This window comes from Paenalcaligenes hominis (genome assembly GCF_041359055.1).
Classification (GTDB): domain Bacteria; phylum Pseudomonadota; class Gammaproteobacteria; order Burkholderiales; family Burkholderiaceae_B; genus Paenalcaligenes; species Paenalcaligenes hominis_A.
Genome location: NZ_JBGJKZ010000003.1, coordinates 344639 through 575324 on the forward strand (window position 1 = coordinate 344639; position 230686 = coordinate 575324).

Genomic DNA, 230686 nt, shown 5'->3' on the forward strand with positions numbered 1-230686 from the left:
GTTTGGTAAAAAGACACCCGAAGGGGTGTCTTTTTTTTATGGGTGAAAGGAGCTATGCAAACAACTGATTTGGCCGCCATCGAAGCATCGCGTCTGGGTTATATTCCAGATCAACAGCCTGTACAGTATTTGCCGCCTTTACCTCCTATTAGCCCTCGTTATCTACAGCCAAATTTTTTACGTCAGACCTTAGCCCAACCCATTGATTGGTCAGTGGAGCCTCTATTTGCACACGAGTTCGTGCATGATTTTGACGCCTACCCAACTGCTCGCCAAGCAGCGGTTTGTATTCCTTTAATAGAACGCGAGCAAGGTTTGTCTGTGCTTTTAACACGCCGTGCAGGGCACTTAGTGCATCATGCAGGACAAATTTGTTTCCCTGGTGGGCGTGTGGAAAAAACCGACCAAAGTGTGATTCACACGGCGTTACGGGAAACCCACGAAGAGGTCGGGATAGCACCGCATTTTATGCAAGCACTAAGTGAAGAGCCTATTTTTATTACAAACTCTCGCTTTGCTATGCGTCCAGTGGTTGCTTTGGTGCAACCCGATTTCCATCTTCATATTGACCCTGCCGAAGTGGCAGAGGTGTTCGAGGTACCGTTATCTGTATTAATGGACCCAGCACAGCACCAGCTTCATCGTTTACAAAAACCTCACCAACCAGTTCGTTATTATTTTTCCATGCGTTGGCAGCACTATTTTATTTGGGGAGCTACGGCCGTGGTAATACGCAACCTCTATCATCATGTGGCAGCCTTAGCTCAACATTTCGATGCTTCTAAGCCTTAGTATTTAGGCTGACTTTCAAGCTCGTGCAATAAGCGTTGATATAAAGCGTAGCGGTCAGGGTGAATGCGCCCCCCCTCGAAGGCTGCTACCACACCACAGCCTGGTTCATGACGGTGACTACAATTATAAAAACGGCAGTGTTGAATAGGCTCATGAAACTCAGTAAACCCACGGACTAAATCTTCAGGCGTGAGGTGAGCGATACCAAAGGCCTGAAAGCCAGGTGAGTCAATAATTTTTCCCGTGCTATTTGGAATATGATAGAGCTTGGTGCTGGTAGTAGTATGACGCCCTGTTCCTAGTGCTTCCGAGTGGGCTTGGGTATGAGCTTGGGCTGCAGGAACCAAAGCGTTCAAAATCGTTGATTTTCCCATACCGCTTTGACCTAAAAGTAGGGTGGTCTTGTCGTGCAGTAAACCGTCTAATGCAGCATGCACTTGGGCATGATCAAGCGCATGCACCTCAATAACAGGCACCCCTATGTCTAGTAAAGGCTGTAAACGTTGTCGAGCAAGAGCGGTAGAAGCTAAATCGGCTTTATTGAGCAAAATATAAGGCGTAATGCCTGCGGTTTCTGCTGCAACCAAGGCCCGACCCGTTAAATCCTCAGAAAACATAGGTTCGGCTGCCAGCACAATAAATAACTGATCAATATTGGCAGCAAACTGTTTAGAGCGCATTTCATCCGAACGATAAAGTAAATTGTTGCGCTCATGGAGCCGTTCTATAGCAGCGCGCTCGCCTTGGGTGCTGATATCGACCCAATCACCTACACAAATACCACCACGTTTTCCTCTGGGGAAACATTTTATGACTTCGCCCGATGCCAGCTCTACAAAATAATGACGGCCATGGCCCGCAATAACCTGACCGGTTTGGGTTGCCGTCGTGGTGGCTTGGGTGCCGAGGTGTTGGCGATGAGGTTTAGTTCGTTTCATAAAATTGCTTTAGATAATGCACGCGCTGGATAGCTGGCGGATGACTAGAGTAATACGCAGAGTACAAGGGGTCGGGGGTGAGTGTGGCTGCATTATCGTCATACAGTTTGAGCAAAGCTTGGACAAGGAACTGGGGTTTGGATTGTGCAGCAGCAAACGCATCAGCCTGGTATTCGTCTTTGCGTGATAAAAAGCTAAATAATGGCCCAGCCCAAAACGTAAATATAGGCACGGTTAAAAAGAATAAAATCAGTGCTAAGCCATCATTAGGACGGCTTAGTTGAGGCAATACACCTAGCTCAGTGTAAAACCACACATGCTGCGATAACCAACCTAAACAAAGCAATAAAATCAGCGACACACCAAAAGACAGCAGCATACGTTTGCGAATGTGATGGTGTTTAAAATGCCCAAGTTCGTGAGCGAGTACGGCTTCAATTTCATCTTCATTTAACTTGTTCAACAGGGTGTCAAAAAACACAATACGCTTGTTGTTTCCTATGCCTGTGAAATAGGCATTGCCATGTGCAGAGCGTTTGGAGCCATCCATTACGAACAAGCCATTTAGGGTAAAGCCACAACGTTGCGCCAGTTGCTCGATACGGGCTTTTAAATCAGCGCGCTCTAGAGACTGAAATTTATTGAATAATGGTGCAATAACACTGGGAAATAACCACATCACACACAGACTAAAGCCAACCCAAATAGCCCATACCCACCACGGCCAAGCCGCGCCAGCCGTAGCCATAAGCCACAATACAGCACTGATAAGAGGTACACCTAAAAATACGCTGAGCAACAGGGTTTTAATTAAATCACTAATAAATAAACGTGGGGTGATGCGGTTGAAGCCAAAGCGTTGTTCTAACACAAAGGTGCGCCAAATAGTAAAAGGCAATTGAACCAAGCCACCCAAAAAAAATACGCTACCGATTAAAGCCAATTGTCTAAGCCAATCATTGTCGAAAGTGCGCGCCCAAAATAGGTCTAGCCATTGCAGGCCGCCAAGCAATAGCAGTGCCACAAGCAGTGCTGTGTCAACTGTACTTTCTAAAAGCGAGAGCTGGGCGCGTGCAGAGGTATATTTTGCTGCACGTTGATGACTACGTAAGCTAATATGGTGACTGAACTCCGCTGGCACCTGATTCTGGTGCGCGCGTACATAGCGTATTTGACGCAACGCAAGGTAATTACGTACGCTGAAGTCAGCGACGAGAAAAATAACGAACAAAATGAGCAGTGTCATAAGGCAGTGCCTAAATTATTTTTAAGGATTTACTAGTAATGACAGTCAAGGATCAACGCCTAGTGTGGTTGGATATGGAAATGACAGGCTTAGACCCTGAAAAAGAGCGCATTATAGAGGTGGCAGTTGTAGTAACCGAAGCCGATTTGACTTTGGTTGCCGAAGGCCCTGTTCTTGTTATACACCAAAGTAATGAGTTACTGGACGCGATGGACAACTGGAACAAAGGCACGCATGGCAATAGCGGTTTAATCGACAAGGTGAAAGCATCTAATTTAGCCGAAGCCGAAGCAGAGGATATTTTACTGGAATTTCTCAAAAAGCACGTGCCCAGTGGCAAATCTCCTTTGTGTGGGAATACCATCAGTCAAGACCGCCGCTTTATGTATAAATACATGCCGCGTTTAGAGCAGTTTTTTCATTACCGCAATTTGGACGTTAGCACCTTAAAGGAAATCGCCTTGCGTTGGAAGCCAGCGGTAGTGAAAAGCTTTGTAAAACAAAATAAACACGAAGCGTTAGCCGACATTTATGAGTCCATTAACGAGCTAAAGCACTACCGTGAGCACTTTTTAAATCTAACGCCAAGCGCTGAAAACTAAAGCACTGGTTATCTAACAGTCCATGCTTCGGACGCCCGATTGCTAAGGGATAATCCTAGCATCAGGGCGTCTTTTTACGCGTTAATATGATACTAATTATCAACTACTATCAATAAAACTGTATAGTATTGAATTTCATAGATATAAACGGAGGCGTATATGTATGCCCAACTAGTAGATACCGGATTAAGTCGTGTACAAAGCGACGCTGATTTGTCCGCATTGGAAAAACAGTTTCAAGAGCGTATTGATGCGGGTATACGCATGGAGCCCCAAGACTGGATGCCCGAAGCGTACCGCCGTACCTTGGTGCGTCAAATCTCTCAGCATGCCCATTCAGAAGTGGTAGGCATGTTACCCGAGGGCAATTGGGTCACTCGTGCTCCTTCTTTGAAGCGTAAAGCCATTTTGCTTGCCAAAATTCAAGATGAGGCCGGCCATGGTTTGTATTTATATAGTGCCGCTGAAACACTAGGCGTAGAGCGTGAAGACCTCATTGCAGAATTGCATGCTGGGCGTGCTAAGTATTCCAGCATTTTTAACTACCCAACATTAAATTGGGCCGATATTGGCATGATTGGCTGGTTGGTAGATGGCTCAGCCATTATTAATCAGGTGCCATTATGCCGTTGCTCGTATGGTCCTTATGCGCGTGCCATGGTGCGTGTCTGTAAAGAGGAATCTTTCCACCAACGTCAGGGCTACGATTTGCTCTTGGAAATGTGTTTAAACGGTACACCCGAGCAAAAAGCCATGTGTCAAGACGCATTGAATCGTTGGTGGTGGCCAGCGCTGATGATGTTTGGCCCTTCCGATGGCGAGTCCATTCATAGTGCTCAGTCCATGAAATGGCGTATTAAGCTTTTCTCAAATGACGAGCTACGTCAAAAAATGGTGGATCAAACCGTACCACAGGCGGAGTACTTAGGCTTAACCGTACCGGACCCCGACTTGCGTTGGAACGAGGAACGAGGTCATTACGATTTTGGTGAAATCGATTGGGACGAGTTCTGGGCTGTTTTAGCTGGCAATGGGCCGTGCAATAAAGAACGTCTACAGACGCGCGTTGATGCTCATGAAAATGGAGCCTGGGTACGAGATGCTTTTATGGCCTACGCCGAAAAGCAAGAGCAGAAAAAAACCAAGCAGGTTGCGTAATTAGGAGAGTGAAATGAGTCAAAAAAATTGGCCATTGTGGGAAGTGTTTATTCGTAGCCAACATGGCTTGGCTCATAAACATGTGGGCAGTCTTCATGCATCTGATGAGCAAATGGCTATTAATAATGCCCGAGATGTCTATACCCGTCGTAATGAGGGCGTAAGTATCTGGGTGGTAAAAGCCATGGACATCGTGGCTAGCAGCCCCGATGATAAAGACCCTTTGTTTGATCCTGCCCAAAGTAAAGTCTACCGTCATCCTACGTTTTTCCCTATGCCTGATGGCATCAAAATGTAGGAGCAGGCATGAATCAGGAATTATTTAACTACGCATTGCGTTTAGGTGACAGCGCCATGGTGCTGTCCCAGCGTCTTTGTGAGTGGACAGGTCATGGGCCTGCGCTAGAGGAAGAGCTAGCTACGGCTAACACAGCCTTAGACCTAATCGGTCAAGCGCGCATGTGGTTAACTTTTGCCGGCGAAATCGAAGGCAAAGGTCGTGATGAAGACGCACTGGCTTATTTGCGAGATACGCACGATTACTTTAATTATTTAATTGCGGAGCGTCCGAACGGTCATTACGGCGACACCATGGCACGTCAGTTTTTATTTGATGTGTGGCATTACTTTTTATTGCGTCGTTTAACCCAGTCTACTAACGAGCGTGTCCAAGAAATTGCGGTGAAGTCTCTGAAAGAAGTCACCTATCACGTGCGACGCTCTATGGATTTAGTGGTGCGTTTGGGTGATGGCACCGAGCAAAGTCATACTCGTATGCAGGAGTCGATTAACGATGCATGGAAGCACGCCGGTGAGTTGTTCTTAGATGACGATGTAACACGTGCTTTGCACGAGCAAGGTATTGCGCCTTTACATGCTTCATTGTGGGATGAGTGGTTCGATCAGGTTACTGAAATACTAACAGAAGCCACCTTAACAGTGCCTGCCAAAGAAGACGCTTTTCATAAAGCGCACCGCGGCGGTACCCATGGTCATCATACCGAGGCGCTCGGCTTTTTATTAGCTGAAATGCAGGTATTACAGCGCACTTACCCGGGTGCGACTTGGTAAAGAGGTAGCTATGATCGATACACAAACTGTTATGCAATGGTTAGACAGCGTGCCTGATCCAGAAATACCGGTGATTTCTCTGGTCGACTTAGGTATTGTGCGTGATATTGCATGGGAAGATCAAACCTGTGTAATAACAATTACGCCCACCTATTCGGGCTGCCCCGCTATGTACGAGATGGAACAAAGCATTGTGCAAACGCTAGAAAAGCAAGGGGTTCAAGCCAAGGTAAAAACCAGTTTAAGTCCAGCTTGGACCACAGACTGGATCAGCACTAAAGGGCGTGAAGCATTAAAAAATTACGGCATAGCCCCCCCAAAAGAAAAAGCCATTGACGTATCAGGTTTGTTGCGTCGCTCAGAACCCGCTGTTGACTGCCCACTCTGCCATTCATTGAATACACGGGTTGTCAGTCAGTTTGGGTCTACCCCTTGCAAGGCCTTATATCGCTGCATGCAGTGCGGTGAACCGTTTGATTATTTCAAGGCGCATTAACCATGAGTCAGTTTTATCCATTAAAGGTATCGTCCATAGAGCGCACCACGCGCGATGCAGTAGTGGTGGCTTTTGAGGTACCTGCTGAATTAGAAGAAAAATTTATCTTTCGCCCTGGCCAGTACTTAAATGTACGAACCCAAGTTGATGGCGAAGAGCTACGTCGTTCGTATTCTATTTGTGCGGCACCTCATGACAATTTATTGCGTGTAGCTGTAAAACGTGTCGCCGATGGCGCATTTTCGAGCTGGGCAAACGCGCACCTTGAGGTAGGAAGCACCCTAGAAGTGATGCCTCCAGATGGCAATTTCACTGTGGATTTTGATGCTGCGCACCAGCGTGGTTATGCCGCATTTGCTGTGGGAAGTGGGATTACTCCTATTTTATCGTTGGTAAAGACGGCGCTCGACACCGAACCCAATAGTACCTTTACCTTGTTCTATGCGAATCGGGCTTCGTCGTCGATTATGTTCCGCGAGGAAATCGAGGATTTAAAAAACCGTTATATGAATCGATTTTCAGTGGTTTACATCATGAGCCGCGAGTTACAAGATATTGATTTGTTCAACGGTCGCTTGGATGCTGAAAAAGTGGATCAGCTGCTTTCCGTTTGGTTGCCGCCCGAAAAAATTGATTATGCATTTGTCTGTGGCCCGCATGACATGACCGAACAGGTGGTAGCCACTCTGAAAGCCAAGGGGCTAACTAAAGAGCAGATCAAATACGAATTGTTTGGTGCTCCTAAAGGACCGCGCACTACGGCATCCGGAGCTGCACCACGTCAAGCGCCAGGCGCGGAAGATTGTCAGCTTACTATTATTCAAGATGGTTTTACGCGTGATATTACGATTAAGAAAAACCATTTAAGTTTAGTAGATGCCGCCATGGAACAAGGCATTGAGCTTCCTTTTTCATGTAAAGGCGGCGTATGTTCTACCTGTCGTTGTAAAGTGGTCGAAGGCGAAGTGGACATGGATGCCAACTTTGCGCTGGAGGACTACGAGGTCAATATGGGCTTTGTACTAAGTTGCCAGAGCTTCCCAGTGACTGACAAAGTAGTGATCGACTTCGATCAAGAAACCTAATCTCAGAATGGGGCACCATGTTGCCCCATTCTGTCATTGTATTTATTGAAATATAAATAGTTAACGTCCAAAGGAGATATTGCATGGCTAGTGATTTTTTTACCGCCCATAAAGCCACCCTAGATCGCGCTTTAGAGGCGATAGCCACACGCGAATACTGGACCCCTTTTCCAGAAATGCCTAGTCCTCGTGTGTATGGCGAAACAGCCGCTGCCCAAGGTCAGGCTGCTTTCGAAGCCCTACAAAATACTGATTACCCCTTGCAGTTGGATGGGGCAACTAAAACAGTGGGTCAGGAGCGTTCTCCTTATGGGTTTGATTTACACATCCGTTACCCTTTTTTAGAAGTCGATTCGCTTATAGAGCAGTCCTCCTTAGCCTTAGATAGCTGGCGCGAAGCGGGCCCCCAAGCTTGGGTAGGTGTGTGCTTAGAAGCCCTAAGTCGTTTGAATAAACGTAGCTTTGAAATTGCTAATGCCGTACAGCATACTAGCGGCCAAGCGTTTATGATGGCATTCCAAGCTGGTGGCCCACATGCCCAAGACCGTGGTCTTGAAGCCGTGACGTATGCGTGGCAAGAAATGTCTCGTATTCCTGCTCTGGCAAATTGGGTCAAGCCACAAGGCAAACACGACCCCATTGATATGCAAAAACAGTTCACCGTTGTGCCGCGTGGTATTGGCTTAGTGATTGGGTGCTCAACTTTCCCTACTTGGAATAGCTATCCTGGTTTATTTGCCTCGTTGGCTACAGGGAATACCGTTATTGTGAAGCCGCACCCCGGTGCTATTTTACCGTTGGCGATCACGGTGTCTGTGTTGCGCGAGGTACTAAGCGAAGCTGGCTTTAACCCGAACGTGGTGTTGTTGGCTGCGCACGAGGCCGATGACCAAATAGCCCAACAGCTGTCGTTACATCCTGCCGTGAAAATCATCGATTACACCGGTAGCAGTGCTACAGGTAACTACCTAGAGCAGCATGCGCGTCAAGCTCTGGTCTACACCGAAAAAGCCGGTGTTAACCAAATTATTATTGACTCGGCACCTGATATCAAAGCAGTGGCTCGCAATTTAGCTTTTTCTTTTGCTCTGTATTCGGGGCAAATGTGCACCGCGCCACAAAATATTTATGTGCCACGTACAGGCATCCAGACAGACACAGGTCATCTTAGTTTTGATGAGGTATGTGCTGCCTTAGGCCATGCGGTTGAGCGTTTATGTTCAGACCCAGCCCGTGCTGTAGAAATCACAGGGGCGTTGCAAAATGAATTAACAGCACAGCGCGTGGCCGAAGCCAAAGCGCTAGGTTTAGACGTAATTGTAGATAGCCATGCTTTAGCTCATCCTGTGTACGAGCAGGCGCGTACAGCTACGCCTTTGTTGCTTAAAACCGATGCGTCTAACCCGCATATTTTTAAAGAGTGGTTTGGTCCTATTATTTTTGTGGTGGCGACAGACTCTACCGAGCACAGCATTAAGCTAGCAGGGGCAACCGTTACCGAGCACGGTGCTTTAACATTATCGGCATACACCACCAGTAAAGACACCGCTACAGCCATTCGTAAAATGGCCGAGCGTAGTGGCGTGTCTTTATCGTTAAATTTAACCGGTGCTGTGTTTATTAACCAAACCGCCGCTTATAGTGATTTTCATGGTACTGGCGCAAACCCTGCTGCCAATGCTGCCTTATCCGATGCCGCCTATGTGTCAAACCGCTTCCGCGTAGTTCAAACACGTTGGCATACTGAGCAAACTCTCTAAGGTATAAAACGATGAGTTACGAATGCATTAAATTCGAATTGACGGAGAGCACGGCGCACATCCGTTTAAATCGTCCAGACAAACTCAACAGCTTTACGGTACAAATGCACGAAGAGTTAGCCGACGCGTTGAATCGCGTCGAGACTCAAGGTGTGCGTGTGTTATTGCTCACAGGTGAGGGACGCGGTTTTTGTGCGGGTCAAGATTTATCTGAACGTCAAATGAACAGTGGCGATATTGATTTGGGCTACACAGTGGATACGTATTATGCCCCGTTAGTGCGTCGCTTGCGTGCTATGCCGTGGCCTGTAGTGGTTGGAGTAAACGGGGTGGCGGCAGGGGCGGGGGCCAATTTGGCACTTGCTGGTGATATTGTAATTGCAGCTGAATCCGCTAGCTTTATTCAGCCCTTTTGCCGTTTAGGCCTATTACCAGACACGGGCGGTACGTATTTTTTACCGCGTTTAGTAGGTGAGGCGCGCGCTAAAGGTTTAGCATTGTTAGGCGACAAACTGACTGCAACGCAGGCCGCACAGTGGGGGTTAATTTGGGAGTGTGTGGCAGACGATGCGTTTGAGACACGTTTACGCGAGTTATGCGAGCATTTTGCTAGTGCTCCAACTAAAGGCTTGGCAGCTAGCAAGCAAGCCATACAAGTCAGCTTGAATCACACCCTAGATCAACAGTTAGATCTTGAGCGTGACACCATGCGCGAATTGGGTCAAAGCGCCGACTATGCCGAAGGTGTGGACGCGTTCATGAATAAACGTCAACCTCAGTTCAAAGGAAACTAGCATGACGCTGCCGACAGACCCTCAAGCCTTGGCCGAACACGTAACGGCCTATATGTACAACAATGATCCCGCTTCTCAAGCTCTAGGCGCTCGTATTACGCAAGTCGCACCAGGCACAGCCCGCATGAGCATGACAGTACGTGCTGACATGCTTAACGGTCATAAAACTTGTCACGGTGGTTTTATTTTTGCGTTAGCGGACAGCACTTTTGCGTTTGCGTGTAATTCGCGCAACGTGCCTACTGTGGCTGCAGGCTGCTCTATCGATTACTTGGCTCCTGCATTTGAAGGGGATCAGTTAGAGGCCAATGCGACAGAATACAATTTAGCCGGGCGCACTGGCGTCTATGATGTCGAGATAACCAATCAACAAGGGCAACGTATTGCTATATTTCGAGGCCGTTCCTATCGCTTGCGTGGTGCAGTGGTAGAGGACCCTCAAGCTAATCAGTAAAGTCGGGCAGGAGACACTAAATGTCAGTATCAACACAGCACGTCGGTAAAGATCGTATCGAGCACGCTAGTCGTGATGAAATTCAAGCCTTGCAGCTTGAGCGCTTAAAGTGGAGTTTGCAGCACGCTTATGACAACGTGCCGCATTACCGTAAAAAGTTTGATGAAGCCGGCGTACACCCTAGTGACTTAAAGCAACTTTCTGATCTTGCTAAGTTTCCCTTTACGACTAAAAACGATTTACGTGAAAACTACCCGTTTGGTATGTTTGCGGTGCCACGAGAGCAGGTTTCACGCATTCACGCCTCAAGTGGAACCACGGGTAAACCTACCGTAGTGGGTTATACCGCTCAAGACATTTCCAATTGGGCTGACTTGGTTGCACGCTCTTTATGGGCAGCAGGAACTCGACCAGGCGATATCGTACATGTAGCATACGGCTATGGCTTATTTACTGGGGGGTTAGGGGCTCATTATGGGGCAGAGCGTTTAGGCTGTTCTGTGGTCCCTATGTCAGGAGGGCAAACAGAAAAACAAGTGCAGTTAATTCGCGATTTCCAGCCCAGTACCATTATGGTGACACCCTCGTATTTTTGTAATATTCTTGAGGAAATGGAGCGCCAAGGCATGGACCCTCATGATAGCTCCTTACGTATCGGGGTGTTTGGGGCAGAGCCTTGGACAGGACAAATGCGCGCAGACATTGAGGCCCGAGGTGGTTTAGATGCCGTGGATATTTATGGTTTGTCCGAGGTGATGGGGCCTGGTGTCGCGATGGAGTGTGCTGAAACTAAAGACGGTCCTGTTATCTGGGAAGATCACTTCTATCCCGAGATTATCCATCCTGAAACTGGTGAACCCGTTGCCGATGGCGAAGAAGGCGAGCTTGTATTTACCTCGCTCACCAAGGAAGCGATGCCAATTATTCGCTATCGCACACGCGACCTCAGTCGCTTATTGCCACCAACGGCACGCAACATGCGTCGTATGGGCAAGATCACTGGCCGTACTGATGATATGCTTATTATTCGTGGGGTGAACTTATTCCCCACTCAGGTTGAAGAGCTTGTTTTGGCTATTCCTGAGCTAGCGGCTCAGTATCAGCTTGTCGTGTCCCGTAATGGCAACATGGACGAGCTCGATGTTTTGGCAGAAATTCGTTCCGAATACGAGCATTTTGATCAAGATCGGCGCGATGCAATTTGTTCGCGTTTACGCCAAGCCATCAAAAACAACATTGGTGTTAGCGCGCGGATTCAGTTACGTGAACCTGGTCAAGTTGAGCGTACTGTCACAGGCAAGGCACGCCGAGTCGTGGACTTACGTCAAAAAGCCTAGCTTAACCCTGCTGTCATGCATGGTTCTTTGCCGATATGTGTTAATTCGCATATCGGTTTTTTTGTGGCTGCAGGGTATGATGGAGGTTTAAGGTTCAGGATGGAGCGACAATGGCAGCCATAGCAGGCATAGGTACGGATATTATTTATATCTCTCGCATTCAAGCGTCATATGCTCGTTTTGGGGTGCGGTTTCTAGAACGCATTCTTGGCAAACAAGAGCAACAAATTTTTCAACGCCGCTATGCGCGCGACCCCCAACGCGGTATACGCTTTCTAGCCACTCGGTTTGCTGCCAAAGAGGCCTTTTCTAAAGCCATCGGTCTGGGCATGCGCATGCCTATGGCTTGGTCTAGAATGCAAACGCTCAATGCACCTAGTGGTAAACCCACTGTGGTTTTAAGCCCCGAATTACAAGCTTGGTACCAGACCCGTTTTGGTGCAGCCCATATTACGCTTACCGATGAGTCAGATCTTGTCATGGCTTTTGCTGTGGTCGAGTCACTTTGCTCATCCTCAACAACGACTAACTAAGGATTGAAATGGTAGAACAGCAGCTTGCTCTTGGCCCTGTTATGGTGGATGTGGCGGGTTTAGAGCTAACCGAACAAGAAAAAAAACGTTTACAGCACCCTTTAGTTGGCGGCGTGATTTTATTTGCACGCAATTACCAGAATCGAGCTCAGTTAACACAGCTTTGTGCTGATATACACGCAGTGCGTCAGCCTCCACTATTAATTGCAGTCGATCACGAAGGCGGACGAGTCCAACGCTTTAAAGACGATGGGTTGACGCATCTGCCAGCCATGCGTGAATTAGGTCACGTTTGGGATAGCGATCCAGCTCTTGCCGTAAAGCTCGCAACGGCTATTGGCTATATTTTGGCCGCAGAGCTACGTGCATGTGGGGTAGATTTTAGTTTTACTCCCGTTTTGGATTTGGATTATGAATGCAGTCAGGTCATTGGTAGTCGTGCTTTTCATACTCAACCTCAGACAGTAGCGCGCCTAGCTGAAGCGCTTGCGCATGGTTTGCAACAGGCAGGGATGGGAGCATGTGGTAAACACTTTCCTGGGCATGGGGCTGTAGAGGCCGACTCCCACCACGAGGTGCCAATCGATAAACGCGACCTACAAACAATTTTAGATAATGATGCTGCCCCCTATGGTTGGCTAGGTGGTACGGTGATTCAGGCCGTTATGCCAGCTCATGTGATTTATCCACAAGTCGATGCACAGCCAGCCGGCTTTTCTTCTTTCTGGATCCAGCGTGTATTGCGCCAAGCGTTGGCTTATAACGGTATGGTGTTTTCTGATGATTTAACCATGGAAGGTGCAACGGTTGCGGGCGATATTCTAGCGCGTGCCGAAGCTGCATTGAATGCTGGATGTGATATGGTTTTAGTGTGTAATCGTCCTGATTTGGCCGATGAACTCTTGGCGCGTTTAACATGGACTATGCCAGCCCAATCTATGCAGCGCTTACTTGATTTACACCCCATTGACGATGCATTAACGTGGGAAGCCTTACAAGCCGATGAGCATTACCAACAAGCCCAACAACTTCGATCTCAGTACTTTTCTACGTCAGCTGCCTAATTTACCAGGGGTTTATCGTCATATCAGTGCCGATGACGAGGTGTTGTATGTGGGCAAGGCGCGTGATTTAAAAAAACGAGTTTCCTCGTATTTTCAAAAAAATCTCAGCAGCCCACGCATAGCACAAATGGTGAAGCAAGTTGCGCGTATTGATATTACCGTGACGCGCACCGAAGCAGAGGCGTTGATTTTAGAAAATAACCTCATCAAGCGTCTACAGCCGCGCTACAACATTTTATTTAGGGATGATAAGTCATACCCTTATTTAATGTTTAGTGCTCATGAGGTCCCTCGGATTGCGTACTTTCGTGGCAATACCAACCAACCTGGTAGTTTTTATGGCCCATACCCCAATGCTTGGGCAGTCCGTGAAAGCATGCAAATACTCCAGCGTGTTTTTAGACTGCGTAGCTGTGAAGACGGTGTGTATGCAAACCGCTCACGTCCTTGCTTGCTTTATCAGATTAAACGGTGCTCTGGCCCTTGTGTAGGCTTAATAAGCCCCCAAGACTATGCGGCAGATGTAGCCCGAGCCCAGCAGTTTTTAGATGGTGATGCCTCGGGGGTAATGGGGCAGATTGAACGCAAAATGCAGCATGCCTCGGATACTTTGGAGTTCGAGCAAGCCGCTTTGTATCGCGATCAAATGAAAGCACTTGCTGCCATTTTGCAGCAACAGTCCATGGAAAACCACAGTAATGAGGACGCAGATATTATTGCAGTGGTAGCAGCTGGAGGCCGCGTTTGTGTGAACTTAGCCATGGTGCGCGGTGGGCGTCATTTGGGTGATCGGGCTTTTTTTCCAACGCAAGTTAGTGATATGTCACTCACTGAGGTGCTCGAGGCGTTTATTAGCCAGCACTATATAGAGCGGCCTTTACCGGCAGTACTAATAACGAATCCAGCCGTGGTCGATACCGAACTCTTTGTTATGCTCGCCGAACAAACGGGCATGAAAGCGCGTCTTATTAATCGTCCACAGGGGATACGCAAAAACTGGTTAGAACAAGCGCAAACCAATGCCGAATTGGCTCTTGGTCGCTTTTTAAATGAGTCCATGAGTCGAGCTGCGCGCACTTTAGCCTTGGCCGAGCTCCTTGGTTTAGACACTGAGCCCGAAGCTTTAGAGCAGTTACACATAGAGTGTTTTGATATTAGCCATACGTCTGGTGAGGCCACGCAAGCTTCCTGTGTGGTGTATAAAAACCATGCTCTCCAGCCATCGTTGTATAGACGCTACAATATTGTGGGTATCACAGAGGGGGATGACTATGCTGCAATGCGTCAAGTATTGCGTCGCCGTTTCGAGCGAGTGGCCGAAGGTTTGGCTCCGTTACCCGATGTGGTGTTAATTGATGGGGGTAAAGGGCAGCTCAATATTGCCATAGAAGTCTTCGCCGATCTTGGGCTAGATACACGTGTTCTTGTTGGTGTAGCCAAGGGCGATGGTCGTAAAGTCGGGTTGGAAACCTTGTTTTTTGCGGATCACAGGGCACCAGTGCAGCTAGGGGTAGAGTCAGCAGCTCTGATGTTAGTGGCTGAAATCCGTGATGAGGCGCACCGTTTTGCTATTACCGGCATGCGCGCAAAACGAGCAAAAACACGTTCAGTGTCACGCCTTGAGGACATTGATGGCGTGGGTCCTAAACGCAGGCAACGTCTTTTAATGCGTTTTGGAGGTTTGTCTGGGGTGTCAAACGCCAGCATCGAAGAATTAGCTTCAGTCGAAGGAATTTCAGCAGCGCTAGCAGAGCGCATCTATTTTGCGTTACGCTAACTATATACCCGTTATTATTCAGAAGTCAGAGTTATGCCATTTAATTTACCTATCGCCCTAACTTGGCTCCGTATTGTCTTCATACCGCTAATTTTGCTGTTGTATTATGTGCCGCATTCGTGGTGGACGGATATGACCCGCGATAATATCGCAGCATGGGTGTTTATTGTTGCTGCCATTACCGATTGGTTTGATGGCTGGTTAGCTCGACGCTGGAACCAAACCTCGGCGTTTGGCGCTTTTTTAGATCCAGTCGCTGATAAGCTTATGGTGTCGGCTGCATTGCTGATCTTGCTCAGTATTGATCGGGTCGATGCGGTGATTGCGTTTATTATTATTGGGCGTGAGATTACGATTTCAGCCTTACGTGAGTGGATGGCGCAAATTGGTGCCAGCGCTAGCGTAGCTGTTAGCTGGCTAGGAAAATTCAAAACAGCGGCGCAGATGGTGGCGATTCCTTGCTTGCTGTACTACCAAGACCTACATGGCATATCGGCCCGATGGGTAGGGCAGATTTTAATTATTGTGGCTGCTATTTTGACCGTGTGGTCTATGTTGTATTATTTGCGCAAAGCTTGGCCTGAAATCGTGAAACGGAGCCTCTAACGATGACAAGTACTACATTGGCTTTACACCAAGAAAAAAAGCGTGATTGGGCTATTATTTCTCTTTTGGGCTTAATTCACTCCAGCTCGCATTTTTTTCAACTGATTCTTCCAACCTTATTTGTGTATTTACACCAAGACTATGGCTACGACTACGTGCAGCTAGGTTTTTTGGTGTCCTGCTTTTATTTGGTTTCAGGCTTAGGCCAAGCCTCTTCGGGCTTCATTGTGGATCGTATTGGCCCAGCTCCTGTGATGTATTTTGGGCTTGGGGCTTTTGTGGTCTCGGCCAGTCTTATGGCATTGGCACCTAGCTATGCTTTTTTGGTGTTAGCAGCTATTATCGGGGGCGCGGGAAACTCCATCTTTCATCCTGTTGACTACACCATTATTAATCACCGCATAACTGCACCACGATTGGGTCATGCTTATAGTGTGCATGGTTTTACGGGGTACTTAGGTTGGGCTGCAACTCCTCTCTTTATCACTGTTTTAGGCTCTGCTTATGGCTGGCGTTTTGCTGTTATGATGGCCGCCGTTTTAATTGCAGTGCTATTAGTGATCAGTATTTGGCAGCGCGAGTTATGGGGTGAAGCCCCTCAAAATGATGAAAATAAAAGTGTGGCTACTCAAAGCATCGGGCAGACATTGGTTTTTTTATTAAGACAGCCTGCGTTATGGTGTGCATTTTTATTTTTTGCGTTTAGCTCAGCCGCATTATCAGCCATTCAAAACTACTCCATTCCCTTATTATCCAAAGTGTATGGCCTCAGTCAGGTCGTTGCTGGGTCAACGCTATCGGCTTATATGGTAGCCGCTGCTATAGGAATGATAGCGGGTGGATTTTTAGTGGGTGCCAGTAAAAAAACAGAGCGTATTATTTTTATTATGTTGTGTTTGGCAGGGGCTTGTATGCTTTTGCTTGCACTCGATATTGTTAGCTCTTCAATAGCGATTGTATTAGTGACTTTAGGGGGCGTGTGCTCTGGGGTAGCCGCTCCGTCGCGTGATATGTTGATCCGTAGTGTTACGCCAAAAGGTGCCACTGGTTCTGTTTATGGTTTAGTGTATTCAGGTATGGACGTAGGGGCAGCTATTGCTCCGGTCGTCTTTGGGCATTTAATTGATGCCCAGTTTGAGCGGGCACCGTGGTATGGCGGGGCCATAGCGTTTGTGTTGTCGGCGGTCTTAGCGATGGCTGTTGCCAAAGGGGCGACCCAACAAAAGCGTTAATTGAATTTGTATTATTTGTAGTATAAAAAGCACTCTAGCTCGTCAGGCCAGAGTGCTTTTTTAATTATTGACGTTGAGTTCGTTGGTCAGGAGCTTCAGTGATGTAATTGCTGCGCCATGGGTTTATGTCAAGGCCACCCCGACGAGTATAACGGGCCATGACAAATAATTGATCGGGTTGGCAACGTTGCATTAAGTCATGATACATACGCTCTACACAGTGTTCGTGAAACTCAGTATGTTTTCTAAATGACACGATATAACGAAGCAAGGCAGCGTGATCAATAGCAGTCCCCGTGTAGCTGATTTGGACCGTTCCCCAATCGGGTTGTCCCGTAACAGGGCAGTTTGATTTAAGTAAATGGGACACCAAGGTTTCAGTAACCAAGCCGTTCTCGTTATTGCAGCGCAATAACTCAGGAGTTGGTTGATAGTGTGTAATGTCTACATCTAATTGATCTATGCATTGCCCATCAAGAGTTTGAGCACGAGGACCTTGATAATCTTCTAATAAATACAAATCCACGTGGACGTCAGATTGGGTTAGAGCAGATAGGTCCTGCACTAAAAGGGCTTCTACATCCGCCAACTCATTAAAGTGGGTTTCATTAAACGAATTTAAATACAATTTAAATGATTTGGATTCCACCAGAAATGGGCTGTGCCATGGAAAAGCAAAGCGTCCAATAGCCACTATGGGTTTGCCTTTTGCATTAAGCCACGATATTTCATACGCGTACCAAATATCTTGGCCTAGCCAGTTTTCGGGAATAGTGAGCTGGCTGCGATTGGGCGCTCTTTCTATGGCAAACAGCACGCTGGGGTCGTAGCGAGTTGGGTACTGAACCTCATGACCTAAAGGTGAATCAGAGACGGAGTGGGATGAGCTCATAATATATTCTAAAAAATGGGACAGATTGTATCTATTTCATTATGTGAAATCTATATCTTGCATTGTGAAATTGCTACGTTGCACTGCCGCATAAAAATTTCCACAATAAGGTTATTTGTTTCACATCACGAAACGAATGTTTTAACTCATTGATTTTAAACGATTTAATAAATAGTCTTATATAAGATATAAGTGTAGATTGCTCTGCATTATTTACGTAGAATTTAACTCATACCCAATGCAAATTTAACTGTCTAATTAAACACGGAGATAAACATGAGTAACCGAGAAACAGAGATTCGCAATCTACAAAAAGAATGGGCTGAAAATCCACGTTGGCAAGGCATCAAGCGCAACTATAGCGCCGAAGACGTTGTACGTTTGCGCGGTTCAATGGTTGAAGAGCATACCTTAGCACGACGCGGTGCTGAAAAACTATGGCGTTTAGTGAACGAAGAGCCGTTCATTAATAGCTTAGGTGCATTGTCTGGAAACCAAGCTATGCAACAAGTTAAAGCTGGCTTGAAAGCCATCTACTTGTCAGGCTGGCAAGTTGCTGGTGATGCCAACTTGGCAGGTGAAATGTATCCCGACCAGTCCTTGTATCCTATCAACTCGGTACCTCAAGTCGTTAACCGCATTAATAATGCTCTACGTCGTTGCGATCAGATCCAGTGGTCCGAAGGCTTAAACCCTGGTGATGAGGGTTACACAGACTATTTTGCACCTATCGTAGCCGATGCGGAAGCAGGTTTTGGTGGGGTGTTGAATGCCTTCGAGCTCATGAAAGCCATGATTACGGCTGGGGCATCCGGCGTGCACTTTGAAGACCAATTGGCCGCTGTTAAAAAATGTGGTCACCTAGGGGGCAAAGTTTTAGTACCAACACGCGAAGCCATCTCCAAGCTCACCGCTGCCCGCTTAGCTGCAGACGTGTTAAATGTACCTACATTATTGCTGGCACGCACAGATGCTGATGCAGCCGACTTAGTGACAAGCGACGTAGACGAGAACGATCGTCCATTTATTACAGGTGAACGTACCGTTGAAGGCTTCTTCCGTACACGCCCAGGTATTGAGCAAGCCATTTCACGTGGTCTCGCCTATGCACCATACGCTGATTTGATCTGGTGCGAAACCGCAACGCCAGATTTAGAGTATGCCCGTCAGTTTGCAGAAGCGATTCACCGTCAATTCCCCGGCAAGTTGCTTGCTTATAACTGCTCACCTTCTTTTAACTGGAAGAAAAACTTAGATGACGCCACTATTGCTAAGTTCCAACGTGAGCTGGGTGCTATGGGTTACAAATATCAGTTCATTACACTCGCTGGCTTCCACTCCTTGAACTACGGCATGTTCGACTTGGCATACGGTTATGCCCGTGAAAACATGACTGCTTTTGTAAACCTACAAGAGCGTGAGTTTGCAGCAGCTGAGCGTGGCTTTACTGCCGTTCGCCACCAGCGTGAAGTGGGTACAGGTTATTTTGATGCCGTTACACAAACTATCGAAGGCGGTCAGTCATCGACCACAGCGTTAGTTGGCTCCACTGAGGCAGCTCAATTCTATGCCGCAGAGGCCGAAGCACAAGCTTAAGTGGTGTTGAATTAGAGACAAAAAGGAAAGCGAGTTGTAGTCTTAGTCTAGAAGCCCTTACACTATAGAGGTAGGGGCTTCTTTTTATGGGTTGTCCCAGTTGCAATTTTATTTGGCTTAGGTCTAAATTATTTGACTTAGGTCTAAAGACTATATTATTTGTTGCTATAATATAGTGTTCTTATGCGCGCCTATTCTATTTTTACTATTCCTGCCGAATTATCCACAGCCGACCGATTATATCGCCGGCGTATGTTAGCTCGTCTTGGGTTAGCGTGGCTAATGATGATGCAGGTAATGACTTTGGCGTTTCCGGGCTATTTGCGATCCGATTCCATGCAGCCTGATACGCTAGAAACCTTAGACGCGGCTATTTACCTAATGAACTGGGCTGCCCTAGTTCTGACTGTGCCAGTTGTTTTATATTGCGCCATTCCTATTTGGCAGGGCGCAGTACACAGTCTAAAACAAGGGCGTATAGGCATGGATGTGCCCGTAGCCCTTGGCATTGTTGTTGCCTTTATCCCTAGCGTTATCACCACTTGGACAGGGGTGGGCGAAGTCTATTTCGACTCTGTCACCATGTTTGTGGCTTTTTTATTAACCGCTAGGTACCTAGAGTTGTGTGCCCGTCAGTCCATCCATCAGGGCCAAGCACACACTTATATTGAACATTTACGTACTGCTCTAACACGAGATTCTAATAAACTCGCATTCTGGTTCGTGTTAATTCAAGTAGTACTGGCTCTTGGCTTAGGAGTGGTTTGGTTTTATTATAAACCTGAGCACGCTGTAGCCGTGGTAGTCGCTTTATTTGTTATGAGTTGCCCCTGTGCTTTATCTATGGCAGTGCCTACTGCTGTGGCCTCAGCGCATGCGGGGGTCAGTATTAAACCGGCCGAAACTCAGTCTGAGCTTGATTCTGTCGCTCAGAAAACCACTTCTATTTCCAGACAAAATTTGTATGGCTCTATAGCCTGGCATCTCTTGATGACGCCTTTAGCTGCTATAGGTTTGGTTGCACCTTGGGTAGCAGCGATTTCTATGCTGCTGTCTTCGCTTCTGGTTGCGTATAATTCTTGGCGACTTTATCGCCAGCGTTTAGCTCAAGCAACACAACAAGCGCTTAATGCGGTGGTGTAAACATGCTTGACTCAATGTTCTTATTGATTCCTTTGTCTTTGCTATTTGTGTTGTTTATTGCAGTGGCATTATGGTGGGCCGTTTTTTCAGGTCAATTCGAGGACACCAATAAGGAAGGCGAGTCCATACTCAAGGATGACGATAGTACCGACACGAACGAAAAGTAACGTGCTGATACATTCGTTGAAAATAATCTAATAGTCAAGGGGGTTTTCGCTTACTACCAACTAGTGGGTTATATGCTTATATGAAAGTGTTATGATGCGGAGCACGTAACATAGCCGAATAGTGGGCAATACCATTCGGCAAAATAGTTTGTAATTAACATTTGTTCAAAATGAGGGGAAGCAAATGGGCACTTCCGATGTAGTCGGAAAACAGGCCGAAGCCTTCAACTATGGAGTAGTACGACAGTTTGCCGTTATGTCCGTAGTGTGGGCTGTAGTTGGTATGGGGGTCGGTGTACTGATCGCCTTACAACTCATCTGGCCTGAACTTAACTTCGAGACACCATGGTTTACATACGGACGTATTCGTCCTTTGCATACCAACTTGGTGATTTTTGCATTTGGCGGTAGCGCGTTATTCGCTACGTCCTACTATGTGGCACAACGTACCTGTCAAACACGTTTGTTTGCAGGGCCTTTGGCAACGTTCACATTTTGGGGCTGGCAGCTAGCTATGGTGGGGGCTTTGCTAACTTTGCCCCAAGGCTTTACTAGCAGCAAAGAATACGCCGAACTTGAATGGCCAATCGACTTGTTGATTCTTGCTGTGTGGGTCAGTTACCTAATCGTGTTCTTTGGCACATTGGTAAAACGTCGTGTTAACCACATCTACGTAGCCAACTGGTTCTTTGGGGCATTCATTATCGTGATTGCTGTCTTGCACATCTTTAACAACATGGAGTTACCTGTATCTCTATGGAAGTCTTACTCTGCTTATGCTGGGGTACAAGACGCGATGGTGCAATGGTGGTATGGGCATAACGCAGTGGGTTTCTTCTTAACCACTAGCTTCTTAGGGATGATGTATTACTTCGTACCTAAACAAGCACAGCGGCCTATCTACTCGTATCGTTTATCTATTGTTCACTTCTGGGCACTAGCATTTACCTACATGTGGGCCGGTTCGCACCACTTGCATTTCACTTCCTTGCCCGACTGGACACAGTCTCTAGGTATGGCTTTCTCATTGATTTTATTGGCTCCATCTTGGGGCGGTATGATCAACGGGATCATGACCTTATCGGGTGCTTGGAACCGTCTGCGCACTGATCCTATTTTGAAGTTCTTGGTAGTTGCCATTTCCTTCTATGGTATGTCTACGTTTGAAGGCTCCATGATGGCTATTCGTACCGTGAACTCTTTGTCCCATTACACAGATTGGACAGTAGGTCACGTTCACTCCGGTGCTCTAGGTTGGGTTGCTATGGTGACGTTTGGTTCACTGTACTACATGATTCCACGTTTGTATGGTCGTGTCGGTATGGCTAAACCCCAATGGGTAGAGTTGCACTTCTGGTTAGCAACATTAGGCGTGGTGCTTTACATCTCCGCCATGTGGATTTCCGGTGTGATGCAGGGTCTGATGTGGCGTGCGACTGGCGAAGACGGCATGTTAATTTACAGCTTTGTTGAAGGCGTAAAAGCAACCTATCCGTTCTATGCGATCCGAGCTCTAGGCGGCATTATGTTCTTGTCTGGTGCGATCATTATGTTGGTTAACACCCTCATGACAATTAAAGGTCAGCCCCGTGTTAATCCTGTAGTACCTCTAAAAAGCCCTGATGCACGCGATGCAGGCCTAGTAGGTGCTAGCGAAATTGCTGCAGGTTAAGGATAGATCAATGTCTAACGAGAAGAAAAAGTTTTTTTCCCATGCAACGGTGGAAACGAACGTTGGCTTATTGATGATTTGTACTCTCATCGTGATTGCGATGGCGGGTTTGGTGCAGATCGTGCCTCTGTTCTTCCAACATTCAACTACTACTCCAACCGAAGGCGTTACCCCGTATGAGCCATTACGTTTGATGGGGCGTGATATCTACATTCGCGAAGGCTGTGTAGGTTGTCACTCCCAACAAGTCCGCATGTTGGAATCCGAAGTACGTCGTTACGGTCCTTACTCCTTAGCGGGTGAGTCCGTTTACGATCATCCTTTCCTATGGGGTTCCAAGCGTACTGGTCCAGACTTGGCTCGTGTTGGTCAGCGCTATACCGACGAATGGCATCGTATTCACTTGCGTAACCCACGTGATGTGGTGCGTGAGTCCAATATGCCAGCGTATCCTTGGTTGCAACGCAATACAGTAGAAGGGGCAAACATTCAAAAACGTATGGAAGTCCTACGTAAACTGGGTGTTCCTTATACTGACGAAGAAATTGCTAAAGCTCCCGAGGCGCTAAAAGGCAAAACGGAAGAAGATGCATTGGTGGCTTATTTACAAGGTTTAGGAGTCCAAGGGCGCGCCGCTGCTGAAGCAGCTGTAGCCGAAGGGAGATACTAATGATTGGCGTCTTAAATGGAATTGCCACAGCATTAGCTTTAATAACCTTTTTAGGAATCATTGTTTGGGCATGGTCTAAAGGCCGTGCCAAAGCAAACGATGAAGCGTCTAGGCTGCCTTTCGACCTGCCCGATGAGGAAGAGGTCGTAAGGCAGAAAGTAGGGGATTCGAATGAATGAATTTTTCAGCGTAGGCTGGAGCATTTGGATTACAGCCATTGCCCTTGGTGGGGTGGTGTTCTGTTTATTTGTGCTCATTAGCCAGATAAAGGGCCAGCCCAAAAAGGGCGAGGTCATCAGTGACACAGGTCACAATTGGGATGGTATTACTGAATACGATACACCGTTACCGCGCTGGTGGGTGTCAATGTATTTGATTCTAAGCGCTATTGCTTTAGCGTATATGTTTCTCTATCCGGCTTTGGGGTCTTATGATGGTTTGTTGGGTACGAACCAGGCCAAAGAGGTACGTTTAGCCCAAGAGGAAATCGAAGCACGTGTTCAGCCGGTCTATCAGAAGTATGCAGAAATGCCCATTACTGATATTGCCAAAGACGACGATGCTCGTGCCATTGGTCAGCGTTTATTCTTAAACAACTGTGCGCAATGTCACGGCTCGGATGCCCAAGGTAGTCCGTCTTTCCCAAACTTGTCTGATGATTCATGGTTATGGGGTGGTGAGCCAGAGCAAATCTTACAGACCATCACTAATGGTCGTCGTGGGATTATGCCTGCACATAATGCGATGATGACTCCTGCTCAGGCTTCAGAAATCGCACAGTATGTGCGCTCTTTCAGCAACTTGGCTCATGATCAAACGCGCGTAGTTCCAGGTAAAAAACTTTACGATCAGTTCTGTGTCGCTTGTCACGGTGCCGAAGGTAAAGGTAATCAGATGTTAGGGGCTCCTAACCTAACAGACAGCGCTTGGCTCTACGGTAGCTCCGAAGACACGATTGTGTACGGTATTTTAAATGGTCGTGATAACCAAATGCCCGCACAAAAAGACCATCTATCCCCAGAACAAATCCGCCTCTTGGCTGGTTGGGTTTGGGGTCTATCGAATGTAGAACAGTAATACAGTTAAGGCTCCGTACCTAGGTTAGGTCAGGAGCCTTTTTACCAATTGATTGAAGGTTTGTATCATGAGTAGTGAAGCTCCTAAAGGACTCGATAAAATGGGTCAAGACGCTGATCAAGTACCTGCTTGGCAGCCGCCTCGAATTGATAAACAGGCAGTTGTGGGAGCTTCACCACAACTAGAAAAAATTCTTCAGGATGCCCATGGGAAAATTGTGGCGCGTTCCGTCACGGGGCATTTTGATCGTATACGGGTTGCATTAATCTGGATCACCCAGATTCTATTTTTTGGTTTGCCTTGGTTACAGTGGAATGGGCGTCAAGCTGTTCTCTTTGATCTGGGTGCCAGAAAATTCTATTTGTTCGGTATGGTGTTGTGGCCCCAAGATATTATTTATCTGGCCATCTTGTTGATTATTTCAGCCTATGCGCTGTTTTTATTTACGGCAATTGCAGGACGCTTGTTCTGTGGTTACGCCTGTCCGCAGTCGGTCTACACCAAAATTCTGATGTGGTTTGAGCTCAAGATCGAAGGGGATCGTGTTGCTCGTATCCGTTTGGCCGAAGCGCCCTGGAGCTGGCGCAAATTCCGCATAAAATTCACTAAACACACGGTTTGGGTTTTATTTTCTTTATGGACCGGATTTACCTTTATTGGGTATTTTGCGCCCATCAGAGAACTACCCGGTGAGTTTATTCATCTCACATTAGGAACATGGCAATGGGTGTGGTTTTGGTTGTATAGTGCAGCCACATTAAGCTTTGCTGGCTTTTTGCGCGAATCCATTTGCCGTTATGCCTGTCCTTACGCACGCTTTCAAAGTGTGATGGTAGATGATGATACTTTTGTGGTTAGCTATGATTATGTGCGTGGTGAGCCCCGTGGCGCGCGCTCTAAAAAAGTGGATCATAAAGCCCAAGGAAAGGGCGACTGCATTAACTGTAGCTTGTGTGTGCAGGTCTGTCCTACTGGTATTGATATCCGAGAGGGTCTTCAGTACATGTGTATTGGCTGTGGTGCCTGTGTAGACGTCTGTAATCAAGTCATGGACAAAATGGGCTATGAGCCCGATTTGATTCGTTACACCTCAGGTCGTGCTATTAGCGAGGGTTTAACCCAAGATCAGGCTCGCAAGCGTATGTTCCGCCCACGTGTGCTGATTTACATAACTTTACTGGTATTAGTTAGCTTGGCTTTAGTGGTTTCCATGGCATTACGTGATACCTTGAAGATGAACATTATTCGTGATCGTGGCTTATTAGGGCGTGAAGTCGCGGGTGGTTTAATTGAAAACGTGTATCGCTTGCAATTGGTGAACGCTGCCGAGGAACCTCTGACTATTCAGTTGTCAGCAGATGGTATTGCTCAAATCAAAATCAAGCGTGCAGATAATGGCAAAGATACTATTGTGTTGCCAGCATCCTCTACTGAACTTGTTCCTGTGGTTGTGCAAATTCCGTCTGATAGTGGTCTGAGCAGTGGCATGCATGCGATAGAAATTCGTGCCGATGCCGTATCTGGGCAGCGTCAAACTACGCATGCCAAAGACAGTTCTAATTTTTATATTCCCCAATAAGGAGTTGCTATGAGCTCAGCACCTTTACGTGAAGATACGCAACCTTGGTATAAAGAGCCTTGGCCTTGGATCCTCATGTCTGGTCCTGCTATTGTAGTGGTAGCATGTTTGATCACCATTTACTTAGCTTTTTCTCACTACGACAAACCTATGTCAGGAGCTACGAAAAAAGGGTTGCAGATTGTGCCCAGTAGCCAAGTAGATAAAGCAGAATCCAAGCAGCAGTAAAAATTAAAAAAGCTAAGTTATTTTTAACTTAGCTTTTTTATTGCGGCATTTAGAATATAAAGCGTTTAATACGCGTGGTTTGGGCAAACGGTACCAGCTAATTGATGTAAAGCGGGCAAATTAAGCAATTTAACCTCACGTTGTTGTATTTCCAATAAGCCTTCACGGGCAAAGCGCGAAAACAACCGACTGACAGTTTCAAGTGTTAGACCTAGAAAATTGCCAATTTCCTCGCGACTCATGCGGAGTAGAAACTCATAGGGTGAATACCCTAGTGCAGTGAGGCGATCAGACATATTTAATAGAAAGGCGGCTAAACGTTGTTCAGAGCGTAAAGCACCCAAGGTCATCATAATGCTATGGGAGCGATTAATTTCTTTGCTCATAAGACGACGTAACTGCGTTTGTAGCATGGGCAGTTGGGTAGCCAGGTTGTCAAAGTCATCTAAACGCATGACGCAGACTTCACTGTCTTCGAGAGCAATGGCATGGGATACATGCGTGTTATTAAGCAAACCATCCATTCCTGCAATTTCGCCTGGCAGTAAAAAACCGGTAATTTGTACTTGACCTGTTGCATCTTCAAGCTGAGTTTTAAGGCTACCAGAGCGTAAAGCATAAACAGCATCCACTGGATCGGAAAGATGAAATAAAGGGGCACCTTTTTTAAGACGAATGCGTTCCTGAATAAGATCATCTAGTCTATTTAGCTCTGGCTCGGGCATGCCCAAAGGTAAGCAAAGCTCACTTAACATGCACGTGGAGCAACGCATTGAGTTAGCCGTGACGGGAATACGTTTTTGCATAATTTATTCTGAATACAGAAAAGAAAAATATTTGCTTTGAGGCAAATCAATAATAATTGTAGCTTTTTCTAAGCCAGAGAACGAATTACATTTGTTTAGATTGGCTAATGCTTAGATTAATGAGTAAATAAATGGTATATGGTGGCGGTTTATTCTAATTGCGTTGTATTTTTGTTACATCGTTTATATATTGTAAACGAAGTATTTTGTCTGACTCTCTTGAAATAAATGAAAGTGGCAGTATCTATTACTTAATAATTGATATATGGCACGGCTTAAATAATGCGCTAAAGCTAATTCAATGTGTTTAAGACTGTGCTTTTTTTAAAGGCCAACTATTCCATGCGTATAGATAAATTAACAACACAATTTCAAATGGCTTTAGGCACTGCACAAACTTTGGCCATTCAAAGCAAACATGCCTATTTAGAACCTGCTCATGTGCTCTTGGCGCTACTCGAAGACCCAGACTCTGGTGCTAGTAGTTTATTAGCCCGAGCTGGTGGTGCTGTGCCTCGGCTAAAAAGTGAACTGAGTAACTACCTAGCAGCTCAACCCCAAGTCGAGGGCGGAGAAGCGAACTTACGCGCTAGCCGCGAACTGCAAACGGCTTTAGCTCAGGCAGATAAAGAAGCGACCCAACGTGGTGATACCTATGTGGCAAGCGAGCTTTTTTTGCTTGCGGTTTTAAAAGACAAAGGACGTGCTAGCCAAATTTTACGAGATGTAGGGGTGCAAGACAAAGCCCTTGAAGCGGCTATAGACGCGGTGCGTGGCGGGGCGAATGTAACAGATGCCGAGGGCGAATCAAACCGTGAAGCCTTATCTAAATACACCACTGATTTTACCGAGCGGGCGCGTTTAGGCAAACTGGATCCCGTGATCGGGCGTGATGATGAAATTCGTCGCTCCATTCAAATATTGCAACGTCGCACTAAAAATAACCCTGTTTTAATTGGTGAGCCAGGCGTAGGTAAAACCGCTATTGTTGAGGGTTTAGCTCAGCGTATTGTAAATAACGAAGTGCCAGAAAGCTTAAAAGGAAAACGCCTTTTAGTGCTGGATTTGGCGGCGTTATTGGCGGGAGCTAAATTCCGCGGCGAATTCGAAGAACGCTTAAAAGCGGTCTTAAAAGAACTGGCCCAAGACGAAGGTCAAACCATTCTTTTCATTGATGAAATTCATATGGTGGTGGGCGCTGGTAAAGCCGATGGGGCGATGGACGCAGGCAACATGCTCAAACCCGCCTTAGCACGTGGCGAGATTCATTGTATTGGTGCGACGACTCTTGATGAGTATCGGCAGTACATAGAAAAAGACGCAGCACTCGAACGGCGCTTCCAACGCGTTCAGGTTGACGAGCCCGATGTGGCATCAACTATTGCTATTTTACGTGGTCTCCAAGAGCGTTATGAGCTGCACCATGGTGTTGCCATTACCGACCCTGCTATTGTTGCTGCAGCCGAGTTGTCTCATCGCTATATTACCGATCGATTTTTACCCGATAAGGCGATTGACTTAATTGATGAGGCCGCCGCTCGTATTCGTATGGAGATTGATTCCAAGCCAGAGGTCATGGACAAGCTTGAACGCCGTATGATCCAGCTTAAAATTGAGCGTGAAGCGGTGCGTCGTGAAGAGGACGATGCCTCTAAGAAACGTTTGCAAGCGATTGAAGACGAGCTTGAGGCATTGCAGCGTCAATACGATGATTATGACCATATCTGGAAAGCTGAAAAAGCCGCTGTTCAAGGGACGCAATCCATTAAAGAGGAAATTGAAGCGTTACGGGCACAAATGGCAGAGTATCAGCGTAAAGGTCAATTCGAGCAATTAGCCGAGTTGCAATACGGAAAATTACCTCAGCTCGAAGAGCGCTTAGCTTCTGCTGAGCATGCAAAAGAAGCGGTTGATGAAGAGGCTGAGCGCCCTAAACTGTTACGAACCCAAGTAGGCGTAGAGGAAATCGCCGAGGTGGTGTCGCGTGCCACGGGTATTCCTGTATCGCGCATGATGCAAGGTGAGCGTGAGAAACTTCTACAGATGGAGTCTCATCTGCATCAGCGTGTTGTGGGCCAAGACGAGGCCGTCACCTTAGTGTCAGATGCGATCCGTCGTTCACGAGCAGGCCTAGCAGATCCAGACCGTCCTTATGGTTCGTTCTTGTTTTTAGGGCCTACTGGTGTGGGTAAAACAGAGCTTACCAAGGCATTAGCTGGTTTTCTCTTTGACTCAGAAGACCATCTGATTCGTGTTGATATGTCTGAGTTTATGGAAAAACACTCGGTCGCTCGTTTGATTGGTGCGCCTCCCGGCTATGTGGGTTACGAGCAAGGTGGTTATTTAACCGAAGCGGTGCGTCGTAAGCCCTATAGTGTGATCTTGCTTGATGAAGTAGAAAAAGCACACCCCGATGTATTTAACGTGCTGCTGCAAGTGCTTGACGACGGTCGATTAACCGATGGTCAAGGGCGCACAGTGGACTTCCGTAACACCGTGGTGATTATGACTTCTAACTTGGGGTCGCAACACATTCAAATGATGCAGGATGAGCCTTACGAAACGGTGAAAGAGGTGGTATGGGAAGAGGTAAAACAGCATTTCCGTCCCGAGTTCTTAAACCGTATTGATGAGGTGGTGGTATTCCACGGCTTAGATGCACAGCATATCCAAGCCATTGCAAAAATTCAGTTACAGCGCTTGGATCAACGGCTACAAGATCGAGGTCTGGACCTAGATGTGTCAGAGGCGGCGTTGGCAGAAATTGCCAAGGTCGGTTTTGATCCTGTGTTTGGTGCCCGCCCGCTAAAACGTGCTATTCAGCAAAGTATTGAAAACCCTGTAGCCAAAGCTATATTGCAAGGTGAGTTTGCCGATGGCGATACCGTTCATGTTAGCTTTGTGGATGATGCGTTTAGTTTTACCAAATAAGCTTTTTTAATTTACTGGCCCCACTTAGGTGGGGCTTTTTTGTTTTTGGCCTTTGCATGAGGGCTAACCCTCTAAGTGATATCCCTCGTGCCATCAAAAGTAATTTACAACTAAACTATTTACAAGTAATTTTCGTAAATAAGCGAAAATAAGAATAATGAGGAGATATCTATGAAACGTTTAGTAGCTGCTTTGGCATTAACGTCTGTAGGCTTAGGTACTACAGCTGCTGCAGACACGATTAAAGTCGGAATTGCCAATGACAACTCGGGGCCATTTTCAGCAGTAGGGGCTGAGATCCGCGATGGTTTAAACCTAGCCATTAAGCAATTGGACGGCAAACTAGGGGGACAGCCTGCTGAGTTCATTCAACAAGACATGGCGGGCAACCCAGACCAAGCCCGTCAATTGGTAAATCGCTATATTCAACGCGATAAGATTGATTTTTTTACTGGTCCTGTGGGTTCCAATGTGGCGTTAGCGGTAGGGCCTGCTTTATTTAAAGCAGAAATCCCTTACTTAACCACAAACCCGGGGCCTAGTCAGCTGGCTGGCAAACAGTGCAATCCCTATTTCTTTGGTGTGTCGTATCAAAATGATGCCTTCCACGAGGCCGCTGGCAAGGTAGCTGCTGACCGTAACTACGAAAAAGTGTTCATCCTTGCGCCTGATTATCCTGCAGGCAAGGACGCTCTTAATGGCTTTAAGCGCGGATACGGTAAAACCCCTAGCGAAGAAATCTACACCAAGTTAGGCCAAATTGATTATGCCGCTGAACTTGCCCAAATTCGAGCCAACAAGCCGGCAGCCGTGTTTTTCTTTTTACCGGGCGGCATGGGCATTAACTTTATCAAGCAGTTTGTTGCAGCAGGGTTGAATAAAGACACCGTGCTTTTAGGGCCGGGCTTCTCTGGCGATACCGATATTATTCAAGCGGTTGGTGATCCTATCGAAGGCATGTTTAATACCGCTCAATGGGCCCATGATTTAGATGTGCCTGCTAATAAAAAATTCGTCGAAGCCTTCCGTAAAGAATACGATGGTCGTTATCCTTCCGTGTATGCCGCCCAAGCCTATGATGTGATTATGGCCATGGATGCCGCAGTGGCTCAGGTAGATGGCAATGTCAAAGACCGCGCAAAAGTCCTCGAGGCGTTAAAGTCAGCGGATTACGAGTCGGTACGTGGTAAGTTTAGCTACGGCACAAACAACTTCCCTATCCAGCCATATTATGTACGCGTGGTCGAGCGTGATGCAGACGGCGTTTTAACTAACAAGCTGGTGGGAACAGTATTCGACTCTTACCAAGACGTATATGTTGATGAATGCAAACTATAAGTATTAAAAGGTTGATAACAGAATGTCGCTCATATTAGTTACTGAGCAGCTGTTAAATGGTTTGCAATTCGGGTTGATGTTGTTTTTAATTGCTGCAGGTCTGACCTTGGTCTTCGGCATTATGGATATCATGAACTTGGCCCATGGGTCCCTGTATATGGCAGGGGCCTATGTGGCTGCAGAAACCATGCAGCGTACAGGCTCATTTACTCTAGCTGTATTAATTGCCGTTGGGGTTACTGCTTTAGTAGGTATTGTTCTAGAGTTAGCATTGATGCGTCGCTTGGTGCTCAGAGATCACCTTGCTCAAGTCCTTGGCACCTACGCCATTATTTTAATCGCTAACGATATTGTCAAAATGATCTGGGGGCCCGCCCCGATTATGTTCAATATGCCCACAGCCTTATCCGGGCCCATAGAAGTACTTCCAGACTTCTTATATCCCGCTTTTAGGCTAATGATCATTGCCGTTGGTTTAGTGGTAGCGGTGGGCTTATATGCTTTTGTTACCCGTACACGTGCTGGGGTTTTAGTACGCGCAGGTGCATCCAATCGGCAGATGGCTACTTTAATGGGCGTGCGGGTGCCTGTTCTTTTTCTAGGTATTTTTACGCTAGGCGCTGCATTGGCTGCTTTAGCTGGTGCAATGCTCGGGCCAATTAATGCCGTCCAGATTGGTATGGGCGAAGATATTCTAATTCTCGTGTTGGTGTGCATTGTTATTGGGGGGATTGGCTCTATACGTGGTGCATTTGTGGGGGCGTTACTCGTGGGTATGGTGGATACCGCTGGGCGCGCTTTTTTGCCCATGTTGCTACGTACTGTTTTCCCTGCTGATGTTGCATCCAGTGTAGGGCCCACGTTGGCAGCAATGTCAATTTATTTACTAATGGCCGTGGTTTTGGTAGTAAAACCCGCCGGATTATTTCCAGCGCGAGGTTAATCATGACAAAAACACGTTTAGCTATTGTTGTAGTGCTAGGGTTGTTAATTGCCTTTCCTTTAGTCGCTCCTAGCTTTGGTTTTGAGTTTTACGTTTCCTTCGTGCGACGTATCTTAATTTTTGCTTTGGCTGCCAGTGCGCTTAACTTGGTATTGGGCTATGGCGGTTTGGTTGCTTTAGGGCACGCTGCTTTTTTCGGTGCAGGCGCTTATGTCGTAGGTATTATGGCCGATGCCGGTATTTATGCCGCTTGGTTAGTTTGGCCTACCGCCATGATTTTGGCTGCCTTACTTGCATGTATTACTGGCGCTATTTCATTGCGCACCAAAGGGGTGTACTTCATTATGATCACCCTAGCGTTTGCGCAAATGATCTACTACTTATTTATTTCCTTGCGTCAATACGGTGGTGAAGACGGCATGAATTTATACGATTACTCCTCGTTGCCGGGGCTTGATCTAAGTAATGACGTGCAGTTTTATTATGTAGTGTTAGCCGTAGTGGTGTTGGCTTTTATTGTATTTAAACAGCTTATGGGGTCCCGTTTTGGGCATGCCTTGCGTGGTGCTAAAGAAAATCCTAGCCGCATGCAAGCATTAGGTTATCCCGTGTATGGTATTCAGCTGGTGGCTTATACGCTAAGCGGCGCTCTAATGGGGCTGGCTGGGGCGTTATTAGCTAACCATAATCTATTCGTATCACCTAGTCTTATGCATTGGACTCAGTCCGCCGATCTCATCATTATGGTGCTTGTAGGGGGTATGGGGCTTATGTTTGGGGGGGTAGCAGGGGCTGCAGTGTTATTAGTGCTCGAAGAAGTCTTGCGCAATTGGACTGAATTCTGGCATTTGCCTTTAGGTGTTCTGCTCCTCATCGTTGTATTTGCTGCGCCACAGGGCTTAGCCAGTTGGTTTGATAAGAAAAAGGTAAGCAATGACAATACATAACGAATCCACCTCAGCACCCGTGGTATTTCAAGCCCAAAATTTACACAAACGTTTTGGTGCTTTACGGGCGACAAATGGGGTGTCTATAGAGCTCCACCAAGGCGAAATTCATGGGTTAATAGGTCCAAACGGCGCAGGCAAATCAACGCTGATTCATCTGTTAGCAGGCACCTTACGTCCTGATCAAGGCGAGCTGTTTTTGCAAACACAAAATATTACAGGCTTAAAAGCCCATCAGCGGGTGGCTCAGGGGCTAGCGCGTTCATTTCAGGTCACTAATATCTTTAACGACTACACCGTATTAGAAAACCTAATGTTAGCCGTTCAGGCCGCCACGGGTAGTAGCTATCGTTTTTGGAAAACACGTGATAGTGAACAGCAGCTATTCGAGCGGGCAAAACAGCTAGCACACGAATGTGCTATTGATTCTAATGTCTGGCATAGTCAAGCTAAACACTTGCCACATGGGGAACAGCGCAAGCTAGAGTTTGCTTTGTCGTTAGCTGCTGATCCTGTGGTTATGCTGTTAGACGAGCCCATGGCAGGCATGGGGCCAGACGAGAGCTTACGTTTGACCGAGCTTATCGAGTCCATGCGTGGCAAGGCCAGCATGTTACTTGTTGAGCACGATATGCAAGCTGTTTTTAGACTGGCGGATCGTATTTCTGTATTAGTGGCAGGGCAAATCATTGCCTCGGGCACGCCCGAGCAAATTCGTCACGATGAAGCCGTAAAAAATGCCTATTTAGGCGATGAGTCAACGGAGGCCGCATGATTCTGCAAATTGATCACTTAGAAAGCGGCTATGGGGCCAGTCAGGTGTTATTTGGGGTAGACCTACAAATACAAGCGGGGCAAGTTGTCACCGTGCTGGGGCGTAATGGCATGGGTAAAAGCACGTTGCTAAAGACTCTGCTAGGCATGTTGCCTGTGCGAGCCGGCTCGGTTCGGTTCGAGGGGCAAAATACCAAAGGCTGGAGCACGGATAAAATTGCACGAGCTGGTATTGCCATTGTGCCCGAAGGCCGCATGTGTTTTCCAAATTTAACCGTAAAAGAGCATTTGACTGCTTTTGTGGCCCAACGCAATCCTAAAGCCACTCAGGAGTGGACCCCAGAAAAGGTATTCGATTTCTTTCCTCGTTTGCGGGAACGCCAACACAATATGGGGAATCAGCTTTCGGGTGGCGAACAACAAATGCTGGCGATTGGTCGAGCGTTAGTGACGAATCCCAAATTATTAATTCTAGATGAGGCCTCCGAAGGCTTAGCTCCTAAGATTCGCGAGGAGATTTGGCAGTGTCTAGATGTACTACGCGCCCAAGGCCAAACTATTTTAATTATCGATAAATACGTAGAACGCCTTATGAAGTTGGCAGACCATCATATTATTTTAGAAAAAGGGCGTGTGGTTTGGCAGGGGAACTCTACAGGTTTAGCGGCTGACCCTAGCTTGTGGGAACGCTATTTGGGCGTGTAACGGCAGCCCTGATATGACGCGTACCCACGGTGTGAGTACGCGTTATGGATTACGGGTTATTTTGCTGTTTTTTTCAGGGTTGCGGTGTCGTTAACGCCGTAAAATTTCACGCCAAACTCAATACGTGGACGTCCTTTGGACATACGCCAATTATTCGTATCACGCAAAGAGTACACACAGCCACAGTATTCCTGTTGATAAAACTGCTCTTGCTTGCTGATCTCTAGCATACGTTGTGAGCCACCGTCTTTGCGCCAGTTGTAGGTCCAGTACAGCATATCTGGATAGCGTGCTGCTGCACGCTCACCACAACCATTAATTTGATCCATGTCTTTCCAGCGGGAAATAGCCAATGAGCTAGAGATGGTGTCAAAGCCGTTTTCGTAGGCGTATAAAGCCGTACGCTCGAATCGCATATCAAAACACTCGGTGCAACGGATGCCGCGCTCTGGTTCGTTTTCCATGCCTTTTACACGTACAAACCAGTTATCCGCATCGTAATCTGCATCAATAAATGGGATGTTGTGCTGTTCGGCAAAACGCATGTTTTCCTCTTTACGGATTTCGTATTCGCGCAGAGGATGAATATTCGGGTTGTAAAAGAAAATAGTGTAATCAATACCCGAGGCAGTCATGGCCTCCATGACCTCGCCTGAGCAAGGTGCACAACACGAGTGCAACAACACCTTTTTGCTGTTGTTCGGAGGAGTCAGTATAGGACGAGTAAATTCTGTAAGTTTCATTGTGGGTAATGAGAATTAATCCATGATGGTTTGCCATAACGCACAGACGGCGTCACGTTCTTGCTGGACTTGTGCTTGAGGTAAGCGGGCTACCGTTGCCCCTTGAAGACGTAAGTTATGTTGATAGCGCCTAAAGGTACGATATGCCTGAATGGCAGGCTTGGTCAGAGCGGTAGGGATCAAACCGTATTCGGCGGCCATGCCCAATAGAGCAATATTACCTAAGTTGTTTAATAGAGCGGGATAGTGATGAGCATAACATAGCACTAAATACTGTGTAATGAACTCGATATCAACCATGCCGCCTTGATCGTGTTTTATATCGAATAAACCGCTTGGATTTGGATGCGCTTGAGCAATCTTGGTACGCATTTCAATCACTTGAGATTTAAATTGTAATGGATCGCGCTCGCGTAGCAAAATGGCTTGGCGTACTTTTTCAAAACGAGCACCGATATTAGGATCACCTGCAACAAAGCGTGCACGTGTAATAGCTTGATGTTCCCAAGACCAGGCTTGCTGGCTTTGGTATTTTTCAAACCCATCAATAGAAACCGCAATTAAACCGGCATCACCGTCAGGCCGCAGTCGCATATCAACCTCGTACAGACGGCCGGATGAGGTTAAGGTGGTTAGCCATGACACCATACGCCGCCCTAAACGTACGTAAGTTTCCACGGCGTCTTGGTCGGGATCATCATATAAAAACACCAAGTCCAGATCAGAGGCGTAGCCCAATTCCTTGCCACCTAATTTGCCATAGGCCACCACGGCAAAACGGGGTTGATCTGTATAAGTGGTGGTGTTTCGGGCCTGAGCCAAAGGCCAAGTACGGTAAATGGTTTCGGCCAAAAGCATATCAGCTAACGCTGATAGCTGGTCGGCCAATGCTTCTACGGTTAAAAGCCCGGCTAAATCTTGTGCTAGAAGCTGAAAGCTGACTTGGTGTTGCAGGTCGCGCATAAGATTCATCTGCCGCTCTACGTCTGCTTGACCATTAGGAAGCACACAAGCATCTAGCTCTAAGCGCAGTTGTTCGGCAAGACTTATAAAGTCTGGGCTCTCTAATAATTGATTCCACTCAATTAAACTATCAAGTACTAATGGGTATTGGCTGAGATAGTGGGCAGCCCATGGACTGGCCCCAGCCATGGCGCTTAACCGTTGAATGGTTTCAGGGTATTCCAATAACAGTGCTAGGTACGAGCTGCGGTTAGAAATATGTTCTAAGATATGATGCACTCGTTTATTGGTTTCTACTGGGTCATCGGTATGAGTGGCTGCCATGCGTACCAAAGGCAACAGTTGTTGCAAGCGTTTTAAACTAAATGTGGGTAGGCGCTGAATGCGATGGCTTTGTAGCAAGCGTTGGCTTTCTATTTCCAATACATGGGGGTCGGTATCGGCACAAGGCGTAGGTAAATCTAGCTTGGTGCTGCGTTTAGCCGAGTGCAGCACTGTTTTTTTATCTACGCCTGCTATACGGAAAGCATCTTGAAAGCTGTGGTGCACAAAGGATCGATGCTGTTTTAGTTCCGAGATAAAACGTGCCGTATCCATGCCTAAACTCTCAGCGAGCAATGCTGTTTGTTCTGTATCCGTAGGCAATAAATGGGTTTGTTGGTCTTCGCGATATTGTAAAAAGTGTTCAGTGCGGCGTAAAAACTCATACGCACTTAACAGCGGTTGGGCCAGACTTGCATCCATAAGATCTGCTTGAACTTGGGCATGAACCGCATCGTGTAAATTTTGTTGTTGTACTGACGGCCAGCGCCCACCCCGAATGAGTTGATTCAATTGAACCACAAACTCAATTTCACGAATGCCCCCGTCGCCAAGTTTAATATTATGCGTACTTTCTAAACTGTCCTTTGCCACAACTTTGCGTTCCCAGTCCTGACGAATACGCTCACGTAACTCGCGCAAAGCAGCTAGCGCATCAAAGTCAAAATATTTTCTATACACAAAAGGAACGCGGATCTGCTCTAAGCGTTGGGCTGCCGCTGCTGGTTGGCTCTCAGTAAAAGCACGTACGGGCAGGAGTCGTGCTTTAATCCACGCATAGCGCTCCCATTCGCGCCCTTGATGCATAAAATAATGCTCAAGGGCATTAAGGCTCCAGGCTAAAGCACCGGCATCGCCATCTGGACGTAGACGTAAATCCGTCCTAAATACATGGCCTGCGGCAGTGGTTTGTGACAGCAAAGGTAGCATACGCTGTGTAAGACGCCCAAAATATTCATGATGACTACGCGGTCTTGGCCCATCGGTTTCCCCGTCTTCCGCATACAAAGTAATTAAATCAATATCAGAAGACACGTTTAACTCAGACCCACCCCATTTGCCCATGGCTACAATGAGCATTTCTAGTGGTGCTCCTGTATTTGAGTCACGTGGGATGCCATGGGCTTGGCTGAGTTCGTGGCTTACACATTGATAAGCTTTGCTCACACTCAAGTCGGCTAAAAAACTCATGGCGGTGCCAACTTCGGCTAAACTAGCTTTTGCCTGCATGTCTCTTTGCATAAGAGTAAAAAAGACATAGCGTCGCATTATGCGTAACTGCTGTTTAAGCTGATCGGGATTGGTAGGGCTACCCGACGAGGCCTGAAGCAGATCAAACCAGTTCATAATGCGGTCAGGACTAACCGGGTGCACACTGTGCTCCTCAAGCCAATCTGCTAGCTCAGGGGTGGCATTTAGTTGGCGTCGCAGAGCACCAGACCAGTTTAATGTGCGTGTTAAATTCATAACTAAATCAAAGAGAGAAATGGGGCCTTTGTTACGCTGGACAGGGCGGGGACTACTTGCTGTTTATGTGGTTTTCTTAATTGTAGTGCTAGGCTTACGATATTGGCTAATGCCTAATATCGATCAGTGGCGTGCACCCATTAGTCAGGCGCTCAGTACCCTAACTCAAAGCGAAATAACCATTGGTTCGATCCAAGCGCAGTGGCAGGGCATATATCCTGAATTGCAACTAGAGCATGTCACAGTAGGTGATCCTGATTCACTGCAGGCTATAGCCATACCGCGTCTTATTGCGCGTTTTAAACCAAGTAGCCTTTGGCATGCGCAACCACACTTTTCTTATTTACGTATTGATGGGCTCGAGTTGAGCTTGCAACGGGACGCGCGCAATCAATGGCATCTAGCAGGGCAGTCCTGGGCCACATCGACTAACTCTACTTCGTCATCGGGGTTTTGGCATTGGTTAACGCAGCAGGATCATATTGAGTTGCAGCACGCTGTACTACGTTGGCACGATCTAGGGCGAGCTACAGAGCCTATTCAACTTAGCCAAGTACAAGGAGTTCTGCATCAGTACGAGGGAGTGTTGCAGTATGAGCTCACCGCCACACCGCCTGAGCACTTGGGGCAACAAGTTCAACTACAAGGGGCTTTGCAGCGTGAAGAGCTACTAAATCAACAGCTCAGTGGCAATGTGTATATTCGCATGGCAGATTTAAGTGCCCATGCCTGGCAACAATGGGTAGACCTGCCTACCGGCTTGACTCAGGCCCAATTAGATAGCCAGATTTGGCTTCAAATTGATCAAAGTCAAATTGAAGAGGTGGCCTTAGACCTCCGTGTGCATAAACCTAAATGGAATACCAAAGAGCTTGGTACTTTGTCTGCCGAACAGGTGCGTATATTTGCTCAAGGCCCGTGGCGTAGTTTTAATCATTTTATTCAAGAGCGACCTTTGTATGAACGATTACAAGAGGACGCTTTCTCGCTAGAAGTCTATGCCAGCGGTGCACAATGGCACGACAGCTCTTTCTTTACGCAACCTTGGTATTTTGATCGCTTAGAGTTGGTGGCTTCACATTCAGCTCAGCCTAAAAGCCCATCTATTGAGCTAAGCCATTTTTTTGTACAGAATGCGGACTTTGAGTTAGCTATGAAGGGCTCAGTGGCACTGCATGACTCAGACTGGTCTCAAAGCGAGCTGGATCTAACGGCGCGAGCGCAACGCATTCAACTCAATCGTCTTTATGCTTATTTTCCCACGCCTGCTATTGCCGAAACCGTAGTGGGTTGGCTACGCGATGGCTTAGCGTCAGGGCAGGCGTCTGAGGCCGTGTTACGTTGGCAGGGACGTTTAGATCAGTACCCATATACGGACCCTGCTCAAGGGCTATTTTATGTGGGCGCTGCAATTGAAGATGCCGTGGTGGATTATTATCCGGCTCAAGGCTCCGAGAAGGGGTGGCCCAAGGTAGAAAATATCCAGGGTAGTTTAAGTATTCTTGGTAATCGCCTTGACTTAAAACAAGCGCAAGGTGCTTTGAAGCCCAATGGCAAAGATGTGGTATTGGCTCCTGCGATCACGTTAGCCATCGATGATTTCTCAGCACAGGAGCCTCTATTAACTATAGAGACTACTACGCATGGGCCAGCGCAAGCTTATCTAGGTTTGATGACACACAGCGACTTAGGCGTATTGCTTGATCATACTTTTGATCAAGCAAAGGCCACTGGCGAATGGGCAGTGCCTTTAGCACTAAGAGTGAACTTAGCCCACGGCGAGCAAACCCAAGTGCAAGGGCATATTGATTTCAAGCAAAATACTTTGCAGCTTTGGCCGCAGCTGCCGCCACTTTCACAGGTGCAGGGTAAATTGCTTTTTTCAGAAAAAGATGCACAGGCCCAGTTAAAAGCACAATGGCTGGGCGGCCCGGTTCAGATCAGTCAGACTATAGGCAAGGCTAATCAGGCTTTAGAGCTTGAGGGGCAGCTTAAACTAGAGGAGCTCACTGCATTTTATAAGATCAAGCCTTTGGCACTGTATGCACAGGGTACAGCACCTTACCACGCGCAGATAGGTTTTGATGCGGACAATCAATTTGCCATACACGTCCAAACCCCATTGAAAGGTATTGCACTACATTTGCCTGCACCTTTAAAGAAACGGGCGGAGCAAGAATGGCCGCTACAACTAAGTTGGAGTGCTCAGCAGTCAAACCGTGCCTTGCACGCTCAGTTAGGCTCAGACTTACATTTGCACTTGCAACAGAGCGCCAGTGATTCTATTCAGTTTGATAGAGGCTATTTCACTTGGAAACGGGCTCAGCCCAATTCAATGCGCCCTGGTTTTTGGGTGGACATAGAGGAAACGGAGTTAGATTTAAATGCGTGGCAAGAGGTGGTGTCTTCATTTACCCAAGCGCTAAGCAACAAAACAACGCCTAGCTCTCTAGAGCTTAATACGGTTCGGATCAAAACAAACCAAGCTGCCATATTTGATGGGGTATTAAATCAATTAACGTATACCTCGCAGCAGCTTCAACCGCGTCAGTGGCGCACGGACATCAGCTCGGAACAAGTAGCGGGTACGGTGCAGTGGCAAGAAGACTCTGAGGGGCACATTCAAGGGCCAGTACAAGCTGATTTTCAGAGGATTCATTGGCAGCCCACTTCTGACGCTACTTTAACCGCAACCAACAAAGAACGCTTAGACCCAGAAATGGTTTGGCCAGACCTGAATTTGAAGGTTAGTGAACTCAGTTATGGGGCATGGCATTTAGGGCAGGTTGAGGTGCAAGGTCGAAGCAGCGCTAACGACCCATTTTTGTGGCAAATTCCTCATCTAAAACTGAGTACGCCTTATGGCGAATTGCATGGACAAGGGAGTTGGCATCTAGCCGGTACAGAGCGCGGTTTGCAGTTACAGACAGAGTTAAACAGTTCTACCATGGGTGAGTTGTTGGATTACGTAGGATTTAAAAATTTAATGGTCGAGGGCCAAGGGCAGCTCAACACACAACTCAATTGGCAACAGTTTCCATGGCAAACGTCGTTACAAACACTGCAGGCTACGATGGATTTATCTTTGCAGCGTGGTCGTTTGCACCAACTGCATTCGCAAACAGGTAAATGGCTTGAGTTTCTTTCACTGCAATCCATTTCACGCTTAACGACTTTGGGTACGGATTTGCGGGGAGTGTTACAAAATGGTTTGCCATTTGATGCCATAACTGGCCAAATTCGTTTAGACAATGCAATTGCCCAGACCCATGATTTTCAAGTTGTTGGACCTGTTGGGGCAGTGGCTTTAGAAGGTAGCGCGGATTTGGATGCAAAGCAGTTAGATCTGTATGCATTAGTAGTGCCACGTATGGAAATGAGTGGTGCGGCTTTAGCCGCTGGTTTTGCGCTTAACCCGGTGGTGGGGGCCAGTGCTTTTCTAACGCAGTGGTTATTAAAGGATCCCTTAGCCAAAGCCATGACCATGCGCTATCACCTGACTGGCCCCTGGGATCAGGTTGAGACCAACGAGGCTCCCTTAACAGAGCACTAGGTCCATAAAAAAAACACTCCAGTGCATAGCAATAGGAGTGTTTTTTAGTTAAGCCATGAGTATTTATTTTTTCATCATGTCAAAGAACTCGGCGTTGTTCTTGGTGGCTTTAACTTTATCTAAAATAAAGTCCATGGCCTCGACCTCGTCCATATCATGAATAAATTTACGTAAAACCCAAACTTTTTGCAATAAGTCGGGTTTGATTAAAAGCTCTTCACGACGTGTGCTGGTTTTATTGAGGTTAATGGCGGGATAAATACGTTTTTCCGCCAAACGACGCTCGAGATGGATTTCAGAGTTACCTGTGCCTTTGAACTCTTCGTAGATGACTTCGTCCATACGGCTACCTGTCTCTATGAGAGCGGTACCAATAATGGTTAAAGAGCCGCCTTCTTCAAGATTTCGGGCTGCACCAAAAAAGCGTTTAGGACGTTGTAAAGCGTTAGCATCTACACCACCGGTAAGAACCTTGCCAGAGGCTGGGACCACCGTGTTATATGCTCGAGCCAGACGGGTAATGGAGTCTAAGAGAATAACCACATCTTTTTTAAGCTCTACCAGACGCTTGGCTTTTTCAATGACCATTTCCGCAACTTGAACGTGACGCGTAGCCGGTTCATCAAAAGTAGAAGCAACCACTTCGCCGCGTACAGTACGCTGCATTTCTGTGACTTCTTCGGGACGCTCGTCAACCAGAAGCACAATTAGGGTGGAGTCCGGGTAATTGGTGGTGATTGCATGAGCCATGTGCTGCATCATCACTGTTTTACCTGATTTAGGACTTGCTACGATAAGAGCGCGTTGACCTTTACCAATGGGCGCAAAGATATCCAGAATGCGACCGGTAATATTTTCTTCACTTTTAATGTCGCGCTCTAGGCGCATGGGTTGGTTGGGGTGAAGGGGGGTGAGGTTTTCAAACATGATGCGATGTTTGATGACCTCGGGTTGCATACCGTTCACTTTGTCTACTTTGACTAGAGCAAAGTAGCGTTCCCCATCTTTAGGAGTGCGAACCTCGCCCTCGATGGAATCCCCTGTATGCAAATTAAAACGACGAATTTGAGAGGGTGAAATATAGATGTCGTCAGTACTAGCTAGATAGGAAGTCTCGGGGGAGCGTAGAAAACCAAACCCATCGGGTAAGACTTCAAGTACGCCATCTCCGAAGATTTGTTCGCCTTGTTTAGCGCGCTTTTTCATAATTGCAAACATGAGTTCCTGTTTGCGCATACGGTTAGCATTATCTATTTCTAGGCTGGCAGCCATTTCTAGCAGCTGCGACACGTGCAGCGCTTTGAGTTCGTTGAGGTGCATGAGAAGAAAAGAAGGGAATCAGCCAATGGCGGCGAGCCAAGGACATGGCTCGCGCAGAGATTGTTGTTTATAAGGAGTTATCGAGAAATTCTTGGAGCTGTGTTTTAGTAATGGCACCTACTTTGGTTTCGGTAGGTTGACCATTTTTGAACAGCATTAACGTAGGAATACCACGGATGCCAAATTTAGAGGCGGTTTCGGGATTGTCATCTACGTTTAGTTTAGCAATAGTAACACGACCAGCGTATTGTTCAGCAACTTCGTCCAAAATAGGGGCGATAGCTTTACATGGACCACACCATGCTGCCCAGTAATCGACAAGTACAGGTTGGTCGGAGTTAAGAACGTCTTCGGAAAAAGACGCATCGGATACATTTTTAATGAATTGGCTCATGGCTAAAATGTCTGAGTATAAAGGTGATCGAATAAATACACTATACGAGATCGCATGCAACAAGCACAATGTATGCGCAAGACATTTTTGTCTGTGTTGTGCTTTTTCTACAAGCTGTGCGGTAAGTACCAAACCCTATTTCAACAGAATCAAATCATTCAGTTGCTATATTGTATTTGGGGTTTGCACCCATAGTTCGTAAAATAGATTTTTTTTCCGATTGATAGAGATTAGAGAGTGTCTAAGTCCAATTACGATGAATCATCAATTCGGGTGTTGAAAGGCTTAGAGCCAGTGCGTCAACGTCCGGGCATGTATACCCGTACAGATAACCCTTTACACATTATACAAGAGGTTATCGATAATGCGGCAGATGAAGCTTTAGCCGGATATGCAAAACATATTACGTTGACGTTGCACAAAGATCAAAGTATCTCCGTCGAGGATGATGGGCGGGGTATCCCTGTGGGTCTGCACCCCCAAGAAAACGCGCCGGTGGTAGAGTTAGTTTTTACTCGACTGCATGCCGGAGGAAAGTTTGATAAAAAGGACGGGGGCGCGTATGCGTTCTCTGGCGGGCTGCATGGTGTAGGCGTTTCAGTGACGAATGCTTTATCCACTCGGCTAGAGGTGCAAGTGTGGCGTCAGGGCGAAATTCATCAAATTGATTTTGCTGATGGCAATGTGCTCAATGCCTTATATATCGCCGGTTCAGCGCCAAAGCGTAAAACAGGAACCCGAGTACGCGCTTGGCCCGATCCAAGGTATTTTGACTCAGCACAAATTCCTTTGGCTGAGCTGAAACATGTGCTGCGCAGCAAGGCGGTATTGCTTAGTGGTACCACGGTTAGCTTAGTCAATGAGAAAACCAATGAGCAGTTACAGTGGTGCTATGAAAGCGGTCTAGCGGGTTATCTTCAAGAAGCTCTTACAGACCAAGAGCTTTATCTGCCTTTATTCCAAGGGGCGCAGTTTGCTAGCGAAGACGACGAAAATTATGCTTTAGGTGAGGGCGTAGAATGGGTCGTGGCGTGGACACTTGAAGGCAATGTTATGCGCGAATCGTTTGTAAACCTGATTGCTACGCCAGCAGGTGGTACGCACGAGGCCGGACTACGCGATGGGCTTTACCAAGCCGTAAAAAACTTTGCTGAGCTACACAGCTTGCTACCAAAAGGGTTACGCTTATTGCCCGAAGATGTGTTTGCGCGTGTTAGCTTTGTATTGTCCGCAAAAATCTTAGACCCACAGTTCCAAGGTCAAATTAAAGAGCGCTTAAACAGTCGCGATGCCGTGCGGATGATCAGCACATTTGTACGTAATGCGCTCGAGTTACGCTTAAACTCAGAGGTAGAAGACGGCAAGAAGCTGGCGGAGCTAGTAATTCGTCATGCACAAGCCCGTGTGCGTTCCACACAGCGCATTGAAAAGCGTAAAAGTTCGGGCGTAGCGGTTCTACCTGGCAAGCTGACGGATTGTGAGTCGCAAGACACAAGCCGCAACGAGCTGTTCTTAGTAGAGGGGGACTCGGCGGGGGGCTCAGCTAAAATGGGTAGAGATAAATCGTTTCAAGCCATTTTACCGCTCCGCGGCAAGGTTTTAAACTCGTGGGAAGTCGACCGTGACCGTTTATTTGCTAACCAAGAAATCCATGATATTTCCGTTGCTATAGGGGTAGATCCACACACAGCAACAGAAACCCCTGATTTAAGCCAACTGCGTTACGGCAAAATCTGTATTTTGTCGGATGCCGACGTAGATGGCTCGCATATTCAGGTCTTGCTTTTGACTTTGTTTTTCCGTCATTTTCCTGCATTGATTCAAGCCGGACATATTTATATTGCGCGCCCCCCTTTATTCCGTCTTGATGTGCCGGCCATAGCAAAACGGCCAGCACGCAAAATTTATTGCTTAGATCAAGCCGAATTAGACAGTGCTATCGATAAATTACGCAAAGAAAAAGTACGAGAGGACTCGTGGTCTATCAGCCGATTTAAAGGGCTAGGGGAAATGAGCGCAGAACAGCTCTGGGACACCACGATGAATCCAGATACGCGTCGCCTATTACCGGTGGCCTATGGTGCCCAAGGGCTCACGGGAACCACCGAGATGTTTGACATGTTAATGGGTCGAGGCGAGGCTGCACAGCGCCGCACGTGGTTAGAGGCCAAGGGTAATTTGGCTGATGTGGATATTTAAATACGCTGATACGCGGCGACTCTTTCTAGAAATTAAAGACTAAACAGGATAAGTATGATGCAATCCGATTTGTTTGCGTCTGGTGCAAATGAACCATCTGCTCAAGCAGAGTCATTGCAAAATGATGAAATAACTCTAGCGCAATATGCCGAACAAGCGTATTTGGACTATGCGGTTTCAGTAGTAAAAGGGCGTGCATTGCCCGATGTGTCTGATGGTCAAAAACCAGTACAGCGTCGTATTTTGTATGCGATGAGTGCAATGGGTTTACGTTCAGGTGCTAAACCCGTTAAATCGGCGCGTGTGGTGGGGGATGTATTAGGTAAATACCACCCCCATGGAGATCAAGCAGCCTATGATGCCATGGTGCGCATGGCGCAAGATTTTGTGTTGCGTTACCCCCTCATCGAAGGCCAAGGCAACTTCGGTTCACGCGATGGGGATAACGCAGCCGCTATGCGTTATACCGAAGCACGCTTAACGCCTTTTGCTAATTTATTGCTAGAGGAGTTGGGTGAGGGCACGGTTGATTTTGAGCCCAACTACGATGGTTCTCAAAAAGAGCCTGTGCTGCTGCCGGCCCGTTTACCTATTGTGCTTTTAAATGGAGCCTCGGGTATTGCTGTGGGCATGGCAACGGAAATCCCACCGCATAACCTTGCAGAGGTAGCACGTGCTTGTATTACTTTGCTCGAGCAGCCTGATTTGGATGACAAGGACCTTTACGATTTAGTACCTGGTCCTGATTTCCCCGGCGGGGGGCAAATCATTACCTCCCCTACTGATATTGCGCAGGTTTACAAACAGGGCCGTGGTTCTATTAAAGTTCGGGCTCGTTGGGATATCGAAGAGTTAGCGCGTGGGCAATGGCAGTTGGTGGTTAATGAGCTTCCTCCCGGCGCTTCTAGTCAAAAAATCCTAGAGGAAATTGAAGAAAAAACTAACCCCCGTATTCGTGCAGGGCGCAAAGCCTTAACTGCAGAGCAGCAGCAAACTCGTGCCTTATTGCTGGGCTTATTAGATACAGTTCGGGATGAGTCCGGTAAGGATGCGCCCGTGCGCTTGGTATTTGAGCCCAAGTCCAGTCGTATCGACAGAGACGAGTTTATTAATACGTTATTGGCCCAAACAAGCATGGAGGGCAATGTCAGCATTAACCTGGTTAGTATTGGTATTGATGGCAGACCAGGGCAGCGTACTCTTAGACAAATGCTAGAGGAATGGTTGCAGTTTAGAGCGCATACCGTGCGTAAGCGCACTCAGTTCCGTCTAGACAAGGTTACCGACCGGATCCATATCTTAGAAGGGCGCATGATTGTCTACTTGGACGTAGACGCCGTAATCCACACCATCCGTGATGCTGACGAACCTAAAGAAGCGCTAATCGAACGTTTCTCGCTAAGTGAGCGTCAGGCAGAGGATATTTTGGAGATGCGCCTAAGGCAGTTGGCGCGTTTAGAAGGTTTTAAAATTGAACAAGAGCTAGCCAAACAGCGCAAAGAGCAGGCCGCATTGCAAAAACTGTTAAATAGCAAAACCGCATTTAAGCGCTTGTTGATCAAAGAGATCAATCTCGATGCAGAAAGCTTTGGGGATTCACGTCGTACCCTCATTCAGGAAGCGGAACGAGCAGTATTAGAAACCCGTGTGGTGGATGAGCCCATTACCGTTATCATGTCACAACAGGGGTGGTTGAGGCGACGTCAAGGTCATGGTCATGATGTACAGCAGTTCAGCTTTAAAAGCGGCGATGCTTACTATGATGCACGCGAAGCCCGTAGCACTGACGAGTTAATTGCTTTAGGTACTGATGGTCGAGCTTATACCGTTCAGGTCGGCGATTTGCCTTCAGCTCGTGGTGACGGCCAACCCATTACAGCCTTGGCAGAGGTTAACAGTGCAGCGCCAATTTGTCATATGATGGTGGGTCAGGCGCAGCAAAAAATTCTGCTAGGTACAGAAGGTGGGTATGGGTTTTTGACCCAGCTTAGCGACATGAGCACGCGTCAAAAGGCGGGCAAGCAATTTGCCTCTGTTACAGCCGCCGATACGCTTTTGCGTCCTGTGTATGTGCAACCCGACCACACCTTGTTGGCACTCTTAACCGCCAAAGCGCGTTTTTTAGTGATTGCACTGGATGAGCTAAGAACACTAAGTGGTGGACGAGGCACAAAATTAATAGATTTAGATAAAGATGACCGAGTGGTTGCTTGGGCCACAGGGCCTGAAGATGGCTTTGTGATTTCAGGGATTTACCGTCGCCGAGTAACAGACTGGGCGATCCAGGGCGCTACGTTAGAGTCGTATTTGGGTAAACGTGCGCGTAAAGGTAAAAACCTTGAGCGCAAAATGACAGAAATGGTGTTAACCCCTTTTTCTGCAGTTACGGAATAATAAAATGAGTTTTAAAGTGATTGTTGAGCCAGCAGGCTATTCATTCGAGGTTCAGCCCGGACAAAGCGTGCTGGATGCAGCCCTAGAAGCCGATGTGATGCTGCCTTATAGTTGCAGAGGGGGCGGTTGCTCCACCTGTAAGGGTAAAGTGCTTGAAGGCGAGTTCGAGGCAGGAGAGGCTCCCCAGCATATTCTAGAGCAAGCAGAGCTCGACCAAGGCTTCACGCTTATGTGTCAGGCTCACCCTAAAACGGATATGCGTATTGAGTCGCCCCAAGCCCGTTTAACAACGGATATCCAAATCCGCAAGATGCCCGCTCGCGTCTTAGAGATGGATAAGCTTACAGACGATGTGATGCGTCTTGTGGTTCAGTTACCTCCGGGTCAGCCCTTAATGTATTATGCGGGGCAATACATTGAGTTTATTTTGCGTGATAACCGTCGTCGCAGCTACTCAATGGCTAACCCGCCACAGGAAAATAACCAAATTGAGTTGCATATACGACATATGCCGGGCGGTGCTTTTACTGATTATGTATTTGGTGCGACCGAGCCAGCAATGAAAGAGCGTGCTATGTTGCGCACCGAAGCGCCCTATGGTTCATTTTTCTTGCGTGAAGAAAGCACTAAGCCTCTTGTTTTCTTAGCCAGCGGTACAGGTTTTGCTCCTATCAAAGCCATCGTAGAGCACATGCAAAATAAAGGTATTCAACGTGAGGTGCGTTTTTACTGGGGTGGGCGTCGTCCCAAGGACATCTATATGATGGACTTGGCACAACAATGGGCGCAAACCATTCCTAATTTCACCTTTATTCCTGTGGTATCCGAGGCGCTTGATGAAGATCAATGGGGCGGACGCACTGGTTTTGTACACCATGCTGTAATGCAAGACTTGCCCGATCTGTCTGGATGGGAAGTCTATGCGTGTGGTGCCCCTATAATGGTCGAAAATGCACAAAAGGATTTTGTAGAACAGTGTGGCTTAGATGCTGCTGTGTTTTATGCCGATGCATTTACTTCCGAAGCCGATTTAGTTGAGTAATACTACGTCTTAGGCACGTAGCGCATACGTGCCTTAAAGCGAGAGCCTATGAAAATAGCAGTGTTGGGTAGTGGGATTATCGGTATAGCTACTGCGTGGTGGTTAGCGGACGAGGGACACGAGGTGATAGTCATCGACCGTCAGGCAGCGGCTGGACTCGAAACAACTCGGGCATGTGGCGGCATCGTTTCCGCCTCTTATGCCGAACCGTGGGCCAATCCGCACGCCCCATGGCATTTGTTGCGCTCATTATTTAAAGATGACGCTTCGCTTTTCTTTAAACCATCTTTAGATAGTAAACAGTGGCTATGGAGCCTAGCTTTTTTTCGTGAATGCCAAGCCAGTCGATTTGAAAACAACATGCGCGCTATGGTGCGTTTGTCTGAGTACAGTCGTTCGTTATTGGCTCAGTTGCGCCAAGAGTTAAAGCTTCAGTACGAATACCATCAGAACGGTATTTTGAATTTCTATCGTGATGAGCAAAGCTTTAGTATGTCGCAGTCTATTGCCGATCGGTTGCGCGATGTAGGGGTAGAGCGACGTTTGCTCAGCGTATCCGAGCTTTTGACTCTAGAGCCCGCGCTGGCCTCTATCAAAGATCAGTTAGTAGGGGGTGATTACTCCAGTGATGATGAGGCGGGTGATGCACACGGCTTTACAACACAGCTTGCACTTAGGGCTCAGGAAAAAGGGGTGCAGTTTTTGTATCAGCATCAGATAGAAAAACTGCATTGTGCAAATGGCATCGTTCGAGAGGTTGAGCTCATAAATAGTCAGGGTCTGTACCAACGTCTCCATGCGGATGCTTTTGTGGTGGCCTTAGGGGCATATAGTCCCCTATTAGTAAGACCTTTAGGTATTTCATGCCCTGTTTACCCTGCTAAGGGCTACTCCGCTACCTTTAACTGGCTTGATAATCAAGCGGCTCCCCAAGCAAGCCTAATGGATAGTAAAAACCACTTGGTTTTTTCCAGTCAAGGGACCAGGTTGCGAGTTTCAGGTTTAGCCGAACTGACGGGTTATGGGCGTGCACTTAGTCCCCAACGATGTGCAAAAATAGTTAATCTCACAAAAGAGTTGTTCCCAAATCAACTTGATTTTGATAATGTGCAGTTTTGGTCTGGTTTACGTCCTGCAACCCCGTCAAACGTGCCGTTGATTGGACGCACACACATCAAAAACCTTTATTTGAATACGGGCCATGGCACCTTGGGGTGGACTATGGGCGTGGGGGCAGGGCGGGCACTTGCAGACATTATTGCTAATCGCCATCCTGAGCCCGAGTTTCCTTTTCTACATTGAAGGACTTATGACTAGCTATACTATTTTTACGCCTAAACGTTTATGTGGCGTTTTGTTTTCAGCCCTTGCCGGTTTGGTTTCCACCTCTGCTTGGTCAGCCACTGATATTCAAGTTTGGTACAGCTTAAATGCGCACAATAAAAAAGCGTTTGAGCAACTGGTGAAAGACTTTAACAAGCAAAACAAAGAGATCACGGTAAAGACTCGTGCATTTGACACTCAAGACGACTTAGACGCTACGCTTAGCTTGACTGCTGAAAAAGAGCGCCCTAATGTCGTGCAGCTCCCAGAGGTTTCCGGTCTAAGTGATGTGGCTACGCGTGCCTATATACAACCGTTGTATCAGGCTTTAAACAAGACTGCTGCTAAAAATACAAAGTGGTTTTTACCTAGCGAAAATAACTTCATGCATGACACCAAGGGTCGGTTGGTTGCTTTGCCATTTATGGCCGAGATCCCCGTCATGTATTACAACATTGATGCTTTTAAGAAAGCGGGTTTAAGTCCTACTCAGCCATCTCGCTCTTGGCAAGACTTACAAGGTCAGTTGGTTACATTAGCTAACAACGGCTCTAGACGTTGTCCATTAACCTCGGATCAACCCGTTTCCATTAACTTAGAAAACTTAGCAGCGGTAAACAAACAGATTTATGGCCCAGGTGTAGGTAAGGGCAAGCTAGGTTTTAATTTTGACACCATGTATATCCGCCACCTATCGACTATGATCAGTTGGGTGCGCAGTGAAATTCTGGTTCACCCCTCTCAGTTTGTGCAGTCACCTAGCCGCTTTGCTGAGGGTGAGTGTGCGGTGTTCATGTCGAATTCGGGCAATATAGGCCAGTTTGCGGATCAACGCCGTTTAGATTTTTCTGTAGCGGGTATTCCTTATTACCCACAGGTCACCGCTACGCCAGGCAGCCCTTTTGTGACAGGGGCCGGGTTGTGGTTAACCAAAGGTCATGGGGCGGCGGCAGAGCAAGCCAGTGCCGAGTTCTTAGCTTGGTTAGCACAGCCTGAACCTGCAACAAGCTGGTTCCAACAAACAGGTTTTTTACCTTTAACGCAGGAAGCCTTTGCTAATACGGGTGATAATTATTATAAAAACCTAGGCGACTGGCGTAGCTTGGTAGCGGTCTATAGTCAAAAACCAGAAAATACCACCCGTGGGTTCAAGATTAAAAACTACCACCAAATTCGCGCTATATTTAATACCACCCTAGAGTCCGCTCTCGAGGGTAAACAGCCAGCTATGACTGCTTTACAGTCTGCTGCGGCTGAAGCCAACAAGTTAATCAACGCCAAGTAGGTTAATCTCAGCACACGTATAAATACAATCTAGGCAGCTTGCCTAAAGCGCTCCAATATAGCACTCAAGACTTTTTGAGTGCTATTTTTTTATGGAGCTAGGCATGGTGTACAAAGCAATAACCGTAGCTGTGCTTTTAGTCGGATTAAGCGGCTGTGAACATACTCATACCTGGGCACAGCGCTTTTCTTTTCTGCAACCCCCATTATCCAGTGCAGAGCAGTTCGATTTTAATTGGCAATTGTCTGGGGCCCGAGAGGTGGCTCCACTTCAACTCTTTAGTACTCCACAGCAAATTTGGTTACAGTTTGCTCCCGAGCAAAACCTACCCGCCATTTTTGCCCTCGAGGCCGGACGCCACCGCGTAGTACAGTATCAGCGCTCAGAGCCTTATGTCATTATTAAAGGAAACTGGCAGCAGCTTATATTTAAAGGGGCGCACCTAGAGGCCCAAGCGCGTTATGTGGCTCCCGCAGTCAGCTCGCAGCTCATACAGGCTGACCCTGCCGTGGCTAGCATTGCAGTACCTGAGCTCACACAAGAGCTAGAGGTCGCTCATGCCACCGAGCCGATAACCGCTCGCCAGCTTTACCCAGATCCAGACTTAAACCCACATCCAAACCCAAATCCAAATCCAGATCCAGATTTACATCCTTTACCCGAGCCATCTACCGTAGCGTTTAGCTTGGCGTCTATGCCATTTCGTGCTGAACCTAGCGACCGCACACTTCGACAGACATTAAAACGCTGGGCTCAACGCGAAGGCTGGGAGTTCCAAGATCACCATTGGGAACTGGAAATCGACTTACCGGTGGTCTCTGCTGCCACCTTCAATGCCCCGTTTAATCAGGCGGTCGAGCAGTTGATGCGCAGCACAGCTTTAGGTAGCCGTCCCTTACAAGCCTGTTTTTACAGTAACAAGGTCATGCGAGTAATTGCTCTAGCGCAGTCATGTGATCCTAGCGACCCCATTACCATGGCTTCACAGGGGTAAGGCTATGCGGCTATTCATGTTGATATTTTTTGGGGTGCTCCATCTAAGTGGTTGCCAGCTCTTCGAGCCGTGGCGGTTTGCGCAGCAGCAATTTAATCAAAATCAAACACAAATGGATCAGTTGCAGCAGTCTGTACGACACAGTATTCAGACTAAATCACCGACTCAACACATAGAACAACCCTGGGTCGTGGGCAAGGTTCAACCTCTAGCACGCGAGTTAGTTTTGCCTCCAGCTTTTCAGGAAAATGTCTCAACCACATTAATTTTTCAAACACAGGCGCTAGAGCTAGATCAAATAGCCGAACGCATTGCATTGGCAACACAAATACCGGTACGGGTACAACCCGAGGCTAAACTTAGTCCCGAGAGTTTTTTGCCTGTTGGGCAGGCTAAGCTAGGCCAAGCCCACTCCAAACGGCTGCGTTTAATGGGGCAGCCCGAGCCCCTAGCTCAAAGCTTAGACCGCATCAGCGCTTTTTTTGATGTGAGCTGGCGTTTCAATGGCGAGTTCATCGAATTCTATAAAGTAGAAACGCGTGCTTTTAAGGTGCGCGCTTTGTCTCTGGCTGCTACGAGTCACGCACGAGTTGGTAATCAAATCGAAGAGACCACGGGTTTTAGTAGTCAATCAGGAACCGAGTTTTACCAAGCCGATAGTGATGAATGGCAAAACCTTAAAGAGCGTTTGGAGCTATTCATGACGGGGGCGGGACGTATTGTGGCTGTGAATGGGGGAAGCCAAACAGTAATAGTTAGCGATACGCCGTTTGCTTTAGACCAAATAGCCCTATTTTTGGAAACGGAAAATCAAGCGCTAACACGACGTGTGCGCTTGATCTTCGAGGAAATTACTCTGGGGCTAAAGGCAGAGAGTGATTTCAACGTAGATTGGAATCTGATTTTTCAAAGTGCACAGGTTGTGGCCTCAGCCAGTCTGACAGGTATTGCAGGCCCTGCTATGCAGCAGTTAGGGGCAACTCTACAGCAAGGCCCATTCAGTCAAAGTGAAGCCTTTGTCAAAGCCTTAGCGGAAGTGGCTCAAGTAGTCAGGCGTCATAGCATTCCTGTGTTAAGCCTAAATCGACGTCCAGTTACCCACGCGCTTCGCACGACTTTTAGCTACATCGATAAGGTGGAAAACACGCCCTATAACCTAGGCAATGGTGCGATGACGCATTCAATCAGCCTCAGTCAAAAAGAAGAAACGGTGGGCTCCATTTTGACCTTAGTGCCTGACATCCAAGAGGATGGGCAGGTGCTGCTGTCGGTGGCGTATGACAATACCGTGGCCCAACCGTTAAAAACCATTGCGGTAGGCTCGGCGGATCAAGGCATGCAAGTACAACAGTTAACGGTAGAAGGCTCCGCCACAGTACAACAGGTTTTACTTCGCCCCGGGCAACCCTTAATCGTTGCAGGCTTTGATCATAACGAGCAACAGCAGCTTGAGCGCAGTGTGGCTCCTGGCTTGTCTATGGTGTTCGGAGGCGGTAAGCGTGTTCAAGATCGAAGATTTAGGACCCTATTGATGGTAACTGCCCAAGTCGAGGAGGGAATGTAATGTCTCACGAACACATACATGTCTGCAGTCACTACCAGTTGGTTTTTGGTCTGCGTTGGTTTCCGATACTGGGGGCTTCTAGCACCCAACAAGCCCGTGTACTTAGTAAACAGTATCGCGCCCGAGCTTCTGTATTGATAGGGCGGCATTTCATGTGCTTAGGTCTAAGCCAAAAAGAATTAAAACAGAAAACAACGCGTCTTTCTGCTGCGGTTTGCTTTGCTTATTTGTTCCCGCGTGGGGTGCATGCCGCTATTTATCAACTGGCTGATCAGTTGTATTGGCTTGTAGTGGTTCACGAGGGAACGCCAATACGACAAGGCGATCTTTTATTCCAATCCTTAGATCAGGCGCAACAGCGCGCTCAAGAGTTCAAAAAACATTACAGCACGCTGGTGTTGCAGGCCGAGGCGCGTTCTATTCAGGCGCTGCTGCCGCTAATTAATCCCCGCATACGTGTTAAGGCTCAGTTAAAACCATTACGTCACCGTTCGTGGGCATGGGTTGGTCTACTTATTGTTGGACTCGGAAGCTTTTACTGGAGCTACACGCCTCGTGTTTCGGTGGCTGCCATTGAACCACCGGTGGTTATACCTGATCCCTATATCACTTACTGGGAGCAGCAGCGTCGGCCTGCTAGTAATCAAAAAGCGCTACAGGCTTTATTGCAGCATTGGCAACAGTTGCCGCTTAGTGTGGCGCAGTGGGACTTAACGACTTCTTCGTGTCAGGTACAGAGGGAAGCGTGGCATTGTGCTCATGAATTTAAACCCGCTACCGAAACCGCCACGGTGGTTGATTTTCAACAAAATCGCCCCGAACCCTGGGCAGTAACACAAGCCAACTTACAGCGCATTCAGGTCCAAGTCGCTATAGCTTTTAACTCAACAGAAACAAGGCTCTGGCATAGCTCACATACGCATCAGCACCAGTTTCTAGCACAGTTACAGCGCTTAAAGCCCGCATTTCAAAACATGACTCTCAAAGATCCGGTGTTATATGGCAAGCAGGCTTTAGAAAAAAATCGTACTCAGACTCTTACAGACAGTCAGCTTGCTCAGCCCCAACCTATTTTTGAACAAGCACTAAGCCTACAGGGGCCATTACGTTCGACCGCATTGTTATTGGATTTTGATGATCGTTTTTATTGGGAAAAAGCGTCCTTAACCGTCAACAGGAAAATCAAGCCTAGCTTAAAACATAGTGTTCTTGAGACCCAATTAAATGGGGTGACCTATGTGCGTAATTAAAAAGAAAAATTGGGCGGCAGTTATTAATATCTTTAGTTTGTTACTGTTTTTGCCAAGCTTAGTAATAGGTAGTCCTTCTTTTGAGACCGATCGGCAGCAAGTCCATGAGCTTATGCGTTTAGAAACAGAGCAGTTATTGCAGCGCAGCTCTGTGGCGAACTCAAAGACCTCAGAGTCCCCGCAAACGAATCTACTGCGATTGAAAGCCATTTATGGGGTAGGTAAACGTGTGCTTGCAGAGGTGCATTGGAATGGACAGGATTATCTTTATTTAAAAGGACAGACGTGGCCTTTAGGCAATGGCTCCTCTGCCCCATTGCGATTAATCGAGATGACAGGGCGTTGTATTACGTTAGCTCAAAAAGATCAAACGCATCAGTTGTGTGTAGCAAGCCCAGGAGGTGAGTAATGGGGCTTAGATCTACGTTATTGTGGTGGCGAAAAACAGCATTGCAGCCCATAAGCCAAGAGTTACCTCCGCGTGTAGCTGCACCGGTGCTAAGTCATCTAGAGCAAATACAGCAGTTGCAACCTAAAGTCGAAAAGTTGTTAATACAAGAGTTTGAGCTAGGGGATCTAGTCAGTCGGTTGTGTCCTGTATTGTTAGCCGATCAGACTGTTACGGTGTTTGCCATCGAGGAGCATCAAGTAGGGGATGCTCTAGAGGCTTTACACGCGTTGATCCAAAAAAAAGGCTACCAGCTTGCCGCAATTCCTTGTTATGTGATTGGGGTAACGCTGCTTTTAGAACTAATACGTAGTGCTCCTTTTGCAAACCATACTGCCCATAGCTCAGGCTCAAGCTCTCTGTGGGCTCAAGCCGACTTATTCAATGCATTTTTAGAAATAGTACGTTGGGGCGTAACACATCGTGCTACCGATATTCATATCAATATTTTAACTGCTAGCCCTTACTCAGAGGTCCGTTTTTCTATTGCAGGGCATTACACCTATCCACCTAAATTTCAGGGTATAAGCACGCGGTTTTTGCTGGATATGATGGCGGTAGTTTGGATGAGTATACGAGGTGGCAACGGAGCCGTTTTTGATCCTCATAAAGAGCAACAAGGCAGCCTACAGTGTGAAATAGAAGGCAGGAACGTAATGTTGCGCTGGGGGTCGTTGGCAGCTGAATTGGGTCCCAGTATTTGCCTACGTATTTTACAGCGCCAAGTCGGTGCAGTATTACCTGACCTAGCCTCATTAGGGTATTTGCCTGCACAGCAACGCCAGCTTGAAAATAGCTTATTAGGCGATGGGGGTGCTGTAGTGTTTTCTGGGGCGGTGGGGTCAGGAAAATCCACCACTCTAGCCGCGCTCATCGCGCAACTGCCCACTTGGCGTAAATTGGTTAGCCTCGAGGACCCGGTTGAGTATTTAATTCCGAATGCGGTTCAAGTTGCTTTAAGTCGTGATTTGTTCGAGGAGTCGCATCAGGTTTTTGGGGCCAAGCTGCGTGCTCTAAAACGTGCGGCCATGACCGATGTGCTTTTAGGGGAAATACGTGATGTGGAAACAGGGCGTGCTTTTACTGACCTAAGCTCATCCGGTGTGCGTCTTTATACTACGGTGCATGCTGCAAGTGCTGCATTGGTTCCTGCGCGCTTGCATTCCGATTTTATTCGCGTGTCCATGGATCTATTAACGGCTCCTGGGGTACTAAAGCTACTGGTACATCAGTGTTTGTTACCTCGATTGTGTCCGTATTGCGCAATACCGCTCGAATCATTAACAGATTTTCCTCCTCAGGCTCTGCCGCGTCATAGTTCGTCTTTTTCACAGTGGTTACGCCAACTAAAGCGCTTGATGAGAAAAAATGATTTAAGTCAGATACGAGTGCGACGCTTAACCGGTTGTGAACAGTGTATTAACAACGAGCTGCCAGAGCTAAAAGGGTGGCAGGGGCGTGTAGTAAGTGCAGAGATTCTAGAGCCTGCGCTCTATCCTGATTACCTAGTGGCCTTAGCGTCACGTCAACCTGTTTTACCTGTGTTGTTACGTGCGGGCTGGCGACCTTTACGTAGTAATGCTCTAGAGCAGATGCGCTTAGGGCTGATTGACCCATTTGATTTAGAGCGCCATTTTGACCTGTTCGATGCGCCTGCATGGCAGGCCCTAGTTTCGGAGGGGCAGCCATGCTGATGCTAGTTTGGTTGCGGTGGCAACGTTATTTAGACTTACTTCGTTTTAAGCGGCAGCGGGTTGATTACTTTCACTATTTAGCTCAGCTTTTACACGCTACTCACGGGCAGCTAACACTACGCGCTATTTTTGCTTTAGAAAGTCAGCGCTATGGCCTCGGTACATACAGGGGGCGTCTTGCTACGTATTGGGGGCAATGCTATGAGCATAACGGGGGCGATTTAGTACAGGCGTGGGGGGCGATGTTGTCTTCTGTGGACCAGCTCATTATTCAACTAGCACAGTTACGAGGAGATAACGCCTTAGCTGTCGCGTTTGAGCTATTAGCTCAACAACACCAAGAACTCAAAATCTTACGCTCTCAACTTAGCCAGATTCTTTGGCCGGTTGTGATAGCTGTTTTTTTGCTTGGCTTAATTTTTAGCCTTATTCCTTTATTTACTGTGCCAGAGCTTAGGTCGACTTTTGCTGTATTACCGACAGAGTTCTATGGTGCCAAAACTCAGGCTTTGTTTAAGGCAGCAGAGTTTATGCAGTCGTATGGGCTAGTAATAGCCTTATTCGGTGGCCTGAGTCTGTTTGCAATCGCTTTATCGCTAACTTGGTTAACTGGTCCTGTGCGTGACACATTGGATTTTATTGAACCATGGGCCAGTTATAAGAAATTTCAAACAACGTATTTTTTTGGCTTGTTGGCGTTATTACTTAATCAGCATGTGGCTCAACTACGGCTTGGGCAAGCGGTACAACAAATAGCTCAGGGTTCAGATAGATGGCTAGCTTGGCAAGCCCAAAAAATACAGAACCGAATGCTACAGGGTGAGGTCGGGGCACGGGGTTTTGCGACGGGTTTATTGCCTCGTACGTGGCAATGGTTTTTTGAGGACATAGAACAAAGTCAAAGTATTTTGCCTGCCATCAGCCTTATACATCAGCGTTTACTTGATCAGTTTAAAAAAGACTTGCTCTTCAAAGCACACCTATGGCGTTGGCTTCTTTTGCTCACCTGTGTAGGCCTGATGTTAGCCATTGGAGGGTGGCATTACGTAGTAATCGATGAAATGCGACGTGCATTATTAATGTTTTATTCCCATTAGTTCGGAGACATACCATGAAAACCATTCAATTATCTCAGCCTATTTTTGTCAGCTCTCAGTGTAAAAATCAACGCCAAGCTGGTTTATCGTTAATTGAAATATCAGTGGTTTCAGCCATTATTTTATTAATTGCTATTGTCAGCATTCCCGCTATTAATGGTTTTATTGTTGAGAGTCGTGTGCCCAAAGTAGGAGAAGGCATCGCCCGCTTTGTGATGAACCACAGTGTAAATACACCTTTGTATGAAACTCAGCCTTATGATGGCGTCGATAATGAGCTATTTGCACAGCAGTTAGAAAGTGCGGGGGTGTTTAACATCATAGGTAGCGGTGCAGGTGTGCAAATACTGCATGGTTTAGGTAAAGACGGCACAGTTGAGATTACTGGTGGCCAAGAGCTAAAGATCACCTTAAATAAAGTCAGCCATGCTGCATGCCCTGGTTTATCGTCCGTGTTACAGCGTATAGCGAATACCATTAGTGTTGGGGCTGAGGTCGTTAAATCTGAAAGCAAAATTTACAATGCAACCCATGCTCAAAAGCAGTGTGAGCGTGGCGACTCAAACACCTTTGAGTTTGTGATTGGCTAGGTGCACTATGCCTAAACAACAGGGGTCCTTACTCATCGAACTGAGCGTGGTGTTGGTGGTTCTTTTGCTTTTGGGTACGGGGTTAAGTGCATGGTTAAAGCAAACCACCGAGCAGCAAAAAATAGAGAACCTAGCCTATTGGATGCTTACTGTGCAGCAGGGGGTGCAGCGATATTTAGACGTGCATGCCGCGCAGCTACTGGATGCTTCTAGTCCAGAGCCCGTTACAGGCAGCAGCAATGTCTGGCGTCCCACTATAGACGAGCTCATTCAAGCGCAGTTCTTAGCCCCCGATACCCAAGGTGACGACAGGTTAAGTATTCATATTAAGCCGGTTGGCTGTGGGGTGGATGCCTGCCATCTCGAAGCCCTAGTTATTTATGATTCACCGTTGGTTTTGAAAAAAGGAGGGGTCAACCTAGAGGCAACTGCGCAATGGTTAGCAAAAACTCAAGCTAAAGGGTATGTGGTGTATGATCACAGCCCCCAATGGCTCACAGGGGCGGCTCGACGCATACCTAACCCGCCTTTGCCCTTGGCTGCTGCTTTGCCGATTGGTACGGTTGCGCTTTTAGCCACCACTGATACGGCAGAGTCCATGTATTTACGTCTTAACGACCGTCGTAATCCTAATTTTCAGGCCGAGGTAGATATAGCTGGCGCATTACGCGTAGAGCAAGACATACATACCCAAGGTTATTTATTCTTGGCTCCGTTGGCACAGCCTCAAGCATCGTGCTCAAGTGAAGGGGCTCTTAGTCGTGAGCAAAGCACTTTGTTTATCTGTGAGGAGGGCAAATGGGTGCAGGTCTCCAAGGCTACGCTGACTGATCCATTGGTAATTAAAAGGTTCTTTGAGGTGGTGCTGAATATGAGCGCTTTTCCTTTGCCTTTATATCAAGGTGGGTACTATGGGCTTTCTGTAGGAGTACGTGGTACCCCAGTCTGTTGGCTGTCAAACCCGCTAACAGAAATATGTGATTGCCCATCGGGTTATAGGACGGCAATCTTAATCACCACAAAGCAGATGCCTAGCTATTATTCGGGCAGCCAGCTAACAGATAGTCGTGCCTTGTCAATTTATGGTTGTGCTCAAAGCTAAGTCGTTGGAATGCGACGTAGCGTAATTGTGCTGTTAGGTGTTTAACTAATCTATTACTATAATGGGTTGTTACCTATTTTTGTCGTGCTGCTTTCAATGAAAACATCCGAGATTCGTCAAAAGTTTTTATCTTTTTTCCAAGAGCGTGGCCACGAAATCGTGCCATCCTCTTCCTTAATTCCAGCTAATGACCCAACCTTGCTGTTTACTAACGCAGGTATGGTGCAATTTAAAGATGTGTTTACGGGCAAAGAAACGCGTCCGTATACCAGTGCGACCTCTTCACAACGTTGTGTGCGCGCTGGTGGTAAACACAATGACCTCGAAAATGTAGGTTATACCGCACGTCATCACACCTTCTTTGAAATGTTAGGCAATTTCAGCTTTGGCGATTATTTCAAAGAAGAGGCTATTCAATATGCGTGGGAGCTCTTAACCCAAGTGTATGGTTTGCCTGCAGAAAAACTTTGGGTCACCGTCTATCACGAGGATGACGAGGCCTATGCGATTTGGAACAAGCAAATTGGCGTGCCAGCAGAGCGCATTATCCGCATAGGTGACAAAGGGGGTCGTTACGTATCCGACAACTTCTGGCAAATGGCCGATACCGGCCCATGTGGGCCTTGTTCTGAAATTTTCTATGACCACGGCCCCGAGGTCTGGGGTGGGCCTCCCGGGTCCCCAGACGAAGACGGCGATCGCTACATCGAGGTCTGGAACTTGGTATTTATGCAGTTTGACCGCGATGCCGAAGGCAATTTAAATCCGTTACCCAAGCCCTGTGTAGACACGGGTATGGGTCTAGAGCGTATTTCTGCCGTATTGCAGCATGTGCATTCCAATTACGACATTGACTTATTTCAACATCTAATTCAAGCCGCTGCGCGTGAAACTAGCACTCAGGACCTCAGCAACAACTCCTTAAAAGTCATTGCTGACCACATCCGCGCATGTGCTTTTATGATCGTAGATGGAGTCATTCCTAGCAACGAGGGGCGCGGCTATGTGTTGCGTCGTATTGTGCGTCGTGCCTTACGTCATGGTCATAAGTTAGGTCAAAATCAAGCGTTTTTTTATCGCTTGGTAGCAGATCTAGCCAAACATATGGGCGAGGCGTACCCAGAGCTAATCCAACACCAAAATCGTATCGAGCAAATCCTCAAACAAGAAGAGGACCGCTTTAGTGAAACACTAGAGCACGGTATGAAAATTCTTGAGTCTGCGTTAGCTGATTTACCCAAAGACGGCGTGCTTGACGGTCAAACCTTATTTACCTTGTACGACACCTATGGTTTTCCTGTTGATTTAACAGCAGATATTTGCCGTGAGCGCGAGGTAGAGGTCGACTTGGCGGGTTTTGAGCAAGCCATGCAACGTCAACGCGAGATGGCTCGTGCTTCAGGTAAATTTAAAACAGTTGCTGCAGATCTCAAATATGAGGGTGTGGAAACACAATTCGAGGGCTACGAGCAATTAACAACTACTGGAACAGTAACAGCGTTGTATGTAGATGGTAGTGCAGTAGATCAAATCAACGAAGGTCAGGAAGCCATCGTTGTCTTAGACGTTACGCCTTTCTATGCCGAGTCAGGTGGGCAAGTAGGGGACACCGGTACGCTTCAAGGTACCAGCGCAGCCTTTACTGTTGAAGACACCCAAAAGATTCTTGCTCAGGTTTTTGGTCATCATGGGGTGCTCACTCAAGGCAGTTTGAAAGTGGGTGATCAAGTCCAGGCTCAGGTTGATGCCGCACATCGTCAACATACCATTCGCAATCACTCCGCTACGCACCTTATGCACAAAGCATTAAAAATAGTGCTGGGCGATCACGTGCAGCAGCGTGGCTCCTTAGTGGATGCAGACAAAACCCGTTTTGACTTTGCTCACGATTCTGCTGTTAATGCCGAGCAAATTGCACAGGTCGAGGCGATCGTTAATCAAGAAGTTCTTGCTAACCAGCCCGTAGCAGCACAGCTTATGAGCTTTGATGATGCCGTCAGTGGCGGGGCAATGGCGCTTTTTGGTGAAAAATACGGCGATGAGGTCCGTGTTTTAGACATTGGTTTTTCACGTGAGCTGTGTGGTGGTACGCACGTAGCACGTACTGGTGATATTGGTTTGTTTAAGATCGTCTCCGAAGGGGGCGTGGCGGCAGGTGTACGTCGTATCGAGGCCATCACAGGCGAAAATGCTTTGGCTTGGGTTCAAAAACGCGAAGCCACTCTACAAGGCGCTGCTGCTAGCTTACGTACCCAGCCAGAAAAACTAGGCGAGCGCTTAACTCAGCTGCAATCTCAATTACGCGAACTAGAGCGCGAGCGAGATCAACTCAAAGATAAACTCGCGGCCTCAGCAGGCCAAGACCTGGCGGGGCAAGCCATCGAGCTAACAGGTGGGGTGAAGCTTTTAGTGGCCGATTTGCCTGCAGCAGATCCCAAGTCATTACGTACCACAGTCGATCAGCTTAAAGACAAGCTAAAATCAGCCGTTGTGCTGTTAGCCACCGCCAAAGACGATAAAATCAGCTTGGTTGCTGGCGTCACTGCCGATATTAACACCAAGGTAAAAGCGGGCGAGTTAATCAGTATGGTGGCGGCGCAGGTCGGAGGTAAAGGCGGTGGTCGTCCTGATATGGCTATGGGCGGGGGAAGCGATTCCGCTGCTTTGCCAGCAGCGCTTGGCTCAGTACAAACTTGGGTCGAGTCCCAGCTTTAATTAATTATTAGGTTTTATATGTCAGAAGCCATTTCATTCGAGCTTGAGGTCGATACCAGTGGGCTGCTGTGCCCACTGCCTATCTTGCGCGCCAAAAAAGCACTGGCTCAGGTCCAAAGTGGTCAGGTGGTGAAAGTGATCACCACCGACCCACGTGCCAAGGAAGATTTCCAAGCATTTACTGACCAAACAGGCAATAGTTTGCTTGGTCAGTTTGATGAGGGTGACGGCGTTATTCATTATATTCGTCGTCGCTAATACAGGTAGGTTCTAAGTTGTTGTGTATTTGTCGCGTAAACCGTGTAAAATAGGCAAGCAATTTCCGCTAAGGCTTTCTTAGTGGTAGAATCTTTGGTTTTACACTTTTTTAACAGGAAGGGATTATCAATGGTGGTAATTCGCCTAGCCCGTGGTGGCTCCAAGAAACGTCCGTTTTACACTGTAGTAGCCGCCAACTCTAGCGATCGTCGCGATGGTCGCTTCATTGAGCGTTTAGGTTTCTACAACCCAGTTGGTGGCGAAGGTCAAGAAAACCTACGTCTACAACTAGATCGTGTTCAGTACTGGGTAGACAACGGTGCTCAGCTATCTCCAGCTGTAGCTCGTCTAGTAAAAGAATACTCCAAAGCTCAAGCTGCTTAATTGCTTAGGTAGTGCTTCGTTATGCCTTTAAAACAGATGTCATCGGCTTTGCCTGCTGATTTAGTCGAAGTAGGTCGTGTGGTGTCTGCTTACGGGGTTCGTGGCTGGGTCAAGGTTCAACCTTATTCAGCTGATGCCGAAGCATTGCTTAGTGTTAAAAAGTGGTGGCTCCGAGCGCCCGTACCTCCCAACAAGGCGGGCGACTTGGCAACTGCTCCGGCGCAGTTATTTACGGTGGTTAAATCCCGTCCTCATAGTGCAACGGTGGTTGCACAGTTTCAGGGCTTTGATGATCGTGATCTAGCCGAAAAGCTCAAAGCGCATACTGTATGGATATCGCGTACTGAGTTTCCCTCAGTGGATGAAGACGAACATTACTGGGTCGATTTGATTGGCTGCCTATTGTATGGCGACCACAATGGCCAGTCCGTGTTGGTAGGACAAGTTGCTAATGTCTTTGACAACGGAGCTCACGCCGTTCTCGAGGTACATATCGGCTTCCTAAACGATCAGGCCCAGTTCATATCGCAACTTGATGCAAAACAACGTCCTGTTGTAGAGCTAGTGCCTTTTGTAGAGGCCTATATTAAAGAGGTCGACCCGAGCAAGAAAACGATTGATAGCTCGTGGCCTTTTACGCCTAATTAACGATGCGTTTCGACGTCGTTAGTCTTTTTCCCGAAATGTTTAGCCCATTAACAGACAATGGGGTCAATGCGCGTGCGCGCAACAAAGGCATTTGGGATTTACAGTTTTGGAATCCACGCAGTTATACCCAAGACGTACATCGTACCGTAGATGACCGCCCCTATGGTGGTGGCCCTGGCATGGTTATGCTGGCGCAACCGCTTGATGCGGCTGTAGATGATGCTATTGCTGCGCGGCAGGCACAGCAGTTGGCTGCACCGGTGATTTTAATGAGTCCCACTGGGCCACGTTTCGATCAGCAGGCGGCACAGCAGTGGGCGCAGACTGATGGCGCTATTCTTATATGTGGGCGCTACGAAGGCATTGATCAACGCTTTATTGATACACGGGTTACCCACGAGATCTCACTGGGTGATTTTGTGTTGTCTGGTGGCGAAATTGCGGCATTAGCTGTGATGGATAGCATTATTCGTCTTTTGCCGGGTGTGCTGAATGATCAGCAGTCTGCTGTTTGCGATTCATTTCATGTGGGTCTAGATGGGCTATTGGACAGTCCACATTACACGCGCCCAGAGATCTACAATGGCATGCCTATCCCTGATGTGCTTAAATCAGGTAATCACAAAAACATAGAACGTTGGCGCAGAGAGCAATCATTGCGGCTTACCCTTTTACGTAGACCGGATCTAATTGAACGGGCGCGCGCCCAAGGCCTTTTAGATAAAAAAGATGAGTTGTTTTTAGCCGGATTAATAGCGAATTAGTTTCTATAAATAGTTGGCGTCCTCTTCGCTCTAAACGACGAGGCTTTCCGCGCGATTTGATAAAATAAAAAAAACGCCCCAAAAGGGGCGCTTTTTTTGCGTTGCTAGGTGAAGTTAAGCACGTAAACGCATTAGTTGTTGCTCAATTTTTTCTAATGTTTGCGTGAAGCTTGCTAAGCGATCACGTTCTTGTTGAACTACGGCTGCAGGGGCGCGCTCTACAAAGCTAGCGTTATTCAGCTTGCCATTGGCTTTGGCAATCTCAGCGGATAAACGTTCAATTTCTTTGCTAAGACGAGCGGTTTCAGCCTCTACGTCTACCTCTACATGCAGCATCAGTTGGGTAGTGCCTACTACTTGAACAGGAGCGCCTAAGTCAGGAAGCTGAGGGTGGATTTCCACATCAGCTAGCTTAGCTAGGGCTTTTAAGTAGGGGGTATGCCGTGTCAGCATGTTTTGATCGCCCTGAGCTAATAAAGGGGCGCGCTCGGAGGGCGATAAACCCATTTCGCTACGCAAAGCACGAATAGCATCGACTTGAGCTTTGAGTTCGTTAACGCTTTTTTCAGCTTGCTCGTTTAGTTCAGCCTCGATGAACTCGGGGTAGGCTTGAACACTAATGCTTTGTTCCTGATGTGCAGTACGCTTTCCTGCTATTAGGGAGACTTTTTGCCAGAGCTCTTCGGTGATGTAAGGAATAATGGGGTGTGCTAAACGTAACACGGTTTCAAGCACATCAATTAATGTGCGTTGGGTTCCTAAACGTTGTGCAGGTGTGCCTTGTTGTATTTGGACTTTAGCCATTTCCAAATACCAGTCGCAGTACTCATCCCAGACAAAATGGTAAATAGCATTAGCAATATTATCAAAACGGTATTCGGCAAAATTGCGTTCTACTAACTGAATTAAGCGTTGGAGTTGGCTGCGTATCCAGTGGTCTACGGTGGAGTATTCTGCGGTAGCATCTGGCTGTGCGAACGGCATGGCGGCTTCGGTATTCATCAATACAAAGCGTGTGGCATTCCAAAGCTTGTTGTTGAAATTGCGATAGCCTTCGCATCGTTTTAAATCGAAGTTGATGTTTCGACCCAAAGTAGCATAGGCTGCCATGGTGAAGCGTAAGGCGTCTGTACCATAAGCAGGTACGCCGTCTGGATAGTCTTTACGGGTGCGTTTGGCAATGCTATCGGCTTGTTTAGGGTTCATTAAACCAAAAGTACGTTTCTGTACTAAGGTTTCTAAATCAATGCCATCAATTAAGTCGACGGGATCAATGGTGTTACCGCGTGACTTACTCATTTTTTTGCCTTCCATGTCACACACTAAGCCGTGAACATAGACGGTGTTAAAAGGAACTTGGCCGGTCATGTGCATGCTCATCATGACCATGCGTGCCACCCAAAAGAAAATAATATCAAAACCCGTAACCAGAATGCTAGAAGGTAAGTACTTGGCTAAATCAGGGGTTTTTTCAGGCCAACCTAGATCGGTAAAGGGCACCAGAGCTGAGGAGAACCAGGTGTCTAATACGTCTTCATCACGGCGTAAAGAGCCTGTAATGCCTTGGGCGTTGGCTTTTTCTTGGGCCTCGGCTTCGTTGCGGGCCACAATGATGGTACCGTCTTCGGCATACCAGGCTGGAATTTGATGGCCCCACCATAGTTGACGGGAAATGCACCAGTCTTGGATGTTGTTTAGCCACTGATTGTAGGTGGTGCTCCAGTTTTCAGGTACGAATTTAACTTGACCGTTGGCAACCACCTCTAGCGCTACTTCAGTAATGCTTTTGCCTGGGTTCATAGAGCCTTCAGGGGCGGGTTTGCTCATGGCCACGAACCACTGATCGGTTAGCATGGGCTCGATTACTGTGTTGGTGCGATCACCGCGCGGTACCATTAAGGTGTGCGGTTTCACAGCCTGAAGAGCACCCATGGCCTCTAGGTCGTCCACAATCACTTTACGGGCGTCAAAACGGTCCATGCCCTGATATTTTTCAGGTGCGTTTTCATTGATTTTAGCGTCTAGGCTAAGAATGCTGATTTTTTCTAAGCCATGCCGTTCGCCCACGGCGTAATCATTAAAATCATGCGCTGGGGTGACTTTTACAACGCCAGTGCCGAATTCTTTGTCTACGTAATCATCTGCAATAATGGGGATTTCGCGACCCACTAAAGGCAGAATGACTGTTTGACCAATTAAGTGCTGATAGCGCTCGTCTTGGGGGTGTACCATTAAGGCCACATCGCCAAGCATGGTTTCGGGGCGTGTGGTGGCAACCACTAAATGGGTTATATCCCCTGTGGGCTGGGTCAGAGCATAACGAATTTCCCATAAATGACCTTGCTCTTCGGTGCTTTCTACCTCTAGGTCTGATACAGCAGTACCTAGCACCGGATCCCAGTTCACCAAACGTTTGCCACGATAAATCAGACCTTGTTCGTACAAACGCACAAAGGTTTCAGCTACGCCGCGAGTCAGGTTTTCATCCATGGTGAAGTATTCGCGATCCCAGTCACATGAGGACCCTAAACGACGAATTTGCTGAGTAATGGCGCTGCCTGACTGCTCTTTCCATTCCCATACTTTTTCTACAAAACCTTCGCGTCCTAAATCGTGGCGTGAAATGTTTTGTTGATCAAGCTGGCGCTCTACAATGATTTGTGTGGCAATACCGGCATGGTCTGTACCAGGGATAAATGCCGTATCAAAGCCTTTCATGCGGTGATAGCGCGTTAAACCATCCATAATAGTTTGGTTAAATGCATGCCCCATATGTAATGTACCGGTGACATTAGGGGGCGGGCATTGAATCACAAAAGCAGGGCTTGAGCCGTCAGCGGTAGGCACATGCTGCCCGCTGCGAAATAAACCGGCTTGCTCCCATTGAGCATAACGCTGACTTTCAATGTCTTTGGGTTCAAAGCTTTTGGCGAGCTGATCAAGTAGAGATGTATTGGAAGAGTTGGTCATTGTGTTGCGAGTTAAGGCAGGATCTAGGGGGCTGGCCCCAAAAAGCCGCTATTAAAAAAATATAAGTCTAAAAGCTGTATTTTAAGATGCAGCATGATGCTGTGGGCATGTTAAAATACTTCGCTATCTTAAAAACATCAAAAGTGATTGTTTTTTTTGATAAAAACAACATTTTCTTTGTCATTGTCGTATTTGTCTATGCAGGCACGACATCTATTTTTGTTTATACTGGGATTTTACATGGCTATTGAACGTACCCTATCTATTATTAAGCCTGATGCTGTTGCTAAAAACGCAATCGGTCAAATCATTGCTCGTTTTGAGGCCGCTGGCCTAAAGATCGTAGCAGGTCGTTTAGTCCAATTATCACGCGCCGAAGCCGAAGGTTTTTACGCTGTACACAAAGAGCGTCCTTTTTTCAATGATCTCGTCGAGTTCATGATCTCTGGTCCTGTGTTTGTTCAGGTCCTCGAAGGCGAAAACGCGATCGCTAAAAACCGTGATCTTATGGGCGCTACTAACCCCAAAGAAGCCGCTGCCGGCACCATCCGTGCTGATTTCGCAGAAAGCATTGATGCCAATGCTGTTCATGGCTCCGATGCTCCTGAAACAGCTGCTGTTGAAATTGCGTATTTCTTTGCTGAAACAGAAGTTCACAGCCGCTAATTGTTAATTGCTCCACCGCACGTCAAATCATTATGTCAGAAACTCGTATGAATATCATGGGTCACACGCCCGAACAGTTAGCCGAATTGGTTGCCCAATGGGGTAATAAACCGTTTCGGGCTAAGCAGCTGCAGCGTTGGATTCACCAACGCGGCATTCGCGACTTTGAGCAGATGACGGATTTGGCGCGCGTGTTTCGCGAGCAGTTGGCAGAGCACTGCTCAATTTGCACTCCTGAGGTCCAAGTTGAGCAACGCTCTGCGGATGGCACCCGAAAATGGCTATTTGATGTGGGTCAAAACAACTCCGTCGAGGCGGTATATATCCCCGAAGACGACCGTGGCACATTATGTATTTCTAGCCAAGCTGGTTGTACTGTTGCGTGCCCGTTTTGCTCTACAGGCTACCAAGGCTTTAACCGCAATCTCAGTGCGGCCGAAATTATTGGTCAATTGTGGTTTGCACGCGACCAGTTACGCCAAAATCCAGAGCAGGCTCGCGTTGGCTCAAATCCTCAGCCCGTCATGGACGATCGTTATATTTCGAATATTGTCTTTATGGGCATGGGCGAACCGCTATTAAATTACGATCAGGTATTAATAGCTTTACAGCTAATGCTTGATGATAATGCGTATGGTTTATCGCGACGTCGTGTGACGGTGTCTACCTCAGGGGTAGTGCCTATGATGGATCGCTTGGCTAAAGACTGCCCAGTGGCTTTGGCTGTGTCTTTGCATGCGCCTAACGATGCCTTGCGCGATAAGCTTGTTCCTTTGAATCGCAAACATCCTTTGCGTGAGCTCATTGCATCCTGTAATAACTACTTGCAGTACGCACCGCGTGATTTCATTACTTTTGAGTACATTATGCTCGATGGCATCAACGATCAGCCCGAGCATGCTCAACAATTATTAGACATAGCCAAACAAGTCCGTTGTAAATTTAACTTAATTCCTTTTAATCCGTTCCCCCAGTCTGGCCTTAAACGTTCGTCAGCTGCCGCAGTACGAGACTTCGCTCAACGTTTACAAGAGGGTGGGGTAGTCACTACAGTACGCAAAACCCGAGGCGATGATATTGATGCCGCCTGTGGGCAGTTGGCGGGTGATATTCGTGACCGTACTCGAATCCGCGAGCGTTTACCCAATCAAGGAACGATTCTAATTAAACCGGAGCGAGTATGAGTTCTTCCACCTCTAGTGCAGACCTAGAGACTCCCTCACAAACCTTGGGGCAGGCCTTATATGAGTTGCGTCAAACGCAGCAGCTAAGCCTTACCGAGGTATCGACTCGAACCAAATATTCCATTCCTCAGCTTGAGGCTTTAGAGCAGGACAATTGGGACGCGCTACCCAGCGGGGTTCCTTTGCGCTGGATGGTAAAAAGCTATGCGCGAGTGTTAAATACGGATGCCGAGGCACTGTTGGCATTGTTAGGGCCTCAACAAGGTCAAGCCCCTAAAGCGCTAAATACCGATTCGCGTCAAGGGGCTGACTGGGGCAGCAGCGATAGGTCACTGTATTCTGACTCTGCACCGCGTTCATGGGGTTGGTGGTTAGTTATTCTTGTGCTTATTGTGGTCGCGGTGTTTTATGCCTTAAATCAGGGCTGGATTCCTGAAAATTGGCTGATCTTTGACTGGCTTAAAGAGTTCACTCATGATTGATTTATTTGAATTTACGCAGTCTGGTCGTAGCGCTTTGCCTGTAGGTGCTGCTGCCCCTAAATCCACACGTCAGGTCACGATTGGGTGGAAACAGCAACAAGTTAAAGTAGGTGGTGGTGCGCCGGTCGTAGTGCAATCCATGACCAACACAGCCACCGAAGAGGCCATTGCTACAGCAGTTCAAGTTAAAGAGTTAGCCTTGGCTGGCTCTGAGCTCGTACGTATTACAGTGAATACGCCTGCTGCAGCCAAAGAGGTACCCGCCATACGCGAACAGCTTGACCGCATGAATATTCATGTGCCTTTAGTGGGGGATTTTCACTATAACGGTCACAAGCTCTTAACTGACTACCCCGAGTGTGCGCAGGCGTTGTCCAAGTACCGTATTAACCCAGGCAATATGGGGGGCGGAAAACGACGCGATGACAACTTTGCACAAATGATCGAAGTCGCTTGTAAATACGATAAGCCGGTGCGTATTGGTGTGAACTGGGGCAGTTTAGACCACGAGCTTATGGCTAAAATGATGGATCAGAATGCGCAAATGGCCCAGCCTTGGGAGGCTCAGGCTGTGATGCGCGAGGCGCTTGTTGTTTCAGCTATTTCAAATGCGCAACGCGCTGAACAGTTAGGCTTGGCTGGGAATAAAATCATTCTGTCCTGTAAAGTCAGTCATGTGCAAGACCTAATTACTGTGTACCAAGATCTATCCGCGCGTTGTGATTACCCTTTGCACTTGGGGCTGACTGAAGCAGGCATGGGTAGCAAAGGCATTGTCGCCTCCACCGCTGCATTATCCGTGTTATTGCAACAAGGTATTGGTGATACTATTCGTATTTCTCTAACGCCCGAACCAGGTGGTGACAGACGTCAAGAGGTAGTGGTAGCCCAAGAAATATTACAAACCATGGGGTTACGTGCATTTACCCCTATGGTGGTGGCGTGCCCTGGCTGTGGTCGTACCAGCAGCACAGTGTTTCAAGAACTCGCCAATGATATTCAAGCTTACTTGCGCGACCAAATGCCGGTATGGAAGAATCAATACCCTGGTGTAGAAACCATGAACGTCGCTGTAATGGGCTGTGTAGTAAATGGCCCGGGTGAAAGCCGTCATGCAGATATAGGCATTAGTCTGCCTGGCACTGGCGAAACGCCTGCTGCGCCGGTCTATGTAGATGGGCAGCGAATCGTCACGTTAAAAGGTGATACGATTGCACAAGAGTTTCAGCAAATAGTATTGGATTACGTACAAAAAAGGTACGCTCCTTAATTATAAAATAGGCCGCAGCGCCTACGGAAAGGATATATGTCGAAGTCTGTACAAAAACTTCGTGGCCTAACCGGCATGAAGGATATACTCCCCGGTGAAAGTGCCCAATGGGAGCAACTAGAACAAACTGTGCGCACGTGGTTAGCTAGCTATGGCTATCGCAATATGCGTACACCAGTGTTGGAGTTTACGCAGCTGTTTGCCCGCGGTATTGGTGAGGTCACTGATATTGTAGAAAAAGAAATGTATTCGTTTACGGACTCTTTAAATGGTGACAAGCTCACTATGCGTCCCGAATTCACAGCTGGCTTAGTCCGTGCCTCAATCGAGCACAATATGCTCTACGATAGACCGCATCGCATTTATTCTATCGGTCCTGTATTTCGACACGAGCGTCCTCAACGTGGTCGCTATCGTCAATTCCATCAAATTGACGTGGAAGCATTAGGTTTTGCTGGGCCAGATGTGGATGCCGAGCTAATTATTATGCTGGCGCGTCTCTGGCGTCTTTTAGGTCTGAATGACGTGCGCCTAGAGATCAACTCCTTAGGGCAGTCCAACGAGCGTGCAGCTCACCGCGAGGCCTTAATTGCTTACCTAGAGCAACACAAAGACATATTGGACGAAGAAGCGCAACGCCGTATGTATACCAACCCATTGCGTGTGTTGGATACAAAAAATCCTGCTATGCAAGATATGGCTAATAACGCACCCAAACTATTTGATTACTTAGGCCCAGAATCTCTGGCTCATTACGAAGCCGTGTGTGCTCGTTTGGATGATGCGGGTATTGCTTATACGCTTAATCCACGTATGGTGCGCGGATTGGATTATTACAATTTAACGGTATTCGAGTGGGTTACAGACCGTTTAGGGGCACAGGGCACGGTTTGTGGTGGTGGTCGTTACGATGGCTTAATCGAAGTTTTGGGCGGCAAAGCTGCTCCAGCTGTGGGTTTTGCTATTGGTATGGAACGCTTGCTTGATCTAGTTTCTCAAGACCAAGAACAACAAACTACCCCAGAGTGTGATGTGTATGTTATTCACCAAGGGGATCTTGCTCAGCGTCAAGCCATGCGCTTGGCTGAGCAATTACGTGATCAAGGTCTGAATACCATCGTGCATGCCGGTTCTTCTGGGTTTAAGTCACAGTTTAAACGTGCTGACGGTAGCGGTGCCTTAGTGGCCGTAATCCTTGGCGAGTCAGAACTAGAACAACAGCACGCAAGTGTAAAGTGGCTACGCGCTAATGATGCGGAGCAGCCCCAGGAAAGCATTGCATTTGATCAACTCGCCACCTATTTACACGCAAAGGTCTAATTCGTTATGGCATATGATCTAGAAGAACAGGAAAAAATTGACGCGCTAAAAGATTGGTGGGATAAAAATGGCACGCGCGTCGTCATTATTGCTTTTGTTATTGCGGCCTCCATTTTGGGTTGGCGAGGTTATCAGTGGTATGAGCAACACCAAGCCACTAAAGCCATGGGGTATTTTGAGGCCTTAGAAACCGCTGCATTACAAAATGACGATCAATCCAAAGCTCGTCTATTGGCTGCTAGCGATGCGCTACGCAAAGACCACGACAAATCGGCTTACACCAGCCGCGGTCTATTAATTGCTGCTGAGTTTTTACAAAAAAATGGTGACTTAGATGGGGCTAAAGCGCAGCTGGAGTGGGTTGCTAACCAATCAACAGAACCTGCAATTGTAGGCGTGGCTCGGCTACGTCTTGCTGGGGTCTTAGTAGAGCAAAGTAGCTATGACGAGGCCTTGCAGCAGTTACAACAGCCTATAGCTGCCTACGAGGGCTTGTATGCGGATCGTCGTGGTGATGTGTACTTTGCTCAAGGTCAGCTTGAGCAGGCGCGCAAAGAATGGGAGCGCGCGGTCAATGCCTTGGCTGATGTGGCCTATGTGCAAATCGTGCAGTTAAAAATAGATGCGTTAAGCAAGGAAAAGTAATGGCTAGATTTCTGAATCGTCGTTTGTTTCGTATTGCTGCAGTCGCGGTAAGTGTTAGCTTGCTGGGTGCTTGCTCTATGTTTTCGGCTAAAGACCCTCGTTTTGAGCCCGCGCCTTTGGTCGATTTTGAGGCGGGTGCAGCGGCTCAAATCCGTTGGTCCACCTCCATTGGTAAAGGGTCTGGCTTTGGTTTCATTCCCGCAGTGGTCGGAGATCGAGTCTATACAGCTACTCCATCTGGGCAGCTTTCGCAGATTGACCTACAAAGCGGCCAGGTGCTCTGGAGCAAAAACGCAGCCAAACACTTATCCGCAGGCGTAGGAGCAGATGGCTCCACTGTGGCCGTGGCCTCTCAAGACGGTTCAGTTCTTGCTTTTGACTCTGCCGGCAATTCGCTTTGGCAGGTTAAAGCCAGTAGTGAAGTCAACGTGCCTCCCGCGGTTGGTTACGGTGTAGTGGTTGTACGCAGCTCTGATTACCGCATTCAAGCTTTTGATGTGCGTTCAGGCGAGCTGCTCTGGAGTCTACAGCGTCCAGGGCCCGCTTTGGCCTTAAAAACCAACATTAAGATGGAGATTGTGGACGGGCTTGTTATTGCTGGCATGCCCAATGGTCGCGTAATGCTTATTGATGCAGCCTCTGGTGCTGTGCAATGGGAAGGCGTTGTTTCTCAGTCGCGGGGTGCGACCGACCTAGAGCGCATTAACGATGTAGTAGGCGGTCCAGTCGTCATAGGGCCTTTATTATGCGCCTCCTCTTACCAAGGGCGGGTTGTTTGTTTTGATCTATCCGAGGGCGGCGTGCCAGTATGGCAAACTGATTTTTCCACAACGACTGGCATAACCTCAGATGGTCGTTTCGTGTTTGGGTCTAATCAACGCGATGTGTTGACCGCTTTTGCACTCGAAGAGGGTACTGTGGTTTGGTCTCAGGATGCGTTGCGTAATCGCAAGCTATCGGGGCCTGCTGTAATTCATAATCAAGTGGCCGTGGGCGATTACCAGGGCTATGTTCATTTTTTATCTCGAAGCGATGGTCGTCTGCTAGGTCGGGTTGGCGTTGGTTCGGGGGCTATTGTTTCGCCTTTAGTTAGCACACCTTTCGGGGTGCTAGTACAAAGCGGCAATGGTAATTTAGTATTGGTTGATGTCAATTGAAAAGCCTTGCTTTTAAACCTGTAGTCACTATAGTTGGGCGTGCCAACGTAGGTAAATCTACCTTATTCAATCGCCTGACTCGATCGCGCCAAGCGCTAGTGGCTGATTTTCCGGGTCTGACTCGAGACCGCCATTATGGCGAAGGTCGTGTTGGTTCACGTCCCTATTTGATTGTGGATACAGGCGGGTTTGAGCCCGTTGTAAAAGACGGTATTGTGCGTGAAATGGCACGCCAAACCGAACAAGCCATTGCCGAGTCGGATGTAATTATCTTTTTGGTTGATGCTCGTGAAGGCCTTAACCGCCTTGATTTTGATATTGCTAACCAACTGCGTCGCAGTGGTCAGCCCGTTATATTAGCTATCAATAAAGCCGAGGGCATGCGTTATGGTACGGCGGGTCTCGAGTTTCATGAGCTGGGCTTAGGCGAGGCTCATACTATTTCAGCGTCTCATGGTGACGGCGTTGTCGATTTAATCGAGGCCGCCTTGGCCTGCATTCCCGAGCCCGAAGCCGAAGCAGAGCCCGAGTTTGATCCAGACGCACCCGAAGAAACGGGGGTCAAACACCGCATTAAACTCGCCATTGTAGGGCGGCCGAATGTGGGTAAATCCACATTTATTAACGCCCTAATGGGGGAAGAGCGGGTTATTGCTTTTGATATGCCTGGTACGACTCGTGATGCGATTGAGATCGAGTTCGACTACAAAGGCACGCCATACACATTAATTGACACTGCAGGTTTACGTAAACGTGGCAAGGTCTTTGAAACCATAGAAAAATTTTCTGTGATTAAGACCTTACAAGCCATCGAAGCGTCAAATGTGGTGCTGCTTATGCTTGATGCCTCAACGGAAATTTCGGACCAAGACGCCAGCATTGCAGGCTTTATTCTGGAGTCTGGTCGGGCATTGGTGGTGGCTATCAATAAATGGGATGATCTCGATAGCTACAAACGTGAATGGGCCAAACGTGAGTATGCCCGTAAATTGCGCTTCTTAGATTTTGCTAAAGTCAGCACGATTTCGGCTCTTAAAGGACAAGGCATTAGTCATGTGATGCGCGCGGTCAAAGCTGCTCACGCTGCGGCTTACCGTCGTATGCCTACGCCACGTTTAACTCGCATTATTCATGATGCCGTCGAGCAGCAGCAGCCGCCTCGAAAAGGTATTTTCCGTCCCAAGTTGCGTTATGCACACCAAGGTGGGCAAAACCCACCCATTGTGGTGGTTCATGGCAGTGGCCTAGAGGCGGTGTCAGATAGCTACAAACGATACCTTGAGGGTAGAATTCGTGAGGCCTTCGATCTCGAAGGCACCCCAATGCGTGTCGAGCTGAAATCATCACGCAATCCCTATGTGGAGGATAAGTAATTGAGTCGTTTTTGGAGTGATCACATTCACGCCTTGGAGCCTTATGTGCCAGGCGAGCAGCCTCAGCAAAAGATGTTGAAGCTGAACACAAACGAGCATGCTTATGGGCCTTCGCCCAAAGTGTTCGAGGCCATTGCGGCAAAAAACCAAGCCGACTTACGACTCTACCCTTCAGCAGAAAGTGCAGAGCTACAGCGCGCTATTGCTGAGTTGCATCAGGTGCAGCCCGAACAGGTGTTTCTAGGCAATGGCTCAGATGAAGTCCTAGCACATGTTTTTAATACCTTGTTCTTGCGTGACGGCCGTCCTTTGTTAATGCCGGATATCACCTATAGTTTTTACAAGACTTACTGTGCGTATTTCAAGGTGCCCTACGAGCTTCAGCCCTTGGCCGAGGATTTTACGATTCAGGTCGAAGACTACACGCGTCCACGCTCCGTTAAGCCAGCCGCTATTATTTTTGCTAACCCTAATGCGCCGACGGGCATTGCGTTGTCTTTAGAGCAAATTGCTGAAATAGCACAAGCTAACCCAGACAGTGCGGTAGTGGTTGACGAAGCGTATGTGGATTTTGGTGCAGACAGTGCAATTGCACTGTTAGGGCAGTTTGACAATATTGTGGTGATTCACACGTTGTCCAAATCCTATGCCCTAGCTGGCTTGCGCGTAGGCTACGCGGTAGCTAGCGCTGCTATTGTGGTGGGATTACAACGCGTTAAAGACAGCTTTAATTCGTACCCGCTAGATACCTTAGCTCAAGCCGGTGCTTTAGCTGCTGTCCAAGATAGAGCCTATTTTAATGAAAAACGTTTGGCTATTATCGCGAGCAGGGATAAACTTACAAAAGACTTACAGGCCTTAGGCTTTACTGTTCTGCCATCAAAGACCAATTTTGTTTTTGCTTCGCACCCCAAGTTCGATGCTGCTCATCTTCATCATACATTGCGTGAGCGCCAGATCTTAGTAAGGCATTTTAAACAAGAACGAATTGAACAGTTTTTGCGTATAACCATCGGAACCCCCGAGCAATGCGCTACACTACTTACAGCAGTACGTGAAATACTAAGTGCCTAGTTAATTGAAAAGGCCAAGCTTGGCTGGTGGGGTGGTATAGTAAAAACACTCTACACTAATTGATTAAAACTAATTCAGATAACAACATAAATTGGAGCCTAGCCAATGAGTAATAAAGGGCAAATACTACAAGACCCATTTTTAAACGCCCTACGCAAGGAACATATTCCTGTTTCTATTTACCTTGTAAATGGCATTAAACTTCAGGGCCAAATCGAATCCTTTGACCAGTATGTTGTGCTATTACGCAACACGGTCACACAAATGGTGTACAAACACGCCATTTCTACAGTGGTTCCGGCGCGTCCTGTTAACCTCAAGGCGGACGAAGACACTGAATAAATTGTTGAGCACTTCCTTTTGCATACCCGCTCAGACGCATTTTGCGTCGAGCGGGCATTTGTTTTTTTGTAGGAGTAGCCCATGAAAGCGCTGATTATTAGTGTCAACATGGGCGAGCTGGATTACGAAGCACATGCCGAAGAGTTTCATATGCTAGCCCAAGGGGCTGGTGCTGAAATTGTAAGCACAGTGGTTGTAAAGCGCGAACGGCCTGATGCTGCTTTGTTTATTGGAAAAGGTAAACTCCAAGAAGCCGTATTATTAGCCGATCAATACGAAGCCGAAGTCATTTTATTTGACCAAGCGCTTAGTCCTGCCCAGCAACGCAACCTCGAGCGCGAGTTTAAGCGACGTGTGGTAGACCGTGTGTTGCTAATTTTGGATATTTTTGCGTTACGCGCGCAAAGCCACGAGGGCAAGCTTCAAGTCGAGCTAGCTCAGTTGCAGCATTTATCAACCCGACTAACACGAATGTGGACTCACCTCGAGCGTCAGCAAGGTGGGATCGGTATTCGAGGCCCGGGCGAATCACAGCTTGAGTTAGACCGCCGAATGATCGGTATTAAAGTGCGTAAATTACGTGAGCGTTTAGAGAAATTAAATCGTCAGCGTCAAACGCAGCGTCGTGCCCGCATGCGCGGCAAGACACTTAACGTATCATTAGTGGGTTATACCAACGCCGGCAAATCGACATTATTTAATGCAATGACTCAGGCTGGGGCATTTGCGGCCGACCAGTTGTTTGCTACGCTAGATACCACTACGCGACGAGTATGGATCGAAGGAGCAGGGCAGGTTGTGATATCGGATACCGTTGGCTTTATACGCGATTTACCACCTACTCTCATTGCTGCCTTTAGGGCCACACTTGAAGAAACCATTCATGCAGATATACTTTTGCATGTGGTGGATGCATCCAGTCCACAAAAAGACGAACAAGTTCACGAGGTGAATAAGGTCTTAGCCGATATCGGTGCCGACCAAGTGCCGACCATTTTGGTCTATAACAAAATTGACTCCGCAGGGCTCACACCACGCTTAGAGCGTGATGAACATGGGCGTATTGTGCGAGTTTTTGTCAGCGCTCTAGAAAGAGCTGGTTTAGACGACTTGCGCACAGCAATTGTTGAGTCAGGTCAAACACTGGAAAGTAATACATTCCATGACGAAAATTTATAACTTAAATGATCCCGGTTGGGGGCGTGACAACAAAGGGAGTGGTAATCAAAATCAACCACCGCGCCGTCCTGATAACCAAGACTCTCCTCCCGATTTGGACGAGGTGTGGCGCGACTTTAATAAGCGCTTAGGGTCTATGTTTGGTAAAAAAGGAGGAGGCGGTCAACCCCCCCCACCTACAGGTGGAAATAGGCCGCCAATTAAAATGCCTAAAGGTTCTCCTAAATTATTTGCGGGCCTCATGATTCTAGTCATTGGCTTTTGGTTAGCCACTGGCTTTGTGATTGTCCAAGAGGGTCAGGTCGCTGTAGTAACCCGTTTTGGTAAATATATCAAAACCTTAAATCCGGGCTTGCAGTGGCGTTTGCCTAGTCCTATTGAGCATCACCAAGAGGTAAACATTGCTCAGTTACGCACGTTTGAGGTGGGTTTCCGAGGCAGTTCACGCAATAAGGTGCTGCCCGAGTCTCTGATGCTAACTGCGGATGAAAGTATTGTGGATGTGCAGTTTGTGGTGCAGTATCGCCTAGAGCCAAACGGTGCACCTGATTACCTCTTTAATACCGTGAACCCAGACGAGTCGGTACGCCAAGCCTCAGAGACCGCTATGCGGGAAATTGTTGGCCGTAAACCTATGGACTTTGTGTTGTATTCCGGTCGTACTGAAGTGGCCTCCGAGGTTCAGGAGCTCGCTCAGCGCATTTTAGACCGTTACAAAACAGGGATTCAAATCAGTACCGTAGCGATTCAAAACGTGCAGCCGCCCGAACAGGTTCAAGCCGCTTTTGACGATGCCGTCAAGGCCGGTCAGGATCGTGAGCGTCAGATTAACGAAGGGAATGCCTACGCTAATAAAGTGTTGCCCGAGGCCCGCGGTCAAGTGGCACGTATGTTGCAACAAGCCGAGGGGTACAAAGCTAAAGTCTTGGGTGATGCCCGAGGTGATAGCGCGCGTTTCGATAGCATAGTAACTGAGTACGCTAAAGCACCGGGTATCATGCGCGATCGTCTCTACATCAGTACGTTTGAAGATATTCTGTCCAGAACGAACAAGGTGATGGTAGATAGCAAGAACAACAACATGTTGTACTTGCCTTTAGATCAAGTGACAAAAAACGTAGCTCGCGATGCTGCACGTAGCTCTAACCCAGAGCATGCTGCAGCGGCAGGCGCTGCGTCGGACTCAAGCAGCAACTCTAGTTCACCCAGTCCGGCCAGTACACCGCGTCCAACCAACACGCGCACTACGCCGTTACCTAGCTCTAGCGACTTAGGTAATTTGTCTAACCCTTATTCACCTTATTCCCGCTAGGAGGTCATGATGCAACGTCTGTTTCCTGCTCTGATCGCATTGGCTATAGCTCTAGCGGTGCTGTCTTCTTCACTATTTGTTGTTAAAGAGCGTGATATGGCGCTGGTGTTTGCGCTGGGGGAGGTCAAAGAAAGTGTGACCAGCCCTGGGTTGTATTTCAAATTACCGCCGCCATTCCAAAACGTGATTTTTCTAGATAAGCGTTTGCAAACCATCGAGTCCAAAGAACCCGAACGTATTCAAACCGCAGAAAAGAAAAACCTTTTGATTGATTCTTACGTGAAGTGGCGTATTGATGATCCACGTCTGTTCTACGTTACGTTTGGTGCGTCGGACCGTGGTGCTATTGAGCGTCTTCAGGCTCAAATTCGTGATGCGCTCAACGCGGCGGTTAACGTTCGCACTGTAAAAGAGGTAGTCTCTGATCAGCGTGATGCGATTATGCGCGAGGTATTGGAGTCAGTGCAAAAACGTGCCGAAGCCTTAGGGGTGCGTGTGGTTGACGTGCGCTTACGTCGTATTGATTTTGCGCCTGAAATTTCCGAGTCGGTATTCCGTCGTATGGAAGCCGAGCGTAAACAAGAAGCCAACCGCTTACGCGCTACGGGTGCCGCAGAAAGTGAACGTATTCGTGCTGAAGCCGATCGTCAACGCGAGGAGCTTATTGCTGATGCTTATGCTGAAGCCGAGGCCATTCGCGGTACGGGAGAGGCTGAGGCAGCAGATATTTATGCCACAGCGTACTCCAAAGACCCAGAGTTCTATCGCTTCTATCGTAGCCTAGAGGCCTACCGCAACGCGTTTGGCACTAGCAACGATACCTTGGTGATTAGTCCTGAGTCTGAGTTCTTCCGTTTCTGGAAGAGCGACGAGGCACAGCCAGCGAATTAATACGAGGCCAAGCGCTTTAGGCTTGGCTATTTCGAATTGCTTCGTATATACTAGTGTGTAAGTTTTTACACCATATCGCAAACGACTTGGAAGGCTTACGCCAACCAAGTCGTTTTTTTTTTGTACTGCCTTAACATAGAAAAAGCGAAGGCTATTCTTATGTCAAATTGGTTACTGCCAGAAAGTTTGGCGGATGTGCTACCAGCCGAAGCACGTCGTATCGAAGAGTTACGTCGTTACTTGTTGGACTTATACCGTACTTATGGGTTTGAGCAGGTGGCACCGCCCATCGCTGAATACCTCGAATCGTTGCAGGCTGTGTCCGGGACTAAACTGAATTTACGCACTACCAAGGTCGTTGATCAGCTTTCTGGCCGCACGATGGGAATACGCGCTGATATTACCCCGCAGGTTGCTCGCATTGATGCCCACTTATTAAACCGTCAAACCGTAACGCGTTTGTGCTACTGCGGTTCTGTGTTGCATGCGCGCCCACAGGGTTTATTAGCCGATCGCGAGCTATTGCAGATTGGTGCCGAAATCTTTGGGTATGCTGGGGTCGAAGCAGACATTGAAATTATTCATTTGGCCTTAGCCAGTGTTGCTCGTGCCGGTGTTAAAAATGCCCGTCTGGATTTAAACGTGCCAGCGATTGGGTCAGCTATTATTCATACTGACCCAGCTCTTATCGCACATGCGGAAAGCATTTTTGATCTGCTCAGTGCCAAAGACATTCCTGGTTTGATTGAGCTGCATCGCCAGCTTGGCTCTAAGCAAACAGAAAGCCTACAAGCGCTGCTTCATTTGTGCGCACTTTATGGCGAGGCGCATGCTGTGATCAGCAAAGCCCGCGCCACCTTGCCTAACGAGGCCAGCATTAGTGTTGCGTTAGATCAGCTTCAAACATTGGTCGAGGCGCTAGACGGGCATCACTTAACCGTTGATTTGGCAGATATGGGAGGTAGCTCTAGCTACCACACAGGCGTGGTTTTTTGTATTTATGCCGATGGCTGGCATGATGCATTGGTCCGTGGTGGACGTTACGACGGCATTGGAAAAATGTACGGTCGTGAGCGTCCTGCTACGGGTTTTAGTATGGATTTACGCAAGCTATCAGCTGGCTTGCCTGCACCACAAGCGGTATTCGCTATTCGTGCCCCATGGGGCGTAGATGGCGCTTTGCAGGCCAAGCTAGATAGCTTACGAGAGTCGGGTGAAGTTGTAATTCAAATGTTGCCTGACCAGTCTCCAGTGGTAGACGAGTTCATCATTGACAGAGAGCTTGTTTCTATCGATGGACAATGGCAGGTACGGCCTTTATAGGCGTAGTTGCAGCGTATTTTCAAGTTTTTAGCTATTAACTGGCCAGAGACATCCGGCCCTTTTTAATTGATACGTAACATGAACAGAAACATTGTGGTGATTGGCACCCAGTGGGGTGACGAAGGTAAAGGCAAGATCGTAGACTGGCTCGCCGAGTCAGCTCAGGGTGTAGTACGCTTTCAAGGCGGTCATAATGCCGGTCATACCTTATGGATTAACGGTCACAAAACCGTTTTGCGTTTAATTCCCTCTGGGATCATGCATGATCATGTCACCTGCTATATTGGCAATGGCGTGGTGTTGTCCCCCGAGGCTCTTTTAACCGAAATTAACGAGTTAGAGTCTGCTGGCGTTAACGTGCGCGAGCGCTTGCAGATTTCTGTTGCTTGTCCTTTAATTTTGCCTTATCACATTGCCGTAGATCAGGCGCGTGAAGCCCAAAAAAGTCCCGATAAAAAAATCGGTACGACAGGGCGTGGTATTGGTCCTGCCTATGAAGACAAAGTGGCACGACGTGCATTACGTGTCCAAGACCTCTACGACTTGCCTTTATTCGAAGAAAAGCTAATCGAAGTCTTGGATTACCATAACTTTGTGTTGAAAAACTATCTTCATGCAGATACGGTTGATGCTGGGTTGGTTTTAGAGCAAGCAGTGCGTTACGCCGAAGCCTTAGAGCCAATGGTAGCCGATGTGACCAATCACTTATACCAAGCCTCCAAAGCAGGGCATAAGCTGTTGTTCGAGGGTGCGCAGGGCGCTTTGCTTGATATAGACCATGGTACTTACCCATATGTGACAAGCAGCAATTGCTTGGCCGGTGCTGCCTCAGCAGGTTCAGGTGTAGGTCCGCAGCAGTTAAACTACGTGTTAGGTATTGCGAAGTGCTACACCACGCGCGTGGGTTCAGGTCCATTCCCCACCGAGCTTCATGATGAGATTGGTACTCGTTTGGCCGAAGTGGGTAAAGAGTTTGGCTCCGTAACAGGGCGTGCACGTCGTTGTGGTTGGTTTGATGGCGCTGCCATGAAGCGTACCGTAATGCTAAATGGCATCACTGGGTTATGTGTTACCAAGCTCGATGTGTTGGACGGCTTGGAAACCATTAAAATTGGCGTGGGTTATCGCTACAAAGGTGAATTCCTTGATGTGCTTCCCTATGGCGCGGATGCAGTAGCCGAGGCCGAGCCAGTGCTCGAGGAAATGCCAGGCTGGACCGAGTCTACCGTTGGAATTACGGAATACGATAAACTACCTGTTAACGCACGACGTTATCTAGAGCGTATAGCCGAGGTGTGCGAGGTGCCCATTGATATGGTGTCTACTGGGCCTGATCGCAATGAGACAATTGTCTTGCGTGACCCCTTCACAAAATAAAGCCTAACAGGTTTTATGTGTAACAAAGCGGCCTATGGGCCGCTTTTGTTTTGGTGCTGTCTTTCCATATGGGGAAGATTGGTTTAACATTATGCACCATACTTCAGTTCATCAAATAGTTAGGATCGGCTATGAGTCTGCCCCCCAACACTGATAGCGACCTGTGGGTCAGCTGGGATCAGTACAACGAATTAATCGAGAAACTCGCTTTGCAGGTACACGAGTCAGGCTGGAAGTTTGACAAAATTGTCTGTCTGGCCCGTGGCGGCATGCGCGTAGGGGATGTGATTTCGCGTATTTACGATGTGCCATTAGGCATTTTAGCAACCAGCAGCTACCGTGAGGCCGCTGGTACCGAGCAAGGCAGCTTGGATATTGCCCAGTTTATCACCATTACCCGCGGCACATTAGATGGTAATGTGTTGCTGATTGACGACATGGTTGATACAGGGATGACTTTCAAGCGCGTGCGTGATCATTTGCGTACTCAATTTCCTGCTATCACCGAATTGCGCACTGGTGTACTGTGGTGGAAAGGGCACTCTACAGTGACTCCTGACTACTACGTAGAGCAGCTGCCAACTAACCCTTGGATTCATCAACCCTTCGAGGACTATGACACCATTCGTCCTTCGCAGCTAGAGGCGTGGATACGCAAGGGCAAGAGCACCAAGCAGGGTGATTGATTTTGACTACTAGGACTTAATCGTGCTAGTATCAGAGTCTAACCCTATTTTTCGTATCGTGCATGCATTGTGTCTGCACGAATTGTTTAATTTTTTACACAAGGCTTCAAAAGTACATGCCAATTGTTCGCCTGAAAGAAAACGAACCTTTCGAGGTCGCAATGCGCCGTTTTAAGCGCACCATTGAAAAAACTGGTTTATTGACCGAATTACGTTCACGCGAATTCTACGAAAAACCGACTGCTGAGCGCAAGCGTAAACGTGCTGCTGCTGTTAAACGTCACTACAAACGTATCCGCAGCCAACAGTTGCCTCCGCGTTTGTATTGATTCCTGATAGTTTTATTCAGGAACTGCTAGCGCGTGTCGATGTTGTAGATGTCGTTGGGCGCTACGTACAGTTACGCAAGGGTGGGGCCAATCTTATTGGCCTATGTCCCTTTCATAACGAAAAATCTCCATCTTTTACAGTCAGTCCCTCCAAACAGTTTTACCATTGTTTTGGGTGCGGGGCTCATGGTAGCGCTATCAGTTTTTTGATGGCACACACCGGGGCTAACTTCCCCGAGGCCGTTCGCTCATTAGCTAGCGAGGTCGGTTTAACTGTGCCCGAATCTGATCGCTCTCCACGTCAACGTATTGCGGATCAACAACGCAAAGAGCAACGTTCGCAACACCAACAAATTCTTGATGCGGCGCAGGAACATTATCTGCGACAGTTAAAACTGCATAAACCTGCTCAAGAATACCTAAAAAACCGAGGCTTAACGGGTCAGACCGCTTTGCGTTTTGGTTTAGGTTGGTCAAATGCCGATCGTCGTGATTTAGCGCGGGTGTATCCCAATTACGAAGAACCATTATTAGTTGAATCAGGGTTGGTGATAGAAGCCGAGGATGGGCGAAGATATGACCGCTTCAGAGCGCGTATTATGTTCCCCATCCGCAATCGCAAAGGTGATGTGATTGCATTCGGTGGACGCTTAATTGCCCCTGGTGAACCTAAATACCTGAATTCCCCCGAAACCCCGTTGTTTTCTAAAAGCCATGAGCTATATGGTTTATGGGAGAACAGACAGGGTATTCGTCAAGAAGGCTTTGTGACAGTGGTTGAAGGCTATATGGATGTAGTCGCCCTCTCGCAACAAGGTCTGAATAATGCTGTAGCCACCTTAGGCACAGCCACTACTGAACACCATATTCGTCATCTGATGCGAGCTAGTGATCGCATCGTTTTTTGTTTTGATGGCGATAAAGCGGGTCGACGTGCGGCGTGGCGGGCACTGACTACTTGTTTGCCTCAGTTACGCGATGACGTGTCGATGCGGTTTTTGTTTTTACCAGCAGAGCACGATCCAGACTCGTATGTAAAAGAGTTTGGGGCGGATGCTTTTCGTGAGCAGGCCAAACAGTCTGCCGCTTTATCCACATTCATGTTGGATGAGCTAAGCGCGCGTCATAATTTGAATGAGGCGGAAGGGCGAGCCGCGTGTGTGCACGAGGCATTACCTTTGCTTAGTGCCCTATCCGACTGTACATTAAGCACTCAGATTGAGCATGAGTTTGCTCAGTTGGTGCGTTTAACCGCAGATGAGTTGCAACTACGTTTGTTGCAGAACCAGTCTAATGCAGCCGTGCGTCGTGATGAGGCGGCGTTTTCTGCCCCCGCGGCGCATGAAAACACGGTTCCATCAGATTCTAATATAACTGCAGCGCGCGGGCGCGGGCGGCGTGTTGTATCTCAGCAGCCCCGGTCTGGACATGGCGTTGGATCAAAGTCGCGCACTGTTACGCCTATAGCAAAACGTTTATTGACTTTATTGGCTTCGCAACCTGGATTAGCCCAGAGTGTTAGCCACGAAGCTCTTGAAATTATTGTACAAAGCCCCACCTTAGTCTTAGTGCACGAGCTTATTGTTTTGGTACATGAAACGCAGGCGCAGCATATTGCAGCCTTGCTACAAGCAGTTGATCCAGACTCTGAGTTAGCCCATGTATTGCATGGTGTAACGGCCGAGCTCATCACAGACGATGAAAACCTGAAGCTCCAAGCCGAGTGGGATGGGGCGCTGCGGCGGGTCGAGATTGATGTAATTAAGCATGAGCAGTCGGCATTGGTTGCGGCAGGGCTGCCTGATGCAGCCTCTAGGCAACGCTATCAAGACCTAAGCCGACGTTTAGCGCAGTTGCATACTGCACCATCTGTTTAACTACAGTAAAATAGTAGGTTTAGCACAAGCTTATAGCCTTGTGCTACGATTTTTAAGGAATAATTACGCGCTTTAAAAGGCCGAGTTGGCTTGATATCTCAGACGGATAAAACCACTGATTGCAGTAAATGACCTTGTGAACAGAGACAAGGATTGAAATGATAAGTCGCAACATGGGTTTATACGTTTGTTTTACTTTTAAAGAGGGCGGTGTTATTCAGTTAACTTCACACCGTTACGGTGTTTTGCGTCAATGGGATTCAATATGACTCAATCGACTGGCAAGAAAGCGACAACTCGTTCTGTAACGATGGCAGCAGCTTCCGATTCGGACAGCACCTCTGTCAACGTCGACGCAGCACTTAACGAATCGCAAGACACTGCCGTAGCCAAAAAAGCGGCAAAAAAAGCAGTTAAAAAAGCGGTCAAGAAAGTAGCTGTCAAAAAAGTAGCAGCAAAAAAAGCAGCTCCAGCTGAGGCGGTAGATGATGCAGCTGATGACGAGGTCAGCACTGTAGCGAAAAAAGCGGTGAAAAAGGCCGTAAAGAAAGCCGCTAAAAAGGCGGCTAAAAAAGCAGTGGCAAAATCGGCTGATGCACCAGCTGCTCGCCGTGGCCGTCCTGCTAAAACCACTACCTTTGATGATGACGATCACATCGAAGAGGGTGATGAGGTCATTCCAGACTTAAAACCGGTCAAAAAAGGTTCTAAGCGCGGTGCACGCGACGTATTTGGTGCACGTGGTCAGCTCACCCCCGAAGAACAAGAAGCCCGTCGTAATCGTCTCAAAGCCTTAATTAAGCTCGGTAAAGAGCGTGGTTATCTCACCTATGGTGAAATTAACGACCATTTACCAGATGACTTGGTGGATGCCGAGGCCATTGATGGCATTATTGGCACGTTCAGCGATATGGGCATTTCGGTTTACGATCAGGCTCCTGACGCTGAAACCTTGCTCATGAGCGATAACGCACCGCTTGCATCTAGCGATGATGACGTCGATGACGAGGCCGAAGCCGCATTAACCACCGTTGATTCTGATTTTGGTCGTACTACAGACCCAGTCCGCATGTATATGCGTGAAATGGGCTCCGTCGAGCTATTAACTCGCGAGGGTGAAATTGAAATTGCCAAACGCATCGAGGACGGTCTCAAGCACATGGTTATGGCAATTGCAGCGTGTCCAACCACAGTGAACGAGGTCTTGGCCTACATCAACGAGGTACGCAACGAGTCGCTCAGTATTGATGAGGTCGTTGATGGCCTAATTGACGACGATGGCGAGGAATACGCGGGCTCAGGTGTTACTGACGAAGACGATGAGGGTCCGGCTGGTGGTATGAGCAGCAAACAGCTTGAATACTTACGCACCAAATCACTCAAAAAATTTGATGTAATTCAAGAGTGGTTTGAGAAAATGCGTGTGGCATTCGAGTCCGAAGGTTATCGCAGTCCAGGGTATATCCAAGCCAAAGAAAATATTCTTAACGAGTTCATGGGTATTCGCTTTACTGCCAAAATGGTGGAAAAGCTAGCCGATACCATGCGTGAGCGTGTGGCCGAAGTTCGTGCTTTAGAGCGTGAAATTCTACAAATCTGTGTAACACGTGCTGAAATGCCTCGTTCACACTTTATCAAGAGTTTCCCTGGCAACGAAACAGATCTCGATTGGGTAACTAACGAGCTAGCCTCAAACCCGCCGTATGCAGAAATTCTCGAGCGTTATGTACCAGCTATTCACGAAATTCAAGAAAAACTTCTTGAGATTCAAGCCAGTGTGGTCTTGCCTTTGACTGACCTCAAAGACGCTAACAAGCGCATGCTGAACGGTGAGGCCAAAGCGCGTAAAGCCAAGCGCGATATGACCGAAGCTAACTTACGTTTGGTGATTTCTATTGCGAAAAAATACACCAATCGTGGTTTGCAGTTTTTGGATCTTATCCAAGAGGGCAATATTGGCTTGATGAAAGCGGTGGATAAATTTGAATACCGTCGTGGTTACAAGTTCTCTACTTATGCTACTTGGTGGATTCGTCAGGCTATTACTCGTTCTATTGCTGACCAGGCACGTACCATCCGTATACCGGTTCACATGATTGAAACCATCAACAAAATGAACCGCATTAATCGCCAAATTTTGCAGGAAACAGGGGTAGAGCCCGATCCAGCTACCTTGGCACAAAAGATGGACTTGCCCGAGGATCGTGTACGCAAGATTCTGAAAATCGCTAAAGAGCCTATTTCTATGGAAACACCCATCGGTGACGATGATGATTCCCACTTAGGTGACTTTATCGAAGACACCAATACGGTGTCGCCTTCTGACTCTGCTTTGCATGGCTCAATGCGTGATGTAGTAAAAGACGTGCTGGACTCTTTAACTCCGCGCGAGGCCAAAGTGTTACGCATGCGTTTTGGTATTGAAATGAGCACTGACCAAACCCTTGAGGAGGTCGGTAAACAGTTTGATGTAACGCGTGAACGTATTCGTCAGATTGAAGCCAAAGCCTTACGTAAATTACGTCACCCCAGCCGAGCTGACAAACTGAAGTCCTTCCTCGAAGGAAAATAATTCCTTTTGTCTTAGGCAAGAAAACGGCACCCCATTGATGGGTGCCGTTTTTTTATCTGTTGGGTCTACGAGTAGAGAAGGCAGATAAAACAGTTAATGCTGCATAAATCTGTGGCTTGGCTATTACAGTAGAATTTTAGCGAATAGGAATAGTGGGGCAGATTAAGCTGATGTGCGTGGTCGGGCATAATGAATCAACAAACCCAACACCAATCCCCAAAATGCACTACCTACATTAAAAAAACTCAAACCTGAAGCGGTAACCAAAAAGGTGAACAGCGTACTTTCTCGCTGGCTTTCTTTTTCAAAAGCACTAGCAAAGCTTTGGCTCAGTGTACTAATTAATGCGATGCCCGCTAAAGCGGTAATAAACGGTGCAGGCAATACATAAAAAATACCAATAATCGTAGCACCTAACAATCCACACAGTATGTATAAGCCGCCAGCAAACACTGCCGCCTTGTAACGCTGCTGGGGATTGGGGTCAGCCTCTGGGCTTAGGCATAAGGCGGCGGAGATGGCGGCTAGGTTATAGGCAAAACCACCAAAAGGGGCTAGCACTACTCCGAGTAGCCCCGTTGCCGTAATAATGGGAGAAAGACGCGGCTGATAACCAAAGCTTTGAATCATTGCCACACCGGGTAAATTTTGAGAGCTAAGCGTAACTAAAAACAAAGGCAGCCCCACCCCTAACAGAGCTGAACTGTTCCAAACAGGGCTTTGCCAAGCGGGCACGGCCCAGTGCCAGCTGATGGCTTCGCTATGCCATGCGCCTTGAATACTTAAAAAAAGAATGCCGGCAGTCAAGGTGGCAATAATTGCCAGACGCGGCCAAACCCAACGAACTATTAAATAGGCCAAGAGCATTACACCCACAAGCAGCTGGGCACTTTTATCCACATTAAAAAGCGCAATACCAAAATGCACCAAAATACCAGCTAACATAGCGGCCGCTAGATGGGGGGGAATCCATCGGCTAAAACGATGAAATAAGCCGCTCACTCCCACTAAAACCATGAGTGCAGAAGCAAAAATAAAAATGCCTATGGCTTCGGCGTAAGAATACTGATGCAACGAGGTGGCAAGTAGGGCAGCGCCAGGTGTGGACCAAGCCAACAAAATAGGCACACGCGTTAATAAAGAAAGCAAGATAGTGCCTGCGCCCACCCCTACACCCAATACCAGCATGGCGGAATTAAGTTGGGTTGCAGAGGCACCAGCGCTTTGAGCTGCCTGTAACACGATGGCAATGGAGCTGGTATAACCGACTAAAACAGCCAGAAAACCGGCGCTAAATGATGGGAAGGATAAAGAAGGTTTCATAACAGTCGCGAAGGGGTCTGTCTTACAAGAAATTACCGCATAGTAAGTCGATAAAGAGAAATTGAATAGCTTAAATTAAAAAGCCATGCATGAGAGCAAAAAGCGACTAAATATAAGCGTCAAAGGTGTAATACGCATGCGGTTTAGCTTAGGTGAGCCGCCATCGCGATTTGTTCACCAGTTCAGAGCGTGCTTGTTGAAAGTGAAGCAAAGGTAATAAAAGTTTAATTTATATGTAGTCCGCGGCCGTGATGCCACGATGACTAGGCACAAACCCGTATATTTAGAAAGATTTTGGCATATTTGGGTATTCCATTTGGCTAAATAGTAATAAGCATATAAAATTTAATTGTATGGGGCGCACTCTAGCGTTTGTTAATACTCTTTAGTGAGTTTGGATATGACTCGAAACAAATTTTCTCGACTTCCGCTTGCCAGTTTAATGGCAGCGGTGGGCCTATCAGCGGCCATGTCTTCTGCATGGGCAGAAGAGCTAGATGCTGAAGCCATTGAGCGTGGTAAAGCTGGCTCTGCGACCTGTGTAGCTTGTCATCAAGCCGATGGCAGTGGCATGAATATACCTGGTGGGGAATCATGGCCACGTTTAGCTGGATTAGACCGCGATTACATCGTAGCCCAATTAAAAGCATTCAAAGACGGCTCACGTAATAATGCATCGATGTTAGCTTTTGCCAACATGTTAAATGACGAGCAAATGGTTGATGTGGCAACCTACTACGCAAGCTTGCCCGTTAAAGCAGCCACGCCTCCAGCCGTGGACGAAGCCGTGCTAAGCCACGGTGAAAAGCTTGCCACTCACGGCGATTGGAGCCGTTATATTGTTGCCTGTACGACCTGTCATGGTGTGGGCAACCAAGGTAATGGATCGGTGTTTCCCGCATTAGCAGGTCAACACCCAAGTTATATTGCTCAGCAAATTAAAGCGTGGCAAGACGGTACACGCAAGAACGATCCCCAAGAGTTAATGGCGACCATTGCCAAGCGCATGGACGATAACGATATTGCTGCTGTATCGGCATGGTTAGCGGCTCAGCCAGCTAAGGGTCAAGAATAAGGGGATACACAATGAAAATGATTTTTAAAAAACTTCTACCTGCTGCTGTGGCAGGGGTATTTGCTATTGGTCTTGGTACGGCCAGCGCAGCACCACTCACTAAACTAGGCAAAGATCTTACCGATGAGGAGCGCGAGCGCGTCAGTCAAATGGTACAAGGCGCGCCTATGCCTAAAGACGAGGAGCTCGTACATATTCCTCCTACCATGGAAGATCTAGAGGCTTCTGATTTACATCCCAAGATGAAAGAAGCGATTCGCCGTGGGCATGACTTGTTTGTTAATACCCAGCAGTTGCGTGGCAAAAATGTATTTAACAATATGAATTGCGCCAGCTGTCACATGGCCGAAGGCACGATGCCTTATGGTGGCCCTGTGTGGCCTGCCGCCATTGATTTGCCTGCTTACCGTGGTAAAAATGGTCATGTGAATAACCTAGAAGAACGTATTGTGGGCTGTTTTACTTATTCCATGAATGGTAAACCGCTTGAGTACGGTAGCGATGATATGTTGGCATTATCGCTTTATCACCAGTGGTTAGCTACCGGTGTGCCAATGTTTGCTAAAGACAAAATCTATGGTCGTGGTTTCCCTCGTCCAGGTGAGCCAGAAAATGCACCGGATGTAGTACGCGGTAAAGTCGCTTACGAGGCCAACTGTGCTATTTGCCATGGCGAAGACGGCGCAGGTAAAAAAGACGGCGACAAGGTGATTTTCCCAGCATTGTGGGGTGATGACTCCTATAACTGGGGTGCGGGTATTGCTCGTGTCTTTACGTTAGCTGGTTTCACCAAGCACAATATGCCTTTAGGTAAGCCTAACTCCTTGTCCGACCAAGACGCCTGGGATATTGCGCAGTACGTAGATAGCCGCGAGCGTCCTCAAGATCCTCGTTACACAGGTGACATTAAAGAAACACGTGAAATGTACTTGGATACATTCCACAAGCACACTTTGTATGGTACCGAACTGGATGGCAAGATTTTGGGTGACCACGATAATGCCGGTCACAAAGACTTCTTAAAGCCTGACATCCTACGCTCACGCGATTTTACCGGTGGTAAAAAAGCAGAATAATGACTAGTTAGTTATTGTTCAGAAAAGCCGTACACCAAAATGTGTGCGGCTTTTTTATTTATACAAGCTCACAGCCTTTAACGCCTCGTAACTTGAAGGGCTCCTGCTCTTGGCTCATGATAGTAACTACCCTAATCATTAAAGGAGAAACTGAAATGACAGGAAAAGTTAAAGGATTCTTAGCCGCGGCTGCAATAAGTATGGGCTTAACAGCTGGACCACTGGCTTTTGCCCAAACCACCGGGGCAGTTCCTCCAGCTCCTGAGATCATTCAGCCAACCGAACAACAGATCGATCAATATGCAGCGGCTGCTCAGCAAGTTGCTATGATTGCGGCCGAATACCAGCCTAAGTTAGAGTCTGCCAATAACGACGATCAGCGTATGCAGCTTATGCAAGAAGCGGATCAAAAGATGGTGTCTAAAGTCACAGAGGGTGGCTTAACTGTAGAGGACTACAACGGCATCAGTTTGGCTATTCAACAAGACGAGCAATTACGCCAACAAGTCGAACGTCGAATTTCTACTATGCAATAATTGCGTTTAAGGTTGGGCGATCTCTACAGCACTGCTTCGGCAGTGCTGTTTTTGTTTAGGCTTGGCAAAAAGTGGTTGTCATAAAGATGCCATATTTTTGTCATGATGAGGCAACACCACTTAGTCATCATACCCAGTGTGTGAGCATTTTTGCTCTAGGACATTTAATCAAATAGGAATGCACATGAGCCAGCAGGATTGGGATGATATTGCAAGTAACCCTTGTCAAACACGGTCTTTTAATGAGGTGGTGGATCAGTTATCTGGTCGGCGTCGCTTTTTAAAAACAGGCCTTGGTGCCAGTGCGCTTGGATTTTTAGGTTTGGGTGCAACGCCTTTATCAGCTCAAACTACGCCCGTTGCGAAGCAATCATCTTTAGCTCAGGCCATTTCATTTGCTTTTGAGCCTTTAGGCCCATCCACCTCAGATGCTATTACATTACCTAAAGGCTATAACCACCAAGTAATTAATCGCTGGGGTGATCCTTTATTTACCCATTCACCTAAATTCAAAGGGGATGCGAGTGAGGGGGGTGAGGCGCAAGCATTACAGGTAGGTTATAACCATGACGGCATGCATTTTTTTCCTATTGATGCGCCCAAAGGCACAGTGCAGAGCAGTGTAGAAGGTTTGTTAGTAACCAATCATGAATACATCACTCCGCACTATTTCTTTCCCAAAGGGGTGGAACCAGGCAACGCAAAATGGAATGAAAACTGGGTGCGTAAATCCCAACATGCCCAAGGCGCTTCCGTGGTTCATATTCGTCTAAACGACGGCAAGTGGGAATCTGTAATCGATTCACCCTTTAATCGCAGTATCCATGCCAACACCCCTATGAAAGTCGTAGGGCCTGCGGCTGGGCATGCCTTAATGCAAACCACGGCGGATCCAACCGGTACGTGGGCCAAAGGCACATTTGGTAACTGTGGCAATGGATGGACCCCATGGAATACCTATTTGACCTGTGAAGAAAATTTTACCGATTACTTTGGCGTAGGAGCCCAAGAGTCTGATCAGGTTTCGTATCCAGATGCTGCCACGCAAGCCCATCTGCAGCGTTATAAAGGCAGTGCCAAGGTCTCTAGCGATGACTATAAATGGGATACGCACGACACTCGCTTTGATTGGACTCAAGAGCCAAATGAAGCCAACCGTTTTGGCTGGATTGTAGAAATTGACCCGTTTGATCCGCACTCTGCACCAAAGAAATTGACGGCATTAGGGCGCTTTAAACACGAAAATGCCGCATGGACATTGGCTCCCGATCAGAGGGTGGTGGTGTACATGGGAGATGATCAACGTAGCGAATACCTATACAAGTTCGTATCCAAAAATGCTTTTAATGCAGAGACGCCGGCGTTGAATCGCTTGCTTTTGGATGAAGGTGTGTTGTATGTGGCGAAATTTGCTGCGCAGCAAGCGCAGACAGAGGGGTTTGCAGGACAGGGACAATGGGTAGCACTGCAGCTAGACACTCCCACTGTGGACGGTAAAGTCCTAGGGGATTTATTTTCTGACATGGGCGAGTTATTGATTAAAACGCGTCAAGCTGCCGATGCGGTAGGGGCAACACCAATGGATAGGCCGGAGTGGGTGGCCGTGCATCCTCAAACGCAGGAGGTGTATGTAACGCTTACTAATAACAGCCATCGAGGTTCAGACAAGGAGCGCTGGCCTGATGGGTTAAAACACCCTGCAGCAGATGCTGCTAACCCACGCAATGAAAATAAATACGGCCAAATTGTACGTTGGCGTGAGCAGGGCAGCGACCCAACCGCGTTACAGTTTGAGTGGGATGTGTTTGTGCTCGCAGGGAATCCTAATGTGTACCCCGTGGGTGACTTGCGTCGCGGCTCAGACAACATCACTCCAGAAAATACGTTTAATAGCCCCGATGGGTTAGCTTTTGACGCCAATGGCCGTTTATGGATTCAAACCGATGGTAATTACAGCAACAGTGATGATTACGAGGGCCAAGGCAACAACTGTATGTTGATTGCCGACCCTGTATCTAAGGCTATTCATCGCTTTATGGTGGGGCCTAAAGGCTGTGAGGTGACAGGGATTACGTGGACACCAGATCAACGATACGTGTTCATAAATATTCAGCACCCAGGCGAAGGTCAAACCGTTGCGGAGTCACAAGCCAAACCAACGGCGATATCGACTTGGCCCGATGGTAAACAAGCACCACGCCCTCGTCCTGCTACGGTGGTAATCTGGCGTGAAGATGGCGGTATAGTCGGCGCTTAACCTAGGCGTAATGATAAAAAATTGGCCCATTGCAATGTATGCAGTGGGCCAATTGTTTAGGTGGGTTTTGTTGCAATGACTTGAACTACAGCTGACTGGCCCTGATGGCCTTGCCCTTCATGAATGAAGCGTTCTGTTTCTATTAAGCGCGTGAAAGCTAACGGTTGTAGCTCTGCTTCTAAGGTGTGGGCTTGGTAGAGAAGATCTGTATTACTGGGCCCACCTGTTTTGTAGTTAAGCTGCTTAGGCGTATAGGCTTCTAGTAAAAACACACCATTTGCAGTCAGAGCTTGGGGAATCTGGGTATGCACCCGATGTCGAACCGCCGGAGGCAAATGACAAAAAATACTGATAATGCCATCCCAAGCGCAAGGCTCAAATACATAATCCGCTAAATCTGCCCAAAGCGTAGTAACAGTGACCTTTTTGCTTTGAGCTAAGCGTGTGACTTTATCCAGACCGGACTGAGCACTATCCAAGGCCGTCACCTGAAAACCAAGCTGAGCCAAATACACAGCATTGCGACCCTCGCCTTCCCCTAAAGAGAGTATACGTCCTCCTGGAGGTAAGTATTTAGCCGCCTCACGTAAAAAATCATTGGGCTCCTGACCATAGAAATAGTCGGGTTGATCAAATTTTTTATGCCAAAAATTATCTGTGATTCGATTCATGGTTTAATTAACATAAAGAGATGGATGGCGACCAGCTAGGAAGAGCACATTCTGACACGCGTATATGAATGCTATTTTCCCAAAGGCTAATATCTATTTAAGACAAAATACCTCATCTTGTTTTAATTAAAAAGTTTTTAAAGCGAACTGAATCATTACATATAAAGGTAAATCCATGGCTAATACCAAAATCAATGATGTGGTTGATCATTCTAAAAACTTATATCCCCGTTGGGGCTGGTTTATAGCCCTAGGCATTGTGCTTATTATATTGGGGATGGGGGCGTTGACCTATGCGGTAACGGCTACCTTAACCAGTGTGATTGTGATTGGGGTGTTGATGCTTATAGGGGGTGCAGCCCAATTCATTCATGCTTGGACTTTACGTTCTTTAAGCGGCTTTTTTTGGTGGACGCTAGTGGGTTTGCTGTACGTTATTGCAGGGGGAATGGTGATTCAAAACCCTATTGCTGGGGCAGAAATACTAACATTGCTCTTGGGCGCTACCTTAATCGGCGTTGGGGTGCTTCGTTTAGGTATTTGGTTAATGAATCGTGGTCAAGAGGGGTGGCTATGGTTAGCTTTTAGCGGGGTGGTTAGTCTGGTGACGGGCTTATTGATCGCTTTGCAATGGCCTAGCATTGGGCTGTGGTTGCTTGGCATGATTTTAGGTATTGATTTGCTATTTCAAGGGTGGAGCATGTTGTGGTTAGGTATAGCTTTACGCCGTATGCGTCGCCTTATGCAATAAAACAATAAACAGGTCACAATAAAAAAACCGCTGCAGCGGTTTTTTTATTGGGTAGACTGGCTTAGTTTTTGGCCCTAGAGAGGCGACGTAGAGAGGATGTAACGCGAGAGGCTCCGGAAAATAAAGCCGTAACCAGTGGCGTATAAGCCGAGTTTTGTAAGTGCCGATTGAAGTCGGGATTTTTCTGCAGATTTGCCTCTATGGGCAACATATTTTTAAACATAGAAACTCCTTTATATTCTATTTTTAATGGCAAAGGAATATTCATTATATCATTTTATATATCAAAAAGCAAGGTCGGTTTCTGTTAATAAATGTATTAAAACAATAGCTTAGTTAAATGTTACATCCAAGGCTGGCACATTAATGCAGTTAGGTTATGATGGAAATACAGGGGACTACTACTGCCAAGTGTGTGGTGTGCTAATTATCTATGGAGAAATTATGCAGATTCAAATCAATACTGACAGTTATATCCAAAACAGCACGGAATTGCGCGAACGCGCAACCGCCATTATCGAGCAAGAGCTCAAACACCAGCGACAGCATCTAACGCGCGTAGAGCTATATTTATCAGATGTAAATAGCGGAAAAAGCGGTGCTGCAGATAAACGCTGTCTTATCGAGGCCCGACCCGCTGGACTCAACCCCCTCAGTGCTGAACACAAAGCACCTGACATACAGCTAGCCATTACCGAGGCCGCTCGCCAATTAAATCGAGCATTAAATACAGCTATAGCTAAAGCGAATTCCAAATAATTCTTTTGCTGTTTTGTTTTTAGGAGGTTGTATGTCTAAGTTAAATACGCACGAGTTAACTGATTTGTTCCAAAAACAAGAAGGCCCATGTTTATCGTTATATCAGGCTACGCACCGTAGTCATCCCGAAAACGCCCAAGACGTCATTCGCTTTAAAAACCTAGTAAAAGAGTTAGAAAGCTCACTTAAAGCGTCGTACCCAAAAACTGAAACGCAGGCTTTGTTAAAACCTTATTATGATTTAGCCGAGAATACCGATTTTTGGCAGCATACTCTTGACGGTCTAGTGGTTTTATCGAACGAGCAATCATTTAAGGTGTTTCACTTACAGCGGGCTACTCCTGATTTTGCGGTGGTCTCAGATTCTTGGCATCTCAAGCCCTTGCTGCGCCAGCTGCAAACTCAGGATCGTTATCAGGTTCTGTGCTTGTCGCGGGCTACGGTGGCATTGTACGAGGGCAACCGCGATGGGTTAGACAGTCTCATTTTCGAGCACGCTTTCCCCGACACCATTGAAAAAGCCTTAGACCCCGACCAGATTCTAGAATTCAACCGGCCCAATGCTTATACCTTAGGCCCCGCCACAGACCCAGCGCCAGCGATGGGGCAGGTGCATACCACCCGTAAAGACGAAACCGACGCAGAGGTTGAGCGCTTTTTCCGGGTAGTAGATAAAGCCATTATGGATCATGTTAGCCAACACAGCGGTTTGCCGTTATTGCTTGTGTGCTTGCCAGAGTACCAAGGGGTTTTCAGAAAAGTATCGCGTAATACGCATTTAGTCGAGCAGGGCGTCAGCATCGACCCTGGTGCGCTAACGGTACAGCAATTAAGCCAGCGAGCTTGGGAAGTTATGCAGCCTGTGGCAGCCAAACGTGTACAAGACATGGTATCGCGCTTTAAAAAAGACCATGGCACCGGTTTGGCTTCCGATAACTTAGACCTAATCTTAGCTGCGACCCTAGAAGATCGTGTTGATGTGCTTTTGGTGGATGCAGACCAGCGTATTGCGGGGCGCGTCTGTAGAGAAAGTAAAACCATTCAATACCAGCCTAACTTTGATGCTTCAGATGTCGAGGATGTCTTAGATGATATAGGTGAAATGGTAGTACGACGTGGTGGTAAAGTAATGGTGGTGCCTAGCCAGTACATGCCCAGTGAAACTGGTATTGCAGCCATTTATCGCTATTGATTACTAAACGCGTTTCTTTAGCTCAGCGCAAAGTGCAGTAGTACGCTTTGCGCTTTTTTACGTCTGTAGTTTGGTGCAATAGCATCAAGTTAGTTACATTACAATGCTACTACGTGGACAGTCTTTAAAGGAGTCATTATGGCAGCGGTGCGTCGTTTTAAAAATCATACCCCTCAGTTTGGGCAGCGTGTTTGGATAGATCCAAGTGCCATCATTATTGGCGATGTGGTTATGGGGGATGATTGCTCCATTTGGCCTGCTACTGTGATTCGAGGGGATATGCATCGTATCCGTATTGGGGCACGTTGCAGCATTCAAGACGGTAGCGTGCTACATATTACTCATGCGGGGCCGTTTAGTCCTGATGGTTTTGCTTTAACCATAGGAAATGAGGTAACAGTGGGCCATAAAGTGATTTTGCATGGCTGTACGCTAGGCAATCGCATACTAATCGGTATGGGCAGTATTGTGATGGATGGTGCGGTAATTGAGGACGAGGTTATTTTGGGGGCTGGTAGCGTGGTGCCACCTGGCAAACACTTGGAGTCTGGCTATTTGTACGTAGGCAGCCCCGCTAAAGCGGTACGAGCTTTACGTCCCGAGGAAAAAGCCTTTTTTTCCTATACGGCAGGCAACTATGTAGCGCTAAAAGACGAATACTTGGCTGAGTCAACACCGACTCAGAGTACGTTCTAATACGGCAGTAAAAAATAAGGTTCGTTGCAGATCAGAGCGGTAGCGTAGTTTTGGGCTGAGCCAATGGGAAAGGGTTTTGAGCCTAAGTAAAAGGGTTAAAACTCGATGCAAGGTTTGATGTAATGCGGGTTGAGGTCGCTGTTGCAAATAATGTGACAGCAGCTGCTCCCCTAGCTCTATATCAAAAGCTAAGTATTTGGTTAACGAGTTAAAACACAATAAAAGATCATAGGCTTGAGCTAAATGCAGTGGTAATACATCGCCTGTTTTTTCTTCAAAATCAATGCGTACTAAATGCTGGTCTTTTAGGATGAGGTTACGTATTTGTGCACCCCCATGCCATTGGCCCGCTTCGTGTAAATCAACGAGGCTTTGCATGATAGGAATGAGTAATGTATTGCGATGTTGAGTATGGCTAAGTAGTGCTTCTACCGAGCTGCCTGCATGCTCCATCACTATGTAGTCATCGTGCTGCAAAATTACACGGGGCACGGCAATACCTTGTGCTTGTAAATGTGCTAGGCGCTGGGCTTCGTAGACAGTGTCTCCGGCACGCAATGCACTGGGGCTCACCCAGACCCCAAAGAGCATGCCACATACCGCTGCGCTTAGGCTTTCACGCCACCATCGACCGGATTCGCGTCGGTTAAATTTAACGACGTACAAGTGACCGCCTGCCCGAATAGTCATTGGGGCAGAGGGAGGATGAGCACGTAGTAACTGAATCTGTTTTTCGAGCTCAAGGCGATGTGAGTGAGGAAAACAAAAACGCATGAGTGGCAAAACAAAATGTAACCCAACCGTTATCGCCCAAAGCGCGTGTAAAGTCAATGTATGAACAAATTGGGCTGGTTATTTGTTATAGGGTGTATAAACAAAGTGTAAAAACCAATTCAGGGATTTGCTGCACAAATAAAACACATTAAAGAGCTTTTGCATTGTTGTCATTAAACCCAAGCACAATGCATTAACAGAGAGCATAGCGAAGGGTAAACTTTAATAGCTGGGATGTATAAGTAGCTCTATTTTTATTTCTTTAACTAAGGCAAATATGAATTCCCTAATTTCGGCAGTGATGGCATTAGATAAAACAGCATGGAGACGTGCTTTTTTATTGGCGCTGTCCTCGTGGCTTTCGTTTGTGATAGCTACTGTGCTTGGGGTAGAGCATGCGTATTGGGCAGCAATGCCTGTATGGGTGTTGGCCCAAGCCACACGAGGCTTAGTGTTTGAGCGCGCTCTTTACCGTATTATGGGCACGGGGGTTGGGGCCTTAATGGGTGTGCTCATAATTAGTTTAAGTCCAACCGTTTGGCAGCCTATGTGGATGGCTTTGGCCGTTTTCTGCAGTATTGGCGTATTGCATAGTCTATACGGCGAGCGCAGTTATATGGCTCTGATGTCAGGTATTACAGTTGCCGTAGTGGTAATGCCTGCTTTATTGTACTCAGAGGACGGTATTCAGCTGGCATGGGCGCGCATTCAATGCACATTGATAGGGGTGGTAGTTACTACCCTTATCACAGGGTTTGGTACACCAAAAAGCGCACGGGACGAGTTTTATTTAAAGGTTCGTAACTTAGCGGTAGATGCGGTCGAGTCCACGCTGGTATTGCTTACTAGCCAAGACTTAAAACAATGGCAACAAAAGCTTAATCAAATCCACTTAGATATAGCTGCCTTAGAAGCACAAACGGTTAGCATGGCAGCTGGCTCTGTAGATGGGCATAAGCGTAATGCTTATGTAGAGGCCTTGCTGCTTGCCACCCTGGAAACCATTACAGCGGCGCAACATTTACACTATCAAATCCAACGTGGCATGGTGATTAGTCCCACGACCATTCAGCAGCTAGAGGAAGTGGTGCGTTGTTTACGGGCCGGTCAGCCGTTTGAGCCTATTCGACGTCAAGCCCCCGACCTTTATCCTGATAAAGTCAGTTTAGCTCGATTGCGGCGCGCCTTAGGTCAGGTCTCACGCGCCGAGACCGCATTATTTGCTGAAAGTTATCCTTTGTGGCGTAAAGGGGTATCAGTGCGCCGGTTTGAACCCGCTCGGGATTGGGTGTTAGCGCGTCGCACGGCCTTGGTGGCTGGTATAGCGGCCCTAACCTCATCCCTAGTGGTGTATTACACACAAAACGTTGCATTTGAGCTAGCGGCTACCGGCGTTTGTATTTTTTCTATGATTTTAGGTTCTATGCCGCGTCCCCAAGCGTATATTCGGTTTGTCATGACAGGGGCGTGTATTGGCGCTGTGGTTGCAGCATTTTATCGGATTGGGTTGCAACCGCACTTTGCTACACCGTTAGCCATATGTCTGAGCTTAATTCCTTTTGTGGTGTTGGCGGGCATAGGGCGTGTAACGCCTTTAATTGCTAATTATGCGCTTGATGCCATTATGTGTTTTTTAATTGTTAGTCAGATAGGTGGTACGCCGGCTAGCGTTGACGTCGTGCTTCAAGGTGCTAGCGCTTTGATAGCGGGTGTTGTATTAGCGTGCGGTAGCTACAAACTTTTAGCGCAGCATTCCGATAAAACGGCACGTTTTGTAATTGGTGCAATGATTGAGGAAGTGCAAAGTGTTTTGTCCCCCCAGGGCGTGCAGCCGGTGGGGCAGTGGCGGGCTCGTATGGCGCGGTATATCTTGCGCTTATCTCAAGGGATGGGCGTAGAGACTCCTGTAGGTAGTTTAGGTTTATTTAATCTAGGCTACAGCATGATTGCTTGGCAACGGTTGTCAGCAGCAGCAAAGAATTCAAATTTAGATCATTCGGTTGTATTATCTGCTTTGGCAGACTTTGCTCAACACCCTGATCACAGTCAACAAGTCTTATTACGTGTAGCGGCTCAGGTTAATGATGCTACCTTGGCAGATGCCCTATACGATATGGCAGATGCACTTGTAGAAGCCAAGCCTGTTTTGCTATTTTGGCAAGAAACCCCGGGCTCATAATTTATTTTTTTGGGTTAATTATGCTTTTTCTAATTCGTATTAGTCGCTTTGTGCAAAAAACCTTTGCGTTTTGGGTGTTGCTTTTGGCGGCCTTGGCTTTTATGAGCCCCAGTGTATATACGCCAATCGCTAAATACATTCCTTGGCTGCTAGGTATTGTCATGTTCGGTATGGGTGTGACCATGACCGTTAACGATTTTAAAGGGGTGCTTAAACATCCTAAAGCCGTATTTATTGGTACCATTGCTCAGTTTGCCATCATGCCTTTGTTGGCTTATGGCTTGGCTAAATTATTTAATTTACCTCCCGAGATTGCGGTAGGGGTTATTTTGGTAGGGTGTTGTCCTGGTGGCACAGCATCGAACGTCATGACTTTTTTAGCACGTGGTAACACGGCTTTGTCTGTTAGCTGTACTGCAGTGTCTACCGTTTTAGCCCCCGTGCTAACACCTGCTATTTTTTATTTACTCGCCAGCCAGTGGTTAGAAATTAATGCATCAGCAATGCTAATCTCGGTATTAAAAATGGTGCTGTTTCCCATTGTGTTGGGTTTGATCACCCGTATGATTTTGGGCTCCAAAGCCGAAAACTATAGTGAGGTGATGCCATTAGTATCTGTGGTATCTATTGTGTTGATTGTGGCTGCTGTAGTGGCCGTCAGCAAAACCAATATCATCGAATCTGGCTTATTAATTTTTGCGGTGGTCATTCTTCATAATGGTTTGGGCTTTTTGTTAGGGTATGCCGCTGCGCGTGTGTTTGATCTTAGCTATGCAGACCGTAAAGCGGTTTCCATCGAAGTGGGCATGCAAAACTCAGGTCTAGGGGTAGCGTTAGCCGGTTTGCATTTTGCCGCTAGCCCAGTTACAGCAGTGCCTAGCGCCATATTTAGCTTCTGGCATAATATTTCAGGCCCCCTATTAGCTACGTATTGGGCCGGGAAAAAAGACGAGTCCTAGGTAAATTTTTACCTACGTCCATAAAGACGGTTAAACTAGGCGCTATGAAACGCTTAGTAACCGTCTTTTTATTTTTCTGTTTAGTTGGTCCTAGTCTGGCGACAGATCTTGTCACTCGCAAAAATGAAGTAGGCCATCGTAATTTTAATCGTGCCAAAACCTTACTGCCCCAGGTGTTTAATGGCTTAAATCAAACATTCTACTGTGGCTGCTCTTATACAGACAAAACTGTCGATTTAAACTCATGTGGCTATCAAATCCGTAAAGATCCACGACGGGCGGGGCGCGTCGAGTGGGAGCACGTAGTGCCTGCATGGGCAATTGGTCATCAGCGGCAATGTTGGCAAAACGGGGGGCGTGCGAACTGCTCTAAAAACGACGCCGTCTATGCCAAGGCCGAAGGCGATATGCACAACCTAGTGCCTGCTATCGGCGAGGTCAACAACGATCGCGGCAACTTTAGATTTAGCGTATGGACTCAAACCAAACCACGCATGTATGGTCAATGCGGCATGTTGGTCGATTTTAAAGCGCGCCGTGTGCAGCCCCCTGAAAATGTGCGTGGCAAAATTGCTCGCATCACCTTTTACATGGTTAATGAATACCGACTTAATTTAAGCGCTCAAGAACGTCGTTTGTATTGCGTTTGGGCTAAAGCTTATCCGGTGGATCGTTGGGAGCAAATTCGTAATCAACGTGTTGCAACCATACAAGGAAATACAAATCCTTTTGTGTCACAACCCGACTTAATTGACCGTGTTTGTCGTTAAAAAATAAAAATTTAATGCTTTAAAAAAGTCAACCAAAAAAAGTGGATATCTTTTTCGCAAGAGGTGGATAATTATGTGGCACTGCGCGTAGAAGCCGCATTAATAAAGGCTTTTACTGGTTGGCATCACGGCAAGAAAATGGGGGCTCGTTCTGCTTATGCTGTTTTGTTATATCTTGCAAGCTATTGATTTTTAAAGGTTTTATTGGTTTTTCTAGTAGGGTGTATGTTTTTTTTAGTAAAACCAATTTTTTTTAATTTATGAGTTTGTCAAGATGTGGGTTAGAAAAAACATACACTGAGCATGACAAAGTTATCCCCAAAAGCTGTGGATAACCTTGTTAATAAGTTGTGGAGATATGGCGCAAAACCGCATTAATGGCGCAATCGAGGTTCTTTGTATAGAAATTAACACCTCTGTCATAATTGCGGAGGAATATGCACTTTACGTATTGTGAAAAACAATAGCACAGCGGAAAAACTACTTAGGCTAAAGCAGAAGCTAAGCAGAGCAGTGGTCATGCTGAACTGATCTGCTAAGTACCCCATGCCCAAAATAGGAATAATGGCACCGAAATAAGCAATGATTAAATAGCTGGATGTGGTTGCAGCGCGGTGCTCGGGCAAAGCGACACGGTTAACAATGCTCATGCCGCCAATTAAACACAGGCCATGACCTAAAGCTAACAACAACAAACAAGAAATGAATAGCCAAGGCGAAGCATGCTGAGTATTTAGCGCCAACAAAATATTGCTAATAAAAAAGCTGCTAAGACCAATGACCAGATTGCGCTTTAAGGGCCATTGGCGCACTAGTAACTGAAAACCGGAGGACAGAAAAAGAATAACCCCAATGGAAAGGCCACTGACAGCTGGCCCATGCCAAGGCACCATACTGTCCATAAAGCTAGGCGCTAACGAGGCAAATAAGCTAAACATAGCAAACGCCGTGAACGCGTTCAGTGAGCCAAGTAAAAAAGGCAGTCGCTGTGCACCGGCTGGTATGTATAAACTAGGACGCCAGAAGGCTTTACGAGGAGCATCTGTTGCTATAGTGGGGGCTTGGTTAGGTAGAATAAACAAGGCGTATACAGCCATTAAACCCATTAAAACAGAGGGAATATAGCTACTGCGTAAAGGGTAGGGTGCCCATTGGGCAATTAGCCCGCCAATAACAGGGCCTAAACCAAATCCAAACGCAATTAATAAACTAGAAGTAGCGGCAGCACGCTGCAAGTCTTTAGAGCGATTTAACTTTGTTAGACCAATAGACGCAGAGGTCACAATTAGGCTAGAGGCCAAGCCAATTGCAATACGGCTAACCATAAAAGACCAGTAGTTCCACGCCAGAGTGGAAAGCACAATGCCGGTGGTAACAAGGATTAGGCCACCACGCAGCACAATAATAAAACCACGTTGATCGCTGATACGGCCTAAAAATAAAAGGCTACTAAGCGCAGATGCCATATACACTACGTATAAAATAGTGATAGCACCAGTGCTTAGCTGCCAAGCCTGTTGGTACAGCGGATACAAAGGGCTGGCTAAAGCAGTGCCCATTACCCCTACAATCATGGCAAAACAAACCCAAAGGTACGAATTAGATTGTATATGTGAAACCAGTCTGGAGTGTAAAGAGGGGGTGTGCATGGAAAACGGGCCGCTTAGAACTAAAAAAGCATTTTATCATGGTAAACACTAATACTAGTCTTTTAGCGTGCCATCAATACCACATTTGGGGTTTTAGGCTCAGCAAGTAAGATGAAATAAAAACCTAAGCGTTTGGATTAACTATGTGGATACAGAAAATTAGCCCCATTTTATTGTTGCTTTGTTCAAATGTATTTATGACCATAGCGTGGTATGGGCATTTGAAATTTCCCCAAAGTGCGCTTGGCAAAGTGATTTTAATTAGCTGGGGCGTCGCTTTATTTGAATATTGCTTAGCGGTACCAGCCAATCGTATTGGGCATGCGGTCTACAGCGCAGCCGAATTAAAAACCATCCAAGAAATTATCACTCTGGTCGTGTTTGCTTTTTTCTCTGTCTGGTACTTAAAAGAAAGCTTTACATTGAACTATGTAGTGGGGTTCTTTTTTATTTTTTTAGGGGCGTTTTTTATTTTTAAAGGGCCTTTTTCTTAAAAATAAAAGGCGAGTAAGCCACCCTCTACTCGCCTTAATGAATGGTTGGCTTAATAACGCCACGCCACAAAACGGCTTTTCTTTTGTCCTTGGGCCATTTCTACGGTGCGTACTTGCTTAACACGCACGGCTTTTAGCTGTTTATATATAGCATCTAAGTTATTTTCCCTAGACACCAAAGTGGTAAACCAGCCGACTTGATTGGCAAAAGCTGTACTTTCTTGAATCATACGTCCAATAAAAGCGGCTTCACCACCCGGGCACCACAGCTCGTTACCTTGCCCCCCAAAGTTACGTTGTTCATTTTTTTTGCCTAGATTTTTCCACTTGCGTTGGTTTTGTAACTGGGCTTGCTCGGCTGAATGAAAAAATGGAGGGTTGCAAAGCGTAGCAGCAAAATAGTCTTTGGGCTGAATTACGGATTCAAATAGATGTTCTGGGTTGGGTTGTAGACGTAGCTGAATCTTTTTTTGTAACCGGTTCGCTTCGATAAGACATTGCGCTGCATTGAGTGCTGTACGATCAATATCCGCACCAACAAACGACCAGTGGTATTCAGCCTGACCAATAAGAGGATAAATTAAATTGGCACCGACTCCAATATCTAACAAGCGCACCGAGGAGCCTGTAGGGATGGCGTCGTCCTCACCTTGGCTTAATAAGTCTGCAATGCCGTGAATATAATCTGCCCGTCCAGGAATAGGGGGGCATAAATAACCATCAGGAATATCCCAAAAAGCCACCCCGTAGTCGGTATGTAAAAGGGCACGATTCAGTAACTTAACTGCAACGGGGTCGGCAAAATCAATGGTGTAGCGTCCGGCTGGATTAAGCCGAGTATAGCGTTTAAGCTCTGGGCAGGCGGCATAAAGCTGATCAAAATCATAGCGCCCGGTGTGGCGGTTACGTGGGTGAAATAACGACATAAATAGGGTGAGGGTTAACGACTTTCAATAAACTCGCCGTCTACATAAAACCATTGCCCATTTTCATGAATAAAATGGCTTATTTCGTGTAGACGCGTAGCACGACCAGCTAAACGATGGCGAGCCACAAACTCAACTTGTTGGTTTTGCTCGTCAAGAATGCGATGAGAACGGATTTCTAGGCCTAACCATTTCAAATTAGGCGGATTGGCTTCAAGAGAGGGTGGTCTAGTGCTTGGGTGCCAAGTTGCTAATAAATAGTCCAGTTTATCTAAAACAAACGCGCTGTAACGTGAACGCATTAGTAACTCGGCATTGGGGGCTTGCAGGTACAACGTACCTGAGTGCCAACGTGCGCAGCAGTGGTTGTACGACAAAGTGCTTTGACAAGGGCACAGGAGGCTCATGGTTTATTTCTCTATGGAAGAACTAACAGCAGGAAAAATCATCATGCCTTTAGGCTGCTCTTGGATCATTTTGAGTAAGGCCAATTGGGGCAGAGGTGGGGCAAAAAGAAACCCTTGTACCATATCACAACCCATTTCCAGTAAAAGTTGCAATTGCTCGGGCTTATCTACCCCTTCAGCAATGGTAGTAAAGCGCAAATGACGAGCCATATCAATAATGGTTCCTGTGATGCGTTGGTCTTGAATATTGCGGTGCAACTCAGAAATAAAGGCTCGATCAATTTTAATAATATGTGCAGGTAGCGATTTTAGATAAGCCAAAGAAGAATAGCCAGTACCAAAATCATCAATGGCGACCCTAAAGCCCGCTGCATTAAGACGGTTCAACTGTATAAGAGCCGTTTCCATGTTCTGCATCAAGTCAGATTCAGTGATTTCTAGTTCTATGGCGCTAGCAGGCAAACTAGATTGCTGCAGGGTTTTTATTAACCAGTGCGCAAAATCGGCTTGAGCTAATTGCATACTGGATACGTTTACCGCTATGGTGAAGTCATGAGCCACGTGACCTTGTTCACGCCACTGGCTTAGAGCACTAATGGCTTCTTGAATGACCCATTTTCCTATAGAAATAATATCGCCACTGCTTTCAGCTGCTGGGATGAACTCGGAGGGCATAACGCGCCCTAACGAGGGATGCTCCCAACGCAGAAGGGCTTCTACGCCAATAATTTTTTTGCTTTGTAGGTGAATTTGGGGCTGATAGAGCAGATAAAGCTCATTGCGTTCTATGGCTTGGTGCAAAGCATCGCGTAGCTGTACTTTACGCAAGAGGTTGTTTTCGATGGTTTTACTGTAAATTTGCCAGCCGCCTGTTTGGTGCGGTACGGCTAAAGCGGCCTGACGGATCAGTCGTTTGGGGGTGCTATGTACAACCGCACCGTTAATCCCTATTTTGGCTCGCACATGCAGTTTAAGTTGTTTTAAGTACAACGGTGTATGGATGACCTCGAGCAGGTGTTGAGCCAGTTGCGCCGTATTTAATCTTTCTTCGTCGCCCATAATCAACACCACCCACTGGTTCGAGGACCAGACCCCCAATAATTGAATAAAAGGCTCCCCTGCAAGTTGAATATTGTTGGCTAATAAGCGGCACGCCTCGTCAGCAATTTCATAGCCATGCAAACTGGCTAGTTCTTCCAGCCCCTCTAGAGCAATAAAAAAAGTAAAGGTGGACAAGGAGCGTTGCAAAAGCTGGTCTAGTGTTTCCAGAATAACAACTCGGTTGGGCAAAGCGGTAACGGGGTCTTGGCGCGAAAGTTGAATAAGTTCGTGTGTACGGGCTTGGGCCACGGTTTCAAGCTCGATATTTTTTTGTGTGCTTTCTTTTATGAGGCGCTGCAAGTGTAAGGTGTTATGAATGCGCTGAATGACTTCGATGTGATTAAACGGCTTGCTTAAAAAGTCTTGAGCCCCTAGGCTCAAGGCCTGAATACATGTGGCTTCATCGGATAGTTCGCTGAGAATAATCACCGGAGGCAATAGCTCATTATGTTCTTTTTTGAGGCGGTACAGTAGGTCTAGCCCACTAACGGTAGGCATACGTAAGTCCAGCAAAATAAGATCAGGGCGTTGCTTGCGAACCCGTTGTTCGACTAGGAGCGGATTCGTTATGCCCTCAACGTTCAGATAACCCACGTCTTCGAGTAGATGCAGCACAACTTCCACGTTGATAGCGTTGTCATCTATTACCAAGATGTCGGCCTCGCAAAATACCCCTGAATACATCATGGCTTAGTCTCCCTCTGCAAGATAGGGTGAATAGGGGCACAGAGATTCAGCCTAGGATAAGGCTTAACCACGACCAAAACAGAGGAGTCAGAATACAGAGGCAGACTTGTTGTTGGCGTAGACAATAGCGTTAGGCTCGACTCGGGTGACATAAGCGCCTCGTTTTTGCGCGAATCGACCTGGTTAGCTTAGGGGAGTCGCGAATTCGTACAATGTAAAAAGAAATTAATTTTTTCTTTTTGTTTCCTATTTAACATTATTACGAGTATTTCTCTAGATTTAAAGCCTGAATTCTACTTATACAAAGCCATTGGCAGCAGTAAAGGGGATTTAATAGATAAAACTGTATCTATTAGTATAGGGGCAGTTGAAGAAAAGTAGAGATAAAAGGTAATGAACAGATAAAATTTGTACTTTATGTGTGGTTATTTTTCTTGTTTTAGACGCCAAAGCAAATGAGGCAAATTCAAGCCTAACACCGTCCGAATACTTTCAGTGGCGCACTCAGGACATTGTCGATAATGAGCTCTAGTGGCATTGCTGTCACGATTACTAGGAATGTATTTTTTCCAATTGCAGTGGTTGCAAATTAAAGCGCAAGCTGGTTGCCGGTTATGCATAGTTCACTCGAGCCTAATAAAATAAATCCAACAAGGTGTTAGAGCCGGATTTAGAGATTTATATTAGTAAATAATAAAATTGTTGATTTGTTTTTTGCTGGATTAGCTACTATTTAATTATTAATGTTGTTGATTATTTTACCCCTAAAGCAATCAGGGGCAATGATGAGTAGGCAGAGTTAAACAAAATTGACATAGGTTGATAAATAACGGCTGCGCTGCCCAGCTCAACCACAGTTCAGAGCCTAAATTTTGTCGTATTCAGTTTCATTTTTTTAGACCAAAAAGCTAGCAGTTTGTGGTGTGTGCACAAAATGAAATAGCAGCAAATAGGTGAATTAATTATGTTTGAGTCTTCATTGTGGTGGTCGCGCTTTCGCTTTAATATGGCTGCAAAGCGCTGGGCCTGGTTACATTGGCTGTTAGTGGTTGCTGGTATCAGTTTTATTGCAGTCCTAGGCTTTTATAGTTATCAAAGTAGCCAGCCGTATTTTCAGACGGCATACAATGCGGCACCTACGCCCTCATTGCACCACTTACCCGATGGCAGCAGCTTACAACTTAATAAAGACGGGCTAGTGCAGGTGCGCTTTTTTGACCGCAGACGCACAGCAGAACTGGTTGATGGAGTAGCACATCTAGACATTGATACCGATCAGCAGCAACAGTTTCAGCTTAGGATGGGGCCTGTTCGTGTGCAAACCTATGGGGCACAGCTGGTAGCAACACACAACCCAAAGCACGTAGAGATTCAAGTCTTAACGGGTACCGTGCAGCTACTGGTGGGGCGCTGGTGGCCTGAACAACACAGTCTTCAAGCAGGCCAACATTTTATGTGGTCCGAATCACACTAAAAATAATTAATTATCTAAAGTCAGTTGGGCTTTTTCGCGGCACTGATCCCAGTTCGCACCTTGGGAATAATGCTTTAACCACTCGAGCCCTGATTGTTGAATACAAATGGCTTGGTCGCTATCAATTTCCATATCCATTTTTTCAGCTATACGAACAATAGCATTTAAGTCATTAAGAGTAGCAGTGGCCTGTTGTGCATCAGGGGCTTGATCAATAATGTGATCCAAAATTCCGAATAATGAACGCATGCCTTTGTCTCCTTGCATGAGAATGATTAATGATTTCATTCTATAGGAAATTCAGACCAAGCCACGCGTTAATTACCGTGAACTGCACTTAATTATGGTCAATCAATGGTGTGGTTGCTTTTGTGTATGACGTACGTATTTGACACGGTACGGGGTGTGGCACCTAAAACGACTAGAGCTGCTATTTACAAGACGTACGCTGTATGCCATAAACTAAATAAATGCCAAGCAAATTTTGTAGGACTATCCCTATGCGGCGTGTTTCATATTTTTCACTCATGTGCATCAAAATAATGAGTGCTTTTTTAGCGTGGTGCTTTATGTCTATCTCATCCTCTGTACTAGCTCAAACATCGACAGACGCTCTTTACCCCGAACTACAGCAACTTCCTCACGTAGGAGCCGAAACAGTTGTGTTAGACCCTAACAAGCCAACGTTGGTCAAACTCTGGGCCAGCTGGTGTCCGCTTTGTTTATCCGAACTGGAAATGACCGAAAGCTGGGTGAAACAGGCCGATTTGAATGCCAATTTGGTAACGGTGGTGTCGCCTGGGCAGCTAGGTGAAAAAAACCGAGCTGATTTTGAAGAATGGTTTAAAGGCTTACCGTATCAGCAGCTCCCTGTGCTGATGGACACCCAAGGCAAGCTGGTACAGCAGCTAGGGGTGCGCGGTTACCCCAGCTGGGCTGTGTTCAGTGCCGACGGCAGATTGCAGCGCGTAGTGAAAGGCGCTATTACTCATGCCCAGGCCCAACAGCTGGCGCTTAATCCTCAAGCCGATTTGAAAGCTGCTCGCGCTACCGCAACGCAAGCCAACATTCAGCCTGCTAACACAGCCCAAAGTAAAAGCATTTATTTGGCAGGCGGTTGTTTTTGGGGGGTAGAAGCCTACTTTGAACGCATTGATGGGGTGCTAGATGCGGTGTCGGGCTATGCCAACGGTACCACCGCCAATCCACGCTACGAGGATGTGATTTATCGCAATACAGGCCATGCTGAGACCGTTAAAGTGGTTTATGACCCAAGTGTGATTAGCTTGCACGACATCTTGTGGTATTTTTTCCGCATTATTGACCCGACTAGCCTAAACAAGCAGGGCAATGACCGCGGTACCCAATACCGTACCGGTATTTACAGCACCGACCCAGCGGATCAGGCCGTAGCACAAGCGGCTTTGGCTCAACTGCAAACCGAGTACAGCCAGCCTGTAGTAGTTGAAAATATGCCTCTTACGCATTTTTATGAGGCCGAAGACTATCACCAAGACTATCTAAGCAAAAATCCCAATGGGTATTGCCACGTAGATTTAAACTTAGCCGACGAGCCGCTAGACGCGCCCGCACCTGTTACGCCAGTGTTTGATCCAAAACATTTTACTAAACCTTCGGCGACTCAGTTGCGTCAGCAACTTAGTTCCTTGGAATACCAAGTCACACAGCAAAGCGGTACCGAGCGTGCTTTTAGTCACGAGTACGACGCCTTGTTCGAGCCGGGCCTGTATGTGGACCGTGTCAGTGGTGAGCCGTTATTTAGCTCCACAGACAAATACGATTCGGGTTGTGGTTGGCCTAGCTTTGTTAAGCCTATTCGTCCAGACGCTGTTACCGAACACGAGGACCTTAGCTACAACATGCGTCGTGTAGAGGTGCGTAGTGCGCTGGCTGATTCGCACTTAGGTCATGTGTTTCCAGATGGACCCAAAGATCGAGGTGGTCTGCGTTATTGTATTAATGGTGCCAGCTTGCGCTTTATTCCCGCTGCCCAAATGGCAGAGCAGGGTTATGCGCCGTGGTTGGATCTAATCCAATAAAAACCAACATTAAGGAGCATTATGTCTACTGCTATCGCTTTAGAGCAGCAAGTGGTTTTAATTACAGGCGGAGCCAGAGGTCTAGGAGCCGAGCTATCGCGCGCTTTTCTTGAGCAGGGTGCGCGCGTTATTGTGAACTACTTTCAAAGTGTCGAAGCGGCCCAAGCCTTGGCTGCTTCCTATCCCACACAGGCGTTTGCTTACCAAGCCGATGTGACCGATGTGGATCAGGTGCATGCTATGTTGACCGCGGCGCAGGCGCATTTTCACGCGCCGTGCACCACTATTGTGAACAATGCCTTACCTGCATTTCAATTCAATGGTGACGCGCGTCCCCATGCCCATACCTTGACGTGGCAGGATATGCACCAACAACTGCATGGCATTGTGGGTGGGGCTTTGCATACCGTTCAAGCCGCATTGCCAGCCATGAAAGCGGCTGGTTTTGGGCGAGTGATTAATATTGGCACCAACCTTTTTCAAAACCCAGTAGTGCCTTATCACGATTACACCGCAGCCAAAGCCGCATTATTAGCGCTCACCCGGACGTTGGCGCATGAGCTAGGGGAATATGGCATCAATGTAAATATGATTTCAGGTGGTTTGTTGCGCACTACCGACGCCTCTGCTGCTACCCCTGAAGCCGTTTTTGACTTGATTGCGGCCAGTACCCCCTTGCGTCGAGTGACCACTCCGCACGAGTTTGCGCAGGCGGCACTGCTGTTTGCAAGCCCTTGGTCTAGTGCTGTAACAGGCCAAAACTTAATCGTAGATGGGGGCCTAGTAAAAGGCTAACCCCATTTTTTCCATACGATGCCCTCTGCCCAGCACCTATTAGTGACTAGCAGAGGATTTTTTATGAGGCGTATACCCAAAGTTGATCGCTAGGAAGTTCAACAAAATAACGCCCGCTGCTGAGTGGTTTAGCACCAAACGCCCGTAATTGAGATGGCGCATCACCATCCGCATAGCGAAACACGTATTCCCACTTGTCGCCTAAATACATACTGGTACTAAGAGTTAGTTCTAGACTATTGGGTACAGCATTTGTGTGCACAATGGCCTGTTCTACTCTGCAGATGGCTTGTACGGCACTTTTTGGGGAGAGGGTTTGTTGAGTCGTGCCCCAAAGTCGATGGCCGTGAAAATTCAGCTCCACCTGATGGCCTTCAGTGCTGACTACCTCGGCTTGCAAGCGGTTGTTGCTACCCATAAACTCTGCTGTGTAAAGCGTTTCCGGCCGACTATAAATGGCTTCGGGTGTGCCTTGTTGCTCGATAGCGCCTTGGTTTAGCAGCAAAATACGATCTGAGATTGCCATGGCCTCGTGTTGATCGTGCGTAACCAATAGAGCGGAAATGTTGAGTTCTAGAATCAGTTCACGTAAAAACGAGCGAGCTTCTTCACGTAGTTTGGCGTCTAGGTTAGATAGTGGCTCGTCTAACAGCATAACAGGAGGGTTGTAGACTAAAGCCCGGGCGATAGCAACCCGTTGCTGCTGCCCCCCTGACAGTTGATTGGGGTAGCGGTTTTGTAAGCCATCTAGGCCCAACTGCGCTAACACCGCATCGACTTTGTTTTTGATGTCGCTTTTGCTTTCCTTGCGTAGTTGTAAGGGGTAGGCCACATTATCAAAAACGGTCTTATGGGGCCATAAAGCATACGATTGAAACACCAAGCCCAAATTACGCTGTTCGGCGGCAACCTCTAGTTTTTGCTCACTGTCATACACGGTGTTATTCGAGATTTGAATGCTACCTGTATGGGGTTGCTCTAGACCGGCAACGGCGCGTAGCAAGGTGGTTTTACCACTGCCTGATGCGCCTAGGAGTGACACCACTTCGCCTTTAGCTATGCTGAGCGATACCCCTTTTAAAACGAGGTTGTCCCCGTAGGCAAGATGGATGTTATTAACTATTAATTCACTCATCGTAATTTCACTCCAAAGCGTAATGCTATGGCTAAGCCTATAACAACTAAAACAATATTAATAAAGGAAAGAGCAGCCACAATATCAATCGCACCGGTGGCCCATAATGACACCAGCATTGATCCAATGGTTTCTGTTCCTGGAGTTAACAAATACACCCCAGTGGAGTATTCGCGCTCAAAGATTAAGAACATCAAAAGCCACGAGCTAATTAGACCAAAGCGTGCTAAAGGAATGGTGATATGACGGGTGACCTGAGACGGTTTGGCACCCGCACTACGGGCGGCTTCTTCGAGCTCGGGGCCGACCTGGAGCAAGGTGGAGGAAATCAAGCGTAAACCATACGCCATCCACACCACGCTATAGGCTAACCACACACTAAAAATAGTGCTGCGTAATGTACGGATTGGATCAATAAAAACCGCTTTAAGCGTATCTTTAAAGGGCAGAAATGACAGCCAGCCTTTGGTTAAAGCACCCTCTAACCACATCGGTACAAATAAAAATACCCATAGGAAAGCCAAGCCAGCTAATAAACCGGGGACGGCGCGCGGAACGAGCACGCTGTAATCCAAAAACCGCGTCACGTTGTCTGGTTTGCGGTGCATAGCCAAACCAATAAAGGTGTAAGCAGCTACGGCCAATGCGCCCCCAAATACGCCAATTAACACAGAGTTTAAAATGGCACGCATTAAGTTGGTCTGTGAAAAAACCTGAGTAAATGCGTTGACAGACAACACATCAAACAGCGACACACCAAAACCCCAGTTGGAAACAAAGGCGCGCAACACAATACCAGATAGGGGCAAAATAATAGCGAGGAAAAGCCAGATACCCACCACTAAGGCTGCGACCCAACGCCAACGACCCAGAGGCAAAACACGGGCTTGGGTGGCTTTGCCTTTAAGCGTGACAAAGCGGTTCGCATTGTGCATAAGACGACGCTGTAGCATGACGAGCGGAATGGTCATAGCAATTAATACCATGGCGACTGCTGCCATGAGGTGGTAGGAAGGGATGCCCAGCTTATTTGTTAGTTTGTATAAATAAGTGGCTAACACCAAGTTGCCTTCGGGGTCGCCAAGTACTAGCACCAAGCCAAACACTTCCAATCCAAGAAAAAAGAGCAAAACAGCAGCGTATAAGATGGCAGGGCGCACCATAGGCAGACTGACTGTGCGCATCACTTGCCATGGGTTAGCGCCAGCTACACGGGCGGCTTCTTCTACATCGGAGCCCATACTGCGTAATGCAGCAGAAATATACAAATACGCATGAGGTACGTGGGTTAGCCCCGCAATAATCACAATACTGGTGAAAGAGTATACGTTCCATGGTACAGAGCCGATGAGCTCTTGGGTCCAAACCGAGAAAAAACCCACTGGGCCAGCGGCCACTATATAACCAAAGCCTAACACCATAGGCGAAACAAAAATGGGTACTAAAATCAGCGGTTCGAGCCAGCGCCGCCCGGGTAAATCGGTGCGGGTAATTAAAAACGCTAATACCCCCCCTAAGGGAATAGAAATAATGGCCAACCCAAATGCCATATAAAAGCCACTACGCAGGGCTTTATAAAAATCGGGGTCGTCAAAAATAAACCGAAACGCATCCAAACCAAACGATTTGTTGGGTGCGAAAAAAGGTTGATCTAAAAAACTTTGATAAATAATGAGGCTAAGTGGCAAAAAAATAGCCAAAGCCGTCAGCAAAACCACCACAAAGCGTGGCATACGTTGCCAAGTGTGTTGCAGGGTGCGCATGAAAAGCTCCTAAAGAAAACCAACCCAACACGGGGCTGGGATGGTTTCCGTTAATACGTAAAGCGTTAAGGGCTTATTTGTTTGCGGCAGCGCGCCAGTTTTTGATGAACTCGAGGCGCTCTTTGGGCTCGAGGAATTTGAGTAAGCTATCGCTAACGGGGATAGGGGTGATGGCTTTGCCGAGTTTTTTCTCCATGCCATCCAAATCGTTGTCACCTTCGACATCAGCACGTATAGACGCCAAGTCAGACTGGTTGGCTAATACGTTTTGACCGGTGTTGGAAAGCATAAAGTCAAGAAACACGCGGGCGGCTTGGGGGTTGTGCGCACGCTCGCTAATAAATGCAATGCGTGACAGCACTAGCGTGTAGTCCTCGGGGTAGGCCACACCAATAGAAGTGTCGGTGCGAGCACGGGTTTCGGCATACGAGCCGAGAATGTTATAGCCGATTAAGTTTTCACCGGAAGACACGCGCTCCATCATGGTGCCAGTGGAAGACTGCAACACCAAGTTGGCTGAGCCGACGCCTTTAATAAAATCTAAGTAATTTTTATTATGAATGCTGTCTTGTGCTGCCAGCATGTAGCCGACGGCAGATTTTTCAATGTCGTAGGTAGTGACTTTGTTACGGAAACGATCCGTATCCTCAGAGACAAGCTTAGCTAGGCCCTCATGAGAAGTCGGTACCTCTTCCGCTTTGATTAAGCGTGTATTGTAAATAAAAGCAGTGGGCTCAAAGGTGGTGCCATAAGCGCGACTATTCCATGAGGCCCAGTCTGGCAAGGACGGCGTTTCAGGCGAGGTGTATTCGGCCGAGTATTGGGTAGCCAACTGCATGGCCGAGTCCATGGCCGAGCTCCATACAATATCTGCACTGTTCGCACCCGAGGCTTGCTCACTGATAAAGCGGTTGTACAGTTCGGTGCTGTTCATATCGTGGTATTCCACCTTGATGCTTGGGTACTGCTGCTCAAAAGCTTTGAGCAGTGGGTCCGCCGCTTTGGTATCGGTAGTGGAATACACAATCACTTTGCCTTGCTTTTCCGCGGCAGCGGTGAGCTCTTTGTAACTTTCTGGGTAAGAGTCGGGAGTGACTGCTAAAGCGGTGGAAGCAGCAAATACACTGGCTACAGCCAAGCTTAATGAGCTAAAAGTTAGCACGTTTTTCATTTATGTCTCCAATAGTTATTATGGTAATTGTTACTACTCTTTCCTATTATCTATTGGCTTGCTGTCATCAACCTGTCATAACGGACTCAAGGCGGTGTATCCGTAATCAGGCGAATCCAGTTTTGTATAAATCGTTTTTTGCGGGTGCGGTCTAAGCCTGCTAATAGGCTAGGGGCAATGCGAATCGGCTGAATGGGTGCAATCAGCGACTCGTACAAATGTTTTTCGGGCCAGCTGTTATCACGGTTTTTAATCAGCGAGCCCAGTTGGGCTTGTTGCGCTATATGCTGCTGACCGGCATCAGAGAGCAGGTAGTCAATGAACAAGCCTGCATACTGGGGCTGAGTGCTGTTTTTATGAATAAACGCCGTGCGTGAAAAAACCAGCACATAATCATCGGGGATCACCACCTCAATGGCTGCGCCGGCTTGTTGTCTGGCTAAAGCATACGAACCAAGCACGTTATAACCTGCATACAGCTCACCGGACTCAATTCCATCCAAAATACCGGCTGTGCTGGTGTAGAGCTTGGCCCCCACTCGTCCTAATGCATTGGTCATGCCCCAAAAATTAGAAGACAAACGCTCATCAAACACGGCTAGTAAATAGCCCAGCCCACTGTGCTCAATGTCGTAAGTGCCAATACGATCCCGCCAAAATAAAGGATGGTCTTCGATATGCTGTAAAAATTCAGTGCGTGTTTTGGCTTTGTAGTGATCAGGCAGTTGTGTGTGATACACCAACACAATGGGCTCTAGCGTAAAGCCAAAAATCTTATTACGCCATTTGGCCCATTCGGGTAAGGCGGTGGTGTGCTCTGAATGATACGCTTGGGCATAGCCATCGTTAACAAGTCGTACTTGTAAATCTGTTGCAGAGCTGATGATTAAATCGATGTCGACCAATTGCTGAGTGCTGACTTGATGATAAAGTTCTTGGGTGTCAATTTCAGTGTAATGAATGGCAAGGTGTGGGTGTAGCTCAATAAAAGCCTGTGCCAGTGAACTAAAAATATCGGTATCCGTGGGGCCAGCAATACGTAACGACGTAGTGGCACTGTCAAGAGCGTAACGATGAGTTTTTGCAGCACTGTCATGAGCAGGTAGCAACAACCCAAATACCAATGCAAACCCAAGCAAGGCCGTGCGTAATTTGACCGACACAGGGGTAGAGGCAACTGCTGCAGGCAGCTGCACGCGCACAGTTAGCCCACTGCCACTGCGGCGATCGCGCAAATGCAACGTGCCTTGGTGGTGTGCGATCACTTGGGCAGCGATGCTCATGCCTAGGCCAGACCCAATGGTATTTGCACTGCTCTCACCACGAAAAAAACGGGTAGTAACACGTAATTTTTCCTCAGGGGTTAGACCAGGGCCGCGATCTTGAATGTCAATAATGACCTGCTTTTCATAATTGACGTATACCCAAATTTCTACGGCTGCAGCGCTATAAAGCAGGGCGTTTTCAATCAGATTGCGCAGCATTTCACGTAACGCAATTTGATCTCCAGCAAGTTGTAAGCGCTGAGCAGGGGGTGTAATGTGAATACGTAAGCGCGACTTTTGTTCTTCAAGCAAGCGTTGACATGAATCACGAATTAAATCGGGTACCCGAATGCGTTGATGCTCGGTGGTGTCTTGACGATGGGTAATGGTGGCATGCATTAAAAGCTGGTGCACCAGTTGGCTTAGGTCTTGGCTATGGCGATGAATAGCGTGCAGGCTCAGGTCGCGTTGAATGGGATCGCTTTCCTCCAGAGCATCTTCAGTTTGCGCTTGTAACAAAGCCAATGGAGTGCGGATTTGATGGGCGGCCTCGGCCACAAAGTGTTGTTGGGTGGTTAGTGCTTTGCTTAGACGTTGAATAAAATTGTTTAACGTGCTGATCAAACCATGGATTTCAATGGGGGCGGGGGTGGTGATGGGCTCAAGGTTAGTGGGAGAACGGGCCTCAATAGCGCGTTCTATTTGTGCTAAAGGGCTTAACACATAACGAATACTAAATAAAATTAATAAAAAGGTGAAACCCACTAATAAAAACAAAGGGTGTAGACCTTGCAAAAACAGTTGCGCGCTTAGGGCGTCACGAGTGGAAAGGGTTTCTGCCACGTAAATGGTGGTCCACCCCGAGCTAGCCGCCGAGCCCGTGGTGAATCGTCCCACTCGCACCACCCGTACTTGGGTATCTTTATAGGGCATGGTGGTAAAGGTGGGCGTGGTGCTTTGTACCAAAGGCAGAGCAAAGGCTAAATCTTCATAACCTGCAATCACTTGATTTTGATGCCGTACTGCAAAAAATAACCGCTCGGTTTGTGGCAACAACGCCATGGCAGCAAAAGGTAGCTCGACCTGTAGCTCGCCAGCGTCTTGTTGAATGGCATTGGCAATGGTCAATGCGGACGCACTAAGCAATTGGTCATAAGTACGCTGAGCCGCCTGAGTGGATTGTTGATATGTCACCCAGCTGAAGGCCATAGCGCACAGCAACAATAAGAACAGCGCTGCGCCTAAAATATTTTTTTTAATCGATAGGTGGGTACGTGGTGTCATAGTGATGCACTAAAGCTGGCGCTATACCCAACCCCACGAATGGTATGAATTTCCAGCTGTAATGGTTGCAGTTTGCGGCGCAGTCGTGAGATGTGAAGCTCGACAGCGTTAGAAGAGGCTTCTTCATCAAAGTTAAAAAGCTGCATCACTAAACGCTCTTTGGATACGGAGTGATCCAGACGGCTGAGTAATAGTTCTAGCAAACAAAATTCGCGAATGCCAAAATCCACACTGTGCTCGTCCCAGCTAAGACGACGACTTTTGCTGTCTACTTGCAAAGCGCCCACCATATAGGTGTTAGAGGCTTGGCCTAATGGACGCCGATGTAGTGCCCGAATGCGGGCCTCTAGTTCCCGCAAGTCAAAGGGTTTGACCAAGTAATCGTCGGCCCCCAAGTCGAGCATACTCACTTTGTCTTCGATCTCAGTACGTGCCGTCATAACGAGCACTGGCGTAGTAATATGTTGTTGGCGTAGTGACTCGAGAATGGCAAAGCCGTCGTGCTCGGGCAGCATAATATCAAGCAATAGCACATCCCATGAACCATGCTCAATGTATTGCAATGCCGCGCTGCCAGTAGTGACCCATTCCACCACATGCCCAGCGCGCAGCAAGCGGCGCTGGATAACAGCTCCTAGCTCTGGGTGGTCTTCAATTAATAATATACGCATGCTTACCTTTAGTAGTGGATTATGATTTTATGGGGCTAACGCAACGAGGGCACTAGGGGTAATCCTCGTTAGCGCTCTGAAAAAACGCCCACTTTTAAGGAGTCACAGTGAATTTACGGTTTTTAGAAACCTTTGTTTGGGTAGCCCGCTTGGGCAGTTTTAGGGCTACCGCCAGCAAGTTGCATTTAACACAAGCCGCTGTTTCAGGGCGTATGAGCGCATTAGAAACAGACTTGCAGACCAAGCTCTTTGTGCGTCAAGGGCGTCAAATGCGGTTAAGTGGTGCCGGCAAAACCTTGTTGCATCATGCTGAAGTGCTATTAAAAGCCGAGCAAGCGTTGCGTTTGGATTTATCTGCCCCCGCCGAGCTACGGGGCCGTGTGCGCGTGGGTGTGATGGAAACCATTGTGTACACATGGTTTGGCGAGTTTTTAGCACAGTTACAAGCGCACCACCCCAACGTTGAGCTGGAAATTACCGTAGAGTCTAGTCGGCGACTTCATGGTTTGCTTAAAAGTGGTTTGATTGATGTGGCGTTACAAACGCACCCTGTCATTGATAAAAACATCCGCAACGCCCCTTTGGGCAAATACCAAATGCGTTGGTTAGTGGCGCACGATGCGGTTAGCTTACCCACAACACTTGCTCAAGTTATTCAAGACTGGAGCCTAGTGACCTTTCCACGGTATTCACAGCCTCATTTGCAATTATTAGAGTTGTTAGAGCAGCATGGCTTAAATGAGCCTTCCCGCATTCACTTTGCCTCATCCATAGAAGCCGCTTTACAGTTGCTACGCACGGGACAGTGCATAGGGCTTATGCCGGCCACGTTATTGCTCTCCGAGGCGCGTCGCTCTCAATTTAAAGCAGTACGTCAGTTACCTGTGCTTGAGGCCATGCACCTCGTTGTTAGCTGGCGTCCCGAGCCTGTCTATGCCACGATTTCTACTGTGATTGACCTGAGTTTGAAAGTGATGGACCAGTACGCCCAGAATCATTCTGATATTGTTACAGCCAGTGATGGACTCGTGTTTGTAGGCTAATTGGGGTTTATCCTCAGCATGGCGTTGACCCGCTCCGTACAGGCACTGTTAATGCTTGCCTTGTCAATTGATAGATTTTTGTTATCAATTAAACCAGTAATTAGTTGCTTGATGTCTGTGTGTTAGCTGCGCACACTAGAGTACGGTTTTAGGTTTTTATAGGGTTCATCATGCAGCGCTCTACAGATAGCACACACACAACAACACCACAGTGGCAGTTTTGGGTTGACCGAGGCGGTACCTTTACCGACATTGTCGCCAAAAGCCCAGACGGGGGCTTAGTCACACACAAACTGTTATCTGATAACCCCGAGCAGTATGCCGATGCGGCCTTAGCCGGAATTCGCCATTTGTTAGGCATTGCCGCAGATCAACCCATTCCCACCGAACGTATCGCTGCTGTCAAAATGGGTACCACGGTCGCCACCAATGCGCTGTTAGAGCGTAAAGGGGATGACACCGTGTTGCTGATTACCGCAGGTTTTAAAGATGCGCTGCAAATTGGTTACCAAGCCCGTCCTCAATTATTTAATCGTCATATAGTTAAACCCGAATTGCTATATGGTCGAGTCGAGGAGGTACACGAGCGCGTTTTAGCCGATGGTACGGTGGAAAAAGCCCTAGACCCCGATCAAGTCAAACACCAGTTACAAAGTGCTTATAACGCTGGCTATAGAGCCTTAGCTATTGTGCTGATGCATTCGTACCGCTATCACGAACACGAGTTACAAGTAGCGCAGTGGGCTAAAGAAATAGGCTTTGAACAGATTTCCGTATCCCACCAAGTCAGTGCCTTAATGAAGCTTATTGGTCGTGGCGATACCACCGTTGTGGATGCTTACTTATCACCAGTACTACGCCGCTATGTTAATCGCGTCGCCAGCGAGCTAGACCAAGTGCGTCTCATGTTTATGCAATCCAATGGGGGCTTAACCGCTGCCGAGCATTTTCAGGGAAAAGACGCTATTTTATCAGGCCCTGCCGGGGGCATCGTTGGTATGGCACGTATTGCTGCCGCAGTGGGGTCAGATCAGCTCATTGGTTTTGATATGGGGGGCACCTCAACCGATGTATCGCATTATGGCGGTCATTTTGAGCGTGTCTTTGAAACGGTAGTGGCTGGTGTACGTTTGCGTGCGCCTATGATGAATATTCATACGGTGGCCGCCGGGGGCGGATCTATAGTGCATTTTGATGGTCATCGCATGCGTGTAGGTCCCCATTCGGCTGGCGCTTATCCAGGCCCAGTGGCGTATCGCAACGGTGGCCCATTAACGGTTACCGATTGCAATGTCATGCTAGGCAAGCTGCAACCGCAATTTTTCCCTGCTATTTTTGGCCCACAGGCCGATCAGCCCTTAGATGTAGAGTTAGTACAGCGCAAGTTTAAGGCCATGGCTGCGGAAATCGCCGCGCAAACAGGGGTTGAATCCAGCCCAGAGCAAATTGCCGAAGGTTTCATCCAAATTGCGGTAGCCAATATGGCAAACGCCGTGAAGAAAATCTCCATTGAACGTGGCTACGATGTGAGCCAATACACCCTTGTTTCCTTTGGCGGCGCAGGGGGCCAGCATGCGTGTTTGGTCGCCGACGCTTTAGGTATGAGTCGTGTGTTAATTCACCCTTTTGCAGGGGTATTATCGGCATACGGCATGGGGTTGGCAGATATTACCGCTATGCGTGAAATCAGCATGGAAGTGGAACTGAAAGCAGAAAACCTCCGTGCGTGTGAAGAACGCTTGGCCGAACTCACAGAGCAGGCGGCTGCCGAAGTTGTCGCGCAAGGCGTAGACCCCACTCAGTTACAGGTATTGCCCCGTTTACTGGTGCGTTACGACGGTACTGATTCTGCTTTGGTGGTGGATTTTGCTTCTATCGAGGCCATGCAAGCCCAGTTTAATGAAGGCTACTTACAGCGTTATAGTTTTTTAATGCGCGATAAAAAACTGATTGTAGAAGCTGCATCAGTGGAAGTGATAGGGCAAAGTGGCGAGGAGCTCGCACGCTCTGCTGCGGATTTAGAGCCTGTGGTGGTGGATACGCCAATTGCTACAGTAGACATGTTTAGCCATGATGCGGCCCAAAAAACTCCTGTCTACAATCGTGATACATTAATCGCCGGTAGCCGCGTGCTTGGGCCTGCGATTGTATTTGATCAAAACGGTACCACCATTATTGAGCCCGAGTGGCAGCTAGATGTACTAAGCGCAGGGGAAATGCTTTTAAGTCGCGTCAAGCCCAAAGCCAAACAGGTGGCTATTGGTACAGACGTAGATCCCGTCATGCTAGAGATTTTTAATAATCTGTTCATGTCTATTGCCGAGCAAATGGGGGCAACACTAGCCAATACGGCGTTCTCGGTCAACATTAAAGAACGCTTAGACTTTTCCTGCGCGCTCTTTGATGCCCAAGGTAACTTAATTGCTAATGCGCCCCATATGCCAGTGCATTTAGGCTCGATGGGTGAAAGTATTAAGGCCGTTATTCAAAAAAATGCAGGCCAAATGCGCCCAGGCGATACCTACGTGCTCAATGACCCCTATAACGGTGGCACGCATTTACCCGATATTACGGTAGTGACCCCTATTTTTAACGATGCCCAAACAGAGATACTATTCTTTGTGGCATCGCGGGGGCACCATGCTGATGTGGGTGGGTTAACACCCGGTTCCATGCCTCCCGATAGCAAGACGGTAATGGACGAAGGGGTACTTATTGATAACTTTAAATTGGTGGAAAAGGGCGAAATGCGTGCCGAAGCCCTTAGCGAATTATTGCAAAGTGGTCCGTACCCCGCACGTAATATCAGCCAAAATCTGGCCGACTTACGCGCTCAGATTGCAGCAAATGAAAAAGGCGCTCAGGAATTACACCGCATGGTGCAAACTTTTGGCCTAGATGTGGTGCAAGCATATATGCAACACGTACAAAACAATGCCGAGGAATCGGTACGTCGTGTAATTGATGTGCTTCAAGACGGTCATTTCCGTTACGAGCTAGACAACGGGGCACACATCGAAGTAGCGGTTCGGGTCAACAAAGCACAGCGCGGCGCTACCGTTGACTTTACCGGCACCTCGGCCCAGCTTGATAGCAACTTTAATGCACCTAAAGCCGTGTGCTTAGCCGCTGTACTGTATGTGTTCCGTACCTTGGTTAATGATGAAATTCCCATGAACCAAGGCTGCTTAAAACCCATCGAGGTCATCATTCCCGAGGGCTGCATGTTAAACCCATCGTATCCCGCCGCTACCGTGGCCGGTAACGTAGAAACCTCTCAGTGTATTACTGATGCTTTGTACGGTGCTTTAGGGGTTATGGCGGCGTCTCAGGGCACCATGAATAACTTTACCTTTGGCGATGAGCAGTACCAGTATTATGAAACCATTGCCGGGGGCTCAGGCGCAGGCATGGTGCTGCATACCGATGGTACACGGGAAATTTTTGATGGTACCGATGTGGTGCAAACCCACATGACCAATTCCCGATTAACCGACCCAGAAATTCTCGAGTGGCGCTACCCAGTTGTGCTTGAGGAGTTTTCCATTCGCCCAGACAGTGGGGGCTTAGGCCAAGGGGTGGGTGGCAATGGCGGCACACGCCGTATTCGATTTTTAACACCGATGGTTGCTTCAATTTTAGCAAATCGTCGTCGTATTGCTCCTTTTGGGGCTGCAGGAGGCCAACCCGCAGAGGTTGGTTCTAATTACGTGGAGCGCACCGATGGCTCTATTGATTCACTGGGTGCAACCGCTTCAGTGCAAATGAAAGCAGGGGATGTCTTTGTTATACATACCCCGGGTGGAGGGGGATTTGGTCAAAGCAACTAATCTCTACTTGGTGCCCAAAGCTCTATTTTTGTTTGTCATGTGCTAATTAAAAAATAACAGACTTAATCATAGATTAAGTCCCTCACGGAGGAATTATGAAACTACATCAATTCATGACTGCAGCCGCTGTGGTTGCCTGTTCCATGACAGCAGCTCATGCGGAAAGCTGGCGTATGGCCACAGCCTACCCAGAAACTAACTTTCATACGGTTAATATCCAAGAGTTTGTTAACGAGATCAAAGAGGCCACCAATGGCAAAATTGATATCACTGTACACGCCAACGGTTCATTAATTCGCCCTAGCGAGCTTAAAAATGCAGTGCGTTCGCGTCAGGTGGAGACAGGTGAGTTTATTATTTCCGCCCTAGCCAATGAGCACCCCATTTTTGCGGTGGATTCGGTACCCTTTGTAGCCGTATCGTATGATGACTCTGAAAAGCTCTATCAAATCACCAAACCTTATCTTGAAGACCTATTAGGGCGTCAAAACATGCAGTTGTTGTACTCCGTTGCTTGGCCGCCCCAAGGGATGTACACCGACCGCGAAATTAACACCATCGAGGACTTAAAAGGTTTACGCATGCGTGCGTACAGCCCCCAAACAGAACGCTTGGCACAGTTATCGGGTGCGGTACCCACACAAATTGAAGCCGCAGATTTAGCGCAAGCGTTCTCCACTGGTCGAGTCAACGCTATGATCACCTCTGCATCCACTGGTGTTAACTCCAGCGCGTGGGACTTCCTTAGCCACTACTATGATGTGGCGGCATTTTTACCTAAAAACGTAGTGGTAGTGAATAAACGCAGTTTTGATGCCCTAGACGATGACACCAAACAAATTGTGCTTGATGCTGCCGCTAAAGCAGAAAAGCGCGGTTGGGACATGTCGCGTGAAGAGCGTGTGAAGCAAACTAAACTACTCGAAGACAATGGCATTAAAGTCAGCTCAGGTAGCGATGAGCTGCGTGCCGCTTTACTCGAAGTGGGTCAGAAAATGGCTGCAGAATGGAGTAAAGAAGCCGGTAAAGAAGGCGAAACCATTCTTAACGCTTTCCAGCAATAATTAGTAAAAAATAAGGGCGCAGTCGGTTCGGCTGCGCCGCGTTGTGTAAGGAATTTCAATGCGCAAAAGTCTCGATCGGTTATATGAGCTAAGTGGGGCTGTGGCGGCATTATCTTTGTTCATGATTATGCTTATAGTTTTTGGGCAAGTGATGTTGAATACCATCGACTTTATAGCACTTCATCTTATAGGTAAGAGCTATGGGTTTTTAATCCCATCTTACGCCCAGTTTTCTGGGTATGCACTGGGCTTTACTACGTTTTTATCGTTGGGTCTGGGTTTTAGAAAAGCCGCTCATATACGCGTCACCTTAATTGAAACCGCGCTCAAGCCTGCTGCTCGTCGTTATACCCTAACTGTGGTGGCCTTTGTTGGGGCCTTGTTGGGGGCGTTGATTAGTTATAGTTTGGTAGATTTAGCATGGCAGTCGTGGATGTGGGGTGACACAGCGACAGGCCTAGTGCGTTTACCTTTATGGATACCTCAAAGCGTTTTAGCGTTGGGTGCAATCATTTTTTTCATTTCAGCGCTAGATACTTTGGTAGACATGCTGCGCTATAAACAGTCTGCAGCATTACGTGCTATAGATCCTGTCGAGGAGGTCATGTAATGTCTGACGTAGGCCTGTCACTAATTATGGTTTTTACCCTTATAGGCAGCTTGGCCTTAGGGATGTGGGTGTCGGTATCTTTGTTTGTGACAGGGATAGTCGGCATTTTGTTGTTTTCAAATGCCCCGTTAATTAATGTATTAGCCACGAACATCTGGAGCTCTTCCGCTGAGTGGTCGTTGGCAGCTTTACCGTTATTTATCTGGATGGGAGAAATTTTATTTCGCTCCCGTATGTCCAAAGATTTGTTTACTGGATTAGCGCCGTGGATGCGTTCTTTGCCCGGGGGGCTAGGCCATGTGGGCATTTTGGCTTCGGGTATTTTTGCTGCCGTCAGCGGTTCTTCCGCCGCAACTTGTGCCACCGTCGCCAAAGTGACGGTACCCGAACTTAAAGCCCGTGGTTACGATGAAAAACTTATTTTAGGTACCATTTCCGGCTCTGGTACGCTGGGTTTACTTATTCCCCCATCCATTATTTTAATTGTGTATGGCGTGGCTGCCGAAATTTCCATTGCTCGCTTGTTTGTGGCTGGGGTGTTGCCGGGCTTAATGATGATTGGCTTGTTTATGGCGTATGTGGCTATTTGGTCGGCACGGCATCCCGACAAAGTGCCTGCTAAAGACCCGCCCATGAGCTTCAAAGAAAAAATCAAAGCAACCCGTACCTTGCTGCCTGTTAGCTTATTGATTCTTGGTGTAATGGGTTCTATTTACACCGGTATTGCTAGCCCTACAGATTCAGCTGCGGTAGGGGTAGTGCTGGCGTTGTTATTAAGCTGGGCGTTTGGTGATCTGAGCTGGAAAAACTTCAAAGAAAGCCTAATGGCGGCCTTGTTGTCCTCATCTATGATCGCCTTTATTTTGGCTGGGTCCGCATTTTTAACTATAGCCATGGGTTATTCTAATATCCCTATGAACCTAGCGCGTTGGATCAGTGATATGGGCATGAGTCCGTATGCGCTATTAGCTGTGTTAACAGTGTTTTTTATTGTTTTAGGCAGCTTTTTAGATGGTATTTCCATCGTGGTTTTAACAACAGCTATTTTGTTACCGGCGGTTCAAGCGGTGGGTATAGACCCTATTTGGTTTGGTTTGTATTTGGTGTTGGTAGTCGAGATGGCTCAAATCACCCCACCGGTGGGGCTGAACCTATTTGTATTACAGGGCATGACGGGACGCGATATTGTTTATTTATCTAAAGCGTCGTTTCCGTTTTTCTTAATGTTGGTACTAGGGGTGGTGCTGGTCATTATTTTCCCGCAAATAATCTTGACCCTACCAAAACTTATGTACAACTAGCTTTACCAAAACGTGCGGCAAGTCTCGTCATTTAGGGCGAGAGGGATATCAATAAATCCTGCCGTTTAGGCCCGATTCAACTACGGTAGAATCGGGCTTTTTTATGCGTGCTCCATAACCCATGGACGATAAGCCCAAAAGTTGTGGTGCTGTCGCGCTAGGTACAAACACTTTGTGGTAAACAGGTTCAGGTTACAGTGTAAAAAATAAATAATGACGCAGGTAAAAGGGGAGTGCAGCGTGCAAAGTACATATAACTTATCAGCAAAAGTGACTTTGTTCACAGGGGCGGTAGGTGGTTTAAGTGAGCCATTTGCTCAGGCTTTATTAGCAAGCGGTGCTGGTACTGGATGTGGTCATTTGCCATCTGGTTTTTAATCAACTAAAGCTCTTTGTTGTTTTCTTTCTTACGCACACAGTGCAGTATCAATAGGTGTTTTTTTATGGGTTCATCTCAGGTTAAAACAGCGCTTTCTCCGTTTCAGGTGGCTTTGTTTTTGGTCATGGTCGGTATTAGTGCGGCATTGCATGTGTGGAAACTCGCACCCGCTTTGCCTGCTTTGCAAAGTGAATTGCAGCTTAGTCTAGTTGAGTCTGGCTTCTTACTTTCTAGTGTGCAAATAGGGGGTATGAGCTTAGGGTTAATTATTGGGCTCTTTGCCGAGCGTATGGGCTTAAAGCGCTGTATTGTGATTGGGATGAGTATCTTGGTGCTAGGGTCTATGGCTAGCACCTTGACCGATCATAAGAGTGTGGTGCTGCTATGCCGTGCCTTAGAGGGGTGCGGGTTTTTAATGGTGGTGCTACCTGTACCTGCGCTCATAAAACGCCTCGTGGCACCCCAGCAGTTAAGTCAGGTCATGGGGCTGTGGGGGTGCTACATGCCCATGGGTGCAGTCATTATCTTATGGGCAGGGTCCTGGTTTTTAACATTGGGCTCATGGCGTTTTTTATGGTTGATCTTAGGCGGATTAAGCCTGCTTATGACGGTACTAGCAGGGTTGATTATTCCGGCGGATCCGCGTGCAGCTAGCACGTCGCGTACCAGTGACCATGCATTATTGCACATGGTTAGTCTTACGTTACGCACTAAAAAAGTGTGGATAGTGGCCTTGGTTTTTTGTGTATATGCCGCCCAATGGGCTGGAGTGATTGGGTTTTTGCCTACGTTTTATATTGCAGGGGATATTTCTGGAACACTCGCTGGCTTTTTAACAGGGATGGTAGCCGGGGCTAATATCTTAGGAAATTTAGGGGCAGGGCGATTACTACAGAAAAAAATTGCTCCCCAACAGTTATTGCTCTTTGGTTTTGTCACCATGATGATGTGTGCCATTTTAGCGTTTGGGGCAAAGATTGGGCTGCTGTGGCAGTTTTTGGCAATTTTAACCTTCTCCGCTATAGGGGGGCTGATTCCTGCTACGTGTTTTTATTTAGCTGTAAACGTGGCACCTAGTCCACAGACCACCTCGTCTACCGTGGGTTGGGTCCAGCAGCTTTCATCATTAGGTCAGTTTTTTGGCCCACCCGCTGTGGCCTTGGCCGTTAACGGTTTGGGTGGTTGGCAATGGGCATGGGCCGCAACCGTTTCCTTTGCAGTAGTAGGGCTAATTTTGGTATGGTTGCTGAGTAGAAAGTAGAAGCGCCCTGTAGTTACACATACCAAATCGCTTATTGGTTTGATACGCAAAAACTAAAAAGGCTAGGTTTACCTAGCCTTTTTACGTGGCACTACGCCTGAGCCGTTGGGTATGGGGAGGTATCTACATGGTTTAGCATTAAATAGGTTAGCTGCTGCATAAGACGGGCTTGGCGTGTAATGGTGTGCGCCAACTTTTTAGTCCATAGTAAAACTGGCCTGTTATAGTGTTAACACCATGTACTACATAGTTAATGCCAGATTTTTCAAGGTGAATCCATGAGACAAACCACGGTGTGGGCAGGCTTAGGTCTACTGTTTTTTCTTTTAAGCGGTTGTACTTCTAGTCCTAAATCAACCACCCAAACACAAAGCTATCAATGCAAACTCAACCCACAAAGCTGTATGTACGAAGGGGCTTATGAGCACGATGAAGAAGCCTATGCGGAACAACGCGCTAAAGAGCTCAATAAAGCTTCTGCTCGCAAGCTAAAACGTCGCGGCAGTTGGTGGTGAGAAGGCAATGGGTTGTTGTTTTATGGTATGGTAAATACCTTGTTTTTCATGGGTTTAGAGTAGGCTGAGATCAGGTTGATACAGCGTGCTTACCATGTTTAGGAGCTGCTTTTGTTTAGTGATTTGATGGACGAAATGGGTGATCTAGATGGGTATTCCATCGAGCCTAAATTTTTTCTAGATGTGCCTTTTGTGCCAACCGACGATGGCTTAATCGCAGCCATGTTAAAGTTGGCCGACATAAAAAAAACAGACACCTTGTATGACTTGGGTGCCGGAGACGGTCGTATTGTTATTGCTGCAGCCCAAAAATTTGGCATACGTGCCATAGGGATCGAGCTTGATCCATTGCGTGTGTCTGAGGCCATGGAGGACGCCGCTCATGCGCGCGTCGAGCATTTGGTTGATTTCCTCGAGGAAGATCTCTTTAAAGCCGATTTTAGTGCGGCTACTGTTATTACCATGTATTTGATGGACTCCGTAAACGTCATGTTACGGCCTCGGCTTCTTAACGAGCTACGCCCCGGCACACGCATTGTGTCTCACGCCTTTGACATGGGTGACTGGCGGGCGGACGTCGAAGAAAGCCTAGGCGGTATCACGCTTTACAAATGGGTTATCCCAGCAAAGGTCGAAGGTACATGGCAGTGGGAAGGGGTAGATGGCTGCGTTTATCACCTAGAGCTTCAGCAAAAATATCAAGACGTCACTGGCGAAGTATGGGTCGATGACGAGCCAGCGCAACTTGTCGAATGCACACTTAATGGCGCGCGTTTAGATCTGCGTGTGCAAACCCATGACAGTGATCAGCCTCAGTACATGGTACTAAGCTTCGAGGCGGATGCAAAAAATCCAGAGCTCGAATGGTTTTAAGAGCAAAAAATCAAAGTAAAACCACCCAAACTATTACCGCAAACCACCCTGTGTTGCCTACACAATGAACATCACGCATCTAGAACACTTAATCATTGGTCTGGTGATTCAGGGTCTGTTCGTGTTGGGGTTTAACGCCTTAAAACGACCCGATGGTGTGTGGTATGGTGCTTTTTTTGTCACGGCATTGTTTTTAGGTCGAGAGCATGCCCAACGCGAATACAAAATAGGGGATCCCAGCCAACTAATGGGTTACGAGGCCTTAGACTTGTGGCGATGGTCACTGGATGCGCAGCTCGATTTTTTTGTTCCTACTGTGGCGGTATTTTTAGTGGCTGGACTCGTCGCGTGGTTTAAACGTTAGGCTGATAATTACAGGATGGCGTTCTATAAGTTTGTCGTGTTTATCAACTAAATTGTAACAGCGCTCGCTTTATTGCCTCGTTCCTGTCAATGTAGGTGAAGGGATATGTTTCCCGTTTTTATATTTAGGATCTACATTGAAAAAGACATTCGGTATTGTGAAGTGGTTTAATAATGAAAAAGGCTTTGGGTTCATCATGCCTGAAGACGGCGGCAAAGACCTCTTCGCTCACCACTCAGAAATCCAAGGGGCTGGTTACAAGTCACTTGACGAAAATCAACGCGTTTCTTTTGTAGTAGGCAGTGGTCAGAAAGGACCTTGCGCCACACAAATTGAAGTCGCTTAATTAAGCCTAGCGTCTTTTAAAGACGCCGTTAAACAAAAAACCGAACTTGTGATGAGTTCGGTTTTTTTTGTTTTAAGTTCTGATCTTAGCCCTAAACCCTACACATAAAAGCTTGGTATTTAACTGCGCTCTGCTGATATTTTCCCCTGTATCAGCCAAGACAAAAAATAGTATTTAGAATGCATCCAGTGTTACGACTGCTAATAATTAAATTTTAATGCAGATATATCCACTGTCATCTTGCCAGGTATAGTAATCAGCAAAGTGAATGAGATAGAAAAACGATTATTTCATCCTGATCCTATAACGTAACCAAAATAGGGATAGCATCATGTCACTACTCGCAGATGTATGGCAAACCATAATTCATGAGTTCTCTGATATTGCCGATATGAAAGAGGCCACCGTCATTGGGGTTAGGCTAAGCGTGGCCGCACTATTAGGGGCAGCGATTGGCTACGAACGCGAGCGCCGCGGCAAAGACGCTGGGCTACGCACCCACATGCTCGTTGCCCTAGGGGCTGCCATTTTCATTTTAGTCCCTGTTACCGGCGACATGACCACAGCTGACGCCAGCCGCGTCATGCAAGGCATTATCTCGGGCATTGGTTTTCTTGGGGCAGGAGCCATCCTAAAACAAGAAAAAGAGCACATCGTGGCTGGGCTGACCACAGCGGCCAGTATATGGGTGGCGGCGGCAGTAGGGATTGCCGCTGGCTATGGACGCGAAGCCACTGCCGTCGCTAGTACAGTAGTGGCTTTGTTTGTGCTGGCAGTACTAGGACGTCTAGAGACATCACAGGCGACAAGCAGCGAAAAAAAATCCTAATGGGTATAAGGTGGCCGGGGCCTAGTAATAAGGGCAGGCCCCACATAATGTGAGTTCGGGTAGTTTAGGTTAGGATGTCCTAAGATCGTAATAAGTTGTGCAATGTTTTGCATAGGGTCCTTAACGTTACGCACATGGACGCCGCTTAGCGGCGTCCCAGCATCCATTTATGGCTGTGAATAATGCGACCTGTTAGAACTCTGGTAAGTAAACTTTTATGTCAACGCTATAACCAGCAAGCGATATTCTATCAAAGCCATCCATCTTCGTAATGGAGACATCTTTTGCACAAGTCTGACCATCTTTCGTAAGAAAGATAGCGTATTTTCCACCTTCAGAAATAGGCACATTGAACACTTCATTAGAAGTGATTTTTTGAACTGGAATTACCTTGCCGCCTTGAATAGCTTTAATAGACTCCGAATATTGGCCAATACTGATGAATCCAATTGAACTTCCATCTTGTACTGCACGAAACCTAACTTCACCACCATTGGGTACGGATTGATTTGTTACGACAAAATTGCAAATTGGCGTACTATCGATGTGCACAATATTTCCTTCATTTGCTCTTGTCGTTGTTGAAAACATTGCCGCTACAATTAGACTAGTTACGATTTTTTTCATTTTCCACCTTTTATTCATTTCTTTTTCTTGTTTTTTAAATTGATTTAAACCTAAATTAATCTAAACAATCTTTGTTATAAATTATAAGCTAACTCATACTGTTCATGAGTGCTAATCGATTCAGAAATTTTTTCCGGACTACTGGATTAGGCCAGAGGACAGCGAAATTATTGAGTTTTTTCTTCGATTAAGAGTTGATGACCCTCTGATGTCGATACTGACAACCTTGAGTTGGCTCGAATAATGAGTGACGACAAAGTTCTAAATTTGATGTAGGAATTTGCGTAAGATATTTATCCTAACTATTAGGCGTTTTTTTAGAGGTCGTGGCTATCAGCGCTTTATTTTTTTGGACCGTTGATCACTTCTGCTTTGCATCGAATTTATATTCGCTTAACCCATCGGATAAAGAGGTAGTAGTTTAGAAACGAACTGATGCTTAATTAACTTACTTGGTAGCGTGGAAAGTCTCGCCGTTCAAGGCTTGGAGGATGTCAAGTACAGCATCTTTGATCTATAACCAAAAACACTCTGTGATCATGCAGCGCCCAGTATCAGTTAGTGAGGTTGGGGATCAGGCAAATAAGTACAACTCAAGCGCGAGGCAGGATGCAGTGAATTTTAAGTTCCCACCCCACACACTTCTCAGAAACTCAACAAGCCCTCGATATTAATAGCGAGAGGCTTTCCACTCAAACATGGTCATTGTTTAATCAAACATAGGCCATCTCTCTTTCCCGTGGAGTATTAGCGCGTTGCAGCAGCTTGCGGCACACTACTATGGCATTTTTTTCTATCACATAAAACAGCAAAGTGGCTACTATTAAAGAGGCCACTACAGCCCATATAAATGCAGCGCCGCCCTCTAGCCCAAAGTCCCAGCCGTACTTACGAATCACTTTAATCATAATGATGTGTGTGAGGTACAGCGAAAAAGAAATGTCGCCTAAGAAATGTAAAACGGGTAGGGTAGGAATGCCTTGAATGCGCTCATAGAGCAAGCCAGCAAATAATAATGCTAAGGCGGCTAAGCCCCATTTTAATGGGCCATGACCATAGAAGTTGGGTAAATACAGGGCTACAGCAGCTAAAGCTGCCAGCAATAAGACCCACGGTAGTAGTTTACGTTTGGTTTGCTCTGACCATTCTGGCAACGATTGAAACACCATATATAAAATGATTCCATAACCAAACTCTAACAACATGGGTGATGACACCAGTGCCACTACGGGTTGCAATACCGTATTCGAGGTGTAATCAAATTGTGTATAGGCGGAGAGTTCTAATTCTTGATTCAGAGCAAGCTGCGACACCACAAATACTCCCATAATCAAAGCCAATACCAAAACTTTTCTATAGCGCTGTGACAGCATTAAGCCAATAAAAAATAATCCGTAAAAGAAAATTTCATAGGTCAATGTCCAAACAGGGCTAAGCATGTTATAGCCAAAAAAGGGGCCTGATTGGGAGTAGTCGGCGTGCAGAGGTAATAACGAACGCAGTACTGAGGTGTTGTTATCGCCAAAAAGCAAATAAAACACCACAAGGCTAACAATTAAGAGGGGGTAAATCCGAAAAATACGCTTTAAAGCATAAGAAACTAACGGCTTAGGCTCGGGGCGTTGTGTGGCATAACAAATAATAAAGCCACTAATAATAAAGAATAAATCGACACCAAATGCCCCGTTGGCAAACAGCATATCGCCTAAACGTGAATGCGCATAATAATCATTTAAGTAATAACGAAAATGAAAAAATACCACTAATAACGCAGCTAACCCACGCAGATAATGCACACTCTTGATCATGCAGCCTCCTACCTGTAGCACTGAAAAGCGTATTAAGACGACTTTTACCGTAGCACAAGCACGTAAGCCAAAAAGCACGATAGGTTACTAGTCATTGCCTCAGTCCCCTTTTGTATTCTATTTTTTAGCGATTCATTACAAGCCGAATAAAACTCTAACAAACGCATTCGATGAAAAGGAGACTAGCCAAACCCGAATAAACTATGTCATAATCACGTCTTTGATGTAGTTCATCAAAGGGCCTATAGCTCAGTTGGTTAGAGCAGCGGACTCATAATCCGTTGGTCGCTGGTTCAAGTCCAGCTGGGCCCACCAGAAATTTTTAAGTAGTATCAAGCGCCTACGCCAATCTCTCAAGAGGTTGGCGTTTTTGTTTTTAGAGCAACCTGTCAGCCAAGTGTCAACGCAGAAATAGGATTCAATGTGAGCAGCAATGGGTACATGCACGCACGGAAATGCAATCAGCTGGCTACTTTCTACAAAGGCGCATCCGAGGCGAGAATGGAAGAATCCGATGGACTCACGAAGTCACAGCCACCCCGACGATGCCATCTCCCCCCGGCCTTAGGAAAAAGGCGTCTTTGACGCAAAAAGTGAATAAAACGCAAGAAATGCAAGATACAGTCGAATAGCACCAATTAGATAGCTATTGCGACAGCTTAGAAAGAGTTGGGAGTATCCACGTTATTTTTAAAGTTTGTCGAGTAAGAGGCTACGCATTATGCGTTCAAAACATAGGAGTGGTAAAAAGAGTTATTGATGTTAAAGGTAAACAAATATGGTTCAGAACGATTGATCAAGCTTTAGATGGGCTTATTAATCTTCCATATTTAAGCGAAATGTTCATAATTGACCGAAGTAACTGGTAACGCTGAAACTATCTTGCCAGTGCTTTTTTGAAAGGGCTTCGTCCATCTACTTGACCGGCACCGCTTTGCCGACGGGGTCTTGGCTTTGTCCAAAGCCTTTGCTCTGGCTTCGAGTTCAGATGAAGCACGCACGATCCGCGAAGAGGTGGGATTCTTTCAGGCCATCCGGGCCGCTTTATCGAAGACCGCAAGCGGTAGCGGTGGAACGCGTCAGGACCGCGAGTTGGCTATTCAGCAAATAGTAAGTCGAGCTGTAGTGTCGACGGAAATTGTCGGCATCCTGGCTGCGGCTGGCATCCAAACCCCTGACATCTCCATCCTCTCTGACGAGTTTCTACTCGAAGTCCAGCAGATGGAGAAGAAGAACCTCGGCTTGGAAGCACTACGCAAGCTGCTGAACGATGACATCCGCTCACGCACCCGTACTAACGTCGTGGAAAGTCGTGCCTTTACTGAAAGACTAGAGGACGCTATTGCGCGGTACCACGCCAATGCCATCACCACAGCCGAGGTGCTGCAAGAGCTAATACAACTGGCCAAGGATCTGCGAGCAGCCCGAGAACGCGGTGAAGCCAACGGGATGACCCAGGAGGAAATCGCTTTCTACGATGCGCTTGCCGAAAATGAGTCCGCCATGGAAGTTATGGGTGATGAGCAGTTGCGTGTGATAGCCCAAGAATTGCTCATGAGTCTTCGGGATAATGTTACCGTGGACTGGGCGCACCGCCAGTCAGCTCGTGCCAGGTTACGGGTTCTGGTGAAGCGCATTCTGCGCAAGTATGGCTATCCGCCGGATTTGCAGGATGCAGCAGTGCAGACGGTGCTCCAGCAGGCCGAGGCTCTGACTGGACTTTGGCAGTCTACCTGATGCATCGCATAGAACATCAACTGTCAAGTAACGCTTGACAGTTGATGTCGGCTTTGGCGTGTGCGGCGATTGACTACAATACAACGTCAGATACGCACTTCAGATCACCGCCTCAAGCCCTTTGCGCTCAATCAGGTTCAACAGCTTGAGTGACGGCCCGCTCGGCTTTTTGTCCCCGCCTTCCCACTTCTGCACGGTCGACACACTGGTGTTGAGCACAGCAGCAAAAACCGCTTGGCTGACGTTCGACCGTTCACGCAGCGCCTTGATCTGCTGAGGATGTATTTCGTGCACATCAAGATTACATAGCGCTTCGAACTCGCCCATGCGCCGCTTGCTGATCAGACCGGTGCTATGAAGTCCACGCGCCGTCTCGTGCATCTCGTCCAAAATTCGGCTGTTACGTTTTGTCGTCGCCATTACATATCTCCAAAATTTCACCGGCAGCCAGCGCAATAGCTAGTTGCCGATCATCAAAACCAAGCAGCTCCTTTGCCACCTCCTGGAGTAACCTCAGCTCGTCCTTGTCGATGTTGGATCGCTCGTTTTTGCTGAAGCCATAGAGGAAGAACCAGCGCCCCGCCATTTTTGTAGCGACGATGGTTCTCGCTCCGCCACGCTTGCCCTGGCCAGACAATGCAACTCGTTTCTTCACAACATCGCCACCCAAATCAGCATCAATGAGCCCCTGACTCATCTCTTCGACTGCGGCGCATAGGGCTGCGTCGGTTAGTTCCGATTTTTTCATCGAGCGGGTGAAAGTGCGTGTTTTAAAGACTCGTCTCATCGCTTAACTATACCACTAAGTGCAATACATTTCTAGTGGATTCAGATCCTTGTCGACAGTGAGAGCCCAGACAAACTCGCTCAAAAGTGAGCTGCTGCTGACATCCACGGGGCCTGCTCCCCAAGCCTGTCTCCAAGGAGTCCTTGGAGACTCAAGCAGCCACCAGCTAAGCGCGCCTAACTGTACTGGATAGCTGCTCCGATTGGTACAGTAGTGGTACATAGATCAGTTTTGGTCATCTGCGCCCACCAGAAATTTTTAAGTAGTATCAAGCGCCTACGCCAATCTCTCAAGAGGTTGGCGTTTTTGTTTTTAGGGCAACCTGTCAGCCAAGTGTCAACGCAGAAATAGGATTCAATGTGAGCAGCAATGGGTACATGCACGCAAGGGAATGCAATCAGCTGGCTACTTTCTACAAAGGCGCATCCAAGGCGAAAATGGAAGAATCCGGTGGGTCACGAGATCACAGACACCCCGACGACGCCATCTCCCCCAAAAACCATATGATGGTTAGGTACGGCATGGGAAACAAGGGGGTATACCAATAAGAGTAAAACTAATAAGACTTAACTAATCAGATTAAGAGCAGACACACCGCCCAGGCTTCCGGCCTTAGGAAAAAGGCGTCTTTGACGCAAAAAGTGAATAAAACGCAAGAAATGCAAGATACAGTCGAATAGCACCAATTAGATAACTATTGCGACAGCTTAGAAAGAGTTGGGAGTATCCACGTTATTTTTAAAGATTGTCGAGTAAGAGGCTACGCATTATGCGTTCAAAACACAGGAGTGGTAAAAAGAGTTATTGATGTTAAAGGCAAACAAATATGGTTCAGAACGGTTGATCAAGCTTTAGATGAGCTTATTAATCTTCCATATTTAAGCGAAATGTTCATAATTGACCGAAGTAACTGGTAACGCTGAAACTATCTTGCCAGTGCTTTTTTGAAAGGGCTTCGTCCATCTACTTGACCGACTCCGTGCTGCGCCATTTTCAAAGATCCGTGGTGTACATGCCATGCCGTGGGAAGCCAATACCGTGGCAGTGAAGCTCTCCGAGGCATGGAACGCATCGGTCGAAGATCCGTCAATTACATTAAAAATAAATGGTTTGCGCTTAATCGCATTACTAAAAGCAAACGAATGTGGTGGCGAAGCAAAATAGCCTGCGTGAAAGATCACTTATTGTGTAGCGGCGGCCACTGCTGCGCCGTATGCACAACATTCAATATTCGCACCTGCCTTTCTACAATTTCATACACGATCATATAGCTGCTATGAACGACCAGCTCAAAGGTGCCCGCGATTCTCCCAGACCGTCCCATTCTCGGGAAGTCCTGGAGTACAGCTGTTTTTTCTGCCATCAGTTCATCTAGTGCTAGGGCAGCAAGCGGGTTGTCTTCTTCGATGTAATCGAAAATACCTTCACGGTCTCTGACAGCTTCAGGCGTCCATAGCAGCTCCATCATTCAGAGGCAGCTATACGAGCGCGGGTCGCTGCGCGGCGGGCGGCAAAGCGAGCCTCGACATCAGCAGCGGGAATCAGGTTGCCAGCCTCGGCAGAGGCTCGGGACTGCTCGACCTTTTTCGTTAGCCAAGCATCGTATTGCTGTGTTTCCTCCTGCTGGGCTACATAACTGCGCATGAAGTCGCGAAGAAGCTGAGCTCCGGTACGATCATGGGCTTTGGCGGCATTAGCAAACTCAGCCTTCAAGCCTTCGTCAACACGGAAAGTAAAAGTAGTATCACTCATGGCATCACCTCTATGTGTTACGTGTATAGTATAGTGTAGCACTCCCGATTAGACTCGTCTGTATCAGACTTTCTTCATTACTAGACGGGGGCTATGCCGAAATTTGTTATCACCAGCAGTACAGTAGTGGTACATAGATCAGTTTTGGTCATCTGCGCATAAATACGCTAACCTACTGATGCATAAGTACTTTGTACTTATTTGGATTGCGCTACTACACGCTTGATTTTGCTAGGTACAGTGGCAGTGCCCGAGTCCTGCCCAGTGGTATTCTATAGTCCCAAGCATTCATCCCCCTTCCGGCACCTGAAAGATCATTATTCGTAAATCAGGATGGTCCACAATGGCAAAAACATTCCGCACCAAACGTGACGTTCAAAACTAAACACGTTGCACTGGATATGAAATGGTGCGTGGCATCTATATTTAACAGCTAAGCTCCAAACAACTAACAATAGAAGCAGTGTTACAGCGCTACCACGCTGAAGTGCATCTACCAGGCACCTTATATTGGCAGAATCAGCCATATTGCGCCTTGGCTTTGTCAGCCACTGGTGTTTCTTGAGGCTCAACAGTACATGATCAAGTTTGTCACTCCGAACAAGGGATAAAGGTTCAAATCCTTTTCTGGGAAATGTAGATTGCTAGTTACTTTCCACGTAACCTGTAAGTACCGAATCTGGAAAAATAGGTATCGTTAGTAATCAATAAAATGCCGTCATAACGAAAAAGTGGGTGGACGTAGACTAGCGCAGGATAGGTGTGAGTGGTGAAACAGATCTAGAGAAAGCCCGACACCATCACAGCAAAGCAGCAAAAAAGCTCGCGAACCTCATCTACCAACACAAAAATATAACGGCGAAGATACAAGAAGCCTGCTTGGGCCGATGGATGCTGTATGTGAAGTCTATCGCGCAATTAATTTTGTTATTTATCAAACACTTATGATTAAATCCAAACGAGTTCTTAGGAGCCGGAGTTTAACGAAAGTGGCAAGGAGCTGCTACAATGGTAGGCAAAGAAACCTCTACCAAATCTCTACCTACACGGCACGCAGCGCCTATTTACTCCCATCTTTGACATTCATGACCAACGAAGAGCAAGATTGCGACATGCTAGCTATTATGAAACTAAGGTGGTGTCAATGAGCATCATACAACTCCGTCGCCCACATTCTTGGACAGCGTTAGAGTTTTTTGCTGGCATCGGGTTAGCAAGAGCAGGCATGGAGTCTGTCGGTATCCACACGTTATGGGCAAACGACTACGACGTCCATAAAAAGACCATGTACGATGGACAGTGGGGCGAAGACCTTTTGGTGCTTGCCGATATCCATACTCTCATTGCGGACGACTTACCCACCGCTGATGTCGCTTGGTCTTCGTCTCCTTGCACGGATCTAAGTCTGGCAGGAAAAAGAGCGGGTTTACGCGGTGGGCGAGAATCCTCTGCTTTTTTTGGATTCACCCGTCTAATAAGCGAGATGGGAGCCCGAAAACCGAAAGTCCTTGTTCTAGAAAACGTAATTGGCCTCGCTTCATCTCATGACCGCGAGGATCTACGAACTGCAGCAAAGGAGTTCAATGCGCTTGGCTACAAGGTTGACGCCATTACCCTTGACGCACGCCGCTTCATACCTCAGTCTAGGCCACGGCTCTTTTTAATCGGAGCACAGGACCCTATAGATGGTGGTGAGCAAGACTCTTGTTTGCGCCCCGATTGGCTGGCGTGGCTTCATAAAGACCATGAAGTCGATACATTTACTATGCCGCTTCCAAAGGCTCCTGACTTGCTAAGTGCTGGCTTAACTCGAGAAATCGAGCTCTTGTCCGATGATGATCCCAGATGGTGGGATGAGGAAAGAATAGTCAAATTTGTTGAGTCTATGGCACCAGTTCAACGAGAGCGATTAGACCGATTTGTTAAACAGACTAAAATTACTGCTCGTACCGCTTATAGGCGGACACGTAATGGCAAACCCGTTTGGGAAATGCGAGCTGAGGATATTTCAGGCTGTCTGCGTACAGCCCGAGGGGGTTCGTCCAAACAGGCCGTAGCAGTCATGGGTAATGGAAGCTTAAAAGCCCGATGGATGACTGGTTTAGAGTACGCACGCTTAATGGGTGCTGGCTGGTTTCATCTAGACAACTTGAGAGATTCCAAAATACAGTATGGGTTTGGTGATGCAGTAGCGGTACCCGTTGTTAAATGGGTTGCACAAAATATGATTCTCCCTCACTTGGAACATTGCCACAATTTAAGTAAGAAGAAGGCCAATGCCTGACGAGAACGAAAGTATTAATAAGTTTTTGAATGCAGCCAAAGAGTGGTATGAAAGCCAGCGTTCCCCAAGTGGCGTGGTTAACACAAACGTTATGAACGCTGGCTTAGTTGTTTCCCACATGGCTGCTGACGGTCTACCTATCGGAGATGAACGTCTCTATAGCAGTAAAAAAAGTCAAGTTAAAGGGCTCAGTGGAGCATCTATCGCCAAAATATTAGCAACACATGGTGAATTCCGCACATTCACCAGAGAGGGAGGGCGAACGTCGCGAGGAACCGTTCATTTAGCAGCCTCATTTCGTGACGTTTTAAATAGGGTTCGACTCGCTGATGACGAGCATCTAGATAGCAATAAATTATCACACTCGCTGGAAGCTTTTTTTACAAACTGTGTTCGCACAGATTATTTTGATAAGCAACGTATATCTGTTGCTATAGACCCCAGTAAACCTGTACCTGCTATTATCAGCGATATATTATCCGCAGTAGCAGAGCGCTCAGACAAACCAACTGGCATTGTTTTACAACACTTGGTCGGCGCGAAGCTGCAGCTTCGTTTTCCCCAAGTAGACATTGGTGTAGATCAAACAAATGCCGCAGACTGGCAAACTGACAGAGAGGGAGACTATCAAATTGGCACAACAGCCTTCCATGTTACAGTAGCCCCGATGGAGAGACTGGTCACTCGATGTATTGAGAATAAAAATGCTGGTTATCGACCGGTCATTCTCACGTTAGAAAATAAAGTTATGGCGGCTCGTCAAATGGCTGACAACGCAGGTATGGTTGACCACATATCAGTTCAGTCAGCTGAAATATTTATCGGCAACAATATCGAAGAAATAGCCATTTATGATGGGGAGAAAATACGCGAAGGCGTCGCTCGTTTGGTCAGGGCCTATAACCACAGAATTGACAGCATTGAAGTAGATAAGTCGCTCATGATTGAAGAGCCAAAGTGGATAGTAGAAATCATGAGTAAGAGCGATGTTTTTGTCAGTGGCTTAGATACAGATAAATGATAAAAAAGAGAGCAACCGTCGTTCAAAAATGTAATGTGTCTTCCTGTGTTATATAGCTTCTGTGACAGGGAGATCAAAAAACTGACTACGTAGGGAGGGGCGAGAAGGATGTCAAAAGAACAATGTGTTGCTCTTACAAAGCTAACATTACGCTAAGATGTAACAAACACAGGTATACTTGAGTAAAGAGCCTTACCAAGGTTTGGCATGCGAAGCGGTGCGTCGCTTTATTCACTAACCCCCAAGGAGCCACTCTATGTCTGGTTCAGTTGAATCCGTTGTCAGTGCATCCATTGCCCTCCAAGGTCACACCTTAGCGCAAGAGAAAGACAATTTGCTGTTAAAAAAAGTATTGGCAAACCAAGAACAAACCATCATGAGCTTGCTGGACGCAGCTGCTGTAACCCCAAAAACTGGCCCCCAAGCCCTAGCACAGTCTGGTACTGTGGGCACAAAAATTCATGTGACAGCTTAAAGCTTTGTTGTCGTGAATAAAAAAGCACTAACTTTAAGTTAGTGCTTTTTTTATGGATGGTCACTTTAAAGAAATAATGTGGGCTTCCTTGGTAGTAAAAAGGTGATAGGGGTGAAATCTTAGGGTTATCACCCGAAATCCAATAGTTATCACATACAAGTTTAAGATTCTTATTTTTTATCCATAATCCTGTTACTGTAAGAACAGGAAAAAAGAGCTATTTGATAACTAACAGTAAAAGAGTAATACGAGTGGAGACAAGATTGACTGAGGTAAATACCCAGTTGTATATCAATGGGGTATATCGGCCAGCCGAAGATAACCTGCAATATGGCATTTATAATCCTGCTCGGCCTAGCGAACTAGTTGGGTATGCCGCAGCAGCGACAAAAAAGGATGTGGATAAAGCCGTACAAGCCGCGCATGCTGCTTTTCCTGCTTGGTCAGAGCTAGGTTATGCGCGCAGAGCTGAGTTATTACGAAAAATTGGGTATGCCTTAACAGCTGAGATTGATGATGTGAACTATCGCTCTCAACTTTTTTGTCGAGAACACGGCAAAATTTTAAGAGAAACACACCTTGAGATTTCACGTTTAGGTGAGCGCTTTTTTCAGTGTGCTGATTATGCAGACCGATTAGCAGCGGATGAGTTAATAGAAGGGCCTCCATTTGATACTTTAGTTAGTCGTCAGCCCCGTGGTGTAGCTGCACTAATTGTGCCCTGGAATTGGCCCTTAGCTATTTTAGGTTGTAAGTTACCTCAAGCTTTGATCACAGGAAACACTGTTGTGGTTAAGCCTGCTAACTATTCAGCGCTCACTCCCACACTTACATTAAGAAAAATTGCTGAGTTATTACCTCCAGGGGTGTTGAATATTTTAACTGGTAGTTCAAGTGAAATAGGTGACCCGCTAGTGGGGCACCCATTAGTTCGTAAAGTGAATTTCACTGGGTCAGTGGAGGTAGGGCGCCACGTAATGAAAGTGGCTGCAGAAAATATTACACCAGTCACATTAGAACTAGGTGGTAATGACCCAGGAATTATTTTAGAAGATGCTTTATTGGATGAGGCCGCATTTAAGCGTCTTTATCTGGGTGCGTTTATGTCTACGGGCCAAATATGTATGGCCTTAAAACGTTTATATGTGCATCGCTCACGTTATGACGAAGTCGTTGCTGGTTTGATAGCAGAGTGTAATCGACAGATTATAGGTGACGGACTTTTGCCAGAGACGACGATGGGGCCAATGAATAATAAAAAACAATTGAATGTGGTGCAAGGCATGATTGCGCAAGCCTATCAAGCAGGTGCCGAAGTAGTTGAGCTAGGGCAAGTCGTAGATCAAGAGCTTTATGCGCAAGGTTATTTTCAGCGACCAACCCTAGTATTAAACCCTGCGCATCATTTAGATGTGGTTCAGGAAGAGCAGTTTGGTCCTGTCCTACCTATTATTCCCTTTGACACGGAAGAAGAGGTTATTTCGTGGGCCAATGACAGTGTTTTTGGTCTTTGTTCATCTGTGTGGAGTCAAGACACTAAGCGTGCAGTCACACTAAGTCGCCAGATAGAGGCAGGTTATACCTATTTAAATGCCCACGGACCGAGCGCACAAGATGGCAGAGGCCCATTTGGTGGGTTTAAACAGTCAGGAATAGGAAGAAATATGGGTTATGAAGGCACCATTGCTTTCCAAGGGTATCACTGTATTTCTGCCCCTAATGACTCTATTGGCACCCTTATGCCTTTTTGGAATAAATAGTTGTTTGATATCTAAATTAAAAATTCAGATTTTCAATCCTTAAAAGATAATTGGAGGAGTATATGTTTCTAAAAAATATTAGTGCCGCTGTGCTAGCTATGTACTGTATGGGGGCAGGCTTAGTTCAGGCAGAAACTAAGTTGGTTTTAAATAATTTTGTGCCACCCAATCATTTTTTCTCAAAAGTTATGCATGAGTGGGCTGCAGATGTGAAAGAAGCCACGGAAGGGCGAGTGGTTTTTGAAATACCGGCTGGGCCTGTTGCTGCACCAGCCCAGCTATTAAATGCGACACGGTCTGGGATAGTTGACGCTGCCGTAATGGCTAACATTTTTGTACAAAAACAAGTGCCTGAGTTTAGTTATTCCTCATTACCTTTTTTGATCAACGATGCAGAGGCAGGCTCAGTAGCAAACTGGAAAAGTTACGAAAAATTTTTAGCAGATAAAAAGCCACTGAAACGGTATGGAGTAGAAATCCTTAGCCAATTTAACTTTTCGGGTGGGCAGTTCTACACCTTAGAGGACAATCCTATAACCAGTTTGGATCAATTAAAACGAAAACGGATATGGGCACTAAATGGTTATACCGCGGACACCATAATTAATTTGGGCATGAGTCCCATTGTGAGTCCCGCAGTGCAAATCAGTGAGTATGTGACTAAAGGCGTTGTGGACGTGTATTACGGTATTTCTTTAGAAAGTACCATCGACTTTAAGTCTGCACCTTATACCAAAGGCATCATGATGCTTCCTATGGGTGCAACCTCGACGAGCTTTAGTTTTTTCATTAACCAGCGCGCTTGGGATAAGTTGGATCCTAAAGATCGAGATGTGATCAGTGAGCTTTCTGGTGAAGCATTGGCTCGTCGTGTAGGTAAACGAGCACAAGAAGAGAGCGTAATTGCGTATAAGCAATTAATGGCTGATGGAGTGACTGAATATCCTATTACATCAGAGCTATATAACGACTTACAAGAAGCAGCAAAGCCTTTGTTTGAAACCTTTGTTAAAGAAGCTAAGAAAAAAGGGGTCAATGGTCAAGAGTTGATTGATTATTTTATGCAGACTTATGAGGCAGAGATCGCTAAGCAGTAGCGTATGGATCATTTTTCAAAAAGGTCTAGCGTTAAGAAGGAACAAATATGCTGACTATCTTATATCGTATTTCGCAGTGGTTTAGCACCATAGTGTTAATTATTATGGTGTTGTTAACTGTGGCAGATATTGTTTTACGTAGTGTTTTTAATAGCCCTATTTTTGGAGCGAATGAAATCACAAACCTGATGTTGTGTTTATCTATAGGCTCAGGGTTAGTGTATAGCGCAAGGAATAATGGTCATATAAAGGTAGATTTGTTAGCGGGGCCATTGAAAAAAACGCTAGGGCGTTTTTATACCTCTTTTGAAAAATTAGTGGAAATCATAGGCTTTTTCTTATTTACCTGTTTATTAGCGTATTACGGTTATGACGCACTCTTGTTTGAGGAGCATACGGCTGTGCTTTTTTTACCTGTGGCTCCTGTGTATTTAGTAGCTAGCGCATTTGGTTTTTTTTCTATTTTATTTTTGATTTTTTACAAGAGTTCTCCTGCAGAAGCAGAGGGTGAACAATTATGACAGCGGCAATCATTGGGTTTATTGTTTTGATCACCATCAGCTTAATGGGGGTACCTTTAGCAGTAGCTTCATTAATTACAGGAGTGATTGGGTTTTCCTATTTGCGCGGCTTTGAGTCGGCCATTGTAATGGCAGGACAGCAAATAGCGGAGCTTACGGTAAATACTAACTTAGTTGTTATCCCTATTTTTATTTTAATGGGGGAATTAGCGCGTCGGAGTGGCATTACCGATGAATTGTACGCGTTGGCAGAGGCCTCGACTAAGCGCTTTAGAGGTGGGCTTGCTATGTCTACTGTATTTGCAAGCGGAGCTTTCTCTACGGTATGCGGTAGCTCAATAGCGACAGCAGCAACGATGACTAAAGTGGCTATGCCATCAATGCGTCGTTATGGCTACAAAGACTCTCTATCTGCTGGCACGGTAGCAGCAGGGGGAACATTAGGTATTTTAATCCCCCCTAGCGTACCTATGGTTATCTACTGCATTTTCGCTCAAGAGGATATTGGCAGAATGTGGATGGCAGGGGTAGGGCCTGGTTTAGTGATGATCGCTTTATTTGTTTTGACCATTGTATTAATGGTCAAAATAAAGCCAGAGCTTGATGGTGGTGGCGTCATTGCAGAGGCAAACACCTCAGCACCCAAGGTGTCGTTAGGCATGGCTAAAGGGTTTTTGGTTTTATTCGGGGTAGTTTTGGGTGGTATTTACATTGGCTTTTTTACTCCAACCGAAGCAGCTAGTGTGGGCGCATTTGGAGCATATGTTTTTGCGTTATTACGCGGAAAAATGCGAACAGCCAAGGAATATCGTGAAATGTTTTCTACGGCAGCAGGTATTTCTGCTTCTATTTTTGCGATTGCATCCTGTGCATTAGTTTTTAGTCAGTTTATTAATTTAAGCGGTTTGCCTTATCAGCTACTTGATTTAATAGGGCAGTGGGAGTTAACCGGGGCCCAGCTAGTAATAGCAATTTGCTTACTGTGCTTAGTTTTAGGAACAGTTTTTGATGCTTTAGGAATCTTGCTTTTAATTATTCCTATCTTTATTCCATCACTACAAGCTTTAGGTATAGATCTAATTTGGTTTGGCGTACTAGTGATTATTTTGATTGAGTTAGGGTTAATTACTCCACCACTTGGGGTCAATGTGTTCACAGTAAAAGCAGCACAGCCAGATATTCAGTTAAAAGATATTTTCGCAGGTTCATTACCTTTTGTAGTGGCTATGTTAGTAACAGCTGTCATCGTTTTTTATTTACCTACGGTGGCGCTATTTATTCCAGATTTGATGAAGTAATAGGGGTGTGTTGTGGAATCAAAGCAGAAAAATATTTTGTTTATTATGTTAGATCAGCAACGTTGGGATAGCCTATCGTGTTATGGCCATCCAGTGGTTGAAACCCCTAATATTGATAAGATAGCAGCCAAAGGGGTGCGCTACACCAATGCTTACGTACAAGGAACAAGTTGTGGTAACTCTCGAGCTTCCTATTACACAGGACGTCATGTGCGATCTCATGGGGCTACATGGAATGACTGGCCTTTTCGTATTGATGAGTGGACTTTAGCTGATTACCTTAAACCCAGTGGGCTTGAGCTTGTGCTGTTAGGTAAAACGCATATGAAACCAGATTTGGAAAGTATGAAGCGCCTGAATATTGACCCTCAGTCTGAACTAGGGCGCTATCTAACGAATGCAGGGTTTATTGCTGGAGAGCATGATGATGGTTTACATCCCGAAGGTCCATTAGGCAAATACTCACCAGTGGAGCCTCGGTATAACCAGTATTTGCGTGAAAAAGGTTTTGAAGGAGCCAATCCTTGGTTGCAATGGGCTAATTCTGGTTTGGATAGTAAAGGGGTAGTACGAAACGGCTTTTATATGGAGAATGCGGCATTAGCATCCCGCTTGCCCGTGGAGTATACAGAAACAGCCTACATGACAGACCGTGCGCTAGAGACAATCAGTGCATTAAAAGGAAAGTCATGGTGTATCCATTTATCTTATATAAAACCTCACTGGCCTTATATCGCTCCTGCTCCATACCATAAAATGTATAGGGATGCTCCTATACCTCCTGCTATAAAACAGGAGTCGGAGCGTAAAAATCCGCATCCCATTTATGCTGAGTTTATGAAGTTGGGAGTGGCAAAAACCCTTTCGGATGATGCTAAACGAGCATTTGTATTGCCAGCATATTATGGATTGATTAAGCAAATCGATGATGAGTTGGGACGATTGTTTGCTTATTTAAAAGAGCAGCAATTAGAACAAAACACTTTAGTTGTGATTACGGCTGATCATGGGGATTACTTTGGCGATCATTGGTTAGGAGAAAAAGATCTTTTTCATGAGGCGGCTGTGAAAGTCCCTCTGATTATCTATGATCCTAGTAGCGCCGCTGAAGGTAGCCGGGGTCTAGTTTGTGATGACCTAGTAGCAGCAATAGACTTAATTCCTACTTTTTTAGATTTTCTCGAGATGGAGCCATACCACCACCGTCTTGAAGGACACTCTTTACTGCCAGGTATACGCCAGAAAAAAACGGTACCTTTTAGAGATGTTGTGATCTCAGAGGCGGATTATGGTCGTTTGCCAGTGGCTAAAAATCTTGGACGCACATCTTATAACGCGCGTATGACAATGTCTTTTGATGGGCAGTACAAATTTATTCATTGTCCAGGCTTTGCTCCGATGTTATTTGATTTGAAAAATGACCCGAATGAGTTTTATGACTTAGGACAAGAGTCTGGTTATGAGGCAATACGTCAACGACAAATGGAGCAAATGCTAGACTGGTCTGCTTTGTTAAAAAACCGCAGCACTGTCTCTGAAAAAATGTACGCCGATCATCTAGGGAAGTCCTTGCAGCAAGGAATTATTCCAGGGTTTTGGTCTAGGGAAGAGGTACCTGCAAACCGTTTACCGCCCGAGTACTTACAGGTTTTTTAATGTAGAGCGAGTTAATAATGCGAGTTTTAGTGACGGGAGGAGCGACGGGTATAGGCGCTCAACTAGTTCATAAGTTAAAACAAACAGGACACCATGTCACTGTTTTAGATATTCGACAACCTGATTTTGAGGTGGATGTTTATATTCCCTTAAATTTAGCCGATAAAATGAGTATCCATGCAGCTGTAGCAGCGTTAAAAGACGGTTATGATGCATTGTGCAACGTCGCGGGTATTGCTCCAGTGCTAGGCAATGGGCTTAAAGTGCTCGAAATTAATTTTCTAGGGACACGATTATTAACTGAGTTAGCACTGCCCAAATTAATTCCTAATGCAGCTATTGTGAATGTTGCCTCAAAGGCAGGAGAGCAATGGGCTCAACATTTAGATCAGGTTACTGAGCTTTTACGTTTAGATTCTTGGTCAAAACTAGCAGACTTCCAACTTAAACATGAGCTGGGTGATACACGTGCTTATAACTTATCAAAAGAGGCTGTGATTGTGTGGACCAAACAACTTTCCACCCAGTTTTTAGCTCAAGGCATGCGGGTTAATTCTGTAAGTCCAGCGGCCGTTAGTACTGGCTTACTCAATGATTTTAAACATGCTTTTGGTAGCGTTGTGGATAAAAACTTGAACCGTGTCGGTCGAGCTGGTTTGCCAGAAGAGGTGGCTGATGTGGTGATGTATCTTTTATCCCCTCAAAGTCATTGGCTTAAAGGTATAGATATTTGTGTGGATGGTGGGATGGGAGCTGCTCAGTTAGTTGAGCGCTTAGCTAGTTAACTGTTTTGTCCTAACTCAGTAAAGCGCAATAAATGATTGGCTAGTTTTTGTGCTACTGGGGTAAGAGGTTTGTCTCGTCGTTGGACTAAATAAATACGGTTGATGCTAGGGGCCTCTGCCGTATTTATAACAGTGAAATGTTCTGAGGGAAACTGCGGTTGACCAAGCATGACCTCGGGTAATAAACATAAGCAATCAGTGTTTTGTACTATGGATACTGAAGATAATAGAGAAAAACAATCAATACCCACCTTAGGCACTTTTAGTTGGTGTTTTGCAAACAGCTGACTAATTAAGGGGGCATGTTCTGCTCCAGAGCTTACGTGCACCCACTCAGCCTCTGAAAGTTGGTGTAAATGCGTTGATTTTTCCAAAGGATGACCTTTACGACAAATGATACGCATTTGAATGTCTACCAAAGGAGTACTGATGAACTCTTTATTTGGTAGTGGTGTATAGATGGGAACTAAAGCGAGATCAATTTCAGCAGAGCGTAGTTGCTTAACTGCCATGGTTTGAAGTGCTTCAAAAATACGAATTGTGGTGTTGGGGAACTCTCTTCTAAAGTTACGAATAGCTCTAGGAGCGATTTGAATAGCGGCAGCAGGAGAAACGGAAATTTGTACATGACTATCAAGCTCGCCACGCATTTGTTTAATTTCAGAAACAGCTGATTCAACCTCATTAAGAATAGTAATACTGCGCTCTTGAAACGCTCGGCCGAAGTCTGTGAGCTCAATACCTTTGGTACCACGCGTAAAAAGCGAAACACCTAAATCATCCTCTAGCCCTTTTAACGCCTTAGAAATCGCTGGTTGAGTTAAGTTCAAACGGCGTGCTGCAGCCCGAATGCTACCCGCCTCAACAGTAGCTAGGAATGTGCGTATTGCTTGAAATTTTAGGTTTATTGGATTCATAACGGAGTTATCAAATAGAGGGCTAAGCGTGGTGAAGCTGATTAGGTACTCAAACCCAACACCCACTCCTTAAACGCCACCAATGCAGGTAGGGTGGCGTGTTGGGGTGGGTAGACCAAGTAATAGCTGCGTTGGCTTTGTCGGGGTGTGCCTATAGCCAGCAGCTCGCCTCGAGCAATGTCATCTTTAACTAAAATATGCGGTACTAGGCCAACGCCTAAACCGGCATGGACGGCTTGCGTCAGGTGCGAGGTCAGCTCAAAACTGGGGCCTGGGCCCATGGTGTTCGGATCAAGCCCGTTGTACAAAAACCAGTCGTGCCAGGCTTCGGGGTTGCTGGCTACGGTCAATAGACTTTGTTGTGCTACCCATTCAACTGACAGTTCATGGGGTTGGGCTTTGTCAGGGCTAACAATAGCAATTAGCTGCTCGTTTTGAATGGGGTGAGCAATCAAATTAGGCCAATTGCCCGAGCCTACTGTAATGGCCGCATCAATTTCCTGATCACTAAAATCCACTGGTCCAATACGTGAATGAATATGCAGGGTGATGTGTGCGTTGTGTGCATAAAAATCATGCAAGCTAGGCAGTAGCCATTTTGAACCAAAAGTGGGTAGGGTGGCTAAATGCAAGGTGTGATCTCGTGTCTCCGAGGTAATTGCTTGCAGACTAGCTCGTCGAATACTTGCCAACGCTTCTTTGATTTCCCCGTAGTATTTGCGTCCGGCAGGTGTTAGCTCGACTTGGCGGCCCACCCGTTGAAAAAGCTTAATACCTAGATGACGCTCGAGGTGTTGGATTTGTTTGCTGATGGCGCTTTGCGTTAGAAATAGTTCTTGGGCCGCCAAGGTATAGCTTTCATGCTTTGCGGCGGCCTCGAAGGCCACCAGCAAAGGCATAGAAGGGGTTAGTTGGCGTAGATTCATAACCGTTTACTAAAGTGCGCGTAAAGCCTCGTTGTTTAGGGCGGGGCAAATGTCAAAGAATCGTGCCTGTTAATATCAACGCGGCCACCGAGAAATAAATGACCAGCCCCAGTACGTCGACCAGTGTTGCCACCAAGGGGGCAGAGGCACTGGCTGGGTCAAAGTTAAATCGTTGCAACAGAAAGGGCAGCATCGAACCCAGACTAGAACCAAAACAGACAATACCAATTAACGAGGCCCAAATGGTAAAGCCCAGCAGCATATAGTGTTCGCCGTAGTCATAAATGCCCAGATGCTGCCATACAAAAATACGCAAAAAACCAATAGCGCCTAAACCAGTACCCAAGATAATGCCGGTGGGGAATTCACGTAATATGACTCGCCACCAATCTTTTAATTTCACCTCGCCCAATGCTAAACCGCGAATTAAAAGCGATGTGGCCTGAGAGCCCGAGTTACCACCCGAGCTCATAATCAATGGAATAAACATAGCCAGTACCACGGCTTTTTCTAGTTCCATTTCATAAAATTGCATGGCACTAGCGGTAAGCATCTCACCCAAAAACAAGATAGCTAACCAGCCCCCGCGCTTGCGCACCATGGTGCCAAAGCTGGCATCTAAATACGGTTTACCAATGTGCTCACCACCCCCAAAGCGGCCAATATCCTCGGCGGCTTCTTCCATGAGGGCATCAATCACATCATCCACTGTGACAATGCCGACCACATGTTGGGCGTCATCAACCACCGGCAACGCTAAAAAGTCGTGGCGTCGAATAAGACGCGCCACTTCTTCGCGATCGGTATAGGGGTCAACCATAATGGGCGTTTGCCCCGTCCACAGTTCGGTTAAAGGTTGTTCAGCATTTGCTATGACCAACTGACGCAAGGGCAATACAAACTGCAGTTGGTTATAGGCATCGACCACATAAATGGCATAAACCGTCTCACGAGTGCTCTCGACTTCGCGGATATGCTGCAAAGTTTGTGCTACGGTCCAGCTCATAGGGGCCTGAATAAACTCGGTGGTCATGATGCTGCCCGCTGTGCCTTGTGGGTAGCTCATCAAACGCAAAATCGAGGCTTTACTAGATGGACTAAGTAAAGCTAAACCTTGTTGCTGCACATGCGGATTAAAGCCGGTCATTAAGTCGGCCATACGGTCTTCAGCAAGACTATCCAGCACATCAGCACGACCATTGCTAATCAATAACAAAGTAATGTCGTGACTGTGTTTAAGCTCGGGGCTTTCTAGCAGGTTGATCAGCGTTTCTGTATCCAGTTGTGCAACCAGTTTCAGCGCTTCTGCGCTTTTCAATTGGTTTAAATAACTGACAGCATCAGCGACGTGATCAAAAGATTGTAATTTTTTTATAGATGCGAACATGGTTTGATATCGTCCTTGTTAATCCAAACGCGTCCTTCGAATAGACGGTTAGCGGTGCGATAAAAAGCGCCTGAGTGAGCGTGCCAGTATCCGTGATCTTGGTGGACAGCGGCATCTACCGTGAGCACCCCAGAGGGCATGCCCAATCGTAAGGCCGCATCGGGGCGTACCTCGGGTCGTAATAAATCGGCCACAACGGTGCCGGTAATGCGTGCTGCCACAGCAGTACACAGCGATACAGTAAGGGGCAAAGCACGGTGCGGCTGCCCACTGGAAATCACCCGCGCTACCAAATCAATAGCCGAGGCAGGAATAAGCTCGCCAGACAGGGTGGGGTTATCTTGGGGCGCGCTAACAAAAGCCACAAAAGGCACTAGGGTAACGGTTTTGGCTGTTTCTAAATCGGGAGTAATGCCCATGGCAACCGAAGCGTGGATACGGATGAGCTCTAACTTGGCTAATACTTCTGGTTGTTGCTCTAGCTCGTCAGGTAGCTCAAGCCCCGTCAAACCGATATCGGCAGCTCGCACAAACACTGCCGCATTGGCGGCGTCCACCATTGAAACTTCTAGATCGCCAAGCTCAGGAATAGAAAGGGTGTTTTTGACCTGACCTGTGGGCAGAAGCTGACCCGTGGTGGCACCACCCGGTTCAATGAACTCAAGCTTAATCGGTGAACCCGTACCGCCCACCCCAGGAATACTGAGCTCTCCGGCGTATTGAGTCTGCCCATTGGGGGTAGCAAAAGTGCTATGAATGATTTTTTTAGTGTTGGTGTTGTAAATGCGTACGGTAGTGGTGTCGCCTTGGGCGGCAACCAGCCCTTGGTCAATCGCGAATGGCCCCACGGCCGAGCTCATGTTGCCGCAGTTACCTTGGTAGCTGACCTTGTGCTCTTTAATGGCGACCTGACCAAAGGTGTAGTCCACATCGGCATCGGGGTGCGAAGACGGCCCCACAATACACACTTTGGAGAGCGACGATATGCCACCGCCCATACCATTTAACTGCCTTCCATAGGGGTCGGGGGTGCCCATCGCTGCACAAAAGAGCGGGTCCCATTCCTCGCGTTGACTGGGCAAGCTTTTAGGTTGGATCATTAACGCTTTGCTTGTACCCCCACGCATGAACACAGCATCGATAGAAATTTGGGACATGGGTCTCTCCTTTGGTAAAGTGTCTTCATTATATGAATTGTATTCAAGTCAGAGGGTAAAACACAGTGAATTACCTAGAACTGTCAATTTTCATTCTTTAGAGAGCGTACTCCATGCAGCCACAGTCAACGTATCCTCAGTTGCACATTAACGGTAAAGCGTACTCCTACGCCCCCATTCATTCCATTGAACAGCTTCATACCTTGCCTTTTTCATTACGCATTTTATTAGAAAGCGTTGTGCGGCATGGATTACGCACGGGTGACATCGCTCAGGCAGAGTTCGATGCCATTATGCAGCGCCAAGTGGATGCGGGCATTAGCTTTTACCCAGCGCGTGTGTTTGGTCATGATATTTTGGGCTTGGTGATGCTCTTGGATATGGTAGCCATGCGCGAGGCCGTACACGAGGCCGGAGGCGATGCCTCGCAGGTACGTCCTACCGTAGCAACCGATGTGGTCATCGACCACTCATTACAAGTCGACAGTTGGGCTAACCCTTTGGCGGCAGAAATCAACCTGCGGCGTGAATTCGAGCGCAACGGCGAACGTTTTGAGTTTTTACGTTGGTGTGGGGCGAACTTTGACGGGGTCAGCGTGATCCCACCTGGCAAAGGCATTATGCACCAGTTGCATCTAGAGCATTTGGGGCAAGTGGTGTGGCACGATGATAAAAATGCCGACACGGCGTGGCTGTATCCCGATAGTTGTGTGGGCACCGACAGTCATACACCCATGGTAAATGGCATTGGCATTTTAGCGTGGGGCGTAGGCGGTATCGAGGCCGAAGCCGTCATGGTGGGCCTGCCAGTTAGCATGCCTTTGCCCGAGGTGGTGGGGGTGCAACTAAAAGGTAAATTGCGCGATGGCGTACTGCCCACCGACTTGGTGCTAGTGATCACAGAAAAACTACGTGAATTAGGGGTAGTAGGCAAATTTATTGAGTTTTACGGCGAGGGCTTAGATCAGTTGTCTATTGGCGATCGCGGCATGATCGCTAACATGGCACCCGAGTACGGTGCCACCGTGGTGTTCTTTCCTACCGACCAACATACTTTGAATTACATGCACACCACCGGTCACAGCGCCGAGCAAATTGCGTTGGTCGAGCAGTACAACAAAGCACAACACCTTTGGCGCGATGCCAATACGCCCGACCCTGTGTTTGACAGCACGCTCAGCATCGATCTGGACACCATTGTTCCCAGCCTGTCTGGCCCCAGCAACCCCGAAGACCGCTTTGACTTAGATCACTCCGTTATGGAGTTCGAGCATCACCACCAACGTATTGCCGGCCGTCCCGTCGATTTAGAACAAATTTATCCCGTTCAGGGCGAAGAGTTTGATCTACGTGATGGCGATGTGGTGATTGCCGCTATTACCTCTTGCACGAACACGGCCAACCCCACCAACATGATGGCTGCTGGTCTAGTAGCCAAAAAAGCCGTAGAAAAAGGGTTGTTTAGCAAACCGTGGGTGAAAACTTCCCTCGTGCCAGGTAGCCAAGTCACAGCAGATATCTTGCAAAAAGCGGGCCTACAAGACGCCTTGGATCAACTGGGCTTTAACGTAGCCGGTTTTGGTTGTACTACCTGTAACGGCGGCTCGGGACCTTTACCGCCCGCCATTGCTAAAACCATTGCCGAACACGACGTGGTTACCACAGCTGTGTTGTCTGGGAACCGCAACTTTGATGGGCGTATTCACCCCAGCGTGCGTGCTAACTACTTAGCTTCCCCCGCTTTAGTGGTGGTTTACGCGATTGCCGGCTCCATGAATATTGATGTGGTACGTGACGCCTTAGGCAAAGACAAGCAAGGCAACCCCGTGTACTTGCGTGATATTTGGCCTAACGCCGCTGAAATTGCCGCCTTGGTCGGCACGGCTTACGACAGAGAGCTATTTATTCATCGCTACAGCGAGTTATACGATGGCGGGCCGCAATGGGATGCACTGGCCTCTGCGCCGGGGGCAACTTTTACTTGGAACCCTGACAGCAATTACATTAAAAAACCACCCTATTTTGAAGGGCTTAGCCGTGAGCCATTAGCTACTAACGACCTCACACAGCTGCGCCCCCTAGTGATTTTGGGTGACTCCATCACCACTGACCATATTTCCCCTTCAGGAGCCATCAGCCTAGGAACGCCGGCAGCGGATTACCTCTTGGCGCATGGAGTAGAACAAAAGGATTTCAACAACTACACCACACGCCGAGCCAACCATGAAATCGTGATGCGCGCGACTTTTGCCAATATTCGTCTACGCAACAAAATGACCCCAGGCATCGAGGGAGGCATCACCCGTTTAATGCCTGAAGGCAAACAAATGCGCGTTTTTGATGCAGCCGAAGTCTACCTAGAGCGCAAACAAGACTTAATCATCCTCGCCGGTAAAAACTACGGCTGTGGTTCTTCCCGTGACTCCGCTGCCAAAGGAGTCGCCTTGTTGGGCGTGAAAGCCGTTGTCGCTGAAAGCTTTGAGCGCATTCACCGCACTAACCTGGTGGGCATGGGAGTATTGCCGTTGCAGTTTAAAGAGGGCACTGAAATTGATGACTTAGATCTAGATGGCTCCGAAGTTTTTGATGTGATCGGATTGGAGGGTGATTTAGGCGTGCATTCCGAGGTGGAGCTACGAGTGCATCGATTGGACGGCTCAGTGTTTTCTGTGCCGCTAGTGGCGCGTTTAGACACAGTAGAGGATGTGGAGTACTGGAAGCACGGCGGTATTCTGCCGCGTGTTTGGCGTAGTTATTTGTGATGCTTTTCTGGGTGTATCGTGTACCTCACGCTGTCCGTCTCAGATAGCGCTCTCACATTTGTCTTTCTTTGGCAGGGTAGTATCCCTCACGCTGCCCGCCTCAGACAACACTCTCACTAGGCAGTGCTCGCTCACTGCGTTCGCTCCGCGCTGAACCGTTCGAGTGTTACTCTGAGACGGACTGAAGGGGGAGCAACTTGAATCAGAGCGTAACACCCGATAGCAAAGCCTTCATCCTTAGCCTGTGCGTCATGAACAACGATGAGCGATTCAGCGCGGAGCGAGCGCAGCGAGCGAGCACTGCCAAGCGAATCGGTGATCATGAAAGCACAGAACAAAACAGAATAGCCATCTGCTAAACGCAAAACAAAACTATCCAAGGAAAGCACAAAACAAATCAGGCCTGTAAACGATCAACAGCAAGTACCCAGCCACCCTCAGTCTGATACATTGCTAACCAGTACGTATCGTCCAGAGCCATAAGGAACGTGCTTCTAGATTTGGCAAGGTAGTATCCCTCACGCTGCCCGTCTCAGACAACACTCTCACTAGGCAGTGCTCGCTCACTACGTTCGCTCCGCGCTGAACCGTTCGAGCGTTACTCTGAGACGGACTGAAGGCCGAGGTTTGCCGCGCACCGAGTCAGCATTAGACACGAAGAATGTGTGATATAAAAAGATACTTATAGTCCGTGTACTTATAGTTATCTTTAACGATCTAATACTCTGATGACAATAAACAAAGTATCCCCTGAAAATATTCAAGTGCGCTTCGGTGCGCGATTGCGCTATCTCCGCCTCAAAAGCGGGCTTTCACAAGAAGAGTTGGCCGATGCGAGTGGATTAGATCGCACTTACGTTGGGGGGATAGAGCGTGGTGAGCGCAACCCAAGTCTCAAAAATATAGCGCGTCTTGCAGAGGCTTTGAAAGTAACACCGTCGGCATTTTTTGTTTGCGATGGTGAAGTCTAGCATGGTCGATTTTCTTAATAAAACGTCAATACTTAACGAGCTACACAAGAACTTGTTGAAACCTGTAGAGGCAATTGACGAACAAGAGCTAACTCCCCAGAGAAAGGCTAAGCTGGTAAATGCGCTGATTACTGCGGAGCGTAAGAGGCTTTTTTCCGAGATCTCGAGTATTAGTGTAGAGGAGAGGGGAAAGGCTGCTCTTATCCTACAGTATTGTGTAACGGTTGTGAGTCTTGAGTATAGACATTTAGTTTGGCCCTACGAGTATATGGCGTTTTCTCGTCGAGTCGGTGAGCTTTGGGAGGCGTTTTGCTGTAGTGCGTGGACTTATCCTGTTAAGTCCAATGTGGAAAGAATAAGCGCACCAGCATTTTCTGAAGTTCGAAAGGTTCTTCTTGATCGAATAGTAGACAACATTGGCGCGCATGCCAAAAGCGACGAGATCATGAGTGATGTTTCCACTCTTCTTGAGATCATTGGCGATATTAATATGAAGGAGGATGAGGTCTTCACAAAAGATGGCATTCCGCATGTAATTGATTTTAAAAGCGGCTTTGGATCTAATGAAAAAGGAAATATGCTCAGACTGTTAACAGTAGGTAGGGCGTATAAGATTTGGGACCACAATACCCAGTTGATGCTGCTTGTAAGACAAGATAAAAATAACAATTACCTCGATGTTCTTCATCGTTCCAATTTATGGGCGGTCTACACTGGTATTGAGGCTTATAAGAAAATACATGAAATTACTGGATCAGATATAGAATTTGTGCGTAACAATATAATTGATTGGAAGTCGGATCTTTCCAAGAAATTTTACACATATCTTAAAGCTCAGCCCACGGATCTGACTTCTTATCTTGCATGGTAATCAGGTTGTTTACAAAGTCATCGCATAACTCTTGTGCTAGTTGATTGGCTTGGATTGCACTATCAATTAATTTTCTCGCTCGCACCCTGTCAGCATCATGAAAAATGGGTACAGGCAGTCTTTTTAAGTAGTTTGCGGAATTGTTGGCGCTTCCGTTGACTATGTGATTGCGAAGTTTTGTTGCAATTGAGGAATTTAAATACAGTAATAATGCATCTCGATCAGTCTCGTTTTTTGGAAATACACCTACGACGCCTTGGTCAAATACTGCGCCATCAAGGAGTGAAGCTGTCAGGCGTTTCGATGTGACCATAGGAATAGCTAGTCCCGCTCGGAAATAAAAAGAAGCATTTTGAAGCCGGGCTTTCTTATTGGTTCGGTAGAAATCAACAGCCGCCTTGTCCCATTTAATGCACCAAGCTGTTTGCTCGAGAAATGGACGATGCCCGCCACGTACCAACGGTACATACTTGTTTTCTTCGTTTAAGCCTTGAGTGCGCTCCTTAGGCAAAAGCGTGCGCGTGATAACGTCCGGCTCCCAATCCACGGGATGGCCGTTTAATCGTCGATTGACTCTCGAAGGGTCGTAGCCTATAAACCGTTTGTTATCTCCGGTGTATATTCCTGTCTTGCAGTCTGCTAACTCACCTAGCTGTGTCCAACCTTGGCGTTCAAGACCAGTAATACTCATATTGGCCCGCCATCCCAAATTCAAATTTTCTCGTAGCTCATGTCCGGTCAATGTACTGATAGATGCTGCTGGCTGGTCAAGTAGGCTTTTCTCTTCATTGAAAGCTTCAATCCACGTTACGCGAGTATCTGTGGTGACAGCACGTCGAGAACCAGAAATTATACAGAGATTGCCATAACCGAAATTCACGGTCTCGAAGCGTCGAGATGGGAATCTAATTATTGTGTCAGGTGAGGCTTTTTCATAGATGAATTTTCGAAGTGGCGCATGATTTTTACTTACCAGAAAAGTATCAGGCAGAAGAAATACATATCTTCCTTCTTGACGAAGCAGACTGATCGAAAACGCAAAAAATAAGCCGTAAGACTCCCTAACGTAAAAATCAGGGTAAATTTTTTTGAGTTGTCTTCTATAAAGTAAATCCAAATACAAGCCAAAAGGAGGATTTGAAATAACCGCATCAAATTGGCGCTCGGTAATAGAGTGGGTTGAAGCGAGTAACCCTTGCGCAAAAATATCGATAAAATCGGCGCAATGTGCCACAGTTAAAGACCCAGGGGACCGTGACTGAGCAATTGGGAGCACCTCAGCATCAATATCTACGATATCGATCCGTGCCGGACTACCTAGCAGACCTTCAAGCAATGAGCCACTTCCTACACTAGGCTCCAGCACTTCTAATCCACTTACATCGCCAAGCAAATGGCACATGGCGGAATTCACATCCACAGCGTCGGTAAAATATTGTCTGAGAGTAAAATTTGGTGTTGGTATCTGAGACATTGATAATCTTAAGTTTGATGTTTATAAGTATCATAACGAGGAGCCGTCCATTGTGCAAGTGCTTCGCCTCAGATAACACTTTCACATTTGTCTTCCTTCCGTGTCGGGCCGTTCGGGCGTTAGCTTGAGATAGGCTGGCATTGCATAGAAATGAGCCATTTGTGGCTTGTACCTCACGCCGCTCGTCTCAGATAACACTCTCACTAGGCAGTGCTCGCTCACTACGTTCGCTCCGCGCTGAAACGTTCGAGAGTTATTCTGAGACAGGCTGCAAGAGTGTTGACTTGTTCATGCTCTTATTCCACAGACAGAAATGTAGACATTCTCATTACCCTGCACTTTATGCACCAAGGCAAGACACCCGATAGCAAAGCCTTCATCCTTAGCCTGTGCGTCATGAACAACGATGAGCGATTCAGCGCGGAGCGAGCGTAGCGAGCGAGCACTGCCAAGCGAATCGGTGATCATGAAAGCACAGAACAAAACAGAATAGCCATCTGCTAAACGCAAAACAAAACTATCCAAGGAAAGCACAAAACAAATCAGGCCTGTAAACGATCAACAGCAAGTACCCAGCCACCCTCAGTCTGATACATTGCTAACCAGTACGTATCGTCCAGAGCCATAAGGAACGTGCTTCTAGATTTGGCAGAGTAGTAACCCTCACGCCGCTCGTCTCAGACCACACTCTCACTAGGCAGTGCTCGCTCACTGCGCTCGCTCCGCGCTGAACCGTTCGAGCGTTATTCTGAGACGGACTAAAGAGAGAACAACTTGAATCAGGGCGTAACACCGATGGTAAAGTGCTATATTCTTAGCCTGTGCGTTATGAACAACGATAAGAGATTCAGCGCGTAGCGAGCGAGCACTGCCAAGCGAATCGGTGATCATAAAGCACAGAGCAAGACAGGACTCTAAACGATTAATAGCAAAACAGTAACAACGAGACCCAACGCGTGAAGTACATCTACTCCTCCAAAGCCTTAGGTAGGCTGCCTTTTTTGTCTGTATTCCTCTCTGGCCTAGAGCGCTTAGGGCCTAAAGTGGTTGTTGGGTGGGGGCAGCGTCCTACGACGGTAAAAGCGCGGGCATATGCGCGCAAGCATGGCTTGCCGTATGTGGCGGTTGAGGATGGTTTTTTGCGTTCTGTGGATTTAGGCGTGAATGGGGCTGCGCCCTTGTCCATGGTGGTGGATGAGGTGGGCATTTATTACGATGCGCGTCATCCCTCAAAGCTAGAGCAGCTCATTACACAAGTACAGGCCGATGATGTAAAGCTAAAACAGCAAGCACAAAGCGCGCAAGCGTATTTGGTGCAGCATCAGCTCTCTAAATACAACCATGCGCCTGCTATAACATTGCCGCCGTTGGGGGGCGAATTAACGCACCGCGTGTTGGTGGTGGATCAAACGCGGGGGGACATGTCGGTGTTGAATGGCGGGGGCGAGAGCGGGGTAGTCGCTATGCTAGACGCAGCCCTACACGAAAACCCCACTGCACAAATCATTGTAAAAACGCATCCCGATGTGTTGACGGGTAAAAAGCAGGGCTACTTAACAGATCACCCATTATTAACGCACCCGCGGGTTTTAATTTGGGCTAAAGACTGCGCCCCATTGCCGTTGTTAGCCCAAGTGGACCAGGTGTATGTGTATACCTCTCAAATGGGCTTTGAGGCCGTGATGCTGGATAAACCTGTGCAATGTTTTGGCTTGCCTTGGTATGCGGGGTGGGGGGTTACTAGCGATCGTCACCCAGATCGTGACCAGCTGCAAGCGCGTCGCCATACACCTAAAGCCGTGTGGCAGTTATTTGCCGCGGCGTATTTGCAATATGTGCGTTATTTGCATCCTGATTTGGGCCGTGCTGGCACCATTATGGACGTGATGCCATGGTTAGTGCGTAACAGAGATGCAGCGCAACAGCTGAGCGGAACGCTCTATTGCATTGGCATGAGTTTTTGGAAACAGGCTACGGTCCGGCCTTTTTTACGTGCGCACACCAATCGGTTGGTATTTGTGCCCTCATTGGCTAAATTGAATAGGATGACATTGGCCGCTGATGCCAAGCTGGTGACTTGGGGCAGTCGCGATCTAACACAGGCGCAGCAGTTGGCCCAACAAAAAAACATCCCGCATTGGCGTATGGAAGACGGGTTTGTGCGTTCGGTGGGCTTAGGGTCAGATTTATTTAGGCCGCTGTCATTGGTTGTGGATCGCTCCGGCATGTATTACGACCCGCATTCCCAAAGCGAACTAGAGCAGATGTTGCAGCAGGGTCAGTGGACTGCGGCCCAAGAGCAACATGCCTTGGATTACATCAGCGCCTTTACCCAAAAAGGGCTTAGTAAATACAACTTAGGTGGGCAAAGCATCCAAGTCAATAATCAGTCCAAACGTATTGTATTGATACCGGGGCAGGTCGAGGACGATGCCTCGGTGCGGTACGGCTCGCCGGTGATCACTACCAATGCGCAACTGATAAAAGCAGTGCGACAGCAGTGCCCCGATGCTTATTTGATTTATAAACCGCATCCTGATGTGGTGGTGGGCAATCGCAAAGGTCAGGTGCCGGATCAGGTTTTAAAGCAATATGTGGATCAGGTGGTGGTCGAGGCCGATATTGTGGCGTGCTTGCGTAGTGCCGATGAGGTGCACACCATGACCTCTTTAACGGGTTTCGAGGCGTTGTTATACGGCAAGGTTGTGCATTGCTATGGTGGGCCTTTTTATGCGGGGTGGGGGCTGACACAGGACCATTACGCCTTGCCGCATCGTCAGCGCAACCTAAGCCTAACTCAGCTGGTTTACACCACTATTTTTCAGTACCCTCGTTACAGCATGCCATTTAAAATTGGCACTAGCGGTTTTGCTGCTCCCGAGTCAGTTTTGACTTGGCTTAGTCAACAGACAGAGCAGCAAAAAAATAGCGCCGCAGCGCCAGGGTGGTTTAACAATAAAAAGCGCAAAGCAACTGCATTATGGCAGCTGCTTCGTAGTTAAAAAATACAACGTGTTATAGACCGGTGTTGGACTGCACCACCATATCTAGGACATAGGCATGGTTAGCGCTGCCTGCGGGCACATTTTGCAAAGTATAGCGTTTTGTGCGTACCACGGTGCCTACCCCATCAGTGTGGTTGTAGCCCTCGATAGCATCAGGTTGGAACAGCAACCAATCGCCTTTTCCGGTAGCAATCCCGCTTTGGTCATAAAAAACAGGGCGTACCTTTAAGCACATATTGCCACTTTGTGGGCACATTTCGGGGGTGGGGGCGACTTCTAGGAAAACCGTTTCAGCTTGGGTGCCGTATTTGGTTTCATTGGTTTGTTTACCCGCAAAGCTCCAAATTTGCCCATCATCAAAATGCAAGCTCAGCATGGGTGCTGGGGCGTCCTGAGCGCTTTGGTCTGTGGTGGCTAACGACCAAGTACTTGCTGTAGGCAAGACGCGAGCCACTTCTTGCTCGTATTGCATCAACTCGGGGTCATTACACATTTTCATGGTGCCGACCACTTGGGAAAAAGCAATGCTGTTTTCCTCTAGGTTGTAGGAAGCATTTAGGTTATTACATAGGTTTCTTAACGCCACCACGTCATTTAAGAAGGTAAGCGTTAATGGATGGTCGAGGGTCTTGCCCACATTTTGACTGCTGCCATCAGGCTGCACCACATTGACCAAATCCCAGTGATAGGCTTGAATGGTTTCGGCGGGACTCAAAGTGACTTTTTTTCCAGAATCAGTCATTACAGTAGTAGAGGGGGCGCTGCAGGCAGCGAGCCCGACAGTAGCGAATGCTGCGGTTAAAAAAGCAAATTTGCGTTTCATAGCCAATCCTTAGAAGTTTGTAACCACTTCATTTTCCAAGGCACACAAACTAAAAGCAACCAGAGTTAACCTTTTTTAATACTGAGATTCCATCTAAATGTAACATGGCCAGCCAGCGTTTTTATAAAAAACCAGAGATTAACGGGACCCACCCAACTCGTGAAAGACGTACTTCGTAACGCTTGCTTGCATTTTAAGCGGATAAGCCTCCCTCAAGGCGTATAGTGAATTTAGATAGACGTCATTACGTTATTCGCAGCACACATTAGGAGGGTATGATGAGTACAAGTCCTATATCAGGTGAGCAGTCTAATACCAAATTCTTAGCGGTGTTTGATACAAAGGAAGAGTTAGAGCAATGCAGAACGGCTTTAGAGCAAACCGGGTACGACCCCAATCAACTAACGGTGATCGCGCCCCACGATCGGCGCTATAGCCGCAAAATTGAACCCGAGTCCAAAGGCATTTTCCAGACTGCGATTCGCGCCCATACCTTGTTTGGTCTACTTGGCTTTCTGGTGGGTTTAGGTTTGTGGGCGGGACTCTATTGGTCCGGCATCCCCGTAATTGCTTCATCTCCTGTGGTTAGCGTCATCCCTTTTTTATTTGTATTTACTAGTGGTGGTTTGTTGTTAGGCGGTTTTTTAACCTTGCGCCCAGACCATTTGCTGGTGATTCAAGGCGTAAAAACCGCGAAACGAGAAGGGCGCTGGTCGTTGGTTGTGCACTCGCGCAACGCGACGCAAACCGTACAAGTCGAGGAGTGGTTTAAGACCGCTAATATTGATGTGGTGCGCAGTCTTTAACACCGTCTAGTCACCAGAACGGGGCAGGTATTGACGCAAAATTGCAATAAATACGAGGGGGACTAAATTAAACCCCAGTTGGTATAGATCCAGCGTGGGAAACCATTTAAATACCCCTGCGTACCCCCAACGAAACAGAATGTCTGCCCCGTAGTTATCTGGCTCTAGACGAATCAACGGCACAATGCCTAGACCAATAATACTGTGGTAGGAAATTAAGGCAGAGCTAAATACAGGCACACTGGTCCACGATAGCCAATAAAGCCATTCAGCCCCTTTGGCGTTGTTTTTCCAGAACATCACCGACCCGCCAATGGCGACTAGGTTTTGAAAAACCAACAAACCAAACAACGTCAACGCTAACCAACTGGTGGTAAACAAGCCCAACTGAGGCAGTAAATAATACAAGCCTACCCAGCCACCTACAAAATAAATTAAGCAAACCAGTTGACGCAAGCGTACAGACAAAGAAGAGGTTGAAGAGCCCATAGCACAAACCAAAGAGTTAATCACCCACAAAGCATACCTGTAACAGCTGCGAAAAGGTAGCCGTTAAAAGCTCTATATATCACCCGATGAACCTGTGTGACTACACCTTGTGCTCTAGCTGGAGCGGGCTAAACGACGCGCCCAACTGTGCATGACGATGCCACCTAGAGCAAACAGTGCACCCACATAAGCCGTTGAGTCCCAACCTAGCCCAGCACTAATGGCAACACCCCCTAACCACGCCCCTAAGGCATTGGCCGCATTAAAGGCCGAGTGGTTTAACGCAGCGGCCAAGGTTTGGGCTTCACCAGCTACATCCATCAAACGCGCTTGCAGGGCTGGGCCTAACGCCACCAGCGTACCAATCAGTAAAATATTGATAGGGCCTAAAATGGGATGGTGTGAGGTCCAGTAAAAGGCGCTGAGTACCAACACCCCCCACCATAAAATACCGCGGATGGTTTTGCTTAAATGCCAGTCGGCTAATCTTGCCCCGACCAAGTTACCAGCAATCATACCCACACCGAATAAGGCCAACACCCAAGGAATGGTTTGCTCGTCTAGGCCAGCTAATTGCATCATAGTGGGTTTTACATAGCTAAACACTGCGAACAGCCCCCCAAACCCAATCGCCCCAATACCTAAAGTGATCCAGACCTGCTTGTTTTTTAACGCAGTTAGCTCTAGCAAAGGACTGGCGTGGTCATTGGCCGGAATATAGGGTACGCAGCGCGCCACCATTAAAAAGCTCAGCACACCCACTACGCCTACAAAAACAAAAGCAGCCCGCCAGCTTAACCACTGCCCTAAAGCAGCTGCTAATGGCACACCAACTAGGGTGGCGACCGTTAAGCCCAGCATCACTAACCCTATAGCCTGAGTGCGCTTGCCTTGACCCACAAGGTTTGCTGCCACCAAGGCCGCCACACCAAAATACGTCCCATGCGGAAGACCCGTTACAAAACGTGCCACCAACATGCTGTGGTAAGTGGGTGCTATTGCACTGACAAAATTAGCCAGCGCAAAAAACACCATCAACCACACCAAAAAACGACGCTGTGGAATACGCGCGCCCAGTACAGCTAATACTGGCGCGCCAATCACTACGCCCAACGCGTAGGCACTGATTAAATGACCGGCTTGGGGAATACTGATAGCTAAATCTGAGGCCGCATCCGGCAACAGACCCATAATCACAAACTCGCCCGTACCAATACCAAAACCACCAAGGGCGAGGGCGAGGATGGCCCAAAACAACGAAAAGGGCTTAGAAGACATAGACATGCACTGCAATTAAGAAAAGGATAGAGGGGATTTGATACAAATAACAAAACATGAACTTAGCCGTGGAGCTTTGGCTTCGGTTAGAATAGAATGTTGGCTTCTTTGCAGCTCTAAGTGTTTAGTCATTACGTAAATAAAGAAATTTTAAAATGAAAATCAAAACCAAATCATTGTCACTTTTTATAATAATCGTGCCAATGATCATCGCAATTCTTTATTATGCTTTTTTTGCATCAAATCGATATGTGAGTTCGGCTCAAGTGGTAGTACGCCAAGCTGAAAGTAGCTCCCAAGCCAGTATTCCCGGGCTAGCACTGTTAATGAGCAGTATAGATCCTGTATCCCGCGAGGAAACCTTGTACCTACGTGAATACATTACCTCGCCCGACATGCTGCAGTACCTAGAGCAAGAAAACCAATGGTCTGAACACTTTTCTGGGCGCTTAAATGACCCCATTTACTGGCTGAGTGCAGACGCCCCACTCGAGGACAGGGTGAAATTCTACCAGCGTTTAGTCAAAGCCACCTACGATGAAACCACCGGTTTGCTTTTAGTGGATGTTCAAGCCTTAACGCCCGAATTTGCGGAAAGTACATTGAAACTGATTTTGGAAAAAAGTGAACGTTTTGTAAATGAAATATCACAAAAAATTGCAAAAGATCAATTAAACTTTGCGGAAAATGAATTAGTCGATGCTACGAATCGGTACGAAGAAAGTAAAGTAGCCATGTTATCATTTCAACGCCGCAGCAATCTACTGAATGCAGAGGCCACGGCCATCTCGCGCGCTACCATCATTGCCAATCTCGAGTCCGAGATTGTGAAAGAAAATGCCCGCCTAAAAACGCTAACAGCCACTCTAGACGGCAGCTCGCCACAGGTGCGTGCGCAACGCAGTCGTATCCGCGCCCTAGAGCAGCAGTTGCAGGCAGAAAACCAACGCTTAATTTCAGCCGGGGCGGGCGATAAATTAAACGTGGTGGCAGCCGAATACCGTCGCCATGAAATTGATGTGGCTATTGCCGAGGAATTTTATAAAACCAGCATAGCCGTAGTAGAAAATGCCAAACTCGAGGCCAGTAAAAAAATACGCAGCTTAGTTAGCGTGGTGCAGCCCAATATGCCGGAAGACCCCGTCTACCCACGCCGCATTTATAACCTAATTACTATCTTTATTGCCTTGTGTTTGCTGTATGGCATTACACGATTTGTTTTGGCCTCTATCGAAGATCACCGAGAGTAAACCATGAAATCCCTAACCATTAAGTTGATTGGATCGATAGCCTTGGCAACGGCGTTAAGCGGATGTGCCAGTAGTATTTTTTCAGGGGCTGGCCCAACCAAAAGTACAATAACAAGCGATGCCGCCGCAGAAGACGCCAATTACAGCTTAGTTAGCTTATCGGCGCAGACCATTGCACCCTACATGCGTCCTGCGTTGCCCACACCACGGCCCGAGGTATCAGCCACAGCGCTACCCGAGCTAACCTTAGTAACCGGCGACGTACTAAAAGTCATGATGGCTGACAGCGCCGAAGAGGGCGCACTGTTTGCTCCGTTGGCAGTAGGTGGGACGGTATTTGACGCAGTACGTGTCAATGCAAAAGGCATGATTTCATTGCCTTATGCCGGGCGTATCAAGGTCAGCGGTCTAAGCCTAACGCAAACCGAAGACCTCATCCTGAAAAAAATCGCGCGCTATACCACCTCTCCTCAGGTCCATGTAAGCTTAGTGGGAGACTTAGCGGGCTCAGTCTTGGTGGCTGGCGACGTGAACAAACCAGGCCGATTTTCCACCTTGCAGGGGCCATTAACCCTGCTAGACGCCATCAATGAAGCCGGCGGTCCCAAACTCGAGCCGTATTTAATGGATGTGGTGGTGCGCACCGGTAAAACAGCGCAACGCTTTAGCTACCAAGAATTACTCAATGGTCTTAACCAACCTGTGCCACCCAATGCGGAAATTGTGGTCGAACGCGCACGTAAACGCTTTGTGGCCATGGGCGCCGTCAACACCCCCGGTCTGCACGACTTCCCTTCTCAAAGCCCCAGCTTGCTTGAGGTATTGGGCAGTGTAGGGGGCTTGAACGAGGCCAAGGCTGACGCACGTGGTGTGTTTATCTTCCGCCTACCAGAAAGTATTGCCTACGACAGCGAAAGCAATCGCGTCGTGTCCGAGGTAAGACCATTGGTGTTTCATCTCGACATGCGCGACCCCACCGCTATGTTCCTAGCGCGCCAGTTCCTCGTTCACCCCGAAGACGCCGTGTACGTCACCAATGCCCATGCGTATGAGTTCCAAAAACTGATCTCGCCCATTATTCAGGTGTTGGTCTTAGGTAGAACGGTTGGGAATCTGTAATGAACGCTGTAAGCCGTACTAAACGCAGCTCATGGCAAATTACTAAAGCCGTTATCTTTGCACTAATGCTAAGAGAGTTCCAGACGCGCTTTGGTAGCCGACGTATGGGCGCGTTTTGGGTTTTGTTCGAGCCGATGATACACATCGCTTTTATGATGTTTATGTTCACGGTAATTCGGCTACGAACAGTGCCGGGTATGGATTTCCCTGTGTGGTTATTAACAGGGATTGTGCCATTTATTTTAATGCGCAATATTGCTTTGCGCTTTATGGATACGGTTTCAGCTAACCGAGCGCTTTTCGCATATCCTAATATAAAAATCTTTGATACCTTTATAGCACGGTTATTAGTCGAGCTCATGATTTACTCGGCGGTATATGCTATTGCTATTTTTATATTGGGCTTTTGGTTTGGCTATGACGTAAGTGTGGCGTACCCTTTGCGGTGGATTGCTAGTTTAGCGATAGGCATTTTGTTTGCGTTTTCATTAGGCATTTTTTTTAGCATAATTATTCAGGTTATGCCGAATTCAGGTACGTTCATTCGATTACTCTTTATGCCCTTGTATTTTATATCAGGTGTGGTTATCCCAATATGGAGTTTGCCGCAGCAGTTTTTACCATGGCTGCTGTGGAATCCCTTTCTACACATTATTGATAATATCCGTACCAGTGTGTTTTTAATGCACCCGGAAACACCGGGCATTAGTTATAGCTATCCCATTTCAGTAACAATAATTATGTTATTTTTGGCTTTAGGTCTTTATAGGGTACGTAAAGATTATTTATTAAGCCGTTAAGGTCTTGGTTTAATGGGAAAATTATTATTTAAAGCAAATCAGCATTTGGTTAACGGGAACCACGACAAGGCCATCGAGCTTTATCAAATGCTTTTGTTGGCAAACCCAGAGTTTAAACCGTATGCGTTTAATTTAGATTTAGCCTTGCGACGTGTGGCTGCGGAGAAAAGGCAAGCCGTGCTAAACGAGTTATTTAGTAGCCAGCATGCTATTTCGTTAAATGCTGCCATGGAGTTAATGCAGTTTACCGCTTTATTTGACGAGCCGTTTTATAAAAGTCAGGTCGATCTGGGGCTGCCCGCAGATGTGCCTGCTGCATTGCATTATCTAGCTTTGGGTTGGGCGTTAGGCTACGAGCCCAGTGCCCAATTTGCATCTAAGCCGGCTACCAACCAAACCCATAAAAAAGCACTTAGACCACGCAGCCCGCTCATTGACCATCTATTACCCATTCAGCATAAAAAAAGAAAAAAACTTAATAGAAAAGACATAGATTTAAGTGCACAGCTCTGGGGCGGGCACTCAGCTACCGCCCTAATAGAATTGCATTCTATAGCAACGAATACCGAGCTTGATGCCAACACACGCTGGTGGGCCATGTGGGATTTAGCCCGCTGGTATTATTTTACGGGTGACTACCAAAAGGCATTGGCATTAGGCAATGCTATGGAGCAGCTCGGGGCTGTGAATAGCCTTCGTAAAGAAAGATGGTACTTGCAGTATTTTTGTTTGGTGTTAACCCAGCAAAAAGCAGCAGCGTATAAATTGCTTAGGCGCTACCTAGACCTTTTTCCCCAAGATGCCGATGCTATGTTGGCCTTGGCTAACTCAGCATCTGACGATGCCGCTCGTTTACAGCTCATTAATCAAGCTTTTAGCCTACACGGTCTAACTGGACTGCAGTTAAAAAAAGCAGACCCGTCGTTGGGTTTAGCTACGATTCAAGGGCAGCCAACACCGGCTGTAAATGGCGCTCAAAAAGTATCCATCATACTGCCCATATACAATGCACAGCACCAAATCGAAACGGCTATCGAGTCATTGCTTGCGCAGAGCTATGTGAATGTGGAGATTATTGCGGTTGATGATTGCTCTACGGATAAGACCTATGCCGTTTTAAAACAACTAGAACAAAAAGATCACAGGGTCAAAGCACTGCAGGTTCCAGTTAATGGGGGGGCCTATGCTGCACGGAATTATGGTTTACACAGGGCTACCGGCGATTTTATTACCACTCACGACAGTGATGATTGGTCGCACCCCCAAAAAATTGCTCTTCAGGTTGCGTATTTAACGCAACACCCAAGGGTAATGGGGTGTGTCACTCACTGGGCTCGAGTCACTGCTGATCTCGGTTTTACTCAAAACTGGCGTCCTGGAAACCGCATAACGCATTGGAGCCACTCTTCATTTATGTTTAGAAAAGAAGTGAAAGAGACGCTAGGCGAGTGGGATCACGTACGTATCGGTGGCGATACAGAGTATATCTGGCGAATGCAGGCACACTACGGCAAAGACTCTTTTGCTAAAATTCATCCCGAAATACCACTCGCTTTTGCCCTTGATGAGGAGTCTTCATTGACACGTACCAAAGCAACGCATGTGCGTACTGTCTACTTTGGCTTGCGGCATATTTATAGACAAATTGCCGAATGGTGGCATAGTCAGTCTGCTGTGTTGTCTTTGCCAGCAGCCGACACACAACGCGCGTTTACTGCTCCCATACCTATGTGGCGCAAGCAGACAGATCCAGAACATTACGATCTATGCGTTGCAGGTGATTATTCCAATTTAGCAGATGTGTTAGCAGCGGCCAAACTCATTCAAACGCATCCACATAAAAAAGTCGCTTTATTTCACTGGCCCGCGTTCGGTCATGCCGAGCGTAAACTGTGTGCGTTGTATTTTGAGTTGGTAGGTAGGCCTAACGTTGAGCCTATAGTCAGCGGTCAGCCCGTCGAGGCAGTAGATTACTACTTAACCAATAATTCATTAGTTCACTATCCTCTAGATGCTTATCCTTTATGGAATAAATCAGAGTCGTGGCAACTACTCGAAAACAGGCCTAACTCAGTATGAAAATGACGCAACGTGTGCCCCTTACTTGGTCGGATTTTAGTGCATTGCGATGGAGCGGCATTGAAAAGCCCGCCTCTAGGATAGGAAAGCTGAAACTACAGCAGTACGCGGAAAAACATGGTTTTACCTGCCCAAAAGTACTTGGGCGTTTTGATTCGGCAAGCAAGATCAAGTTAGATAGCGTCAATGCAGACGCTTTTGTGCTGAAGGCAGAGGGGTTGTGGTCTAGCGAAGGCGTATATGTGCTTCATAAAATTATGGGGCTTCATTTGTTTTATGACGTAAAAAGCCAGCGTGTAGTATCTGAAGATCAGATTATTCAAGCAGCCTTAGAGCTAGAAGCTAAACGTAATAAAAAGATAAATTTTTTTATTGAGCAACGGGTGGTTGACGAAGAGGCTAAAAACATCATTCCGTTGGATTATAAGCTATTTACTTTTTATGATCGGGTCGAGTTTATTTTACAAGTGGATCGAAACTATACGCCGGCCCGGTTTTGCTTTTTCGATGGGCAGTTCAACGTGATTAAGGATGATCGTGTTCAGGCGTCTAGCCATGCGCAACAGCCTGCAGCGATACCCCGTGTGCCCGAGTGTGCGGATCAAATGCTGCGTTTAGCCTTAGAGCTAACAAAAAAATTAAAAGCGACATTCATTTCCGTGGATTGTTACGCCACTCCAGATGGGGCTGTCTTAGGCGAGCTAACGCATACACCAGGTGGCCCGTGGTTTCAACGTATGTATTATTTTTCAGATAGCTTTGAGTTAGAGCTAGGCCGTTATTGGCGATTGGCCTATCAAAAACTACAGCAAGACATCCCACTTTTAACTGTGCCACATGAGGTTAAATTAAAAGGGAAGGTGTGTAGAGTTATTTATTAACTCACCCTAAAAGAGATTATAGTGTGAATAAAATGAAAATAGCAGTAGTGGGAATTGGGTATGTAGGGTTAGCTAATGCTGTATTGTTAGCGCAATATCATCGCGTTGTTGCAGTAGATATTGATACGGTGAAAGTGGGTTTGCTAAATAACAAGCTCTCTCCTTTAGCAGATAAGGACATTACTGATTATCTGAAAAACAAGGAGTTAGATCTACATGCCACCACGGATTTTGCTCAGGCTTATGTAGACGCAGATTTGGTCATTATTGCCACACCAACAAATTACGATCCCAAAGACAATTTTTTTGATACCTCATCTGTAGAAAAGGTAGTGCAGAATGTATTAGATGTGAATAAGCAGGCACTTATAGTAATTAAATCTACTGTGCCAGTTGGTTTTACCGAAAAGCTGAAAACGACTTATTCAACAGAAAATATTATTTTTTCACCTGAATTTTTACGAGAGGGACATGCGCTGCATGATTGTTTATACCCTTCACGTGTGATTGTCGGAGAAAAATCTGCCAGAGCTGAAAAAGTAGCTGAGTTATTTACCAATGCGGCTTTGAATAAATCCACCGATGTACTACTAACTAATAATACCGAGGCAGAGGCCATCAAGCTATTTGCTAATACGTATTTAGCGATGCGGGTCGCTTTTTTCAATGAGCTTGATAGTTATGCGTTGGCGCATCAATTAAACACGAGAGAAATTATTCAAGGTGTATGTTTAGATACGCGTATTGGTTCTCATTATAATAACCCCTCGTTTGGTTACGGTGGCTACTGTTTGCCAAAGGACACAAAGCAGTTATTGGCCAATTATTCGCATACCCCTCAAGATTTAATGTCGGCCATTGTGAACTCAAACCGTACTCGTAAAGACTTCGTTGCTGACGATATTTTAAATAAGGCACCAAAGGTAGTGGGTTTTTACCGTTTAGTGATGAAGGCTGGCTCGGATAACTTTAGGTCGTCTAGTATCCAAGGGATTATGAAGCGCATTAAAGCCAAAGGCATAGAGGTTTTAGTGTATGAGCCTACACTAAACGAGCCCCATTTTTTTAATTCCCAAGTGATTAACGATTTATCTGTTTTTAAAGAAAAGGTCGACGTGATTGTCGCAAATAGGTTTAGCGACGAGCTCAGTGATGTAAAAGAAAAAGTTTATACTAGAGACTTATTCGGTAGCGATTCTTAAAATGGAATCAAACGATGATTGAAATTCAAAACCTAACCAAATCTTACCTGCACCACAAGACAGGCCGGTCATTTGTATTTAAAAACCTGTCTTTTACCATTCCTGCTGGGCGTAACTTGGCAATCATAGGGAAAAACGGTGCCGGTAAATCAACGCTAATGAATATTTTATCGGGTGTAGATGCGCCAGACAGCGGCAAAATCATTTCCGATAAACGTATTTCTTGGCCTGTAGGGCTACGAGGTGGGTTTCAGGGCTCATTAACAGGCAGACAAAATGCGCAGTTTGTGGCTCGGGTACAGGGGTTTTCAGGCGAGGCATTACGTGAAAAAGTCGATTTTGTCGAGCAGTTTGCTGAAATAGGCAAGTATTTTGATTCGCCTTCTAGTACGTATTCCTCAGGGATGCGCAGTCGCGTCTCATTTGGTATTAGCTTGGCGTTTGATTTTGATTATTATCTGGTCGACGAGGCCATGGCAGTAGGGGATGCCCATTTTAAACGTAAAGCCCGCGCCGCTTTTGATGAAAAAATAGGTAAAGCCAATATTATTATGGTCACGCATAGTATGAGCCAAGTGCGGGATATGTGTAATATGGTGCTGGTGCTTGAAAAAGGGCACGTGCATTTTTTTGAAGATATTGAAGCTGGTATTGATTATTACGATAACCTGTAAAAATTGGGTTAATGAAAAACAAGGAAAGTTGCATGTCATTGGTACTTGGGGCGGGAGCCTACTGTAATTGGATAGAAGCGCTGCCGGTACTAGCTGTGGTGGGCTTTAACGAGGGCCAAGCTCGGGCCATAGAGTTAAATTTGACTCAAGATACATTGCGTCAGGCGTTAGCTCAGCCTTACAGTGTGGTTTTACAAAGCACAGAGCAACTACAATTACTTGCCCAAGAGCTCACGCAGTATCCGCAACAGAAAGTGATCTTGCTCTACAGTGATTTACCTCAGCTTTTAACTGGGCTGATCAAGACAAACCACGATATAGCCGAGGCATTAGAGCAGTGGAAAACCAATCTGCTTGCATTGCAAGACTTCTATCGTAAATATCGTAAACAAACGCTTTTGTTTGATTTAAGTCAGGTACTAAGCCACTCTCATCATTTTGTAGAGGTATGCAAGCAACATGGGGTGTCTACGCTAGATACTGCTGCAGTGGATGTTGTGGTGCATGATGCTGCTAAACCGTGGGCGTCTACGCTAGCCCAACAAATACTTTTACAAGACCCCGACTTAGCTCAGGTTGTTCAATATACAAAAGCGATGACTTGGCCTTTAACAAGCGAGGACTCAGCGGTTTCTGATGCAGACGTATTAGGGATATTGGCTGTATTGCGACAATTACAGTCCACTTCGGCTGTCGAAAAAGAGCTGGTCTACACGCAGACTAAACTTGCTGCTCAGCATGAAGAAAAACAAAACCTGCTTCAAGAAAACCAGTTGGTTTTACAGCAGCTTTCTGTGGCCCAAGAGCAATTAGAGAAAAAATCTTTGGCTATGCAAAGTGCCGAGCAAGAGCTGTTGCAGTTAAAAAACATGTATCAGCAGTATGTAGAGCTAGAGCGTGATTCTCAAGCACATAAAAATACATTAGATCAAGAAAGCCAGTTGGTGTTAGAGCAGCTTTTTGTCGCCCAAGAGGAACTAGAAAAAAAATCCTTAGCGCTGCAAAACACGGAACAAGAGCTTTCCCAGCTAAGGCAAACTCATCAAAAATTCGTAGACCTAGAGCGCAACTCGCAGACACAGCTTAAGAAAATCACAGCTTTAGAAACGAAACTGGCCGAAGAGTTAGCGTCAAATCAGGCTAATCAAGAGCAGCTTCAGGCAGAAAAAGCAACGTTGAATGCACAATTGATCGAGCTAAAAGCTCAGCTACATACTGCACAAAGTGACGTTGATCAATCAGAGAAGAAAGTTGTAGAGCTACAGCTAGAAAAAAATGCACTCGCTCAAGAAAACCAACTCGTATTAGAGCAGCTACTTACGGTGCAAGCAGAGTTAGAAACACTGATTTTGGCTAAAGAGACATCGCTCGCTCTACAAAAAGAGCTGGGCGCTGAAAACACCTTGTTGTTGCAGCAGCTTCATTCGCATCAAGAGGAGCTAGAGCGTATTTATCTAAAAGACAAAGACGCGACTACGGACCCTGACCGTCAAGTGCCTGTAGTACTAGATAATAACAAAGAGTCCAGTACCGACCTGGTAGTGGTTTCTGAGGTGCGGGTACACGAGCCTGAACATACGGTTCCACCCAAATCATTTTTTGAGCGCCGTGCTGCTAGAAAAGCGCGACGTGATGCCCTGCGTAAAGACAAAGAGCGAGCCCAACACATTGTGCAAAGTCCTTGGTTTGATGCACAGTGGTATTTGCAGCAGTACCCCGATGTAGCGCAGGATCCTGTGCAGTCTGCTAACCCTGCATTGCACTACATGCGTTTAGGTGGTTTTGAGGGACGAAACCCTTCCCCTTATTTCGATTCCAGCTTTTACCTGGAGTCAAACCCTGATGTGGCCATCACCGGTATTAACCCGTTATGGCACTTCTTGCGCAATGGTCAAGCAGAAGGGCGTCAGCCACATCCTTAGTAATTAGGGAAAGGATAAATAAAGCGATGCTCAGCCGTATTGCCTCAGTATTTAAAAAAAAGAAAGGCCTACAAAAACCACAGCTTCCTGTGGCACCGCCTTATTTTGATAGTGACTACTATTTAGCGACCTATGCCGATGTAGCGCAGGCGGGTATGCCTGCCTGGGAGCATTTTTATCACCACGGTTATCAAGAGGGCCGTTGGCCTTGTCAACTGAAAGCGGTGCAAGCCGAAGCGCTGTTGTGGACACAGGCCACGCAATCGCAGGCTGAGCAGCAACTGTGGCAGTTAACTCAAAGTAGCAATGAGGCAGAAAAAACCAGTGCAGCGTGGTTTTTAGCTCGTTGGCATGCTGCACTGGGGCAGTGGCAGCAGGTACATCAAGCCTTGTCGTGCTATGTAGGTTCTGCCCGACCCATGCCGGGCCTGATGGCTCCGCATTTATTGTGGGTAGAGGTATTGGCTAAGCAAAAAAATACACCTCATGCATTGGCATATCTGGAGCAGCTAAAGGCTCGTTATGGTGACCGGGTAGAACTGATCTTAACGCGTATGAATCATTTAGCCCAACCTAAAGATCATGCACTGCACTGGAAAGAGCTAAATCAACATTATGATGCCGCTGGCTTAATGGGGGTATGTAGTCATCCTCTTGGAGATCAGAGTTTGTTTGATGGGTTACAAAGTACGGGGTTATTACGCACGACCAATAACGACTTCCTGAGCGTTGAGCCCCCGCCTTTAGTTAGCGTGATCGTCCCTGCTTATAATGCTGAAAAAACGATTCTGACGACCTTAAAAGGGCTGCAGGCACAGACGTGGTCTTACTTAGAGATTCTCGTCGTAGATGATGCCTCTAGTGACAACACGGCTGCCTTGGTGGCAGAGCTTGCACTACAAGACCCGCGTATTCGCTTAATTGCTCAAACGCTAAATAAAGGGGCGTATCACGCCCGTAATGTGGGCTTGGCTGAAAGTCAGGGCCAGTTTATTACTGTGCACGATAGCGATGACTGGTCTCATCCTCAGAAAATTGAGCAGCAGTTGCGTCCTTTATTACAGCAGCCCGCGTTACAAGTGACGTTGTCACATTGGGTACGTGCCAGCGACGATTTACAACTAGGTAACTGGTCTTCGCCAGAGGATTGGAACGGTTTGGTGCATCGTAATGTGTCGTCGTTACTAATGCGCCGAGCTGTATTTAACGAATTAGGCTTTTGGGATGACGTGGTCTGTAGTGCGGATACCGAGTATTACTATCGGGTGCTTAAAGCCTATGGCGCCGCTGCGGTTTACGAAGTGCACCCGGGGTTGCCGCTTGCCTTTGGGCGTGTGCGTGAAGACTCCTTAACGCAGCGCTCAGCTACGCATATTTTTACTATTTTTTCAGGCTTGAGGCACGATTACAGCAAAGCCTATCACCGTTGGCATGAAAGCTGCCTAAAAAAGCAATATCTCTACATGCCGCAACACATGGATACCCGTGTTTTTGAGGTTGACGCTAGAATGTTACGCAGGCCCAATCATTCGTAATGGTCAGGCTAGCCTACGCGTTGATTTTGGCCTATTTTTCAGGAATATGTGTTGAATATTAAAAAATGGTGGCGCAACACCGCCGCTTCGTCACCCGTATGGAAATACCATCTGGATTATCCCAGTACCGAGCACGGTCAACCCAAAGAAAAAACAGGCTGGGTAGTACAAGGTTGGGTGTTAATAAAGCCGCAGGTGTATCGTGACTTAAAGCAACCGCCGTATTTAAGTGTAAAGCTAAACGAACAACTAGAGCGTTGTATACCTTTAGATCGGAATCGGCCGGATGTGGTGTCGACCTTTAGGCATGCTCAGGCCCAAGAACAGTGTGGCTTTCGCCTTGCTTTGCCTTTGTCGGGCACAACATTGCAATTGCGGCTGCATATTAATGATCAAAGCTATGCGTTGATTGACTTGAGCTTACCCGTGGCAACACCGGAAAATGACGCGGAGCCAGAGCCTCTGAAAGTGTTGCAGGGCCATCAGGATTGGCTGTTTTTAGATAACGATACGAATTTCAGTGTAGATCAGCATCGTGGGCTGTTGCGGCTAAGTAAAAAGTGCTTGGCGGATTGGCAGCGCTACATTCAAGACTGGCAAACACACATGGCGGTCTGGGATAACCGTGCCTTGTTTTTAATTGCGCCTACCAAAGAAAGTGTGCTTAGCCACTATTACCCGTACCAAGCTGCAGCCTCGGGTTTATTTGATGAGGTGTTTGCGCAGATGCCGTCAGACATGTATTTGTACCCTACCCAAGAGCTCCAAGCGTTGGGAGATGCGTCGTATTACAAAACAGACACCCATTGGACGCATCAGGGAGCGCAGCGTGTCGTGGAATCGGTAGCGCAACGTTTGGGCTTAGATGGTTGCGAGGTGCAAGCCGTATTTGCCCAAGACACTTATCAAACACGTGAACATGTGGGTGATTTGGGCAATAAACTCACACCGCCGTTTTCTCAGCCTGCCTCTTTTTTGACGGGCATGCATTACAAAAAATGGGTGGTGTTTGATAACGCGCTGCCTAATTTTGGCCGTGTAGTCTTGATGCAAAATCACAATGCATTACACGATGCGCTTTGTCTGGTTTTTGGTTCCTCGTCCAGTTATTCGTTATTAAGTTATTTGTGTCGAATCTTCCAACGTGTGCTGGTGGCCCACACGGCAGGGCATATTGATTTAGCGCTGTTAAATGCCACGCAGCCCACTTATGTAATAGCCCAAACGAATGCACGTTTTATGGTGCGGCCTCCGACCTTTGAGCATAGTGTTAGCGCTACAGTCAAACAGAAAAGCCGCGCCTTAACTGCCGAGCAAAAAGAAGCATTAACCGTCATAGAAAAACCAGAGGGGAGCGAACTGATTGCTCAGCTGGGTCTAGACCTCTATTTGCCTGTGCTATGAGTTTTTCATCGTTTTCAGCGCAGTGGTTTTTAATACAAGCGCAGTTGCCTGTTAGACACAGTGGTATTCACGCCGAGTTGATTTACCAAGATCACCGCCAGCTACAACGCTTGCCCCTGTCCGTTACTCATAAAGGCAGGTTGTTTGAGGTAGTGCGTTTAGGCGCAGGGCAACAGCTACTTCGAGTTGACATTCATGTGGACGGGCAAGATACGGATGAACCGGTTCAGATCCAAACGATCTCGGTAGCCCAGGCCTATTACTGGATGTGGCACCGAGTGGCCTTTATGTGGCATATTATGCCTGCCAGTTTGCGACGCCGCATGGGCTTTATATCTGCACTAAAACGCTCGTTTTACCACGGGTATCGATTACTAAGCTCGTTTCGTTATCATTACCCCGCTCCTGACTATGCGCAGTGGTTAGCACGGTATTGGCAATTACAGCCTTCACATAAAAAAGCAATTCAACGATTTAAAGCAAGGCTGCCAAGGCACACTAGCTATAGCGTGGTAATTGATGGCAGAAGTGCTTCGGCAATTGAAATAGAGCAAAGCCTAGCATCTGTACGTGCCCAAGAGGGCTTTGCTTGTGAGCCTCTAATTTGGCGACAGCAGGTGCCTGAAATCACCACACATTATGTGCTGCATATGAAAGCGGGTTGTGTTCTGCGACCGTGGGCGGTGGCTTGGTTTGTGTGGCAACAACAGCAGCAGCCCGACCTTGACTGTATTTACAGTGATCACGATCACCACACGACTCAAGGTGAAATGAAAACGCCTCATTTTAAGCCAGACTGGTCGCTGGAGTTGCAATATAGTACTGCTTATGTGGGCGAGGTGGTGTGGGTAAAAAAAACGGCATATGAGGAAAATCGTCGCTATTACGCCCACGATTTTTCCGTTTATGGATTGTTGTTAGAGATAGGAGCACAAGCTTCAGCCCAGATTGGGCATATCCCAGCTTTGCTTTGGTCTGCACCGTCAAATAGAGCGTTAATGGATGCTAACGAACAGATGCAGGTACTTTCTACGCATTTACAGCGTTCTGGCATCCAAGCAGAAGTGCAGCTACATAAGCCCGGGATAGTACGTGTGCGCTATGCGGCACCCCAGCCAACGCCATTGGTCAGCATTATTATCCCAACTCGTGACATGTTGCATTTTTTGCAGCCTTGTGTGGAAAGTATTGTGCGTATAACGCAATGGCAAAATTACGAAATTATTATTGTGGATAACCAAAGTGAGGATCCGCAAACGTTGGCGTATTTTCAGCAGCTGGTTGCTCAGCATCCCCATGTTCGCGTTATAAGCTATGACTATCCCTTTAACTATTCAGCAGTCAATAACTTTGCGGTAAAGCAAGCCAAAGGCAGTGTGATCTGTTTGTTAAACAATGACACCGAGGTCATTTCACCAGACTGGCTAGAGGAAATGGTTTCGCGGTTAGCCCAAGAAAAAGTCGGTGTGGTTGGTGCGCGACTCTATTATGCGGATGGGCGCGTACAGCATGCCGGCGATGTGGTTGGGGTAGGGGGGTGTGCTACGCATTTGCATGGGGTATTGGAACAAGATGACCTAGGCTATATGGGCCGAGCCATGGCTGCACAGGACCTTTCTGCCGTTACCGCCGCGTGCTTGGTCACACCTAAAACGCTTTACGAGCAACTAGGTGGGCTAAACGAGGAACACTTAACAGTGGCTTTTAATGACGTGGACTATTGTTTGCGTGTTAGAGAGGCAGGTTATAACGTGGTGTATACACCTTATGCTGAGCTGTATCACTACGAATCGGTTTCACGGGGCAAGGACGATGACCCTGTTAAAAAGGCCAGAGCCCACGCTGAAGCCAACTACATGCGTAAACGCTGGCCAGTGATTCATACAGGCGACCCGTATTACAACCCAAATTTGAATGGGGCCCAGCCTGACTTTAGTTTATCTAAAGTACCACGAATTGATTGGCCTTGGAGCTAAGTATGCCTACGTATTTAATACATTCTGGCCCAAATCCGACCTTGGACTTTTATTTTGCTGCGCGATCTCACGACCACGACATCTTTTGGGTCGCAGACCCAAGCCAGCTAGAGTTTGATGCCACCGATACACTGGTTTTTGTTCGTTATATTAATTCAAAATGGCGGCGGTATTTACAACGCTTAGCCGTAACGAAGCGGCCTGCCATCGTGTTTTTTATGGATGATGATGTGCTGGATACATCTACACATAAAGGCTTGCCGTTTCGTTATCAATGGAAACTATATAAATACGCCGCCAGACACACCAAGTGGCTAAAAACCGTAGAGGCGCAACTATGGGTGTCCACTCCATGGTTAATGCAAAAATATCACGATTGGAATCCCACCTATTTGCCCCCCCAAAGTCCCTATACAAATACCACAGAACACTACACTATTTTCTACCATGGTTCTGCCTCGCATGAGGCCGAAATTCAATGGCTAGTACCTGTGATAGAGCACGTATTGAAACTAAAACCTAATTTAAATTTCGAAATAATTGGTGCAAAAAAAATACGAAAACTCTTTAAAAATACAGACCGAGTTCACGTATTGCACCCTATGTCATGGTATAGTTATCGCTCTTTAATTAGCTCTTCCAATCGGTGTATTGGGTTGGCCCCATTACTCGATACGCCCTTTAACCAAGCGCGTTCGGTCACCAAGGTCTTTGATATCACTCATGCTGGTGCAGTAGGGATTTATACAAACCATTTTGTATATAGTTCTATTATTAAACACCAATTAAATGGTTATTTATTACCCATGGATAAAGAAATATGGGTGAAAAGCATAATAGAATTAATTGAAAATGAAAAAATGCGTCAGGAAATGTTAAAAAAGGCGCAGGAAACCGTAATAAATAGTCAGTATATTTTAAATAGCGCAATTAAGAATGATGTCGTCTAAACTCTCAGGTATTTCTACTCTTATACATATAGGTGCCGGTCAGGCGACGGAATTAGAAAATTGGGTTAACCAAGGTTTTGAGTCAATCGTATTAATAGAACCACATCCCGTTCTTGCAAACCAGTTACGGCTACGTAGCCGAAAGTTTCCTCAAGTAAAAGTAGTAGAAAGTGCCATAACGGAAAGGGCAGAGCTTTCCGAGTTGTACGATTACACTATTTCCGGTTTGGCCAGTCTGCGTCAGCCTACCGGTTTGAAACAGATCTTTCCAGGCTTGCAGTTGGCTCAGCGCTATACAGTCGTCACATGCCGCTTAGCGCAGATAGTCAACCATTATGGGCCTAGCCCAGAGCAAAAAGCGCATTTGATTATTGCGGCCGCTGGCGAAGAGGCCGATTTGGTTGATGCCTTGTTGCAAAGTGATCAACTCGAACGTTTCCTAAGTATTAGCCTTAAAGCCAGTATAGAGCCCCTCTACGAAGGGGCAGAGCCAGCATCCCAACTAGTAAAAAGACTCGAGGACGCGGGCTACGAGCTAAAGAGCACTAAAGCCATCGACTCCGATTGGTGCGAATGGCTGCTGCAACGCGACCCACTAAAAGACGAGCTACAGCGTTTGCAGCAGCAGTTCGAACAAATAGAAACAGAGCTAGCCGAACAGCATAGTCACGCGGAATACACCGTCAATGCTCTGCAAGAGGAACTCACTCAAACCCAATTAGCTCAAAAAAGTGCAGAAACACGCCAGGCGCAGCTAGAAAAAGAAAAAACCGAGTTAGCCAAGCAAAATGCAGCTTTGCAGGCTACCGTTCAGGCTCATGCTCAGGATCTACAGAAAGCCAAAGAGCAGCTAGTGCAGCAAGTAACTCTGCAAGAAGAACTCACTCAAACCCAATTAGCTCAAAAAAGTGCAGAAACACGCCGGGCGCAGCTAGAAAAAGAAAAAACCGAGTTAGCCAAGCAAAACTCAGCTTTGCAGGCTACCGTTCAGGCTCATGCTCAGGATCTACAGAAAGCCAAAGAGCAGCTAGTGCAGCAAGGAACTCTGCAAGAAGAGCTCACTCAAGCCCAATTGGCTCAAAAAAGTGCAGAAACATTGCAGGCGCAGCTAGAAAAAGAAAAAACCGAGTTAGCCAAGCAAAACTCAGCTTTGCAGGCTACAGTTCAGGCTCATGCTCAGGATCTACAGAAGGCCAAAGAGCAGCTAGTGCAGCAAGGAACTCTGCAAGAAGAGCTCACTCAAGCCCAATTGGCTCAAAAAAGTGCAGAAACATTGCAGGCGCAGCTAGAAAAAGATAAAGCCGAGTTAGCCAAGCAAAACGCAGCTTTGCAGGCTACTGTTGATGCTCATGTTCAAGCGATAAAAAAAGCCAACGACGAACTAGCCCAACAAAAAGAGCAAGCAGTGCAACAATTTGCTGCGTTGCAAAGCGATTTAACTCGCGCACAGGCAGACGCTGAAAAGAAAAACAAAGAAGTAGAAAAAGTACAAGCTGAACTACAAAGCACTCAAGAACAACTACAAAAAACAAAAGAATGGTTCGCAAGCAGTAAAAAGCAAGTGATGAAGTTAGAGCAAGAGCTAAAAAAAGAACAAGAAAAAACGCAGCAGCTAAGCCAAGAAAATGCACTGCTAGTTAAAACTCAGACTACAGCCGAGGTGGGCTTTGCTCAGCTTGAAGATCGCATGAATCAGTTATTTGCTCAGCAAACCGCACAAATTCAACAAGCCACCAATGCACTGGGCAAACATGTGACCCGTTCGTTTGTGCAGCAACGCCAACACTACCAATCAGTACTGGGTTTACAGCATTACCTAGAAAGCGGCGAGCAGCCTTTGGCATTCGGGGGGTGGGCGATTGGTGCGGATGTGGCGAGTCATTTGGTGCAGGCCCTAGAGCAACATAGCTATGACTTAATTATTGAGTTCGGCAGTGGCACGTCAACGGCATTAATGGCAAAAGTCATCAGCCAGCAAATGCAGCGCCATAACAATGGGTATGCAGAAGAGCTGCAATTAAACTACCAAGACGTGGATACACCTGTAGCTAAAACAGGGCGTCAGGCGATGCACCAAGCACGAGGCTTAGAAAATTACGAGCTACCGCGTCGTATTCTCAGTTTTGAACAAGATAAAAACCATTTCCAGCAAACGAAACAGCTTTTGGCTTCGCAGGGGTTAAGCGGGGTAGTCGAACTGGTCTTAGCGCCGTTGGTGCCATCCCGCTTTACCCACGACGCAGCGCATACGGCATTGTTTTATGACTGCGAAAACCAATTAGCACGTGTAGCCCAATTATACGAGGGCCGCGCCGCGCGTATTTTGGTTTTGGTCGATGGCCCATTTAGCCCTAAATCAGATCCTATAGTGCGCGCACCTGCCTTGGCGCAGGTGCTGCAGTATTTTTCCTCAAAGCATCTGGATATTATGTTGGATGATAGCTTGCGCGATGGCGAGCAACAAGTGGTGCAACATTGGCGTGAACTTAGTGCAGAGCGGGGTCTGCAATGGCAGGAAAAAGAGCTAGAGGCAGATAAAGGTGCTCTTTGGATCACAGTAACACCCTAGCAATAGGGATAAGGTAAAACACAATGACTAGGAATAACGATTCTATTGTGCAACAAGCCATGGCGCACTTTAAAGCCGGCGACTACGCGCAAGCAAAAGCCTGCTATCAACAGGCTGCAGACCGCTATGGGGCGCACTTGTTTGCTAAAAACGTCCAGTTGTGTGAATTGCGCTTAGGCAAAACGCAGGTGGCCTCTGTAGTCCATTCACCTGAAGCCGTTCAGTTAGCACAGACTCAGGCGCTACTAGAGCACTACTACACACGTTGCCAAGAGCTTGAGTATCAATTAATAGATAAAAGGTAAGTCGTAATGAAAGTTTTAACGGTGTTTGGCACCCGCCCCGAGGCCATTAAAATGGCTCCCCTCGCTTTACAATTAGCTGATGACACACGCTTTGAGGCAAAGGTTTGTGTTACTGCTCAGCACCGCGAAATGCTAGATCAGGTTTTACAGCTGTTTAATCTACAGCCTGATTATGACCTAAATATCATGAAACCCGGTCAGGACCTTAGTGATATCACCACAGGTATTTTGCAAGGTTTAAAAACAGTTTTGGCCGAGTTCAAGCCAGATATGGTTTTGGTGCATGGTGATACGGCGACTACCTTTGCGACGGCATTGGCGGCCTATTATCAGCAAATTCCAGTGGGTCATATTGAGGCTGGGTTACGCACAGGCAATATGTATTCGCCGTGGCCCGAAGAGGGCAACCGCTGTTTAACAGGTGCTATCACCACGTTGCACTTTGCGCCCACCTCTGCATCGCGCCAAAACCTTTTGGCGGAAGGCGTAAAAGACAACACCATTGTGGTCACGGGCAACACCGTCATTGATGCCTTGCTGCAGGTAAAAGAAAAAATAGAAAATGACACGGACTTGGTGGCGGAGTTAGCACAGCGCTTCGACTTTTTAGATAGCACTAAAAAGCTGATTTTGGTCACGGGCCACCGCCGTGAAAGCTTTGGGGGCGGTTTCGAGCGCATTTGTCAGGCCCTGGTTCAGACAGCCGAGCAGCACCCTGAAGTGCAAATTGTGTACCCGGTGCACCTGAACCCCAATGTCCAAGAGCCAGTCAATCGGCTTTTACGACAAAGTCCTAGTATTCATTTAATTGAGCCACAGGACTACTTGCCCTTTGTGTATTTGATGAACAAGGCTCACATTATTTTAACAGACTCGGGTGGTATCCAAGAGGAAGCCCCCTCGTTAGGCAAACCTGTCTTGGTGATGCGCGACACCACCGAGCGCCCAGAGGCAGTGGAAGCGGGGACTGTTAAATTAGTAGGAACCCATATAGACCAAATAACACAAGAATTAACGCGATTGTTAACGGACAGCACCGCTTACGAGCGCATGAGTCAAGCCCATAACCCGTATGGGGATGGCTTGGCATGTCAGCGTATTCGTGATTTTTTAATCGATAATTCTATTTTGTAAGAGTAAAAGTTATGAGTTTTGAAACCATTTCCGTTATTGGGTTAGGCTATATTGGCTTGCCTACCGCCGCCGTGTTTGCGTCACGCATGAAAAAAATTATTGGGGTTGACGTCAGCCAACACGCTGTAGACACTATTAATCAGGGCAAAATCCACATCGTTGAGCCTCACCTAGAGGAATTGGTGCAGGCAGCTGTTACGGATGGCTATTTAAAAGCAGTTACGCAGCCAGAGCCTGCCGATGCGTTTTTAATGGCAGTGCCTAGCCCCTTTATTTATAACGAAACCGATCAAAGCCATACTGCCGATTTAAAGTATATTGAAGCCGCCAGTAAAGCCTTAGCAGCGGTACTGCAACCGGGCAATTTGGTTGTGCTCGAGTCCACGGTACCAGTTGGTGCGACAGAAAAAATGGCGCAATGGCTAGCCGAAGCCCGTCCAGATTTAACCTTTCCCCAAACGCATGGTGAAGACTCTGATATTCGTATTGCGCATTGCCCAGAGCGCGTGTTGCCCGGCCAAGTCGTACGCGAGCTAGTAGAAAATGATCGCGTGATTGGCGGTATGACAGCCAAATGTGCACAGCTAGCCTGCGAACTCTACAAAGTCGTGGTAGAGGGTGAGTGCATTAGCACCACCGCGCGCACAGCAGAGCTAGCCAAACTAACAGAAAATAGCTTCAGAGATGTCAATATCGCGTTTGCGAATGAGTTATCTTTGATATGCCACGAGCTAGACATTAACGTGTGGGAATTAATTTCCTTAGCAAACCGTCACCCACGTGTTGACATTCTTCAGCCGGGCGCTGGCGTCGGGGGGCATTGTATTGCAGTAGACCCATGGTTTATTGTGGATGCCTGCCCCGAGCATGCCAAACTAATCCGTACTGCACGTCAAGTGAATGACAGCAAACCGCAGTGGTTATTAGGTCGGGTAAAAGAAGAACTAGAAAAAGCCCACACCCAACACCCTGAAAAAGCCCGCAAAGATATTAAAGTGGCGTGTTTAGGCATTGCGTTTAAACCAGATATTGATGATTTACGTGAAAGCCCAGCCTTACATATCGTAGAGCAAATTGCTCAGTTAGGGTGTGAGGTTCATGTGGTCGAACCAAATATTGAGCAGTTGCCAACTAGCTTAAGTGCAGCGTCTATTCACTTAAGTACCACAGAGACAGCCGTGGCAAATGCCGATGTGGTTTGCGTGCTAGTCAAACACAGTGTATTTATGACGCAGCTAAACTTGCAAGCGTTAAAAACCTCTGCGGTAATTGATGCGGTAGGGCTATTAGAAGCATTACCCTCAGGGGCAAAGAGCGATAGCTTAGAGCTAGTGGCCTAAGTGAATTTTGTGGTGTTTTAAGTAGGCGTTGTATGGATTCTCTTCTTTTACACGCGCAAGACCTTGCAAAGCAGTCTTGCGCGCCTTTTTTATCTATTCCTAAACGTATTGCCTATGTGGTTAGCCATGGGCAAAGCTATGCCAGCAATGGCTATGCAGTACGCACTCAAGGCATTGCGCAGGCGTTAAATGAACACGGTTTCGAGACCTTGTGTTTTGTACGCCCAGGTAGGCCGTGGAGCGTAGACAAGACACGTTCCATTCAGATAGCGGCAGAGGTAAAAGTAAAAGGAGTGCGTTATATCCATACGCGCCAAACTGCGGACAGCCGTGACGAGATAGCTGAACTAGAGAACGACGTTCAACGCTATATAGAGCTGTTCAAGGTGTACAGACCCGAAGTGGTGATTGCCGCTTCAAATTACAAAGTGGGTTTACCCGCGTGGGTAGCAGCACAACGTTTAGGCTTGCCTTTTTATAATGAGGTGCGCGGATTTTGGGAGTTATCTAAAGATGCGCGAGAGCCTGGTTACGCGAACACAGCGGCATTTAAAAAAGAACAAGAGCGAGATACCTTTGTAGCGCAGCAGGCAGTACACGTCTTTACTTTAAACCAACCCATGAAAGATGAGTTGGTGCGCAGAGGCGTAGAGACAAACAAAATACAGCTAGTGCCCAACGGTGTGAGTGAACTACCCGAAATAAAACCAGCAGACCCTGAGTTGCAACGAAAACTTGGCATTAATGCTGGGGATAAAGTGATTGGCTATGTGGGTAGCCTCAGCGCCTATGAAGGTCTGGATCTACTGCTTGATGCCTGCACCGAACTGGTGCAAAACGGCGAAAAACTCAAGCTGCTACTGGTGGGGGATAGCCAGCCCCTGACATTGAAAAACGCGAGCGGTGCTTCAGCGGACAGCATAGCCAATATCGGCTTGAAGGAACCTCCACCTTGGTTGATTCAGGTCGGGCGGGTACCGCATGCCCAGGTTGCGGACTATTATGCACTGTTGGATACGGTAGTCATCCCTCGCAAAAAGCTGCTGGTTTGTGAGTTAGTGCCCCCCATGAAGGCCGCTGAGGCCTTGGCTTATAGGAAGCGGTTAGTGACCTCGGATGTGGCGCCACTGGCCGAGTATGCAGACAAGTACGACAGCGTGGTGAGCTTTGAAACCGGTAGCGTCAAAAGCCTGGCTACGACACTTCAGAGCTTATCGACGCTATCGATAGCTAAGCCGAGTACCGATCTGCTGTTCTCCGCGCATAGCGAGCTGATAGTGAAGACACTGAAAAAGGAGGCGAATCAAAAGAGTGCGGTGAACGAACCCCAAGCTGATATTATTAAAAAAATTAATGAGAGTGAGATAAGAAAAGAGAAAATCAATGGGATGACCACATATACGTTCCCTGTGGCAGGGCAGCGTTTGGTTGTTGAGTTCGAGGTGGTGTCTGAGTTGTCTTATGCCCACAATCAGGTTATCGCGGGTATAGAGTTTAAAGACTCTGAGGGCGGTCTGGTAGAGTCAGAAAGCCACCGTTTATTCAACTATAGTCGTTCAGCTCAATACGGAAGGTATAAGTATCTCTCTGCAAATTCGGGCGGTTCAAAGTATACGCTGACGCTTGAGGTGCCTGAGGCGGCCTCGCAATGTGTAGTGCGACTGGGGTTCCGGCGTGGAGCAAAGGTTTCAATGGCTGGTGAGTCTTTATTTAGCTTCTACACAGGGAGCCTAGAAAATGAGATTAAGAAGGTGCTCATAACTCCGACAGAGTGCGACTCTCCTGAGGAAGTTGGTCAGTTTTTAAAGAGATTAGGATTCAACGTTTCATATGTGACTGCAGTGATTAAGGTTATAGAAACGCTGCCCATGACTAAAAAGTTGGTTGCTGATGCTTTTTGGTATCTTTGGTACCTCACGAATGACCCAGTCTTGTTTGAAATGGCTCGGCAGCACTTGGTGTTTCAAGGTCGAATGTATGAAACCAAGCAGCTTTTGAATGAATGGGACGTAAGTACCAATCTGAAGAATGGGAAAAACTCAGCTCGGAGAGTTGAGGATGAGCTAAGCCTGTTAGAGAATGGCATGCCTATGCCGCAGAAGCGATCAGCTCCGATCTATGCACCTACTGGCAATGTCCTTTATTTACTCCATAACCGACTGCCCTATAATTCAGGTGGCTATGCAACACGTACACATGGTCTTTTAACAGGGATTGTGAAGAACAGCAATTTCAAAATGCACGGGGTATCCCGGCCTGGATATCCATCCGACCATGCGAAGCACATCAGCAAACCTTTGCCAAAGAACATTCCAAAAGTCGATGTGGTTGATGGAATTGAGTATTTCGCTCTAGACCAAAATATTCGTCGCTCCAGCTTAACCATGACAGAGTATGTTGAGGCTTATGCAAAAGAAGTTGAAGCCTTAGCGATAGAAAAGAACGCAAGTATCATACACGCTGCAGCGAACTTTCCAAATGGGCTAGCCGCAAGTCTGGCTGCGCGCCGGCTCGGAATTAAGTCTGTTTATGAAGTGCGCGGACTTTGGGAAATTACAAGGCTGTCACGTCAAGAGGGCTGGGATGAAACAGACCAGTTCCGCTTTATGGCTAAAATGGAAGCTGAAGCTTGCAATGCCGCCGATGCCGTCATTACCATTACAGAAGCACTGAAAGACTTGATGATATCCCGCGGCGTAGATGCCTCTAAAATTACGGTCGCCCCGAACTGCGTGCATACAGACTTATTCTCTCCACTCGAAAAAGACCAAAAGCTGGCGAATGAGCTAGGTATAAGTGATAAAGATACTGTTATCGGTTATATCGGTTCAATCGTCAATTACGAAGGCCTAGATGATCTAATGGAGGCACTGGCCCTACTTATTCAAGATGGTATTACCAACTTTAAATTTTTGCTAGTTGGTGACGGAGCCGTGCTTGATGAGCTTAAGCAACAAGTGATCAATTTAGATTTACAAAGTCATGTAATTATTACTGGCCGTATTCCTCATGAGATGGTCCAACGTTACTATTCATTAGTTGATATAACACCTTTTCCAAGGAAGCCTTATTTGGTGTGTGAGACAGTGTCCCCTTTGAAACCTTTTGAGGCTATGGCGTCACAAAAAGCAGTAATAGTTTCAAGCTGCGCAGCACTCACAGAGATTATTCAAAATGAGGTTACAGGTTTAGTTTTTACTAAAGGAAGCATTATTTCTTTAAAAGAGAGCATATTAGAATTAATAAAAAATAAAGATAAAAGAAATGAAATTGCTAAATATGGAAGGTTGTGGGTGAAAAGTAATAGAGATTGGAAGCATTCTTCTAAGCTGGTTTATAATATTTATAAAAATCTTTTCAATTAAAATAGTTTTTTGAGGTGAGTTTTGAATAAGAAAATATATATAATAGTGAGATATAGTGTGGTCTCTAAAAGTATCCAGGGCGGATGGAGAGCGGGCAGTAAAGTAAATTATATTGATTATAAAAATTTAATATTAAATGAAGCTAGACTTAATGCACGCTTTAATTTGTTTGTAAATATAACTATAAAAAGTATTTTAAGTCAAAAAAACTTTGATTATAAAAATTTAAAGTTGGTTGTGTTAACTTCGAAAGATTTACCCGTCAGCCATAAGGAAAAGCTAAAAGAGTTAGAAAATAAATATGATTGGCTTTTTGTAAGCTACTTAGGAGATGATTGTAATATTAAAGATTATAGTAGTTTTGTTAAAGAAGACTTAATGTCTTTAGAAAAAGATTCTTTGTATGTAACTCTTAGACTAGACGATGACGATGCATTATCTGATGATTTTTTATATCGCGTGATGTCATATATGGAAGAAAGTAATAAAGGGTTTGCCTTATCATTTAATGAGGGGTTTTCTGCTAAATATGATACTAATGAAAATGATTTTATTGAGTTTTATCCTCTACGTGTAATGAACTTAGCAATAGGGTTAGGGTTCATTAATTACTATAATTACGAAGAAAAAAAATTTTTCAAAAATCATGTTTCAATTTATGACTTGGGTAATCATTCCTTTATAGATAGAAAAGTTCCAGTTATTGTTGATGGAAGACGACCAGCTTATATAAGAACTATCTATGAGGGACAGGATACACTTCAACAGTCACTATTGAAGCAGGTTAAGGATAAGAAAGCTTTAGATAAAAAAGATGTTCAGCCATATTTCTCCTTTCTTAATAAAAAATAATTATGAATTTTTTTCCATCTATTTCAAATTTTTTTGAAAAAAAAAGTGAATCAGGAAAAGCTGGAGTTTTTCATGAAAATATACTTTTTCCTATCGATTATAAGTTTACAAAATTTTCAGATAAACTAGTGGTTTTTTATCCAGGAGCATTTGATAAAAAAAAATTGATGCCATCTTTCCAAAGATCTTCTTATTTTAAATTTCTTCCATATAATTGCTTATCTTTATTTGATCCGACTCTTTTTTTGAGTGATGACGAAAATTTTAGTATAGGCTGGTTTCAAGGTAACACTGAAAATTTTTATGCCAATACTTGCTCTGATCTGATAAGAAATTTAACTAATCTCATGGGCATTAATTCCGAAAATGTTTTACTTTTCGCAACATCTGCTGGGGGTATCCCAGCAATTAAAACAGCAGATAAAATTCAAGGCTGTAATGTTTTCTTGGGAAATATTCAAACTAATGTTTTTGGTTATTTTGAAAAGCATGTACAAAAAATGATGGGGATTTGCTATGAAGGTGAAAGCTTACAGAGCATTAAAAATAAGTACTATGAAAGGCTAAGTATTGAAAACAGTTTAATTAACTCAAAAGTTTTTTATGCTCAGAATATAAGTGATAAATTTCATTATGATCGGTTCTTCAGTCCATATATAAAAAATTGTAAAATAATAAGAGGTGGAGAACTGCAGGCGGTTGTTTATGATGATGCTAAGTCTGGACATAGCCCTTTGCATAGAGATTATGAAATTGAAATAATTGAGAGTATATTTAATGGCAAAGGGTTTTTTAGTGTATATGAGGGATTTTTAAAAAATACTTATTCATTTTAACAATGTTTTTTCGAAGGGTCTTAATTATAAATGGTTTTATTAAGACACTATAAAATAATTTATTTCAATTTAAAGAGTTAGAGAACTATGCGTATTGGTAATCTCCCACTAAACTGTAGTGCTTTAAAGTGGAGTTTTTTGAAAAAGAAACTCAATGAAAAATCCCGTTACACCGACAGCCAAATCAGGACTATTTTGAAGCAACCTTAAGCCAGTACGCCGATTCTAAAGCTGTGCCTTGAGCACGGCGTGAGCCGTGCCACGTTTTATAAATGCGAGCAAAATACGGCGGCATGGACGCGTTCATAATGGCTAGTTTCAAAGAGCTGGAGCTGGAAAATCAACTTCTCAAGAAAACGAAGTTATAGCAGACTGGTTAATTCGATTAACCACAGCCCAGCGCAACTGGGGCATCGGCTTATGCTTCGCCTATCTACGTAGTATTAAAGGATTTACCTGGAATTACAAATAGATGTATCGAATGTATCGGCAACTTGAACTCAATCTGCGCATCAAACCGAAAAAGCGTTTAGTACGTGAGCGTCCTGAGTCTTTAGGCGCGGTGACTGACATTAACCAAGTCTGGTCGATGAATTTTATGCATGATCAGCTGGCGGATGGTCAAATTATCCGGTTATTGAACGTCGTGGATGACTTTAATTGTGAGGGCTTAGCTATCGAGGTGGACTTCTCTTTATCTGCCGAACGAGTGGCACGAGTTCTGCATCAAATCATTGAATGGTGCGGAAAACCCAACAACTTACGTTGTGAAACGAAGTTCGGAGTCGCCACAGCGGCCCAGAATATATCGGTAGAACGCTACTTGAATGAGCAACGCAATGCCAGATCACTTTAATCCACACCCAACCAAGAAAGCCGCAACAGAACGCCTACGTCCAACGCTATAATCGAACGGTTCGTTATGATTGGCTAGCCCAGAACCTCTTCGAAAACCTAGAAGAAGTGCAGCAAGGAGCCACTGCTTGGCTCTGGAGCTATAACAGCGAACGACCCAATCTGGCGTTGGGTGGCCTCACTTCCAAACAATGATTACATCAGTATCTACTCATTCATCCTACTTTGAAACACTGCTAAAAATGCGGTTACCAAACCACCCAATTAAAAGCGATCAGTTTGAAGGTTGAGTCCTAATCGCCTCTTATCATGGAGTCAATACTATCTATGGAAAAAAATAACAATGAAAATGTAGTAGAGAATATAGTTGTGAAGTTAAAAAATATTGAAAAGAACATCGCACAAACAAGCAAGGATAACCTTAACAAACTTACTCGTGATTTAATTACTGTACAAAATCGTCTATATGCACAACTAGAAAGTTTGTCTTGGCTGCAGCGTCGTTTGATTATTAAGGGGCAATTACCACCTTTAAGAGGGTGGGCAAGTTCTCCCGATGTGTTGTTACGTTTGCATGTGCATATTATGGCTATACGGCCACAACTTATTGTTGAATTTGGGAGCGGGGCCTCAACTCTAGTGATTGCCGATGCGCTGAGTCAGATCGGTTCGGGTAAATTGATTTCTATCGAACATAGTAAGCACTATGGAGCACAAACAAATTTAACATTGCAAGCAGAAGGTTTAGAAGCTTGGGTAGATTTACGGATCGGAGACTTAGAGAAATGGGATGGTGAGCACTTGAATCCTACAGATGCTGAAAAACCGTCAAACTGGTATCCAATTTCGTTATTAGAAGATCTAGAGCACATTGATTTATTGTGGGTAGATGGGCCGCCAGGAGCAACTTGCCTATACAGCCGTTATCCAGCTTTGCCAGCACTAGCTAATCAATTATCTGCTGATGCTGAGGTCTGGATGGACGATACAGTTCGCCAGGAAGAAAAAGATATTTGTGAGCATTGGGCTAAAGAATATGGGTTTAATTTGGAGTATTTTCCATTAGAGAAAGGTTTAGGGCGTTTGACACGCTCAGGATCTTCCCTTGTTGCTTTGCCTTCAATTCAAGAGCAGAAAGTTGCGGATTATGAAAAAGGAATTAATCCTGAGCGAGCTTTAGGATTTGACTTTTCTTTATCTGATGATGAGGGTACAGGCTGAGGTTTATGTTTATAAATAACCTTAGCGTATAGGAAAAAGCATAACGATTTCTAGTGCTATAAATTAAAACGACCCATAACCGCGCAAATTAACTTTTACGCAGTTATGGGCTTTTTTAATTAGAAGAGGTAGATAAAAGCAGGAGAAGCATTTCCCCCTTTAGCGGTCCATTTTGATCTTCTCTATCACCTCATCCCTACTTATCACCGTGGCATATTTTTCTTTCATATCAAATAAGTTAGCTTCATGAGGGGCCAGAGCGCGGTCTCCTACGCAATCCGAGATCACAAAGGGACGAAAGCCTAGCTGCATGGCATCCACAACGCTAGCGCGGATACAACCGCTTGTGACGGCGCCGGCTACGAGTAGGGTTTTGACGCCTCGTTGGGTTAGCCAAGCCGCCAGCGAGGTACCAAAAAACGCAGAGGGTACGGTTTTTCTTACCACTAACTCCCCCGGTTTGGGTGCTAGTTCTGGGACAATATGGCTGTTGGGGTTGTCTTCTCTTAGTCCCAGCATAGTGGGGACTTTTAGGCTGAAGACATTAGTATCAGCGCCATCGTCTGCAAACACAATGCGTGTATGGGCAATGGGCCAGTTGTGTTGTCGTGCAAATGCTAACAAAGGCACGGTGTTCGTAATGGCTTGGGCTATGTTGCCGCCTCCAAAGGTGTTGGGGTCCGCAAAACCATTCACAAAATCAATAATGACCAAGCCGTACGGGGGTAGGGGGTCCAGTTTTCCACCAAAGCCTTGTAAAGAGTAAATACTTGTCTCACTCATATCGAGGGATTCCGTTGTAAAAATAAAATGAATCAGAAAAGAGCCGTTGGTTCGTGTTTTTTTAATCCAGGATTTTTCCTTCGCGCACCACTTCGTTTCCATCTAAGGAAACGGTGCAATGGCGTAAAGGAATATCAATGTGACAAGCTGTGGTGCGGCTGCCGCCAGCTTCGTTATTTGGGCCTAGTGAAAACAGGAAGTTGCCTTCGTAGGCTCGGGCATCCATGCCAATGGTTTGCTCGCGATCGTATAGGCTTAGGGTAGACCAGTGACAACGTGGTTGTAAGCCCCATCCAATATGAGAAATGGCATAGCCTTCGGGGTCGTTAAAGGTGCTCATGTATTCAGCCAGTAGTTGGGCATCAATGCCGCCTTCTATTTTGGTGGCATAGCCATTTTCGACGGTGAGGATGATTTTTTCCTTAGCGTAGGATTTCTGAGGCAGCAGAATATCCCCTTCGTCGATGACAATCGTACCTGTGCTGCCCCCTTCGTTAGGGAAGGTAAAGAGAAAGCCACTGGGCCAATGATCCCAACGGCCGGGTTCATCGACAAATCCATACTCGCTGACTACGGGGAATTCGCCTAATGGGAAGCGCATGTTTGTGCCCGCTTTAGAGGTGACTGTCATTGTTTTGGCGCCAGTTAAGCGGGCTGCATGCCGTTTGACCCGTTCTCGATCCGCCTTAGTAGGTACGGTACGTACAAGAATTTCAGGGGGTTCAATCGCCAGTAGAATTTTGGTGCCGCTTTTTAAAATCTCTACTTGTTCATTAGAGAATAAGAGTGTCATTAGGTCTAACACTAAGTCACTCTCTTTGAGCATGGCAATGGCTGCTGGGTTGTTGGCTAAGGGTGTAGCACCCAAGTAGGCCAGCGGGTCGCGGCTAAGCGATTTCTCTGCATTAACGTGCGGTAGTTCCAATTTATTCACTATGGCACCAAGCGAGTGGGCTGCCATAAGTGCCATTTCCACGGTTTGGGGGTGGCTGGTCGAGTTAGTCAAGACGGTGACGGTTTGGCCTTTCTTTAATTCGGAAAGGTGCAGGACTTGCAGCCATGCGTCTAACAGTTGGTGGTTGCTTACTGCCATATGTGGCTCCTTAACAGCGAATTAAAACATTTAGGAAGTGAAATCGACTTGTAGAAACTCGCCCAATGCGGCATAAAAGCCGGCTTCGTTGTCCCATGGAATCATGTGCCCAGCGTTAGCTACGCAAACAGCCGTAATAGATGGGGCAAGCGAGGTGATTTCCTGTACGTCTTCATCGCGAATCACATCGCCGTGTTCCGCACGCATTAATAATGTGGGAATGTGTAGAAACGGTAAGTCAGAGTGGAAATCGTCGCTATGAAAGTCGTTAAAACTCTCTATCACCGCGCGTTCATCGCAGGTGTGTAACCATTCGGCACGTAATGCCAGCTGTTCATCGGTCCAGCTTGGGCAGTAGGCACGCATATCCTCTGCGCTGCAGCCTTTGCGGGCGGCTTTCATGGAGTCTACGTACCAAGAGAGATTGGCAGGGTAAGGGCGTCGGTCGGGGCCAGACACTGGCGGGTCCACGAGGATAAGGCGGTCTAGGCCGGAAAGCTGTTGGCGAGCTGCTCGCGCCGCTATGCGTGCGCCCATAGAGTGCCCTAATAGAATGAAATTTTTTAGTCCTAGCTGCGCGGTGAAGTCAATCACATCTTTTGCTTGGGCGTCTACCCCATAATCCAATTGCTCTGATTGTTCAGAAAGGCCGCGCCCGCGGACATCTACGATATAGGTGTTGAAATGGCGTCCCAGTTGCGTTCCTACAAAACCCCAAGTGATGGCAGGGCTAGTGATGCCAGGAATAATGATGAGGTTTTGGGTTGTGGTGGCCTTAGCCTGATCCATGCCGAAATAGAGGTAGTGCTGGCGAATGCCGTTCGCATGAACATTCGCGCCGTAGTGCGTCATTGTCAAAGTGTTGTCTCCTAAAGGGAAGGTGAAGGGAACGTTCAAGCTGTGGGTAATTTATTATTTGAACGGTCTTTTAATAATAGCATCGTTCAGTATGAACGCAAGCGCACGAGGCGGGATTCTGCTGCAAAGTGAGGGAATATGAGGGTTTTCCCTTTTTTTTCTATTTGGCTTTGCACTATTTAATTGTTTGTTCATATAATAAATTTCAGATGGCTTGCCGAGTCGTCTAGCTGCTGCATACGTTTTAAATATAAAAAGTTGATACTTATAAAACTTCTTCAGGAGACTTTTCATGCGTTTTTTTTCTAAGATTGCTGCTACGACAGCGATGTTCTGTTCTAGTCTTTTTATGGCTGGGGCGCCGGCGGTGGTTGCGGCTGCACCGGCTGTATCTTTCCCTGACCGCGAGGTCATGCTGGTGGTGACGTGGGCGCCCGGGGGCAGAACTGACGCAGCCACTCGTATCTGGGCACCGTATTTAGCCAAGGAGTTCGATGTGCCTGTGGTGGTAGAAAACAAACCAGGCGCTGGCGGCATTATTGGTGCGCGTAGTTTATTACGGGATAAAAAAGGCTATAGCGTTGGCGTGTTGTCGACTAGTCATTTGATTTCTCAGTGGGCGCGTATCCCCGCGTTTGAGCTCGAGAAGTACCAACCGGTGGCCTTACTGTATTCATCCCCTGTGGTGTTGACCGTAAATGCTTCTTCTGACATTCAGACGCTGGATGATTTTATTAAGGCGTCTAAAGACAAGCCGCTGACGTTCGGTCATGCCGGGCATGGTTCAGGCGATCACATTTCTACCGCCGCGTTTGCAGAGATGACCGGAGCCAAAGTACGCCACGTACCTTACGAGGGGGATGCGAGCGCAGTGACTGCTTTATTAAATGAAGAAATCGATGCGGTCATGATGCCTTTAATTGCCGTCAGTCAACAAATCGAGGCTGGCAAATTACGCCCTATTGCGGTGTCACAAATGAAAGCAGATGATTTGCACAAAGCCATTCCGACTTTTGCCGAGCAAGGGGTGGATTTTGAGGACGGTGACTTAGCCGGTGCTATTTTTATTTCTGCTGATGCACCTAAAGAGGCAGTCCAAGCTTGGGAAACCGCTTTGGCAAAAGCTTTTCAGGATGAAAGCTTGAAAGAGCAATTAAGTAAGTTTTTTATTGTGCCTGATTTTAAAGACTCTCAAGAACTAGAAGCTATTTTGGCTGATTGGAATCCTCGTTATGAGGCACTCATAGATCGACTCGGTCTAAAGGCTACAAAATAATTCATCTTTATTTTTCCGAGCCTTAGTGGGGTTACATACTAAGGACTCGGCTGGTGCAATATTAATTGATCTAGGTGATTTATGCAGTTTATTAAGAATAGATGGGCTGATGTGCTTCTTATTCTAGTGTTAGTCGCATGCATAGCATTTATATTTTTAGATAGTGCCACTTATCCTGAGGTGTCTTGGTCTTCTGGTGGGCCTCCTGGTTTCTATCCTAAGCTTTTAGCTAGTTTACTAGCTATCTTAGCCATAGGACTCTTTTTTGAAAAACGACCCCAAAAGTTAAATTTGCAAAAAGAGGTCGTGATCAGAGCCCTTATTTTTTTGATTCTGCTAGGGGCAGCGATTAACTTTTTAGATGTATTAGGGTTTCGTTTGACAGCATCAGGATTAAGCTTGGGAGCAGCCTTGACCCTCTATAACTGGAAAGAAGTACAACCCCGAAGCCTAATTGTATTAATTTTGGTTTCTATTTCTTTACCTTTGCTCTTAGCTACAGCGTTCGAAGATTTTGCGGGGCGTCGCTTACCCCACTCTTTATTTAATTGAGTATAAAAATGGATATCTTCGCTAATTTTTTTCAAGTATTCGATGCAGGCGTTAGTCATGTGTTTACGCCAGCCTCTTTATTGTATATAGCTTTAGGGACGTTAGTTGGTTTAGCTTTTGGTGCCTTGCCTGGACTTTCCTCAACCATGGCACTAGCTATTTTTACTCCTCTTACATTTGGGCTATTGCCTAGTGAAGCTATTGTTTTTCTTATAGCGGTATTTATTTCTTCTGTTTATGCGGGGGATTTAACCTCTATCTTGGTCAATATACCAGGTACGCCATCTTCTATTGCAACAGGTTTTGATGGGTATCCAATGACTAAAAAAGGTGAAGCTGGTCGAGCCATAGGAGTAAGCACTGTGGCTTCAGTTTTAGGGGGTGCTATAGGTCTAGTATTTCTTATTGGTTTCTCTCCTTTTTTAGTAGGTCTTGCTAGTTATTTTGGTACGTGGGAGTTTGCTCTTTTAGGCATGTTTGCTCTCACAATGATAGCGCTCATTAATGAGTCCACTATGCTAAGAGGCTTGATCGGCGGTGTCATCGGTTTGCTTATTGCTTGTGTTGGTGCGGATGTAATGACGGCTTACCCGCGTTTAGCATTTAACTCCGATGATTTGGCTGGCGGCATCGATATGATTGTTTTTATGGTGGGGCTTTTTGGTTTCTCCGAGATTTTTAGTCAACTAGAAGAATCCGAAAGACCAGCTATTAAACAAAAGATAGGAAAGATTTTTTCTTCAGTTGGATCAGTACTGCGATGTGGCAAAGCACTGACTCAAAGTAGCCTTTTAGGAGTAGGCATCGGTGTGCTACCAGGGGCAGGGGCATCAGTCGCCACCATCGCCGCTTATGGTTTATCCAAACGTACCTCTAAGCATCCAGAGGAGTACGGAAAAGGATCGGTAGAAGGTTTGACTGCAGCGACTTCCGCAGCCAATGCCAGTGTAGGAGGGGCATTAGTTCCTATGATGACCTTGGGTATTCCTGGTGACCCGATGACTGCTGTTTTAATTGGGGCTTTGATGATCCATGGTCTTGCCCCAGGTCCTTCTTTGTTTACCAAAGCTCCAGAGATTGTGTCCGGTATTTATTTAGGCTACATGGTTGCTTTGGTTTTTATGTTGATTTTTGGTTTGCTGTTAGCACGACCTTTTGCCCGACTTATCGCCTTGCCTAGATACCTAGTGCTGCCAGCGATTATGGTTTTATGTATTTTAGGCGCTTACTCCATCCAAAACAGTATTTTTGATGTAGGCATTGCCGTTGTTGCTGGGTTTATCGGTTATTTGCTGAAAAAGGTCGGTATTTATCCTGCGCCCATTATCCTTGGGGTCGTGCTTGGTCCCATGATTGAAACGAATTTTCGACGTGCCATTATGCTAGGCGACGGCGACTATAGTTTGTTTTTTACTCGTCCTTTAAGTTTGGCTTTGATTATGGCGATTGTTTTAGCCATTATTGCACCGCCTTTAATAAAAGGTTTAAGAGCGGGATTAAAGGGAAATAGGGCAAAAATAGCCAGTGTGTCGTGATTCAAAAGCAAAAATCTAGGAGGCAGTATGACTATAAAGCGGGTGGAAATGGGTCCACGTATGTCTAAAGCTGTAATTCATAATGGGGTGGTATATATCTCAGGACAGGTTCCCCAACAGACTTTAGCAGAGGGTTTTGAGGCACAAGTTAAAGAGGTGCTACATTTAATCGATACCATTTTGTCTAGTGTTGGCTGTTCACGGGCATCGCTATTATCCGTTTCGATTTCTTTAGCTGATGTGGGTGATTTTGATGTACTAAATGCGGTATGGGAAGAGTGGGTAGATCAAGAAAACAAACCAGCACGCATTACGGTGGGTGCTACGCTTTCTTCTCCGGAATTTAGGGTGGAGATCGGAGCAATCGCAGCAGCTAAGGATTAATTTACGTATGAGTAAAGTAGGTTTTATCTCGTTGGGCGGGACGATTAGTATGGAGCAAAGCGCCAAGGGCAGAATCCCGAAATTAGGCGCTTCGAGCCTCCTTCAAACCCTACCGCAATTAAGCGATATCGAAGTCATAACGTATGAAACGCCGATGATGCCTGGTGCGTCGCTTGATTTAAAGTTAATCAATAACATTGCTCAGCTAATAAATAGCGCCTTAGAAGAGGTGGATGCCATAGTGCTAGCTCAAGGCACCGATACGATAGAGGAGACTGCTTTTCTTTTAAGTTTATTAACCCGTTCAGATAAACCCATCGTGGTTACAGGGGCGATGAGAGGAGCGGATGCGGTTAGTAGTGATGGTCCTGCTAATTTAATGAATGCTTTTCTTATTGCCAGTACCAAGGGTGTATGTGATTTAGGCGTGGTGGTCGCTTTGAATGAGGAAATTCATTCGCCTTATTTCGTGACAAAAACTCATACCAGTTCGTTAGGGGCTTTTGAGTCTTACGATGTAGGGCCAATAGGATTTATAAGTGAAGGGGTAGTCAATATAACTTCCTTGCCGCGTTTACCTCGTTTTCCTAACTCGAGTTCTATCGAGAGAGCCTTCCCTGCAGTGGGTCTAATTAAAGCCAGCTTAGGAGAAGATGCAAGAGTTCTAGAGGCCGCCGCAGAGTTAGGCTACGAAGGTTTAGTCATAGAGGCTACCGGAGCAGGACACCTTTCTGAAAAATGGGTCAAGCCATTAGCAGATTTAGCTCAAAAAATGCCAGTGGTCTTAGCCACTCGCGTGCCTAAAGGCAAGGTGCATACTCGAACTTATGGGTTCTCAGGGTCAGAAATGGATCTTCTAAGCCGTGATTTATTACCTTCAGGTTATTTATGCGCTTTGAAGGCTCGCTTATTGTTAATCGTGTTACTAGCTCAAAACAAGAAAAGAGAGGAGATTAAGCGCATGTTTTATCAGGTCTATTAAATACCTTTATTTGAAAGAGGCGCATAAAAACGCTGATTTTTTTATGATTTAAATTATTTGTACGTAAAATTAATTGTTGTAGATAAAAGGAAATTCAAGATGAGTAAAAACATGAAGATTGCAATTATTGGCGGTGGGATTGGGGGCGTAGCCGTTGCCGCAGCTCTGCAACAGAAAGGAATGAAAACTCATATTTTCGAGCGGGCAGCTGAGTTTGGCGAGATTGGGGCCGGCATTCAAGTTACCCCAAACGCTGTAAAGGTATTAAATGAACTTGGACTAGCAGACGATTTAAAGCAGATCGGTTTTCTGCCTGAGGCTTTGGTAGGAAGAAACTGGGAGAACGCGAGAGAATTGTTTCGGATTCCCTTAAAGGAAGTGTGTCCTGACCTGTATGGAGCTGATTTTTATCATGTTCATCGGGCTGACTTACATCGTATTTTAACTAAAAAGATAGGTGACTCAGAGGTAAGTTTTTCTAAGGTATGTGTAGGCGCACGCCAAGAAGGGGATAAAGTTATTGCTGAATTTGCAGACGGCTCTGAGTTTGAAGCGGATTTACTGATAGGGGCTGATGGAGTACGATCTGTAATAAGAACGCATTTATTTGGAGAAGATAAACCTAGCTTTACAGGGCATATGTGCTACCGTGCTCTTGTTCCTTTCGAGGAAATGCCTTCTTATGTCGCGCCGGAATCATCGTTCTGGTTAGGCCCCAAGGGTCACGTTGTAACCTATTACGTAAGTGGTGGGAAAGAGGTGAATATTGTAGCGGTTAAAGAGACGAAAGAGTGGGTGGAGGAATCGTGGAACGCACGTAGCACACGAGAGGAAATGTTATCGGATTTTGAAGGATGGCATGATAATCTGATACATTTATTTAAAGATGCTCAAGAAGTTTATCGCTGGGGGTTGTTTGACCGAGATCCAAGTGAAACCTGGACTAAGGGACGGATTACCTTATTAGGAGACGCTGCACACCCTATGTTACCTTTTTTGTCTCAGGGGGCAGCCATGGCTATCGAGGATGCCTATGTTTTAGCTAGCGCTTTATCTCAATCCCCAGACAATCTTACAAAAGCTTTAGAGCACTATGAAGCTGAGAGAATACCCCGAACAAGCCGAGTACAGCTTGAAGCCAGAGAACGCGGGCGTACCTACCATGTATCTTCCAGAGAAGAGTTAGAAGAGCGTGACCGCGCTTATCAAGAGCAGCAAAAACGTGATCCGCACGCTGGTGGTATTAAAGCAAATTGGGTGTATGAGTATAATGCGACTGATTTTAAAATAGCATAAGCTTTCTAGAGATGGGTCGGTTTTTTGACCCATCTCTTTCTCTCATCTGGTCTTCTTCTTTAGCTTAATTAATTTCATTATGTTTTATTGCTGATAATAACTAATTTAAACTATGTTTTCTGTTGAACAAAAAAATAAGCCAAGACGCCCAGGTCGACCAGAGGGAGTTACGCATACACGTGAAGGAATATTAACCGCAGCTGAACATGTGTTTGCTGAGAAAGGTTTTTCCGCACCTCTTAGAGAGGTGGCTCAAAAAGCAAAAACAACGACCTCGCTTATCAATTATTATTTTGAATCCAAGTTAGGCTTAATCGAAGCATTACTCCTTTCACGAGGAGAAGCTATTACTAAAGATCGTATGGAGCGGTTAAAAAGTCTTTTATCTCAAGACACACCGCCTACAGCTGAAGAGTTAGTTAAAGCTTTTCTAATCCCTATTACAGAGATGCGCCGAACTCCGGCTACAAGACGCTATTTAAAATTACAGTCTTGGCTTCACATGGAGCCGTCAGAGTATGCTTTTATTTTACGCCGCAAGCTCTATCAAGAAGCAACGGAAGCTTATACAGCCGCTTTGATTACAGCACTACCTGATACCCCTCCAGAAGTGATCTACTGGCGATATATCTTAACGGTAGGGGCCTACTTATATGCTGCATCCGACACTAATCGTTTAGAGGAAATTAGTGGTGGGCTTTGTAATCCTGATGATACAGATGAGCTAGCTAGACAAGTGACTGCTTTCGTTTCTGGGGGCTTTATGGGGGCAGCCCCTAAAAAAGAGACGGGAGATTGATTAACCTTTTTTCTGCCTACAGAAAAAGATGTTCCTACGACGCTCAGGCGTAGCATTGTCTTGTCCTGAACAGGTGGTCGCTGAGACTCCTGTTACAGTAACTCGACTACGAGCCAAGTTTTTCAGTGATTTGTAGCGTATACGCTTTTTGTGTTGAGTTATATTGTCATTTGGAAATGTAAGGTGCACTGACATTTTATAGTAGCCATATTCTGGCACGAGTCTGCACAAGAAGCTAAACATCAAATTCTTTGCCTCGTTTTTTAAGGTGACGTATCTTTAATCCATAAGCGCCCAGTTAAAATGTGTGAACTGGGCGCTTATTTTTTATTTTGACTCCTTGGTAGGCTAACAGTATGCGGCGATAGAGGGTTGATGCGTTTTCTTTTGGAAATGTTTTCATTTGCTGAAGCTAAGGTTTAGTGTTGCTCTTTACTTGCCCTTAGAAGTACCTTGAGTAAAAAGGTGTCTAATTAACTGTGCGCATAACTTTTCAGTCAATGTTTTGCTCTCTATGGAAATTAGGCACGGTCAGAGGAAATACAGCACAGGTCTACGTACATAAAAAAAGCCCTAAACAACTAGGGCTAATGAATAAGGGCATAATAATTTTTATGGTTGTGTAGCCATTTGCCGATAGTGGGATTTAAGACCAGACCAAAACCCCCAAATAGCAATTAGCAAGGTAATAATTAAAATTGTTAGGCTAATAGGGCGATCAATAAAGGTAGAGAGCTGGCCATCTGATAGCAACATAGAACGACGGAAATGTTGTTCAATTAATGGCCCTAGCACAAAACCGAGTAGTAAAGGGGCCATAGGATACTGAAAGCATCGCAATATATAGCCAAATAGCCCAAAACCAGCAACGAGTAAAATATCAATAACGCTGTAATTAACACTATAAGTGCCAATAGCAATAAACATTAATATAGCTGGGAATAGTAGGTGATAGGGAATAGTTAGGACGCGTACCCAGACACCTATCAGAGGAATGTTTAGTATGACCAGTAGGATATTTCCAATCCAGAAACTCATTACTAAACCCCAAAATAGATCAGGTTGCTCCGTCATAAGCTGAGGACCCGGCGCTATGCCATGAATCATCAGAGCTCCTAGCATAAGCGCCATAGTGGGGCTGCCTGGCAAGCCTAAAGAAAGAGTGGGTATAAATGAGGTTTGGTCAGCGGCACTGTTAGCTGTTTCAGGGGCCATAATGCCCTCAATGGCTCCTTTACCAAAGTGGCTGGGTGTTTTAGAGCAGCGTTTTTCTATGGCATAGGAAACAAAGGCGGCTAAAGAGGGACCTGTTCCAGGTAAGGTGCCAAAAAAAGAACCAATGCCTGCGCCACGAGCCATGGGTCCCCAAGAACGTTTGATATCATCTTTGTTTGGTTTCATGGCGGCGAAACTCAGCGTTTTTTGGTCCAAGTCTTTGGTGTTAACTTTACCAATGCTTGCTATTACCTCGGAAATTCCAAAAATACCCATAGCTAAAGCAATCAAACTAACGCCATCGCCTAGGTCAAGTAGACCAAAGATAAAGCGAGGGGTGCCTGTATAAATATCTGTACCTACCATGCCAATGGTAACCCCAACTACCACCATTAAGAGCCCTTTTGTAAAGGAGCCATTCGATACGCTACTGGCGGCAACTAAACCTAAGAGCATTAAAGAAAAGTATTCTTGAGCAGAAAAAGACAGGGCATAGGCTGCAATAATAGGGGAAAAAAGCATGAGTAAAACAATGCCAATAGACCCACCAACCAAGGAGGCGATTGTGGTCATAAACAGAGCAACACCACCTCGACCTTGTTTTGTCATAGGGTAGCCATCTAGGCAGGTAATTGCATTGGTGGGAGAGCCTGGTACATTTAGAAGAATAGAGGCGGTACTACCACCGTAAGTCGTGCCATACCAAATTCCCGCTAGCATAATAAGTGCGGCTGTTGGTTCCATATGGAAAGTAATAGGAAACAACATGGATATGGCAGCAAGTACCCCAACCCCTGGAATAACTCCTAGAAAAGTACCTACAAGCACCCCTAGAAAACAATATAAGAGGTTATTAAAGCTGAGGGCGACGCTTAAGCCTAATAGGGCGTTTGAGAATAAATCCATTATAGAACACCATGAATGAGGCTAAAGTTCATGCTAAGCATGACTTTGAAGATGAGATAGGCAATACAAAATAAGACAGCTGCTAATAGGAATTTTTTGGGCCAAGAGAACCTTTTTTCAGCTAATGAGGCAATTAGGACTAAAGAAAAAATAGCAGGGAGAGCTCCTAGGCGTTCAATGAGTAATGCAAAAGCAATAATAGAGAGGGTGACAAAAAAAGTAGTTCGTGTATTGAACTCTCGTTTTGGGGCTTGAATCCCAATACTTGAAATCGTAACAATGAGTCCTAGTAGAGCCATTGTGATGCCTAGAATGGCAGGGAAAAAGCCTGAACCCATGTTGGTGAGCTCACCCATATCGTAATTGCTGCGTGCATAGAAAAAAATGCCAAGACCAAGAAGTGAAAAAGCACTTCCAACGATCATATCTGCGCGGTCATTTTTCTTCATTTTAGGAGTCTCCACTATCTGATTTTTATCTTGATTGAGGTCTTATTTGGTGATGTTGGCATCACGTAATACTTGGCCCCAACGTGGGTATTCTTCATTAAGCATGGCTTGGAACTCCTCTGGGCTGCTACCTAAAATCGTGCTGCCTTCGCGTTCAAAAGCATCAATTAACTCAGGGTCATTTAGAGCTGTGCGGATAGCGGCGTTGAGACTAGTGACTGTTGCAGGATCTATATGAGCGGGGCCAATTACCGCTTTCCATTCGTTGACGTCATAGCCGTCATAGCCTAGCTCACTGATGGAAGGTACATCTGGTAGAGCGGAGGTGCGTTCAGCTGAGGTGACGGCTAAAGGGCGTACTGAGCCAGCACGGATTTGTGATAAAGCGCTAGGTAAACTAGTGGCTACAAAACTTAAATGTCCCCCCATGGCTTCAGTAATAGCTTGAGTCGCTCCAGGATAAGGAATGTGGCGAATTTTGGTGTTACTCATTTGACCCAAGTACTCCATAGCCAAATGGCTGACTGTGCCAATACCGGGAGTGCCGAGGGTTAAAGTCTTTCCTGATTTGGCATCGTTAAGAAGATCGTTCAGATTTGTATAAGGAGATTGGTTGGCAACCACCACTACAACAGGTTGAGTAGCAATAACTGATATCAGACTGAAGTCTTCTAGAGAGTTGTAGCTAATGTCTTTGTTTAAGTTGGGGTTTATGGTCATGTTGGAGGTTTGTCCCATGGCCAGGGTATACCCGTCTGGGGTTTGGCGTGTTAAATAGCCTAAGCCGATGCTACCCGCCGCGCCAGGTCTATTCTCCACCACAAAATTCCAATCACTGGTTTTGCTGATTTTATCGGTGAGCAATCGAGTGGTAATATCAGTACCGCCTCCAGGGGGATAAGGGACAACAAAATTAATGCTTTTTTCTGGGAATGAGTTAGCGTGAACTAAGGATAGAGCAGTCGATGCAAACAGACTGGCTCCAGCCAATAGACTAACGATTAATTTGGTTTTCATGGTGTTTATCCTTGTCTCTATTTATTGTTTAAAAGGCTACAACGGGCAGTTTTTTTGGCGTAGAAGGTTAAGAAGTCGATCTAAATCAACAGCGCCTGAGGCATTTTGAGTACGAACTCGTTTTTCGTGCTGAGCTAAGTCTTGGCAGCTGTTGAGTAGAGTAGAGGCTTGGTCTGCTGGCACACAGATGACGCCATCCGCATCAGCTACGATAAGGTCACCAGGGTGTACCACCATGCCCGCACAAGAAATTGGTGTATTGAGCTCGCCGGGGCCTTCTTTTTTTGGGCCTTTGTGCGTATGTCCCTTGGCATATATAGGCATATCTCCTTGAGCCCACTCTTCGATATCACGAATCGCTCCATCAATGACAAAGCCGCCTATCTTTTTAGCTATAGCCGTGGTGCGCATGAGTCCGCCGATCACTGCAGTGGATAGATCCCCACTGGCATCAACCACAATAATATCGCCGGGCTCCGCGCAGAGAATGGCGGCATGGAGCATGAGATTATCTCCAGGACGAGTTTTGACGGTAATGGCATTGCCGTACATACCGCCATGTTTTAGAGCATTATGATAGTCCCGTAAGAGATTGCTGCCATGGTAACGACCAAGGGTATCGCTAATATGAGCAGTTGGAACGTTTTGATAAGCATGCAAGACCTCTGAGGGCACGAGACTCACCCGTGGTTTCATAATAAAACCAGTAGGCCAAGTTGCTTGTTGAGCTTGAGTGATATAGTTATTCATAAACGTTGTCTTTGTTGGAATCTAGGGTTAACTAAATGGGCGGGATTAATCGTTTGGTGCTGTAGATAGGCCAACACATTTTGGGCAGCAAGCAGTGCTGTACGCTCTAAAGATTGGTCTGTGCTGCCCCCTACGTGAGGGCTTAATATGACTCGATCTAGATGAAGCAAAGGGTTGTTGGAGGCAGGGGGTTCTATGGCTAGGGTATCGAGGCCCGCTGCATAGAGATGCCCACTTCTGATTGCATCGGCTAGGGCGAGTTCATCAATAAGCTGACCCCTAGCGGTGTTGATTAAAATGCTGCCAGATCGCATGTACGCTAGAGTTTCTCGGTTGATGAGTGCATTACCTTCTTTTTGTGCGGGGCAATGTAACGAAACAATATCTGAGTTGCTCAAAAGCTTTTCTAGAGAGGGGACTAGAGGATATGGTGCCTTGGTCAATAGAGGATCATAGGCAATAATATTCATGTTTATAGCTTGAGCTAACTGAGCTACGCATTGTGCAATACGACCTAAACCGACTAGGCCTAGAGTTTTACCGTAGAGCTCTTTGCCGGGGCTTGAGCGAGGCCATAGACCTTGTCTAACGGCTAGATGATGTTGGGGTATTTGGCGAGCACAAGCCAATATCAAACCTAAGCACAGTTCAGCTACACCTTGGGCATTTGTACCGGGAGTGACCAATACAGGAATGCCTTGCTGAGTAGCAGCCTCTATGTCTACATTGTCATAACCTATACCATGTCGGGCAATGACTTTAAGGTTGGGGCTACTTTGAATAAGATGTTGTGATAGAGGGTAGGTGCGAGAAATAATGGCATCAATTGACTGATGAAGCAGCAGGTGCTCTAGTTCGCTTGATTTATCATCAGATTGCAAAAAAAGCAATTTACAGTTGGCTTGCTGCAAATAGTGAATAGCGGCAGAGCTGATTGTAGGGGCAGTAATGAGGACTGTATAAGACATCTTTTTACCTTTTACTCGTCCTCAAGATCGCGTGTATCTGTTCCGGTGTAGGACCAGAGCCAGCCTTTGGGAATAGGACCTTTGTTACGTGTGCTAGATTGGCTTTGCTCCCATGCATGAGCAAGTATTCCTACCGAACGTGACAAGACAAATAGCCCTCTACATAATGCAGGAGGGAAGCCTAGTGCCCCATAAATAGCTGCTGTAGCCCCATCAATATTGATAGGAATGCGGCGAGATTTTTTAGTGTATAGATAATGTTCTACCCCTAAGGCAATAGCACGGTAATTGCCGACTGTCGCCTGAGCTTGTTCTGCATCCTGTAAGAGCTTCATAAGAGGCTGACTGCGTGGGTCAATGGGATGAAAACGGTGCCCATAACCAGGAACGTATTTATTGCCTTGAGCAAAAAAAGCCTCTAACTCTAATTGGATGGCATCTTCTAAAGGCTGCTTTTGGTCTAGGCGTTTCTGAATGCATTGAAACAACTCTAAGCACTGTTCACCAGCCCCTCCATGTACGTCACCTAGAACATTTGTGGCTGAGGACATGGCGTTATTAATACCTACTCCGCAGCTGATTGCCATACGAGCAATGGCAATACTAGGGGCTTGAGGACCATGATCTACACCAGCCATTAAGGCGGCACTTAATAGGGACTCTTGAGTAGCTGTAGGAGTATCTCCACGAAGCATGAGCCAAATCATAGAGGTAAAACTGAGTTGCCCAATGAGGTCTTGGATGGGATAGCCATGGAATTGGATGACTCCAGGGCTCATTTTAATAATATTGGTTGCCCACCATTGGGCAGCTTGCTCTTTAGGATCTATGTGTGCGTGGTGCATGCGGCTTCCTTAGATAATAGCTAGTTGAGTCAATTCTTTAATGGCTTCTGGGCTGTAACCTAGTTCGGTAAGAAGACGTGTAGTGTGCTCGCCAAGTAGAGGTGGGTAGCAACTGGGTGCGGGGTCGCCGGAGTTCAGACGGAATCCTGCTCGGACCACTTTTATTTCATTACCTTGGTCATCTTTAAGAGTTTTGATAAATTGTCGTTCTTGAATTTGTGGTTGAGCCAAGGCGGTGGGAATATCTTGAACTACACCTGCAGGGATGTCGTGCTGATTTAAAATCTTTGCCCAGTGTTCAGCGCTATGCGTGCTAAGAGCTTCCTCTAGTTCAGTATTTAAGAGGGTGCGGTGTTGTTTGCGTGACTCGCGTGTTTTAAAGCGTGGGTCTTCAAGCCAGCATTCGCGGTTAAGGAGTTTAGCGAGACGTTCAAATTGAGTCTGTTGATTGGCTGCGATGTTGAGCAAGCTTGTCTGGGTTCGAAATGCTCCAGAGGGCACAGCAGTCATGTTTTGATTGCCTAAACGTGAAGGTTCTACACCAGCAATTAGCCAGTTAGAGACCACCCAGCCCATCGTGCCTAAAGTGGATTCCAGCATTGATACATCAATGTAATCGCCTTGACCACTTTGATTGCGTTTGACTAGAGCAGAACTAATAGCAAAAGCTGCGTTTAGGCCACCAATAGTGTCACAAATAGGATAACCAACTCGCAAAGGGCCAGAATCCTGATCGCCTGTTACGGCCATGACACCTGATAAGCCTTGCACAATTTGGTCATAGGCTTGTAGTTTAGCCATAGGGCCGTCTTGACCAAAACCCGAGATTGAGCAGTAAACGAGCTTAGGATTCAGAGTTTTTAACGTGTCATGAGAAAAACCCAATCTATCCATTACACCTGCTCTAAAGTTTTCTACTAGAACATCAGCGCTAGCTACTAACTGTAAAAAAATTTCTTTGCCTTTAGGATGTTTCAGATCTAGGGTGATTGATTTTTTTCCCGCATTTTGTGCGAGAAAAGAGGTACCCATTTGTTCTTCATTCCGTTTTACGTCGGCCCCTAGTTGCCGGGCTAAGTCACCGACTTGAGGGCGTTCGATTTTAATAACTTCTGCTCCTAACTGAGCAAGTAAATAACATGCATAAGGACCAGCCAACACATTGGTTAGGTCTAGAACGCGTATCCCTGATAGCACATCAGACACAGTAGCAACTCCATTAGTTTATTCTACCTAGTAGAATAGATATTCCGTTCAGTGAAACTAGAAAGTAGTTTACAATGCACTATATCGTCAACCCTATTTGATAGAGATAAACCCTTAGTTCTCTGTTTGTAGTTTTATTTATGAAGGTATAAGTTGACCATGACGCAAAAAAATAATCGTGTAGAGTCAGTCGAAAGAGCGCTGTCTATTTTGGAAGCCTTTAAAGGTGGAGCAGTAGAGTTAAGCCTGACTGAGTTGGCGGGAAAAACGGGTCTATATAAAAGTACTATCTTGCGTTTAATTAGCTCGTTAGAGCATTTTGGCTATATACGTAAAACAGGAGCGGGGCAATACCGTTTAGGACCCACTTTGCGTCAGCTAGGTCTGCTGTATGAGCGGGCTTTTGATTTAGAGGGTTTAGTGCGTCCAGTTTTGGCAGACTTGGTTGCAAAAACAGGGGAAACTGCAGCGTATTATGTTCGTCAAGGTAATCAAAGGCAGTGCTTATACAGACAGAACTCACCTCGTGCTGCACGCCATCATGTTGAGGAGGGTATTTTGCTTCCCCTGGGAGTAGGAGCGACGGGTAGAATTTTATTAGCCTATGAGACTGAAACTATGGATGAGTCGATTCAGGAGCAAGGTTTCTATATATCACTGGGTGAGCGGGATGTGGATGTAGCTGCAGTTGCTGTTCCTGTGCTTAGTCATGCTGGCCGCATTTATGGTTCTTTGATGGTCTCAGGTTTACGGTCTCGATATGAGGAAGCAGAGCAACAACTTGCTCTTGAGGAGTTACGAGTTCAAGCAAAAAAAATGGGAGAGCAATTTGATACGCTAGGGTTATGAGCGCGATAGTTTTTACATTGTATGAATGTCATACAGAAAAATAGCTCCATCTTCGTTGGGTAGGAGCTATTTTTATGTAAGCAAATCGTTTGTGTAGGGCAGATTTGAGTATAGGCTTACTCACAAGGAGAGGTGAGAAGCCTAATTGGCTTAAGAGCTCACAACAAAGGCTGAACTCATTTTCTATTTTTCCATAGATTAAATGTGCGGCTTCTTCATTTTGGGCTAACCAGCCATAACGAACTGTTCGCTTAGAGTGTTCGACGTAGGCATTTTTTGCAGGTTGTTGGGTTGGGTATGAATCAAGTTGATTTGTCGTGAAACCGCCCACTCAAGCAATGTTTTACCAATATATTTTGCCCTTTATGGCTACGTCAAACTTCATTTCGCACCGACATCGTCCAGCTTTCCACGCCATCGATTGATTTGACTTAGCACTCATATAACTTGCCGACTTAATGCGCAGATTGATTTCGAGTCGCCGATAAAGGCAATAGACTCATTTGTGATTTCAGATAAATCCTTTGATATTACGTAAGTAGGTGAAGCATAAACCGAAGCCCCACTTGCGCTAGTCTGTCGTTAATCGAATTAATCAATCCGCTATCACGTCATTTTCTTGAGTCGCTGGTTTTCCCGCTCCAATTCTTTAAGCCGAGTCATCATGGAGGTGTCCATGTCGCCGTATTTTACGCACTATTTATAAAATATTGCATGGCTCATAGCGTGCTTACGGCACAGCTCTGGAATCGGTGTACCAGCTTCAGCTTGCTTCAAAATGGTCATGATTTGGTTATCGGTATAACGGGACTTTTTCATTGAATTTCTTTTTCGAGAAATTCTACTTTAAAGCACTGCGGTTTGTTGGAGGGATTAGCGGGTGATTACCTTATGAACTGTGCGCTTGACAGTAAGTCTACGAGATTTCTATAGTTCCGTTTTTTTTATGCACTTTATTAACTAAAACTATGCCTATAACAACAAAAATGAATCCAACTAAGTGGTGTACATGTATTTTTTCTTTTAAAAAAATCAAAGCAAATATAGTGCTAAAAATAGGAGTTAAGTACATGAATAGACTTGCTTTAGCAGGGCCGATCGAGGTAACGACCTTTCCCCAAAAGAAATAGGCAAGAATAGATGGAAAAATGGCAAGATAAATAATAGCAGTTAATGTTGGATAGCTAAAATTAGCCCAGCCTGTATAAGAAGCCTCTATAAACAATAGTGGTATATGCAGCAAGCATCCAATAAAGACTATAGAAAATAAAAAAACAAAAAAAGGAAGCTCTATTACCCACTTTTTGACGAGTATAGTATATAAAGACCAGCAGGCTACACCTAACAATATAAAAATATCCCCTTGGTTGAAGTTTAGTTTTAAAAAAACAGAAAGGTCTCCAGAGCTAAATAAAACCAATAAGCCAAAAAATGAAGCAGTAATTCCTATATATTGTTTAAATTGAAATGACTCTTTAATTATAAATATAGATAGTAGTAAAGTAACAATAGGCATGGTTGAGTTGATTAAAGCACCATTTATTGCTGTTGTTTTTTGTAATGCTATGTAAATAAAGATGTTGAATCCAACAATACCTAATAAAGAAAATATAAAAATTTTTTTGATGTTTTTAATTATAGTTTTGTAATGGTCTTTTAGTGTTTTGTATGTAATTCCACTTAAGATAAATAGTGCTATCAGCCAACGGAAAAATGAAAGTTGTACCGGAGGAATAGTCGTTACAGCCCATTTTCCCAAAACAAAATTACCTGCCCAAAATAAAGGGGGTAGTATGGCTAATAAATAAATGGAAAAATTCCATTTTGGGGTAGTCATAGGGGTTTTCATCTATGCTTAATTCCATTAATAATTAAAAAGACTGCTTATAAGGGCAGTCTTTTTTGTTCATGGCTTATATTTTGGTGGTTTCGTAAGTGGTGGAGTGAAATAGTTCATCGACCTCCATCCGACGCGCCGATAGGCCTTGTTTATAGTGATGTTTTAAAAAGGTATCTAAGGTCGCTCGATTAGCATCTACGCCGTAACTCCAGAAGTCCAAGCCCATTAGATCGCGGGCAGCTTTGAGCTGTTCTTCTACAAAAGGCAGAGTCACTTTAGTAGCTGAGGTGTCTGAAAGTTTCTCTAGTGCTATTGCTTTGGATTGCTCAAAGGCTTTAAGTAATGCGGCGGGTAGCCAAGGATGCTGTTTAACAAGGCTTTTTCGTACACCAACTAAATGCATAATAGGAAAGACGTTCGTGCGTTTATAGTAGTCTTTGGCTGCTGCTGTTGGGTCTTCAAATAACCAGTTCACATTCGGATTATGAAGTGCTGGGCCGCTGGGTGGGCGAGGGCCCATAAAACCATCTAGTTCGCCGGTATGAATCATTTCAGAAATGGTTCGTCCTTCAGGAGCATTAACTAAATGAACATCAGGGGGTAGGTCTAGTTTAATTTTTTCAGGGCGACCAGGCTCATCGATTCCTCCACGCACCCAAGTGACATCTGACGGTTTCACTCCATAGTCATCTTCTAGCAAAGCGCGAGCCCAGACATTGGCTGTGAGTTGATATTCTGGTAAGCCTATTTTTTTTCCTTTTAAGTCCTCGGGATTTTTTATTCGATCTGATCGAACATAAATAGACGTATGCCTAAAGGCTCTAGATAAAAAGACAGGAATAGCGATATAGTCATTTTCTCCTTTAGAGGCACTTACTAAATAACTAGAAAAAGATAGCTCTGCTATATCAAACTCTTGATATCTAAAGGCTCGGAAGAACATTTCCTCTGGGAACAAGGTCATGCAGATAGGATCTACGCCATCAATCTGCACACGGCCATCAATTAAGGGGCGAGTGCGATCATAATTACCTAAAGCAATGGATAGTGGTAGTTTTTTCATTAAAATTCCTTGGCATTAAACAACAGAGTCAGGCTTTTTTTCTGGGGCATTCCAAACGTAATGGGCGGGGTAATCTTGCCATCTTGTTGTTTTGGGAATAATGGCTTGAAAAGAGCAGACATCCGGGGCGATCATGGCGTCTTTTGTTCCAATAACGGTGCCATTTTCTTGAAAGCGCTGCACGGCAGCAATCATTTGTTTACGGAATTCCACAATAGCAAGATCACTGGCTCCTAGACGCTCTTGGGTGCGATCTGCTATGGCTCCCATGGTGACCCACATCGCAATATCTTGATTAGGGAAACCGGTAATACCGGTGAAATTACCGTCTTTCATAGCTTGACGGTCTTGCCAGAAACGATTATCCCAGTTACGTAAAGGGCGATAATATTGATCTAAGTCTTTGCCAACTTCTTGGCCTAGGAATGCACGCCATTCTGCTGTGCTAGGTGTGGAGTCAGGATGGCCCCAGGCAATAAAGTAAAACACCGTGTTTTGGTCATCTGAAGGCACATTGATATTGGCTACGTTGTAAAGGTTATTGGGTGGGATAAGCGCTGTAGCGGGTGCGACAAAGACGGTTGAGCGTACGTAGTCATTTTTTGTTGGTTGAGTAATGGGCCGACGTATAGCTGCATAGCGGAACCCGTAGGGGGTGTTTTCAATTTGCAGCTTAGGGGCTTTATCTGTAGATGGTCTTAGCCATAACTCACCTGTGGCTTCCGCACTATTGACTCGAGCAGGAACCATATCAGAAGAATGCAAGCTTGAACTATGGGCTGAGTCGATGGCGCCTTCGAGTACTTGCGCCCAGTTACATGGCAATATGGCTTTAGCAATGGTAACTTTTGTCTCTTTAGTGGGTGCCCAAACAGGAGGAGTAAATTCAGGCATTGTTTCTTTGGGCCCCATATATGCCCATACAAAACCACCCCATTCGTGGGTGGGGTAAGCCGTATGCTTCACTTTATTAACAAAGCCGCTACTTACAGGTTCGGAAACCATTTCTGTCACGTTTCCTTCAACATCAATTTTCCAGCCATGATAGAGGCAACGTAAGCCGCAATCTTCATTGCGACCCATAACTAATGATGCACGGCGGTGTGGGCAATATTCATCCATCACCCCAAGACGACCTTTGGTGTCACGAAAAACAACTAAATCTTCACCAAAAATACGGGCTTTAACCGGAGCGCCATCTGCCTCTGCTACCTCTTCTGATAAGCAGATAATGGTCCAGTGACGGCGCATGAGTTGTCCCATGGGAGCATTTCCCTCGACTCGGCATAACAAATCGTTTTCTTCAGGTGTAATCATATGTAGCCTCTTTGTCTCAAATGAAATTGGTGGTTTTTTATGATGAAACACTATTAAATAAGTTAGCTAACTAATTAAATTATGTTAGGATTCTATTAGATATCTAAGGATATGGCAATATCATTCAAAATAAATAGGATCCCCATCGAGAGTTTATAGGAGAAAAGGATGAGTAAAGGAGCAAAGACGTTGCACTTATACGTTGAAGGTAAACGAGAAATCGCAACGAATATTTATGAGTTTGACTTGCGTGCTGTAAATGGAGAGGCGTTGCCTCTGTTTACGGCTGGTTCACATATCTCAGTCAAAACACCTAGCGGTCGAACGAATAAATATTCACTTTGTAACCCCCTTGAGAATGCAAGTCGATATGTGATTGCAGTAAGACGAGATGAAGAGGGGCGAGGCGGCTCTATTAGTATGGTAGACAATTTACAAATAGGAATGACCTTAGAAGCTACAAGCCCAGTTAATTTGTTTGAGATGACAAACACTCGTCCCGAGTATGTGCTGATCGCAGGTGGTATTGGGATTACTCCTATTTATGCCATGATGCAGTCTTTAAAAGATCAAGGGGTTACTAGTTTTACTGTCTATTACTTAAGCCGTAATGCTGAAAGTGCTGCTTATTTATCCGAGATAACTCGTACAGATTGGGGTGGGCGTGTCGTAATTCATCACTCTAACGGCGAAGAGAGCAATAGGTATGATTTATGGCCTGTACTAGAAAGCTCAGGGAATAAACAGGTGTATTGTTGCGGTCCTTTATTACTTATGGAAGAGGTAAAGGCCATGACAGGGCATTGGCCACAAGGCACCGTTATGTTTGAGAGCTTTGGGGTTGATGCTGCTTTAGCACGAACTAATGTTCCTTTTCAAGTCCAGTTGGTTAAAAGTGGAAAAACGTTAGAAGTAGATACTCAAACAACTATTTTAGAGGCTTTAACTGCGCAGGGGGTTAATGTACCTAGCTCTTGTGAAAGTGGGACTTGTGGGTCATGTAAAACAGCTCTAATTTCAGGCGATGTAGAGCACAGGGATATGGTGCTTGATGAGTATGAGCAGGAGCAAAACATTATTATCTGTGTATCTAGAGGGTGTGGAGCAGAGCCTGTTGTTTTAGGGCTGTAATAAAGGAAAAATGATGGAAGAGAAAAAAATAAAGCTAGGAGTGATAGGTTTGGGGCGCGCTTTTATGCTCATGTTGCCTACTTTTTTACAAGACTCTAGAGTGGAGCTGGTTGCCGCAATGGATCCTAGGGACTCTGCGAGAAAACGATTCAGTCAGGATTTTCATGCCGCTAGCTACGATAATATTGAGGATTTTTGTGCTGATCCAAGGGTAGAGGTTGTTTATATTGCATCCCCCCATCAATTTCATGCAGAGCATGCGCGCTATGTGGCACAGATAGGGAAACATATTTTGTTAGAAAAGCCCTTAGCCATCTCGATGACTGAATGCCATGACATTGTAGAAACCATAGAGCAAACGGGGGTAGTGTTGGTAGTAGGACATTCGCACAGTTTTAATGGTCCTGTTTTACACGCTAAACACTTAATAGATCAAAACGTATGGGGTTCCGTGCAAATGATCCATGCATTTAATTACACTGATTTTTTATATCGTCCTCGTCGTCCCGAAGAGCTAGACACGAGTCAGGGTGGGGGCGTTATATTCAGCCAAGCAGCACATCAAATTGATATGATTCGACTATTAGGAGGCGGGTTAGTCAAAACGGTACAAGCAAAAACAGGGAACTGGGATCCTGCTCGTCCTACAGAAGGAGCTTATAGCGCTTTATTAACGTTTGAAAATGGTGCTTACGCTAGTGCTACTTATAGTGGGTACGGTCATTATGATAGTGATGAGTTATTAGGTGGCATAGGAGAAATGGGGTTTTTGAAAAGCTCTGATGATTATGGTAAAGCGAGACGTCGTTTGAAAGAAATAGGCTCTATAGAGCAGGAAAGTGCATTAAAGGAAGAGGGGAATTATGGGAGCAAAAATTACCAGCCTCCTTTATTAGTGACTACGCCTTACCATCAGCATTTTGGTCATGTCGTCGTTTCAATGACAAAAGCGGATCTACGTATACAACCCAATGGGGTCATGGTTTATTCGGACGAAGCACGTTACTTAGAAAACACCGTAAAAAAACCTGTTCCTAGAGCTGAAGTTATTGATGAATTATTTAATGCCATTTTTTTAGCTACGCCTGTTGTACACAGTGCACAGTGGGCCAGAGCGACAACTGAGGTATGTTTGGCTATTTTAAACTCAGCGCGCACTGGAGATAGTGTGCAACTTCAATATCAGGTGGTGGCTTAGTGTTTAAATTTCTTCTAATAAGCTGTGATCAGCTAGATTGGTTTGGATGACGTTTAAGAGCCTAAGCAATGTTTGCATTTCTGAGTCCGATAGCCCTGAAGAGGCTTCACTCAGTACCTCTTTAGCGAGTGGAACTAGTTTTCCCTCTAGCTCACGTCCTAGGTCTGTCAAATATATATTAATTTTACGGCCATCCAGAGCATTCCGTTCGCGCTTTATAAAGCCACAGCGTTCCATGGAGCGAAGAGCGGTTAGTGTTGTTGGCTCCATCGTACCTACTAGCTGAGAGAGTTCGCTTTGTGTTAAGCCTTCTTTATGCCATAGAACACGCAAAAAATACCACATCCCTAAGCTGACGCCATGGGGTTCAATCAGGCTTTGTAAGCGTCGTTGGATAAGACGGTGTGAGGTTCGTATCTGATAGCCTAAGCTTTTTTGTAGAGGCAAAATTTCTTTTGTCATAGGAGTGCTCGAAATGGATTGATGTGCCTATCAATGAGAGAGTAATAGGTTATTTTCTGATTGACAGGCTGTAATTTTATACTTAAATTAAAAATAAATAGTTAGCTATCTAATTTGTTTTGAGGCGATTATAGGTAACAAACATAATAAACAAATTGTTAGTATTATTTTTACACCAAAAAGTAAACACAATAAATCCCACGGAGGATGACAAGTCATGATACCTGAATTTTTTAATCGTATGGCCATTGCCTTATGCATGTGCTTTAGCGTAACAGTCGGCGCAGTTCAAGCGCAGTCAGTTAGTTACACGTTGGCAGGTGCTAGCCCTAGTGGGCTCTGGACCTTATTGGGGACGGGTTTAGATAATGCTGTTAAAAAAAGCATACCTGGTTCTACTATTACATACCAAACAACGGGAGGGGGCTTTGCAAATGCTGCTATGGTGCAACAAGGCAGAGCGCATTTAGGTTTAATTCATGATGCAGAGTTAAAAATTGCCTCAGCAGGTGAAACTCCATTTCGGGAACCTATGTCTAAGCTTCGAGTGATAGGTTACATGTATGACTGGGCACCTATGCAGTTTATTGCGGCAAAAAAGTTTGCGGATGAATACGGCATTGAGTCTTTAGCCGATTTAGCTAAACAAAAAGCGCCTGTACGAGTCACGGTTAATCGAGCAGGGAATATCACTGGAAGTATTGCTAGTGCAATATTAAACGAGGTGGGTGCCAATGAAGAGTCAGTAGCTTCTTGGGGAGGCGCGATTATAGCTGCGGGCTCTTCAGAGCAAAGCTCTCTTTTCCAAAATGGCCGCATTAATATGTTCACTAATGGGGTGTTTGTGGGGCATAGCTCAATCAGAGAACTAGAAAATGCCGTGGATATTAAGGTATTAGATGTTCCGCTTGAGGTCCGTGAAAAAATAAGCAAGCAATTTGGTATTGGGTTTTTTACTATACCTGCCGGCAGTTACAAAAACCAAGATAAAAACATTGAAACACTAACCTTGGGGGCCGTTTTGATTGTTAATGAGGACATGCCAGAGGAAGAGGCCTATGCTTTAACCAATGCCATTATAGAAAATATAGATAGTCTACGTGCAGTACACCCATCAATGAAATCCCTTGAAACTGAGCTTTTGGTTAAAGAAACGAGTATGCCCTTTCATAAAGGTGCGCTGAAAGCTTACAAAGAAAGAGGGTTGATTCAATGATCAAGAAAATATTTAGCTCTGGACGCCGTCGATCTTTTGTGGGTGCTCCAGGCATGATACTTAGTGCAATGGCAGCCCTGTTTGCCTGTTGGGTAACGTATATCAATGTCGTTGCGTTACCTGACGCCTTGCTAATAGGCATTCTATTTGTTTGCGGTATGTACAGTTTCTTGTTTTTGAGCATAGGCTCACATGAACAAGCGCCTGTGATACCGACTTTTATGGATTGGGTGTTGTCTGGGGCTAGTGCTGCTTGTGGTATTTACTTTATTTTGATACGAGAAGACTTAGTAACTCGTATTACCTTATTAGACCCTTTATCAAATTACGAATTACTATTTGGTAGCCTGTTATTGCTTTTAACCTTAGAGGCTACACGTCGTACTACCGGGGCAGGCTTAACCTCTATAGTATTGCTGTTCTTAGCCTATAACTTATGGGGCCACCACTTACCGGCTCCGTTCGGCCATGGGTATATAGACTTCAATTCATTTATTGATGTTTTGATGTATACCACGGATGGGGTTTTTGGTGTTCCTATCCAAGTAACGGCAAGTTATGTCTTTTTATTCGTTATGTTTGGAGCCTTTTTAACCCGTGCAGGTGGGGCTGATTTTATGTTCCAGCTAGCTGCTGCCCTAACAGGTAAAAGCCCAGGTGGTCCAGCTAAAATTGCAGTGTTATCAGCGGGCATGTACGGTACCATTTCTGGTAGTCCAACTGCAGATGTGGCAACAACTGGCGCAGTGAATATTCCTATCATGAAAAAGTTAGGTTATTCGTCTCGTTTTGCTGGGGCGGTAGAGGTTGCTGCCTCTACCGGTGGTGCCGCATTACCGCCTGTCATGGGGTCGGCAGCCTTTATATTAGCTGAGTACACCGCCATTGATTACCGGACGGTAGCATTAGCCGCTCTTATTCCTGCTTTGTTGTATTACTTGGGCGTGTATATGCAGGTTCATTTTCGAGCTTTGCGGCAAGGTATGAGAGGGATTGATGACATTCAGCCTGTATTAGAAACACTGAAAACAGGTTGGGTATTTGTCGTGCCTATTGCTGTTATTTGTATTTCCTTATTAATGGGTTATACACCAACATACGTAGCTGTATTTGGATCGATCTCATTATTAGTGATGTCGGTATTTAACCAAAAAACTCGCATGAGTATTTGGAGTCTTATCGAGGGCTTAGGCGAAACAACTTTACGCATGTTGCCTGTGGCTGGAGCTTGTGCAGCGGCTGGCTTGGTCATTGGCGGTTTAACAATGACAGGCCTAGCGATGAAAGGGTCTAGCTTAATTCTTATGGTGGCAGGATCAGGGTTGCTAGTCATTCTGCTAGTAGGTGCGCTTATTACTATTGTATTGGGTTTGGGTATGCCTACGCCTAGTGCTTATATTTTAGCTGCTATGGTTGTCAGTCCAGCTTTTGTAGCAGCAGGCTTGCCTACATTATCTTCTAATATGTTCCTGTTGTATTTTGCATTATTGTCAGCTTTAACGCCTCCTGTGGCGGTCGCTGCTTTTGCGGCGGCTGCTATCGCAGAAGAAGATGCAATGAAAATTTCAACTTCTGCCGTTCGGCTAGGAGCTATGGGCTTTATACTTCCATTTTTATTTATATGGAATGAGGCTCTTTTATTTAATGGAACAGCCTTAGAGATTTTATGTGCTTTTATAGCAGGTATAGTTACTACTTTAGTTATATCTTTTGCTTTAGAAGGTGGGTTAGCTTGGTACACTCGGTTGCTCTTATTTGGATGGGCGATCAGCTTAATGAACCCTAACTTATTGTGGGCAATACCTGCTGTAACCGTGACCCTTGTTTTATGGCTTCTTGGAAAAAAAATGGGTTACTTGAATAATTTAGCTATTAGCCTGCACAAGCCAACTGCTAGTAAATAAAACATACTGAATATAAGAGTAAATGTTCTTGAGTTAATTGGGCTTTGTTTGGAACAAGCCCAATTTTTTTATTTTTGACTATATTATGGCTATTTTGAAGCACTGCGGTTTGGTGGGGGTACCAGTGGATCCATAACTTTATAAATTACTTCTTATAAAGTTATGGATTATTTAAAGAGAGCTGAGTTTATATATCCCTTTTTAGACTCTCTATCACCTCATCTCTGCTCATCACCGTGGCATACTTTTCTTTCATATCAAATAAGTTAGCTTTATAAAGTATCAGAACCCAATCTTCTTATCCTGTTTTTATGAAGATTTATAACCTAACAATTGCGACAGTTCTTGTGCTGCGCTTTCTATACTAGCGACTAGCTCTTGATAATTAATTTCCCCTTTATTTCTATAGCTAATAGGAATAGTTACGCCTAGGGCGGCGACAAGCTTATTTTGTTTGTCTCGTACAGCTACAGCAGCGCTTGCTACCTCTGGCTCAAAGTAGCCTTCATCCAATCCATAGCCATTTTTAGCATCTTGTTGGATTAGCTTATATAAAGCTTCCACCGAGTTCGGTGTGCGTTCAGAAAATTTTTGTAATTGGTTTTCTGGATATAAGTCTTGTAAGTCAGCTAGCTGCATATCACTTAGTAAAACTCGACCTAATAATGTGGCATGGGCAGGTAAACGTGTGCCTACATGTACGGTGCTTACAAAAGGGGTGGGCGCTGCTACTTTGCCAATAATTACCACTTGATCTTCATCTCGTATTGCTAGATTGCAAGATAATCCAGTCTCGTTTCTGACTTTTTCTAATAGCGGTTGGCCTAGCTCTGTTAGCTCTAAAGAGGCTAGGTATTCAAACCCTAGTCTAAGAATAGCCATTCCTAATTGGTAGTTATGTCCCCCTTCGACTCGTTTAACGAAACCTAGATTTTCTAAGGTGTTAAGTAAGCGAAATATAGTAGTACGCGGAAGACCTAAGCGCTTGGCTAGTTCTGGTGCGGCGAGTACTTGGTCATGTCTATTGAACTCTGACAATAAGCGTAGACCTCGCTCCAGTCCAGGGACAGAGTAACGATTTTGGGTTGATCTTGAGAGGGACTCGGTCATGGTTTTCTCTGAGGTTCAAAATAAGTTTTTTCTTGGTGTAAGTATAGGGTGAAGCCAGTGTTTAGATACTTTGCTTTGCAAAGGGTTTTTCCCCATTTATTTTAAGTTTTAAACATACCTATACTCAATTTGTTCCCTTTGTAAATCACTGGTTCATATATGAAACAAAATTATAGAGATAACTAGGGAAGGGGCATATTAGTAAAAACCAGCGTGGGGGTGGCGCTCATTAGAGTAGCCGCCTATACGTTGGGCTTGGGGGGGGTGGGCATACAGCATGTTTTTAAATTAAGCGAGAGAAAAATGAGTGAATCCAAAGTGAAAAATACCCCTGTTCCTGAGCAGGAAAACCCTTTGTTTGAAAGTTGGAAGCGGCCTAAAAACAAGAGCCTATTAGAGTGGATGGAAACGAGGGTGTCTCGTAAGAGCACTCGGCAATACGATTGGAATGCTCTAGGCTGGCAAGCAGATGTAAATCCAGTCTATAGAAGAGCCCAAACTCGTTACATTGGTACAGGGGCTGCGGGCGTCACACAAGACGATAACGTGATCCCTGCAGAGCATTTCACTTTTTCCACTATGATTCTGCCTGCTGGCTGCGAGGGACCTTTGCATGTGCATCATGATGTAGAGGAAGCATTCTTTATTTTGCGTGGTGATTCTATACGACTCTTTTTAGAGTACAGCGGTGAGTCCTGTGAACTGGTATTAAAAGAGCGCGATGTTATTTCCGTGCCACCAGGCGTTTATAGAGGGCTCCGTAATGAAGGCCAAGAGGAGGCGCTAATGTGCGTCATGTTGGGGGCAAATCGTCCCGACTTGCCTGAATACCCGGAAGACCACCCCTTAACTATTGCAAAAAGAGCGCGGGTTCAGATGGCAGAAACAGTGGAAAAGAAAATTTAAATAGTAGGAGACTTATCATGGACCGCAGAAAATTTCTGATTAATAGCTTAGGTACTGCTGGTGTATTAGGCTTGCCTTTTGCTTCACATGTCGCTTTTTCACAGACTGCTGGTGTTTATACTTATTTGACGCCAATGACCTTATCACTGGCGTTTACTCCAGTTTTATATCCGAGTGCAGCCGGTGTTTTTCAAAAACTAGGCTTGGATGTAAAAGTTGAAGTGGGGCGTGGGGCTGGGCAGGTTATTCAGTTAACGGCAGCAAAGCAAGTGAATGGTGGCCGTACCGGAGGCGCTAATTACATGGCGGCTCGGGCGCAAGAAAATTCCGATGTTATTGCCTTTGCCACAATTGCCCAAGTCTCGCCTTTTGTGGTGATTTCGTCAGAAGAAAAAGCGGTTCCTGATGTGAGTGAGCTAGACGGGAAGATCGTAGGTTTGGCTTCTTTTGGCGGCTCTATGGAAGCGACGTTGAACCTGATGCTGGCAAAGGCGGGGATAGATCCCAAGCGTGTGAAAAGAGAGCGAGTGGCTGATGGCCCCGCATCATTTGCCATGATAGAGGCTGGTCGCATCGATGCGTTTTTTGGTAATGTCAGCACCGTTTCTCGATTACGTGCTGCCGGTTATCCGCTGCATGTGATGAGTGTGGATGACGGTGTGCCGGGTCAGGTTTATGTGGCTCGTGAGTCTGATTTGGAAGCAAACCGCGCGCAGCATTTGGCTTTTTTAAAAGGGGTACGCGAGGCGCTTTTGCAAATGATGGATATGAGTGATCAAGATTTGCTAGAAGTGATTCGTCTTATTGGAAGTAAATATGATGTGCCCGGTATAGACCAAACCAATATTGCTTTAAGTGATTTAAAAGGCAATCGAGAGTTATGGATAGCTCAAGGTAAAGACAATATCTTGCGTAATGTTCCGGAACAATGGGAACAAGGTCAGCAGTTGCTTGTTGAGGCTGGTCTGATGAAAGAAACGTCTCGTCGTCTGTATGACAACAGCCTTTGGGAGGCAAGCCTTGTCTGATCAAAACAAGACCCATCAAGAGGAACGCCAAAAAGTTGTCGTTTTTGATAATGTAAGCAAGCATTTTGAAACACGCACTGGGCCTGTTATTGCCTTAGAGCACATTAATCAGTTTATTGCTGATGGTGAGTTTGTGGCTGTTATTGGCCCTTCAGGCTGTGGGAAGTCCACGTTGTTGCGTTTATTGTGCGGCTTAGAGCAGCCTACCCAAGGCGAGGTCCGTTTATCTAAAGAGGTCAATAACGATTCAGGTATAGGTGTTGCGTTTCAAGAGCATCGTTTATTGCCTTGGTTAACCATCCAAAAAAATATTCTTTTGCCCAAGCTAATGCAAGGCAGCGTCACGGCAGAGGATGAGCAAAGAGCAACGTTTTTATGTGAGATGGTCGGCTTGAAAGGGTTTGAGGAAAAAAGACCCTCTGAGTTGTCCGGAGGAATGAGACAACGCGCCTCATTTGCTCGTGCTTTGTTTTCAAAACCCAGCTTGTTATTGCTGGATGAGCCTTTTGGGGCCTTAGATGCGTTAACGCGGGAAAAAATCATTGCTGATGCAGAGGCCATTTGGATGAACCAAAAGTTTGGTGCCTTTTTAATTACACACTCTATTAGTGAAGCGGTGCATTTAGCAGATCGAGTGCTAGTGATGTCAGCTCGACCTGGGCGAGTAGTAGCTGAAATCCCAATTACATTAGATCGACCCCGTACCAAGTTTTTAAGTGATCCAGAGTTTATGCGGTTTTGTGATGAATTACGCCATCACCTGGAGATATAAAGTGAGCCGACATTTCATTCCAATCATTTCAGTAGTTGTTTTTTTCTTAATTTGGAAAGGCTATGTGTTTTTCTTTGAGGTGTCGCCTTTGGTGCTGCCACCCCCAGAAGATGTGCTATCTGCATTAGTCAGACTAATGCAGCGTGATGATACTTACTACCATATTTACACTACCTTGGTAGAGTGTTTGGGCGGCTTTTGTATAGCTGTAATTTTGGGAACCGTACTTGGGCAGTTGCTAGGTCGTATTGACCTTTTAGATAGAATATTTAAGCCTTTTGTGATTGCACTGCAGCTAACACCTAAAGTCGCTTTGATTCCTTTGTTTATTCTGTGGTTTGGGTTTGGTATTGAGTCAAAAATCATTATCTCTGCCTTATTAGCCTTTTTTCCTGTTTTTTCAAATAGTTATTTAGGGGCTAAATCGGTAGATACAGGATTAATCGAGGTATTTCATGTAGGCCGTGCTACCTCTTGGCAGAGGTTCCGATTGTTAGTCGTTCCCGCCTCTTTACCTTATATTTTGACGGGTATGGAAATGGCGATTGTGCTGGCTATTATTGGTGCCGTTGTGTCTGAGTTTGTTGCTGGGTCCCGAGGACTGGGCTATTTGGCTACGATCAAATTGCAAGATTTAGAGGTTGATACCTTATTTGCTGTGGTGATTCTGCTGGCTATGATTGGTTTTGTTCTTTATTTTGCAGTGGGGTCTTTGCGTAAAGTGGTTATACCTTGGCATGAGTCAGCACAAACAGCAAAGCATTAAACTATCTGTCTCGCCTTTTCAGGTGAGGTCCTTTTAGACCATAAGCGCCCAGTTCACATGAGTTGACTGGGCGTTTATATTTCTACATTACGGAAGTATCCATAATATCGTACTTCTTAGGCTACTTATAAAACGTTGCGTTACTCATTCCATGTGGAGGGGAGATTACAAGTCTCTTGCTATAATCGTATTAAATAAATTTCACATTTTTAGTTATGTCTACAGCACACGTTAATCCACAAATGCTAACTTGGGCGCGTGAACGCTTAGGTTTTTCTGTGCCTGAGTTTGCTAAAAAAATAGCTCAGAAGGAAGACAAACTAGCAGCGTGGGAAGATCAAACAGCGAAACCTACGTTTAAACAGGCCATAGATTTCGCTAAAAAGGCTCATATACCTTTTAGCTATTTGTTTTTGCAAGAACCTCCAGTTGAAGAGCCTTTGCTTGCAGATTTACGTACGGTTGGAAGCCACCACTTGGGGAAATACAGTGTAGAGTTGAACGACACCATTAAGCTGATGCAGGGGCGGCAATTTTGGTATAGAGAGTTTTTACTGGCAGAGGGGGCAAGCAAGCTTGATTTTATAAGTAGCTTTCAGAACAATTTAAATGTTGGTGAACTCGTAGAAGCGATACGCAATCAACTAGATTTAAGCAAGCTTAAAAGAAGAGGTAGTTGGGAAGATTATTACCGTAGCCTAATTAATAAAATTGAGGAAGTCGGGGTGCTAGTCATGCGCCAAAGCTTCTTAGGTCATCACACTAGGCCTTTACGTGTTGAAGAGTTTCGTGGTTTTGCTTTGGTTGATGAGTACGCACCACTTATTTTTATTAATCATGCTGACGCTCCTGGACCAAGATTATTTACCTTAATGCATGAATTTGCCCATTTGTGGATAGGTGTTTCGGGTGTGTCTGACTTAAACACGAATGCTGAAAAAGAGTCTGAGAGAGTTTGTAATGCTGTAGCGGCCGAGTTGTTAGTGCCTGAAACTGAATTTAAAAAGAGTTGGCTTACTGATTTAGAGGATTGGCAAAAACAATTGCCAAGTCTGGCCGCACATTTTTATGTAAGTCAGTGGGTTATTGCTCGGCGCGCACTTACTTTTGGCTATATAGAACTAAGCAGCTACCAGCAGTTTATTAATGCAGAAAAAAATGCTTTTCAATCGCGTGAAAAACAAGCTGGAGGCCCTAGCTACTACTTAACTAAAAAGTCGCAAATGAGTCAAAGTTTTGCCAAGGCATTGGTTAATGATGCTTTAAATGGAAATACCCCATTGCGTGAGGCGGCCAGTCTAATGCAAGTTAAACCTGCTAATTTAATGAAGCTTGCTAAGGAGTTTTAGGCAATGTATTTATTAGACGCCAACACGTATATACATGCTAAAAATCTTTACTATAGTTTTGATTTTTGCCCAGCCTATTGGGACTGGTTAGATAAAGAGTGTGCTGTAGGCAAACTTGCAAGCATAGATATGGTAGCTAATGAGTTAATAGCGGGTGACGATGAGCTAGTTACTTGGGTAAAAGATAGGCCTGGACACTTTTTACGTTGTGATGATGCTGAGACTCAGAGTTTAGTGGGAGCTATAGCGCAAGATTTAATGCAAGGACATTACAATCAACAAAACAGGGATGACTTTTTAGCCGGCGCTGATCCATGGATAATAGCAAAAGCAAAAGTAATAGGTGCTACGGTGGTTTCACATGAGTCTAGAATTACTCAACAGGGTAAAAAAGTAAAAGTGCCTAATGTTTGCCAACAGTATGGTGTTGAATGCATTAGCACCTTTGAGCTACTTAGAAAACTAAAGGCAAGGTTTACTTTGTAGTTTTTCCTGTATTTTTCACCATTAAAAACTCTTTCCTCCGACATCCGTAAAATCCCCCCACCTTGACGCCTTTCTAGACGCCACTATTGTAGGCTCTCCTTTTTTGCAGATTGTTAAACGTAGTGATGGTACTCTGGCTTGGTCAAGCCTGAGACAAGATGAAGACAGATTGCGAGGGTACTCACCTGAAGATGCGGTGATTGAACGCATAGGGTATGAGTACAGGCTAAAAGAGATCATCCAGAAACTAGAGACAATGGCACCCAGTGCAACAGCAAAAACATTTAACCTTACGTTTAAAGGTATACCTCAACCTTAAACAAGAACGGTTTTTAGAGATGAGTCAATTAACGATCAATTCGT

Annotated in this window: 201 protein-coding genes, 1 tRNA gene and 3 pseudogenes; 152 read left to right on the plus strand and 53 right to left on the minus strand. The window is 46.4% G+C overall.

Annotated elements, in window-relative coordinates; all coding sequences use genetic code 11:
- The first annotated feature begins 54 nt into the window (after positions 1–54).
- Positions 55–792, plus strand: a complete 738-nt coding sequence (locus ACBP46_RS08860) for a CoA pyrophosphatase (protein WP_371016371.1) — start codon at positions 55–57, stop codon at positions 790–792.
- On the opposite strand, the gene rsgA is transcribed toward ACBP46_RS08860, so the two are convergent.
- On the minus strand, positions 789–1730 hold the full coding sequence (gene rsgA / locus ACBP46_RS08865; RefSeq protein ID WP_371016372.1) for a ribosome small subunit-dependent GTPase A: 942 nt from the start codon (positions 1728–1730) through the stop codon (positions 789–791). The genes ACBP46_RS08860 and rsgA overlap by 4 nt on opposite strands.
- Complete coding sequence (locus tag ACBP46_RS08870) at positions 1717–2976, minus strand: M48 family metallopeptidase (RefSeq protein ID WP_371016373.1); 1260 nt, start codon at positions 2974–2976, stop codon at positions 1717–1719. The genes rsgA and ACBP46_RS08870 overlap by 14 nt, the downstream gene beginning before the upstream one ends.
- Positions 2977–3014: 38 nt before the next feature.
- Here ACBP46_RS08870 and orn point away from each other — a divergent pair, with 38 nt between their 5' ends.
- From orn to ACBP46_RS08945, 15 genes are all read left to right on the plus strand, one after another.
- A complete protein-coding gene (gene orn, locus ACBP46_RS08875; protein WP_371016374.1) occupies positions 3015–3578 on the plus strand; it encodes an oligoribonuclease in 564 nt (187 codons plus the stop codon).
- Positions 3579–3737: 159 nt separating this feature from the next.
- Complete coding sequence (gene paaA, locus ACBP46_RS08880) at positions 3738–4736, plus strand: 1,2-phenylacetyl-CoA epoxidase subunit PaaA (protein WP_371016375.1); 999 nt, start codon at positions 3738–3740, stop codon at positions 4734–4736.
- A 13-nt stretch (positions 4737–4749) separates the two neighbouring features.
- Positions 4750–5034: a 1,2-phenylacetyl-CoA epoxidase subunit PaaB gene (gene paaB / locus ACBP46_RS08885; RefSeq protein ID WP_077733562.1), complete on the plus strand. Its 285-nt coding sequence runs from the start codon at positions 4750–4752 to the stop codon at positions 5032–5034.
- Between the two features lie 8 nt (positions 5035–5042).
- Positions 5043–5807: a 1,2-phenylacetyl-CoA epoxidase subunit PaaC gene (gene paaC / locus ACBP46_RS08890; protein WP_371016376.1), complete on the plus strand. Its 765-nt coding sequence runs from the start codon at positions 5043–5045 to the stop codon at positions 5805–5807.
- Positions 5808–5817: 10 nt separating this feature from the next.
- A complete protein-coding gene (gene paaD, locus ACBP46_RS08895) occupies positions 5818–6303 on the plus strand; it encodes a 1,2-phenylacetyl-CoA epoxidase subunit PaaD (RefSeq protein ID WP_371016377.1) in 486 nt (161 codons plus the stop codon).
- Positions 6304–6305: 2 nt separating this feature from the next.
- The gene (gene paaE, locus ACBP46_RS08900; RefSeq protein ID WP_371016378.1) at positions 6306–7388 is read left to right on the plus strand and encodes a 1,2-phenylacetyl-CoA epoxidase subunit PaaE; all 1083 of its coding nucleotides are present in this window, start codon (positions 6306–6308) and stop codon (positions 7386–7388) included.
- An 83-nt stretch (positions 7389–7471) separates the two neighbouring features.
- Positions 7472–9148, plus strand: a complete 1677-nt coding sequence (gene paaN / locus ACBP46_RS08905) for a phenylacetic acid degradation protein PaaN (RefSeq protein WP_371016379.1) — start codon at positions 7472–7474, stop codon at positions 9146–9148.
- Positions 9149–9159: 11 nt separating this feature from the next.
- Positions 9160–9942, plus strand: a complete 783-nt coding sequence (paaG, locus tag ACBP46_RS08910; protein ID WP_371016380.1) for a 2-(1,2-epoxy-1,2-dihydrophenyl)acetyl-CoA isomerase PaaG — start codon at positions 9160–9162, stop codon at positions 9940–9942.
- Position 9943: 1 nt separating this feature from the next.
- The gene (gene paaI / locus ACBP46_RS08915) at positions 9944–10396 is read left to right on the plus strand and encodes a hydroxyphenylacetyl-CoA thioesterase PaaI (protein WP_371016381.1); all 453 of its coding nucleotides are present in this window, start codon (positions 9944–9946) and stop codon (positions 10394–10396) included.
- A gap of 20 nt (positions 10397–10416) precedes the next feature.
- On the plus strand, positions 10417–11733 hold the full coding sequence (paaK, locus tag ACBP46_RS08920; RefSeq protein WP_371016382.1) for a phenylacetate--CoA ligase PaaK: 1317 nt from the start codon (positions 10417–10419) through the stop codon (positions 11731–11733).
- Positions 11734–11843: 110 nt separating this feature from the next.
- Positions 11844–12266 (plus strand): holo-ACP synthase, encoded by a 423-nt coding sequence (gene acpS / locus ACBP46_RS08925; RefSeq protein ID WP_371016383.1) that lies wholly within the window; start codon positions 11844–11846, stop codon positions 12264–12266.
- An 8-nt stretch (positions 12267–12274) separates the two neighbouring features.
- Positions 12275–13330, plus strand: a complete 1056-nt coding sequence (gene nagZ, locus ACBP46_RS08930) for a beta-N-acetylhexosaminidase (protein ID WP_371016384.1) — start codon at positions 12275–12277, stop codon at positions 13328–13330.
- Entirely contained in the window at positions 13269–15107 is a 1839-nt protein-coding gene (gene uvrC / locus ACBP46_RS08935; RefSeq protein WP_371016385.1) for an excinuclease ABC subunit UvrC, read from the plus strand. The genes nagZ and uvrC overlap by 62 nt, the downstream gene beginning before the upstream one ends.
- 33 nt (positions 15108–15140) lie before the next feature.
- Positions 15141–15713 carry a CDP-diacylglycerol--glycerol-3-phosphate 3-phosphatidyltransferase gene (gene pgsA, locus ACBP46_RS08940; protein WP_371016386.1) on the plus strand — a complete coding sequence of 191 codons (573 nt, stop codon included), beginning with the start codon at positions 15141–15143 and terminating at the stop codon, positions 15711–15713.
- Between the two features lie 2 nt (positions 15714–15715).
- Positions 15716–16945, plus strand: a complete 1230-nt coding sequence (locus ACBP46_RS08945; protein WP_371016387.1) for an MFS transporter — start codon at positions 15716–15718, stop codon at positions 16943–16945.
- Between the two features lie 64 nt (positions 16946–17009).
- On the opposite strand, the gene queF is transcribed toward ACBP46_RS08945, so the two are convergent.
- Positions 17010–17837: an NADPH-dependent 7-cyano-7-deazaguanine reductase QueF gene (gene queF / locus ACBP46_RS08950; protein WP_371016388.1), complete on the minus strand. Its 828-nt coding sequence runs from the start codon at positions 17835–17837 to the stop codon at positions 17010–17012.
- A 276-nt stretch (positions 17838–18113) separates the two neighbouring features.
- Between queF and aceA the strand changes: the two genes are divergently transcribed.
- The 9 genes from aceA (at position 18114) to ACBP46_RS08995 (ending at position 25969) form a co-directional block, all read left to right on the plus strand.
- Positions 18114–19433, plus strand: a complete 1320-nt coding sequence (gene aceA / locus ACBP46_RS08955) for an isocitrate lyase (protein ID WP_371016389.1) — start codon at positions 18114–18116, stop codon at positions 19431–19433.
- Between the two features lie 183 nt (positions 19434–19616).
- Positions 19617–20576 (plus strand): P-type ATPase, encoded by a 960-nt coding sequence (locus tag ACBP46_RS08960; protein ID WP_371016390.1) that lies wholly within the window; start codon positions 19617–19619, stop codon positions 20574–20576.
- A 2-nt stretch (positions 20577–20578) separates the two neighbouring features.
- A complete protein-coding gene (gene ccoS / locus ACBP46_RS08965) occupies positions 20579–20743 on the plus strand; it encodes a cbb3-type cytochrome oxidase assembly protein CcoS (protein WP_371016391.1) in 165 nt (54 codons plus the stop codon).
- 184 nt (positions 20744–20927) lie between these two features.
- On the plus strand, positions 20928–22415 hold the full coding sequence (gene ccoN / locus ACBP46_RS08970) for a cytochrome-c oxidase, cbb3-type subunit I (RefSeq protein WP_371016392.1): 1488 nt from the start codon (positions 20928–20930) through the stop codon (positions 22413–22415).
- A gap of 10 nt (positions 22416–22425) precedes the next feature.
- Positions 22426–23085 (plus strand): cytochrome-c oxidase, cbb3-type subunit II, encoded by a 660-nt coding sequence (gene ccoO, locus ACBP46_RS08975; RefSeq protein ID WP_371016393.1) that lies wholly within the window; start codon positions 22426–22428, stop codon positions 23083–23085.
- On the plus strand, positions 23085–23264 hold the full coding sequence (locus ACBP46_RS08980; RefSeq protein WP_371016394.1) for a cbb3-type cytochrome oxidase subunit 3: 180 nt from the start codon (positions 23085–23087) through the stop codon (positions 23262–23264). Before ccoO ends, ACBP46_RS08980 begins: the two co-directional genes overlap by 1 nt.
- Positions 23257–24162: a cytochrome-c oxidase, cbb3-type subunit III gene (ccoP, locus tag ACBP46_RS08985; protein WP_371016395.1), complete on the plus strand. Its 906-nt coding sequence runs from the start codon at positions 23257–23259 to the stop codon at positions 24160–24162. Before ACBP46_RS08980 ends, ccoP begins: the two co-directional genes overlap by 8 nt.
- A 67-nt stretch (positions 24163–24229) precedes the next feature.
- Positions 24230–25741 carry a cytochrome c oxidase accessory protein CcoG gene (gene ccoG / locus ACBP46_RS08990; protein ID WP_371016396.1) on the plus strand — a complete coding sequence of 504 codons (1512 nt, stop codon included), beginning with the start codon at positions 24230–24232 and terminating at the stop codon, positions 25739–25741.
- A gap of 9 nt (positions 25742–25750) precedes the next feature.
- On the plus strand, positions 25751–25969 hold the full coding sequence (locus ACBP46_RS08995) for a FixH family protein (RefSeq protein WP_371016397.1): 219 nt from the start codon (positions 25751–25753) through the stop codon (positions 25967–25969).
- Between the two features lie 65 nt (positions 25970–26034).
- Here the strand turns inward: ACBP46_RS08995 and ACBP46_RS09000 are convergent, their stop codons facing one another.
- Entirely contained in the window at positions 26035–26775 is a 741-nt protein-coding gene (locus ACBP46_RS09000; RefSeq protein ID WP_371016398.1) for a helix-turn-helix domain-containing protein, read from the minus strand.
- Between the two features lie 342 nt (positions 26776–27117).
- On the opposite strand from ACBP46_RS09000, the gene clpB reads away from it, so the two are divergent.
- The 6 genes from clpB (at position 27118) to ACBP46_RS09030 (ending at position 34413) form a co-directional block, all read left to right on the plus strand.
- Positions 27118–29706, plus strand: a complete 2589-nt coding sequence (clpB, locus tag ACBP46_RS09005; protein ID WP_371016399.1) for an ATP-dependent chaperone ClpB — start codon at positions 27118–27120, stop codon at positions 29704–29706.
- A 171-nt stretch (positions 29707–29877) separates the two neighbouring features.
- Positions 29878–31044 carry an ABC transporter substrate-binding protein gene (locus ACBP46_RS09010; RefSeq protein ID WP_371016400.1) on the plus strand — a complete coding sequence of 389 codons (1167 nt, stop codon included), beginning with the start codon at positions 29878–29880 and terminating at the stop codon, positions 31042–31044.
- Between the two features lie 22 nt (positions 31045–31066).
- Positions 31067–31987: a branched-chain amino acid ABC transporter permease gene (locus ACBP46_RS09015; RefSeq protein WP_371016401.1), complete on the plus strand. Its 921-nt coding sequence runs from the start codon at positions 31067–31069 to the stop codon at positions 31985–31987.
- Positions 31988–31989: 2 nt separating this feature from the next.
- Positions 31990–32934: a branched-chain amino acid ABC transporter permease gene (locus ACBP46_RS09020; protein ID WP_371016402.1), complete on the plus strand. Its 945-nt coding sequence runs from the start codon at positions 31990–31992 to the stop codon at positions 32932–32934.
- A complete protein-coding gene (locus tag ACBP46_RS09025) occupies positions 32921–33709 on the plus strand; it encodes an ABC transporter ATP-binding protein (RefSeq protein WP_371016403.1) in 789 nt (262 codons plus the stop codon). Before ACBP46_RS09020 ends, ACBP46_RS09025 begins: the two co-directional genes overlap by 14 nt.
- Positions 33706–34413: an ABC transporter ATP-binding protein gene (locus ACBP46_RS09030; protein ID WP_371016404.1), complete on the plus strand. Its 708-nt coding sequence runs from the start codon at positions 33706–33708 to the stop codon at positions 34411–34413. Before ACBP46_RS09025 ends, ACBP46_RS09030 begins: the two co-directional genes overlap by 4 nt.
- A gap of 56 nt (positions 34414–34469) precedes the next feature.
- On the opposite strand, the gene ACBP46_RS09035 is transcribed toward ACBP46_RS09030, so the two are convergent.
- Together ACBP46_RS09035 and glnE are read right to left on the minus strand one after the other, a co-directional pair.
- Positions 34470–35156 (minus strand): epoxyqueuosine reductase QueH, encoded by a 687-nt coding sequence (locus tag ACBP46_RS09035; protein ID WP_371016405.1) that lies wholly within the window; start codon positions 35154–35156, stop codon positions 34470–34472.
- A gap of 15 nt (positions 35157–35171) precedes the next feature.
- A complete protein-coding gene (gene glnE, locus ACBP46_RS09040; protein ID WP_371016406.1) occupies positions 35172–37907 on the minus strand; it encodes a bifunctional [glutamate--ammonia ligase]-adenylyl-L-tyrosine phosphorylase/[glutamate--ammonia-ligase] adenylyltransferase in 2736 nt (911 codons plus the stop codon).
- Between the two features lie 19 nt (positions 37908–37926).
- Here glnE and ACBP46_RS09045 point away from each other — a divergent pair, with 19 nt between their 5' ends.
- Positions 37927–41460: a YhdP family protein gene (locus ACBP46_RS09045; protein WP_371016407.1), complete on the plus strand. Its 3534-nt coding sequence runs from the start codon at positions 37927–37929 to the stop codon at positions 41458–41460.
- 63 nt (positions 41461–41523) lie between these two features.
- Here the strand turns inward: ACBP46_RS09045 and rho are convergent, their stop codons facing one another.
- Both rho and trxA read right to left on the minus strand, forming a co-directional pair.
- Positions 41524–42780: a transcription termination factor Rho gene (rho, locus tag ACBP46_RS09050; protein WP_371016408.1), complete on the minus strand. Its 1257-nt coding sequence runs from the start codon at positions 42778–42780 to the stop codon at positions 41524–41526.
- A 67-nt stretch (positions 42781–42847) separates the two neighbouring features.
- Positions 42848–43174 carry a thioredoxin TrxA gene (gene trxA, locus ACBP46_RS09055; RefSeq protein ID WP_371016409.1) on the minus strand — a complete coding sequence of 109 codons (327 nt, stop codon included), beginning with the start codon at positions 43172–43174 and terminating at the stop codon, positions 42848–42850.
- Positions 43175–43411: 237 nt separating this feature from the next.
- Between trxA and ACBP46_RS09060 the strand changes: the two genes are divergently transcribed.
- The 18 genes from ACBP46_RS09060 (at position 43412) to trmD (ending at position 64925) form a co-directional block, all read left to right on the plus strand.
- Complete coding sequence (locus ACBP46_RS09060) at positions 43412–45373, plus strand: DNA topoisomerase IV subunit B (protein ID WP_371016410.1); 1962 nt, start codon at positions 43412–43414, stop codon at positions 45371–45373.
- A 54-nt stretch (positions 45374–45427) separates the two neighbouring features.
- Positions 45428–47767: a DNA topoisomerase IV subunit A gene (parC, locus tag ACBP46_RS09065; RefSeq protein WP_371016411.1), complete on the plus strand. Its 2340-nt coding sequence runs from the start codon at positions 45428–45430 to the stop codon at positions 47765–47767.
- 4 nt (positions 47768–47771) lie between these two features.
- Positions 47772–48809, plus strand: coding sequence for a CDP-6-deoxy-delta-3,4-glucoseen reductase (locus ACBP46_RS09070; RefSeq protein WP_371016412.1), 1038 nt, complete (start codon positions 47772–47774; stop codon positions 48807–48809).
- Between the two features lie 48 nt (positions 48810–48857).
- Positions 48858–50111, plus strand: coding sequence for a D-amino acid dehydrogenase (locus ACBP46_RS09075; protein WP_371016413.1), 1254 nt, complete (start codon positions 48858–48860; stop codon positions 50109–50111).
- Between the two features lie 7 nt (positions 50112–50118).
- Entirely contained in the window at positions 50119–51417 is a 1299-nt protein-coding gene (locus tag ACBP46_RS09080) for an extracellular solute-binding protein (protein ID WP_371016414.1), read from the plus strand.
- 103 nt (positions 51418–51520) lie between these two features.
- The gene (locus ACBP46_RS09085; RefSeq protein ID WP_371016415.1) at positions 51521–52411 is read left to right on the plus strand and encodes a TcpQ domain-containing protein; all 891 of its coding nucleotides are present in this window, start codon (positions 51521–51523) and stop codon (positions 52409–52411) included.
- 16 nt (positions 52412–52427) lie between these two features.
- Positions 52428–53975, plus strand: coding sequence for a type II secretion system protein GspD (locus tag ACBP46_RS09090; protein ID WP_371016416.1), 1548 nt, complete (start codon positions 52428–52430; stop codon positions 53973–53975).
- Positions 53975–55225: a hypothetical protein gene (locus tag ACBP46_RS09095; protein ID WP_371016417.1), complete on the plus strand. Its 1251-nt coding sequence runs from the start codon at positions 53975–53977 to the stop codon at positions 55223–55225. The genes ACBP46_RS09090 and ACBP46_RS09095 overlap by 1 nt, the downstream gene beginning before the upstream one ends.
- Positions 55212–55634, plus strand: coding sequence for a hypothetical protein (locus ACBP46_RS09100; RefSeq protein ID WP_371016418.1), 423 nt, complete (start codon positions 55212–55214; stop codon positions 55632–55634). Before ACBP46_RS09095 ends, ACBP46_RS09100 begins: the two co-directional genes overlap by 14 nt.
- Complete coding sequence (locus tag ACBP46_RS09105; RefSeq protein ID WP_371016419.1) at positions 55634–57367, plus strand: ATPase, T2SS/T4P/T4SS family; 1734 nt, start codon at positions 55634–55636, stop codon at positions 57365–57367. Before ACBP46_RS09100 ends, ACBP46_RS09105 begins: the two co-directional genes overlap by 1 nt.
- Positions 57361–58464 carry a hypothetical protein gene (locus ACBP46_RS09110; protein WP_371016420.1) on the plus strand — a complete coding sequence of 368 codons (1104 nt, stop codon included), beginning with the start codon at positions 57361–57363 and terminating at the stop codon, positions 58462–58464. Before ACBP46_RS09105 ends, ACBP46_RS09110 begins: the two co-directional genes overlap by 7 nt.
- Positions 58465–58478: 14 nt before the next feature.
- Entirely contained in the window at positions 58479–59054 is a 576-nt protein-coding gene (locus ACBP46_RS09115; protein ID WP_371016421.1) for a pilus assembly FimT family protein, read from the plus strand.
- Between the two features lie 7 nt (positions 59055–59061).
- A complete protein-coding gene (locus ACBP46_RS09120; RefSeq protein WP_371016422.1) occupies positions 59062–60156 on the plus strand; it encodes a hypothetical protein in 1095 nt (364 codons plus the stop codon).
- A 96-nt stretch (positions 60157–60252) separates the two neighbouring features.
- Complete coding sequence (gene alaS / locus ACBP46_RS09125; RefSeq protein WP_371016423.1) at positions 60253–62871, plus strand: alanine--tRNA ligase; 2619 nt, start codon at positions 60253–60255, stop codon at positions 62869–62871.
- Positions 62872–62889: 18 nt separating this feature from the next.
- Positions 62890–63129 (plus strand): sulfurtransferase TusA family protein, encoded by a 240-nt coding sequence (locus ACBP46_RS09130; protein ID WP_371016424.1) that lies wholly within the window; start codon positions 62890–62892, stop codon positions 63127–63129.
- 129 nt (positions 63130–63258) lie between these two features.
- Complete coding sequence (rpsP, locus tag ACBP46_RS09135; protein WP_077733518.1) at positions 63259–63513, plus strand: 30S ribosomal protein S16; 255 nt, start codon at positions 63259–63261, stop codon at positions 63511–63513.
- Between the two features lie 21 nt (positions 63514–63534).
- A complete protein-coding gene (gene rimM / locus ACBP46_RS09140) occupies positions 63535–64161 on the plus strand; it encodes a ribosome maturation factor RimM (RefSeq protein WP_371016425.1) in 627 nt (208 codons plus the stop codon).
- 2 nt (positions 64162–64163) lie between these two features.
- Positions 64164–64925, plus strand: coding sequence for a tRNA (guanosine(37)-N1)-methyltransferase TrmD (trmD, locus tag ACBP46_RS09145; protein WP_371016426.1), 762 nt, complete (start codon positions 64164–64166; stop codon positions 64923–64925).
- Positions 64926–65039: 114 nt separating this feature from the next.
- Here the strand turns inward: trmD and ACBP46_RS09150 are convergent, their stop codons facing one another.
- Positions 65040–67895: a valine--tRNA ligase gene (locus ACBP46_RS09150; RefSeq protein ID WP_371016427.1), complete on the minus strand. Its 2856-nt coding sequence runs from the start codon at positions 67893–67895 to the stop codon at positions 65040–65042.
- Between the two features lie 240 nt (positions 67896–68135).
- Here ACBP46_RS09150 and ndk point away from each other — a divergent pair, with 240 nt between their 5' ends.
- The 19 genes from ndk (at position 68136) to rpoD (ending at position 88954) form a co-directional block, all read left to right on the plus strand.
- A complete protein-coding gene (gene ndk, locus ACBP46_RS09155) occupies positions 68136–68561 on the plus strand; it encodes a nucleoside-diphosphate kinase (RefSeq protein WP_371016428.1) in 426 nt (141 codons plus the stop codon).
- A gap of 29 nt (positions 68562–68590) precedes the next feature.
- Positions 68591–69745: a 23S rRNA (adenine(2503)-C(2))-methyltransferase RlmN gene (rlmN, locus tag ACBP46_RS09160; RefSeq protein WP_371016572.1), complete on the plus strand. Its 1155-nt coding sequence runs from the start codon at positions 68591–68593 to the stop codon at positions 69743–69745.
- A complete protein-coding gene (locus ACBP46_RS09165) occupies positions 69742–70227 on the plus strand; it encodes a helix-turn-helix domain-containing protein (protein WP_371016429.1) in 486 nt (161 codons plus the stop codon). The genes rlmN and ACBP46_RS09165 overlap by 4 nt, the downstream gene beginning before the upstream one ends.
- On the plus strand, positions 70220–71497 hold the full coding sequence (gene ispG / locus ACBP46_RS09170; RefSeq protein WP_371016430.1) for a flavodoxin-dependent (E)-4-hydroxy-3-methylbut-2-enyl-diphosphate synthase: 1278 nt from the start codon (positions 70220–70222) through the stop codon (positions 71495–71497). The genes ACBP46_RS09165 and ispG overlap by 8 nt, the downstream gene beginning before the upstream one ends.
- A gap of 36 nt (positions 71498–71533) precedes the next feature.
- A complete protein-coding gene (gene hisS, locus ACBP46_RS09175; protein WP_371016431.1) occupies positions 71534–72817 on the plus strand; it encodes a histidine--tRNA ligase in 1284 nt (427 codons plus the stop codon).
- Between the two features lie 6 nt (positions 72818–72823).
- A complete protein-coding gene (locus ACBP46_RS09180; protein WP_371016432.1) occupies positions 72824–73462 on the plus strand; it encodes a YfgM family protein in 639 nt (212 codons plus the stop codon).
- A complete protein-coding gene (gene bamB, locus ACBP46_RS09185) occupies positions 73462–74619 on the plus strand; it encodes an outer membrane protein assembly factor BamB (RefSeq protein ID WP_371016433.1) in 1158 nt (385 codons plus the stop codon). Before ACBP46_RS09180 ends, bamB begins: the two co-directional genes overlap by 1 nt.
- Positions 74616–75992 carry a ribosome biogenesis GTPase Der gene (gene der / locus ACBP46_RS09190; RefSeq protein ID WP_371016434.1) on the plus strand — a complete coding sequence of 459 codons (1377 nt, stop codon included), beginning with the start codon at positions 74616–74618 and terminating at the stop codon, positions 75990–75992. Before bamB ends, der begins: the two co-directional genes overlap by 4 nt.
- Positions 75993–77066: a histidinol-phosphate transaminase gene (gene hisC, locus ACBP46_RS09195; RefSeq protein ID WP_371016435.1), complete on the plus strand. Its 1074-nt coding sequence runs from the start codon at positions 75993–75995 to the stop codon at positions 77064–77066. It abuts the gene before it with no gap.
- Positions 77067–77171: 105 nt separating this feature from the next.
- Positions 77172–77408, plus strand: coding sequence for an RNA chaperone Hfq (gene hfq / locus ACBP46_RS09200; RefSeq protein WP_077733507.1), 237 nt, complete (start codon positions 77172–77174; stop codon positions 77406–77408).
- Between the two features lie 81 nt (positions 77409–77489).
- Complete coding sequence (gene hflX / locus ACBP46_RS09205; RefSeq protein WP_371016436.1) at positions 77490–78587, plus strand: GTPase HflX; 1098 nt, start codon at positions 77490–77492, stop codon at positions 78585–78587.
- Positions 78562–79899, plus strand: coding sequence for an FtsH protease activity modulator HflK (hflK, locus tag ACBP46_RS09210; RefSeq protein ID WP_371016573.1), 1338 nt, complete (start codon positions 78562–78564; stop codon positions 79897–79899). The genes hflX and hflK overlap by 26 nt, the downstream gene beginning before the upstream one ends.
- Before the next feature lie 9 nt (positions 79900–79908).
- The gene (gene hflC / locus ACBP46_RS09215) at positions 79909–80790 is read left to right on the plus strand and encodes a protease modulator HflC (RefSeq protein WP_371016574.1); all 882 of its coding nucleotides are present in this window, start codon (positions 79909–79911) and stop codon (positions 80788–80790) included.
- Positions 80791–80949: 159 nt separating this feature from the next.
- Entirely contained in the window at positions 80950–82113 is a 1164-nt protein-coding gene (locus ACBP46_RS09220) for an ATP phosphoribosyltransferase regulatory subunit (RefSeq protein WP_371016437.1), read from the plus strand.
- 78 nt (positions 82114–82191) lie between these two features.
- Entirely contained in the window at positions 82192–83490 is a 1299-nt protein-coding gene (locus ACBP46_RS09225) for an adenylosuccinate synthase (protein ID WP_371016438.1), read from the plus strand.
- A gap of 131 nt (positions 83491–83621) precedes the next feature.
- Positions 83622–84176, plus strand: coding sequence for a phosphoribosyltransferase (locus ACBP46_RS09230; protein WP_371016439.1), 555 nt, complete (start codon positions 83622–83624; stop codon positions 84174–84176).
- A 116-nt stretch (positions 84177–84292) separates the two neighbouring features.
- Positions 84293–84505 carry a 30S ribosomal protein S21 gene (rpsU, locus tag ACBP46_RS09235; RefSeq protein ID WP_077733504.1) on the plus strand — a complete coding sequence of 71 codons (213 nt, stop codon included), beginning with the start codon at positions 84293–84295 and terminating at the stop codon, positions 84503–84505.
- Positions 84502–86382 carry a DNA primase gene (gene dnaG / locus ACBP46_RS09240; RefSeq protein WP_371016440.1) on the plus strand — a complete coding sequence of 627 codons (1881 nt, stop codon included), beginning with the start codon at positions 84502–84504 and terminating at the stop codon, positions 86380–86382. Before rpsU ends, dnaG begins: the two co-directional genes overlap by 4 nt.
- A gap of 265 nt (positions 86383–86647) precedes the next feature.
- Positions 86648–88954 (plus strand): RNA polymerase sigma factor RpoD, encoded by a 2307-nt coding sequence (gene rpoD / locus ACBP46_RS09245; protein WP_371016441.1) that lies wholly within the window; start codon positions 86648–86650, stop codon positions 88952–88954.
- 162 nt (positions 88955–89116) lie between these two features.
- Here rpoD and ACBP46_RS09250 read toward each other — a convergent pair whose 3' ends face one another.
- Positions 89117–90277 (minus strand): benzoate/H(+) symporter BenE family transporter, encoded by a 1161-nt coding sequence (locus ACBP46_RS09250; protein ID WP_371016442.1) that lies wholly within the window; start codon positions 90275–90277, stop codon positions 89117–89119.
- Positions 90278–90677: 400 nt separating this feature from the next.
- Between ACBP46_RS09250 and ACBP46_RS09255 the strand changes: the two genes are divergently transcribed.
- From ACBP46_RS09255 to ACBP46_RS09270, 4 genes are all read left to right on the plus strand, one after another.
- On the plus strand, positions 90678–91352 hold the full coding sequence (locus ACBP46_RS09255; protein ID WP_371016443.1) for a c-type cytochrome: 675 nt from the start codon (positions 90678–90680) through the stop codon (positions 91350–91352).
- A gap of 11 nt (positions 91353–91363) precedes the next feature.
- The gene (locus ACBP46_RS09260) at positions 91364–92428 is read left to right on the plus strand and encodes a c-type cytochrome (RefSeq protein ID WP_371016444.1); all 1065 of its coding nucleotides are present in this window, start codon (positions 91364–91366) and stop codon (positions 92426–92428) included.
- A 155-nt stretch (positions 92429–92583) separates the two neighbouring features.
- A complete protein-coding gene (locus tag ACBP46_RS09265; RefSeq protein ID WP_371016445.1) occupies positions 92584–92964 on the plus strand; it encodes a DUF4168 domain-containing protein in 381 nt (126 codons plus the stop codon).
- A gap of 184 nt (positions 92965–93148) precedes the next feature.
- Positions 93149–95221: a PhoX family protein gene (locus ACBP46_RS09270; protein ID WP_371016446.1), complete on the plus strand. Its 2073-nt coding sequence runs from the start codon at positions 93149–93151 to the stop codon at positions 95219–95221.
- Between the two features lie 56 nt (positions 95222–95277).
- Here the strand turns inward: ACBP46_RS09270 and ACBP46_RS09275 are convergent, their stop codons facing one another.
- Positions 95278–95892, minus strand: a complete 615-nt coding sequence (locus tag ACBP46_RS09275; RefSeq protein ID WP_371016447.1) for an SAM-dependent methyltransferase — start codon at positions 95890–95892, stop codon at positions 95278–95280.
- 175 nt (positions 95893–96067) lie between these two features.
- On the opposite strand from ACBP46_RS09275, the gene ACBP46_RS09280 reads away from it, so the two are divergent.
- A complete protein-coding gene (locus ACBP46_RS09280; RefSeq protein WP_371016448.1) occupies positions 96068–96643 on the plus strand; it encodes an HdeD family acid-resistance protein in 576 nt (191 codons plus the stop codon).
- Positions 96644–96704: 61 nt separating this feature from the next.
- On the opposite strand, the gene ACBP46_RS09285 is transcribed toward ACBP46_RS09280, so the two are convergent.
- Positions 96705–96866: a hypothetical protein gene (locus ACBP46_RS09285; protein WP_371016449.1), complete on the minus strand. Its 162-nt coding sequence runs from the start codon at positions 96864–96866 to the stop codon at positions 96705–96707.
- Positions 96867–97009: 143 nt separating this feature from the next.
- Between ACBP46_RS09285 and ACBP46_RS09290 the strand changes: the two genes are divergently transcribed.
- From ACBP46_RS09290 to ACBP46_RS09300, 3 genes are all read left to right on the plus strand, one after another.
- Positions 97010–97402 carry an HPF/RaiA family ribosome-associated protein gene (locus ACBP46_RS09290; protein WP_371016450.1) on the plus strand — a complete coding sequence of 131 codons (393 nt, stop codon included), beginning with the start codon at positions 97010–97012 and terminating at the stop codon, positions 97400–97402.
- Between the two features lie 31 nt (positions 97403–97433).
- Positions 97434–98594 (plus strand): baeRF3 domain-containing protein, encoded by a 1161-nt coding sequence (locus tag ACBP46_RS09295; protein WP_371016451.1) that lies wholly within the window; start codon positions 97434–97436, stop codon positions 98592–98594.
- 138 nt (positions 98595–98732) lie between these two features.
- On the plus strand, positions 98733–99290 hold the full coding sequence (locus ACBP46_RS09300) for a gamma carbonic anhydrase family protein (RefSeq protein ID WP_371016452.1): 558 nt from the start codon (positions 98733–98735) through the stop codon (positions 99288–99290).
- Here ACBP46_RS09300 and ACBP46_RS09305 read toward each other — a convergent pair.
- Positions 99264–100064: a hypothetical protein gene (locus tag ACBP46_RS09305; RefSeq protein ID WP_371016453.1), complete on the minus strand. Its 801-nt coding sequence runs from the start codon at positions 100062–100064 to the stop codon at positions 99264–99266. The two genes, ACBP46_RS09300 and ACBP46_RS09305, sit on opposite strands and share 27 nt — an antisense overlap.
- Before the next feature lie 277 nt (positions 100065–100341).
- On the opposite strand from ACBP46_RS09305, the gene ACBP46_RS09310 reads away from it, so the two are divergent.
- The 3 genes from ACBP46_RS09310 to ACBP46_RS09320 are packed head-to-tail and all read left to right on the plus strand — an operon-like array spanning position 100342 to position 103972.
- Complete coding sequence (locus ACBP46_RS09310) at positions 100342–102243, plus strand: FUSC family protein (protein ID WP_371016454.1); 1902 nt, start codon at positions 100342–100344, stop codon at positions 102241–102243.
- Between the two features lie 20 nt (positions 102244–102263).
- Positions 102264–103202 carry a bile acid:sodium symporter family protein gene (locus tag ACBP46_RS09315; protein ID WP_371016455.1) on the plus strand — a complete coding sequence of 313 codons (939 nt, stop codon included), beginning with the start codon at positions 102264–102266 and terminating at the stop codon, positions 103200–103202.
- 44 nt (positions 103203–103246) lie between these two features.
- Positions 103247–103972: an endonuclease gene (locus ACBP46_RS09320; RefSeq protein ID WP_371016456.1), complete on the plus strand. Its 726-nt coding sequence runs from the start codon at positions 103247–103249 to the stop codon at positions 103970–103972.
- 419 nt (positions 103973–104391) lie between these two features.
- Here ACBP46_RS09320 and ACBP46_RS09325 read toward each other — a convergent pair whose 3' ends face one another.
- Positions 104392–105546 (minus strand): MFS transporter, encoded by a 1155-nt coding sequence (locus tag ACBP46_RS09325; RefSeq protein ID WP_371016457.1) that lies wholly within the window; start codon positions 105544–105546, stop codon positions 104392–104394.
- Between the two features lie 218 nt (positions 105547–105764).
- On the opposite strand from ACBP46_RS09325, the gene ACBP46_RS09330 reads away from it, so the two are divergent.
- Positions 105765–106115, plus strand: coding sequence for a DMT family protein (locus tag ACBP46_RS09330; RefSeq protein WP_371016458.1), 351 nt, complete (start codon positions 105765–105767; stop codon positions 106113–106115).
- 50 nt (positions 106116–106165) lie between these two features.
- Here the strand turns inward: ACBP46_RS09330 and rlmF are convergent, their stop codons facing one another.
- From rlmF to ACBP46_RS09345, 3 genes are read right to left on the minus strand one after another with little or no spacing between them, the layout of a single operon-like run.
- Positions 106166–107041, minus strand: coding sequence for a 23S rRNA (adenine(1618)-N(6))-methyltransferase RlmF (gene rlmF / locus ACBP46_RS09335; RefSeq protein WP_371016459.1), 876 nt, complete (start codon positions 107039–107041; stop codon positions 106166–106168).
- Between the two features lie 14 nt (positions 107042–107055).
- Entirely contained in the window at positions 107056–107448 is a 393-nt protein-coding gene (locus tag ACBP46_RS09340) for a YchJ family protein (protein ID WP_371016460.1), read from the minus strand.
- 3 nt (positions 107449–107451) lie between these two features.
- Positions 107452–109236 (minus strand): GGDEF/EAL domain-containing response regulator, encoded by a 1785-nt coding sequence (locus ACBP46_RS09345; protein WP_371016461.1) that lies wholly within the window; start codon positions 109234–109236, stop codon positions 107452–107454.
- 964 nt (positions 109237–110200) lie between these two features.
- Between ACBP46_RS09345 and ACBP46_RS09350 the strand changes: the two genes are divergently transcribed.
- Positions 110201–110710: a FecR domain-containing protein gene (locus ACBP46_RS09350; protein WP_371016462.1), complete on the plus strand. Its 510-nt coding sequence runs from the start codon at positions 110201–110203 to the stop codon at positions 110708–110710.
- 6 nt (positions 110711–110716) lie between these two features.
- Here ACBP46_RS09350 and ACBP46_RS09355 read toward each other — a convergent pair whose 3' ends face one another.
- Positions 110717–110959, minus strand: a complete 243-nt coding sequence (locus ACBP46_RS09355; protein WP_371016463.1) for a hypothetical protein — start codon at positions 110957–110959, stop codon at positions 110717–110719.
- A gap of 293 nt (positions 110960–111252) precedes the next feature.
- Here ACBP46_RS09355 and msrAB point away from each other — a divergent pair, with 293 nt between their 5' ends.
- Positions 111253–112770 carry a bifunctional peptide-methionine (S)-S-oxide reductase MsrA/peptide-methionine (R)-S-oxide reductase MsrB gene (gene msrAB, locus ACBP46_RS09360; protein WP_371016464.1) on the plus strand — a complete coding sequence of 506 codons (1518 nt, stop codon included), beginning with the start codon at positions 111253–111255 and terminating at the stop codon, positions 112768–112770.
- 21 nt (positions 112771–112791) lie between these two features.
- Positions 112792–113565 carry a 3-oxoacyl-ACP reductase gene (locus ACBP46_RS09365; RefSeq protein ID WP_371016465.1) on the plus strand — a complete coding sequence of 258 codons (774 nt, stop codon included), beginning with the start codon at positions 112792–112794 and terminating at the stop codon, positions 113563–113565.
- A 61-nt stretch (positions 113566–113626) separates the two neighbouring features.
- On the opposite strand, the gene ACBP46_RS09370 is transcribed toward ACBP46_RS09365, so the two are convergent.
- The 5 genes from ACBP46_RS09370 to ACBP46_RS09390 form a co-directional block, all read right to left on the minus strand.
- The gene (locus ACBP46_RS09370) at positions 113627–114700 is read right to left on the minus strand and encodes an ABC transporter ATP-binding protein (protein WP_371016466.1); all 1074 of its coding nucleotides are present in this window, start codon (positions 114698–114700) and stop codon (positions 113627–113629) included.
- Positions 114697–116463, minus strand: a complete 1767-nt coding sequence (locus ACBP46_RS09375) for an ABC transporter permease (protein ID WP_371016467.1) — start codon at positions 116461–116463, stop codon at positions 114697–114699. The genes ACBP46_RS09370 and ACBP46_RS09375 overlap by 4 nt, the downstream gene beginning before the upstream one ends.
- 73 nt (positions 116464–116536) lie before the next feature.
- Positions 116537–117634, minus strand: a complete 1098-nt coding sequence (locus ACBP46_RS09380; protein WP_371016468.1) for an ABC transporter substrate-binding protein — start codon at positions 117632–117634, stop codon at positions 116537–116539.
- An 86-nt stretch (positions 117635–117720) separates the two neighbouring features.
- Entirely contained in the window at positions 117721–120183 is a 2463-nt protein-coding gene (locus ACBP46_RS09385; RefSeq protein WP_371016469.1) for a sensor histidine kinase, read from the minus strand.
- Positions 120180–120854 carry a response regulator transcription factor gene (locus tag ACBP46_RS09390; protein WP_371016470.1) on the minus strand — a complete coding sequence of 225 codons (675 nt, stop codon included), beginning with the start codon at positions 120852–120854 and terminating at the stop codon, positions 120180–120182. Before ACBP46_RS09390 ends, ACBP46_RS09385 begins: the two co-directional genes overlap by 4 nt.
- Before the next feature lie 107 nt (positions 120855–120961).
- Between ACBP46_RS09390 and ACBP46_RS09395 the strand changes: the two genes are divergently transcribed.
- The 12 genes from ACBP46_RS09395 (at position 120962) to ACBP46_RS09450 (ending at position 133269) form a co-directional block, all read left to right on the plus strand.
- The gene (locus ACBP46_RS09395; protein ID WP_371016471.1) at positions 120962–121897 is read left to right on the plus strand and encodes a LysR family transcriptional regulator; all 936 of its coding nucleotides are present in this window, start codon (positions 120962–120964) and stop codon (positions 121895–121897) included.
- A 170-nt stretch (positions 121898–122067) separates the two neighbouring features.
- On the plus strand, positions 122068–125727 hold the full coding sequence (locus ACBP46_RS09400) for a hydantoinase B/oxoprolinase family protein (RefSeq protein ID WP_371016472.1): 3660 nt from the start codon (positions 122068–122070) through the stop codon (positions 125725–125727).
- 95 nt (positions 125728–125822) lie between these two features.
- On the plus strand, positions 125823–126791 hold the full coding sequence (locus ACBP46_RS09405; protein ID WP_371016473.1) for a TRAP transporter substrate-binding protein: 969 nt from the start codon (positions 125823–125825) through the stop codon (positions 126789–126791).
- A gap of 58 nt (positions 126792–126849) precedes the next feature.
- The gene (locus ACBP46_RS09410; protein ID WP_371016474.1) at positions 126850–127401 is read left to right on the plus strand and encodes a TRAP transporter small permease; all 552 of its coding nucleotides are present in this window, start codon (positions 126850–126852) and stop codon (positions 127399–127401) included.
- Positions 127401–128702 carry a TRAP transporter large permease gene (locus ACBP46_RS09415; protein ID WP_371016475.1) on the plus strand — a complete coding sequence of 434 codons (1302 nt, stop codon included), beginning with the start codon at positions 127401–127403 and terminating at the stop codon, positions 128700–128702. Before ACBP46_RS09410 ends, ACBP46_RS09415 begins: the two co-directional genes overlap by 1 nt.
- 240 nt (positions 128703–128942) lie before the next feature.
- Positions 128943–129080 (plus strand): hypothetical protein, encoded by a 138-nt coding sequence (locus tag ACBP46_RS09420; RefSeq protein WP_371016476.1) that lies wholly within the window; start codon positions 128943–128945, stop codon positions 129078–129080.
- Between the two features lie 65 nt (positions 129081–129145).
- Positions 129146–130342, plus strand: a complete 1197-nt coding sequence (locus ACBP46_RS09425; RefSeq protein WP_371016477.1) for an MFS transporter — start codon at positions 129146–129148, stop codon at positions 130340–130342.
- A gap of 278 nt (positions 130343–130620) precedes the next feature.
- Entirely contained in the window at positions 130621–130857 is a 237-nt protein-coding gene (locus ACBP46_RS09430; RefSeq protein WP_371016478.1) for a hypothetical protein, read from the plus strand.
- 111 nt (positions 130858–130968) lie between these two features.
- Positions 130969–131730, plus strand: a complete 762-nt coding sequence (locus ACBP46_RS09435) for a class I SAM-dependent methyltransferase (protein WP_371016479.1) — start codon at positions 130969–130971, stop codon at positions 131728–131730.
- 64 nt (positions 131731–131794) lie between these two features.
- A complete protein-coding gene (locus ACBP46_RS09440) occupies positions 131795–132094 on the plus strand; it encodes a hypothetical protein (RefSeq protein ID WP_371016480.1) in 300 nt (99 codons plus the stop codon).
- 136 nt (positions 132095–132230) lie between these two features.
- Positions 132231–132440, plus strand: coding sequence for a cold-shock protein (locus ACBP46_RS09445; protein WP_167660347.1), 210 nt, complete (start codon positions 132231–132233; stop codon positions 132438–132440).
- Positions 132441–132768: 328 nt separating this feature from the next.
- Entirely contained in the window at positions 132769–133269 is a 501-nt protein-coding gene (locus ACBP46_RS09450; protein ID WP_371016575.1) for an MgtC/SapB family protein, read from the plus strand.
- A 192-nt stretch (positions 133270–133461) separates the two neighbouring features.
- Here ACBP46_RS09450 and ACBP46_RS09455 read toward each other — a convergent pair whose 3' ends face one another.
- Both ACBP46_RS09455 and ACBP46_RS09460 read right to left on the minus strand, forming a co-directional pair.
- On the minus strand, positions 133462–133896 hold the full coding sequence (locus tag ACBP46_RS09455) for a hypothetical protein (RefSeq protein WP_371016481.1): 435 nt from the start codon (positions 133894–133896) through the stop codon (positions 133462–133464).
- A gap of 713 nt (positions 133897–134609) precedes the next feature.
- Positions 134610–135704 (minus strand): acyltransferase family protein, encoded by a 1095-nt coding sequence (locus tag ACBP46_RS09460; protein WP_371016482.1) that lies wholly within the window; start codon positions 135702–135704, stop codon positions 134610–134612.
- Between the two features lie 238 nt (positions 135705–135942).
- Here ACBP46_RS09460 and ACBP46_RS09465 point away from each other — a divergent pair.
- Both ACBP46_RS09465 and ACBP46_RS09470 read left to right on the plus strand, forming a co-directional pair.
- Positions 135943–136019, plus strand: a tRNA-Ile gene (locus tag ACBP46_RS09465).
- A gap of 615 nt (positions 136020–136634) precedes the next feature.
- Positions 136635–137441 (plus strand): annotated as a pseudogene (locus ACBP46_RS09470) (DUF3387 domain-containing protein); the annotation flags it as partial.
- A 99-nt stretch (positions 137442–137540) separates the two neighbouring features.
- Here the strand turns inward: ACBP46_RS09470 and ACBP46_RS09475 are convergent.
- Positions 137541–137861, minus strand: coding sequence for a helix-turn-helix domain-containing protein (locus ACBP46_RS09475; protein ID WP_371016483.1), 321 nt, complete (start codon positions 137859–137861; stop codon positions 137541–137543).
- Positions 137842–138228 carry a type II toxin-antitoxin system RelE/ParE family toxin gene (locus tag ACBP46_RS09480; RefSeq protein WP_371016484.1) on the minus strand — a complete coding sequence of 129 codons (387 nt, stop codon included), beginning with the start codon at positions 138226–138228 and terminating at the stop codon, positions 137842–137844. The genes ACBP46_RS09475 and ACBP46_RS09480 overlap by 20 nt, the downstream gene beginning before the upstream one ends.
- Before the next feature lie 1017 nt (positions 138229–139245).
- Here ACBP46_RS09480 and ACBP46_RS09485 point away from each other — a divergent pair.
- Complete coding sequence (locus tag ACBP46_RS09485) at positions 139246–139392, plus strand: hypothetical protein (protein WP_371016485.1); 147 nt, start codon at positions 139246–139248, stop codon at positions 139390–139392.
- 13 nt (positions 139393–139405) lie between these two features.
- Here ACBP46_RS09485 and ACBP46_RS09490 read toward each other — a convergent pair whose 3' ends face one another.
- Both ACBP46_RS09490 and ACBP46_RS09495 read right to left on the minus strand, forming a co-directional pair.
- The gene (locus ACBP46_RS09490; RefSeq protein ID WP_371016486.1) at positions 139406–139696 is read right to left on the minus strand and encodes a type II toxin-antitoxin system RelE/ParE family toxin; all 291 of its coding nucleotides are present in this window, start codon (positions 139694–139696) and stop codon (positions 139406–139408) included.
- Positions 139693–139980, minus strand: a complete 288-nt coding sequence (locus tag ACBP46_RS09495) for a CopG family ribbon-helix-helix protein (protein WP_371016487.1) — start codon at positions 139978–139980, stop codon at positions 139693–139695. The genes ACBP46_RS09490 and ACBP46_RS09495 overlap by 4 nt, the downstream gene beginning before the upstream one ends.
- Positions 139981–141124: 1144 nt before the next feature.
- Here ACBP46_RS09495 and ACBP46_RS09500 point away from each other — a divergent pair.
- The 9 genes from ACBP46_RS09500 to ACBP46_RS09540 all read left to right on the plus strand — a co-directional run bounded on the left by ACBP46_RS09500 (position 141125) and on the right by ACBP46_RS09540 (position 150877).
- Positions 141125–142264, plus strand: a complete 1140-nt coding sequence (locus ACBP46_RS09500; protein WP_371016488.1) for a DNA cytosine methyltransferase — start codon at positions 141125–141127, stop codon at positions 142262–142264.
- The gene (locus tag ACBP46_RS09505) at positions 142257–143285 is read left to right on the plus strand and encodes a DUF4928 family protein (protein WP_371016489.1); all 1029 of its coding nucleotides are present in this window, start codon (positions 142257–142259) and stop codon (positions 143283–143285) included. Before ACBP46_RS09500 ends, ACBP46_RS09505 begins: the two co-directional genes overlap by 8 nt.
- A 256-nt stretch (positions 143286–143541) precedes the next feature.
- On the plus strand, positions 143542–143760 hold the full coding sequence (locus ACBP46_RS09510; protein ID WP_371016490.1) for a hypothetical protein: 219 nt from the start codon (positions 143542–143544) through the stop codon (positions 143758–143760).
- A 263-nt stretch (positions 143761–144023) separates the two neighbouring features.
- A complete protein-coding gene (locus ACBP46_RS09515; protein WP_371016491.1) occupies positions 144024–145520 on the plus strand; it encodes an aldehyde dehydrogenase family protein in 1497 nt (498 codons plus the stop codon).
- Between the two features lie 62 nt (positions 145521–145582).
- On the plus strand, positions 145583–146617 hold the full coding sequence (dctP, locus tag ACBP46_RS09520) for a TRAP transporter substrate-binding protein DctP (RefSeq protein WP_371016492.1): 1035 nt from the start codon (positions 145583–145585) through the stop codon (positions 146615–146617).
- Between the two features lie 47 nt (positions 146618–146664).
- Entirely contained in the window at positions 146665–147138 is a 474-nt protein-coding gene (locus tag ACBP46_RS09525) for a TRAP transporter small permease (RefSeq protein ID WP_371016493.1), read from the plus strand.
- Positions 147135–148436, plus strand: a complete 1302-nt coding sequence (locus ACBP46_RS09530; protein ID WP_371016494.1) for a TRAP transporter large permease — start codon at positions 147135–147137, stop codon at positions 148434–148436. Before ACBP46_RS09525 ends, ACBP46_RS09530 begins: the two co-directional genes overlap by 4 nt.
- 12 nt (positions 148437–148448) lie before the next feature.
- Positions 148449–150092 (plus strand): sulfatase-like hydrolase/transferase, encoded by a 1644-nt coding sequence (locus ACBP46_RS09535; RefSeq protein WP_371016495.1) that lies wholly within the window; start codon positions 148449–148451, stop codon positions 150090–150092.
- A gap of 17 nt (positions 150093–150109) precedes the next feature.
- Entirely contained in the window at positions 150110–150877 is a 768-nt protein-coding gene (locus tag ACBP46_RS09540) for an SDR family oxidoreductase (protein WP_371016496.1), read from the plus strand.
- On the opposite strand, the gene ACBP46_RS09545 is transcribed toward ACBP46_RS09540, so the two are convergent.
- The 4 genes from ACBP46_RS09545 to ACBP46_RS09560 are packed head-to-tail and all read right to left on the minus strand — an operon-like array spanning position 150874 to position 155264.
- Positions 150874–151794: a LysR substrate-binding domain-containing protein gene (locus tag ACBP46_RS09545; RefSeq protein WP_371016497.1), complete on the minus strand. Its 921-nt coding sequence runs from the start codon at positions 151792–151794 to the stop codon at positions 150874–150876. The genes ACBP46_RS09540 and ACBP46_RS09545 overlap by 4 nt on opposite strands.
- A 41-nt stretch (positions 151795–151835) precedes the next feature.
- Positions 151836–152720 carry a LysR substrate-binding domain-containing protein gene (locus tag ACBP46_RS09550; RefSeq protein WP_371016498.1) on the minus strand — a complete coding sequence of 295 codons (885 nt, stop codon included), beginning with the start codon at positions 152718–152720 and terminating at the stop codon, positions 151836–151838.
- 52 nt (positions 152721–152772) lie between these two features.
- A complete protein-coding gene (gene mgtE / locus ACBP46_RS09555) occupies positions 152773–154107 on the minus strand; it encodes a magnesium transporter (protein ID WP_371016499.1) in 1335 nt (444 codons plus the stop codon).
- Positions 154092–155264 carry a 2-methylaconitate cis-trans isomerase PrpF family protein gene (locus ACBP46_RS09560; RefSeq protein ID WP_371016500.1) on the minus strand — a complete coding sequence of 391 codons (1173 nt, stop codon included), beginning with the start codon at positions 155262–155264 and terminating at the stop codon, positions 154092–154094. The genes mgtE and ACBP46_RS09560 overlap by 16 nt, the downstream gene beginning before the upstream one ends.
- A gap of 113 nt (positions 155265–155377) precedes the next feature.
- On the opposite strand from ACBP46_RS09560, the gene acnA reads away from it, so the two are divergent.
- The 3 genes from acnA (at position 155378) to ACBP46_RS09575 (ending at position 159868) form a co-directional block, all read left to right on the plus strand.
- Positions 155378–158026, plus strand: coding sequence for an aconitate hydratase AcnA (gene acnA / locus ACBP46_RS09565; RefSeq protein ID WP_371016501.1), 2649 nt, complete (start codon positions 155378–155380; stop codon positions 158024–158026).
- Between the two features lie 728 nt (positions 158027–158754).
- The gene (locus ACBP46_RS09570) at positions 158755–158997 is read left to right on the plus strand and encodes a helix-turn-helix domain-containing protein (RefSeq protein WP_371016502.1); all 243 of its coding nucleotides are present in this window, start codon (positions 158755–158757) and stop codon (positions 158995–158997) included.
- A 1-nt stretch (position 158998) separates the two neighbouring features.
- On the plus strand, positions 158999–159868 hold the full coding sequence (locus tag ACBP46_RS09575; RefSeq protein WP_371016503.1) for a hypothetical protein: 870 nt from the start codon (positions 158999–159001) through the stop codon (positions 159866–159868).
- Here the strand turns inward: ACBP46_RS09575 and ACBP46_RS09580 are convergent.
- Positions 159825–161342: an Eco57I restriction-modification methylase domain-containing protein gene (locus tag ACBP46_RS09580; protein ID WP_371016504.1), complete on the minus strand. Its 1518-nt coding sequence runs from the start codon at positions 161340–161342 to the stop codon at positions 159825–159827. The two genes, ACBP46_RS09575 and ACBP46_RS09580, sit on opposite strands and share 44 nt — an antisense overlap.
- A 956-nt stretch (positions 161343–162298) precedes the next feature.
- On the opposite strand from ACBP46_RS09580, the gene ACBP46_RS09585 reads away from it, so the two are divergent.
- A complete protein-coding gene (locus ACBP46_RS09585; RefSeq protein ID WP_371016505.1) occupies positions 162299–164344 on the plus strand; it encodes a capsular polysaccharide biosynthesis protein in 2046 nt (681 codons plus the stop codon).
- A 13-nt stretch (positions 164345–164357) separates the two neighbouring features.
- Here ACBP46_RS09585 and ACBP46_RS09590 read toward each other — a convergent pair whose 3' ends face one another.
- A complete protein-coding gene (locus tag ACBP46_RS09590; RefSeq protein ID WP_371016506.1) occupies positions 164358–165170 on the minus strand; it encodes an META domain-containing protein in 813 nt (270 codons plus the stop codon).
- Positions 165171–165445: 275 nt separating this feature from the next.
- Here ACBP46_RS09590 and ACBP46_RS09595 point away from each other — a divergent pair, with 275 nt between their 5' ends.
- Positions 165446–165976, plus strand: a complete 531-nt coding sequence (locus ACBP46_RS09595) for a hypothetical protein (RefSeq protein ID WP_371016507.1) — start codon at positions 165446–165448, stop codon at positions 165974–165976.
- Positions 165977–165982: 6 nt separating this feature from the next.
- On the opposite strand, the gene ACBP46_RS09600 is transcribed toward ACBP46_RS09595, so the two are convergent.
- Positions 165983–166465, minus strand: a complete 483-nt coding sequence (locus tag ACBP46_RS09600) for a hypothetical protein (RefSeq protein WP_371016508.1) — start codon at positions 166463–166465, stop codon at positions 165983–165985.
- Positions 166466–166579: 114 nt separating this feature from the next.
- Positions 166580–167743 (minus strand): MFS transporter, encoded by a 1164-nt coding sequence (locus ACBP46_RS09605; protein WP_371016509.1) that lies wholly within the window; start codon positions 167741–167743, stop codon positions 166580–166582.
- A gap of 155 nt (positions 167744–167898) precedes the next feature.
- Between ACBP46_RS09605 and ACBP46_RS09610 the strand changes: the two genes are divergently transcribed.
- From ACBP46_RS09610 to ACBP46_RS09710, 21 genes and pseudogenes are all read left to right on the plus strand, one after another.
- Positions 167899–168993 carry an ABC transporter permease gene (locus ACBP46_RS09610; RefSeq protein ID WP_167660360.1) on the plus strand — a complete coding sequence of 365 codons (1095 nt, stop codon included), beginning with the start codon at positions 167899–167901 and terminating at the stop codon, positions 168991–168993.
- Between the two features lie 3 nt (positions 168994–168996).
- The gene (locus tag ACBP46_RS09615) at positions 168997–170112 is read left to right on the plus strand and encodes a polysaccharide biosynthesis/export family protein (RefSeq protein WP_371016510.1); all 1116 of its coding nucleotides are present in this window, start codon (positions 168997–168999) and stop codon (positions 170110–170112) included.
- On the plus strand, positions 170112–170912 hold the full coding sequence (locus ACBP46_RS09620; RefSeq protein WP_077733445.1) for an ABC transporter permease: 801 nt from the start codon (positions 170112–170114) through the stop codon (positions 170910–170912). The genes ACBP46_RS09615 and ACBP46_RS09620 overlap by 1 nt, the downstream gene beginning before the upstream one ends.
- Positions 170913–170924: 12 nt before the next feature.
- Positions 170925–172991 (plus strand): glycosyltransferase, encoded by a 2067-nt coding sequence (locus tag ACBP46_RS09625; RefSeq protein ID WP_371016511.1) that lies wholly within the window; start codon positions 170925–170927, stop codon positions 172989–172991.
- Positions 172988–173872 (plus strand): ATP-grasp fold amidoligase family protein, encoded by an 885-nt coding sequence (locus ACBP46_RS09630; protein ID WP_371016512.1) that lies wholly within the window; start codon positions 172988–172990, stop codon positions 173870–173872. Before ACBP46_RS09625 ends, ACBP46_RS09630 begins: the two co-directional genes overlap by 4 nt.
- A gap of 32 nt (positions 173873–173904) precedes the next feature.
- Entirely contained in the window at positions 173905–175074 is a 1170-nt protein-coding gene (locus tag ACBP46_RS09635; protein WP_371016576.1) for a nucleotide sugar dehydrogenase, read from the plus strand.
- Positions 175075–175088: 14 nt separating this feature from the next.
- Entirely contained in the window at positions 175089–175748 is a 660-nt protein-coding gene (locus tag ACBP46_RS09640) for an ABC transporter ATP-binding protein (RefSeq protein ID WP_371016513.1), read from the plus strand.
- Between the two features lie 32 nt (positions 175749–175780).
- Positions 175781–177670 carry a hypothetical protein gene (locus tag ACBP46_RS09645; protein ID WP_371016514.1) on the plus strand — a complete coding sequence of 630 codons (1890 nt, stop codon included), beginning with the start codon at positions 175781–175783 and terminating at the stop codon, positions 177668–177670.
- A 26-nt stretch (positions 177671–177696) separates the two neighbouring features.
- The gene (locus tag ACBP46_RS09650) at positions 177697–179205 is read left to right on the plus strand and encodes a glycosyltransferase family 2 protein (RefSeq protein ID WP_371016515.1); all 1509 of its coding nucleotides are present in this window, start codon (positions 177697–177699) and stop codon (positions 179203–179205) included.
- 51 nt (positions 179206–179256) lie between these two features.
- Complete coding sequence (locus tag ACBP46_RS09655; RefSeq protein ID WP_371016516.1) at positions 179257–180609, plus strand: alginate O-acetyltransferase AlgX-related protein; 1353 nt, start codon at positions 179257–179259, stop codon at positions 180607–180609.
- The gene (locus ACBP46_RS09660) at positions 180606–182585 is read left to right on the plus strand and encodes a glycosyltransferase family 2 protein (protein WP_371016517.1); all 1980 of its coding nucleotides are present in this window, start codon (positions 180606–180608) and stop codon (positions 182583–182585) included. Before ACBP46_RS09655 ends, ACBP46_RS09660 begins: the two co-directional genes overlap by 4 nt.
- A 2-nt stretch (positions 182586–182587) precedes the next feature.
- A complete protein-coding gene (locus tag ACBP46_RS09665) occupies positions 182588–183535 on the plus strand; it encodes a hypothetical protein (protein WP_371016518.1) in 948 nt (315 codons plus the stop codon).
- Positions 183522–186104 carry a hypothetical protein gene (locus ACBP46_RS09670; protein WP_371016519.1) on the plus strand — a complete coding sequence of 861 codons (2583 nt, stop codon included), beginning with the start codon at positions 183522–183524 and terminating at the stop codon, positions 186102–186104. The genes ACBP46_RS09665 and ACBP46_RS09670 overlap by 14 nt, the downstream gene beginning before the upstream one ends.
- A 23-nt stretch (positions 186105–186127) precedes the next feature.
- Positions 186128–186409, plus strand: a complete 282-nt coding sequence (locus ACBP46_RS09675; protein ID WP_371016520.1) for a hypothetical protein — start codon at positions 186128–186130, stop codon at positions 186407–186409.
- Positions 186410–186415: 6 nt separating this feature from the next.
- A complete protein-coding gene (wecB, locus tag ACBP46_RS09680; RefSeq protein ID WP_371016521.1) occupies positions 186416–187543 on the plus strand; it encodes a non-hydrolyzing UDP-N-acetylglucosamine 2-epimerase in 1128 nt (375 codons plus the stop codon).
- Between the two features lie 11 nt (positions 187544–187554).
- Complete coding sequence (gene wecC, locus ACBP46_RS09685) at positions 187555–188883, plus strand: UDP-N-acetyl-D-mannosamine dehydrogenase (protein ID WP_371016522.1); 1329 nt, start codon at positions 187555–187557, stop codon at positions 188881–188883.
- 32 nt (positions 188884–188915) lie between these two features.
- On the plus strand, positions 188916–192248 hold the full coding sequence (locus tag ACBP46_RS09690) for a glycosyltransferase (RefSeq protein ID WP_371016523.1): 3333 nt from the start codon (positions 188916–188918) through the stop codon (positions 192246–192248).
- Positions 192249–192269: 21 nt separating this feature from the next.
- Entirely contained in the window at positions 192270–193100 is an 831-nt protein-coding gene (locus ACBP46_RS09695; protein ID WP_371016524.1) for a glycosyltransferase, read from the plus strand.
- Positions 193101–193102: 2 nt separating this feature from the next.
- A complete protein-coding gene (locus tag ACBP46_RS09700; protein WP_371016525.1) occupies positions 193103–193936 on the plus strand; it encodes a hypothetical protein in 834 nt (277 codons plus the stop codon).
- Between the two features lie 138 nt (positions 193937–194074).
- Positions 194075–194986 (plus strand): annotated as a pseudogene (locus tag ACBP46_RS09705) (integrase core domain-containing protein).
- Between the two features lie 132 nt (positions 194987–195118).
- Entirely contained in the window at positions 195119–196012 is an 894-nt protein-coding gene (locus ACBP46_RS09710) for a class I SAM-dependent methyltransferase (protein ID WP_371016526.1), read from the plus strand.
- A gap of 159 nt (positions 196013–196171) precedes the next feature.
- On the opposite strand, the gene ACBP46_RS09715 is transcribed toward ACBP46_RS09710, so the two are convergent.
- The 3 genes from ACBP46_RS09715 to ACBP46_RS09725 all read right to left on the minus strand — a co-directional run bounded on the left by ACBP46_RS09715 (position 196172) and on the right by ACBP46_RS09725 (position 198740).
- The gene (locus ACBP46_RS09715) at positions 196172–196795 is read right to left on the minus strand and encodes an N-carbamoylsarcosine amidohydrolase (protein WP_371016527.1); all 624 of its coding nucleotides are present in this window, start codon (positions 196793–196795) and stop codon (positions 196172–196174) included.
- Positions 196796–196856: 61 nt separating this feature from the next.
- Positions 196857–197888, minus strand: coding sequence for a 2,5-dihydroxypyridine 5,6-dioxygenase (locus ACBP46_RS09720; RefSeq protein WP_371016528.1), 1032 nt, complete (start codon positions 197886–197888; stop codon positions 196857–196859).
- A 30-nt stretch (positions 197889–197918) separates the two neighbouring features.
- On the minus strand, positions 197919–198740 hold the full coding sequence (locus tag ACBP46_RS09725; RefSeq protein ID WP_371016529.1) for an alpha/beta fold hydrolase: 822 nt from the start codon (positions 198738–198740) through the stop codon (positions 197919–197921).
- Between the two features lie 298 nt (positions 198741–199038).
- Between ACBP46_RS09725 and ACBP46_RS09730 the strand changes: the two genes are divergently transcribed.
- The 7 genes from ACBP46_RS09730 to ACBP46_RS09760 all read left to right on the plus strand — a co-directional run bounded on the left by ACBP46_RS09730 (position 199039) and on the right by ACBP46_RS09760 (position 205570).
- Positions 199039–200022 (plus strand): tripartite tricarboxylate transporter substrate binding protein, encoded by a 984-nt coding sequence (locus ACBP46_RS09730; protein WP_371016530.1) that lies wholly within the window; start codon positions 199039–199041, stop codon positions 200020–200022.
- Positions 200023–200103: 81 nt separating this feature from the next.
- Positions 200104–200574: a tripartite tricarboxylate transporter TctB family protein gene (locus ACBP46_RS09735; protein ID WP_371016531.1), complete on the plus strand. Its 471-nt coding sequence runs from the start codon at positions 200104–200106 to the stop codon at positions 200572–200574.
- Positions 200575–200582: 8 nt separating this feature from the next.
- On the plus strand, positions 200583–202109 hold the full coding sequence (locus ACBP46_RS09740) for a tripartite tricarboxylate transporter permease (protein ID WP_371016532.1): 1527 nt from the start codon (positions 200583–200585) through the stop codon (positions 202107–202109).
- 27 nt (positions 202110–202136) lie between these two features.
- On the plus strand, positions 202137–202493 hold the full coding sequence (locus ACBP46_RS09745; RefSeq protein WP_371016533.1) for a RidA family protein: 357 nt from the start codon (positions 202137–202139) through the stop codon (positions 202491–202493).
- 7 nt (positions 202494–202500) lie between these two features.
- Positions 202501–203475 (plus strand): asparaginase, encoded by a 975-nt coding sequence (locus ACBP46_RS09750; protein ID WP_371016534.1) that lies wholly within the window; start codon positions 202501–202503, stop codon positions 203473–203475.
- A gap of 99 nt (positions 203476–203574) precedes the next feature.
- Positions 203575–204771, plus strand: coding sequence for an FAD-dependent monooxygenase (locus tag ACBP46_RS09755; protein ID WP_371016535.1), 1197 nt, complete (start codon positions 203575–203577; stop codon positions 204769–204771).
- 112 nt (positions 204772–204883) lie between these two features.
- Positions 204884–205570: a TetR/AcrR family transcriptional regulator gene (locus ACBP46_RS09760; RefSeq protein WP_371016536.1), complete on the plus strand. Its 687-nt coding sequence runs from the start codon at positions 204884–204886 to the stop codon at positions 205568–205570.
- 612 nt (positions 205571–206182) lie between these two features.
- Here ACBP46_RS09760 and ACBP46_RS09765 read toward each other — a convergent pair.
- Genes ACBP46_RS09765 through ACBP46_RS09795 form a run of 7 tightly spaced genes read right to left on the minus strand, consistent with a single transcriptional unit; the run spans position 206183 to position 212926 of the window.
- Complete coding sequence (locus ACBP46_RS09765) at positions 206183–207691, minus strand: tripartite tricarboxylate transporter permease (RefSeq protein WP_371016537.1); 1509 nt, start codon at positions 207689–207691, stop codon at positions 206183–206185.
- The gene (locus ACBP46_RS09770; protein WP_371016538.1) at positions 207691–208140 is read right to left on the minus strand and encodes a tripartite tricarboxylate transporter TctB family protein; all 450 of its coding nucleotides are present in this window, start codon (positions 208138–208140) and stop codon (positions 207691–207693) included. The genes ACBP46_RS09765 and ACBP46_RS09770 overlap by 1 nt, the downstream gene beginning before the upstream one ends.
- 42 nt (positions 208141–208182) lie before the next feature.
- On the minus strand, positions 208183–209157 hold the full coding sequence (locus ACBP46_RS09775) for a Bug family tripartite tricarboxylate transporter substrate binding protein (protein ID WP_371016539.1): 975 nt from the start codon (positions 209155–209157) through the stop codon (positions 208183–208185).
- Between the two features lie 36 nt (positions 209158–209193).
- Positions 209194–209907 (minus strand): RraA family protein, encoded by a 714-nt coding sequence (locus ACBP46_RS09780; protein WP_371016540.1) that lies wholly within the window; start codon positions 209905–209907, stop codon positions 209194–209196.
- Complete coding sequence (locus ACBP46_RS09785) at positions 209904–210875, minus strand: hydroxyacid dehydrogenase (protein ID WP_371016541.1); 972 nt, start codon at positions 210873–210875, stop codon at positions 209904–209906. Before ACBP46_RS09785 ends, ACBP46_RS09780 begins: the two co-directional genes overlap by 4 nt.
- Positions 210876–210886: 11 nt before the next feature.
- Complete coding sequence (locus ACBP46_RS09790) at positions 210887–211720, minus strand: citryl-CoA lyase (RefSeq protein WP_371016542.1); 834 nt, start codon at positions 211718–211720, stop codon at positions 210887–210889.
- A 9-nt stretch (positions 211721–211729) separates the two neighbouring features.
- Positions 211730–212926 (minus strand): CaiB/BaiF CoA transferase family protein, encoded by a 1197-nt coding sequence (locus tag ACBP46_RS09795; protein ID WP_371016543.1) that lies wholly within the window; start codon positions 212924–212926, stop codon positions 211730–211732.
- Between the two features lie 159 nt (positions 212927–213085).
- On the opposite strand from ACBP46_RS09795, the gene ACBP46_RS09800 reads away from it, so the two are divergent.
- Positions 213086–213775 (plus strand): IclR family transcriptional regulator, encoded by a 690-nt coding sequence (locus ACBP46_RS09800; protein ID WP_371016544.1) that lies wholly within the window; start codon positions 213086–213088, stop codon positions 213773–213775.
- Between the two features lie 612 nt (positions 213776–214387).
- Here ACBP46_RS09800 and ACBP46_RS09805 read toward each other — a convergent pair.
- The 4 genes and pseudogenes from ACBP46_RS09805 to ACBP46_RS09820 all read right to left on the minus strand — a co-directional run.
- Positions 214388–214594: pseudogene (locus ACBP46_RS09805) on the minus strand (transposase); the annotation flags it as partial.
- A gap of 97 nt (positions 214595–214691) precedes the next feature.
- On the minus strand, positions 214692–215624 hold the full coding sequence (locus tag ACBP46_RS09810; RefSeq protein ID WP_371016545.1) for a DMT family transporter: 933 nt from the start codon (positions 215622–215624) through the stop codon (positions 214692–214694).
- A 64-nt stretch (positions 215625–215688) separates the two neighbouring features.
- Positions 215689–216678, minus strand: a complete 990-nt coding sequence (locus ACBP46_RS09815) for an ABC transporter substrate-binding protein (RefSeq protein ID WP_371016546.1) — start codon at positions 216676–216678, stop codon at positions 215689–215691.
- Positions 216679–216693: 15 nt separating this feature from the next.
- Positions 216694–217995 carry a Rieske 2Fe-2S domain-containing protein gene (locus ACBP46_RS09820; protein WP_371016547.1) on the minus strand — a complete coding sequence of 434 codons (1302 nt, stop codon included), beginning with the start codon at positions 217993–217995 and terminating at the stop codon, positions 216694–216696.
- Between the two features lie 168 nt (positions 217996–218163).
- On the opposite strand from ACBP46_RS09820, the gene ACBP46_RS09825 reads away from it, so the two are divergent.
- Both ACBP46_RS09825 and ACBP46_RS09830 read left to right on the plus strand, forming a co-directional pair.
- Positions 218164–219126, plus strand: coding sequence for a PDR/VanB family oxidoreductase (locus tag ACBP46_RS09825; protein ID WP_371016548.1), 963 nt, complete (start codon positions 218164–218166; stop codon positions 219124–219126).
- A 10-nt stretch (positions 219127–219136) separates the two neighbouring features.
- A complete protein-coding gene (locus ACBP46_RS09830; RefSeq protein ID WP_371016549.1) occupies positions 219137–220324 on the plus strand; it encodes a Gfo/Idh/MocA family protein in 1188 nt (395 codons plus the stop codon).
- Between the two features lie 3 nt (positions 220325–220327).
- Here ACBP46_RS09830 and ACBP46_RS09835 read toward each other — a convergent pair whose 3' ends face one another.
- Positions 220328–220786, minus strand: a complete 459-nt coding sequence (locus tag ACBP46_RS09835) for a MarR family winged helix-turn-helix transcriptional regulator (protein WP_371016550.1) — start codon at positions 220784–220786, stop codon at positions 220328–220330.
- A 217-nt stretch (positions 220787–221003) separates the two neighbouring features.
- Between ACBP46_RS09835 and ACBP46_RS09840 the strand changes: the two genes are divergently transcribed.
- Together ACBP46_RS09840 and ACBP46_RS09845 are read left to right on the plus strand one after the other, a co-directional pair.
- Complete coding sequence (locus ACBP46_RS09840) at positions 221004–222002, plus strand: TAXI family TRAP transporter solute-binding subunit (protein ID WP_371016551.1); 999 nt, start codon at positions 221004–221006, stop codon at positions 222000–222002.
- Positions 221999–223906 carry a TRAP transporter permease gene (locus ACBP46_RS09845; RefSeq protein WP_371016552.1) on the plus strand — a complete coding sequence of 636 codons (1908 nt, stop codon included), beginning with the start codon at positions 221999–222001 and terminating at the stop codon, positions 223904–223906. The genes ACBP46_RS09840 and ACBP46_RS09845 overlap by 4 nt, the downstream gene beginning before the upstream one ends.
- Before the next feature lie 309 nt (positions 223907–224215).
- On the opposite strand, the gene ACBP46_RS09850 is transcribed toward ACBP46_RS09845, so the two are convergent.
- Positions 224216–225016 (minus strand): IclR family transcriptional regulator, encoded by an 801-nt coding sequence (locus tag ACBP46_RS09850; RefSeq protein WP_371016553.1) that lies wholly within the window; start codon positions 225014–225016, stop codon positions 224216–224218.
- A gap of 303 nt (positions 225017–225319) precedes the next feature.
- On the opposite strand from ACBP46_RS09850, the gene ACBP46_RS09855 reads away from it, so the two are divergent.
- The 6 genes from ACBP46_RS09855 (at position 225320) to ACBP46_RS09880 (ending at position 230323) form a co-directional block, all read left to right on the plus strand.
- Positions 225320–225922: a cupin domain-containing protein gene (locus ACBP46_RS09855; protein WP_371016554.1), complete on the plus strand. Its 603-nt coding sequence runs from the start codon at positions 225320–225322 to the stop codon at positions 225920–225922.
- Between the two features lie 17 nt (positions 225923–225939).
- A complete protein-coding gene (locus tag ACBP46_RS09860) occupies positions 225940–226950 on the plus strand; it encodes an ABC transporter substrate-binding protein (RefSeq protein WP_371016555.1) in 1011 nt (336 codons plus the stop codon).
- Positions 226943–227722: an ABC transporter ATP-binding protein gene (locus ACBP46_RS09865; protein ID WP_244951417.1), complete on the plus strand. Its 780-nt coding sequence runs from the start codon at positions 226943–226945 to the stop codon at positions 227720–227722. The genes ACBP46_RS09860 and ACBP46_RS09865 overlap by 8 nt, the downstream gene beginning before the upstream one ends.
- 1 nt (position 227723) lies before the next feature.
- The gene (locus ACBP46_RS09870) at positions 227724–228488 is read left to right on the plus strand and encodes an ABC transporter permease (protein WP_371016556.1); all 765 of its coding nucleotides are present in this window, start codon (positions 227724–227726) and stop codon (positions 228486–228488) included.
- Between the two features lie 278 nt (positions 228489–228766).
- Complete coding sequence (locus ACBP46_RS09875) at positions 228767–229837, plus strand: ImmA/IrrE family metallo-endopeptidase (RefSeq protein ID WP_371016557.1); 1071 nt, start codon at positions 228767–228769, stop codon at positions 229835–229837.
- 3 nt (positions 229838–229840) lie between these two features.
- The gene (locus ACBP46_RS09880; protein ID WP_371016558.1) at positions 229841–230323 is read left to right on the plus strand and encodes a DUF4411 family protein; all 483 of its coding nucleotides are present in this window, start codon (positions 229841–229843) and stop codon (positions 230321–230323) included.
- The last annotated feature ends 363 nt before the right edge of the window (positions 230324–230686 follow it).

Bases quoted from the DNA above. Each gene is read 5' to 3' on its own strand.
- ACBP46_RS09575 (WP_371016503.1), top strand. From the start codon at position 158,999: ATGGTCGATTTTCTTAATAAAACGTCAATACTTAACGAGCTACACAAG.
- ACBP46_RS09700 (WP_371016525.1), top strand. From the start codon at position 193,103: ATGAATTTTTTTCCATCTATTTCAAATTTTTTTGAAAAAAAAAGTGAA.
- ACBP46_RS09340 (WP_371016460.1), bottom strand. From the start codon at position 107,448: ATGAGCCTCCTGTGCCCTTGTCAAAGCACTTTGTCGTACAACCACTGC.
- ACBP46_RS09035 (WP_371016405.1), bottom strand. From the start codon at position 35,156: ATGAAACTTACAGAATTTACTCGTCCTATACTGACTCCTCCGAACAAC.
- rpsP (WP_077733518.1), top strand. From the start codon at position 63,259: ATGGTGGTAATTCGCCTAGCCCGTGGTGGCTCCAAGAAACGTCCGTTT.
- ACBP46_RS09285 (WP_371016449.1), bottom strand. From the start codon at position 96,866: ATGTTTAAAAATATGTTGCCCATAGAGGCAAATCTGCAGAAAAATCCC.
- bamB (WP_371016433.1), top strand. From the start codon at position 73,462: ATGGCTAGATTTCTGAATCGTCGTTTGTTTCGTATTGCTGCAGTCGCG.
- ACBP46_RS09765 (WP_371016537.1), bottom strand. From the start codon at position 207,691: ATGGATTTATTCTCAAACGCCCTATTAGGCTTAAGCGTCGCCCTCAGC.
- ACBP46_RS09290 (WP_371016450.1), top strand. From the start codon at position 97,010: ATGCAGTTAGGTTATGATGGAAATACAGGGGACTACTACTGCCAAGTG.
- ACBP46_RS09500 (WP_371016488.1), top strand. From the start codon at position 141,125: ATGAGCATCATACAACTCCGTCGCCCACATTCTTGGACAGCGTTAGAG.
- ACBP46_RS09085 (WP_371016415.1), top strand. From the start codon at position 51,521: ATGGTGTACAAAGCAATAACCGTAGCTGTGCTTTTAGTCGGATTAAGC.
- hflX (WP_371016436.1), top strand. From the start codon at position 77,490: ATGAAAGCGCTGATTATTAGTGTCAACATGGGCGAGCTGGATTACGAA.
- ndk (WP_371016428.1), top strand. From the start codon at position 68,136: ATGGCTATTGAACGTACCCTATCTATTATTAAGCCTGATGCTGTTGCT.
- ACBP46_RS09305 (WP_371016453.1), bottom strand. From the start codon at position 100,064: ATGCGTTTTTGTTTTCCTCACTCACATCGCCTTGAGCTCGAAAAACAG.
- ispG (WP_371016430.1), top strand. From the start codon at position 70,220: ATGATTGATTTATTTGAATTTACGCAGTCTGGTCGTAGCGCTTTGCCT.
- ACBP46_RS09095 (WP_371016417.1), top strand. From the start codon at position 53,975: ATGTCTCACGAACACATACATGTCTGCAGTCACTACCAGTTGGTTTTT.
- rho (WP_371016408.1), bottom strand. From the start codon at position 42,780: ATGCACCTCAACGAACTCAAAGCGCTGCACGTGTCGCAGCTGCTAGAA.
- wecC (WP_371016522.1), top strand. From the start codon at position 187,555: ATGAGTTTTGAAACCATTTCCGTTATTGGGTTAGGCTATATTGGCTTG.
- ACBP46_RS09480 (WP_371016484.1), bottom strand. From the start codon at position 138,228: ATGAGACGAGTCTTTAAAACACGCACTTTCACCCGCTCGATGAAAAAA.
- ACBP46_RS09440 (WP_371016480.1), top strand. From the start codon at position 131,795: ATGAACATCACGCATCTAGAACACTTAATCATTGGTCTGGTGATTCAG.
- ACBP46_RS09430 (WP_371016478.1), top strand. From the start codon at position 130,621: ATGAGACAAACCACGGTGTGGGCAGGCTTAGGTCTACTGTTTTTTCTT.
- ACBP46_RS09605 (WP_371016509.1), bottom strand. From the start codon at position 167,743: ATGTCTTCTAAGCCCTTTTCGTTGTTTTGGGCCATCCTCGCCCTCGCC.
- ACBP46_RS09475 (WP_371016483.1), bottom strand. From the start codon at position 137,861: ATGGCGACGACAAAACGTAACAGCCGAATTTTGGACGAGATGCACGAG.
- ACBP46_RS09530 (WP_371016494.1), top strand. From the start codon at position 147,135: ATGACAGCGGCAATCATTGGGTTTATTGTTTTGATCACCATCAGCTTA.
- ACBP46_RS09525 (WP_371016493.1), top strand. From the start codon at position 146,665: ATGCTGACTATCTTATATCGTATTTCGCAGTGGTTTAGCACCATAGTG.
- ACBP46_RS09800 (WP_371016544.1), top strand. From the start codon at position 213,086: ATGACGCAAAAAAATAATCGTGTAGAGTCAGTCGAAAGAGCGCTGTCT.
- ACBP46_RS09180 (WP_371016432.1), top strand. From the start codon at position 72,824: ATGGCATATGATCTAGAAGAACAGGAAAAAATTGACGCGCTAAAAGAT.
- paaE (WP_371016378.1), top strand. From the start codon at position 6,306: ATGAGTCAGTTTTATCCATTAAAGGTATCGTCCATAGAGCGCACCACG.
- ACBP46_RS09100 (WP_371016418.1), top strand. From the start codon at position 55,212: ATGTGCGTAATTAAAAAGAAAAATTGGGCGGCAGTTATTAATATCTTT.
- ACBP46_RS09300 (WP_371016452.1), top strand. From the start codon at position 98,733: ATGGCAGCGGTGCGTCGTTTTAAAAATCATACCCCTCAGTTTGGGCAG.
- ACBP46_RS09455 (WP_371016481.1), bottom strand. From the start codon at position 133,896: ATGAAAAAAATCGTAACTAGTCTAATTGTAGCGGCAATGTTTTCAACA.
- ACBP46_RS09280 (WP_371016448.1), top strand. From the start codon at position 96,068: ATGGCTAATACCAAAATCAATGATGTGGTTGATCATTCTAAAAACTTA.
- ccoP (WP_371016395.1), top strand. From the start codon at position 23,257: ATGAATGAATTTTTCAGCGTAGGCTGGAGCATTTGGATTACAGCCATT.
- ACBP46_RS09090 (WP_371016416.1), top strand. From the start codon at position 52,428: ATGTTGATATTTTTTGGGGTGCTCCATCTAAGTGGTTGCCAGCTCTTC.
- orn (WP_371016374.1), top strand. From the start codon at position 3,015: ATGACAGTCAAGGATCAACGCCTAGTGTGGTTGGATATGGAAATGACA.
- ACBP46_RS09080 (WP_371016414.1), top strand. From the start codon at position 50,119: ATGACTAGCTATACTATTTTTACGCCTAAACGTTTATGTGGCGTTTTG.
- ACBP46_RS09030 (WP_371016404.1), top strand. From the start codon at position 33,706: ATGATTCTGCAAATTGATCACTTAGAAAGCGGCTATGGGGCCAGTCAG.
- rsgA (WP_371016372.1), bottom strand. From the start codon at position 1,730: ATGAAACGAACTAAACCTCATCGCCAACACCTCGGCACCCAAGCCACC.
- ACBP46_RS09045 (WP_371016407.1), top strand. From the start codon at position 37,927: ATGGGGCCTTTGTTACGCTGGACAGGGCGGGGACTACTTGCTGTTTAT.
- ACBP46_RS09510 (WP_371016490.1), top strand. From the start codon at position 143,542: ATGTCTGGTTCAGTTGAATCCGTTGTCAGTGCATCCATTGCCCTCCAA.
- ACBP46_RS09390 (WP_371016470.1), bottom strand. From the start codon at position 120,854: ATGCGTATATTATTAATTGAAGACCACCCAGAGCTAGGAGCTGTTATC.
- ACBP46_RS09820 (WP_371016547.1), bottom strand. From the start codon at position 217,995: ATGATTACACCTGAAGAAAACGATTTGTTATGCCGAGTCGAGGGAAAT.
- queF (WP_371016388.1), bottom strand. From the start codon at position 17,837: ATGAGCTCATCCCACTCCGTCTCTGATTCACCTTTAGGTCATGAGGTT.
- ACBP46_RS09020 (WP_371016402.1), top strand. From the start codon at position 31,990: ATGACAAAAACACGTTTAGCTATTGTTGTAGTGCTAGGGTTGTTAATT.
- ACBP46_RS09825 (WP_371016548.1), top strand. From the start codon at position 218,164: ATGAGTAAAGGAGCAAAGACGTTGCACTTATACGTTGAAGGTAAACGA.
- pgsA (WP_371016386.1), top strand. From the start codon at position 15,141: ATGCCATTTAATTTACCTATCGCCCTAACTTGGCTCCGTATTGTCTTC.
- ACBP46_RS09165 (WP_371016429.1), top strand. From the start codon at position 69,742: ATGAGTTCTTCCACCTCTAGTGCAGACCTAGAGACTCCCTCACAAACC.
- ACBP46_RS09485 (WP_371016485.1), top strand. From the start codon at position 139,246: ATGCCGTGGGAAGCCAATACCGTGGCAGTGAAGCTCTCCGAGGCATGG.
- ACBP46_RS09350 (WP_371016462.1), top strand. From the start codon at position 110,201: ATGTTTGAGTCTTCATTGTGGTGGTCGCGCTTTCGCTTTAATATGGCT.
- rlmF (WP_371016459.1), bottom strand. From the start codon at position 107,041: ATGTCGTTATTTCACCCACGTAACCGCCACACCGGGCGCTATGATTTT.
- ccoG (WP_371016396.1), top strand. From the start codon at position 24,230: ATGAGTAGTGAAGCTCCTAAAGGACTCGATAAAATGGGTCAAGACGCT.
- ACBP46_RS09460 (WP_371016482.1), bottom strand. From the start codon at position 135,704: ATGATCAAGAGTGTGCATTATCTGCGTGGGTTAGCTGCGTTATTAGTG.
- ACBP46_RS09250 (WP_371016442.1), bottom strand. From the start codon at position 90,277: ATGAAACCTTCTTTATCCTTCCCATCATTTAGCGCCGGTTTTCTGGCT.
- ACBP46_RS09635 (WP_371016576.1), top strand. From the start codon at position 173,905: ATGAAAATAGCAGTAGTGGGAATTGGGTATGTAGGGTTAGCTAATGCT.
- ACBP46_RS09295 (WP_371016451.1), top strand. From the start codon at position 97,434: ATGTCTAAGTTAAATACGCACGAGTTAACTGATTTGTTCCAAAAACAA.
- ACBP46_RS09015 (WP_371016401.1), top strand. From the start codon at position 31,067: ATGTCGCTCATATTAGTTACTGAGCAGCTGTTAAATGGTTTGCAATTC.
- ACBP46_RS09670 (WP_371016519.1), top strand. From the start codon at position 183,522: ATGATGTCGTCTAAACTCTCAGGTATTTCTACTCTTATACATATAGGT.
- ACBP46_RS09400 (WP_371016472.1), top strand. From the start codon at position 122,068: ATGCAGCGCTCTACAGATAGCACACACACAACAACACCACAGTGGCAG.
- ACBP46_RS09745 (WP_371016533.1), top strand. From the start codon at position 202,137: ATGACTATAAAGCGGGTGGAAATGGGTCCACGTATGTCTAAAGCTGTA.
- clpB (WP_371016399.1), top strand. From the start codon at position 27,118: ATGCGTATAGATAAATTAACAACACAATTTCAAATGGCTTTAGGCACT.
- ACBP46_RS09815 (WP_371016546.1), bottom strand. From the start codon at position 216,678: ATGAAAAAACTACCACTATCCATTGCTTTAGGTAATTATGATCGCACT.
- ACBP46_RS09380 (WP_371016468.1), bottom strand. From the start codon at position 117,634: ATGAAAAACGTGCTAACTTTTAGCTCATTAAGCTTGGCTGTAGCCAGT.
- ACBP46_RS09275 (WP_371016447.1), bottom strand. From the start codon at position 95,892: ATGAATCGAATCACAGATAATTTTTGGCATAAAAAATTTGATCAACCC.
- ACBP46_RS09715 (WP_371016527.1), bottom strand. From the start codon at position 196,795: ATGAGTGAGACAAGTATTTACTCTTTACAAGGCTTTGGTGGAAAACTG.
- ACBP46_RS09150 (WP_371016427.1), bottom strand. From the start codon at position 67,895: ATGACCAACTCTTCCAATACATCTCTACTTGATCAGCTCGCCAAAAGC.
- ACBP46_RS09620 (WP_077733445.1), top strand. From the start codon at position 170,112: ATGAACGCTGTAAGCCGTACTAAACGCAGCTCATGGCAAATTACTAAA.
- ACBP46_RS09580 (WP_371016504.1), bottom strand. From the start codon at position 161,342: ATGTCTCAGATACCAACACCAAATTTTACTCTCAGACAATATTTTACC.
- trmD (WP_371016426.1), top strand. From the start codon at position 64,164: ATGCGTTTCGACGTCGTTAGTCTTTTTCCCGAAATGTTTAGCCCATTA.
- ACBP46_RS09385 (WP_371016469.1), bottom strand. From the start codon at position 120,183: ATGACACCACGTACCCACCTATCGATTAAAAAAAATATTTTAGGCGCA.
- ACBP46_RS09595 (WP_371016507.1), top strand. From the start codon at position 165,446: ATGATGAGTACAAGTCCTATATCAGGTGAGCAGTCTAATACCAAATTC.
- ACBP46_RS09070 (WP_371016412.1), top strand. From the start codon at position 47,772: ATGAGTTTTAAAGTGATTGTTGAGCCAGCAGGCTATTCATTCGAGGTT.
- ACBP46_RS09405 (WP_371016473.1), top strand. From the start codon at position 125,823: ATGAAACTACATCAATTCATGACTGCAGCCGCTGTGGTTGCCTGTTCC.
- paaK (WP_371016382.1), top strand. From the start codon at position 10,417: ATGTCAGTATCAACACAGCACGTCGGTAAAGATCGTATCGAGCACGCT.
- uvrC (WP_371016385.1), top strand. From the start codon at position 13,269: ATGAGCATTACCAACAAGCCCAACAACTTCGATCTCAGTACTTTTCTA.
- trxA (WP_371016409.1), bottom strand. From the start codon at position 43,174: ATGAGCCAATTCATTAAAAATGTATCCGATGCGTCTTTTTCCGAAGAC.
- ccoS (WP_371016391.1), top strand. From the start codon at position 20,579: ATGCTTGACTCAATGTTCTTATTGATTCCTTTGTCTTTGCTATTTGTG.
- ACBP46_RS09835 (WP_371016550.1), bottom strand. From the start codon at position 220,786: ATGACAAAAGAAATTTTGCCTCTACAAAAAAGCTTAGGCTATCAGATA.
- ACBP46_RS09590 (WP_371016506.1), bottom strand. From the start codon at position 165,170: ATGAAACGCAAATTTGCTTTTTTAACCGCAGCATTCGCTACTGTCGGG.
- ACBP46_RS09560 (WP_371016500.1), bottom strand. From the start codon at position 155,264: ATGTCCCAAATTTCTATCGATGCTGTGTTCATGCGTGGGGGTACAAGC.
- aceA (WP_371016389.1), top strand. From the start codon at position 18,114: ATGAGTAACCGAGAAACAGAGATTCGCAATCTACAAAAAGAATGGGCT.
- ACBP46_RS09840 (WP_371016551.1), top strand. From the start codon at position 221,004: ATGATACCTGAATTTTTTAATCGTATGGCCATTGCCTTATGCATGTGC.
- ACBP46_RS09265 (WP_371016445.1), top strand. From the start codon at position 92,584: ATGACAGGAAAAGTTAAAGGATTCTTAGCCGCGGCTGCAATAAGTATG.
- ACBP46_RS09690 (WP_371016523.1), top strand. From the start codon at position 188,916: ATGGATTCTCTTCTTTTACACGCGCAAGACCTTGCAAAGCAGTCTTGC.
- ACBP46_RS09365 (WP_371016465.1), top strand. From the start codon at position 112,792: ATGTCTACTGCTATCGCTTTAGAGCAGCAAGTGGTTTTAATTACAGGC.
- dctP (WP_371016492.1), top strand. From the start codon at position 145,583: ATGTTTCTAAAAAATATTAGTGCCGCTGTGCTAGCTATGTACTGTATG.
- ACBP46_RS09775 (WP_371016539.1), bottom strand. From the start codon at position 209,157: ATGAAAACCAAATTAATCGTTAGTCTATTGGCTGGAGCCAGTCTGTTT.
- hfq (WP_077733507.1), top strand. From the start codon at position 77,172: ATGAGTAATAAAGGGCAAATACTACAAGACCCATTTTTAAACGCCCTA.
- ACBP46_RS09880 (WP_371016558.1), top strand. From the start codon at position 229,841: ATGTATTTATTAGACGCCAACACGTATATACATGCTAAAAATCTTTAC.
- paaN (WP_371016379.1), top strand. From the start codon at position 7,472: ATGGCTAGTGATTTTTTTACCGCCCATAAAGCCACCCTAGATCGCGCT.
- acnA (WP_371016501.1), top strand. From the start codon at position 155,378: ATGCAGCCACAGTCAACGTATCCTCAGTTGCACATTAACGGTAAAGCG.
- ACBP46_RS09425 (WP_371016477.1), top strand. From the start codon at position 129,146: ATGGGTTCATCTCAGGTTAAAACAGCGCTTTCTCCGTTTCAGGTGGCT.
- ACBP46_RS09755 (WP_371016535.1), top strand. From the start codon at position 203,575: ATGAGTAAAAACATGAAGATTGCAATTATTGGCGGTGGGATTGGGGGC.
- ACBP46_RS09785 (WP_371016541.1), bottom strand. From the start codon at position 210,875: ATGTCTTATACAGTCCTCATTACTGCCCCTACAATCAGCTCTGCCGCT.
- ACBP46_RS09740 (WP_371016532.1), top strand. From the start codon at position 200,583: ATGGATATCTTCGCTAATTTTTTTCAAGTATTCGATGCAGGCGTTAGT.
- ACBP46_RS09270 (WP_371016446.1), top strand. From the start codon at position 93,149: ATGAGCCAGCAGGATTGGGATGATATTGCAAGTAACCCTTGTCAAACA.
- rimM (WP_371016425.1), top strand. From the start codon at position 63,535: ATGCCTTTAAAACAGATGTCATCGGCTTTGCCTGCTGATTTAGTCGAA.
- ACBP46_RS09730 (WP_371016530.1), top strand. From the start codon at position 199,039: ATGCGTTTTTTTTCTAAGATTGCTGCTACGACAGCGATGTTCTGTTCT.
- ACBP46_RS09315 (WP_371016455.1), top strand. From the start codon at position 102,264: ATGCTTTTTCTAATTCGTATTAGTCGCTTTGTGCAAAAAACCTTTGCG.
- ACBP46_RS09615 (WP_371016510.1), top strand. From the start codon at position 168,997: ATGAAATCCCTAACCATTAAGTTGATTGGATCGATAGCCTTGGCAACG.
- parC (WP_371016411.1), top strand. From the start codon at position 45,428: ATGATGCAATCCGATTTGTTTGCGTCTGGTGCAAATGAACCATCTGCT.
- ACBP46_RS09640 (WP_371016513.1), top strand. From the start codon at position 175,089: ATGATTGAAATTCAAAACCTAACCAAATCTTACCTGCACCACAAGACA.
- hisS (WP_371016431.1), top strand. From the start codon at position 71,534: ATGTCGAAGTCTGTACAAAAACTTCGTGGCCTAACCGGCATGAAGGAT.
- ACBP46_RS09110 (WP_371016420.1), top strand. From the start codon at position 57,361: ATGCTGATGCTAGTTTGGTTGCGGTGGCAACGTTATTTAGACTTACTT.
- nagZ (WP_371016384.1), top strand. From the start codon at position 12,275: ATGGTAGAACAGCAGCTTGCTCTTGGCCCTGTTATGGTGGATGTGGCG.
- paaA (WP_371016375.1), top strand. From the start codon at position 3,738: ATGTATGCCCAACTAGTAGATACCGGATTAAGTCGTGTACAAAGCGAC.
- ACBP46_RS09665 (WP_371016518.1), top strand. From the start codon at position 182,588: ATGCCTACGTATTTAATACATTCTGGCCCAAATCCGACCTTGGACTTT.
- ccoN (WP_371016392.1), top strand. From the start codon at position 20,928: ATGGGCACTTCCGATGTAGTCGGAAAACAGGCCGAAGCCTTCAACTAT.
- paaD (WP_371016377.1), top strand. From the start codon at position 5,818: ATGATCGATACACAAACTGTTATGCAATGGTTAGACAGCGTGCCTGAT.
- ACBP46_RS09770 (WP_371016538.1), bottom strand. From the start codon at position 208,140: ATGAAGAAAAATGACCGCGCAGATATGATCGTTGGAAGTGCTTTTTCA.
- ACBP46_RS09570 (WP_371016502.1), top strand. From the start codon at position 158,755: ATGACAATAAACAAAGTATCCCCTGAAAATATTCAAGTGCGCTTCGGT.
- ACBP46_RS09735 (WP_371016531.1), top strand. From the start codon at position 200,104: ATGCAGTTTATTAAGAATAGATGGGCTGATGTGCTTCTTATTCTAGTG.
- ACBP46_RS09375 (WP_371016467.1), bottom strand. From the start codon at position 116,463: ATGCGCACCCTGCAACACACTTGGCAACGTATGCCACGCTTTGTGGTG.
- ACBP46_RS09505 (WP_371016489.1), top strand. From the start codon at position 142,257: ATGCCTGACGAGAACGAAAGTATTAATAAGTTTTTGAATGCAGCCAAA.
- ACBP46_RS09750 (WP_371016534.1), top strand. From the start codon at position 202,501: ATGAGTAAAGTAGGTTTTATCTCGTTGGGCGGGACGATTAGTATGGAG.
- ACBP46_RS09345 (WP_371016461.1), bottom strand. From the start codon at position 109,236: ATGATGTATTCAGGGGTATTTTGCGAGGCCGACATCTTGGTAATAGAT.
- ACBP46_RS09675 (WP_371016520.1), top strand. From the start codon at position 186,128: ATGACTAGGAATAACGATTCTATTGTGCAACAAGCCATGGCGCACTTT.
- ACBP46_RS09410 (WP_371016474.1), top strand. From the start codon at position 126,850: ATGCGCAAAAGTCTCGATCGGTTATATGAGCTAAGTGGGGCTGTGGCG.
- mgtE (WP_371016499.1), bottom strand. From the start codon at position 154,107: ATGTTCGCATCTATAAAAAAATTACAATCTTTTGATCACGTCGCTGAT.
- ACBP46_RS09220 (WP_371016437.1), top strand. From the start codon at position 80,950: ATGTCAAATTGGTTACTGCCAGAAAGTTTGGCGGATGTGCTACCAGCC.
- ACBP46_RS09600 (WP_371016508.1), bottom strand. From the start codon at position 166,465: ATGGGCTCTTCAACCTCTTCTTTGTCTGTACGCTTGCGTCAACTGGTT.
- ACBP46_RS09320 (WP_371016456.1), top strand. From the start codon at position 103,247: ATGAAACGCTTAGTAACCGTCTTTTTATTTTTCTGTTTAGTTGGTCCT.
- paaC (WP_371016376.1), top strand. From the start codon at position 5,043: ATGAATCAGGAATTATTTAACTACGCATTGCGTTTAGGTGACAGCGCC.
- hflC (WP_371016574.1), top strand. From the start codon at position 79,909: ATGCAACGTCTGTTTCCTGCTCTGATCGCATTGGCTATAGCTCTAGCG.
- paaI (WP_371016381.1), top strand. From the start codon at position 9,944: ATGACGCTGCCGACAGACCCTCAAGCCTTGGCCGAACACGTAACGGCC.
- ACBP46_RS09230 (WP_371016439.1), top strand. From the start codon at position 83,622: ATGAGTCTGCCCCCCAACACTGATAGCGACCTGTGGGTCAGCTGGGAT.
- wecB (WP_371016521.1), top strand. From the start codon at position 186,416: ATGAAAGTTTTAACGGTGTTTGGCACCCGCCCCGAGGCCATTAAAATG.
- ccoO (WP_371016393.1), top strand. From the start codon at position 22,426: ATGTCTAACGAGAAGAAAAAGTTTTTTTCCCATGCAACGGTGGAAACG.
- ACBP46_RS09075 (WP_371016413.1), top strand. From the start codon at position 48,858: ATGAAAATAGCAGTGTTGGGTAGTGGGATTATCGGTATAGCTACTGCG.
- ACBP46_RS09720 (WP_371016528.1), bottom strand. From the start codon at position 197,888: ATGGCAGTAAGCAACCACCAACTGTTAGACGCATGGCTGCAAGTCCTG.
- ACBP46_RS09760 (WP_371016536.1), top strand. From the start codon at position 204,884: ATGTTTTCTGTTGAACAAAAAAATAAGCCAAGACGCCCAGGTCGACCA.
- ACBP46_RS09630 (WP_371016512.1), top strand. From the start codon at position 172,988: ATGAAAATGACGCAACGTGTGCCCCTTACTTGGTCGGATTTTAGTGCA.
- ACBP46_RS09860 (WP_371016555.1), top strand. From the start codon at position 225,940: ATGGACCGCAGAAAATTTCTGATTAATAGCTTAGGTACTGCTGGTGTA.
- ACBP46_RS09025 (WP_371016403.1), top strand. From the start codon at position 32,921: ATGACAATACATAACGAATCCACCTCAGCACCCGTGGTATTTCAAGCC.
- ACBP46_RS09855 (WP_371016554.1), top strand. From the start codon at position 225,320: ATGAGTGAATCCAAAGTGAAAAATACCCCTGTTCCTGAGCAGGAAAAC.
- msrAB (WP_371016464.1), top strand. From the start codon at position 111,253: ATGAGTGCTTTTTTAGCGTGGTGCTTTATGTCTATCTCATCCTCTGTA.
- paaB (WP_077733562.1), top strand. From the start codon at position 4,750: ATGAGTCAAAAAAATTGGCCATTGTGGGAAGTGTTTATTCGTAGCCAA.
- ACBP46_RS09105 (WP_371016419.1), top strand. From the start codon at position 55,634: ATGGGGCTTAGATCTACGTTATTGTGGTGGCGAAAAACAGCATTGCAG.
- alaS (WP_371016423.1), top strand. From the start codon at position 60,253: ATGAAAACATCCGAGATTCGTCAAAAGTTTTTATCTTTTTTCCAAGAG.
- ACBP46_RS09120 (WP_371016422.1), top strand. From the start codon at position 59,062: ATGCCTAAACAACAGGGGTCCTTACTCATCGAACTGAGCGTGGTGTTG.
- ACBP46_RS08980 (WP_371016394.1), top strand. From the start codon at position 23,085: ATGATTGGCGTCTTAAATGGAATTGCCACAGCATTAGCTTTAATAACC.
- ACBP46_RS09645 (WP_371016514.1), top strand. From the start codon at position 175,781: ATGTCATTGGTACTTGGGGCGGGAGCCTACTGTAATTGGATAGAAGCG.
- ACBP46_RS09355 (WP_371016463.1), bottom strand. From the start codon at position 110,959: ATGCGTTCATTATTCGGAATTTTGGATCACATTATTGATCAAGCCCCT.
- ACBP46_RS08860 (WP_371016371.1), top strand. From the start codon at position 55: ATGCAAACAACTGATTTGGCCGCCATCGAAGCATCGCGTCTGGGTTAT.
- ACBP46_RS09610 (WP_167660360.1), top strand. From the start codon at position 167,899: ATGAAAATCAAAACCAAATCATTGTCACTTTTTATAATAATCGTGCCA.
- ACBP46_RS09255 (WP_371016443.1), top strand. From the start codon at position 90,678: ATGACTCGAAACAAATTTTCTCGACTTCCGCTTGCCAGTTTAATGGCA.
- rpoD (WP_371016441.1), top strand. From the start codon at position 86,648: ATGACTCAATCGACTGGCAAGAAAGCGACAACTCGTTCTGTAACGATG.
- ACBP46_RS09850 (WP_371016553.1), bottom strand. From the start codon at position 225,016: ATGACCGAGTCCCTCTCAAGATCAACCCAAAATCGTTACTCTGTCCCT.
- ACBP46_RS09370 (WP_371016466.1), bottom strand. From the start codon at position 114,700: ATGAGTGAATTAATAGTTAATAACATCCATCTTGCCTACGGGGACAAC.
- ACBP46_RS08945 (WP_371016387.1), top strand. From the start codon at position 15,716: ATGACAAGTACTACATTGGCTTTACACCAAGAAAAAAAGCGTGATTGG.
- ACBP46_RS09550 (WP_371016498.1), bottom strand. From the start codon at position 152,720: ATGAATCTACGCCAACTAACCCCTTCTATGCCTTTGCTGGTGGCCTTC.
- ACBP46_RS09540 (WP_371016496.1), top strand. From the start codon at position 150,110: ATGCGAGTTTTAGTGACGGGAGGAGCGACGGGTATAGGCGCTCAACTA.
- acpS (WP_371016383.1), top strand. From the start codon at position 11,844: ATGGCAGCCATAGCAGGCATAGGTACGGATATTATTTATATCTCTCGC.
- ACBP46_RS09115 (WP_371016421.1), top strand. From the start codon at position 58,479: ATGAAAACCATTCAATTATCTCAGCCTATTTTTGTCAGCTCTCAGTGT.
- ACBP46_RS09625 (WP_371016511.1), top strand. From the start codon at position 170,925: ATGGGAAAATTATTATTTAAAGCAAATCAGCATTTGGTTAACGGGAAC.
- ACBP46_RS09000 (WP_371016398.1), bottom strand. From the start codon at position 26,775: ATGCAAAAACGTATTCCCGTCACGGCTAACTCAATGCGTTGCTCCACG.
- paaG (WP_371016380.1), top strand. From the start codon at position 9,160: ATGAGTTACGAATGCATTAAATTCGAATTGACGGAGAGCACGGCGCAC.
- ACBP46_RS09845 (WP_371016552.1), top strand. From the start codon at position 221,999: ATGATCAAGAAAATATTTAGCTCTGGACGCCGTCGATCTTTTGTGGGT.
- ACBP46_RS08870 (WP_371016373.1), bottom strand. From the start codon at position 2,976: ATGACACTGCTCATTTTGTTCGTTATTTTTCTCGTCGCTGACTTCAGC.
- ACBP46_RS09725 (WP_371016529.1), bottom strand. From the start codon at position 198,740: ATGACGCACTACGGCGCGAATGTTCATGCGAACGGCATTCGCCAGCAC.
- ACBP46_RS09310 (WP_371016454.1), top strand. From the start codon at position 100,342: ATGAATTCCCTAATTTCGGCAGTGATGGCATTAGATAAAACAGCATGG.
- ACBP46_RS09325 (WP_371016457.1), bottom strand. From the start codon at position 105,546: ATGATTGTAGGGGTAATGGGCACTGCTTTAGCCAGCCCTTTGTATCCG.
- ACBP46_RS09010 (WP_371016400.1), top strand. From the start codon at position 29,878: ATGAAACGTTTAGTAGCTGCTTTGGCATTAACGTCTGTAGGCTTAGGT.
- ACBP46_RS09650 (WP_371016515.1), top strand. From the start codon at position 177,697: ATGCTCAGCCGTATTGCCTCAGTATTTAAAAAAAAGAAAGGCCTACAA.
- ACBP46_RS09830 (WP_371016549.1), top strand. From the start codon at position 219,137: ATGATGGAAGAGAAAAAAATAAAGCTAGGAGTGATAGGTTTGGGGCGC.
- ACBP46_RS09810 (WP_371016545.1), bottom strand. From the start codon at position 215,624: ATGAAAACCCCTATGACTACCCCAAAATGGAATTTTTCCATTTATTTA.
- ACBP46_RS09545 (WP_371016497.1), bottom strand. From the start codon at position 151,794: ATGAATCCAATAAACCTAAAATTTCAAGCAATACGCACATTCCTAGCT.
- ACBP46_RS09790 (WP_371016542.1), bottom strand. From the start codon at position 211,720: ATGCACCACGCACACATAGATCCTAAAGAGCAAGCTGCCCAATGGTGG.
- ACBP46_RS09225 (WP_371016438.1), top strand. From the start codon at position 82,192: ATGAACAGAAACATTGTGGTGATTGGCACCCAGTGGGGTGACGAAGGT.
- ACBP46_RS09710 (WP_371016526.1), top strand. From the start codon at position 195,119: ATGGAAAAAAATAACAATGAAAATGTAGTAGAGAATATAGTTGTGAAG.
- ACBP46_RS09415 (WP_371016475.1), top strand. From the start codon at position 127,401: ATGTCTGACGTAGGCCTGTCACTAATTATGGTTTTTACCCTTATAGGC.
- ACBP46_RS08995 (WP_371016397.1), top strand. From the start codon at position 25,751: ATGAGCTCAGCACCTTTACGTGAAGATACGCAACCTTGGTATAAAGAG.
- ACBP46_RS09130 (WP_371016424.1), top strand. From the start codon at position 62,890: ATGTCAGAAGCCATTTCATTCGAGCTTGAGGTCGATACCAGTGGGCTG.
- ACBP46_RS09780 (WP_371016540.1), bottom strand. From the start codon at position 209,907: ATGAATAACTATATCACTCAAGCTCAACAAGCAACTTGGCCTACTGGT.
- ACBP46_RS09490 (WP_371016486.1), bottom strand. From the start codon at position 139,696: ATGATGGAGCTGCTATGGACGCCTGAAGCTGTCAGAGACCGTGAAGGT.
- glnE (WP_371016406.1), bottom strand. From the start codon at position 37,907: ATGAATTTAACACGCACATTAAACTGGTCTGGTGCTCTGCGACGCCAA.
- ACBP46_RS08960 (WP_371016390.1), top strand. From the start codon at position 19,617: ATGCGCGCCTATTCTATTTTTACTATTCCTGCCGAATTATCCACAGCC.
- ACBP46_RS09495 (WP_371016487.1), bottom strand. From the start codon at position 139,980: ATGAGTGATACTACTTTTACTTTCCGTGTTGACGAAGGCTTGAAGGCT.
- rpsU (WP_077733504.1), top strand. From the start codon at position 84,293: ATGCCAATTGTTCGCCTGAAAGAAAACGAACCTTTCGAGGTCGCAATG.
- ACBP46_RS09330 (WP_371016458.1), top strand. From the start codon at position 105,765: ATGTGGATACAGAAAATTAGCCCCATTTTATTGTTGCTTTGTTCAAAT.
- ACBP46_RS09260 (WP_371016444.1), top strand. From the start codon at position 91,364: ATGAAAATGATTTTTAAAAAACTTCTACCTGCTGCTGTGGCAGGGGTA.
- ACBP46_RS09660 (WP_371016517.1), top strand. From the start codon at position 180,606: ATGAGTTTTTCATCGTTTTCAGCGCAGTGGTTTTTAATACAAGCGCAG.